Raw genomic sequence first — 230,686 nt, 5'->3', positions numbered from 1 at the left:
CGGGAAAGGCAACGGCGGCGATTCCTGACACAAACAGAACTTGGTATAGCTTAGGGGCGACTTACGCATTTACCCCAAATCTTTCTGTTGATTTTGGTTTTGCCCACTTACGCGGTAAAAAAGTTCACTTTACTGAAGAGGAGATGGTAGGCATAATCAAAATTGAAGCGGATTACACTTCAAAATCCAGTGCCAACCTCTACGGTTTAAACCTAAATTACAGTTTCTAATTTGATTGACTAGGAATTTAGCCTAATTGCACTATAATAAGCCTATCCTTTGTGATAGGCTTTTTTGTCTATTTAGATAAAGTGCGGTCGGTTTTTCATTAATTTTTTATGAGGGATACAAATGAGCGAGATCTATTATTGCTACTATTCATCACCAATCGGGCGGTTATTGATGATAAGCCAAGACAACAAACTCACCAATTTAGATTTTGAAGCGGAGCAAATCGCCCCCAATCCAAAATGGATTTTACAGCCCGATCTCCCGCTTTTTATTCAGGTGTCGGAAGCCTTAACCCGTTATTTCAATGGGGAAAAAGAAACCTTTGCCGATATTCCCCTCGCTCCGCAAGGCACGCCATTTCAGCAAAGCATTTGGCAACAACTTTGCAAAATCCCTTATGGGGAAACCTCAAGTTATGGTGAACTCGCTCACCGTATTAATAACCCCAAAGCGGTGCGAGCCGTTGGTGGTGCGGTGGGGAGTAATCCGATCAGCATTATCATTCCTTGCCACCGCATTTTGGGGAAAACTCGCCAGCTAACAGGCTTTGGCGGCGGCTTGCCCGCTAAACGTCATTTGTTGCAGTTGGAAAAAATTTCTTATGTGGATAAAGGCGTAGAATACGTTAAGCAAAAATTATTGAAAAAATACAAAAACTAAGCTCAAAAACGACCGCACTTTATGAATAGCCCAAAAACGGAACAAGACTTACTCGCCCTCGCACAATCGCTCGCGGGGCTGACCTTTGGGGAACTGGCACAAGATCTATCGCTTCCCGTTCCGCCCAATTTGAAGCGAGATAAGGGCTGGGTTGGCACGTTGCTTGAAACCGCATTAGGGGCAACGGCGGGGAGCAAAGCAGAGCAAGATTTCGCTCATCTCGGCATCGAACTCAAAACCATTCCCATTGATAGCCAAGGCAAACCGCTAGAAACCACCTTTGTCAGCCTTGCCCCATTGATTCACAATAGCGGTATCACTTGGCAATCTTCCCACGTTAAGCACAAATTATCCAAAGTGCTATGGATTCCCATTGAAGGGGAACGGCATATTCCTTTAGCACAACGGCATATTGGGCAACCAATTTTGTGGCAACCCTCCCGCGAGCAAGAGCAACGCTTACAACAAGATTGGGAAGAACTGATGGAATATATTGTCTTCGGTCGCCTTGATGAAATCACCGCACGCCTTGGCGAAGTGTTGCAACTTCGCCCAAAAGGGGCGAATAGCAAGGCATTAACCAAAGGCATCGGACGCAACGGCGAAATCATCGACACCTTACCGCTCGGCTTTTATTTACGCAAAAATTTCACCCACGAAATTTTGCAACAATTTCAACAGCCCCGCTGATTTTCCTTTGCATAAATCTTAGAAAGCAATATATCATAGCCATTTCATTTCAAAATACACAACGCAACAAGCCGAAGATAGAATAAATTCGTAACGCGATATGATTTTGACTCACACGGCTCATTTTAAGGAAACAACTATGTTTGATTGGCTCACCAGCCCCGAAGCTTGGGTGGCTTTATTTACGCTAACTGCGTTAGAAATTGTACTTGGCATTGATAATATTATTTTTATCAGCATCTTAGTCGGGCGTTTGCCCGAAAAACAACGCCAATCAGGGCGGATTATTGGGCTGGGGCTTGCAATGGCAACGCGAATTTTATTGTTGCTTTCCCTCTCTTGGCTGATGAAATTAACCACGCCACTATTTGAAATTTTTGCTCAACCCATCTCAGGGCGAGATTTAATCTTGCTCGTGGGAGGCTTATTCTTAGTCGCAAAAAGTACGCACGAAATCCACCACGCAATGACGCCTGAAGAAGAGGAGGAACAAAGTGCGGTGAAAAAAGTGAATTTTTTTAGTGTGTTAATCCAAATCGCCATTTTGGATATTGTTTTCTCATTGGACTCGGTGATTACTGCCGTGGGAATGGCAAGCCAAGTAGGCGTGATGATCTTAGCCATTGTCATCGCCGTTGGCGTAATGATGCTTGCGGCAAAACCGATCGGGGATTTTGTTGAATCCCACCCCACTTTAAAAGTGCTAGCCCTCTCATTTCTCATCTTAGTGGGCGTGGCATTAATCGGCGAAGGGTTAGATTTCCACATTCCAAAAGGCTACATTTATTTTGCAATGGGCTTCTCTGTTGTGGTGGAAATGATCAACATTAAATTGCGTAAACGGTTGATTAAACGACTATAGTACTTAAACATATTATTATAAAAGTTCAGCGTAAGGTGTTTATCTAAAGATTGGGTAAATAGTACGCTGATACAAGCTAACAAGGAATGTTTTAAGCTTGAACGACTATTATACCCAATGCGGTTAAATAACAAGAATTATTATCTAATTATCAACTACTTAAATATATTACGAGGTTGTTTAACACGTTTAAATTGGCTGATTAATAATACGAGTAATAATAAAGTATAAAACGCAAAAATCACCACAATCCATTGTGCCATAGAGAAACCTAAAAATGACCAAGTAATCTCCGAACAAGATCCCGTTGGGTTAAATACAGCTGGTAACCAACGATCTAGTGGTAAAGTTTGCGGGAATTCAGCTATATAAGAGCATTGATTCCAAGGTGCTGGATACAGTTGGTAATCAACGTGCTTAATCGCTAATAACAGTCCCTTCACCGAACTTCCTAGCCCTCCTAGCAAGGCTAATAGGCGTAGAAGCAATGCTCTTGGGTAAAGTAAACCAAGCAATGCTGAAAAACTCAATCCGACTAACGCAACACGTTCGTAAATGCACATTACACAAGGGGCTAACCCCATTCCGTGTTGAAAATAAAGTGCGGTGCTTTCTAGGGCTAATGTTGATACAAGTAAAAGCAACCAGCCACCACGATTCATTGATAATTGTTTAAAATATTTCAGCATTGCAACTCCTTGTTATACAGGCGTGATTAATCCAATTTGCATTAAAAGTTGGGTTAAAGTGGGTAGGAAAAACTCTACCATTATCAGTCCAACTAAAGAAAGTACTATCGTATAAGGTAGTGCCATATAAACCATTCTTCCGTAAGATAAACGAATTAATGGTGCAAGTGAAGAAGTCAGCAAGAATAAAAATGCGGCTTGTCCATTTGGTGTTGCAACCGATGGCAAGTTCGTCCCAGTGTTGATGGCCACGGCAATTAATTCAAATTGCTGTGGTGAAATAATCTGTTGTTCTAATGCCACTTTTGCTTCATTAATATAAACTGTTGCGACAAACACGTTATCGGAAATAGCAGATAATACCCCATTGAAAACATAGAACAGCATTAACTGTATCTCTTCCGAAGCTGAAAGCACAAGGTTAATAATAGGAGCAAACAGATGCTGATCTATAATCACTGCTACAACGGAGAAGAATACAACGAGCAATGCAGTAAATGGCAACGATTCTTCAAAGGCTTTACCAAGTGCGTGTTCGCTGGTAATTCCACAAGCAGATGTACATAAAATAATTACGCTTAGTCCGATTAACCCTACAGCGGCTAAGTGAAAGGCTAAACCAATCACCAACCACAAGCCCACTAAGGCTTGGATCACCAATTTAATACGCTCTTGATTGTTCATTTTAAGCTGGCGGTTACGGTCAAATTTAGCCAGTACGCCCCACACTTTACGCGGAAGTTTTGCACCATAACCAAATAAACGGAATTTTTCTACTACAAGGCAGGTCAATGCACCACAAAGTAAAATTGGCACAGTAACCGGTGTCATACGGAAAAAGAATTCGCCAAACCCCCATTTTGCTTGTTCTGCAATGATAAGATTCTGGGGTTCCCCCACCATTGTCATTACGCCACCCAATGCTGTTCCCACGGCAGCGTGCATCATTAAGCTACGCAAAAAGGCACGAAATTCTTCCAAGGTTTCGCGACGGTTGCCAATGTGCTTATCATCATTAATGTCATCAGAATCATCGAATTGTTTACCTGATGCCACTTTATGATACACGCCGTAGAAGCCCATTCCTACGCTGATGATGACAGCGACCACGGTTAATGCATCTAAAAACGCCGAAAGAAATGCAGCACTCAAGCAAAACGCAAGAGAAAGGGTAATTTTAGAACGGATACTGAGCAACAATTTTGTGAAGATAAACAGTAGCAACTGCTTCATAAAGTAAATGCCTGCTACCATAAACATCAGCAGTAAAATGACTTCAAAATTTGCCATAATTTCTGCTTTAACGTGTTCAGGGTGAGTCATTCCAATCATCACCGCTTCAATGGCTAACAGCCCACCGGGTTGTAATGGATAACATTTCAATGCCATTGCAAGGGTTAAAATAAACTCTGCAACCAACACCCAGCCAGCAACAAAAGGGCTAACACAAAAAAACAAAATCGGATTTAAAATTAAAAATCCGACTATTGCCAATTTGTACCAATCAGGACTTGCCCCTAAAAAATTTTTCAAAAACGCTTGTGTATAACTCATCATTTACAACCTTAATATAAAATAAAAAAATAACTGTACTAATTGTAATATATCCACCTTTCAAGGATAATAAGAAATCTTTATTTTGTTATCTATATCACAAATTTTCCAAAAATCTACAAGTAAAAAGTATGAATAATCACCATTCTATTCTTAAAGCTCAAAGCCCTGCTGGTTTGGCGGAAGAATATATCGTAAAAAGTATTTGGAATAATCATTTTCCTCCGGGTTCAGATCTCCCCGCTGAACGAGAGCTAGCAGAAAAAATTGGGGTAACAAGAACCACGCTTCGCGAAGTGTTGCAGCGTTTAGCTCGCGATGGTTGGTTAAATATTCAGCACGGCAAGGCCACAAGAGTGAATAATATTTGGGAAACAGCTGGCCCTAATATCATTAGCACTTTGATCCAACTGGATAAATCCACAATCCCCGTGATTATCACCAATGTGGTTTCCCTGCGAACAAAAATGGGCGAGCAGTATATTCCCGAAGCTATTCAAACAGATGCAACTGCTTCATTAAAACTATTTGAAAACTTACCGCACTTAGTAGATACACCGCAAGCCTATGCGGAGTTTGAATATCATCTATACCGCTCATTTACTTTTATTGCAAACAAACCTGTTTACGGTTTAATTTTGAATAGCTTTAAGGATCTTTATTACCAAGTTGCTTCACTATTTTTTCGCGAAGAAAAATCCCGCCAATTCACTTTACAGTTTTATCAAACCCTCCGCCAAAGTTGCGAACAAGGTAATGTTGAACTTGCCATTCAATGCCTAGCCGAAAACCGCGAGCGTAGTAGCAGCATTTGGAAAGCAATGTTACATCATTTGCCTGAGGATTTTGGGGAATAACGCTATATTTGAAGAGATTATAGAGGTTTCAAAAAAAACGCCAGCTTCCACTGGCGTTTTTCCATACGTTACTGGCGATAATGTTCTAAAAAGCGTGCTAGCCTCGTTAAAGCGTCATCAAGTTGATGGACATAAGGCAAGGTTACAATGCGGAAATGATCGGGGGCGTGCCAGTTAAAGCCGCGTCCGTGTACTAACAGCACTTTTTCCTGACGCAATAAATCCAGCACCATTTTTTCATCATCGTAAATATTGAATTTTTTCACATCAATTTTAGGGAACATATACAACGCCCCCATCGGTTTCACACAACTGATCCCCTCAATTTGATTAATCATTTCAAAGGCTTTATTTCGCTGTTCTAACAAACGCCCGCCTGGGAGAATAAACTCATTAATGCTTTGATAGCCGCCCAATGCGGTTTGAATGGCGTGTTGCATTGGGTGATTGGCACATAAACGCATTGAGGCAAGCATATCCAAGCCCTCAATATAGCCTTTGGCGTGGTGTTTTGGACCATTTAAAATCATCCAACCTTGACGAAAACCCGCAACGCGGTAGGCTTTTGATAAGCCATTAAAGGTAATCGTTAATAAATCAGGGGCAAGGGCGGCGATATGGTGATGAACCGCACCATCGTATAAAATCTTGTCGTAAATTTCATCGGCGAAAATGATGAGGTTGTGCGTTCGCGCAATTTCTACAATGCCTTTCAACAAATCTTCACTATACACCGCTCCCGTTGGATTATTCGGATTAATCACCACAATCGCTTTGGTGCGAGAGGTGATTTTACTTTTAATGTCTGCCAAATCAGGAAACCAATCCGCTTGCTCATCGCAAAGATAATGCACCGCTTTCCCACCCGCAAGGGTAGTCGCTGCCGTCCATAGGGGATAATCAGGCATTGGGATCAACACTTCATCATCATTATTCAGCAAGGCTTGTAACGACAAAGTAATCAGCTCAGACACCCCATTGCCAATATACACATCATCAACAGTTGCCCCTTTAATACCCTTCGATTGATAATATTGCACAATGGCTTTACGGGCGGAATAAATCCCCTTGGAATCGCAATAGCCCTGTGCCGATGGTAAGTTGCGTAAAATATCCACCAGCACTTCATCTGGTGCTTCAAAGCCAAAAGGTGCCGGATTACCAATGTTCAATTTAAGAATTTTATGCCCCTCTTCCTCCAAGCGAAGTGCTTCTTTATGCACGGGGCCGCGAATATCATAGCAAACGTGTTCTAATTTATCTGATTTAGGGAATTGTTTCATTGTGGTAATCCTTGTTGCGATACAGAAATAGTGCAAATGTCTTTTAGCGTAAATTTCACCATTCGATTTCAAAAAAATTGGCTTTTTTCCCCGCACTTTACGCTTATTTTGCAAAGATGGAAAGATTTTGTAAAAAAATCTCTGAAAGTGCGGTAGAATTAGCCCTTATTTTTAACTTATTTTTCTGGCAAAGACAACGCTTTTTCAATGGATAATTTGCAATCAATAAAACAATGGTTTATGGATCAGCTTTACAACGCTTCTGCCACTCAGCAGGGCATTGCCTGCGTGGAGTATGTGGCAGAAATGGATCTGAATTTATTAAGCTGGTTAAAAGGGCAAACCATCTATCCACAATGTTATTTGCATTTTCGCGACAGCCCCACCATCTTCGCGACGATTGGAAAAGTGCGGTCATTTTTGAGCCTAGATTTGGCACAAGCGTTCATTCAACAAACTACTTATCCGCTCGTGGGTGGCGTGCAGTTTTATGGCGAATGCCAGTTTATCTTGCCACGTCTTTTGCTCTTACAACAAGAAAACAAGCTAAAAATTCAACTGTTTATAGATAATAACCAGCCTTTCGCACAAGAATATGAAGCCTGTGCTGTGGCATTAAAAACCTTTGAAAAACACACCGCACTTTTGCCGATTCGCCAATCCATTCATTTTGTCAAAAAATGGGCGGAACAAGCCGAGTGGTGTGATTGGGTGGAAAAGGCATTAGACCAAATTCAGCAAGGGCGGCTGAATAAAATCGTTCTCACCAATGAAACTTTGTTCCAATCTGAAGGGGCGATTGATGCGAAGGATTTTTTGGCGGAAAGTGAACGCTATAATGTGGGTTGCTACCATTTTTTATTTGCCGAAAATGCGGATCGTGTTTTCATTGGCTCAAGCCCAGAGCGATTATATCAACGCATTGACCATACGCTCCAAACGGAGGCGTTAGCTGGCACGGCGTTAGTGGGGGAAACGAAGCAGGAAACCCAACAGCACGCTAACTGGCTATTGCAAGATGAAAAAAATATCTACGAAAATCAATTAGTGGTCGAGGATATTCAGCAGCATTTAGCCCCTTATAGCCAGCAAATTCAGATTGCTGAATTAGGCTTGAAGCCGCTGCGACAAGTGCAACATTTAAGACGGCAAATCTGCGTACAACTTCAGCCCGAATACGGCGATAGCACCTTGTTAGCCGCCATTCACCCCACCGCCGCGGTGGCAGGCTTTAGGCGAGATGAAGCCCTAGCCTTTTTACGCCAAACGGAAACCTTTGATCGCCATTGGTACGCGGGAACATTTGGCATTATGAGCCAAAAATGGGCAGAATTTTGCGTAACCATTCGCTCCGCATTCATTGAACGAGAGCAAATTCGCGTTTTTGCGGGGGCAGGGATTGTTGAAGGCTCAATTCCCTTGTTAGAATGGCAAGAAATTGAACGTAAAGCCTTAGGATTAATTTCATTATTACAAGAATAAGAAAGGGAGAATACTATGTCAGTGAGTGTATTTAATCGTTGTTGGTCAAAAGTGATCTTAGAAACACTTGTGCGGCAAGGTGTTAGCCATTTTTGTATTGCTCCTGGTTCACGCTCCACCCCGCTCACATTAGAGGCAGCACGCCTTGAACAAGGGGGACGAGCAAAATGCCATACGCATTTTGATGAACGCGGTTTAGGCTTTCTCGCTTTAGGCTTAGCCAAGGCGAGCAAAAAACCAGTGGCGATTATCGTAACCTCAGGAACAGCAGTGGCGAACCTTTATCCTGCGGTGATCGAAGCCCGTCAAAGTGGGGTGAATTTAATCGTGCTGAGTGCGGATCGCCCGCCTGAGTTACTCGAATGCGGAGCAAATCAAGCCATTTTGCAACAACATATTTTCGCTGATTATCCTGTGGCGAGTATCAATCTGCCTCGACCAAGCCAAGATTATGCCCCAAATTGGCTGATTTCCACGTTGGAACAGGCTTGTTATCGTCAACGAAATCAAGCGGGCGTGGTGCATATCAATGTGCCATTTGCTGAACCGCTGTATGAAGCCAATGAGGACGCGATTGATCATCACCCTTGGCTTGCTCCATTGCAAACTTGGTTTAATCAACATAAAAGCTGGAACAACTACCAAAAACCACAAAAAGAAGTGGTAATGCACGAAAATTGGGATCACTGGCGAACCCAACGCGGAATTATTTTGGTTGGCAAGCTCCCTTTGGAGCAAGCAATGGGCATTCGTGCTTGGGCGGAAACGCAAGGCTGGATTATGCTCACCGATATTCAATCAGGCGTTGAGTCAACGCTCCCTTACGCGGATATTTGGCTGGCGAACAAAACCGTGCAACAAAAATTATTGCAGGCGGACATTGTCGTGCAATTCGGTTCGCATTTTATCAGCAAACGGATTAATCAATTTATGTCAGCCTTCAAAGGGGAATATTGGATCGTTGAGCCTTCTGATAAGGCAGTCGATCCCCATCATCACGCCCACACTCGCTTTAACGGCAAAATTCATCATTGGTTGCGTTCTCACCCGCCATTGCGTCAAAAACCTTGGCTGTTAGAGCCAATCGCTCTCGCCAAATTCTGTGCGAGCTTTGTAGAACAGCAAGTAGGGGGCAATCTCAATGAGGCTTCACTTGCACACCATTTAGAGCGTTTACTGCCGAGTAACGGCATACTCTTTTTAGGCAATAGCCTGTTTGTGCGTCTAGTCGATGCCCTCACAAAATTGCCTGAAGGTTACCCTGTTTACACCAATCGCGGTGCAAGTGGCATTGATGGCTTATTCGCCACCGCAGCGGGCTTGAGTATTGGCTCAAATCAACCGCTTGTGGCAATGCTAGGTGATACTTCCGCCCTTTACGATCTCAACTCCCTTGCCTTGTTCAAACAGGTCAATCAACCGACCATTCTGTTTGTGATCAATAATAATGGTGGAGCGATTTTTGATATGCTACCTGTGGATGAGGAAATGAAAGAGAAATTTTATCGAATGCCGCATAATCTTGATCTTTCACACGCCGCGGCAATGTTTGATCTCAAATATGCCCGCCCTTACACTTGGGCAGATTTGAGTTCCGTTCTCAAACAAGCCTACTTCCGCCGCGAAACCACCTTAATTGAAATTAAAGTGAACAGCACGGACGGCAGCACCATTTACAAACGCCTAATTGAACAAATTAGCAACGCGGTTATCGGTGCTTAACACAGAGGCGGAAAAATGATGCCTCACCTTGTTTTCTTGCACGGTTTACTCGGTACGAAAGCTGATTGGAAAAACGTCATCAAAAACTTACCGCACTTTACTTGCACCGCTCTCGATCTCCCCTTACACGGGGAGAATAAAGGGCTTCGCGTAACCAATTTTACTGAAACCGCCAGCGTGTTAAGCGAGCAAATTCAAAGTGCGGTGGGAAATCAACCGTATTTTTTGGTGGGCTATTCACTCGGCGGACGGATTGCTCTTTATTACGGCTTAGAAGCCAAGGTTGCAAAAGGAAATTTACAAGGGCTTATTTTAGAGGGAGCAAATTTAGGCTTATGCACGGAACAAGAACGACAACAACGCTGGCAAAATGATTGTCTTTGGGCTGAACGCTTTGCACAGCAACCGCCTCATCAAGTGTTAGAAGATTGGTATCAGCAACCGGTTTTCGCTCACTTAACCGTTATACAACGGCAACGCCTGATCCAACTACGCCAGTCCAACTGTGGTGAGAACATCGCTCAAATGCTCAAAGCCACCAGCCTCGCCAAGCAACCTGATTTCCGCCCAAAAGTGCGGTCAAATTCTCTACCCATTTTTTATCTGTGCGGTGAAAAAGATAACAAATTCCGCCGAATGGCTGAAGAAAACCTGCTCAATTATCACCTAATCCCCAACGCAGGACATAATGCCCACCTCGAAAATCCCCAAGCGTTTGCAGAAAAGTTAGTGTTGTTAATGAATAGTATAGCCGTTTAATAATAAAGCCCTGTAATTCAGGGCTTCACGAGATCATGCAGTATAATTCAAAAGAATATAAAAATACCCGCTGTATAGCCAGCGGGTATTTAGATTTTTTATCACAAAAGTGCGGTGTAAATTAAGCGAGAATTTTGTCTAGCTCGGCACTCACTGCTTCCACTTTTTGCGTGCCGTCGAGGCGGAAATATTGTGTGTTGCCCGCGGCGGCTTCTGCTTGGTAGTAATCCACTAGTGGTTTTGTGGTGTTGTGATACACTTTCAAACGATCTAACACGGTTTCAGGTTTATCATCAGCTCGAATAATCAATTCTTCGCCCGTTACATCGTCTTTGCCTTCCACTTTTGGTGGGTTGTAAATAATGTGATAAGTGCGTCCAGAGGCTTGATGTACACGGCGGCCGCTCATTCGCTCAACAATCACTTCATCAGGCACATCAAATTCTAAGACATAATCAATGCTGATCCCCGCATTTTTCAAGGCATCTGCTTGCGGAATGGTACGCGGAAAGCCGTCTAATAAAAAACCTTTCTCGCAATCTGCTTGTGCGACTCGCTCTTTCACCAACGAAATAATGAGATCATCTGGCACAAGTTGCCCCGCGTCCATTAGGGTTTTAGCTTGTTTGCCTAATTCTGTTCCCGCTTTGATCGCCGCACGCAACATATCGCCCGTTGAAATTTGCGGAATGCCAAATTTGTTCATAATAAATTGTGCTTGTGTGCCTTTTCCAGCACCTGGTGCACCTAGAAGAATAATTTTCATAATCACCTCATTAATCAAAAATGTGGCAATACCATACCTTTATTGCCCCAAAAACTCAATACTCGCATAACGATATGGATCAATTTTACTCAAAATAATAACGAAAAAGTGCGGTGATTTTTTTGTATGTTTTTGGGAGGATTAGAGCGTGTCGTTTTTTAGTGGTTAAATAAGTGTAGTTTGATCTCGCAGTGAAATTTTTTCGCTTTCAGACTAGCCACGCTTAATCGTTTTAGTTAGAATTCGTTTATTTTATTAATCGCAATTAAGAGGACAATCTTATGAATTTCCCCAATATCGCTAAACAAGTGATTGAAAAACTGGGCGGCAAAGACAATATTAATGCTTTAGCCCATTGTGCGACGCGTTTACGCATTGTCGTGAAAGATGAAAACAAAATTGACAAACAAGGCATTGAAAATATTGACGGGGTGAAAGGTCAATTCTCGGTGTCTGGGCAATATCAAATTATTTTTGGTTCGGGAACGGTAAATAAAGTTCACGATGAAATGGCAAAACAGCTCAACATCGGCGATATGACCAAAAACGAAGTGGCACAAGCCTCGGCGGACAATCAAGGGCTACTAATGCGTTTAGTGAAAGGCTTGGCAGATATTTTTGTGCCGATTATCCCTGCGATTGTGGCAGGCGGTTTGTTAATGGGTATTCACAGTATGCTCACGGCTCAAGGGTTTTTCTGGGACGTGCCACAAGCCTTACGCGATTCAGGGCAACCTATCACGGGTTATTCTGTTGTGGATCGCTTCAGCAATCTTTCTGATTTGGTTGATTTTATTAATACCATTGCTAACGCACCCTTCGTTTTCCTTCCTGTGCTACTCGGTTTTTCCGCAACACGCAAATTTGGTGGAAACCCATTTTTAGGGGCAGCATTGGGAATGTTGTTGGTTCACCCCGCATTAGCTGACGGCTGGAATTATGCCCTCACCGCCGCACAAGGCAAAATTACCCACTGGAATGTCTTCGGTTTAGAAATTGAAAAAGTGGGCTATCAAGGCACAGTGATTCCAACCTTAATTTCCGCTTGGGTATTGGCAACCTTAGAAAAAACCTTCCGCAAATTTATCCCTTCTTATTTAGATAACCTTATCACCCCAATGTTCTCGCTATTTATCGCGGGATTATTAGCATTTACGGTGATTGGGCCTATTGGACGTGAAGCGGGGGATTTGATCACCATCGGCTTAACTTGGTTATATGATAAACTTGGCTTTATCGGCGGTGGTATTTTCGGAACATTCTATGCTCCAATTGTGATTACAGGTATGCACCAAACCTTTATCGCGGTGGAAACGCAACTGCTTTCTAATATGGCATTATCAGGCGGTACATTCATCTTCCCAATCGCCGCAATGTCTAACATCGCACAGGGTGCGGCTTGTTTAGGTGTGGCATTCGCATTGAAAGATCCAAAAGTACGTGGCTTAGCCGTGCCTTCAGGGATTTCCGCATTATTAGGTATCACCGAACCCGCAATGTTTGGGGTGAATTTACGCTATCGCCAAGCATTCCTAGCCGCAATGATTGGCTCAGGTTTATCCAGTGCGTTTATTGCCTTCTTCAATGTAAAAGCACAAGCGTTGGGAGCGGCAGGGTTGTTGGGGATTCCATCTATCAAACCAGATAGCCTTGCGATGTACAGCATTGGAATGGTGATTTCCTTTGTTGTTGCTTTCAGCCTTTCTGTGATTTTGGTCAAACGAGCTCAAGTAAAATAAAAAAGCAAATACGAAGAAAAGCAGATCCCCGATCTGCTTTTTTATATTTAAGAAGGCATAGGAAATTCACCATCGTGTTAAACCTGCAAGGAAATATATTTTACAGCCGAAAACAAAAATAGTTATTTAAAAAATGCTTTTTATATCTATATGTTATTTGTAAGCCTGTTTCTGTATGTAAATTCCTTTCATCTATCTTATTGATAGCCAAATTATTATCGATCTAATTAAAGTGAGGTATGGTTATGCCTCATTTATATCTATAAACTCTAACTCATTTTTTCATATGATATGTTAGTACTGATTAGTGCTTTTATAAAATTTCGTTTTTTATTAATAATATTCTTTGTAGGAAACGGATTTCTAGCCAGTAAAGAAATACAATCAAACGGGTGTTCTTTTTTGTTTAAAGAATCGTAATTAGGAATTTATGGAGTGTTGGAGTGAACAAAGTTTATAAAGTGATTTTTGATCCGATTTTAGGCTTATTTAAAGTGGTTTCAGAATTAGCAAAAGGGAAAGGGAAAGCAAATAAAGGGAAGAAAGTTGCTACATTTGTGGTATTAAGTTCTCTTTCTTCAATTGCATTAGCGAGCTATACAGTAGGTGAAGGAGTGACGAGAAGTGGTGCAGGCGGAGCTATAGCTATTGGAGCAGGAGATGGCTATAGACAGGGAGATACTTATGATCCTCGAGCCTATGCGGGTAAAGATAATGCGGGGAGTGCTGGGAATAATGGTACGGTAATTGGGCGAACGGCTATAGGTTGGAGTACTGGGGATACTGCTTACGGGGCATTTAGTAATGCAAAGGGAAGCTCGGTATTAACCAAAGAGGTGACCTTATCAGATTCCTTTGACTCGCTGACTACAAGAGACGGCTATGGTATTTTTTACATTAGACCTAATTCGGATTCTAAATTACAGGCGAATACTGGTGGGGATAACGTTTCTTTGGGGTTTAAATCCATTGCGATGGGGTTGCAATCCGTTTCACTTGGGATGAAAGCAGTTTCTAGTGGTAAAAATGCATTGGCTGTGGGAACACGCGCTCTTGCTCGGGATGATTACAGTGTTGCTCTTGGTAGTGAATCAAAAGGAATGGGTGAAGCCTCTGTTGCAATGGGGACATTCTCTAATGCTTTAGGGAATTATAGGCTAAATTTAAATATATTTAATGATATTAATTTGGATGGGCATAGCACGATAACTCAGCCCGAACAGATTTATAGTGGAGGCTCACTTAAAGATAATTCATCAAAATATCAATTGATGCCTTCAACGCTCCAAACAGGTGAGAATGGCTCAATTACAATGGCAAGCAAAATTATAATCGAAAAAAACTCTCCTAATAAAGAAGATGCAGCTCTAGGGGTGAAAGCCATTGCGTTAGGGGATCGTTCTGCTTCTATCGGGGTAAAAACCGTGGCTAATGGCACGGCTGCTCTGGCTGTAGGCACAGAATCTGTGGCAAGAACAAATTATACCATTGCCCAAGGTTATCAAGCTAAAGCCTGGGAAGAAGGGGCGATTGCAATTGGTAAGCAAGCCAAAGCGAATGCACGAAATGCCATTGTTTTAGGGAATGGATCTTCAAATCAATCACAGAATGCTCTTGTACTAGGTAATGAAATCACCTTACCAACGGGTAATGATAATTCTGTTGTTATTGGGTATCAATCCACCATTGCAACCAACGGTGAAACGCGTGGGACAAGTTCTTATGATTCTGCAACTATTGGCGGTTTAACTTATGGTGGTTTCACAGGAAATCCAACAAGTGTGTTTAGCATTGGACCAAGCACTGGCAGAACCTTACAACACGTTGCTGCAGGACAAATCAGTGCAACTTCTTTAGACGCGATAAACGGTTCACAACTTTATCGCACCAATCTTGCGTTAAGTAATTTAGCCACAACGCTTGTTAGCAATTTAGGTGGCAATGCAGCAGTTGTTAATACAAATGGCGATACATTAGGTAACTTGACTTTTTCTAATATTGGAAACACAGGGCAAGATACCGTACACGGAGCAATCCAGAAAATTGCAGATAGTACAGTAACTCTAGCAGGCAATAGTGGTACAACGACAGCACAAAATCGTCAAACTAATTCTAGTTTTGGTATTAAGGGGGCTGATGATGGGGGCATTATCACTACGGCTTCAGGCTCAGATGTGCAAATTTCTCTAGATGACACAACAAAAACCACCTTAGCTAAAGTGGCTCCAATGGAAACTAAGGTGAATCAGATTGAAGGCGATTTAGCCACCACTAAGAATAATCTTGCAACAACTCAAGGTGATGTAAGTACTATTCAAAATAACATCACTCAACTTTCTACTGGAAAGGCAGATACTGCGTTAAGTAATCTTACCGATGAGGGTAAAAATGTCATCACAGGGTTAGTGGATGTAACTAGCTCTTCACAAGCCTTGACTGTTTCTCCATCAACAGATAACGCAACGAAAAAGAAAACCTTTGCACTTAGCCTAAATGAAGCGGGCATTAAACAACTTGCTGGCACGACCAATTTAACACAGGATATTGAAGCGGCGAAAGATGCAGCAAAAGCCGCCGCCGTGACTGAGGCAAATGCTTTCACCACCACTCAAATTAGCAATCTTAGCTCCACTTTAAAATTTGAAGGTGACAGTAAAACGGGTGAGCCTCAGGTTAATTTAAAAACGGAAACCTTAAAAATTAAGGGAACAAAAGATTTTGTAACAACTTCAGCAAGCGGCACAGAATTAACCATTGATCTTGCTAGCTCATTAAAGGATAAATTAAATAATTTACCGACTAATGCCACACAAGATATTCAAAATATTACGAATAAATTAGGTGACACAGCATTAACAACCGTTAATGGCAACACCACCACACCAACTACGATTACGCAAGCCATCAACCAAATTACAAATGCGGTAAATTCTGGTTGGGAAATTCAACAAGGCACCACAAAGAAAGGGGATATTGGTGCAGGTAAAAAAGTAAGCTTTACCGATGGTAACCTAACCACAGCAAGTGTAGATATGCCTAATAATAGTGATGTGGCAACGGTGAAGTTTGATGTGCAAACCACGAATTTAACTAATGACTCTACAGGGCAAGTTTCTGCTGGTGATACAGCTAAATTAGTTACGGCAGGTGATATTGCTACAGCTATTAACACGGCTACCAGTAGCCTAAGTTCTTCTTTGGCATTCAGAGGGGATAATAATAAAGATGTGGCAGCTACTGAAACAGGCGATACTAACACCAAAGTCGATCTGAAAACCCAAACTCTTAAAGTGCTAGGCACAGCAGGGCAAATTACAACAAGTGCAACAGTGGATGGGCTAAAGATTGGTTTGGATTCGGCAATTACCGATAAATTGACCCAATTAGAAAACTCTTCTACAAGTGCGGCAGGAGATATTACCAATATTAAAAATTTACTTGGTGATACTAACCCAACCACAAAAATTAACGGAAATAACACCGCACCTACCTCAATTAGCGATGCAGTTAATCAACTTACTACCGCAGTGAACACAGGTTGGAAGTTGAAAGGCAATGGCTCTGAAGTGGGGGATATTGGTGCAACCGAAGCGGTAGATTTTGTTAATGGCACCAACACCACAGCAACAGTTACTGCAAAAACCGCAGACAAACCTGCCACCGTGAGTTTTAGTGTAAACACGGCGACATTAGCAAATGACAGCACAACAGGGACAATTACGACACCAACTGCTGCTGATGAAAATAAATTAGTCACGGCTGGAAACCTTGCAACGGTAGTAAATCAGGCAGTTAATCCAGATAAACTAGCTGCGAATGTGAATCTAAGTTACACCTCAACAAATGGTACATCAACAGCGAGTCCTGCGAAAACAGTTTCTTTATCGCAAGGGCTGAACTTTAAATCGCCAGATGATAAATTAACCATTACAGCGAATGATAATGGTGAAGTGCTGTTCCAAGCGAAAGATTGGACAAGTGATATTACTACAGCGAAAGAGCCAGCAGTTACTGAAGCGAAAACTTACACTGATACGCAAATCTCTGGTTTAAGCTCAAGCTTGAAGTTTACTGGGGATACGAATGTTCCTGTAGATCTAGACGATCCTAACGCTCCAAGTGTCGATCTGAAAAATCAAAAACTTGCCGTGAATGGGACTTCAGGTTATGTTACTACAAAAGCAGAAGGGCAAACCTTAACCATTGATTTAGATAGCACGTTAAAAGGGAAATTAGATAATCTCCCTACCAATGTGAATGAAAGTTTACAAACCATTAATAACAAAATTGGTACTGCTCCAGCTGACGCACCGAATGCACAAACTTCGCCTGCAGGGGCTGATGGATTAAATGGCAAAAGCCTAACAGAGCAAATTAACGCCTTGCGTGATGGCACGGCAGGCAATGTGGTTTATACCGATCCAGCGGGTAACCGTTTAGTAAAAGGGGCAGATGGAAATTATTATCCAAAAGACACCGCACTTGGTGCTGATGGTTTGCCAACGGATAAAACTGTTCAACCAGTGGCAAAAGATCAAATTGTTACAACCACAGTAAACCCAGATGGCTCAACCACAACACCAACCCAAATGGGCAATGTGAAAAGTGGGTTAGGATTAGATGGCACAGGGGCTGATGGTACTTCTGGTTCACCATCTGATCCAAAAGCCATTACGGCTGAAAAAGCGAAAGAGGCGTTAAATGGTAAAAATGGTAATCCGGGATTATTGGCAATGGAAGGGGCTAATAACCTCAACAAAGTGGCAACCGTTGGCGATTTACAAGCCCTTGCTCAAGCGGGTATTGATTTCTTAGGCAATGAAGCAGAAGGCAAAGCCATTCATAAAACCTTGGGTTCTACTTTGAAAATTGAAGGGAAATCTGGAGTTACTTATGATGATAACAATAAATCTACTTACAGTGCGGACAATCTAATTACCCATAATGATAGTGGCACATTACGCATTGAAATGCTGAAAACCCCAACTTTTGAGGGCGTGAAGTTAGCAACAAATGGCGGAACACCAATCAGCTTAACGCCTGATGCAAATGGTACATCCCTCACTTTGGCTAAAAATGGGACTGATGGCACAAACACACCAGTGGAGTTAAAAGGTATTGCTGCTGGAACAACAGATGAGTCGGCAATTAATAAAGCCCAATTAGACGAATTGAAAAATCAATTAGGCTTATCAGATACAAAAGAAACCTCACCAGAAGCTAGCCCAGCAGGAAAAGATGGCTTAGACGGCAAAACATTAACTGAAAAAACCAATGCCTTGCGTGATGGTTTGGCAGGTAATGTGGTTTATACCGATCCAAATGGTAACCGCTTGGTTAAAGGGGCTAATGGTGAATATTATCCAGCAGGAACACCAATGGGAGACGATGGATTGCCTACAGATAGTACTCAACCTGTGGATAAATCTACCATTGTGGCTACAACAGTAAACCCAGATGGCTCAACCACAACACCAACCCAAATGGGCAATGTGAAAAGTGGCTTAGGCTTAGATGGCACTGGAAAAGATGGTTCAGGTTCAGTATCTGATCCAAAAGCGATTACAGCTGAAAAAGCGAAAGAAGCTTTAAATGGTAAAGATGGTAATCCAGGATTATTGGCAATGGAAGGAGCTAATAACCTCAACAAAGTAGCAACCGTTGGCGATTTACAAGCCCTTGCTCAAGCGGGTATTGATTTCTTAGGTAATGAGGATACAAATAAAGCGATCCATAAAACCTTAGGTTCAACGTTAAGTATTGAAGGGAAATCTGGAGAGATATATAGCGATACGAATAAAGATAAGTATAGTGCAGATAATTTGATCACTCATAGTGATAACGGCAAGTTACGCATTGAAATGCTGAAAACCCCTAACTTTGAGAGCGTTCAGTTAGGCTCTTCTGCAGGTGAAAAAATTACATTAACACCTGATGCGGATAACGGAAAATTGACTTTAGCAAAAACCAAAGCAGATGGTTCACCGTTAGATAATCCTGCGGATAACAAAGTAGTCCTTGATGGCTTAAAAGCAGGTGAAACAGCAGATTCAGCTGTAACGAAAGGGCAACTTGATGAACTTGCTTCACAAATTGGTACGCCTGTGCCTGAGGATACAACAGGTACTGCGGGAGCTGATGGCTTAAATGGAAAAACCTTAGCTGAAAAAGTCGATGCACTTCGTGATGGTACAGCGGGCAATGTGGTTTATACCGATCCACAAGGTAACCGTTTAGTGAAAGGGGATGATGGCAAATATTATCCAGCGGGTACGCAATTTAATGATCAAGGACTGCCTGTAGATAAACAAGGGCAACCTGTTGCGGCTGTTCCAACAGAAAATTTAATTGCCACTACGGTAAATCCTGATGGTTCAACCACCTCTCCAGTTCAAATGGGCAATGTAAAAAGTGGTTTGGGCTTAGATGGTGCTGGAGAAGACGGTACTGGAACAACGTCCTCTCCAAAAGCAATCACCGCACAACAAGCGAAAGATGCGTTAAATGGTAAAGATGGCAAAACGGGACTATTGGCAATGGAAGGGGCTAACAACCTCAATAAAGTAGCAACCGTTGGCGATTTACAAGCTCTTGCTCAAGCGGGCATTGATTTCTTAGGTAATGAGGAAAGCACTCAATCTATTCATAAAACCTTAGGTTCAACCTTGAATATTGAAGGTAAAAAAGGGGAAAAATATAGCGATACTAATAAAGCTAATTACAGTGCGGACAACCTAATTACTCATAATGATGAGGGCACATTACGCATTGAAATGTTGAAAACCCCAACTTTTGAGGGCGTGAAGCTAGCAACAAATGGTGGAACACCAATTAGCTTAGCACCTAGCGAAGACGGTTCTTCTTTAACCTTTAGCAAACCAAGTGATGATGGTTCATCAACAATGCCAGTTGAATTGAAAGGCGTTGCAGCGGGAACAACAGAGAATTCTGCAATTAATAAAGCCCAATTAGATGAACTGAAAAATCAATTAGGTTTATCGGATACACCAGAAGTATCTCCAACGGAAAGCCCAGCAGGAAAAGATGGTTTAGACGGCAAAACATTAACCGAAAAAGCTAATGCCTTGCGTGATGGTTTGGCGGGTAACGTGGTTTATACCGATCCAAATGGTAACCGCTTAGTAAAAGGTTCTGATGGTAAGTATTATCCTGCTGAACAAGTGGGTAATAAAGTGCAAGGGACTGATGGTAAATGGTATCCAGAAGGCACAACATTTAAAGATGGCAATCCTATTGCGAAAGATGGTTCTTCAGCTACCGCTTTAGGTGATACAGATACGCCAAAAGAAGTTGCTAAAGATAGCATTGTTTCAACAGCAGTGAATCCAGATGGCAGCACAGCAAACCCAATTCAAATGGGTAATGTGAAAAGTGGCTTAGGGTTGGATGGATCAGCTGGCAATAATGGTCAAGATGCTAATGCAGCAGATCCAAAAGCGATTACTGCTGAAGCAGCAAAAAATGCCATTGCAGGAGCCGATGGGCAATCTGGTTTATTAACCAAATCTGGAGCAGACTTAAACAAAGTGGCAACCGTTGGTGATTTACAAGCCTTGGCTCAAGCAGGATTGGATTTTAATGGAAATAATACTGATGCGGTTGTTCACCGTCCACTTGGCACGAAATTAGAGATTGTAGGCGATAGCCCAGCAACTAATTTTGCAAGTGCGGTCGGAAATATCAATGTTTTTGGCGATCCAACGAATAACAAATTAGTGATTCAGTTAAGCAAGGTGCTAACGAATATCACGAGTATCGGCGGTGGCGTCAAAGATTCAGTAACAGATAAAACATCGACAAACCCAGAAGATCAAAAGGCACAATTAACCTTTAATGACGATGATCTCGCATTAAATAATAAAACCTTATCTGGTGTGAAAAGTGCGATTAAACCTGCAACAGAAACACAAGATAAAACAATGTTAGATCACCTTAAAGAAGCGGCAAAAGATAAAGGTTCTAGTGTTGTGAATGTGGAAGATCTTGCAGAGGTTACCGCCGCATTAGAAACTGAATTGACTGATAAAGGCTTATCTTTTGGTGGCGACAGTGGTGAGAAGGTTTCTCGCAAATTAGGTGAACAACTGGATGTGAAAGGTGGGGTAACTGATCCAGCGAAATTAACCGATAATAATATTGGTGTGGTTACTGATCCTGATAACAATGCGTTAATAGTGAAATTGGCGAAAGAGATTTCAAATATTTCTTCTATTACAACAGAAACGAAAGATGGGCAAAGTGCTACCTTTAATTCTGCGGGAATGACAATTACAGGCTCTGATGACAAAGCAGGACAAAGTGCGAGCTATGGTTTAGGCGGCACAACGCTTACGAATGGAGAAAATAAAGCGGAACTTAAGCCAGAATCTCTTACCTTTAGTGATGCGACAAATCCTGATGGGGCTAAGTCTTCACTGAGTAAAGATAGTTTGAGTTTTACTAAAAAAGACGGCTCAGACGGTATCAGTGTAAATGGTGAAAAAGGCACTATTTCAAACTTGGCTGATCGCACTCTAGTGGGACAAGACGGTAATGGCCCATTGAGCAGTAATTATGGTACAGGCAATAACCGTAATAATGCAGCTACAGAAGGAGCATTAAAAGATCTTGCAGATAAATTGGGTGTAAGCACACCGAATACTTTACCAATTGATAGTGCTACTGGTCCAAGCGGTGTTGATGGTTTAAATGGAACTTCTGTGTTAGATAAAATCCAAGCATTGCGTGATGGAACTGCGGGTAATACGGTTTATACCAATGAACAAGGTGAACGTTTAGTGAAGATCACGACGCCAGATGGTTCATCAGCTTATTATAAAGCGGGAGATTTAACGAAAGATCCTACAACGGGAGCATTAACACCAAATCCGAATACAACACCTGTACCATCAACGAATATAGTGATATCAAACGTTAATCCAGATGGTTCAACCACTTCTCCAACGCAGATCGCCAATGTGAAAAGTGGGTTAGGATTAGATGGTTCAGCGGGTAATAATGGTGTGGATGGTAATCCGGCAAACCCTCAAGCAATTACTGCTGATGCAGCGAAAAAAGCCATTGCAGGAACCGATGGGCAATCTGGTTTATTAACCAAATCTGGAGCAGACTTAAACAAAGTGGCAACGGTTGGTGATTTACAAGCACTTGCTCAAGCTGGATTGGACTTTGTGGGTAACAATGAAGAAAATGTTCATCGCCCATTAGGTACGCAACTTAAAGTGGTAGGTGATGGCGTTGATGCAGCTAAAGCAGAAAGCTTTGAGAGTGCAACAGGCAATATTAATGTGAAAAGTAATGCCACAGATAATAGCTTAACAGTGCAGTTAGCTAAAGATCTGAAAAACCTAACATCATCTGAATTTAAAGACGCAGAAGGAAATACAACCACTGTAAATGGGGCGGGAATCACTATTGCACCTCCAGCAAAAGATGATGGTAGTGTTGCACCTTCCGTTTCACTGAGTAGTAAGGGTTTAGATAACGGTGGTAATAAGATCACTAACTTGGCAAAAGGTCAGGATGATGGTGATGCTGTGACTATTGCACAGTTAAAAGAACTTACTCAAGCTGTAACGGGAAGTAGTAATATTAATATCGCGAATAAAGAGGTTAATAAAGATAATAAAGGATTAGATGACGGTACCATCTTTGAAGGTGAAACGAGTGGTGATGTTCTTGTACAAGATGGTAAACCTGTACTTAAAACCTATAATGTTTCTGACCAGAAAGAGTATTTAACCAACTCGGTATATACTGCAATTAGCAATATGAACGAGCAAGGGATTAAGTTCTTCCATACTAATGATGGTGAAACAAAACAGACAGATCAAGCGAGCAATACAGAAGACTCAAGTGCAAGTGGAGCTTACGCAACAGCTGTCGGTTATCAATCCAGTGCAGAAGGTGAAAATTCTTTGGCGATGGGTAGCGGTTCTGTGGTTAAAGGTGAAAACAGTATTGTTATTGGTTCTGAAGGCAGTGTTCACGGTAGTGATAGCATTAGTGTCGGAACAGGTAATGAAGTTTTCGGGAATAACTCAGGGGCTTTCGGTGACCCGAGTATTATTAATGCAACAAGCAGTTACTTAGTTGGTAATGATAGTACGCTTGGTTCAGGAAAGGAATTGACAACATTACTTGAAAAACGGAAAGCATTAACTCGCCCTACGCGTCCAGGTAAATTGGAAAAGAAAGGTGAAAATGAATCCGATCAAGAGTATCAAAACAGAGTCAATGTTTATTTAGAAAAAATGGTGGAATATAACACCGCACTTGCGGATTATATGGAAAAACGCGAGGAATTTAATGAGAAAATCACCGCATTAAGTGAGAAAACACAGGGTGTTATGGCAATGGGTAACAATGTGACGGTAACACAAGGGTCACACGGTGCCTTAGTAATGGGAAGTAACAGTTATGTTAATGTGGTCAATAGTGGGCTTGATACAAACATACAAGGTATTGCCATTGGTAATAACACGCGTGTTGAGACGAATGCAAGTAGTGTTGCATTGGGTAGTGGTGCTCGCGCTTTACAATCTTTAGAAGCGTTACAAGCTGCCACTGTGTATGCCCACGAGCAAGCTGTAGGTAAAGGCAGTGAGGTTATTGGTGAGGTATCTTTCGGTAAAGAGGGAGAATACCGCCGTTTAACTAACGTAGCTGCTGGAGCTGCCGATACTGATGCGGTGAATGTAAGTCAGTTGAAAGGTGTTGCATCAAATATCAATCAACAACTGAATAATCTTTCTCAAAACATCAGTGGCGTTGCGGCTTCTTCCGCTGCAATGGCGAATTTACCTCAAGCCTATCTTCCAGGTAAAAGTATGGTTGCCGTTTCCACGGGTTACCATAAAGGGCAATCTGCTATTGCCTTAGGGGTATCTCGTATTGCAGATAATGGTAAATTAATCATTAAAGCCAGTGCTAGCCATAATACGCAAAACGACTTTACTGGTGGAATTGGCGTTGGGTATCAATGGTAAGATAATTTGCCCTCTTAGTTTAAGAGGGCAATATTTGAGATTCGCTGAAATTTGACATTAATAAAAAAGGACAGATTTATTCAACCTGTCCTTTTTTTATGGGTAAGCTATTTTTTTAAACGCTCCGCGTGTAATTTTTTTTGCTCTTTCATTTTTTGGCTGATTTCTTTGCGTTGTTTGGAAAGATCGGCGTTGCGGATAGTGTAGTCATCAACACGGCTTTCATAGTCATCACGCATATTCTCGATGATGATGCGAATGTCTTCCACGCTCATATCATCGCGGATATATTGGTTTAAATTATCAAGTAAAAGGACACGCTTTTGGTTATCGCGAATTTTGCGGTTGTTGTCCTCCATATCACGCAATAGTTTGTTTTTTAAACGATACATACGCACATACTCCAAGACATCTTGGAAAGATTGTTTATTCACAGTTTCCATAAAGTTAAACTCTCTGATTAGATTAAAAGGAAATTCAAGCGGGTGTAACCCTGTTGCCTGAGTTAATGTAGTCTTTTTTGCTTTTTTCGTCAAAGCATTCCGCTACTTTTTGTGGGGAAAATCAAAAATTTTTCTGAATTAAATAAAAGTCGGTTGATTACCGTTCCCTGAGGTGATAAAACTAACAAATTCTTTTATGACGATTAGGAAGTGAAAATGACACAAGTATTTAATTTTAGTGCGGGGCCGGCAATGATGCCGCGTGAAGTTTTGGAGCAAGCACAGGCGGAACTATTAAATTGGCAAGGTCAGCATACTTCGGTGATGGAAGTGAGCCATCGCGGGAAATTGTTTATGGAGCTGATTACGCAAGCTGAAAAAGATTTTCGTACCCTTTATCATATTCCTGATAATTACAAAATTCTCTTTTTACAAGGCGGGGCGAGAGGGCAATTTGCTGCGGTGCCGATGAATTTAATTGGCGAGAAAGGCAAGGCACTATATTTAACCAGTGGTCATTGGTCGGCAACGGCTGCGAAAGAAGCCCGCTTGTTTTGCGAAGTTGATGAAATCAATATTTTAGCTGAAGGCGAAGAACTCAAAATTGGTAATCTTGATTTTAGCAATATCGCTGAGCAGTATGATTATGTGCATTATTGCCCGAATGAAACCATCAGCGGTGTGGAAATTTTTGATGTGCCAAAAGTGGGCAATGCGGTGTTGGTGGCAGATATGTCTTCTAATATTCTTTCCCGTGAAATTGACATTAACCAATTTGGCATTATTTACGCGGGTGCGCAGAAAAATTTAGGGCCCGCAGGTATTACCATTGTGATTGTGCGTGAAGACCTCATCGGCAAAGCACGCAAAGCCACGCCTTCTATTTGGAATTATGAAGTGCAAGCCAATAGCGATTCTATGATTAACACCCCGCCGACCTTTGCGTGGTATTTGTGTTCGCTCGTGTTCAAATATTTGCTAGAACGTGGCGGCGTGAAAGCGGCGGAAAAACGCAATCAAGAAAAAGCCCAGCTGCTTTATGATTATTTAGATCAAAGCGATTTCTATCATAATTCTGTAGCAAAAAACAACCGCTCTTTAATGAACGTTACCTTTACCACAGGCAACGATGAACTCAATATGAAGTTTGTTAGCGAAGCTACCGAAGCGGGATTGCAAGCATTAAAAGGCCATAAAGTGATTGGCGGAATGCGAGCTTCCATTTATAACGCAATGCCAATTGAGGGCGTGCAAGCCTTAATTGCCTTTATGGAAAAATTTGCCGCTGAAAATCGTTAATTTTATTTTTATCATCAAAGGCTTGTTGATTTATCTAGACAAGCCTTTGTTATTCGCTGTATCAACAATTAAAAACAAGGAACAACAATGCAATTTATTGATGTTGCAAATGAGGGAGTGAAATCCCTCTCCCCTTATCAAGCGGGAAAACCCATTGAAGAATTAGAACGCGAATTGGGCATTCAAAATATTGTGAAACTCGCTTCAAATGAAAACCCTTTTGGCTTTCCGCAAAGTGCCATTGAAGCGATCCAAGCACAGTTGCCCCATTTAACCCGTTACCCCGATGCCAACGGTTTTGAGTTAAAAGCCGTAATCGCCGAGAAATTTGGCGTGAATCCTGAACAAATCACCCTTGGCAATGGCTCAAATGATCTTTTGGAATTGTTTGCTCACACCTTTGCCAGTGAAAAAGATGAAATTATTTATTCGCAATACGCCTTTATTGTGTACCCGCTGGTTACCAAAGCCATTAATGCGGTGGCAAGAGAAATTCCAGCCAAAAATTGGGGACACGATTTAGACGGCTTTTTGCAAGCAATCAACGCGAAAACCAAGTTGATTTACATTGCTAATCCAAATAATCCAACGGGAAATTTCCTTTCACAACAAGCACTTGAAACCTTTTTAGCTCAAGTGCCAGCCCATATCATTGTGGTGCTTGATGAGGCTTATACGGAATTTACTCGCCCAGAAGAACGCATTGATTCTTTTGCCTTAGCGAAAAAATACCCGAATTTAATTATTTCTCGTTCCCTTTCCAAAGCTTATGGATTGGCAGGATTGCGTATTGGTTATGCGGTGTCTAACCCTGAAATTGCGGATTTATTAAACCGTGTTCGTCAGCCCTTTAATTGCAATGTGTTAGCTTTATCCGCCGCCGCAGCGGTGTTGAAAGATGACGCATTTGTGGAGAAAGTGGCACAAAACAACCGCACAGAAATGCAACGTTATGAACAATTTTGCCAACAACATCAGTTGGACTATATCCCGTCAAAGGGCAATTTTATCACCATTGATTTCAAACGCCCTGCACAGCCTATTTATGAAGGGCTATTGCGTGAAGGCGTGATCGTCCGCCCGATTGCGGGGTATGGAATGCCAAATCATCTACGAGTGAGCATTGGCTTACCTGAAGAAAATGACAAATTTTTCACCGCACTTTTAAATGTCTTAAAGCAAGGATCGGGGGAGTAATGGAAAAATTAACGCTACAACCCATTTCTTTTGTGGAGGGCGAAATTAATCTTCCCGGTTCAAAAAGCTTATCTAACCGTGCTTTGCTTCTCGCCGCTTTAGCGAAAGGTACAACACGCGTGAAAAACTTGCTCGACAGCGATGATATTCGCCATATGCTCAACGCCCTGCAAGCCCTTGGGGTGAAATATCAGCTTTCTGAAGATAAATCAGTCTGCGAAATCCAAGGCGTTGGCGGTGCATTCCAATGGCAAAGCGGTTTATCCCTTTATCTTGGCAACGCGGGAACGGCGATGCGACCTTTGAGTGCCGCATTATGCTTAAGAGGGGAAGTGCCTGCGGAAATCATTTTAACGGGTGAACCGCGAATGAAAGAGCGTCCAATCAAGCATTTGGTTGAGGCGTTACGCCAAGTTGGAGCGGAAATCAGCTATTTAGAAAATGAGGGCTACCCACCAATTGCTATTCAAAATCGTGGTTTAAATGGGGGAAAAGTGCAAATTGACGGATCAATTTCGTCCCAATTTTTGACCGCACTTTTAATGGCAGCCCCATTGGCTTCGGGCGATATGGAAATTGAAATCATCGGCGATCTGGTTTCCAAACCTTATATTGACATCACCCTCGCGATGATGAAAGACTTTGGCGTATCTGTTCGTAATGACAACTACCAAAAATTCTTCGTGCAAGGCAAGCAAAGCTATATTTCACCACAAACTTATTTAGTGGAGGGCGATGCCTCTTCTGCCTCTTATTTCCTCGCGGCGGGTGCGATTAAAGGCAAAGTGAAAGTAACGGGAATCGGCAAAAACTCCATTCAAGGGGATCGTTTATTTGCCGATGTATTAGAAAAAATGGGTGCAAAAATCACTTGGGGCGAGGATTTTATCCAAGCAGAAAAAGGCGAACTAAAAGGCATTGATATGGATATGAACCATATCCCCGATGCTGCAATGACCATTGCCACCACCGCATTATTTGCTGAGGGTGAAACTATCATTCGCAATATTTACAACTGGCGAGTAAAAGAAACTGACCGCCTGAGTGCAATGGCAACGGAACTGCGAAAAGTGGGGGCAGAAGTGGAAGAGGGCGAAGATTATATCCGCATTCAGCCTCTCGACTTATCCGCGTTCAAAACCGCAGAAATCGCCACCTACAACGACCACCGAATGGCAATGTGCTTCGCCCTCGTCGCACTTTCCAACACCCCTGTTACCATTCTCGATCCCAAATGCACCGCGAAAACCTTCCCAACATTCTTTGAGGAATTTGCGAAGATTGTACGATAAATAGAAAACCTGCCCCAAATGGGGCAGGTTAGCTCAATTAATGATTTGCTTGATAAATAAGTACCGCTCTATCATCAAAACTATAATTTCCTTTTGCAACACCTTTTGTTGAAGGATGCTTTATTCTCATTCTATCTGATTTTAAGGTGCTATGTAGTTCTTCTTCGTAAGCCTGAATAGAAGGCTCTTTAGGGTAGGTTTCATAACCATCAGAACTAAGTTCAATAATTTTTGGTGTATGATCAAACTTCCAAACTTTTAATTCGGAATTAGGAATATCAAAACCATCAATTGCCCAAAATTGAAATGCTTTCGGGGCATTTGGGTTATTTTGAAATTCAGATTGACGTTTTAACAATGGTAAAATGTAAAAACGACCTAAATCATTTTCAGCCACTTGTTCATCAGTTAAGCCTAGTTCTTTAATCACTTTCACTCGCAAAGCACTATTTAAGGTATCGACTAATTTCTCCTCATCATTATAAGCAATACCATCAATTCTTGCTTTAGAATCACCAATTGCAACTAATTCATTGGTATCAAAGTTATACCAAATTAATGTTGCAGTTGGGCGAAAAAGCGGATTTTTAGCAAAATCAATGTCTTTATTTTGCGAATAAAAATTTTGATATTCCGTATTGATCCGTTTCAGAACCTCTTCTTTAGGTGTGTTTGGCGGTAAAGATTGGAAAACAGTTTGAATAATATCTCGGCTTACACGTCCCCCTTTTTTGCCATCATATTTTTTCCCTGATTTATCTGTCGCCCCATCAAAAACGGCTAGATAATGTTCATTAAAGAATAGCCCATCTTCACATTGTGCATTATTTTTTTCGCCTGCTCCAATTTTTGATTGAATAAAATAGTTTACTTTTCCGTGAGTAAGTACTTCTTGCTGAGGTTTATCATAAACTAAATCATCAGTGGCAAACGCTTGTAAAGAAAGCATACTAAGTAAACATAAAGCAAACTTTTTCATTTTCACTCCTTATTTAAAATAATTTTTCGCATTATCAAAACAAATGTTTTTGACCATTTGTCCGAGTAGCTCGAGCTCATTAGGAGCTTCGCCGTTTTCTACCCAATTTCCGATCATTTCACATAAAATTCGGCGGAAATATTCGTGGCGAGTGAAAGAAAGGAAGCTACGGGAATCGGTGAGCATTCCGACAAATTGGCTTAATAACCCGAGTTGAGCCAGTTGTTGTAGTTGGCGTTGCATTCCGTCTTTTTGATCGTTGAACCACCAGCCTGAGCCGAATTGGATTTTTCCTGCAATGCCTCCTGTTTGGAAGTTACCAATCATACTGGCGATCATTTCATTGTCGCGAGGGTTTAGACAATACAAAATTGTTTTTGGAAGCTGGTTGGTTTGATCCATTAAATCCAGCAATTTTGCGAGCGGTTCGGCATAAGGGCGATCGCCAATGGAATCAAAACCGCTGTCTGCCCCTAATAAACGAAACATTCGCGTATTATTATTGCGTAAAGCTCCAATGTGCATTTGCATCACCCACTGGCGTTCACCATATTCTTTGGCAAGCCAAACTAAAAGTGCGGTACTAAATTGAGCGATTTTTTCTTCGTCTAATGTTTTACCTTGTAAACGTTGTTGTAAAATTTGATCTAACACTCGTTCTTCAGGAATTGGGGCAAAACGAACAATTTCCATCCCGTGATCAGCAGATTTACAGCCATTACGATCAAAATGTTCAAGGCGTTTTGATAAGGCTTGTTTCAATGTATCAAAGGAACAGATCTCAATATCACTTACTTCTGAAAGTTGAGAGATATATTTGGAAAATCCATCAAGCTCGATTTTGAATGCTTTATCTGGACGCCAACTTGGCACAACTTCAATATTGAAGCTAGGATCATTGGCAATTTGTTGATGATATTCAAGGTTGTCAATTGGATCGTCTGTTGTGCCAGACAGCTGAACATTCATTTGCTGCATTATGCCACGTGCTGAAAATTCGGGCTGTTGCAACATTTCATTGCATTGATGCCAAATTTTTTCGGCTGAGTCAGGGTTAAATAAGATTTGAGTAATGCCAAAAGGGCGGCGTAATTCCAAATGCGTCCAATGATAAATCGGGTTACCAAGACAAAGCGGAACGGTTTTCGCCCAAGCGAGGTACTTTTCATAGTTTGACGCATTTCCTGTAATGAGCTTTTCATCAATGCCCGCAGTTCGCATTGCTCGCCATTTGTAATGATCCCCTTCTAGCCAAATTTCACTGAGATCGTTAAATTGACGATTTTCCGCAATATCTTTCGGGCTAAGGTGGCAGTGATAATCAAAAATCGGCTGTGGTGCGGCGTATTGATGATAAAGCTGCTTTGCTGTTTCACTGGATAATAAAAAATCCTGATCCATAAATACTTTCATTTTACACCCCACTATATGCAGAGAACCCACCATCAACAGGAATGATGACGCCATTGACGAAACTGGAATATTGGTTGTCGATCAAGAACAATAATGCCCCTAATAATTCTTCTGGTTCACCAAAACGTGCCATTGGGGTGTTGGTGAGAATTTTATTGGCTCGGGCGGTTGGATTGCCATTTTCATCAAATAATAATGCCCTATTTTGGTTGCTGACAAGAAAGCCAGGGGCGATGGCGTTACAGCGAATCCCCACTTTTGAGAAATAGACGGCAAGCCATTGAGTGAAGTTGCTGATTGCCGCTTTGGCTCCCGAGTAAGCAGGGATTTTGGTGAGCGGTGTAAAGGCGTTCATACTGGAAATATTGACGATATTTGCTCCCGCTTTCCCCATCATATCTTTGGCGAAAACTTGGGTTGGCAATAATGTGCCTAAGTAATTGAGATTAAATACAAATTCGATGCCTGATTTGTCCAATTCAAAGAAAGTTTTGGTGTTCGCGGGCAAATCAAATTGATGAAATTCGTTGTCGGTAGTGGCTTTAGGGTTATTGCCTCCCGCACCGTTGATTAAAATATCACAAGTGCCAAAATCTTGTGTAATAGCGTTGCGGGTTTGCACTATGCTAGCTAAGTCTAACACGTTGGTTTGATAGGCTTTCGCAATACCGCCCGCTTGGTTGATTTCTTCAGCAACTTGGTTTGCCGCGTCAAAATTAATATCCAGTAAGGCGATTTTTGCTTGTGTTTTTGCCAGTGCTTTGGCAAGAAACGCACAAAGCACGCCACCAGCTCCTGAAATCACGATAACTTTATTTTTAAGATTGTGGTGTTGAGCGATGTTGTTCATTTTTGTTTCCTTCTATAAAAAGTGCGATAAAAACATACCGCACTTTATCATTACGATTATTTAAGGGTTTCGATACGTTCGATATAAGGTTTTAACGCTGGGTTTTGTTTTGCGGTGTCGTGCATTGTTTTCACTGCTTGAACGAATGGGGTTTTATCGACAGGCACAAATTGTACATTCAGTTGTTTTTGGGCTTTTGCTCGCTCTTCGGCAATCATTTTTGTCCAAATCTCTTTGTGATAAAGCATTGAATTATCCGCCGCTTGTTTTAAGATTTTTTGCTGTTCTGGCGTGAGTTTATTCCAAGACTTGAGGCTAATGAGTAACACATCGGGGATCATTGTATGTTCATCTTCGCTGAAATATTTTGCCACTTCACCGTGCCGTGCAAGCGTGAGTGCGGTTTCATTGTTCTCCGCTCCATCTACGACTTTTTGTTGAAGTGCAGTATAAAGCTCGCCATAGGCTAATGGCGTTGGTGAAGCTCCCATCAGTTTAATCATTTCAACCGCTGTTGGGCTTGGTTGAACACGAATTTTCATTCCTTTTAAATCTTCAGGGGATTTTATCGGTTTATTCGCATAGAAACTTCTTGCTCCGCCATCATAATAGGTTAAGCCAATAAAGCCTTTATCTTTGGAGTTTTGCAGAATTTTTTGCCCAACCTCTTGATCGGCTAATACTCGGTAATAATGTTCCCGATCTTGGAATAAATAAGGCAAATTAAATGCACCATAAGAGATTTCAAAGGCTTCCATTTCACTTGCATTTGATTTTGCCATATCCAATGAGCCTGCTTGTAATAGTTCCATTGATTCACGTTGTGAACCTAATTGGCTATTTGGATAAATGCGGATCACCACTTCACCATTGGTAAGCTGTTTCACTTCATCAGCCATATGTTGCATTGAGAGATGCACGGGGTGGGTTTTATCATTGTTATGGCTAATTTTTAACGTTGTTTTCGCTTGCGAGGAAAGGGCGATCCCCATTGAAAGCATTGTCATTAAAACGGTGGAAAGTAGGCTTTTTTTCATTTGATTCTCCTTAGTTGTTGAGAGCTATTGAGTTATGAAAGTAATGACAATCATCATTTTGGCCGTTTGAGTTCAAAATACCTCTGCGTGTTTTCCTAGTTTGCGGGGTAATTGACTATTTTGTTCTGAACATTAACGACTAAACGATCATATGAACAATAAGGTTATTGTTCGTGCTTTAAATATAACCATCGGCGGTAATAGTTCAATCCAATTTTTTAAAATTGGTGAACCAGATCACAAAATTAATTATTTTTTATTGCTTTTCTTATCATTTTTAGCAAAATTGGAATGCCAAAATAAAGAAAAGGGGAAGTCTGATGGAAAAATTTATCCATTTTATGAATAAAACATTGTCAATAATGTGCGTTATTCTTTGTTCTGTACTGGTTTGCTGCGTGGTGTGGCAAGTCTTTTCTCGTTATATCCTCAATACGCCTAGCACCTATACTGATGAATTAGCGCGTTTTCTGTTTATTTGGGTCGGGCTAATTGGAGCAGCTTATGCTTTGGGGCAAAAGAAACATCTTGCCATTGATTTGTTGGCAACAAAATTTGAGCATTCACCGAAGCAATTTCATCAATTAACGTTAGCCATTAATGGTATTAGTTTGTTTTTTGTGCTGATGATTATGTGCTACGGCGGTGTAAATCTTGTGCGGGATACAATGGCAAATGGGCAAATTTCACCCGTACTAGGCATTGAAATGGGGTTAGTTTATTTAGCGATTCCAATTAGTGGTTTATTTATGTTGCTCTATTTGCTAAGAGATTTATTCAATAATTTTCAACAAATTAAGATGAACGCATAGGAGGAAATCGTAATGGAATGGTCCACGATTATTGTTCTAAGTACAAGTTTCTTTATTCTTTTATTTATTGGCGTGCCAATTTCATTTTCGATTGGTATTGCTTCATTACTAACGATCTCGCTTTCTTTGCCTTTTGATTCTGCTATTGCGGTGATTTCGCAAAAAATGGCATCGGGATTAGATAGCTTTTCATTGCTAGCCATTCCCTTTTTCATCTTAGCGGGCAATATTATGAATCGAGGCGGAATTGCGTTACGTTTGATTGAATTTGCCAAAGTGATTGGTGGTCGGTTGCCCGGTGCATTGGCTCACGTTAATGTGCTTGCCAATATGATGTTTGGCTCAATCTCAGGCTCTGCGGTGGCTTCTGGGGCGGCAATGGGCGGTATAATGTCGCCATTACAGAAAAAAGAGGGCTATGATCCCGCCTTTTCAACCGCAGTGAATATCGCTTCTTGCCCTACGGGGTTGCTTATTCCACCAAGTAACACTTTTATTGTGTATTCTCTCATCTCAGGTGGTACTTCGATCGGGGCGTTGTTTTTGGCTGGCTATATTCCGGGCATTTTGATGGGGTTATCCATTATGCTAATTGTGGGATTTATCGCGAAAAAGCGTCATTACCCGATTTCGCCAAAACCAACACTTAACGAAGCCTTGAAAAAAACCTTAGACGCACTACCTAGTTTGGGCTTAATCATTGTGATTATGGGAGGGATTATTGGGGGAATTTTTACCGCGACCGAAGCCTCTGCCTTTGCGGTTGTTTATACTTTAATTTTAGCGATGGTGGTTTATCGTGAAGTGAAACTCAAAGAGTTGCCTCAAATTATTCTTGATTCCGTTGTAACCACGGCGATCGTTTTATTATTAATAGGCACATCAATGGGAATGTCGTGGGCGATGGCAAATGCGGATATTCCCTATACTATTAGCGATGCCTTGCTTGCTGTATCAGAAAATCCGATTGTTATCTTATTGATTATTAACCTCATTTTATTAGTGGTCGGCGTATTTATGGATATGACACCCGCCTTATTGATCTTTACCCCAATATTTTTACCGATTGTTACCGAGCTGGGAATGGATCCCGTGCATTTTGGTATTGTAATGGCGTTTAATTTATCCATTGGAATTTGTACACCGCCCGTTGGAAGTGCATTATTTATTGGTTGCTCTGTGGGAGGCGTGAAAATTAATCAAGTCATTAAGCCCTTATTGCCATTCTACTTTGCATTAATTTTTACCTTGCTATTGGTTACCTATCTCCCTGAGATTAGCTTGTTTTTACCAAAACTCTTATTAGGTTATTAGAGGTGGAAAATGAAAACATTAAAACGCTGGCAGTATGTTAAACAAGCGGAAAATCATATTCAGCTTGAATGTGAATACCAATTTTCTTTGCATATTTTTATTTTAGAACAGGATATTTTTCGCATTGCGTTCTCGCATAATGGCGAATTTCGTTTACCCGACACTTGGTCGATTAGCCCGAATGGTGCGGATATTCCTTGGCAAGGGCGAGATAAATGGGATTTATCAGGTTTTAGCCTACCGTCCTATCAATTTACGCAAAAAGAAAGCCGCATTGAAATTTGCACCTCAAAACTCAAACTCATTGTCCATCAACCCTTATGGCTTGAATGGCAACGTGCGACAGAAAAAGGTTGGCAAACCATTGCTCAAGATCGAAAGAGCGGTGCTTATTTAATGGGAATTTCCCAACAGCAAATCGCCCATTTTATGGATCGCTCTCTTGATCGCCATTATTACGGATTGGGTGAAAAATCGGGAAATTTAAACCGTTATGGCAGACGTTTTGAAATGCGTAATTTAGATGCAATGGGCTATAACGCTGAAACCACCGATCCTTTATATAAGCACATTCCTTTTTATATTACTCATACCTCGCAAGGCAGTTACGGGCTGTTCTATGATAATTTATCCCATTGCTGGTTTGATTTAGGCAATGAATTAGATAATTACCATTTGCCGTATCGTTCTTATCGAGCCGATGATGGTGATCTAGATTATTACTTTATTTTAGGCTCACAAATTCTTGACGTTACGAAAAAATATTGCCGTTTGACTGGGGGAACACTTTTTTCACCGAAATGGAGCTTGGGATATAGTGGCTCAACGATGTCTTATACGGATGCCCCTGATGCACAAGAACATCTAAAAAACTTCGTAAATTTATGCCGCACTTTTGCTATCCCTTGTGATTCATTCCAGCTTTCTTCAGGTTATACCTCCATTCAGGGGAAACGCTATGTCTTTAATTGGAATAAAGACAAAATTCCGAATCCTCAGCAAATGACCCACTATTTTCACCAAGCGGGAATGAAAGTGGCAGCGAATATCAAGCCTTGTTTATTGCAAGATCACCCTAGATATCAAGAGGTTGCGAAAGCGGGATTATTTATTAAAGATTCTTTATCAAATCAGCCTGAACGCTCAATGTTTTGGGACGATGAAGGCTCACATTTGGATTTCACCAATCCTAAAACCATTGAATGGTGGAAAAGTAACGTAACAACCCAACTGTTAGCTTACGGCATTGATGCCACTTGGAATGATAATAATGAGTTTGAAATTTGGGACGAGCAAGCCCGTTGTGATTATTTTGGTGAACCAAACCAATCAAATTATTACGCCCCTTAATGCCTCTATTAATGATGAAAGCCTCTTATGAAGCTCAACTGGCTTATCAACCTGAGCAACGCCCTTACTTAATTTCGCGTTCGGGAATGGCAGGAATGAACCGCTATGTGCAAACTTGGAGTGGCGACAATCGCACGAGTTGGCACACCTTAAAATACAACATTAAGATGGGGCTAGGTATGAGTTTATCCGCTCTCTATAATATTGGACACGATGTCGGTGGTTTTTCGGGGGATAAACCTGAGCCAGAATTATTTGTGCGTTGGGTACAAAACGGCATAATGCACCCACGCTTTACTATTCATTCTTGGAATGATGATCATAGTGTCAATGAGCCTTGGATGTATCCTGAGGTGCTCAATATTATTCGTGCGACCATTGAACTTCGCTATAAATTACTCCCTTATTTATACAATTTGCTGTGGAAAGCACATCAATACTACGAACCAATGTTACGCCCGACATTTTTAGATCACGAAAATGATGCCAAAACCTTTCAAGAGAATGATGATTATTTATTAGGCGAAAATTTACTTGTTGCTTCCGTAGTTGAACCCAACCAGCGAACAAGGAAAGTGTATTTGCCGAATAATCAAGTGGGTTGGTACGACTTCTTTGATCATCAATGGTTCTGTGGCGGGCAGGAAATAATGACTTCCGCCCCATTAGAGCATATTCCACTTTTTATTAAAGCAGGCTCGATTTTACCTCTAAACCCTGCTCAGCGTTTAAACACTCAACAAGATGATTGCCGAGAGTTGCTTATAATGCCATTCATTGGCAAAGGGCAAGCGGATATACAAATTTTTGATGATGACGGCGAAAGTTTTCATTATTTAAAAACACATTTTTGCTTATTTGATATTCATTTAAATTGCGATGAAAAAACAATCAACTTAACAATCAAACGCACGGGTTCTTTCCGACCAGCTTATAACGTGCTACATTTCCGTCTGCCAAAAAATGAACAACGTATTTTATGGGTTAATGGCAAGCCTTTAACGCCCAAGTGTTCCATTCTTTTATCAGACATACATTAGGACATCTATATGATAATTGATGATTTACGTTCCTATAAAAAAATAGGTAATGAATTAAAACAACAACTTAAAAGTGGAACTTATCATATCGGTGATAAGTTACCTCCAGAAAGAGAACTCGCCGAGTTTTTCAATGTGAGCCGTACTGTCATACGGGAAGCCTTAATTATGTTAGAAATTGAAGGCTTTGTTGAAGTGCGAAAAGGTTCGGGCGTATATCTCATTGATTTACCTCGCCAAGCAGACAACGATGAGTTCTTAGAACAAATTGATGTTGGACCTTTTGAATTGCTTCAAGCGAGGCAGTTACTTGAAAGTAGCATTGCTGAATTTGCCGCTATTCAAGCGACCCGTTCGGATATTACAAAGCTTAAAGACATTTTACTGCGAGAAAGACAAACATTAGAACAGGGAGATGAAGATTACATTGCTGATGAAGATTTTCACCGCACGATTGCAGAAATTACCCAAAATGAAGTGATCGTACAAATGCAAAAATCACTTTGGGAACTGAGAACAAGTAGCAAAATGTGGCAAGGGTTACATTCCCATATACCCGATCAAAATTATCGTCATCTATGGATTAAAGATCACGAAAATATTGTTGCGGCAATGCAGAAAAAAGATCCTATGCTTGCCCGTAATGCAATGTGGCAACATTTAGAAAATGTGAAACAGAAATTATTTGAGCTTTCTGATGTTGATGATCCTAATTTTGATGGCTATCTCTTTAATTTAAGCCCCGTCGTTGTGGGGATTGGAACAAAATAAACCTAATATTTATTACTAAGGAGTAAAAAATGGAACAAACTTGGCGTTGGTATGGGCCTAATGACCCAGTATCTTTGGCGGATATTCGACAAGCAGGGGCAACGGGGATTGTTACTGCATTGCATCATATTCCTAATGGACAAATTTGGTCGATAGAGGAAATTGAAAAGCGTAAACAGCAAATTGAACAAGCGGGGCTGGTTTGGTCGGTGGTGGAAAGCGTGCCAGTGCACGAAGAAATCAAAACGCAAACGGGCAATTATCAGCAATGGATTGATAATTATAAGCAAACCTTAAAAAACTTGGCTCAATGTGGCATTGATACCGTTTGTTATAATTTTATGCCCGTTTTAGATTGGACAAGAACCGATTTGGCATACCAATTACCTGATGGTTCAAAAGCATTACGTTTTGATCACATCGCTTTTGCCGCCTTTGAACTACATATTTTGAAACGTCCGAATGCGGAGCAAACTTATACGGAAGAAGAATGCCAAGCGGCCAAAGCCTATTTTGAAAAAATGTCGGCTCAAGATATTGAACAGCTCACCCGTAACATCATTGCGGGTTTACCAGGGGCGGAAGAAGGCTATACGCTCGATGAATTTCAGACACAGTTGGATCGTTATCAACATATCTCGCCAGAAAAATTCCGTACACATTTGGCTTATTTCCTACATCAAGTTGTGCCTGTTGCCCAAGAGGTTGGCATCAAATTAGCCATTCACCCTGATGATCCACCACGCCCGATCTTGGGATTGCCTCGCATTGTTTCGACCATTGAGGATATGCAATGGTTCGTCGAAACAGAGCCTTTGCCTGCCAATGGCTTCACGATGTGTACGGGATCTTATGGCGTTCGCTCGGATAATGATTTGGTTAAAATGACAGAACAGTTCTCCGATCGCATTTATTTTGCACATTTGCGTTCTACTTGTCGCGAAGAAAATCCACTAAGTTTCCACGAAGCCGCTCATTTGGAGGGGGATGTGGATATGTTTAACGTGGTGAAAGCCTTGCTCACCGAGGAGCATCGCCGTTTAGCTCAAGGAAATACTCGCTTGATCCCAATGCGTCCCGATCACGGTCATCAAATGCTTGATGATTTACATAAAAAAACCAACCCTGGCTATTCCGCAATCGGGCGTTTAAAAGGGCTGGCTGAATTTAGAGGATTAGAAATGGCATTGAAACGCGTCTATTTTCAACAATCATAACCTCTCCAAAAGAAGCCTTAAATAACAAAAGAGCGGTGCATTTTCGCACCGTTTTTTGCATTCCCAAGTAAAAACAGGCTGAAAAAGCACCGCACTTTGAAATTATTCTAGAAAAGTTCTTCAATAAGAAAATACTTTAACTAGCGACTTTTTGATGTTTTTCTAAGGATTTGTGTTGGATGCTTACATTTTTCCCTTTAGCTCGGAAGTACTCGCCAAGTTGTTGTGCAATGTAAACGGAGCGGTGTTTTCCACCCGTGCAACCGATGGCAATGGTTAGGTAACTACGGTTGTTTTGTTCTAACATAGGCAACCAAGTTTCAATATAGTTGCGGGTGAGGTAGATAAAGTGGTTTACTTCGTTATGTTTATTTAGAAAATCAATCACGGGTTGTTCTAATCCTGTCATTGGACGAAGTTCTATGTTCCAATGGGGATTGGGAAGAAAACGCACATCAAAAACATAATCAGCATCAAGGGGAATTCCATATTTAAAGCCGAAAGATTCGATGATGATTTTGAGATCTTTTTGTTTGTGTCCACGCAAAAATTTGCGTAGATATTCCGCTAATTCGTGGTTTGATAGGTGAGTGGTATCAATAATCAAATCGGATTGTTGAATTAATGGCTCAAGATAATGATGTTCTGCATCAATTGCGGCTTCAAGGGAAAGGTCATCAATGGAAAGCGGGTGCAATCGGCGAGAATCGCTATAACGTTTAATTAGAGCACTCTGTTCTGATTCTAAAAAAATAACTTTAACTTGATGAAGTTGTCGTAAAAATTCAATATTTTGTTCTAGTTCTTGGCTTTGTTTTGGCACATTGCGAATATCAATGCTAATAGCAACGGAAGATTGTTGAGTAGAAAGCATTTCTATTAATTGAGGGAGCAGGGTGATTGGAAGGTTATCAACACAGTAATAACCGATATCTTCTAAAGCACGTAGGGCAACAGATTTTCCTGCGCCTGAGCGACCGCTAATAATGATGATTTCCATATTTCTTTTTTCTCTCTTTTTTTAGTTTATATCTCCATTGCTCATATTATTTTCGGTTTCTTCATTATTAAGGCGGTCAGCGTATTCAAAAATTTGCCAAATTTCCTCTGCACTTTGTGCTGCCCGAAGTTGTTTACATAGAGATTTATCTAATAATTTTTCAGCTAATTGCGGTAGAATAGTTTGAGCAAACTCACCACATATTGTTGAGGGAACAAGCAACGCGAAAATAAGATCGACATCACGATGATCTTGAGATTCATAATCTATCGGGGTGTTTAATTGTAAAAAGACTGCAATGGGTTTATCCCCTTTAGGCAAACGCCCTTTGGGCATCGCTACGCCATTGCCCAATCCTGAATTGCCGAGTTTTTCACGGCTGAATAAGCACTCAAAGCCACTGTGTTCGGGATCTTTATCGTCAATTTGCGAAGAAACGAGGTGGCTTATCATTTCAAAGGCTCGCTTCTTACTGGAACAAACCACACCTTGGCGGATATTTTCTGGGGTGAGTAATGTTGTAAATTTAACCATAATTTATAATTTAAATTCTTCACCAAGATAAACGCGTTTAACTTGTTCGTTATTCATCACGTCGTTTGGTGTGCCTGTGGCAATCATTTTTCCTGCACTCACGATATAGGCTCGTTCGCACACATCAAGGGTTTCTCGGACATTGTGATCGGTAATTAATACGCCTAAACCGCGATCACGCAAATCCATAATAATTTTCTTAATATCAATCACGGAAATGGGATCGACCCCCGCGAAAGGCTCATCAAGTAGAATAAATTTTGGGTTTGCCGCTAAGGCACGGGCGATTTCTACACGGCGGCGTTCGCCCCCAGAGAGGGATTGTCCGAGATTGTCGCGAATATGCCCGATACTAAATTCTTCGATTAATTCTTCTGCTCGTTCACGGCGTTGTTGGCTGTTGAGATCTTTGCGAATTTCTAATACAGCCATTAAATTTTCATAGACGCTTAAACGACGGAAAATAGAGGCTTCTTGTGGCAAATAGCCTAAGCCTTTTTTTGCACGATCGTGCATTGGTAATAGGCTAATATCTTCATTATCAATTTGAATTTTACCTTCATCTTGTTGTACTAAGCCGACAACCATATAGAATGTGGTGGTTTTTCCTGCTCCGTTTGGTCCCAGAAGCCCCACAATTTCATTAGAATGAACTTGCAAGCTCACATCAGATACCACTTTTCGGCTTTTATAACTTTTTGCTAAATGTTCCGCATAAAGGGTTGACATAGTAATGAATCCTATTTTTTTTGATTTTTTGTGCGTTCAGGGATTAGGACAGTTTTAATTCTTGATTTATTAGAACCTATTGCTTTTAGTTGTTGTTTTTTTACATCATAAGTGATGTATTGGCCTGTGATTTTACTATCTAGTTGTCTGAGTTCTGCATTTCCTGTTAAAGTTAAAAATTCTGTTCCTAAGTCATAATGTACTTTATCGCCTTTGCCATCTACAGGTTTACCATCATCTAATATTTGATGAAAGGTAACTGGTGAGCCGTAGGCATCAACAGTTTCCTTCTTCTGACTATTTTTATCAGGACGGGTGATAACCACTTTGTTGGCTTTGATAACAATCGATCCTTGTGTAATCACCACATTATCTGTGAAGGTCACTGTGTGATTTCCCATATCCAAAGATTGGTTGTTTGATTCTACATTGATAGGTTGATTAGTATCGTCTTTTAATGCTAATGCTGGGAGAGAAAGGCTCAGCATTGCACAACATAAAAGAAAATTATTTGTTAATTTCATAATACGTTTTTACCTGTTCTTGTAAAGTGGCAATTTGTTGTTGGAGGTTTCCCCTGAGTTTTAATCCGCTCGATGTAAAATTTAAGCCAGAAATGGTGGTCATTGTATCAGAAGTAATATCTTGCGTCTTTAAATTCACTTCGGCACGCTCAGTATTTATTCGCTGTAAGCGTGAATCCGCTTGTAAACTTTGTGCCAGCACATCGCCGTCTAAATACAACAAATTATTTTTGCTTAAGGTGGCATTGTTAGCACTGAGCTTCCAATTTTGATGTTCTAACTCAGGTTGGGAACTTTGCACATCAAACAAATACACAAGGGGACGCTCAAATTGTGTATGCCCATCATTATTGTAATATTCTACTTTATCGGCAAAGGCAACATATTGACGCTCCCCCGTTGGCGAATACACTGCCGTTTGCATTTTATAACCCGTGTATTCAGGTTTATCGTCCGATTTAATCAAATCCGCTAATTGTGTCGCATCGGGTTCTTGGAGGCGATAAAACCAGCCCAATAAGCCAATTGCCACTAGTGACAAAATGAGAGTCCAACGAATATTCATAAAAGAGAATCACTCATCGATTAGGATAAATTGGCGGCATAATAGCACAATTTTGTTAAAAGCAAGAACAAATGATAGCGAGCTGTCCGCTGAAAAGGCAAAAGTGCGGTCAAATTTTACCGCACTTTATTGGCGGGAAAGGGGCGAAAATCAGAAGACATCGCACGCTTTTTCCGCAAAACCTCCCGTTAGTGGCAGCAAAAATTTTTGTCAAGAAATGCAAACAGGCTTTGACATTCTTTATTCATCGCATATCATTGACGCCCATTAATGATAAATTACATCGCAGGTGTTATGACACGTCCTTTTATTGAAATAAACAATCTCACCTTTAAACGTGGTGAGCGAACGATTTATGAAAAGCTGAATTTGCGTGTTGAGCAAGGAAAAATCACAGCGATAATGGGGCCATCGGGCATTGGTAAAACCACATTGCTACGCCTAATTGGTGGACAGCTTACGCCTGAAGGTGGCGAAATTTTAATTGATGGCAAAAATATCGTTGAAATGTCCCGTGCCGCTCTTTATGAAACCCGTCAGCGAATGGGAATGCTTTTTCAGTCGGGGGCATTATTTACCGATATGTCCACTTTCGATAATGTGGCATTCCCGTTACGCGAGCATACCCAGCTTCCTGAGTCATTAATCCGTGAAATTGTGTTAATGAAATTAGAAGCAGTGGGCTTGCGTGGTGCGGCAGAGCTAATGCCCTCTGAGCTTTCAGGGGGAATGGCAAGGCGTGCGGCACTTGCACGAACCATCGCCCTTGATCCCGAATTAATTATGTATGATGAGCCTTTTGCGGGGCAAGATCCGATCAGTATGGGCGTGATCATCAGCTTGATTAAACGGCTCAATGAAGCCTTGCAACTCACCTCCATCGTGGTTTCGCACGACGTGCAAGAAGTGTTGAGTATCGCCGATTATGCCTACATTATCGCCGATAAACGCGTGATCGCTGAAGGCACACCTGCCGATTTGCTGGCAAGCCAAGATCCGCAAGTGCAGCAGTTTATTCAAGGGGAAGCTGATGGGCCAGTGCGTTTTCATTATCCCGCCCCTGATTATGTTCAGGAGTTATTTTTATGATCAGTACAATGATTTCCGCCTTAGGACGTAGTGCGATTAACTTTTGCAAGGCAATCGGGCGTTCTGGCTTTATGTTATGGGGCGCATTAATCGGACGACCACAATTCCGCAAACATTTTCCCTTGCTGATTAAACAGCTTTATGTGCTGGGCGTGCAATCCCTATTAATCGTAATGCTTTCAGGCTTATTTATTGGAATGGTACTGGGCTTGCAAGGCTATGTGGTGTTGGTGGATTTTTCGGCAGAAACCAGCCTCGGACAGCTCGTCGCCCTGTCATTATTGCGTGAGCTTGGGCCTGTGGTAACGGCATTATTATTTGCGGGCAGAGCAGGTTCAGCCTTAACCGCTGAAATTGGGCTGATGAAAGCCACCGAACAGCTCTCTAGCCTTGAAATGATGGCGATTGATCCGCTACGCCGCGTGATTTCCCCACGTTTTTGGGCGGGGGGGATTGCGATGCCGATTTTATCTATCATTTTCATCGCCATTGGAATTTGGGGCGGCTCGCTGGTTGGCGTGGATTGGAAAGGCGTGGACGCGGGCAGTTTTTGGTCGGTAATGCAAAGTGCGGTAACTTGGAAAGCCGATATTTTAAACGGCTTAATTAAAAGCCTTTGTTTCGCCATTGCGGTGGTGTGGATCGCCTTATTCAACGGCTACGACTGTATCCCGACTTCCGAAGGCATCAGCAAAGCCACCACCAAAACCGTAGTGAATGCTTCCTTATTGGTTTTAGGTTTAGATTTCATTCTAACGGCAATAATGTTCGGTGGGAGTTAATCTTTCAGTATCGAACTAACAAGATTTTCAATGTATGATTACGCACAAAAGTGCGGTATAAAATTAAAGGTGTTTTTTATGCGACAAACAGCAAAATATGAATTTTGGGTAGGGCTTTTTCTCTTATTAGCCATCGCGGCATTTGCGTTTTTAGGGCTAAAAGTGGCGAATGTGCAAGGCTTTAGCCAAGCAAAATCTTATCAAATCACTGCAACTTTTGATAATATTGGCGGACTAAAGGTTCGTGCCCCGTTAAAAGTGGGCGGTGTGGTGATTGGGCGAGTAACCGACATCGAGCTTGACCCGAAAACCTATGTGCCTGTGGTGAAAATTGCGATCAATCAAGAATATGATGAAATTCCTGATAATAGCTCGATCTCAATCAAAACCGCAGGTTTGCTAGGGGAGCAGTATCTGGCACTCAATATGGGCTTTGATGACGGCGAAACCACCAAAATGCTCAAAGAGGGCAGCAAAGTGGTGGATACCAAATCAGCAATGGTGTTGGAGGATTTAGTCGGACAATTCCTTTATGGCGATAAAAATAAATCCGACGCGACCCCAGCGGAAGCACCGCAAACCGCACAGTAATTCATTTTCGTTTAACAGGAGAAACCAATGTTAAAACAAACCGTAAAACAACTCATGGCAAAAACCTTGCTTATTTTGACCGCACTTTTCTCATTGCAAGCAATGGCGGAAGACAGCCCTTATGTGTTAATGCAACAAACTTCAGATAAATTGTTCGCGGATATTTCAGCGAACCAAAGCAAAATCAAACAAGATCCGAACTTTTTAAGAACCTTAGTACGCCAAGATTTAATGCCTTATGTACACGTTAATTATGCGGGTTCATTGGTGTTAGGGCAGTATTTTAAAGCCACCACGCCAGAACAACGCGAGAAATTTTTTGCTGCCTTTGGGCAGTTTATTGAGCAGTCTTATGCACAAGCTTTGACGCTCTATAAAAATCAAAAAGTGCAAATTGAAGAGCCAAAAAATGTGTCTGATAATCAAGTGAGCATTAAAGTAAATGTGTTACAAAGCTCAAATACTGATCCGATTAATTTGATGTTTTTCTGGCGTAAAAACAGCAAAACAGGCAAATGGCAAGTGTATGATATGGCAGCAAGTGGCGTGAGTATGGTAAATACCAAAAAACAAGAATGGAGTGGCATTTTGCGTAAAGATGGCATTGAAGCCCTCACTCAACAAGTACAAAAAGCTGCCAACGCACCCGTTACCTTGAGTAAATAAGCAATGCAACAGAAAACAAGTTTGACTTGGGCGATGGAGCAGTATGATGATAAGATAATGCTCCGCTTAGGCGGGGTATTAACAAGGGATACGTTGTTACCATTATGGGAGCAACGTTCTTCTTTTTTATCGAAAATCGCTCTTGGCTCGCAACCGATTATTTGGGAACTTCAGGCTTTAACGCGTATTGATAGTGCGGGTTTTGCCTTATTTTGTGATTATTTGTATCAAATGCAAAAGCAAGGGCAACCTCAGCAGTTGGTGAATGTGCCTAAGCAACTCTTGACATTGGCTGATCTTTTCGGCTTATCCCATTGGATTAAGCCTTTTTTATTGTAGTGGAAAAATTGAATGGAAACGCAAGAAATCGAACGAATTTTAAAACAAGCGTTAAACCTCGAACAGGTTTATGTGCAGGGCGAAAACGCCCATTTTGGCGTGATTGTCATTGATGATAACATCGCTGCTTTATCCCGCTTAAAACAACAACAAACTATTTATGCTCCCTTGATGAGCTATTTTTCATCAGGGGAAATTCACGCTTTAACCATTAAAACTTTCACTCAAGAAAAATGGCAGCGTGAGCGTTTATTTAACCCGATTAGTCAGTAGGGAAGCAAAATGCAAAAATTCCGTGTTTATGGACAATCTCACCTTAGCGGTGAAGTGAATATTTCAGGGGCAAAAAATGCCGCATTGCCGATTTTATTTGCCGCTATTCTTGCTGAAGAGCCTGTTACCTTAACTAACGTGCCAGAGCTGAAAGACATTGAAACCACGCTAAAAATTTTGCGTCAGCTTGGAATGCAAGTCGAACAAAAAGCGGGTGGCATTGTGTATCTTGATGGCTCAAAAATCGATCATTTTGTGGCACCCTATGAATTAGTGAAAACAATGCGTGCTTCGATTTGGGCATTAGCCCCGTTGGTGGCACGCTTTCACCAAGGACAAGTGTCATTGCCGGGGGGGTGTGCGATTGGGGCTCGCCCTGTGGATTTACACATTAGCGGTTTAGAACGCTTAGGGGCAGAAATTGTCCTCGAAGACGGCTATGTAAAAGCCCATACCAATGGGCGTTTAGTAGGAACGCGTATCGTAATGGAAAAAGTCAGCGTTGGGGCAACTTTATCCATTATGACTGCCGCGACCTTAGCACAAGGCACAACCATTATTGAAAATGCTGCCAGAGAGCCTGAAATTGTCGATACTGCGGTTTTCCTCAACAAAATGGGGGCAAAAATCAGCGGTGCAGGCACGGATACCATTACCATCGAAGGCGTGGAACGCCTCACAGGTTGCGAACACGCCATTGTTGCTGACCGTATCGAAACGGGGACATTCCTTGTGGCTGGAGCAATTTCGGGCGGGCGTATTGTGTGTAAAAATACCAAAGCCGACACCCTTGATGCTGTGATCGACAAATTACGCGAAGCAGGAGCGGAAATTGAGGTTACCGAAAACACCATTACCCTTGATATGAAAGGTAAACGCCCGAAAGCGGTGAATATTCGCACAATGCCACACCCAGGCTTCCCAACGGATATGCAGGCACAATTTACCCTGTTAAATATGGTTGCGGAAGGTACAAGCAAAATCACGGAAACTATTTTTGAAAACCGCTTTATGCACATTCCTGAACTTGTACGAATGGGAGGAAAAGCGGAAATTGAAGGCAACACTGCCATTTGTTATGGCGTTGAACAGCTTTCAGGTGCGGAAGTTATGGCGACGGATTTACGTGCTTCTGTTAGCTTAGTATTAGCTGGGTGTATTGCTAAAGGTGAAACGATCGTTGATCGCATTTATCATATTGATAGAGGATACGAACATATTGAAGATAAATTACGCAATTTAGGTGTTCGTATTGAGCGATTCTCTCATAATGATTCACTTTAGATTTTTATATGTAAACTGAATTGGGCTTTCTATGCAGAGAGCTTGCAGATTGTTTATCTCTTAGGTATACAAACATACTGATATTATCTAGGTCATAATGGTGGGTTTTATTTGTCATAAAATCCACCACACTTTGAGTTTACTTTTTCGTCGTAAACAGCAAATATTCTTGCAAATTACTTTTATTAACCTAGCTGAATTCACGCATAAATTCTTGAGCTTTTTCCACCATTTCTTTTGAGCCGATAAACAGCGGTGAGCGTTGGTGAAGCTCGATTGGTTGCAAGTCTAAAATGCGGTTTTTACCATCGGTAGCCAACCCGCCGGCTTGTTCCGCTAAGAACGCCATTGGATTACCTTCATAAAGTAAACGAAGTTTGCCTTTTGGATAGTTTGTAGCACTTGGATAAATGTAAATTCCCCCTTTCAACAAGTTACGATGAAAATCGGAAACTAATGAACCAATATAACGTGATGTATAAGGGCGTTGAGTAGCTTTGTCTTCCTCTTGGCAGTATTTAATGTATTTTTTCACCCCTAATGGGAATTTGAGATATTGCCCCTCATTGATCGAATAAATTTTTCCCGTTGTTGGCATTTGAATATTTTCGTGCGAAAGGCAGAATACCCCTAAGGACGGATCGTAAGTAAAGCCGTTTACGCCATTTCCTGTGGTGTAAACTAACATTGTTGATGATCCATAAACAATGTAACCTGCAGCCACTTGGCGATGTCCCGGCTGGAGAAAATCTTCTAATGTAACTGGTGTGCCAATGGGAGAAATGCGGCGGTAAATAGAAAAGATTGTCCCCACAGCCACATTTACATCAATATTTGATGAGCCGTCTAAAGGATCGGTTAAAATTACATATTTCGCATTACGTCCGCGTTCCGTATCGAAAGCGACAAAATTTTCCTCTTCTTCTGAGGCAAAGCCTGCCACTTCTTCTCGTGCAATGAGAGCTTGCTTCATTGTGTTGTGAGCAAATAAATCTAGCTTCATTTGCACTTCGCCTTGTACATTTTCCACGCCAGAGTTACCAATAATGTTATTGGTTAGCCCAGCTTTGTTAATATCACGGTGGATCACTTTCGCCACTAAGCGAATAGAAGAAAGAATGCCTGAAAGTTCGCCTTTAGCATTGGGATACTCCGCTTGCTTTTCAACAATGAATTGCCCTAATGTTTTCATATTTCCTCCCTATTTTTGATGAATAGCTTGTACAGTTTGAAAGAGTTGATTTATTATAGCTAACCTTTTGCTAGGGAAAATAACTTTGCATTGAGTTTGTGATCTTAGCCACATTTTATTTTTCGTTTTTTCATTAAGAGATAAAAAATGACACAAAAACATATTCATATTTTGGGAATTTGCGGAACCTTTATGGGCGGCGTTGCTATTATTGCCAAACAAATGGGTTATAAAATAACAGGTTCAGATGTTAATGTTTATCCGCCAATGAGTACCTTTTTACAAGAAAACGAGATTGAAATCATTCCTAATTATGATGTTGAACAACTCCACCCCACCCCTGATTTAGTGCTAATTGGCAATGCAATGAAACGCGGTAATCCTTGCGTGGAATATGTGCTTGAGCATAATTTGCCTTATACTTCGGGACCGCAATGGTTGCACGATAATTTATTGCGTAAGCGTTGGGTGTTGGCGGTTTCTGGTACGCACGGGAAAACCACCACAACAGGTATGCTCGCTTGGATTTTAGAAAAAAATGGGCTAAACCCAGGCTTTTTAATTGGTGGTATTGCGGGGAACTTTGGCACATCGGCCCGCTTAGGGGACAGCCAGTTTTTTGTGATTGAAGCTGATGAATATGACACCGCCTTTTTTGATAAACGTTCAAAATTCATTCATTACAACCCCAAAACATTGATCATCAACAATATTGGCTTTGATCACGCGGATATTTTTGACGATCTTAAAGCGATCCAACGCCAATTCCACCATATGATCCGCACCATTCCCGCCAGTGGTCGCATTCTTTCTTTTGCAGGCGAACAAAGCGTGAAAGAAACCTTAGAAATGGGCTGTTGGTCAGAACAACAATTTTTAGGCGAAAATCAAGAATGGCACGCGGAGCGGATTACCAATGATTGCACCGAATTTGCGGTGTATCATTTTGGTGAAAAAGTGGCACAAGTGAAATGGAACATCGTTGGACAACACAATATGCACAACGGCTTAATGGCGATTGCTGCAGCCTATCACGCAGGCGTGTCGATTGAAAATGCTTGTGCCGCTTTAGGCAGTTTCATTAATGCCAAACGCCGTTTGGAGTTAAAAGGCGAAGTCAATGGCATCAGCGTCTATGACGATTTTGCCCATCACCCTGCAGAAATTCTCGCAACTTTAACCGCACTTCGAGATAAAGTGGGCGGTGGCGTGCGTATTCTCGCAGTATTAGAACCTCGTTCTAACACAATGAAAATGGGTGTACATAAAGATGAGCTTGCCCCAGCTTTAGTCAGAGCAGATCACATCTTTTTATTGCAACCCGACAGTATCCCGTGGGACGTGGTGGACATCGCCAACCAATGCGTACAACCAGCCAATTGGTCTGGCAATCTGGATAAATTAGTCGATATGATTGTCGCCGAAGCAAAACCAAGTGATCATATTCTTGTTATGTCAAATGGAAGTTTTGGTGGCATTCATCAAAAACTGCTGGAAAAATTGGCATTAAAAAATAATTCCTATTAATGGAAAATAAAGCGTGCTATTTACAAACTATGCTGTTAGTATAATTTCCGCTTATTTAAGCAAAAGAGATAACAATCAATAATCTGTGGCATATTTAAAGTTTTTATTTTTTATCATCATAATATTATTGCGTTATCTAAGATTAGATTTAACTTAGGATTTACAATGTCTAAAAATAATGGAACCGTTAAATGGTTCAACGAAACAAAAGGGTTTGGTTTTTTACAGTCTGAAGGTGGAGAAGAAGTTTTCGTTCATTTTTCAGCGATTCAATCAAAAGGATTCCGCACGCTGAAAGAAGGTCAAGCCGTTGAGTTTGATATTATTGATGATAAACGTGGTAAAAAAGCAGAAAACGTCATCATTCTCGCTTAATTTTTCCCTCTAAAAGAGCCACCGCAAAGTAAAAAGTGCGGTGGTTTTTTTATGCGTTTTTGTATAGTCGTTTGATTTCAAAATAATACAACGTTAGTTAGCCTTGCCTTATTTTGAACTTAAATAACGATATTTTGACCTGAAAAATACGGCGAAAAATAGCCAAAACGCTTGCTAATAAGCCTGAAAGTGCGGTGGTATTTGACAAAGGTTTTTACTGAATAAATATTTTTTACAGGAACGCAAAAATTCCAGCAGGCGATAAAAAGGCAATAAAAAACCGCTAATCATTAGCGGTTTCTTGAAATCTGGTTGCGGGGGCTGGATTTGAACCAACGACCTTCGGGTTATGAGCCCGACGAGCTACCAAGCTGCTCCACCCCGCGTCTATGGAGGTGTACTATACCCGATTTTATTTTTAATGCAAGGGGGATTGGGGAAAAAGGTGATTGATTGGTATAAAAATGGGCAATATGCTGATTTTCAAGCCAAAACGCTGAAAAATCCGACCGCACTTTGTTTCGCTTACAAATTTGGTAGACACATTTTTGATAATAGCAAATCAAATCGCCCTGCTTAAAAACGCTATCTCTTTCGCGGATTTTTTGCTATTTTAACGCGTTTCCATTGTGGAATGACTGATTAAGGAACTTTATCTCTATGTCGATGTTGATGACAAAAAAAACTATTAAAAAACACGCCGCACTTTTTTTTCTGCTCGGCTTAGCAGGCTTGCTTTCCGCCTGTTCAAGTAGCCAATCGAGCAAAAGACCAAGCAACAATAATAATTTGGCAGATCCCGAAATTTTTGGGGCGAAATATGCGGGGCGTAGCTATCAGCAGCAATTATTAATGCCCGTTTCAGCGGTTGAAAACCAAAGTGCGGTAATAAATCAAGGGGATTTTTTAACCCAACTTTCCAATGTTCGTCTTTATTCTGTAAGTTTAAGTAACAAATTTGTCGAGAGTTATGACAAGGTGACAAATTGGGTGCTAGCGGGGGCAAATGTGAATGAACTCGCGAACTTTGGTATTCGCCCGATGATAATGAAAGGACAAGATGGCTATCAGAACGTGTTGATGACAGGCTATTATTCACCAGTTATCCACGCACGCCGTACGCCACAAGGCAAATATAATCAGCCCATTTATGCAATGCCAAGACCTTCACAAAAACGCGTGAGCCGAGCACAAATTTATGCTGGGGCATTGAAAGGCAAAGGGCTTGAGCTAGCTTACAGCGATTCAATGATAGATAATTTCTTGCTTGGTGTACAAGGCAGTGGCTATGTGGATTTTGGTAATGGCGATTTGAACTATTTCGCTTACGCGGGGCAAAACGGCTTAGATTATGTTGCCGTGGGTCGCTTATTGGTGGAAGATGGCGAAATTCCTAAAGAAAAAATGTCAATTCAAGCGATCAAAGATTGGGCAAAAGCCAACCCTTCTCGCTTGCAAGCCTTGCTTGAACGAAACCCGTCCTATGTGTATTTCAAAAATGATCCAACGGGCAAAGTGAAAGGCTCGGCAGGCGTGCCACTTGTGCCAATGGCTTCCATCGCCTCCGATCGGTCAGTCATTCCATCTGGCTCGATCGTACTCGTAGAAGTGCCACAAATCGATAAGAATGGCAACTGGACGGGAGAACATAAACTTCATTTAATGATAGCCCTTGATGTGGGCGGTGCGGTAAAAGGCCACCATTTTGACTTATACCGCGGCATTGGCGACGAAGCGGGGCATATCGCGGGCTTGTCAAAACATTATGGACGCGTGTGGTTACTTCAATGAACGAACGTATAGACAACTACGAACAACGTTTCGGTGGCATTGGGCGGCTATATAGCTCTGCCGCGTTACAGCGATTACGCCAAGCACATATTTGCGTGATTGGCATTGGAGGCGTGGGATCTTGGGCGGTGGAAGCCCTTGCTCGTTCTGGCATTGGTGAGATCACAATGATTGATATGGACGACATTTGCGTAACCAACATCAATCGCCAAATCCACGCCATTTCTGGCAATGTCGGAAAGTTGAAAACAGAAGTGATGGCAGAGCGTGTCGCCTTGATCAATCCCGAATGCAAGGTGCATATTATTGATGACTTTCTTTCCAGCGAAAATTTAGCGGATTACCTCAATCGTGGCTATGATTATGTGATTGATGCCATTGACAGCGTCAAAACTAAAGCGGCACTAATCGCCTATTGTAAACGCAACAAGATAAAGGTTATCACCGTTGGCGGGGCAGGCGGTCAAACCGATCCAAGTCAAATTCAAATTGCCGATTTAAGTCGCACCATTCAAGATCCCCTCGCCGCAAAAGTGCGGTCAATTTTACGCAAGGATTTTCATTTTAGCCAAAATCCAAAGCGAAAATTTGGGGTGGATTGCGTGTTTTCAACGCAACCGCTGATTTTTCCTCAAATGAGCGAAAATTGTCAGGTGTCTGCTACGATGAATTGTGCCAATGGTTTTGGCGCGGCAACAATGATCACCGCAACCTTTGGCTTTTTTGCTGTTTCCCGTGTAATCGAAAAATTATTAATGACAACAGCCTAGCCTTCTTATTTTTTAATAAAAAAAAAGATAGCAATTTTTTGCAAAACGATCTAAGCTAAGCTGACAATTTCTGAGAATCATTCTTAAAAATGGGAGCGTTTATGACAACCTTAAATCGTTTATTTAAGCACAGTGCTGTCGCGGCAGCGGTGTTTTCTTTTTCTACTTTGGCAAGTGCGAGCGTGGTTAGCTCCATAAAACCCCTTGGTTTTATTGCCTCCTCCATTGCGGATGGGGTTACGGACACGCAAGTGCTTGTGCCAGCGGGGGCTTCGCCACACGACTATAATCTGAAACCTTCCGATGTGCAAAAATTGAAGTCGGCGGATTTGGTACTATGGGTCGGTGAAGACGCGGACGCGTTTCTTGCCTCGTCATTACAAAAAAATGTGGACGCGAGCAAAGTGGTTACGATCGCGAAATTGGCTGGCATCACACCTGATATGCTAGCCAAAGGCGAACATCACCACCACGACCACCACCACGATCACGACCATCACCACCACGATGGTGAAGATCACGACCACGATCACGAGCATCATCACGATCACGGAAAATCAGAGGCTCACGAGCATCAGCACAATCATGGAACAGATGACGCTCACGACCACGATCACGATGAATTAGAAACCAACTGGCACGTTTGGTATTCACCACGCATTAGCCAAGTGGTGGCTGAAGCGGTGGCAGATAAGCTCACTCAGCAATTCCCTGCGAAAAAAGCGCTGATTGAAAAAAACTTAGCCGAATTTAACCGCACTTTGAACGCACAAAATGAGAAAATCAAGCAACAGCTCGTTCCAGTGCAGAAAAAAGGCTTCTATGTATTCCACGATGCCTATACCTATTTCAACGAGGCTTATGGATTAAACCAAGTGGGTGCGTTTACCATTAATCCATTGGTTGCCCCAGGTGCGAAAAAATTGGCACATATCAAAGAAGAAATCGAAGAGCATAAAGTCGGTTGCTTATTTGCCGAGCCACAATTCACCCCAAAAGTGATCGAAACCTTGCATAAATCTACTGGCGTAAAAGTAGGGCGTTTAGACCCAATGGGCGATGCCGTTGCCTTAGGTAAAGATTCTTACGCCAACTTTCTACAATATACCGCGGACAGTTATTATAACTGCTTGAAATAATAGTGTTTTGTGTTTAGAGCGAACATTAACTGTTCGCTCTTTCTTTTGCCTAAAAATCGAATTAAAATCGACCGCACTTTACGGCTCTGTTATAATCCCGCCATTCTTTTTGATGAAGCACAAGAGATGCCAATGAAAAAATTATTTGCCACCACTTCCCGTGGCTTTGAAGAATTATTAAAAACAGAACTTACTGAATTGGGTGCGAAAGAATGCCAAATCTCCCAAGGTGGAGTGCATTTTTTAGCCGATGATGAAACTTTGTATCGCAGTTTGCTTTGGTCAAGGCTCAGTTCACGAATTTTATTGCCATTAGTGCAAAGCAAAATTTATAGCGATTTGGATTTATATGCCACTGTAGTGGGGCAAAATTGGCTGGATATTTTTGATGAGCGTTGTCAATTTGTGGTGGATTTTAACGGCACAAACCGTGAAATTCGTCATACTCAATTTGGGGCAATGCGAGTGAAAGATGGCATTGTGGATTATTTTGAGTGTCAAGGCAAAGCCCGCCCGAGCGTGGATAAAGACAATCCCGACATTCGCATTCACGCCTATTTAAATCGTGAAGATTTCATTCTTTCTTTAGATTTGAGCGGCGAAGCCTTGCATTTGCGTGGTTATCGTGAAGACACAGGTGCTGCCCCTTTGCGTGAAACTTTAGCGGCGGCGATTGTATTGCGTTCAGGCTGGCAACAAGGTACGCCGTTAGTTGATCCTATGTGTGGTTCAGGCACATTGTTGATTGAAGCGGCACAAATGGAAGCGAGAATCGCACCACAGCTACACCGCTTACATTGGGGATTTGATTTCTGGAAAGGACATAATCTGCAGGCTTGGGACAAAGTGAAAGAGGAAGCTATCGCCCTCGCAAAACAAGGTTCAGCACAACTTCAAGCCCATTTTTATGGGTTTGATTTAGATCACCGCGTGTTACAAAAAGCGCAACGCAGCGCTAAAAATGCCGGTGTTGCTCATTTAATCCAGTGGAAACAAGGCGATGTGGCAGCGCTGAAAAATCCAACGGAAGAAAAAGGTACGCTAATTTGTAATCCGCCTTATGGCGAACGCTTAGGCACAACCCCCGCGTTAATCGCCCTTTATTCTGTGTTGGGGCAACGTTTAAAACAGCAATTCGGTGGTTGGAATGCGTCTATTTTTAGTGCTGAACCTGCCTTGTTGGATTGCTTGCGATTACGTTCGCACCGCCAATTTAAAGCGAAAAATGGGCCGTTAGATTGCGTACAAAAAAATTATCAGATCGCCGAAAACAAGCACACACAAATTGAAAGTGCGGTGCAAAATTCGCAAATTTCTTCCGCAGAAAATCTGCCCGTTGCGCAAGATTTTGCTAACCGCTTACAAAAAAATAGCAAGAAAATCGAAAAATGGGCGAAACAGCAAGGCATTAATGCGTACCGCCTTTATGACGCGGATTTGCCCGAATATAACGTGGCGGTGGATCGTTATTTAGATCATATTGTGGTGCAAGAATATGCTGCACCAAAAAATATTGATGAAAACAAAGCCCGTCAGCGTTTGCTTGATGCGGTTACTGCCACCCTTGCCGTAACAGGTGTGGAAACTAATAAATTGGTGCTAAAAGTTCGCCAAAAACAAAAAGGCACAAATCAATATGAAAAATTGGCCAACAAAGGCGATTATTTCTATGTAGAAGAATATGGCGCGAAACTTTGGGTGAATTTAACTGATTATTTAGACACAGGGCTATTTTTGGATCACCGCTTAACCCGCAAAATGCTGGGTGAAATGGCACAAGGCAAAGATTTCCTGAATTTGTTTGCTTACACTGGCTCTGCCACCGTTCACGCTGCGCTAGGTGGTGCGAAATCCACCACCACCGTGGATATGTCAAACACTTATCTCAACTGGGCAGAACAAAATTTAATTTTAAATGACATCGAAGGCAAACAGCATAAATTAATCCAAAGCGATTGCCTACAATGGCTAGAAAAATGCGACCGCCAATTTGATTTAATCTTTGTTGATCCACCTACTTTTTCTAATTCAAAACGAATGGAAAACAGCTGGGATGTGCAACGCGATCATATTCAATTATTCAGCCAATTAAAACGTCTTTTGCGTCCAAACGGCACGATTGTCTTTTCCAACAATAAACAAAAATTCAAAATGGATTTTGAAGGCGTTGCTGAGCTGGGCTTAACCGCACAGGACATCACAGTGAAAACTTTGCCTTTAGATTTTGAGCGGAATAAGCAAATTCATAATTGTTGGCTGATTACCGCCGTAGTATAGCGATAAAAGTTCAGTCAAAGGGGCGAGCATAGGTCTGGCTTTTTATCTTTGCTGAAATTAATTCAACCAATAGCAAAATTGTTTATTTTCTTAGGGGGACAGTAAAGGGTGTTTGCTATGATTAGGAAATAATCCTAGATTTCGAATCTCTAAAAAGATCAAAATAACAACAAAAAGAGCGGTGCTTTTTTATGCCATTTTTTCTTGATTTTTCAAATATAAAAACGACCTTCAAAAACTACCGCACTTTAATTTTTCGGTAAGGGACTGATAAAGATAAAAAAAACCTTTTCTTACGAAAAGGTTTTTTGTTTTTTATTCGTTTAAATATTCCACACGGCAAACAATGTTAAAACGGAAAATAGGGTGGCTAAACCGTAGAAAATCACGCCAGCAGCGGGAATATGGACTTTAAAATCGTGCAAACCTAAATGGACACGATGAATACCACACCAAGCGGGGAAGATCAGCAAAGCAAGAATAGCGAGCTTGCCAATCCAAGTACCAGCAAAGGCGATGATGTTATCAGGCGAAATCAACCCAAAGGGGAGCAAAAAGCCTAAAATTAGCACAAGAACAGGGAAGAACACGGCACTGATCGCACCGCCTGCACCGAATAAGAGCCATACGGCAGGTTCATTTGAACGTTTTGGATTTTGTTTATTCATATGCTTATTTCCTATACTAAAATTAAGGCAAGAATACTCACTACGGCGGTAATTGCCCAAAATACGCGAGAAAGTAATTTCGCATCTAGGCGTTCATTTTTCACAATAATATTCACCATTTGTGGAGCCATATTAAAAAACGTATAGCTATTTAATAGTACTGCCCCAAGGGTGATGATATTTAAAATCACTACCAGTGGATTTTGTAAAAAATGCACGAAATTGGTGGCAAATGCACCGTTGCCTAAACAAATTAAGCCATAAAAAAGTTCTAAGCAAAACCAAAGGGTTGGAACGGCAGTGCTTTCACGCAACACATAGAATTTGTAAAAATCTAACTTTTTCCACCAAGTTGGTTTAACTTCACGCACATATTTTTTGCGTTTGCTTGTGGTTACTGTTGTCATTTTCCTCTCCTTAGCTTTGCGGTTTTAACATTGCCAACACATAATCTTTCGCACTTTCGATTTTGCCTTGGTTCACTGCGGAGGCTGGATTAACGTGTTTTGGACACACTTCAGAACAGTAACCCACGAATGTACAGCTCCACACCCCGTTATCACCGTTAAGAATTTTCATTCGTTCAGCTTTACCGTGATCACGATTATCAAGGTTATAGCGATGCGCCAATGTAATTGCAGCAGGGCCGACAAATTCTGGATTTAAGCCGAATTGTGGGCAAGCGGCATAGCATAAACCACAGTTAATACACATTGAGAATTGGCGATATTTCTCTAGCTGTGCTGGGGTTTGTTTGGTGCGACTTTTCGCTAATTCCGCCGATGGGTGCGGTTTGCCGTCCAGCGGTGGGGCTTCATTACCGATAATGTAAGGTTTAATGCTTTCTAAACTTTCAATAAAGTGGCTGAGATCCACCACTAAATCACGTTCAATTGGGAAGTTAGCCAATGGTTCAATACGCATATGCCCGCTGTAATCACGCAAGAATGTTTTGCAAGCGAGTTTTGGCTTGTTATTCACCATCATTCCGCAAGAGCCACAAATCGCCATACGACAAGACCAGCGGTAAGACAATTCAGGTTCAAGCTTATCTTTAATATAGCCAAGGGCATCTAATAGCGAGGTTTGGCTATCATAAGGCACTTGGTAAGTTCTTAAATAAGGTTCTTTATCCACCTCCGGGTTATAACGCAGAACCTCAATATTCATCATTGCTTGATTAGCCATTTGTTTGCTCCTTAGCTTTCGCTGCCGCTTCTTGAGCTTCAGCTTCCGCACCATAAACACGTTTTGCAGGTTGAGATTTTGTGATTTTCACTGGGCTGTATTCAATGCGAGGCATACCGTCAGCATTGTAGAAAGCCAAAGTGTGTTTTAAGTAATTCACATCATCACGTTCTGTGTAGTCTAAACGTTGGTGAGCACCACGAGATTCTTTACGCTCAATGGCTGAATTCGCGATAGATTGTGCTACATCTAAAATGTAACCCAATTCCACGGTATAAAGCACATTGGTATTGAACACGCTTGAGCGATCAGCAATGCGAATGCGTTTATAACGTTCTTTTAGTTCAGCAATTTTATCAACGGTTTGTTGCATACTTTCTTGTGTACGATAAATACCACAACCTTCTTCCATTGAATCGCCCATTTCATCACGAATTTGCGACCAAGATTCTGTGCCTTCTTGATTGTAGAGATCTTCCAAACGTTGAACCACATCTTTCGCTTGTGCATCAACTGCACCTTGGTTGGCTGGGCTGGCTTCAGCAGCACGTTGTGCGGCATATTCCCCAGCTACACGGCCCAATACCACAAGCTCAGCAAGAGAGTTAGAGCCTAAACGGTTCGCCCCGTGCAAGCCTGATGACGCACATTCACCCACAGCAAATAAGCCTTTAATACGGGTTTCGCTGTTGAAATCCACTTCAATACCGCCCATTGTGTAATGCACCACAGGGCGAACTGGGATCGGTGCTTTGGCAGGATCTACCCCCTCATAAGCTTTCGCAAGTTCACAAATAAATGGTAAACGTTCGTGCAGATATTTTTCACCTAAATGGCGTAAATCAAGATGAACCACGTCCACGCCTTTAGCAGTTTTTAACGTATTGCCTTTACGCCATTCTTGCCAGAATGCTTGCGACACCTTATCACGTGGACCTAATTCCATATATTTGTTTTCAGGTTTACCGATTGGGGTTTCAGGGCCTAGACCATAATCTTGTAAATAACGATAGCCATCTTTATTTACCAAAATACCGCCTTCACCACGACAACCTTCCGTCATCAAAATGCCCGTATTCGGCAAACCTGTTGGATGATATTGTACAAATTCCATATCACGCAATGGCACGCCGTGACGATAAGCCATTGACAACCCATCGCCTGTTACGATACCGCCGTTGGTATTAAATCGGAATGCACGACAGCCGCCACCAGTGGCAATAACCACCGCATTAGCATTAATTTGAACCAGCGTTCCCTCCATCATATTCATCGCTACCATACCACGAGCGTGTCCATCATCAACAAGAATATCTAACACGAAATGTTCATCAAAACGTTGAATTTGTGGAAATTGCATTGAGGTTTGAAAAAGGGTGTGTAATAAATGGAAACCTGTTTTATCTGCTGCAAACCACGTCCGCTCAATTTTCATACCACCAAAGCGGCGAACATTTACATCACCGTCCTCTTTACGGCTCCAAGGACAGCCCCAACGTTCTAATTGGGTCATTTCCACGGGAGAATGTTCCACGAAATATTCCACCACATCTTGTTCACACAACCAGTCCCCCCCTGCAACGGTGTCGTGGAAATGTTTTTCATAAGAATCTTCTTCTTTGATAACGGCAGCCGCTCCTCCCTCAGCAGCCACGGTGTGGCTACGCATTGGGTACACCTTAGAAACTAAAGCAATTTTTAAATTTGGATTTGCCTCCGCTGCTGCAATTGCTGCTCGTAGCCCACCGCCACCAGCCCCCACAATTGCAATATCGACATTAACAGTTTGCACGATATTCCTCCAATAAGTAGATGTAGTAAACAAACGTAGATTTCATGTTGAAATCTGAAATTTATTAGGGTTTCATTATTTTGCCACGCTTTTAGGAAATAAATCAGTATTTTTTTGATAAAAAAGGCTATCAAACTATGAAAGTGTGATCTAACTCAAAAAAGCTAATGTGAATATTAGGTGTAAATGAGAACTTTTAGCTTTAACACATTATTTTTTAACGAAAAAGGAGTTATTTATTTTTAGAGTATAGCGTAAAATGGCTTTCTTAATTTTACTTTAAAAAAGAGTTAATTATGTCAGAGCATCAATGGAAACCGACAGCGAGTATTCAAACATTATTATCTAGAGCTAAAATAATCGCTGAAATTCGTCAATTTTTTAGTGAACGTGGTTTATTAGAAGTTGAAACCCCTATACTTAGTGAGTTTGGTGTTACAGATGTGCATTTATCAACATTTAGTACTAAATTAATTTCTCCTTTCCAGAACCAAGAAAAAACATTGTGGTTATCAACTAGCCCAGAATATCCGATGAAACGTTTACTTGCAGCAGGAAGCGGGGCAATTTTTCAATTATGTAAGGTGTTTCGTAATGAAGAAGCGGGTAAAAAGCATAGCCCAGAATTTACGATGTTAGAATGGTATCGCCCCTATTTTGATATGTACCGGCTAATCAATGAAGTCGATGACTTGTTGCAATATATTCTAGATTGTGAACCTGCGGAAAGTATGAGTTACCAGTTTGCTTTTCAAGAATATGTAGGTATTGATCCTTTGTCTGCATCTCAAGATAAACTTATAGAAAAAGCTAAAGAATATTGTTTGGAAAATGCAGAACGTGAAGATCGAGATACTCTACTGCAATTTTTATTTAATGTGGCGGTTGAATCTCAAATAGGGAAAGATAAACCTGTTGCTATTTACCATTTTCCGGCAACTCAAGCAGCACTAGCTCAAATTAGTTCTGAAGATCATCGGGTTGCAGAGCGTTTTGAGTTTTATTATAAAGGTCTTGAATTGGCAAATGGTTTTTGCGAATTAACCGATGCTAATGAACAACGTCATCGTTTTGAACAAGATAATAAACAACGTGAGCGGTTAGGCTTACCGATTCATCAAATTGATGAACGTTTTCTTGCCGCACTTAAAGCGGGGGTACCAAATTGTTCTGGCGTCGCTTTAGGGGTTGATCGTTTAATTATGATTGCTTTAGGACTAGAAAATATTAATGAGGTCATTGCTTTTAGCATAGAAAATGCGTAATTAAAGAAAATATGAAGATGCTTATTTAGGGAATAGTTTAAAGTTGGCAATTAAAGATGCACTTCATTGCCAACTTGTTGAAGCAATTAGAAAGCGTTTACTATTCCTTTATGTCTCAACAACGCGTCAAGTTGTGGTTCGCGTCCGCGGAAGCGTTTGAATAACACCATTGGCTCTTCTGAACCGCCACGGGTAAGGATTTCGTCTAAGAACGATTGCCCTGTTACTGGATTAAAAATGCCTTCCTCCTCAAAACGTGAGAATGCATCTGCCGATAGCACTTCCGCCCATAAATAGCTGTAATAGCCCGCTGCATAACCGCCGGCAAAAATATGGCTAAAGCTATGCGGATTTCTTGCCCAATCTACCCCTTTAATTACCGCCACATCTTCTTTCACTTGTTTTAAGGTGTCTAAAATTTGATTTGGTTGGTTCGCATCAAAATAATGATGCAAACGGAAATCAAATAACCCAAATTCAAGCTGACGTAACACGAACATTGCCGCTTGGAAGTTTTTCGCTTTGAGCAATTGTTGCAATTTTTCTTTTGGTAGCGGTTCGCCCGTTTCATAATGCCCTGAAATAAAGGCGAGCGCCTCTTCTTCCCAACACCAATTTTCGAGGAACTGGCTTGGCAGCTCCACCGCGTCCCAAGGCACGCCGTTGATACCTGCTACATCTGCGACATCAATTTGGGTCAGCATATGGTGAATGCCGTGTCCAAATTCGTGGAATAAAGTGGTTACTTCATCGTGCGTAAAGAGTGCCGGTTTATCGCCCACTGGTGCGTTAAAGTTACAAGTGAGATAAGCCACTGGCTGCTGAATTGTGCCATCAGCTTTACGGCGGCGACCAACACAATCGTCCATCCACGCACCGCCACGTTTATTTTCGCGAGCGTAGAGATCTAAATAAAAACTCCCTCGTAGCTGGTCTTGGCTATCAATCAAATCAAAGAAACGTACATCTTTATGCCAAGTGTCCACATCAAAACGTTCAACAGCACGAATGTTGAATAAGCGTTTAATCAGCTCAAATAAGCCTGAAAGTACGCGATTTTCGGGAAAATAAGGGCGAAGTTCTTCATCATTAATGGCGTATAAATGTTGTTTTTGTTTTTCGCTATAAAATGCAATATCCCAAGGCTCAAGTGCGGTAATACTAAAGTGGGTTTTACAAAAGTCTTCTAATTCCGCTAATTCTTGTTGCCCTTGTGATTTGGAACGGCTTGCCAAATTATCGAGGAAATCCAGTACTTGTTGCGGATTTTCAGCCATTTTAGTGGCTAGAGAAAGTTCAGTGTAATGCTCAAAATCAAGCAATTTTGCCAATTCAACGCGTAAGGTTAAGATCTCTTGCATAATGGCAGAATTATCCCATTTTCCTGCATTCGGGCCTTGTTCTGAAGCACGAGTCACAAAAGCACGGTACATTTCTTCTCGCAAATCACGATTTTCACAATAGGTCATCACAGGCAAATAGCTTGGAAATTCAAGGGTGAAGCGATAGCCCGTTAGCCCTTTGCTTTCGGCGGATTGCTTCGCCGCTTGCAAGGCACTTTCTGGTAAGCCTTTGAGCTGGCTTTCTTCTTCAATCACTTTATCCCAGCCCATTGTGGCATCTAGCACATTGTTGCTAAATTGTGAACTTAGCTCGGATAAACGCGCCACGATTTCGCCATAGCGTTTTTGTTTTTCGGCTGGCAAAGAAATGCCTGAGAGTTTGAAATCACGCAAGGCATTATCAATGGCTTTTTTCTGTGCCACGCTGTAAGTTTCATATTCTGGGCTATTTTTAAGCTGTAAATAGGCTTGATATAAGCCCTCGTGTTGCCCTAACCAAGTGCTATATTCAGAAAGCAATGGTAAACAGGCTTGATAGGCCTCACGCAATTCAGGGCTGTTTTTTACTGCATTTAAGTGGCTCACTGGCGACCAAGCTTTGCTTAGGCGATCACCACTTTCAGTTAATGGTTCAATAAAATTCTGCCAAGTTAAGTGCGGTTGTTTTAAAACCTGTTCTACAGTATCTCGATTTTCTTGAATTAATTGTGTAATTGCGGGTTGAATATGTTCGGGTTTAATTTGCGAAAATTGCGGTAAGGTGGTTTCGCTTAATAGCGGATTTGTCATAAAAGCTCCTTGCTTTCCTAATCAATGTTATTGCATAACAAATAAGGGGAGATTCTATAATATCAAGGTTGAGAAATCTAAAAAAATGTGGATAATTGAGAATTATTTTTATTTATTGGTTGATATTTGGACAGTAGAAAATGAAAGCTATTTATATTTTGTTAGGATTTCTCTCGCTCGGCTTGGGGATTTTAGGAGCGTTTCTCCCCTTGTTGCCCACCACGCCTTTTTTGCTATTAACCGTATTTTGTTTCGCGAAAGGCTCAGAGCGGTTGCATAATTGGATCATTCAGACCCAGCTTTACAAAAATCATTTGCAATCATTCAGCGAAGAGCGAGCCTTAACCTTAAAAACCAAAATTCGCATTTTATGTTTTTCTACCGCAATGCTCGCTGCAGGTTTTTATTTTACACCGACCATTTACGGCAAAGTGGCGATTTTACTCGGCTTGCTCATTCACTATTGGATCTTTTTCTTCTGGATCAAAACCATCAAAGAATAATTGGTATTGCGGGGGCGTTTTTGTATAATGCGACTATTTAAACAAGCCCCTATCGCTCAATGTCATTATTCAATTTTACCAACGCGTTTAAAAGTGCGGTGCTTTTGGGCTGCCTTTTTTTCCTGCTGAATTGCGATCAAAAAAGTGTCCATACAACCACTGCGTATTCACGTCAAAACGAACCACAACTTCGGCTTCCGCGACTTGTGCGAGGGGTTTATACTGATGTGGTGATTTTCCCTGAACAACTACAAAATGAGGAACAGGCGAGCTTTTTGCGGGATATTGCGGAGGGCTTGGTGATGTATGACCCTCAAGGTAATATCCAGCCTGCCGTGGCGGAAAGTTGGCACACGGAAGATAATAAAACGTGGATTTTTACCTTACGCGAACAGGCGAAATGGTCGAATGGCTCGCCCGTTACCGCAATGGATTTTGTGCAAAGCTGGCGGCAGTTGGCAACCTCATCAAGCCCATTGAAAAATTATCTCGCTTTTCTCAATATGCAAAATGCCATAGCGGTCTTAGCGGGAAAAACGGCGGTGGAGGAATTGGGCGTGCAAGCCAATTCGCCACGCGAATTACAAATTACCTTAGATAAAGCCACGCCTTATTTGCCTGAAATGCTGGCACACGCCGCATTATTACCACAATATTTTGCTCCAAGCGAAGAAAAATATCAAAGTGAGCCAAAGATCAAGCCACAAATTGTTAGCAACGGAGCTTATTATGTGAAAAGTCAGCAGGGCGATCGCATTCATTTAGCCCTCAACCCTTATTATTGGCAGAAAAAAAACGTTTTCTTCCCAGAGGTGGATTATCAGAAAATCCGCACTACTCAGCCTTTAGACGGGATTGATGTGGTGTTGAACCCGCAACAAAAAAATCTTCCCGTGCAATATTTGCCGAAACTTTGTACTTATTATTATGAGTTTAATTTTAACGATCCAATGTTGGAAAAAAGTGCGGTGCGAAAATCACTCATTTTTTTGGCTTCGGCACGCAATTTAGTTCGCAGTGAGCAAGCCTCCCATCTCGCTACCAACCATTTTTTACCGCAATCAATGTGGGACGAGCAAGAAACCGCGTGGAGTCCCATTTTGGTGGAGCAGCTTTTGCAGCAAAATGGCATTACGGAGCGTTCTCCATTGGTGCTGCGTTTGACCTTTGATCAAGAGGGATTTAATCAGATCATCGGGCAACGCCTTGTCCAAATGTTGTCACAGTCAGACCTCATTCATATTCAGCCAGAGCCTGTTTCTCGCCAAACTCTGCTTGCGAAGCGTGCCAAGGGAGATTTTCAAATTATCCGATCTGGTTGGTGTGCGGATTATAACGAGCCTTCCGCGTTTTTGATGAATTTCTATTCTAAAAGCCCAGATAATAAATCAGGCTATCATAATGAAAAAGTGGACGCGTTATTAGAACAAAGCTTACAGCCAATTTCTAAAGAAAAACGCACCGCACTTTATCAGCAAATTAGCCAATTATTACAACAAGATAACGTCGTATTACCCGTTTTTCAGTACACAACCCCGATTTACCTCGCCCCGAATATACAAGGCGTAGATAAACAAAATCCAAGCAATGTGATTTATAGTAAGGATTTAAGGCAAAGTAATTAATATCCTATTTTGAAAAAATGGCTTGCTGAATTTCGCTAATTTGTGATCTCGTTAAACCATTATTTATAAAAAAGCTCTTGAGCCAATTAATTTGGGTTTCTAATTTATTAGGGTGATGCCTTTTTTCTAAGCTATTTAATTTTGCTTTGGCTTTGTCAATATATGTTTTTAAGGGGATTGATTGAGCAGGAGAGAAATCCACCATTTTTATTAGTGCGTTAATGTCTTTTTCTGTGAGATTTTCTGCTTTTAGTAAAGAATTGACCCAATTAAATTGGCTTTGAGATTTATTCGGTAAACTTCTTGGTGAAATCTGGTTTACTTTATCAATTTGATTTTGTACTTTTGATGCTAGTATAGACATAGTTGCAGCTTGAGCATTATCATTTTGGCTGTCTGGCAATATATCGTCAATGCTATCTAATCGTTTCGCTTGTTGAATTCGCCCTTTTGTAAGATAGTAATGAATAATCGAATCAAAACCTTTATCTTTAGAAATAATATAAAGAGCATTAAATTGATATTCTGTCGTAATACGAGCCATTTCATCAACAATGATAAAATCTAATGCATTCTTTCCCGCTTTTGGACATTCAATAATGCGACAATTTTTTCCAAACACTATTAAAGATTTTATCAAAACAACAGGTAAGAGTTTTTGGTTTTCACCGACGCAAAGAACAATAAAGTACTCATTAGGCGATAAATGCGTTAATGTTTTAGGTTGAACGTTTTCATAATCAATAACGATCAAGTTCATACTATTCCTCTGTAAAGCATTAATAATACACTTTTTTATTTTTAATTCGCAGGCACTGCCTCTTCCACGGGAGCAGCTTGAGCACTTGATGACGGGATGAGTACGTCCCATAGGCTTTGGCGTTTTGGTTGTTCTGCTTCTTTTGGTGTTTCTTGTTCAGTGCAGAAGGATTGATTGCGATCTGCCCATACGGGAATTTGGCGGGAGCTGTTACAATCCCAACTACCATAGCTAGTGATCCCCACCCATTTGATGCCTTCAGGGGCGGAGGGGTGTAACGCTGTAGCGGTGGTGCGTTGTAAGTAGTTTTTATACACTTGCAATGCACCTGTTGCCCCCGTGAGTTTGGTTTCACCATTATCATCACGCCCTAACCAAACAGTGGCGAGATTTTCGCCATCAACGCCGACAAACCAAGTATCCCGTGCGGAGTTGGTCGTGCCGGTTTTTCCTGCCAAATGCAAATGGGAAAACTGGCTTTGTAAGCTACGAGCCGTACCGTATTCCACGGTTTGTTGCATTGCATAAAGGGTTTGGTAGGCAGCTTGTGCTGGCACAACTTGCTCTGGCTGCATTGCACGTTGATAAATGATATCCCCTTGCTGGTTAGTAATGCTATCAATGGTTGCCAGCGGAATAGTTGCCCCTAGATTGGCAAGAGTTTGGAATAATTGGGCTACTTCGTAGGGGGAAATAGAATAAGATCCCAGCAACATCGCTGGAACTTTTGGAATTTTTACTTTATCCCACCCCATTGCCTTTTGTGTATCAATAACCTTGCTTAAGCCTACTTCCATTCCAATATTCACCGTTGGAATATTCAGCGAGCGGGCTAACGCGTCCATTAACATCACTGGACCGCTGTAACGGCGGTCGTAGTTTCGCGGTTGCCACGGCGGGCTGCCTTTTGTGTGAATGGTGATCGGCTGGTTTGGGATTGGCGTGTTTAGACGGAACTCACTCGGATCACTAAGTGCGGTCAGATAAATTGACGGTTTTACCAAAGAGCCAATTTGTCGTTTGGCGTTTAAAGCACGGTTAAAGCCCGCGTAGTTGGTTTGTCGTCCACCTACAATAGCTTTGATCTCACCATTATGATAATCCGCTATGATCATCGCCGCTTCCAAATAGGGATTTTTATATTTCACCTGCAATTCAGAAACCGCATTGATCACTGCTTGTTCGGCATATTGTTGCTGTTTAATATCTAAGGTAGAGAAAATGCGTGTTCCCGACAGGCTACTTGCTCTATTTTCTCCTAGTCGCTGACGTAATTCGGTTTGTAGTGTTTGGATAAAGGCAGGGTATTTGCGGGTAATCTGCCCGTGTTTTTGCACGCCAAGTGGGCGTTTGCTCAGCATATCATACAGTTCTTGCCCAATGACTTTATGCTCAAGTAATAAATGCAACACCACATTACGGCGTTCAAGGGCAAGCTTAGGATTACGCCACGGATTATACAATGACGGGCCTTTCACCATTCCTACTAAAAGGGCGATTTGATCGAGGTTGATCTCGCGGATCGAACGGCCAAAATAAAAGTGGCTAGCAAGCTCAAAACCGTGAATTTGCGTGTTGCCATTTTGCCCGAGATAAATTTCATTGAGATAGGTTTCTAAAATACGGTTTTTATCGTAACGCCAGTCTAAAATCAGTGCCATTAAGGCTTCATTAATTTTTCGGCTGAAGGTGCGTTCATTGGATAAAAACAGGTTTTTTACTAACTGCTGAGTGAGAGTGCTTCCGCCTTGTACGCGGTGTCCCGCTTGAAAATTTGCCACCACAGCCCTTGCAATGCCTAATGGGCTAATACCTTCGTGCTGGTAAAAGCGGCGATCTTCAGTTAAAAGAAGGGTATCGATCAGCAATCTAGGATAATTTTGTAGCGAAAGAGTTAAGCGTTCTTCTTTTTCAGATTGTAACATTGCGATCAATTTTGGTGCGAGCGGAAAATCTTCAATGGCTTGCGTATTTACTAAATCTTCGATCACTGCTAATTGATTATTTTGGAAACGTAAACGAAAAACTCGTTGAGCTTCAGGTGCTGTGGGAAATGGAAATGCACCTCTTAATAAAACAATGGTGTCATTTTCAACTTTAAAATCTCCAGGTACGGCTATCATTGTGGTTTGGCGATAATTATTTTCTAATAAGCGTTGCTTCACCTGTTCAAAGCTAAGCTTATCACTCAAACGAATAGATTCAATACGACTATATACCTCTGCGGGAAGTTGCCAAATTTGTCCATCCATTTTGGAACGGATTTTGCCATCTAAATAAATGCAGTAAAAAATAAGGTAACAAATAATAACGAATGCTAATTTTATAGAAAAGTTACGAAAACGTTTTTTTTTCGATGAATTTAGGATAGATGAGGGCTTAGCTTTATTTTTTGCCATCGTTGTTGCACCTCATTTAACGGTTAAAAGATAAATAAGAATGTAAAAATTGTTCAAAATCTTCTAAGCCACAAAAGGCAAGGCTTTCTTCATCATAATAATGGAAATCTTGCTCAAGGGCTTGTTGATCTTCAATGACAAGATTGTTCGCCCGCACCATCACTTCATCCGCACTGATAAACAGGCTGTATTCTGAGCCGATTAAACGGAAATCTTGATTCGGCGATTGGCGTGCTTGCTCAATCAAAGAAAGTGCAGTAAAAACTGGCTTAGAATCTGACCGCACTTCGCTATTTAGCCAATTTGCCAAGGCTTCGTGTCCCATTGAACATTTGGCGGAAATCTGCCCGCCTTGGGCGAAAAATTGATAATCCATTTTAGATACTGAACGATGAACCACAACCACAAGTGGTGGTGGCATTGGGGTTGTTTACCACAAAACGCGAGCCTTCTAAGCCTTCGGTGTAATCCACTGTGCCGCCGATTAAATATTGCAAGCTCATCGGATCGATCACTAATTGCACGCCGCTGTTTTCAATGGTGAGATCACCTTCATTGACTTTTTCATCAAAGGTAAAGCCATATTGGAAACCGCTACAACCGCCGCCAGTGATATAAACACGCAATTTTAATTCGCTATTTTCTTCTTCGCTAATCAAGGCTTTGACTTTATTTGCTGCCGCATCGGTAAAAGTTAAAGGGATTGCCATCTCGGTCATAATTTATCTCGCTTGTGTCTTTGTCAATGTTAAGTTGGCTATTATCTAATAACCTAGTAAACCATTCAAGAATTTATAGCCGTTTGCTTTCAAAATAATAGGGCGTTTTCGCCGCAAGCTATAATTTAAACGGCGAGAGCAAGGATTTTTCTTTGAAAAGGTGGTAAAATGTGGCACAAATTTTTGTCTAGGAGAAGTTATGGCAATTCCAATTAGAACAGAACAAGAAATCGAAAAATTGCGGGAAGCCTGTAAGTTGGCATCTGATGTATTGGTGATGATAGAACCCTATGTGAAAGAGGGGGTAACCACGGGTGAATTAGATCGCATTTGCCACCAATATATGGTGGAACAACAAAAGGTGATCCCCGCTTGTTTAGGCTATCACGGTTTTCCAAAAGCCACTTGTATTTCCATTAATGAAGTGGTTTGCCACGGTATTCCAAGCGAGGGGAAAAAGCTCAAAAATGGCGATATTGTCAATATTGATGTTACCGTGATTAAAGACGGCTACTATGGCGATAATTCCAAAATGTATGTGGTGGGTGAGCCGAGTATCCGCAGCAAAAAACTCATTGATGTAACCCAAGAAGCTTTATATATCGGCTTACGCACAGTGAAACCAGGCATTCGCTTACGCGAGATCGGCAAAGCGATTCAAATTTACACCGAAGCACAAGGGTTCAGTGTGGTGAGAGAATATTGCGGACACGGCATCGGCACAGAGTTTCACAACGATCCACAAGTGCTACATTATGCGGGCGATGACGGCGGTGTGATTTTAAAAGAAGGAATGGTGTTCACTATTGAGCCAATGATCAACGCGGGCAAACGGGAAGTGCGTTTAATGGGCGACGGCTGGACGGTGAAAACCAAAGACCGCAGCCATTCCGCACAATTTGAACACCAAATTGTGGTAACCGCCAACGGTTGTGAAGTGATGACCATTCGCGAGGAAGAAGAAAAAGCAGGACGCATTCAACGTTTTATGGTGAATGTGTAATTTCCGCTACAATTTTGTTAAATGATCAATGTAGTGTAGGAGCAGACCTGTGTGCCTGCCCGAATAAGTTTCCCCAAGCAGCAAGTGGGAAAATAAAAAATGGGCGAACACATAGGTTCGCCCCTACAGTTTTGTTAAATTATCAATGTAATGGCGGGGCAGACCTGTGTGTCTGCCTGAAGCTGAATAGCCCAAAAGGAACAAGCCTAAAATGTTTACCTACGCCCCCGCAACCCCACTCTCCATACAATCCGTCAAACAACAAAAAGAGCAACTCAAAGCCTTTGAATTAGCTGAGTTTTCCGCTTGCTCCGTTTATGCCTTATTGGCAAATCGCACGGCATTTTATGATCAGCTAATGCAACATTTATGGCGGCATTTTGGCTTGGCGGAGGAACCCGCTTTGAGCTTGATCGCGGTGGGGGGCTATGGGCGAGGAGAAATGTTCCCGCTTTCTGATCTGGATTTTCTCATTCTTGCCGAAAAAGAAATTGCGGGCGACAGCGAACAAAAAATCAGCCAAATGGTGCAATTTTTGTGGGATTGCGGTTTCGATGTCGGACACGCGGTGCGAACCCTCTCTCAATGCGAACAAGAGGGCAAAGGCGATATTAGTATCGCCACCAATTTATTGGAAAGCCGCTATTTGTGTGGCAATCAAAAAACCTTTGAAAAACTGACCGCACTTTTAACCCAACCGAATTTCTGGCGGATTGAAGATTTTTATCACGCCAAAATGGCAGAAAAAAACGAACGCTATCAACGCTATCACAACACCAGTTATAACCTTGAACCTGACATTAAACACAGCCCTGGCGGGTTGCGGGATTTGCATTTGCTTTATTGGCTCGCGTTACGCCACACGGGGGCAAAAAATTTAGAAGACATTTTACAAACAGGCTTCATTTACCCCGAAGAATACGCCTTATTGCAAGAAAAACAGCATTTTTTATTCAAAATCCGCTTTGCTTTGCATTTAATTTTAAAGCGTTATGACAACCGATTATTATTCGATCGCCAAGTTAAAATCAGCGAGCTTTTGGGCTATCAAGGCGAGGGCAATCAAGCGGTAGAACAAATGATGAAAGCCTTTTTTCAGGCATTGCAAACCATCGCTTCGCTGACCCATTTGCTCACCAAACATTATCGCGAACATTTTATTGATAGCCTCAGCCAGCAAAGTTGCTTTGCCCTTGATGAGCATTTCCATTTGGCGAACAACGCCATTTGCTTAACTAATCCCCAATGCTTCACCCAAGCCCCTGAAAGCATCTTAACCCTGTTTTATTACCTCACCCAATATCCTACGGCGGAAATTCATTCTTCCACATTACGACAACTTAGCCGCACGTTAGAACATTTTCACGGATATTTATGCAATTTTCCTCTTGCTCGTGAAACTTTTTTACGCTTACTCCAACAACCAAATTGCGTAAAACGAGCCTTTATGCCAATGCACCAATATGGCGTGTTACGCATTTATTTGCCACAGTGGAAAGCCATTGAAGGCTTAATGCAATTTGATTTATTTCACAGCTATACCGTTGATGAACACACTTTACGCGTAATGGGAAAACTAGAGCAATTTTTATCCCCCGAGGGCGAGCAGGCTCACCCCATTTGTAGCCAACTGTTCCGCCAATCTCAAGATCGCAGATTGTTGTATTTAGCCGCCTTATTTCACGATATTGCCAAAGGGCGAGGCGGCGAACACGCCGAATTAGGCGCGGAAGACATGGCACAATTTGCCACATTGCACGGCTTTTCTGAACAGGATACCGACCTAATGCAATGGCTTGTGGCACAGCATTTATTAATGTCTGTAACCGCACAACGGCGGGATATTGATGATCCGAATATCGTCTTGGAATTTGCAGCCGAAGTGAAAACCGAGCAACGCCTTGATGATTTACTCTGCTTAACGGTGGCAGACATTTGTGCCACCAACGAAACCCTATGGAATAGCTGGAAAGCCTCATTGCTCGCACGGCTTTACGCTTACACCAAACAACAACTCGAACAAGGCTTAACCCAAGGTTTAGATAACCGCCTCAAGATTGAAGAACACAAAACCCAAGCCTTAGCCTTGCTACAACGCGAATATCCCTTGCTCAGCGGTGAAGACATCATCACCTTGTGGCAGCCCATCCCTGATGAGTATTTTTTACGCAATAATGCCAAACAAATTTGCTGGCACACGCAATTACTCTCCGAAGCGGGCGGCAACGCGGTGGTAAAAATCAGCAACCGTTTTTCAGCGGGAGGCACGGAAGTGTTTATTTATTGTCAGGATCAAGCCAATTTATTTAATAAAGTGGTGAGCATTATCGGTAGCAAACAGTTCAGCATTCACGACGCTCAAATCATCACCGCAGATAATGGCTACGTTTTCGATAGCTTTATCGTTACCGAATTAAACGGCTCGCTGGTGAGATTTGATCGCCGCCGCGAACTCGAACAGACGCTCATTACAGGGTTAAATGCCGAAAAAATCCCGACTCTCAGCACGGTTAAAAATCACCATTTAAAACCATTCAGCGTCAAAACCGAAGTGAAGTTCCTGCACACCAACCACCCAACACACACAGAAATGGAGCTTTTCGCGTTAGATAAAGCGGGATTACTCGCCGAAGTCAGCCAAATTTTCATCACCCATGGTATCAATTTGCTCAATGCCAAAATCACCACTATCGGCGAAAAAGCAGAAGATTTCTTTATTCTCAACAAAGCTGGAAAAGCCTTATCCGCAATAGAAAGGCAAATGTTGGAAGACAATCTTTTGCAACGACTATAAAAAATTGCGGTAGAAAATACCGCACTTTTAAATGTAAATACCCCGTTTCTAGTGTAAATTGCCTTCGTTCCAATAAAATTTTTAGAAAAGTAACGCCGCACGAGAGCGATGCGAACATCTGTCTTACTTTTCGTTAAGAACATCTTATTGGAATGAATAAAAGCAATTTAGTTCAGTGGACTCTTTTCTTTGCTTACTTTCTTTTGAGTAAGCAAAAGAAAGTAAGTTACCAACGGGAGCCCCATTATAACTACCAAAGAAAAAAGCCATTCGTTCAAATAAAGATAGCACTTAACAACAAACAAAAAACAAGTTAAGTCGCAAAATTCGGTATAGAGGTGGAGATGGGAGGCACCTTCTACAGTTGACTGAATAATTTCGTCTTATAAAACTAAAAAATATTAGCTATTCGTTAAAAGTTTATGATAAATAATGAAAAAGTGCGGTCTTTTCTAACCCTATTTTTCAAATTTTCCAATATGACAGTAACAATGAGCATCGCACCGTTAAGAGCCATTTTTCAGCACCGCACTTTTTGTTTTCCTATTTTTATCGGGGATATTTAGGGCGTATGGCAACGCCCTTATATCTTCCAGTGAAATTAGGCGTTTTTCATTGCTGCGAAAGCGTTACCTGCTGCTTGTAAGGTGCGTTCAATATCTTCTTCACTGTGAGCGAGGGACATAAAGCCTGCTTCATAGGCGGAAGGGGCGAGGTAAACGCCTTGCTCGAGCATTTTATGGAAAAATTGTTTGAATTTTTCCGCATCGCATTGCATCACTTGTTGGTATGAGCTGACTTCCGTTTGATCGGTAAAGAAGATCCCAAACATCCCGCCCACATAATTCACCACAAAAGGAATGCCGTGTTTATCGGCGAGGGCTTTTAAGCCCTTTGCTAATTTTTCGGTGAGTTGTGCGAGGCGTTGTTCATTGCCCGCTTTTTTCAATTCGGTTAAGCAAGCTAAGCCCGCTGCCATTGCAATCGGGTTGCCAGAGAGCGTTCCTGCTTGGTAAACGGGGCCTGTTGGGGCGATGTATTGCATAATTTCTTTTTTCCCGCCAAATGCACCTACAGGCATTCCGCCACCAATAACTTTCCCTAGCGTGGTTAAATCTGGGGTTACGCCATAATATTGTTGCGCCCCGCCTAAGGCAACGCGGAAGCCCGTCATTACTTCGTCAATGATGAGCAATGCACCATATTGATCGCAAAGCTTGCGGAGCTGTTGTAAAAATCCTGCTTTGGGTGGGATACAGTTCATATTGCCCGCGACGGGTTCAATGATTACGCAAGCGATGTCTTGAGGATATTGCTCAAAGGCGTGTTTGACGGAGGCGATGTTGTTGTATTCGCAAGTGAGGGTGTGTTTGGCAAAATCGGCAGGAACGCCCGGGGAGCTTGGTTGCCCGAGTGTGAGTGCACCTGATCCCGCTTTAACCAGTAGGCTGTCGGAATGCCCGTGATAGCAACCTTCAAATTTGATAATTTTGTCGCGTTGGGTGTAACCGCGTGCTAAGCGAATGGCGGACATTGTGGCTTCTGTGCCAGAACTCACCATTCTTACCATTTCAATGGAAGGAACGAGCTGGCAAACCAGTTCGGCTAGGTCGATTTCTAAAGGGGTAGGTGCACCGAAGCTCAGCCCTTTTTCGGCAGTTTTTTGCACCGCACTTAGGATTGCAGGGTGGTTATGCCCTAAGATCATAGGCCCCCACGAGCCGACATAGTCAATATATTGCTTGCCATCGGTATCAAAAATATATGCCCCTTGTGCTTTATCAATAAAGACGGGCGTTCCGCCCACGCCATTGAATGCTCTAACAGGAGAGTTTACGCCGCCTGGAATGACTTTCTGAGCATTAGCAAATAAAGTTTCAGATTGGTTCATTAATTCACCTTCCATTCTTGTTGAAATCATAAATTGACGGGGCATTGTACTGTAAAACGATGTAAAAGAATAAAAATATTTATCTCCGCCTTTTTCTTTGTGATATGCTTTGCCAATATGTTTATTACTATGACATTTTATTATGTGGCTCAGTTTTACATTAACCTTTCTCTGCACATTAGCAACTCTGTTTGTGATGCGTCCTATTGCACAAAAGATCGGTTTAGTTGATAAGCCTAATCATCGTAAACGCCACCAAGGGGCGATCCCATTAATTGGCGGCATTTCGTTATTTGTTGGAAATCTGATTTTTTATTTTTTAGAGTGGGATCAACTGCGTCTTCCCGTGCTTTATTTATTCAGCATTTTTGTTCTGCTCGTCATCGGTGTATTAGATGATCGTTTTGATATTAGCCCTTTTTTACGAGCGGGTATTCAGGCGTTTCTTGCGATCTTAATGATTGATATGGGTAATATTTATCTCGATCATCTCGGGCAAATTCTTGGGCCTTTTCAACTAACTCTAGGCTCGATTGGCTTGATTATTACTGTATTTGCCACGATTGCCGTGATTAATGCCTTTAATATGATAGATGGTATTGATGGTCTGCTCGGCGGGTTATCCAGTGTGGCGTTTGCCGCAATCGGGATTTTGCTCGTAATGGATAATCAGATGGATCTTGCCTATTGGAGCTTCGCATTAATTATTGCTTTGCTCCCTTATATGCTATTAAATTTAGGCATTCCTTTTGGCACACGGTTCAAGGTGTTTATGGGGGATGCGGGCAGTACGCTCATTGGCTTCACGATCATTTGGATTTTACTGCTTAGCACGCAAGGCAAAGGACACCCAATGAACCCCATCACGGCACTATGGATCATTGCCATACCAGTGATGGATATGATCGCCATTATTTACCGCCGTTTACGCAAAGGCAAAAGCCCGTTCCGCCCCGATCGCTTACATATTCATCATTTAATGGTGAGAGCGGGATTAAGCTCAAGACAAGCTTTTTTGCTCATTACATTCATTGCTGCACTTTGTGCTGGTTTTGGCATTCTTGGCGAAATTTATTACATCAATGAATGGATAATGTTTCTTGGCTTTATCATTTTATTTTTCATTTATTCATTTTCCATCGCTAGAGCCTGGCGAATTACCCGCTGGGTGCGTAGAATGAAACGTCGCCAGCGTCGTTTATCATAAATATTTAAGGAGAATTATTGGCGTGAAACAGTCGATTAAAAAATATTCTATTGTTATTTTGATTACTTTCATCTTTATTGTAGTTGGATATGGAGTCAGCTTACTTGAAAAAACACAATGGAAATCAGAGGCACAAATCTTTCAGCCTACAACAAATGAATTGGGGAATTACTACGCATTAGCTTCAATGTATCAATTTATTCAAGGAAAAGTACTGTCAGAAGAACATTTGACCCAAAAAGTGTATGAGGAATTTAAACGTCAGCTTACCTCATATGACAATATTCGACGGTTTTGGCAACAAACGCCTTATTATAAACAAAAAGAAACGGGAAATATCCAAGCAGATCGGATATTACTTGAGGAATTAGTAAAAGCAGTGAAATTTTCAACCGCACTTAGGGGAACAGCGGATAGCCTAACATTGCAATTAGATAACCCAAAGCAAGCATTTGAGATGCTTAATGCTTTTATCGCATATACTAATCTTTCTGCTCGGCAAGTTATTTATAGTGAACTTATTGGCGAATGGAAAACTTTGTTTAATCAAGTTGATAGTGCAGCACAACTAAATTTAGGAAGCCTTTTACAAGGAGATGCAATTGGCATACAAGATTGGCAAGGAAAGCTTAAAATGATGAGGGCAGTAAGTCCACTTGATAATAATTTAATTGCCTATCGTTATCTAAAAACTCCTAGCCAGCCACTACAGTCTGAACCTTTTTCTTTGTTCTGGATTTTTATTGGGGGATTAGTAGGGATTTTAGTTGGTATAATCACTGTGAAGGTGATAGAGAATAGAAAAAGGAAGTTTAAATAAGGGCAATAAATATCAATTTGAGAAAAGTTTGTTGTAAAATATACTCAATAAGTATTCACTTTATAATCAAATTGAGCAAAAAATTATCTTGTAATAAAAAAATTAAAAAAAATACTAGACAAGCTATTTTGAAACTCTTAATATACGCTCCGCAACGACGCAATGAGATTTAAAAAAGGCGTTCGTAGCTCAGTTGGATAGAGCGTTGGCCTCCGGAGCCAAAGGTCGCAGGTTCAAATCCTGTCGAGCGCGCCAAGTCAATGCGTATCTAAACAATGGTGGCTATAGCTCAGTTGGTAGAGCCCCGGATTGTGATTCCGGTTGTCGTGGGTTCAAGTCCCATTAGCCACCCCAATTTATCGGCGAGTAGCGCAGCTTGGTAGCGCAACTGGTTTGGGACCAGTGGGTCGTAGGTTCAAATCCTATCTCGCCGACCAATTTTTTTTTTTTTTTTTTTTTTTTGCTCTTTAACAATCAATCAGACAATCTGTGTGGGCACTTGTTGATTCTGGAAAAAATTTAAAAGATTTAGAACAATTAGTGCTTAACTGAAATTCATAGTGATTTTATAAATGAAATCACAGAGCTTTGTTAGTGTACGAATTGAGAAGGATTAAACTGAAGAGTTTGATCATGGCTCAGATTGAACGCTGGCGGCAGGCTTAACACATGCAAGTCGAACGGTAACGGGTTGAAAGCTTGCTTTCAATGCTGACGAGTGGCGGACGGGTGAGTAATGCTTGGGAATCTGGCTTATGGAGGGGGATAACCATTGGAAACGATGGCTAATACCGCGTATTATCGGGAGATGAAAGGGGGCGAAAGCACCTGCCATAAGATGAGCCCAAGTGGGATTAGGTAGTTGGTGAGGTAAAGGCTCACCAAGCCTGCGATCTCTAGCTGGTCTGAGAGGATGGCCAGCCACACTGGGACTGAGACACGGCCCAGACTCCTACGGGAGGCAGCAGTGGGGAATATTGCGCAATGGGGGGAACCCTGACGCAGCCATGCCGCGTGAATGAAGAAGGCCTTCGGGTTGTAAAGTTCTTTCGGTGGTGAGGAAGGTTGTGATGTGAATAGCATCATGATTTGACGTTAGCCACAGAAGAAGCACCGGCTAACTCCGTGCCAGCAGCCGCGGTAATACGGAGGGTGCGAGCGTTAATCGGAATAACTGGGCGTAAAGGGCACGCAGGCGGTAAATTAAGTGAGATGTGAAATCCCCGAGCTTAACTTGGGAATTGCATTTCAGACTGGTTTACTAGAGTACTTTAGGGAGGGGTAGAATTCCACGTGTAGCGGTGAAATGCGTAGAGATGTGGAGGAATACCGAAGGCGAAGGCAGCCCCTTGGGAAGCTACTGACGCTCATGTGCGAAAGCGTGGGGAGCAAACAGGATTAGATACCCTGGTAGTCCACGCTGTAAACGCTGTCGATTTGGGGATTGGGCTTTAAGCTTGGTGCCCGTAGCTAACGTGATAAATCGACCGCCTGGGGAGTACGGCCGCAAGGTTAAAACTCAAATGAATTGACGGGGGCCCGCACAAGCGGTGGAGCATGTGGTTTAATTCGATGCAACGCGAAGAACCTTACCTACTCTTGACATCCTAAGAAGAACTCAGAGATGAGTTTGTGCCTTCGGGAACTTAGAGACAGGTGCTGCATGGCTGTCGTCAGCTCGTGTTGTGAAATGTTGGGTTAAGTCCCGCAACGAGCGCAACCCTTATCCTTTGTTGCCAGCACTTCGGGTGGGAACTCAAAGGAGACTGCCAGTGATAAACTGGAGGAAGGTGGGGATGACGTCAAGTCATCATGGCCCTTACGAGTAGGGCTACACACGTGCTACAATGGTGCATACAGAGGGAAGCGAGCCTGCGAGGGGGAGCGAATCTCAGAAAGTGCATCTAAGTCCGGATTGGAGTCTGCAACTCGACTCCATGAAGTCGGAATCGCTAGTAATCGCGAATCAGAATGTCGCGGTGAATACGTTCCCGGGCCTTGTACACACCGCCCGTCACACCATGGGAGTGGGTTGTACCAGAAGTAGATAGCTTAACCTTCGGGAGGGCGTTTACCACGGTATGATTCATGACTGGGGTGAAGTCGTAACAAGGTAACCGTAGGGGAACCTGCGGTTGGATCACCTCCTTACCTAATAGAATAGATGAGTGCTCACACAGATTGTCGTGATGGTTGTTAGACAATAAGAAGCGAATGAAAAAAGACGGTAAAAACTGACCGCACTTTTGATAAATCCTTATGGGTCTGTAGCTCAGGTGGTTAGAGCGCACCCCTGATAAGGGTGAGGTCGGTGGTTCAAGTCCACTCAGACCCACCACTCGAGCGAGTGACATAGGGATTAATGATTGGGGATATAGCTCAGCTGGGAGAGCGCCTGCCTTGCACGCAGGAGGTCAGCGGTTCGATCCCGCTTATCTCCACCAAATCATACCATTTAATAAAATCATTGCTAAGTATTCTCATATTACGTAACCGAGTAAGAGAGAATATTTACCAATGATAATGAAAATTATCGAATTTGCTCTTTAACAATAGAAAAACAAGCTGAAAACTGAAGAGACTTTCAAGCTAATGAGGGAGTGGTGATAGTGATAGAGCCATTTTCTTATTAAATTGAAGAAGTCTGAGTAAAAGACTTACTTGAACAAAAGCAAGTAAGCGTTCTCAACGAGAGAACAACTTCGGGGAAAAATCCTTGAGGTTGTATAGTTAAGTGAGAAAGCGTACAGGGCGGATGCCTTGGCAATCAGAGGCGAAGAAGGACGTGCTAATCTGCGAAAAGCGTGGGTGAGTTGATAAGAAGCGTTTAACCCACGATGTCCGAATGGGGAAACCCGATAGGCGAAGAGTCTATCATTACGAGGTGAATAAAATAGCCTCGTAAGGCGAACCGGGAGAACTGAAACATCTAAGTACCCCGAGGAAAAGAAATCAACCGAGATTCTGTGAGTAGCGGCGAGCGAAAGCGGAGGAGCCAGTAAGTAATAGCAGCAGAGATAGAGGAATTGTCTGGGAAGGCAAGCGACACAGGGTGATAGCCCCGTACTTAAAATCCAGGCTGTGGTACTAAGCTTACGAGAAGTAGGGCGGGACACGAGGAATCCTGTCTGAAGATGGGGGGACCATCCTCCAAGGCTAAATACTCCTGATTGACCGATAGTGAACCAGTACTGTGAAGGAAAGGCGAAAAGAACCCCGGTGAGGGGAGTGAAATAGAACCTGAAACCCTGTACGTACAAGCAGTGGGAGCCCCATCACTCAAACACATTGAGTGTTGGAAGAGGCAAAAGCACCAAAAATAACACCGCACTTTAAAGTGCAGGGTAAGACGAGCAAAGCGAGTCAAACCCAAAAATAGCAGTGTGATTGAGTGATGGGGTGACTGCGTACCTTTTGTATAATGGGTCAGCGACTTATATTTTGTAGCGAGGTTAACTGAATAAGGGAGCCGAAGGGAAACCGAGTCTTAACTGGGCGGTGAGTTGCAAGGTATAGACCCGAAACCCGGTGATCTAGCCATGGGCAGGTTGAAGGTTGGGTAACACTAACTGGAGGACCGAACCGACTAATGTTGAAAAATTAGCGGATGACCTGTGGCTGGGGGTGAAAGGCCAATCAAACCGGGAGATAGCTGGTTCTCCCCGAAATCTATTTAGGTAGAGCCTTGTGTGAATACCTTTGGGGGTAGAGCACTGTTTCGGCTAGGGGCCCATCCCGGGTTACCAAACCGATGCAAACTCCGAATACCAAAGAGTAATGCACAGGAGACACACGGCGGGTGCTAACGTCCGTCGTGGAGAGGGAAACAACCCAGACCGCCAGCTAAGGTCCCAAAATCTATATTAAGTGGGAAACGAAGTGGGAAGGCTTAGACAGCTAGGATGTTGGCTTAGAAGCAGCCACCATTTAAAGAAAGCGTAATAGCTCACTAGTCGAGTCGGCCTGCGCGGAAGATGTAACGGGGCTAAAATATAGTACCGAAGCTGCGGCATCAATCGAAGGATTGTTGGGTAGGGGAGCGTTGTGTAAGCGGAAGAAGGTGGTTCGAGAGGATTGCTGGACGTATCACAAGTGCGAATGCTGACATAAGTAACGATAAAACGGGTGAAAAACCCGTTCGCCGGAAGACCAAGGGTTCCTGTCCAACGTTAATCGGGGCAGGGTGAGTCGGCCCCTAAGGCGAGGCTGAAAAGCGTAGTCGATGGGAAACGGGTTAATATTCCCGTACTTGGTAAAGCTGCGATGTGGGGACGGAGAAGGTTAGGTTATCGACCTGTTGGAGATGGTCGTTTAAGTTGGTAGGTGGGTGAGTTAGGCAAATCCGGCTCACCGTTAACACTGAGAGATGATGACGAGGCACTAAGGTGCTGAAGTAACTGATACCACACTTCCAGGAAAAGCCACTAAGCTTCAGGCTTTACTAAACCGTACTGAAAACCGACACAGGTGGTCAGGTAGAGAATACTCAGGCGCTTGAGAGAACTCGGGTGAAGGAACTAGGCAAAATAGCACCGTAACTTCGGGAGAAGGTGCGCCGGCGTAGATTGTAGTGACTTGCTCACGAAGGTTGAACCGGTCGAAGATACCAGCTGGCTGCAACTGTTTATTAAAAACACAGCACTCTGCAAACACGAAAGTGGACGTATAGGGTGTGATGCCTGCCCGGTGCTGGAAGGTTAATTGATGGTGTAATCGAAAGAGAAGCTCCTGATCGAAGCCCCAGTAAACGGCGGCCGTAACTATAACGGTCCTAAGGTAGCGAAATTCCTTGTCGGGTAAGTTCCGACCTGCACGAATGGCATAATGATGGCCAGGCTGTCTCCACCCGAGACTCAGTGAAATTGAAATCGCCGTGAAGATGCGGTGTACCCGCGGCTAGACGGAAAGACCCCGTGAACCTTTACTATAGCTTGACACTGAACCTTGAATTTTGATGTGTAGGATAGGTGGGAGACTATGAAGCGGTAACGCCAGTTATCGTGGAGTCGTTGTTGAAATACCACCCTTTAACGTTTGATGTTCTAACGAAGTGCCTGAAACGGGTACTCGGACAGTGTCTGGTGGGTAGTTTGACTGGGGCGGTCTCCTCCCAAAGCGTAACGGAGGAGCACGAAGGTTTGCTAATGACGGTCGGACATCGTCAGGTTAGTGCAATGGTATAAGCAAGCTTAACTGCGAGACAGACAAGTCGAGCAGGTGCGAAAGCAGGTCATAGTGATCCGGTGGTTCTGAATGGAAGGGCCATCGCTCAACGGATAAAAGGTACTCCGGGGATAACAGGCTGATACCGCCCAAGAGTTCATATCGACGGCGGTGTTTGGCACCTCGATGTCGGCTCATCACATCCTGGGGCTGAAGTAGGTCCCAAGGGTATGGCTGTTCGCCATTTAAAGTGGTACGCGAGCTGGGTTTAGAACGTCGTGAGACAGTTCGGTCCCTATCTGCCGTGGGCGTTGGAGAATTGAGAGGGGCTGCTCCTAGTACGAGAGGACCGGAGTGGACGCATCACTGGTGTACCAGTTGTCTCGCCAGAGGCACTGCTGGGTAGCTAAATGCGGAAGAGATAAGTGCTGAAAGCATCTAAGCACGAAACTTGCCTTGAGATGAGTTCTCCCAGTCTATAAGACTGTAAGGGTTGTTGGAGACGACGACGTAGATAGGCTGGGTGTGTAAGCGGTGTGAGCCGTTGAGCTAACCAGTACTAATTGCCCGAGAGGCTTAACTATACAACACTCAAGGGTTTTGGCTTGTTTTTGTTAAAGAAGTGAAGAACGAATAGAAAAGAGAAAGAAATTAAAGGATATAAAGAATTATCTTGGCGGCGAAAGTGCAGTGGACCCACCTAATCCATGCCGAACTTAGAAGTGAAACGCTGTAACGCCGATGGTAGTGTGGGAATTTCCCATGTGAGAGTAGGACACCGCCAGGTTTTGAATGAAAGAAGAACGCCATTGAGGGAACTCAGTGGCGTTTTTTGTTGTTTCTTATGTTTATATTTTCTCGCACTTTCTTGGGGGGGAATAGTGGCTTATTATGTTTGAATGTTTAGCAACATCTATAAAATTATCCTTCCAAATATCGAAGATATTTATAGGAAATATTTATTGTTTGATTCTTATTATATCTGGAAATTTAATAATAGATTAAATTGATGAATACATACTTTTTATGTGTTGTAGCTGGCTTGTAAATTCAAAGATAAAGCAATTTAGAGAAGGTTTTATTTTAGAGAGTTTTCTTATTCATTAGCTTTGCTAAGCGGTTAAAGTAAGGTACAATCTCAGGAAAATTTTATAAGCTTAAAGGTTATAAATGAAAAAGGTTGTTTCATATTTACTTTTGTTTTTATCCATTACTGCGTTTGCTAGTCCTGAAACGCATTATGTTACTGAAAATCTTTCTACTTTTTTACGTAAAGGAGCTGGGGAGCAATTTAAAATAGCGGGGACAATCCGCTCTGGAGAGCCAGTAACTGTGTTAGAGCAAAAAGAGAAATATACTCTTATTCGAGATAGTAGAAATCGAGAAGCTTGGATATTAACATCTGAATTATCTGCAACACCAAGTAGTAAAGATGAAAATCCTAAACTTAAAGCATCGATAGAAGAATTGACTCTTAAATTAAATAGCTTGGATCACGATTGGCAACAACGAACTAGTGAGCTTCAACGTCGCACTAAGCAAGCAGAACAACAGAGTAGTTTATTACTAGAGCAGAATTCCCAGCTTAGACGTGAATTAGAAATCAGTAAAAACAAAAACAGTGATCTTGAAGCGATGCTTGATGCAGGTAAACGAGAAATTGCAATCCAATGGTTTATTTATGGTGGAGCCATTTTAGGTATTGGCTTGTTATTGGGGCTGATTTTGCCTTTTATTTTACCTAAACGTCGCCGTGATGGATGGGCTTAATTTATATAATGCAAGTTTATCTAGTTGGTGGTGCTGTACGAGATCAGCTCTTAAATATTGAAGTTAAAGACCGCGATTGGGTTGTAGTAGGGGCTACTCCACAACAGCTATTACAAAAAGGTTATATTCAGGTGGGAAAAACATTTCCCGTTTTCATTGATCCACAATATAAAGAAGAATATGCCTTAGCTAGAACAGAAAAAAAATCAGGGACTGGCTACACAGGGTTTATTTGCAATTTTGATCCTACAGTGACTTTGGAACAAGATTTAATACGTAGAGATTTAACCATTAATGCTATTGCTCAAGATCAACAAGGCAATTTATATGACCCTTATGGTGGAATAAAGGACCTCAATCTTGGAATATTACGTCATATATCATCATCATTTATTGAAGATCCTTTACGAGTTTTACGTGTGGCTCGTTTTGCAGCACGCTATTTTTATTTAAATTTTAAAATTGCTCCTGAAACGATTGAATTAATGACACAAATAGCTCTTCAGGGGGAATTGCAGCATCTCTCTGCAGAACGTATTTGGTTAGAAACAGAAAAAGCATTGCAGACTCAAAATCCTGAAGTTTATTTTGAAATATTATACAAGATTGGGGCATTAAAACAGTTATTACCCAAACTAAGTAATTTATGTGTATTTTCTTCTCATAATTTATCTGATTCTCATTCTAGAATGAATTCCTTTAGCCGGATAATGTTAGCATTACAAAATGCAACTAAGCTTACAGGGAACTATTCCTCACAATCAAAAAATGCTATACGCTTCTCCGCTATTTGTTGTGCTTTAAAAGATATATTGACCTTTAAAGATAACAATTATTATGAATCTGAAGAGAAAGGAAATATCCTAACAAAAAGTCTATGTGAAACATTAAAAATACCTCACTATATTAAAGACTTAGCTTGCTTAAGTTGTAAATACTACAATCTTATCAATAAAGTATTCCAACTGAGTCCAGAAGAAGTTTTAAGATTATTTAGTGAATTAGATTGTTGGCGTAGACCTGAACGTTTTAAGGAGCTACTTATGGTTTGTACTGCAAATCAAAAAGGATTAGAAGGAAAAAAAATGTATTATCCACAGGCAGATTTTATTTTTCAACTTTATCAATCCACATTGGAAATTAATATAAAAAAAATCATTGCTGATGGTTTTCAAAAAGAAGAAATTAAGAAAGAACTTACTAGGCAACGTCTATATATGGTTCAACAAACCTATAAAAATTTCTTACATAACAGAAATATGAATTAATGGATATGTTATGTTGATTCGCTTTATTAAGAACAAAGTTAATGCTATTTTACGTCAACTAATTATTAATCCGAGAAATCGTCTCCGATTAAAAAATAAAGGAATGACTATACTTGCAAATAATTGTAATGGTGGTTTTATTTTACATGATTTAAATCAACCCTTTAATTCGCCTTTTGTAAATCTATATCTCGAACCAAACGATTTTATTCGTTATGTAAAAGATATAAATTATTATAACAAGCAAGAATTAGTTTTTATTTCTGAGAATTATCCTTTTCCCGTGGCATATTTAGGTGATATTAAAATTTATTTTATGCACTATACCAGCGAACAAGAGGCTCAAGAAAAATGGCAAATACGTTCCCAACGTATCAATTTGAATAATCTTTTTATTATACTCACTGCAAGAGATAATTATTCTGAGCAAGATCTTAAAGAATTTGATGAATTACCTTATAGGAATAAGGTGGTATTAACACTTGGAGAATGTAGTCAAATTCAATCTGCTTTTTATATTAAGGGGTTAGAAAACCACCATTCTGGAGATATTTTCCTCTATTCGGGATGGTCCGGAAAACGATATTATGATCAATTTGATTATGTATCTTGGTTTAATGAAAATAAAAACACCACAATATAAGATAATAATGATAAATGTGCTTCCTTAATCGTATCTCGAATCTTTAAAATATTTATTGACAGTATTTACAAATCAATGTAAAAGGAATAACAATTCATTAACAAATGAGGGGTTATTCTATGTTCACGTTCTCTTTAACCAGCGAATGCACTTTACTCTGTTCACTACCTCCACCTGCTGAATTAGATAAACAACGACAAATTTGGTTTGTTGCTGAGAAAATGCGACAGCAGGAGAATGTACAAGAAGTAGTGGTCGGTATGAATAATTTTAGCTTGTTTTATACCCCAAACGCTGATCTTGACAAATTAAAATGGAAAGTTTCTCAATCTTGGCAAGAAACGCCAGAACAGACCTCAAACCATCAAGGTCGCTTAATTGAGATTCCTGTACATTATGGCGGCGAATTTGGAGAGGACCTCTTTGATGTGGCAAAATTCCATCAGACCACTGCTGAAGAAATTGTACGTCGCCATACTAGCCCAATTTATACGGTTTTTATGATGGGATTTCAACCTGGCTTCCCTTATTTAGGAGGGTTGCCTGAAAACCTCCATACGCCAAGACGTGCTCAACCGAGGACGAAAGTTCCTGCTGGTTCGGTTGGGATTGGTGGTTCTCAAACTGGCGTTTATCCTTTCACTTCGCCAGGAGGATGGCAATTACTTGGTAGAACAGAAATCCCACTCTTTGACATCAAGCAAACTCCACCCGTGCTATTGATGGCGGGAGATAATGTGAAATTTGTTGCGGAGAGTATCACACTATGATCTATATAGAGAAAATGTACGGCTTTGCACATATCCAAGATATAGGGCGTTTTGGCTTTCGTAATTTTGGTATTGGACACGCTGGAGCAATGGATTCCCTCGCGTTGCAAGCGGGTAATTTATTACTCGAAAATGCACCAAATACACCGGCTATTGAAGTGACATTGGGGGGATTTAGTTTGACTTTTGATTGCGATACTCCTTTTTGTTTTACTGGGGCGTTATGTGAGGCTTATCTTGATGATCAACCCGTCTATGCGTATTGGCGATACACAGCAAAAGCACGTCAGCGTTTAACAGTGAAACAAATTACTATAGGGAATTATCTATATCTTTGTGTGGCTGGAGGATTCAGGGTTCCTAAGGTATTGGATTCTTATAGTACGGATCTCAAAGCAGGATTCGGTGGTTATCAGGGGCGACTATTGCGAGCTGGGGATAATTTACCAACGGGAAAACGTGATACAGTGTTATCATCAATCAGTATAGAACCCATTGATTTCACGAATAAAATTCATCTTATTTCCTCATCTGAGTTTGAATATTTTACTGAGCAAAGCAAATTGCTGTTACAACAGCAGACTTGGCGGCTAGAAAAAAATAGTAGCCGAATGGGGTATCGTTTGAGCGGTGAGAAAAAATTAACCTTAAAACAACCCCTTGAAATGCTTTCCTATGCTGCTCCAATGGGGACGATTCAAGTGCCACCCGATGGAATGCCGATTGTGTTAATGGCAGATACACAAACCACGGGCGGTTATCCTAAAATCGCTTGTGTTATTGAGGCGGATCTTGGGCGGTTTGCACAATGTGCCTTCAACCATTCTAAACAAAGTGCGGTCTATTTTTCGATAGTTTCTTATCAGGAAGCACGCGAACGTTATCAACAAAACCAAGAATATCTAACAAGTATAAGGAGAAAAGTGAATGCAACACGTTGATTTGAATGTGGATTTAGCAGAGGGGTGTGGCAATGATCAACGCCTTTTGCAATTAGTAACTTCAGCGAATGTAGCTTGTGGTTTACACGCAGGGGATTTTAATGAAATGCGTAAAGCCATTCGTTGGGCCAAAGAAAATAATGTGCGAGTTGGGGCTCACCCCAGTTTTCCAGATAGAGAAAATTTTGGCCGCACTAATATGCAACTATCGGATGAAGAACTTAAAGCTTGCTTACTATATCAACTCGGTGCAATCAAAGCTTTGTGTGAGGCGGAAAATGTGCCTTTATCTTATGTTAAACCACATGGTGCACTCTATAACCAAGCCGCCAAAGAGGAATCTCTTGCCACATTGATTGTGAAAACGATCAAAGCTTTTGATCCCGAGTTAAAATTGATGGGATTATCAGGGAGTTTAATGCTCAATGTCGCAGAGCAGCAAGGCTTAGGTACTATTTCAGAAGTTTTTGCAGATCGCCATTATTTGGCTGATGGCTCACTGGTTCCCCGCTCTTGTGCTGATGCAATGGTTGAAAGTGATGAAGAAGCCATTAACCAAGTTTTACAAATGGTACTTAATGGTACGGTACGCAGTGTTGATGGTGTGGAGGTTGCTATCAATGTCGATAGTATTTGTTTGCACGGTGATGGTGAACACGCCATTTCTTTTGCTGATAAAATTCGTCAAGCACTTATTCAAAGAGGCATTCAGCTAAAAGCGAATTAAAATAAAATTTAAATATACAGGAGAATTTCTATGCTAAAAGATCGTAGTGCATTATTAGGTGCGGCATTTTTAATGGCGACTTCAGCCATCGGACCAGGATTTTTGACACAAACTGCTACCTTTACTCAGACATTATTCGCAAGTTTTGGTTTTGTCATTTTATTATCCATTTTGCTTGATATTGGGGCACAGTTGAATATTTGGCGTATTGTTGCGGTTTCTGAAAAGAAAGCACAAGATATTGCCAATGAAGTACTTCCTGGGGCGGGCTATTTTTTAGCAATATTAATCGTAATGGGCGGATTGGCGTTTAACATTGGCAATGTGGGTGGCGCAGGGCTAGGGTTAAATATTTTAACTGGACTTGCTCCTGAAACAGGAGCGATTATTAGCGGTGCGATTGCGGTTGGTGTCTTTTTATTTAAAGAAGCAGGAAAAATTATGGATCGCTTTGCGTTAGTAATGGGGTTTGTAATGATTGCATTAACCATTTATGTCGCATTAAATGCAAATCCTCCACTTGCTGAGGCGGCTATTCATACCTTTGCTCCAGAAAAACTTGATGTGATCGCCATTGTAACCCTTGTTGGAGGCACAGTAGGTGGCTATATTACATTTGCAGGGGCACATCGTTTGCTTGATGCTGGAATTACAGGAAAAAACTCACTTAAAGAAGTCAGCAGAAGTTCGGTTTCGGCTATTTTAATTGCTTCTGTTATGCGTATTGTACTGTTTCTCGCTGTACTAGGTGTGGTATCTCAAGGGGTAAAACTCGATCCTGCTAATCCAGCGGCAACCCCATTCTCTTATGTCGCGGGCAATGTGGGGCTGATTATTTTTGGTATTGTCATCTGGGCAGCCTCCATTACTTCCGTTATTGGTGCCGCCTACACTTCTGTATCTTTTTTAACAACATTCTCGCCTTTTATTGCTAAACACAGAAACTGTTGGATTATTGTCTTTATCGTTATTTCAACCGCGGTATTGGCTACAATAGGAAAGCCAGCTCAAGTTCTTGTTTTTGTTGGTACATTAAATGGACTAATTCTACCAATTTCTCTTGGTTTAATTTTATTAGCCGCCCATCGTAGTAAAATTGTTGGAGATTATAAACATCCGATATGGTTAACCGCTGCGGGGGCTTTGGTGGTTATTTTAATGGCTATACTTAGTCTAATGACGTTATATAAATATATTGGAAACTTATCAGGCTAAACTGGAAACAGGTAATTGATTATGCATATAGACTTCTATTAAATAGGTTATTGTTATAATAGGAGTCTAGATATTATTTTATAGTCGTTTGATTTCAAAATAATACGACGTTACATCGCCTTGCCGTACTATCTGTACTGTCTACGGCTTGTTGCTTTGTCTTATTTTGAACTTAAACGACTATACATTTCTATCTCCACCTCTAAATCATTTTGATTTATAAATAACTGAAATCTATGTTTATTTTGTTGATTTTATTATCTTTTTCTCTTGAATTGGCAGTCTAACTGCGACATATAAAAAAGACGTATTAATCAATTTAATCTATATTTGGCAATTTAAATCTCAATAAAAAGCCCCCTTATAGAATATAAGGGGGAATATTTGGAGTCATACTTTTTAGGGTATGGTGAAATTATAGCGTTAAAAATTTAAATTGCAACATTTTATTAACATAAATTTAATAGTTATTTAATAACTTGGTGCGAATTAAGATAGTATAAAAAGGGGGGGAGGGGAGTTTTCAAGCAGAAATTAATCATTGGCATCTTATTTTTAGAGTTAAAATAAGGCAAGGATATAAGTGGTATGGCAAAGTGAAAGAACTCGATATTATTTTGAAATCAACAGGTAATAATCGCAGGCAGTAAAAAAGATGAGCGATAACACTCATCTTTTCTGTATTGGATTGCTTGCAGAAAAATCTTATTTGCTTTCTGCGTGCGGGTTACGCGTGTTGGCATTGACCAAATTTCGCATTAATAACGCATAATCAAGCTCAAGATCTTCAGGCACATCAAGGAACACAAAATGTCCATCGCCTAATGCTGCCTCCACTTCTTCGCCTTTGCGGTTCAGCATTCTTTGGATTTTGAACACAATATTGCCTTTGGGGGTCATTAATTCTACTTCATCGCCGAGCAAAAATTTGTTTTTAACTGCCACTTCGGCTAAGCCGTCTTTACGCACGCCCGTAAATTCGCCGACAAATTGCTGACGCTCTGAAATGCTGTAACCATAGTCGTAATTTTGATATTCATCGTGGGTGTGGCGGCGTAAAAAACCTTCGGTATAACCACGGTGAGCAAGGCTTTCTAGCGTGTCCATCAGGCTTTCATCAAAAGGTTTGCCCGCTGCGGCATCATCAATGGCTTTGCGGTACACCTGTGCGGTTCTTGCACAATAATAGAAAGATTTCGTGCGTCCTTCGATTTTGAGCGAATGCACGCCAATTTGTGCCAGTTTTTCAACGTGTTGTACCGCTCGCAAATCTTTGGAATTCATAATATAAGTGCCGTGTTCGTCCTCAAAGGCAGACATTTTTTCTTCAGGGCGTTGGCTTTCAGCGAGCAGAAACACTTTATCAGTGGTTTGTCCTTCGCCTAAGGTTGGGGCAACGTTTTTGATTGGAATTTCTTCCCCAACAATATTGCCGACCTCGTCTTCTTTCCCCTCTTCAACGGAATATTCCCAGCGACAAGCATTGGTGCAAGTGCCTTGGTTTGGGTCGCGTTTATTTATATAGCCTGACAGCAAACAACGCCCAGAATATGCCATACACAATGCCCCGTGAACGAAAATTTCAATTTCCATATCAGGCACTTGCTGGCGGATTTCAGCGATTTCCTCAATGGAAAGCTCGCGGGACAAAATCACGCGAGTTAAGCCCATTTGCTTCCAGAATTTCACCGTTGCCCAGTTTACCGCATTGGCTTGCACGGAAAGGTGAATATCCATTTCAGGGAAATGCTCTCGCACCAACATAATTAGCCCCGGATCGGACATAATTAACGCGTCAGGCTTCATTTCTACTACAGGCTGAAGATCTTTAATAAAGGTTTTTAATTTAGAATTGTGCGGGGCGATGTTCACCACCACATAGAATTTTTTGCCGAGGGCGTGGGCTTCGTCAATCCCAATTTTCAAATTGGCGTGGTTAAATTCATTATTGCGCACACGCAAGCTATAACGTGGCTGCCCTGCATAAACGGCATCAGCCCCATAAGCAAAGGCATAACGCATATTTTTTAATGAGCCTGCTGGGGAAAGCAGTTCGGGTTTAAAAGTGGTTGTCATAAATTTCTCTTAGTGTCTGATTACAAGTCAGGCATTCACTCAAGGCGAATGCGTAAAACCCGCTATTGTAGGGGGATTTTCGGATTTGTAAAGCGAGGGTTTTCTCATTTGCACAGCCCAATGTAAAAGTGCAGTGTAAAATTACCCTATTTTTTGACCGCACTTTTTGACCGTACTTTTCACGCCGCAAGAAATCAGCTACTTCTTTTGAGGTAAATCTTGACTTGAAGAACGCTCAAGATGTATATTCTTTACCCAATCAAAGGGCAAGCCTTTTGTTACTTTTCCTTTCTTATTCAGACAGCATTGTCTGCCATCATATGATTAACCCAATGATCCAAAAGGAGTTTATTATGCGTAATGTGGAAAAGTAAGTTTTAACGCGCAAGCCATTTTATTTGATATGGACGGGACATTAATTGATTCCAGCCAAGCCTGTGCCAGAATTTGGGGACGTTGGGCGGAGCATTATGGTTTAGATACAGAAGCGGTGGTCCACCAATCCCACGGTCGCCGTCCTGAAGATACCGCTCGCAGTATTTTAGGTGAAAATGCGGATATTCACGCGGCCGTGGAGTTATTTACCCAAGAAGAAGCCAAAGAAATGGAAGCCACCACCATTGTGGGAGCGAAAGCCTTGTTGGAAAAAATTCCTCAAGGAAAATGGGCGATTGTTACTTCTTCCACCGAAAGCATTGCCAAAACCCGCTTGCAATATTGTCAGTTGCCCCTTCCGCAAGCCTTGATCACGGCGGAAAAAGTGAGCCAAGGCAAGCCAAATCCTGAGGGCTATTTAAAAGCCGCACAAGATCTGGGCGTGGATATTCAGCGTTGTGTTGTGTTTGAAGATGCTCCAGGTGGTATCAAAGCAGGGCATCGTGCCGGGGCGAAAGTGGTCGTGCTTGCCACCACTTATTCTGCTTAGGCATTTCCTAATGAGCTGGTGATTAAGGATCTTGAAGCCGTTGATGTTCGCTTAAATGAAGTAAGTGGTGAACTGGAAATTCTATTTTCGTCAGTGTATTAATTTTTTACTGAGAAAATGTTTCTTTATTCTGTTTCTACTTCTGTGAATATGGTTTTTCTGAGCGGTAAAATTTACCGCTTTTCCTATTTTATTAGCGATTATGCTTTTATCAGTATAAAGAGTATTTTTTATTATGAATTATTTTCATTAAAATAATGAAATTTTTGAAATTGACACATATTTATTTTCTTTTTAATGTTATAGCCGTAAAGCAGTCTAAATAGGAAAAATGACAAAGGAAAGTATTATGAGTTATGCAAAAGAAATAGATACGCTAAATCATTATTTATCAGGGGTTAATGGCAATATAAATGTTTCATTTGAGTTTTTTCCACCTAAAAATGAAAATATGGAAAAAATTTTGTGGGACTCTATTCATCGCTTACAAGTGTTAAAGCCGAAATTTGTTTCCGTCACTTACGGGGCAAATTCGGGTGAGCGGGATCGTACGCATAGCGTAGTGAAACGCATTAAGCAAGAAACAGGGCTTGAAGCCGCACCACATTTGACGGGGATTGATGCCACGCCTGAAGAATTAAAACGCATTGCACAAGATTATTGGGATAGTGGCATTCATCGCATCGTGGCATTGCGTGGTGATGAGCCAAAAGGCTATGCGAAAAAGCCGTTTTACGCTTCTGACTTGGTGGAGTTATTGCGTTCCGTCGCTGATTTTGATATTTCGGTGGCTGCTTATCCTGAAGTGCACCTAGAGGCGAAATCTGCACAAGCGGATTTAATCAATTTAAAACGCAAAATTGATGCAGGGGCAAACCACGTTATTACCCAATTTTTCTTTGATATTGATAGCTATCTCCGCTTCCGTGATCGCTGTGCTTCCATTGGGATTGATGCCGAAATTGTACCCGGCATTTTACCCGTAACCAATTTTAAACAACTACAAAAAATGGCAGCGATCACCAATGTAAAAATTCCAGCTTGGCTTGCGAAGATGTATGAAGGCCTTGATGATGACCCGACAACGCGAAATTTAGTCGCAGCCAGCGTGGCGATTGATATGGTTCGCGTTCTTTCTCGCGAAGGGGTGAAAGATTTCCATTTCTACACCCTAAACCGCAGCGAATTAACTTATGCCATTTGCCACACATTGGGAGTGCGTCCATAGTATCAGAATATATGACTTATTTGAGGGGATAGTAGATTAACTACTATGCTAATTCTATATTCATTTATATCGTATTAATTCATATTATTTTATCGTTTTCATACATTCTTCTTCGAATGGATGAAAACGATATTCTTCAATATTTTCAAGTGTTCTTTCTTCTTTACTAATATGATCGTTCCATATTCCTTCGACATAGATGATTTTGTTATGAGAAATAGACTTAAACCAATATTTACCCGTTTTACTTAATTCAATTAAGTGAGGATTGTCACATCTTTCATTGAGTGGGTAGTATTCATATTGAACTATCAAATAGCCAGTGTTTTGATTTGTTAATACCTTTTCTGTTAGCATCTTTGTTAAATAAGTTATATGTGATGCAGAAAATAGGAAGATAAAAAATAGAGTAAGAAATGTAAGATAAAAGTTTTTCTTATCACCATTTCCTTTATTATATGAGATAGTAAAAATAGAAATTTCAAAGGCAATAGTTATGGCAGCGATGAAATAAAGTGCTTCTATCGTTATTGAGGGGAATAATTCGCGGAATATTGGATATTGTTGTAGAGAATTAAGTGTCAGTGCTGATGTTGCTTGATCTATTGCAGAATAATATGTGGACATTAATATTGGTTTTATTATATAAAATAATGTAGTAAATAGAGCAGTGCTCACAGAAATCATAAGCTGATTTTTTTGAATGAATAAAGTGATGTTTTTATTCTTCCGTATAATATTAAGAGCTGCTAACACATTAGCAATACTTAGCAAAAGCGTTCCACTTGTTGGATTTAAAAACTCGGTGAATTGTTTTATATTAAAATGTGATGAGAAATATTTCATTAATGAGATATTAAAAAATATAACTATAGGAATAGTCAAAAGAAAAGTTTTTCTGCCTTTACTTTTTTTGTCGTCAGTATCCTCAGTCTTGTCATTTTCGTCAATAAAGTAGCGAGTAATAAATAGTAGCAGTAATGCAATAGAAATAGTGAATGGGTTTGTGAATATATCAATGAATGTATTCATAATAATTTTCTGTTTTCTGTTTATGGAAATTAAATTATGAACATTTTATTTAAAAAGACAATAAATCAAGTGCGGTACAAATTTTTAAAATTTTCGGAAAATTTACACCGCACTTATTCTTTACTCAAACACCGCCCAAATTGGTGCGTGGTCGGAAGGTTTTTCCATTGCACGAATATCAAGAGCAATGCCTGTATCTGTACAACGATCAATTAAATTATTGCTTGCCAAAATGTGATCAATGCGTAAGCCACGGTTGTCATCAAAACCTTTTGAGCGGTAATCAAACCACGAGAATTTATCATTGGTGGTTGGGTTTAAATGGCGGAAGGTGTCGGTTAAACCGTAAGCATAAAGGCGATTGTACCATTCGCGTTCTTCGGGCAAAAATGAGCATTTTCCCGTACGCAACCAGCGTTTACGGCTTTCCTCACCAATGCCGATGTCCAAGTCTGTCGGGCTGATGTTCATATCGCCCATAATGATGATTGGGTTGTTTTTATCGTGATCTTGCTCTAAATAACGTTGCAAATCCGCGTAAAATTTTTCTTTGGCAGGGAATTTGGTTTCGTGGGTACGGCTTTCTCCTTGCGGAAAATAGCCATTAATTACTGTAAGCAAACCAAATTCGGTTTCCATTTCTGCCATTATGATGCGTTTTTGTGCGTCCGCCTCATCTGTAGGGAAGCCCTTGTGAATGGCTTTGGGTGCTTGTTTCAACAAAAATGCCACACCATAATGCCCTTTTTGCCCGTGGTGATAAACGTGATAACCTAAGTGTTCCACCAACGCGTAAGGGAAATCTTCATCGGCGACTTTAATTTCTTGCAAACCTAAAATATCTGGCTGGTATTGTTCAATAATAGCTTCAAGCTGATGAGGTCTAGCTCGCAATCCATTGATATTAAAAGACATTACTTTCATTCAATAAGTTCCTAATCATTCATTTATAAAATCAGACGGACATTATACTAAGGTTTGTAAGATTTCAAAAATGATAAAAAATTTCACCGCACTTTGTTTTGTCGTTTATCTATTGATTTATATCAGTAAATTGGTAGACAAACTTCTTTATGATGATTCTGTTTGCAAATAACAAATTAGGATAAAAATGGAATTGGCGTGAGCGTGCTTGGTTGATGAGCAAAAACAATTAATAGAGTGGGATAGTTGTGTAGGGAAAGCGTATTTTGAAATGTTTCCTCCGCTCATTGATTATGCTCAGGCTTTACTTTCTTCCAAACGAGATAGCTTGTGCTTTTATTATCAAACAGAAAATAATCAATGGCTTAATGTAAGTTTACAACGTCATAAGCAGATCTTTACCTTGATGATCGCCCAACAAACTCAGTTGCCTTTTGAGCTGAGTAAGCGAGAAATTGAAATTCTCACCTTGCTCAGTAGTGGACTAAGCAATGTAGAAATTTCTCAACAGCTTTTTATTAGTGAACGCACTGTCGCCAAACACGTTGAGCATCTTTTTCAAAAAACACAAATTGAAAATCGGACTAGCTTGGCGGTGTTTGCGGTAACAGAAAATCTGTGCTGTTTGCCAACACCGGGTGATTTATCGCAATCTATTTTAGCAACGTATGAAATTGAAAGCCTTGCGAAAGGGGTAAAACTGCCGCAAAAAGCACCGCACTTTATTCATTCAACAATGGCTTATCCAATTACCATCGGTGTGCCTTGTGTTGAACAAGGAATCGGTAAGCTAGATACGCAAGAATTATGCAACGGTTCACAATTAGCAGTGGAAATGATCAACCAACAAGGTGGGATTAATGGGCGGCAAGTGCGGTTAGAAACGGTAGGATTTTGCGTTGATGATCCGCAAAGTATCCATCAAGCATACCAACGATTATTAGATAAAGAAGTTGATGCGATTTCTGCGAGCTATGCCTGCTATTCTCCTGATTTACACGACTGGATTGCCAGTAAAGGGATTCCCTATATTCATCTTGCTACACATAGTGATTTGGGCAAATCTCATCACAATCAGATAAAAAATATTTTTCAGGCTTGTGCCAGCGATATTAATTATGGGGCAGGGGTTGCACGTTTTATTCGAGCTTATCAGCATCATTATCCGCAAGTGATGAAAAATAAAAGGATTTTGGTGATTAGCGTAAAATGGCAAAAAATTGATATTGGTATTGAAAATCTTATCTTTCAATTACGTCAGGAACATTGGCAAGTTGATGTTTTAACATTAGAAAAATCGCCACAGGTTTTTGATTATGCTATTAAACAAGTGCATCAGATTGATCCAACGTTGATCGTGTTTGCTTCTTATTTTGCGGAAGATATTTTACAATTTTATCAATTGTTTATCCAAAATCCGATTAATACGATTATTTATAGTATTTACGTACCTTCGGTATTTTTACCGCAAGAAAAACAGTGTGAAGGCGTATTGTGGGCAAGTACTACAGGGCTTAGTATGACTTATGCGGGACGCAAATTTTGCCAAGATTATCAACGATTTTTTCATCATCAACCCAGTTATTCACAAGCGAGCGTCGCTTATGATCAAATTCAAATTCTTGCCAATGTTTGGCGACATAGCACTTCCCCAAGAGTGTTTAAAGAGGTCATTAATGGCATTCGTTCTTTAGCTTATACAGGGGTAAACGGCACTTACTATTTTGGTGGAGAAGTGCAAGCGGGGCTGGCTTACCCTGATAACACCCAAGATCTATCTACCAGCCAACCGCATTTATTATTTCAAATCCAACAGGGTAAAAGTACAGTCATTGCTCCAACCCTCTTTGCTGAGTCCAAATTTAAACTACCGCATTGGTTCAACGTTTAGCATAAGAAAAGCCGGTACTTTTGATGTCTAGTGTTTTGGCAGCTTTCGCTGCCTAAGATTTTGACAAAGAGCTGAAATGTTGTTCGAATGAAAGGAACAATATTAGAGAATATCAGCTCTTCTTTGTTAAATATATTAAACTAATGTATCAATTTTCGCTCTAGCTTGTTCTTGCGATTTTGCTGCTACTTCTGAGCCAGAACCTACGCCTTCCACATAAACAAAATCAACATCATCAATACCAATAAAGCCTAAAAAGGTTTTGAGATAAGGCGTTACTATATCTGAGGTTTGTCCTTGATGAACACCACCAAAAGAAGCTAATACAATAGCTTTTTTGCCTTTTATTAAGCCTTCAGGGCCGTTTTCTGTATATTGAAAAGTAACACGCGGGCGAGCGATGAAGTCAATATAGCTTTTTAATTGAGTAGGAATATTAAAGTTGTACATTGGTGCGTTTATAATGAGGATATCGGCGTTTTTTAATTCCGCAACCAATTCATCAGAAAGAGCAAGTAATGCTTTATCTTGTTCTGTTTTTGGCTCACCTCGTAAGGCATTAGCGGCGATAGCATCAAAATGTGGGAGTGGATTTGTGCCTAAATCACGAATTGTAATCTGTGTATTAGGGAATTTGGACACAACATAATCTGAAAGCTGGTTGGTTTGGGAATGAGTGCCTAAAATGCTGGATTTTAAAACTAATACTTTTTGCATAATAAAACCTTAATTTTTGTTTATCGTAATGCGGGGCATTATAGAGCCTATATATTTTTAGTAAATAAAAGAGATGGAAAAAGATTTTTTCTTAATTGTGAATAATCAGTAGAAAATTGCACTTTGCTAAAAATCCGTTATGATCGTACTTCCATTTTATTTAAGTATAAGGACAGATTATGTGGTCGGAATTAGCGGTAGGCTATGGTTTATTTATTTTAGAGATACTGACATTATTTTTGGTAATCATTGCTTTTATAGTGGTGATACTTTCCTTTAAGCAGAAAAAAATGCATCAAGTAGGGGAGTTAGTAGTTACAGATTTGTCACAAGAATATCAAAAAAATGTGAAACGATTAGCGGACTTTCATCTTTCTGAAGAGGTATTAAAATATACGGAAAAGGTACGTAAAAAAAAGAAAAACAAAAAGCCAAAGCAGAAAAAGAAAAGTGTAAAACAGGGAAAGATGCAAGAAATGAACGGAAACCGCATTTATTTGTTTTGAATTTTAAAGGGGATATTTTAGCTTCAGAAACCGCGGCTCTTCGCGAAGAAGTGAGTGCAATTATTGCTGTAGCAAAGCCAGAAGATGAAGTCTTACTTTGTTTAGAAAGCCCAGGCGGGGTTGTGCATGGTTATGGTTTAGCTGCATCACAATTAGCACGTTTAAAGCAGCATCAGATAAAATTAACTGTAGCGGTAGATAAAGTGGCTGCGAGTGGTGGTTATATGATGGCGTGCGTGGCGGATAAAATTATTGCCGCACCATTTGCCATTATTGGATCGATAGGGGTCGTGGCACAAGTACCAAATATTCATCGTCTCTTAAAAAAACACGATGTAGATGTAGATGTAATGACAGCCGGTGAATATAAACGCACCGTAACATTATTAGGGGAGAATACGGATAAAGGTAAGCAGAAATTTCAGAAAGAATTGGAGGAAACCCATCAATTATTTAAACAATTTGTAGTACAGCATCGTCCACAGATTGATGTAGAACAGATTGCAACGGGAGAGCATTGGTTTGGGCAACAAGCATTGAAGTTAAATTTGATTGATGAGATTACAACCAGTGATGATCTTATTTTACAAGCAATTAAGGTAAAGACAGTACTTGCAGTGAAATACAAAGTAAAAAAATCTTTGGTACAAAAATTAGGTAAGCAAGCGGAAGAAAGTATAGAAACTATCGTACTTCGTTGTCTTAAAGGAACTGGGAGAACAGGAATATAGAAAAGCTTCTGTGCGAAAACAGATTTACTTGGCAGATATGCATTATCTGCCAATATTGCTTTTATACTGATGAAGTTAGTTTGAGTTTTTTAATTTAATCTCTTCTACCCATTTATGAATGAGTCTTTTCCCTTCATTTGCATTCCCAAATCGTTCAAAATCAATATCCATTAATTTTAAGGTTTTTGGATCGATTGAATTAGGGGATGCTTCAGCATAAGTGTTAGTTGGAATTTGGTAAACTTTAGCTTCTTTCCAAGGGATTTCTTGGGCATCTTTGGATAAAGCCCAATCTACAAATAATTTTGCATTGTCCAAGTTTCTGGCTCCTCTAATAATACTCATTCCCCCCAAAGAATAACTATCTCCTTCGCAAGGCAAAATGGCTTCTACGGGGGCACCATTTTCTTTTTCCGTAGCGTAACTATGAATGAATCCTACGGTAACAGCACTTTCTCCACGGGCGAGATTGCTCGTTACTTGGTTACTTTTTAAATATTGTGAAACATTGTGATCCAGCTGTTTTAAAAACTCAAAAGCTTTGTCTTCCCCCCAAAGTGTGATCAGCGTACTGATTAGTGTATAAGTTGTTCCAGAAAGTTGAGGATCAGGTATCTGGATTTGATCTTTTAAACGAGGATCTAATAAATCCTTCCAGCATTTTGGGTATTCTTTGATATTCAGTTCATCAAATTTTTTTGTATTGACCCCTATACCCAGTACGAGCATATAAATAATCGATGTGAGATCACCTTTTTTTTCTAATAGTGTTTTAAAGTTCGGCATAGTCTCAGCTTGCATGGGAGAACGATATGGTGTGAGCAAACCTAAATCACCGGCTTGGTAATGAAGATCAATCGTTCCTCCATACCATACATCAGCTTGAGGGTTAGATTTTTCTGCTTTTAGCCTAGATAACGTTGCCCCAGTACTATTACGTACAAATTGAGTTCTAATATTGTATTTTTTACTAAATGCCTGTGTGATTTTTTCACAAGTTGTATGTTGCACACTACAGTAAACCGTCAATTTCCCTTCAGCTTTTGCGAGTGAGGGGGAGAGTAAAGGAATACCAAAACAAAGTGCGGTTAGAATTTTGTTCAATTTATTATTTAATAAATTCATTTTTGCTCCTATTTGCCTTTTACATCAATAATGAATACTTCGGATTGCGAGCCTAATCGCATAGGAACGCCCCAAAAACCATAGCCTGAGGTAACGAAAAAATGTCCCTTACCAATTTTTTTATAGCCGTAATCTAAATCATATAATAATTTAGTAATAATATTACCTGGAAAAATTTGTCCTTTATGAGCGTGTCCTGAAACTTGGATATCAATAGGAAGAAAGGAATGCTCAAGAATTTCATTGGGACGATGATCAAGCAGAAATATAGGCAAGTTAGTATTCACTGTTTCAAGAAGTTGTGCGGTTTTTAGCCGCTTTTGGAATAATTTATCATTACGCCCTATAAGGATAAATCTATTATTAATATTTGCTATATTATCCATTAGAACCCTAATACCAACTTTTCGGAGTTCCTGAGAAATCTCTTGTTCTTTTCCTAAAAAGTCGTGGTTACCTAGGGTGGCATAAACACCAAGAGGAGCTTTTAATTTTGAAAGGTGAGAAGACATATTTTCTGCAATATAAGAATCAATATTGTCATCCATAATATCTCCAGGCAGTAATATAATATCAACATTCTCTTTATTCATAATATGAGAAAGTTTATCTAACTGCGTACAACCAAATAATCGTCCTAGATGCAAATCGCTTGCCATACCGATACGTAAAGGGGACAAAGGCTTATCTATCTCAATTTCATAGTGAATGACTACAGGGGTATAAGCATTATAAACGCTGGTTCCAATTATGCTACATAGACCTACAGGATATAGCCAAGTTAATATGTTGTATGATTTTATACCATATTTTGTTTTTTTTAATAATAGATAAACAACACTACACAGCAGACTACTAAAGGAGGAAAAAAGGAGTATCACCAGAATAAATGCACCAATACGAAACATTGGATAAATATGGAATACGGTAAGTAAGAAAATGCTATTAATACTTATGTAGAGACTTGCAACAAAAAGCCGATAGGAAAGTGTGCTGTTTTTAACATACAACCAAGATAATGTTTTTGTGAAAACAAAAATCAAGAATTGTAGGCTAATAATACAAAGCGTGAAAATAAGAAAATAATCAACTTCCAATGTTTTATCCTTAATAAAATAATAAGTAAAAAAGGCGGTTATATTTAACCGCACTTTACACTTTGCTCATTTTACTGATATATACTAAATTTTACAAGCCCCGCCAGCACAACTGTCATCAAGCTCTTCTTGGCTGTCTTCTGCACCATCGCGAGTATTTTGATAGTAAAGTGTTTTTAATCCATATTTATAAGCAGTTAATAAATCTTTTAATAGCACTTTCATTGGCACTTTGCCGTCTTCAAAACGTTGAGGATCGTAGTTTGTGTTAGCTGAAATGGCTTGATCAACGAATTTTTGCATAATCCCAACCAGATGTAAGTAGCCATCGTTATTTGGAATGTCCCATAATAATTCGTAATTGTCGCTTAAGTTTTCATAATCTGGCACAACTTGGCGTAAAATGCCGTCTTTTGAGGCTTTAATACTCACGTGTCCACGTGGTGGTTCAATACCATTGGTGGCATTAGAAATTTGTGATGAGGTCTCTGATGGCATTAAGGCTGTCAGTGTGGAGTTACGCAAGCCAATGGTTTTGATTTCTTGACGCAAGGTTTCCCAGTCGTAATGCAATGGCTCTTTGGTGAGGTTATCCACATCTTTCTTGTAAGTATCAATCGGTAAAATGCCTTGTGCATACGTGGTTTGATTGAAATATTCACAAGCTCCAAGCTCTTTGGCTAAATTCATTGAGGCTTTCAAAAGATAGTATTGAATTGCCTCGAAAGTGCGGTGAGTGAGGTCATTGGCACTGCCATCAGAGTAGCGAACGCCATTTTTCGCGAGATAATACGCATAGTTAATCACCCCAATACCTAATGAACGGCGAGCGAGTGAGCTACGTTTTGCCGCAGGAACAGGGTAATCTTGGTAATCTAACAGTGCATCTAATGCACGCACGGCGAGATCTGCCAGTTCCTCCAGCTCATCAAGGTGTTGAATTGCTCCCAAGTTAAAGGCGGAAAGGGTACAAAGAGCAATTTCCCCTTCTTCATCGTGAATGTGAGAAAGCGGTTTTGTTGGCAGTGCAATTTCTAAACAAAGGTTTGATTGACGCACGGGAGCAACACTCGGATCAAATGGGGAATGTGTGTTACAGTGATCCACGTTTTGAATATAGATACGCCCTGTTGAAGCACGTTCTTGCATTAATAGTGAGAACAGTTCAACGGCTTTTACGCTACGTTTGCGAATGTTTGGATCTTGTTCGTATTGGGTATAAAGACGTTCAAATTCATCTTGATCAGCAAAGAACGCTTCATATAACCCTAGTACATCAGAAGGGCTAAACAAGGTGATTTCGCCACCTTTGATTAAGCGTTGATACATTAATTTATTGAGCTGTACACCGTAATCCATATGGCGAACACGGTTATCTTCCACGCCACGGTTATTTTTTAATACCAATAGGCTTTCGACTTCTAAATGCCAAATCGGGTAGTAAACGGTCGCCGCACCACCACGTACGCCACCTTGCGAGCAAGATTTCACTGCAGTTTGGAAATACTTATAGAACGGAATACAGCCCGTATGGAATGCTTCACCGCCACGAATTGGGCTACCTAAGGCACGAATTGCCCCCGCATTAATACCAATCCCCGCACGTTGCGATACATATTTCACAATGGCAGATGCAGTAGCATTAATTGAATCTAAACTATCACCACATTCAATTAGCACACAGGAACTAAATTGACGTGTAGGCGTACGCACTCCCGCCATAATTGGCGTAGGAAGCGAAATTTTGAATGTGGAAGTCGCATCATAGAAACGACGTACATAATCTAAACGGGTTTCTTTCGGATAGTTAGAAAATAAACTTGCCGCCACTAAGATATATAAAAACTGTGCGGATTCATAAATTTCGCCGGTAACGCGATTTTGCACGAGGTATTTCCCCTCAAGCTGTTTCACCGCCGCATAAGAGAAAGTCATATCACGCCAGTGATCTAAAAAACCGTCCATTTCGTCCCATTCTTCACGGCTATAATCGGTTAAAAGGGCTTCATCATATTTCCCTAAACGGACCAATTTTTTAACCTGATCGTAAAGACGTGGTGGATCAAAATGTCCATAGGCTTTTTTACGCAAATGGAATACTGCAAGGCGAGCCGCTAAATATTGATAATCAGGGGTTTCTTTACTGATGAGATCCGCTGCCGCTTTAATAATAGTCTCGTGAATATCTGAAGTGCGAATACCTTCATAAAATTGAATGTGAGAACGCAGCTCTACTTGAGATACTGAAACATTATCTAACCCTTCAGCCGCCCAAGTAATCACTCGGTGAATTTTGTCTAAATTGATGGGTTCTTGTTTTCCGTCACGTTTGGTGACCATCATCGCTTTATTCATAGAGTATCCGATTTGTTGGTATTGTACTAAAACACAATATCTAGTAGGTTATAGAAAATTGGATACAAGATAATGGGTTATTGGGAAAACTGCAAGTATAAAATTTTCTGTTATTTTTCATCTCAATCTTGACAGAAAATAAGTTCTTTATACATAAGAAAAAATAATAAATCTAATTTTTCTGTTTATGATGTTTATATTTTAGTAGAAAAATAGGGTTAAAAATTGAATAAAAAATCAAAAATTATTTAATGATTGAAAAAATTTGGTGATTGATATTGACCCATTTTTCTTTTATATGTTAGAAAAAATGAGAGATAATATTTCATCATCAATAAATTATCCATTGTGTGTTTTATGTTCACTATTTTATTTAGGAGAGATTAATGGTTCGATATATTCGGTATTTTATGAAACTAGAAGCTGCGGGAGGAATGCTTTTATTGTTTTTTGCTGCATTTGCGATATTACTTGCTAATACCCCATTAAGTCGTTTTTATTTTAGTTTTCTTGATGCTCCCGTCGTGATCCAATTTGGTTCCATTGTAGAAATTAATAAGCCTTTACTTACGTGGGTCAATGATGGATTTATGGCAGTGTTTTTTGTCCTTGTGGGTTTAGAAGTAAAAAGAGAATTACTTACAGGGGCGATTTCAAGTTATCAAAAAGCCATTTTTCCCGCGATTGCAGCACTAGGAGGAATGATTGTTCCCGCATTAGTTTACTGGTTGATAACGAAAGACACACCACAATATCAAGGTGGTTGGGCAATCCCGATGGCAACGGATATTGCGTTTGCGTTAGGCGTGCTAGGATTGCTTGGTAGTCGCGTGCCTTTTGCCTTAAAAGTCTTTTTACTTGCACTGGCAATCATTGATGATTTAGGAGCAATTATTGTTATCGCATTATTTTTCTCACATGATTTGAGTACACGAGCATTAATTCTCGCTAGCATTGCGATTATTGGATTAATCTTACTTAATCGCTTTAAGGTTTCCAATTTAGGGGCTTATGCTATTGTTGGTTTAATATTATGGATATCGGTGTTGAAATCAGGCGTTCACGCTACTTTAGCTGGTGTTATTATAGGCTTTAGTATTCCTTTAAAAGGAAAGTATGGTAGGAAAGTATTGCACGATATGGAACATATTTTAGCCCCTTGGTGTTCTTTCTTTATTTTACCATTATTCGCCTTTTCCAATGCTGGGGTATCCTTATCAGGAATGGGGTTAGACACCTTAAGCTCGCCACTCACTTTAGGCGTGATCTTAGGGCTATTACTGGGAAAACCACTGGGTGTCTTTTTGTTTAGTTATCTCTCAGTATTATTCCGTATTGCAAAATTGCCTGAAGGAATTAATTTTAAACAGATTTTCGCCATTGCCTTGCTCTGCGGTATTGGTTTTACCATGTCAATGTTCTTAGCAGGTCTTGCCTTTGGTGGCGATGGGGTAAGTGAAATGGCAAGCTTTGCTCGAGTAGGTATTTTACTTGGTTCAGCCATCTCAGCGGTAGGTGGTTATTTCTTACTGAAAGTTTGTACGAAATCTAGGGGATAATATAAGATAAAAAAATCGGGCTATTAAACGTAGCCCGATTTTTCATTAATGTTATTTTTTCAATGTTGGAATGTATTCCGCTAATCCTTTCATTTCTTCTTCACTTAAACGAGATTTCGCCGCATTTCCTGCACCGACAATTTCCCCCGCTTTACGTTTTTCAAGTGCGGTGAGAATTTCTTCAGTTTTTAAGCTATTGATAATTGCAGATTGATTTAATGCTGATTTTTCCCCTTGTTTGCCGTGGCACATGGCACAAGAGCGATTAAAAATTTTTTGCGTATGCTCAAGGCTTTCATTAGCGTGGCTGTTGAGCGCCAATAGCGAGCCTGCAATAAAAAATAGAGTAGAAGCGTAACCTTTCATTATTTTTCCTCAAATAGTTTTCGTAATTCGTCCTCAGGGATTAAGCCCTCGAATTTATAAAGGATTTTTCCTTTAGGATCAAGCACGAATGATGTCGGTGTGCCAACTAACTGATAACGTTCAGCCGTGATATTAAGCTGATCTTTGGCAATCGGCAGTGTGAGTTGATTTTTTTCTGCGACAGCTTGCGTGTTACCGCGTTTACCATCAATATTAATGGCTAAAAGTTGTAAGTGTTCGGGATAGCTTTGGGAAAATTGCTGTAATAATTTCATTTCAACAATACAGATGCCACAGGTTTCTGACCAAAAATTGATGAGCAATTTTTTCCCAGTAAATTGGCTTAATTCCACCTTGTTGCCTTGCAAATCAAAAGCAGCAATATCAGGGGCTTGGCTGCCGATGTTGGCAGTTTGGTCTTTACAAGAAATAAGCAAAAAAAGCACCGCACTTAATAAACCAAGTTTTAGACTATTTCTTAATTGCATTCTGTTATCCATAAAAAATTGACGTGCTATGTTACCACAGAATATAGCATTCAATATTTTTTGATTTGTAAATTAACAATAACGCTATCCAGTACAACACTGTATAGCGTTTTTCTGTTAGAATACGCCCAATTTTGATTTTTATTTTTTAACTGGGATAAATGGATAGCCAAAATGTGATTAACGCCTTTGCGGAAACGGGCGTGCTAAGTCAGCATATTAAGGGATTTCGTCCGCGTGCTGAACAGTTAGAAATGGCACAGGCTGTGGCTCAGGCGATTTCGGCGAAAGAAGCCCTTGTGGTGGAAGCAGGAACAGGCACAGGCAAAACCTTTGCTTATTTAGTGCCTGCGTTGCTTGCGGGGAAAAAGACCATTATTTCCACGGGCTCAAAAAATCTGCAAGATCAACTCTTTAATCGCGATCTGCCTGCCATTAAAAAAGCCTTGAATTACACGGGGAAAATCGCCTTGCTTAAAGGGCGATCCAATTATCTTTGCCTTGAACGCTTGGATCAGGTGATTGCACAAGGCGTGTTGGGTGATCGCTCCGTGCTGGCGGATCTTAGCAAGGTGCGAAAATGGAACAATGCCACCAAAACGGGGGATTTAAGCGAATGTGTCGAGATCGCTGAAGATAGCCCCATTTTACCGCAACTGACTAGCACGACGGAAAGCTGCTTAGGCTCCGACTGCCCGAATTACGGCAATTGCTATGTGGCAGCGGCACGCAAAAAAGCATTAAATGCCGATGTTGTGGTGGTGAACCATCATTTATTTTTCGCTGATATGGCAGTGAAAGAAAGTGGTTTTGGCGAACTCATTCCTAATGCTCAAGCCATTATTTTTGACGAAGCCCATCAGCTCGCGGATATTGCAAGCCAATATTTTGGGCAATCTCTCACCGCTCGCCAATTTTTTGATTTATGCAAAGATGCGAATATTGTTTATCGCACCGAATTGAAAGATTTAAAACAACTTGGCGTGGCAGCGGATAATTTGCTCAAATTGGTGCAAGATTTCCGCTTATTGCTTGGCGAGGGCAATCAGCGGGGCAACTGGCGAACCCTTTATCAGCAAAGTGCGGTGCAAAAAAATGTCGAATTATTGCAAGAAAAGCTGGCATTTTTAGCCGAAGTGGTGAAGCTCTCGTTAGGACGTTCGCAAACGCTAGATAGCATTTTTGAGCGAATTGGGGTAATCCAATTAATGCTGAAACGCCTGCAAGAAAGCCATTTGGTGGGCTATTGTTATTGGTATGAAACCTTGGGGCGAGGTTTTGGCTTGCACATCACGCCTTTGACGGTTGCGGATAAATTTGGCGAACAGCTCAACAGCAAAGAAGCCGCGTGGATTTTTACGTCTGCCACCTTAGAAGTGGGCGGCACATTTGAGCATTTTTGCCAACGTTTAGGCATTGAAAAGGCGACACAGAAAATCTTGCCTAGCCCGTTTAATTATCCTGAACAAGCCTTGCTGTGTGTGCCGCGTTATGTGCCTGCATTAAATCGTGCGGATACCCAAACTCAGCTAGGGAAAATGCTGTTGCCGATCATCGAAAGAAATCAGGGGCGTTGCTTTGTGCTTTGTACCTCTTATGCGATGATGCGGGGGCTGGCGGATTTTTTCCGTGAATATAGCAATCTCACGATTTTGTTGCAAGGCGAAACGGCGAAAACGAAATTGCTGGAACAATTCACTACCCAATCGCACGCGGTTTTAGTGGCGACATCAAGTTTTTGGGAAGGTGTTGATGTGCGAGGCGAGGCATTGTCTTTAGTGATTATTGATAAATTGCCTTTTACCGTCCCCGATGAGCCGCTGCTCAAAGCCCGTATGGAAGATTGCCGTTTGCAAGGCAAAGATCCCTTTAATGAAATCCAAATTCCAGAAGCGGTGATCACTTTAAAACAAGGGGTAGGGCGATTGATTCGCGATGTTACCGATCGCGGTGCGGTGATCATTTGCGATAGCCGTTTGGTAATGCGATCTTACGGCGAAACCTTTTTGAAAAGTTTACCCAACGCCAAACGAACCCGAGATTTAAATACTGTAATCCAATTTTTAACTGAGAAAAAAGAATGACAACCTTATTAGCTTTAGACACTTCCACAGAGGCGTGTTCCGTTGCCTTATTGCATAAAGGGGAAATCACCCATTTAGACGAACTGGCACAACGCATCCACACAAAACGCATTTTGCCAATGGTTGATGAAATTTTGAGCCAGTCGGGGCTTCAGCTCAAGCAAGTCGATGCTCTCGTATTTGGGCGAGGGCCGGGTAGCTTTACGGGGGTGCGTGTGGGAGCTGGCATTGCACAAGGCTTGGCATTGGGGGCGGATTTGCCTGTTATTCCCATTTCTAACCTCACCGCAATGGCACAGCAAGCCTATGAGCAATACGGCACAACGGAGGTGCTTTGTGCCATTGACGCAAGAATGAATGAAGCCTATTTCAGCCAACTTCACGGGGAAAAAGTGCGGTCAGATTTTGGCACGTTTTTTTCTTGGCAGCCTGTGGTGGTAGAACAAGTGTGTTCTCCAGAACGTGTCTTAGAGCAAGCTAAAATGGTTGAAAATGGAATGAAAGTGGGAACAGGCTGGCAGGCTTATGCTCAGTTAGAAGGGCTAACTTGGGCGAAGTCGAGCGAGATTTTATTACCTTCAGCCCGTGCAATGCTTCCTCTTGCCTTGCCTCAATATTGGCAAAAACAATGGATAAGTGCGGTGGAGATTGAGCCAGTTTATTTACGCAACGAAGTAACGTGGAAAAAACTCCCAGGGCGGGAATAGCCGAGAACAAAAAAGCAAGATTTGGCACATCGCAACGCGAGTGATAAAATCCCCATAATTTAACCCAAGAGAAAAAGGATAACAAATGGAAAAGCCTTGGTTTATCAATTATCCAGAAGGTGCAGAAAAGCATATTGACACTTCTGCCTATGAAAATATCTTAGATATGTTCGACAAAGCCGTGCGTGAACACCCAGATCGTGCTGCTTATATTAATATGGGGCAAGTTTTAACCTTTCGTAAACTGGAAGAACGCAGCCGAGCTTTTGCCGCCTATTTGCAAAATGAATTAAAGTTGCAACAAGGTGATCCTGTGGCGTTAATGATGCCTAATTTATTGCAATATCCTATCGCCCTGTTCGGCATTTTGCGAGCGGGAATGGTGGTGGTGAACGTTAATCCCCTTTATACTCCAAGAGAACTAGAACATCAGCTACAAGACAGCGGGGCGAAAGCTATTGTGGTGGTGTCAAATTTCGCTTCAACCCTTGAAAAAGTGGTGTTCAATACAGAAGTGAAACACGTTATTTTGACCCGAATGGGCGATCAACTGTCTTTCGGCAAGCGAACGCTGGTGAATTTTGTGGTTAAATACATCAAAAAATTAGTGCCAAAATATAAATTGCCACACGCGGTTACCTTCCGTGAAGTGCTAGCTGTGGGGAAATTCCGCCAATATGTCCGCCCGCAGATTTCTGCCAATGATCTCGCCTTTCTGCAATATACAGGGGGAACAACAGGCGTGGCAAAAGGCGCGATGCTTTCGCACCACAACATTATTACCAATGTTTTTCAAGCCAAATGGATTGCTTATCCTTTCGTTGGTGATCATAGCAAAGAACGTAAAGCCATTCTTGCCTTGCCGCTTTATCACGTTTTTGCCTTAACAGTAAATTGCTTATTGTTTATTGAATTAGGTGTTACCGCGATTTTGATCACTAATCCACGGGATATTGACGGCTTTGTGAAGGAAATGAAGAAGCACCGCTTTGTCGCGATTACTGGCGTGAATACCTTATTTAATGCCTTGTTAAATAATGAAAATTTCAAAGAAGTAGATTTCTCATCGCTGAAACTGTCCGTAGGCGGCGGAATGGCGATACAGCAATCTGTCGCGACCCGCTGGCACGAAACCACAGGCTGTAACATTATTGAGGGCTACGGAATGACGGAATGTTCACCGCTCATCGCCGCTTGCCCGATTAATGTGGTGAAGCATAACGGCACGATCGGCGTGCCTGTGCCGAATACGGATATTAAAATTCTCAAAGAGAATGGCGAAGAAGCCCAATTAGGCGAAGCGGGTGAGCTTTGGGTAAAAGGCGACCAAGTGATGCAAGGTTATTGGCAACGCCCTGAAGCCACTGCAGAAGTGCTGAAAGACGGCTGGCTCGCCACAGGGGATATCGTGATTATGGACGAATCTTATAGCCTGCGGATTGTGGATCGCAAAAAAGATATGATTATTGTATCGGGCTTTAATGTGTACCCTAACGAAATTGAAGATGTGATTATGCTCAATTACAAAGTGGCAGAAGTGGTGGCCATCGGCGTGCCAAATGAAATATCGGGTGAAACCATCAAAGTGTTTGTGGTAAAAAAAGACGAAAGTTTGACGCGTGATGAGCTACGCCAACATTGCCGCCAACATCTCACAGGCTATAAAGTGCCGAAAGAGATTGAATTTCGTGATGAATTGCCAAAATCTAATGTAGGAAAAATTTTACGCCGCGTCTTGCGTGAAGAAGAATTGGCAAAACGCCCTGCGAATTAAGCGTCAATTAATCTTGAACAGTCAAAGAGGGCGGACGAAGGTTCGCCTATTTTTCTTTAACCTAAAAGAACATTAACAATGACTCAGCCAATAAAAAAAGAGCTAAAAAACGCACCGCACTTTCAAATTATTGATTCCGATCAGGCATTGGAGCAAGTTTGCTCTCAAGCACGTCAATGTAAGGTGGTAGCACTGGATACCGAATTTATCCGCACCAGAACCTACTATCCCAAATTAGGCTTGATCCAACTTTATGACGGAGAGCAAGTGAGCTTAATTGACCCGCTCGCGATCACGGATTTTTCCTCTTTTATCGCCTTGCTTGCCGATCAAAATGTGCTGAAAGTTTTACACGCGTGCAAAGAAGATCTAGAAATTTTTCATCATTATTTCAAACAGTTACCCACGCCTTTAGTGGATACGCAAGTCATCAGCCAATTTCTCGGCTTCGGACATTCAATGGGCTTTGCTAGCTTAATCCAGCATTATTTTGAGTTGGAACTCGATAAAGGTGCATCACGCACAGATTGGCTTTCCCGCCCTTTGTCCCATACGCAATTACATTATGCCGCAGCGGATGTATGGTATTTATTACCCCTTTATGAAGAAATGCAACAGTATCTAGTTCAAACGGTATGGCAAAGTGCGGTGTTGAATGAATGTGAAATGTTATTAGAAAACTGCCAGAAGGCGAAGTCGGAAGAATTTGCTTATTTGGATATTCCGAATGCGTGGAAACTCAATGAAGCGGAGCTAATGACGTTAAAATTGCTCGCAAAGTGGCGTTTACAAGAAGGAATTAGACGAGATGTTGCACTAAATTTCATTATTAAAAGTGAGCATTTATGGCAAGTCGCTAAACATAGTCCTAAGCATACTTCAGAATTGCTGGCATTGGGATTATTGCCAATGGAAGTCCGACATAATGGAAAAAAACTATTACAAATTGTTGATAAAGCGAAAGGAATACCGCAAGAGCTGTATCCTCCTCGAATTGTTAGATTGATGGAAGATCCGCGTTATCGTCCAGGGCTTAAGGCTTTGCAACAAAAATTAAAAGAAATCACGCCGGCTGAATTGCCAATGGAAGTGATTGCAAGTAAGCGAGGATTAGAAAGTTTAATGAAATGGTGTTGGATAAAAGAGCAAGATCCCAATCAATTGCCCAATTTATTAAAAGGGTGGAGAAAGGAGTTCGGTGATATTTTATATAAAACTTTGCAAGAGTTTTAATTATGTACTTGGCAATTGCCCTTGAGCAAGGGTAAAATAATCAATTCCACTTGAGGAAAGTTAACTAATTTCATTCTAGTTATATTTATTAAATAATTACTTAAAGGAAGAAAATAAAATGAATAAAATCATTAAATTTGGTGCCACTATTATTTTTACGTTTTTTTTAGTTGCTTGTAATAAAGGCGATCCAGCAGCCGATTATCAAAAATTGGTTGAATGGAGTGCCAATAATCAGCAAAGTCAGCTTGCATTTCAGCAAGAGTACGAACAAAAACTGGCAACTGGCGATATTAAGCAAATTGAAGAAGCAATGAATGCTTTAAGCGTTAGAAATGCTGAAGTACAGAAAAGTTTAGACTCATTAGACATTAATAGTAAAGAAATCAATGAGTTAAAAGATAAAATGAAATTTGTGTTGTCATTGTCTTCTGAACTTGCGAAAGATGGCTTGAAGTTAATCACTAATCCTACAGAGGAAACTCAGAGATTAGTTGAAGAAAAAACTCAAAAAGCAACTGAAGCAACGTTAGAGCTACAAAAGCTTCAAGCAGAATATGCAGAGAAGTATGGTAAAAAAACGCAATAATTAGTAGTATATTTTCACTTAAAGAACCGCTACACCAGCGGTTTTTTATTTGCCTTTGACAAATTTTTAATTCAACACTGTGCAATACCATATCTTATCAAAACATCATTTATGCAGTATACAGCTTGTATTTTCTCTTATTTTGTTTTAAACCTTGGTAACGTGCGTTATTTAATCAGTTAAATCTCCCCTTAATTTGAAAGGTTTGCAATTCGATCATACTTGAGGCATAATGCACGAGTTTTATTTTCCCACTACAGGAAAATAAGTGTTATGGAAACCTTCTCGGTTCCTCGCAACGAGGTCTGGTTTACTCGGTCAGGTTCGGAAGAAAGCAGCCAAAGTCAGATTTTTCGTGTGCCGAGATTAAGCTGGGAAGGTTTCCGCCCAGCTTACTTTTCTTCGTTTTTTCCTAGATACGTTCCACTAATTGCCTGAAAAATCCGTTTTCTTTTGTTATCAAAGTTTGATAATCTCCTCGTTCGATGAGCTTTCCTTCGTCAATCACGCAAAGGCAGTCAAATTGTTCTATCGCGGTCAGGCGATGGGTTACCATCATTAAGGTTTTGTCTTTGCTGTGGTTGAGAATCAGTTGCAACATTTGGCGTTCTGTTTCGCGATCTAATCCTTCGGTCGGCTCATCAAGCAATAAAATGGGGGCTTGATTTAACAACACGCGTGCTAAACCTAAGCGGCGTTGTTCCCCACCAGAAAGAGGGCGACCGCCATCGCCAAGCCATAAATCTAAGCCTTCTTCTTGATTTAATAATTTGCCTAATCCTACTTGACTTAACACTTCGATCATCGCTTCATCTTGAATGACTTGCTGATTTGCCAGTTGTAAATTATTGCGTAAGGTATCACTAAAAATATGGATTCGCTGAGTTAAAAAGCAAATTTGCTCACGCAAGCTTGATTCTGTGTAGCGTTCAATCGGTTGATCCGCAAGGAAAATTTCGCCATGTGTAGGAGCATAATTTCGTACTAAAAGCTGTAATAAGGTAGATTTTCCGCTTCCCGTTTTGCCTAAAATCGCAATTTTCCTGCCTTGCGGAATATCAAGATTAATCTTTTCTAATGCAATGTCTTGACGCTCAGGATAGGTAAAAGACAAATCCTGCAGCTTAATAGAAAGTGCGGTGCTTTTTTCGAGCATTTTTTCTCCGTGAAATTGCACTAAAGGGGCTTGGTCGGTGATGTCCGTAATGCGTTGTGCGGACGCCATCACTTGCCCGATATGCAGAAAAGCTGCACCTAAAGGCATTAGAATTTCAAAGGCTGCTAATGAGGCGAGGGCAAAAAGCGCGATGATCGCAGGGCTATATTGATCATTACCAAAATCCGCATCGGCGGCGAACCATAGCGTAAATACCAGTAAAAGCCCATTTGCCAATAGCATAAGTGCGGTGGAAAATCCGCTTAAATTGGCTTCTTTTTGTTGTAATTGTTGCCATTGCTGTTCAGTGGCATCAAGTTTGTGTTTAAGCGGTTGTTCCGCGTTGAACAGCAATAATTCTGCTTGAGATTGGATAAATTCGACAAATTGCGTGCGGTATGCTGCCCGTGCGTGGGTAAGTTGATGACCGAATTTTTTGCCCAGATGATAGAACAATGTGGGGATAACACAGACCAACACCAACAAAATTCCACCAAAGGAAAGCCCTAAAGTGAGATTAAACAAGCTCAAGCCGAGCGTTAAAAAGCCGATTACAACCACCGCACTGGTAAATGGGGCAAGTAGGCGAAGATAAAGGCTATCTAATGTATCCACATCAGCCACTAAACGATTGAGCAAATCGCTATTACGATAACGATTTAATACCGCAGGGCTAAGCGGAATGATTTTTTTGAACACTTGCACACGCAATTTAGCGAGGATTCTAAATGTGGCATCGTGCGTAACGATTTTTTCAAAATAACGTGCGACCGTCCGCCCGATTGCCAGCCCTCGCACGGTGGCAGAGGGATAGAAAAAGTTAAATAAACTTCCTGCACCCGCAAGAGCGGTAGCGGCAAGAAACCAGCCCGACACGGTTAATAAACCAATGCTGGCGGCAAGCCCCGTTATCATTAGTAGTAAGCCTAAAAACAGCACAAATTTGGCGTGTTTAAATAAACGTAAAAATGGCAAAAGAGTTCGCATTAGTTAATATCCTGTTTACGTTGAGCCAGAAGTTCGGCAAAAAAGCCCTGATGTTGTAGCGTGGCAAAATTGCCTTGTTGAACAATCTGCCCTTGTTGCATTACGAGAATGGCATCACATTGTTTGAGATCTTCAATGCGGTGCGTAATCATCAATGTGGTTTGTTCACGGCTGATTTTTTGCAAGGCGGAAAGCACCAAATTTTCAGACTGTGCATCAAGGCTAGCGGTAGGCTCATCAAGCAAGAGAAGATGACGCGGACGCAACAAGGCTCGTGCAATGGCTAAACGTTGTGCCTGCCCAACAGAAAGCCCAATGCCCCCTTCTTTAATTTCGCTATCCAGCCCCAATTTTTCTGTGAATGTTGCCGCTTGGGCTTGTTGCAGGGCGTGTCGAATGGCATTTTCACTGGCATTGATACCGCCAAGTAATAAATTTTCTCGAATGCTACCTTGCAGTAACAATGGGTTTTGCCCTACCCAAGCAATAGCATTACGCCATTGAGTTTTATGGATTTCGCACAACTCAATGCCATTGATTTTCAAACTGCCCTGATAGTCTAAAAAACCGAGTAGGGTATTGATGAGAGAGGTTTTCCCCGCACCACTTTGCCCGACTAAAGCGATGTAGCTGTTTGCAGGTAAATGGAAATTCAGAGGTTGAGTGAGTGGCTTGCCCTGTGGTGATAGCACTACAAGATCTTGTGCGGTAATGGCAATCGCCTCATTGGGGTGAAAATCTTGTGGAGCGTTTTCTGGTGCGTTTAGGCTTGGTTGTTCCAGAAATTCCACAATGGCATCTGCTGCTCCGATTGCCGCTGCACGATCGTGATAATAAGTGCCGAGATCACGCAAGGGCTGATAAAACTCAGGGGCGAGTATAAGGCAGAAAAAGCCAATAAACAGCGTAATTGGCGTGCCATAAGATCCAAAATCCAACTCGCCCAGATAGCTAAACCCGAAATACACCGCCATTAAAGCAATGGAAATGGAGGTGAAAAATTCTAAAACCGCAGAGGATAAAAACGCCATTTTCAGCACGTCCATTGTGGTTTCACGAAAGGCTTCGGTGGCGTCTTCAATATGTTCAGTTTGTTCTTGAGTTTTATTAAATAGACGCAAGGTTTCCAGCCCACGCAATCGATCTAAAAACTGCCCGCTCAGTTTCGCCAAAGTTTGCATATTTTTTTGGCTGCTGTCTGCCGCGGCAATGCCAACGAGGATCATAAAGATCGGCACGAGAGGGGCGGTGAGTAATAAAATTAGCCCCGCAGCCCAGTTGAGCGGAAACACCGCAATTAAAATAATCAGTGGAACGATGACCGAAAGGGCTTGTTGTGGTAAATAGCGGGCATAAAAATTATGCAAGTTTTCCACTTGTTCCAACATTATGGTTGCCCAGCTCCCCGCGGGTTTTTGATTGATCATTGCAGGCCCAACTTGATGGAGCTTAGCAAAAATCTGTTGGCGGATAAAATGACGCAATTTTTGACCGCACTTAAATCCTAAGCGTTCGCGTAACCACAGGATTGCCGCCCGCAAGGCAAAGCCAAAAATTAAGGCGATAAAATAACCAATGAGATCCTGTTTTGGGGCTTTCTCAATAATGAGCTGATGTAAGAGTGTTGCCAGTACATAGGTTTGAGCAACAAGAACGATAGATGAGAGGCTGGCGAGTAAAATATTCAGCCCGAGTAATTTTTTTATTGGTTGTTGTTGCGTTCGCAACCATTTTTGTAAATGCCGTTGGCGAGCTTTATCCATAATGCGTTAAGGTTGAGGTAAAAATAAAAAGAAGAGCTGGCAGTATGTTATAGTCGTTTGATTGCAACATCATATTTCGTTGCTTCTTGCTATTGGCGGAGCAACGTTTTGTCTTATTTTCAATCAAAACGACTATCTAATGTGCCGCTCGCGATTAGGCTTGGCTATCTAAGAAACGTTCCGCATCTAAGGCAGCCATACAGCCCGTTCCTGCTGAGGTGATCGCCTGACGGTAATTATGATCCATCACATCACCCGCTGCAAAAACACCCTCTACAGACGTGGCAGTAGCATTGCCCTCTAAACCTGATTTCACCACAATATAGCCATTATTTAATTCCAGCTGATCGGCGAAAATTTCGGTGTTGGGCGCGTGTCCAATGGCGACAAATAGTCCGTCTAATTTAAGCTCTTCCGTTTGCTCGGATTGCGTATCTTTTAAGCAAAGCCCCGTTACCCCCATATTATCGCCAAGCACTTCCTCTAAAGTGCGGTGGGTATGGAGGATAATTTTTCCTTCTTCCACTTTTTTATATAAACGATCCACCAAGATTTTTTCCGCACGGAAGCTATCTCGGCGATGAATTAAATGCACTTCTGAAGCAATATTAGCTAAATAAAGGGCTTCTTCAACAGCGGTGTTTCCTCCACCAATCACCGCGACGGGCTTGTTACGATAAAAGAAGCCATCGCAAGTGGCACAAGCGGACACGCCTCGCCCTTTGTACGCTTCTTCTGAGGGTAAACCAAGATAACGAGCGGAAGCACCTGTGGCGATAATTAACGCATCACAGCTAAAACTTTGCACATCACCGTAAAGTTTGAAAGGACGCGAAGATAAATCTACACGGTGAATGTGATCGAAAATGATCTCCGTATCAAATTTTTCTGCGTGTTGTAGCATTCGCTGCATTAATTCTGGGCCTGTGGTGTCGCCAAAATCGCCTGGCCAGTTTTCAATTTCTGTGGTGGTAGTGAGCTGTCCGCCTTGTTGTAAACCTGTAACCAAAACGGGGTTTAAATTGGCTCGAGCGGCATAAATCGCTGCCGTGTAGCCCGCAGGGCCTGAGCCTAAAATAAGTAGTTTGCAATGTTTCATTTCTGACATAAATTCCTAATTAATAAGTGAAAACGCCGAGATATTATACCTTTTTGCGATCTTAAAGCGATTAATAGAGCAACGAATACAGTAATCGGCGATATTTATTGGTAATCGGATCGTTGTTGCCAATCGCCGCTAAAATCGATAAAAATTCCTGCTTCACTTCGCCATTCAGCACCGTAAGATCTTGTTTTAATAGGCTAAATAATAAGTCTAAGGCTTCTTCATTGCGATGGGCTTGGTGAAGTTGTAATGCCAGTTTTAAGGCAATTTCAGGGCTTGGATTTTTCGCAAAATCTTGCTGTAACTGCTGAATTTCTGGGGTATCCGCTGCTTTAATTAATAATTCAATTTGTGCTTGTAACCCTTGCCAACGGCTATCGCGATCCTGCAAGGGAATGCGATTTAAAATTTCCTGAGCGGGTTCAACTTTTTTCATCGCGATATAGGTTTCCGCATAAAGCAAGGCAATATCGCTATTTTTATGCTCCGAAGCCTCCCACGCCTCTTTTAATAACGGCAATGCAGCATCGTAATTTTGCACACTGAGAAAATCTAACGCCTGATTAAATTTGATCTCTTCTTCTTTGGGTAAAATCAGGCTTAAATGCTGTTCTAAGGTAGCCTCATCTAATGCCCCTTGGAACGCATCAAGGGCTTGCCCTTCTTTGAATAAATAGGTTGTCGGCAAGGCTTGAATGCGGAACTGTGCGGCGACCATTTGCTCTGTTTCACAGTTGATCTTGCCTAACACAAATTGCCCTTGGTATTTGTCCACATAGCGTTCAAGCACTTGAGTAAAAGAAAGGGAATCCGCGTGGCTCGGTGCATAAAACACCAATGCCAACGGCATTTGCTGGCTTTGCTGTAAAACCTCAGTGAGATTTTGCTCGGTAATATCAAGAATATAATGGCTCATTTTCACTCCAATTTGAGTTACAAAAATTGTCATAGATTGTAACAAAAGTGCGGTGGTTTTTGGAAAACTTTTTCTAAAACCACCGCAGTTTATAAAATAGATTATCGTCGTTTAAGTTTTCAAATAAGGCAACATTATGTTGAAATCAAACGACGATTTGTGATTACAGCAAGAAACTTCCCACCAACGCAAAAGCGAAGCCAGTAAAACCAATTAATGTTTCTAGCACTGTCCAGGTTTTTAATGTGGTTTTGGTATCCATTTCTAAAAAACGGCTAACTAGCCAGAAACCGCTGTCATTAACGTGTGAGAACACCGTTGCCCCTGAAGCGATGGCGATTACAATAAAGCATAAATCGAATTGACTTAACCCTGTTGTGGCAGCGATAGTTGGAGCGATGAGTGCTGAGGTGGTGGTTAATGCTACCGTTGCAGACCCTTGTGCCACACGCAACGCCATTGAAATAATAAAGGCGGCGACAATCACGGGCATACCTGTGTCCGCTAACATTGAGGAAAGCACATCACCAATGCCACTGGCACGCAATACGCCGCCAAACATACCGCCAGCCCCAGTTACGAGAACAATGGAGCAGATTGGACCGAGTGCGTTATCACAAATTTTCTCAATTTGTTCATTACTGCGTTGATCTTTCAGTAATAAAATCGTAGCAAGCAAGGTGATTAACAGAGCAACGGGCGTTTTGCCTAATAAACGTAAGGCTTGAACCCAAGTTTGTGAGCCATCAACTACGCCTGTTACAGAAAGGGTATTTAGCCCTGTATCGAATAAAATTAATACTAAAGGTAATAGTAAAATGGTGATGACCTTACCAAAACTTGGTGGATTTTGCACCGCAGTTTCATTAATGGCATTAGCGTTAAGGAAGGCTTTTGGCAATTCAACCATCACTTTTTTGCCTAAATATTGGCTAAATAAATAGCTGGCGATATACCAAGTGGGAATGCCACAGCCTAGCCCGACAATGACTAACAAGCCCATATTTGCCCCTAATAAATCGCCTGACGCAACAGGGCCAGGGTGAGGGGGAACAAAGGCGTGCATTACAGCGAAAGCCCCAGCCGCAGGGAACGCATAACGTAATATTGAGCCGCCAAAGCGTTTGGCTACGCTAAAGATAATCGGCAGCATTACCACTAAGCCCGCATCAAAGAAAATCGGGAAGCCAAAGAGCAAAGAGGCAACGCCTAATGCAAAAGGTGCGTTTTTCTCACCAAATTTATTAATGAGCGTATCTGCTAAGACTTTTGCACCGCCAGTGATTTCAAGCAAACGCCCGATCATCGCCCCTAAACCCACTAATAATGCAACAGAGGCTAATGTGCCGCCAAAACCTTTTGTAAGGGTAGGCAGAATTTGGTTGAATGGTACGCCTGTTGCTAAGGCTGTGAGTAAACTCACAATAATTAATGCCACAAATGCGTGAACGCGGAATTTCATAATCAATAAAAGCAACAGTAATACGGAAGCAATTAGTGTGAAAATCAACATACAATATCCTTAATATTTGATTCTTAATTTCTTTACCAAAGGCAAGAACGAATGGCTAATTTACCCGTAACATAACAATTATTTCATTAAGGTAAAATAGTTCCGCATATTATTAGTTAAATCTCTAACTAAATTCAAATAATTAGGAAGAAAATTCCTATTCTTGTTAAAAATTTGTGATAATGATCACAGAATGTAATGTTACCAGTAACTCTAATTCTGATTTTTTGTTATGGTTAGTAAAATAAAATGAAATTCAGAGTATAGGAATTAAAATGGAGAAAGCAAAAGGTAAAAGTGTTATTTTAATGGGGTATCCAGTACGGGAAAAACCTCTATTGGCACAGAAGTATGCCATCGTTTAGGTTTAAAACTTATTGACGGCGATGATCTTCATCCTCGTGCGAACATTATCAAAATGGGAAGTGGGCAACCGCTTAACGATGAAGACCGTGCACCTTGGTTAGAGCGAATTAATGATGCTGCATTTAGCCTTGAACAGAAAAGTGAAGTAGGCATTATCATTTGCTCGGCGTTAAAGAAAAAGTATCGCGATCGCATTCGTGCGGGAAATGAAAACGTAAAATTTCTCTTTTTAGAAGGCAGCTTTGAGCTGGTTTTAGAAAGAATGAAACAGCGTAAAGGGCATTATATGAAAACAGAAATGCTTAAAAGCCAGTTTGACACACTCGAAATCCCACAAGCTGACGAACCCGATGTGATCCATATCGATATTGATGGTTCTTTTGATGAGGTGGTAGAACGTTGCGTAAACGCACTCAAACCGCTGTTATAAAAAAGTGCGGTTGAAAAATACCGCACTTTTCCTTTCTACTCAATCCCCTCAAGACCTGTTAAAATACCCATTATTTGCATTAAAAGTAAGGAATAATTTTGGCACTTATTAGCTTAACCAATGGTTATTTATCATTCAGCGATCACCCACTGTTAGATCACGCTGATCTTTTTATTGAAGCGGGGGAGCGGGTGTGTCTTGTTGGTCGCAATGGAGCGGGGAAATCTACATTAATGAAAATCCTTGCCGGCGAAATGGTGATGGACGATGGGCGATTGCAGTTTGAGCGAGATCTTGTTATCTCACGTTTAGAACAAGATCCACCGCGTACTGCACAGGGGAATGTGTTTGATTATGTGGCGGAGGGGATCGCTCATTTAGCGGATTTATTGAAAGAATATCACCGCACTTCGGATTTATTAGAGCAAGAATATCACGACAGTACATTAAACCGCTTGGCAGAAATTCAATCGCAGTTAGAACACGCCGATGGTTGGCGATTTGAAAATAAAATCCGCGAAACCCTCGAAAAATTAGGGCTTCAGCCAAATATGCCATTGGCGGAACTCTCGGGCGGTTGGTTGCGTAAAGCTGCTTTGGCTCGTGCGTTGGTTTGTGATCCCGATGTGTTGCTCTTGGACGAACCCACCAACCATCTTGATGTGGAAGCCATTGAATGGCTGGAGAATTTCTTGCTTAATTTTGCAGGTTCGATCATCTTTATTTCTCACGACCGTGCATTTATCAGCAAAATGGCAACCCGCATTGTGGATTTAGATCGCGGCAAATTAGTGTCATACCCTGGCGATTATGGCAAATATCTTATTGAAAAAGAAGAAAATTTACGCGTAGAAGCCTTGCAAAATTCACTGTTTGATAAAAAATTAGCACAGGAAGAAGTTTGGATTCGTCAGGGTATTAAAGCTCGACGTACCCGCAATGAGGGGCGAGTGAGAGCATTAAAAGCCTTGCGAATGGAGCGCCAGCAACGTCGCGAAGTGCTTGGCGGGGCAAAATTGCAAGTGGATAATTCCACGCGTTCAGGCAAAATTGTGTTTGAATTGGAAGATGTCAGCTATGAAATTGCGGGTAAAAAGCTGGTTTCTCATTTTTCCAGCACCATTTTACGCGGGGATAAAATCGCCCTCGTCGGTGCAAACGGGATTGGTAAAACCACCTTAATCAAGCTATTACTGGGGGAAATTCAGCCCACTTCAGGGCGGATTAAGCGCGGAACAAAATTAGATATCGCCTATTTTGACCAATACCGAGCCGATCTTGATCCTGAAAAAACGGTGATGGACAATGTGGCAGATGGGAAGCAAGATATTGAAGTTAATGGGGTAAAACGCCACGTTTTAGGCTATTTGCAAGATTTCTTATTCCCTCCAAAGCGTGCGATGGTGCCAGTGAAAGCCCTGTCGGGCGGGGAACGCAACCGTTTATTGTTAGCTAAATTACTGCTCAAGCCAAATAATTTGCTGATTTTGGATGAACCCACCAATGATCTTGATGTAGAAACCTTAGAGTTGCTTGAAGAATTGCTTACTGATTATCAAGGCACATTACTCATTGTGAGCCACGATCGCCAATTTATTGATAACACCGCGACCGAATGCTATATGTTTGAGGGCGATGGCGTGATTAATAAATATATCGGTGGTTTCTTTGACGCAAAACAGCAACAAGCCAATTATTTCGCTCAGAAAGCAGCGAACGCGGAAAAAACACCGAAAAATGAAAGTGCGGTGGAATTGGAGAAAGTTTCTCATAAGCCGAATAAAAATCGTCCCGTAAAATTGTCGTACAATGAACAACGTGAGCTAGAACAGCTACCGCAACAATTAGAAAAACTAGAAGAAAAAATCACCGCACTTCAACAGGAAGTATCTGATCCCAATTTCTTCCAGCAAGATCATCAGTACACTTCTGACAAACTGCAACAACTCGCCGAAGCGGAACAAGCACTTGAAACGGCGTTTCTGCGTTGGGAAGAATTGGAAGAAAAGAAAAATATGGTGGGTTAAACGCGATATAAAATAAAAGGGCAGAGAATTTCTGCCCTTTTTTGTTAGATTAAGTTACTAATGAAGATCACTACAATGATTAAAGGTACAACATATTTCACATAATTAAACCAAATTGTAGTAAACGTTGAATTAGGGTTGCTTGACAGTTCTTTTTTCGCCTCATCTTTGAGAACAAAACCCACGAAAATGGCACAGCCAAGTGCGGTGAGTAAAAAGAGAATATTTCCACTCACATAATCAAAGGCATCGAAAATGCTTTTGCCAAAAATGGTGAAATCTTTTAGTAGGCTATCACTTAAAATTGACGGAATGTTGCCGAAAAGGAATATACTTCCTAAGGTTAAAAGAATGGCTTTTCCGCGACGCATTCTGAGTTTTTCTTGTAGTGCGGTAATAATCACTTCATAAATGGTAATTGAGGTGGTTAGAGCTGCGATCAACAATAAACTAAAGAAAATAATCGCAAAAATTCGTCCTGCCCATAAATGGGAAAATACGATCGGCAGGCTTTGGAATACGAGGGTTGGGCCCGCATTTGGTTCAATGCCAAAGCTAAAGAGCGAAGGAAAAATCATAAAGCCCGCTAACACAGCAATAATCGTATTGGTGAAGCCTGTGATAACCGCAGTTTGTACTAAATTTTCTTCTTTACTGAGATAGCTTGACAGGGTGATAAGCACGCCAAACCCTAAGCTCAAGGCGAAAAACACTTGCCCTAGCACCATAATGAACAGCTGCGGGGTGATTTTGGAAAAATCAGGCTTGAGATAATAAATAATTCCTTCTGCCGCCCCAGGTAGGGTAATGTTGCGGATTACCATTCCAATAAGGAAGATAAAAAGCAACGGCATTAAGTATTTCACAGAGCGTTCAATTCCGCCGATGATGCCTTTGGCGAGAATTACATAATTGATCGCAACGAAAATAAAGGTGTAAACCGCGATTTGTAGCGGGCTGTTGCTGATACTTTGCTCATAAAAGGTTTTGGCATAGTCTTTGGTGATAGTGGTGGAAATATCAAGGCTGCCCGAAATGAGGCTGATGATATAATTCATCACCCAGCCGCCAAGCACCATATAATATGCCATAATGCCGAACGCCCCGAGTAGCCCCATATAGCCGATGATTTTCCAATATTTAGAATGCGGTTTGCTGGTGAGTTTATTCGCAAAGGCATCAATGGAATTAACGCGTAAACGTCGTCCGATCACGTTTTCTACTAAGATCATTGGAATACCGATCACAATCATTGCAATGCAAAACAGAAGCACATAAGCCCCGCCGCCGTTTTCCCCAACGAGATAAGGGAAACGCCAAGTTGCACCGAAACCAACGGTTGCTCCTGCTACCGTCATAATGTAGGTCAGTCGGCTTGACCAAGTTTGTCGTTCAGATTTTTGGGTTGTCATAAGTTACCTTTAACTTTCGGTTTTTTCTTTGTATTCACAAAGATCTTCAATAATGCAAGAGCCACAGCGGGGTTTGCGAGCAATGCAAGTGTATCGTCCGTGCAGAATAAGCCAATGATGCACGTCTACTTTAAATTCATCAGGGACGACTTTGAGCAATTTCTCTTCCACTTGTAACACGGTTTTTCCTGGTGCGAAGTTGGTGCGGTTACAGACGCGAAAAATGTGAGTATCAACGGCGATCGTTGGGTGTCCAAATGCGGTGTTTAACACCACATTTGCGGTTTTTCGCCCCACGCCTGCGAGAGCTTCAAGTGCGGTGCGATCTTCGGGCACTTTTCCTTGATGTTTTTCGATTAAATCACGGCAGGTTTTAATAATGTTTTCCGCTTTGCTATTAAATAACCCAATGGTTTTAATATAGCTTTTCAGCCCCTCTACGCCGAGATCTAAAATCGCTTGTGGCGTGTTGGCAACGGGGAAAAGTTTCGCCGTGGCTTTATTCACCCCTTTATCAGTGGCTTGTGCCGATAAAATCACCGCAATTAATAATTCAAAGGGCGAATTATAATGTAATTCAGTGGTGGGGTGGGGATTTTGATCCCGTAGTCGCGTTAAAATTTCAATACGTTTTTGTTTATTCATCTATTTATTACTTTTATGATCAATGACGTTTTTAATGGCTAAAATAATGCCTAAACCAAGGAATGCCCCTGGCGGTAAAATGGCGAGTAGGAAATGGCTATCAAGTTGAAATAACGTCAAATGGAGCGATTTCGCCCAGCCACCCAACAGGTTTTCCATTCCAATGAACAATTTACCCGTGCCAATCACTTCACGCATTGCCCCAAGCAAGCAGAGGCTGAAAGTCATACCCACACCCATCGCAAAGCCGTCAAACAACGAAAGCCAAAGGCTATTTTTAGATGCAAAGGCCTCCGCACGCCCAATCACAATACAGTTGGTTACGATCAATGGAATGAATATCCCTAAGGATTGATAAAGGCTGTAAGTGTAAGCATTCATTATTAATTGCACGATGGTAACCGTGGTGGCGATAATCATCACATAAATGGGAATGCGTATGGCGTGCGGAATATAGCGGCGGAAGAGCGACACAACTAAATTCGTACACATTAACACCGCAATGGTAGCAAGTCCCAAGCCTAGTGCGTTGCTCACCGAGCTAGACACCGCTAGCAACGGACAAAGCCCGAGCAGTTGCACCAACGCAGGATTATTGTGCCAAAAGCCTTGTTTGAACAAAAGTTGCCATTGGCTCGTTTTTTCTGAAATCAAAGTGCGGTCAGTTTTTTCGCTATTTTTTATTTCAGTCGTTTCCACTATGCTCCTCCAGCTTTTCTTGATGAAGATAATCTAATATCACCAATGCGGAACGTTTGACTTGATTGACGATCGCCCGAGGTGTGATGGTCGCCCCTGTAAATTGATCGAACGTGCCGCCATCTTTTTTTACAGCCCATTGAGATAAATTTGTTTTATTAATTTTCTTGTAATTGAAGCTCAAAACCCAGTTCGAAACGTGCAAATCAATTTTATCCCCTAGCCCTGGTGTTTCTTTATGTTCAAGAACGCGTAAGCCCAAAATTTCCCCCTCAGGGGTTACGCCAACTAAAAAGCGAATGTTACCAGAGTAGCCATCTGGGGCAATGGTTTCATACAGATAAGCGATGGCTTGCTGAGCTTTTTTTGCCTCACAAAGTTTAGTAATTCGCACATTTTGTGCTTGCGGAAATGTAGGTTTGTAGCAACTCGCTAACAAATCATTATCGTAATCCTTCGGAGGAATGATCTGAGCGAACAATTCTTCTTGTTGCTTCGCCACTGCAGCTTCAATTGGTGTTTTCGTCAAAAAATAAACCCCAGCGGAAAGTGCGGTACAGATTAAAGCGACTGAGCCGAGCAGAAGCCCATAACGTCCACTCATTTTTGCAGTTTGCATATTAACCTCGTTTTTTATGTCCGCTCACCACGGGGCGGGTGTAATGATCAATCAATGGCACGCAAATGTTCGCCAATAACACAGCAAAGGCGACGCCATCGGGATAGTTTCCATTGGCACGAATAAGGCAGACTAACAAACCAATCAACCCTCCAAAAATCCATTTTCCTTTTGGCGTGATAGACGCTGTTACAGGGTCAGTGGCGATAAAGAATGCACCGAACATCGTTGCCCCGCTAAACCATTGCCACAGCGGGCTTGGGGCAGTGGCAGAAAACAGCCAATGCAAAGTGCTAATGAGTAACATTGAAAGCAAAAATGCGGCGGGAATATGCCAATGAATGATTTTTTTCCAAATCAAGAAAAGCCCGCCTAACAGAAAGCAAAAGTTCACCGCCGCCCAGCCTAACCCTAAATTGAGATCCATTGTGAACGGCGAGGCGGTAAAGATCGGCAATTGATTAATCTGGCTCAATTCCATTTTCATTTTCAACGCGGTTTTTACGGAATCTAACGGCGTGGCTTGGCTGATCCCATCAATGGAATTGGTGAGCTGTTGCAACGTGAAGCCATCGCTTGTCAGCCCGTGAAAAATCAACTGGTAAGCATCGCTTAGGCTAGGCGGTTCGTTTAATAATTGCATAGGGGGAAGCCAAGCCGTCATTTGCACAGGGAAAGAAATCAGCAAAATCACATAACCCACCATCGCAGGGTTAAAGAGGTTTTGCCCCAAGCCTCCATAAACGTGTTTACCGAGGAGCACCGCCCCAAATATGCCGATTAAAATCACCCAATAAGGGGCATAAGGCGGGATCGCCATAGCTAAAATCAATGCCGTGAGAATGACGCTAAAATCGCGAATGTAAAACAAACGAGGCTTGCGGCGTAAATGGGTCACCAGCAATTCTAGTAGCACCGCCAAGCTAATGGCGAGGGCAGATTGAATTAACACCCCAAATCCGAAATAGTAAATTTGTGCCACCAGTGCGGGTAGCATCGCCGCAATCACCCATAGCATAATGTGAGCGGTTAATTTGCCCGAATGGGTATGGGGCGAACTCATCATCTTAAACATTGATAAACCCTTATTCTTTAATATGTTGTTCTCTTGCTTGTTTCTTGGCTTTGGCTCTTGCCACCGCCGCCGCGATCGCCGCTTTTTTAGTATCAAGTGTGGTCAGATTTTCAGCCATTTTTTCTTGCGTTTCGCCTTTCTCAGGTGTTGCGACGCGAGATTGAGCATTATCCGATAGGCTACTCGTCGCCTGAATCATCGAAATCGCCTGCTCCGTTGTATCCAACCCCGCTTTAATCGCATTAAGTGCATTTTCCACCGTACTCAGTTCAGCATTTTTCTTTTCCAGATTTTCGGTAGCGGAATATCCCGCTTGCACTTGTTTCTTCGCCTTGGCTCTCGCAATCGCCGCAGCGATAGCGGCTTTTTTCGGATCAAGTACGGTCGAATTTTCAGGCGTTTTTTCTACCGCACTTTCGCTTTGTGTATTTGCTTCTGCTGTTTCTGTATTTTGCTCTACCGTACTCAGTTCAGCGTTTTGTTTTTCTGAATTTTCAGCAGTGGCAGAATTTCCTGCTAGTGCTTGTTTTTTCGCTTTCGCTCTGGCAAGGGCGGCGGCGATGGCTGCTTTCTTCGGATCAAGTGCGGTCGGATTTTCAGATGTTTTTTCTACCGCACTTTCGTTTTCTGTATTATTTTCTGTACTTGGGTTTTCGGTATTTTGTCGTTCTACATTTTCCGCTACAGAATTTCCTGCTAGTGCTTGTTTTTTCGCTTTTGCTCTGGCAAGGGCGGCGGCGATGGCGGCTTTTTTCGGATCAAGTGCGGTTGGATTTTCAGGTGTTTTTTCTACCGCACTTTCGCTTTGCGTATTGCTCTCTACCGCATTTGGAGCAAGATTGCCCGCTGTGCTGAGTGAGGCTTTCTCTTGTGCTTCTTGCTGACGGGCTAAACGGCGAGCTTTACGCTGTGCCATAATTTCGGCATTATCAGGTTGGAGCTGACCTTTTTCATCAACAAAGGTTTTTACCTCGGGGGATTGCTCGGCTTCGCTTTGTTTTTTCGCTTTCAAACGTTCCAAGGCGGCTTGCACAGGATCGATGCCTTGCTGTTTGGCTATTTCTTCACGGCGAGCCTCGGCAGCCCGTTGTGTGCGGGCTTTGCGGGCTTGTTCTTCTTTTTCTAAACGAGCTTGACGTGCTTCAAAGCGTAGCTTGGCTTCGTGAGATTTTTGTGCCTGTGCTTTGATTTCCCAAATTTTCGCTTTTTCTTGACGGAAATATTGGATCAGCGGAATGTGGCTTGGGCAAACATAGGCACAAATACCGCATTCAATGCAATCTTGCAGAGCGTATTGCTCTGATTTTTGATGATCTTCACTGCGAGCGAACCAGTAAAGCTGTTGTGGCATTAAATGCACAGGGCAAGCATCGGAGCAGGCAGAGCAACGAATGCAGGCTTGTTCTGGCTCAGGCTCGACATACTCAAAATGATCGGGAGCGAGCAGACAGTTGGTAACTTTGGTTACGGGGGCATTGAGATGGGGGAGGGTAAAGCCCATCATCGGCCCGCCCATAAACACGGGAAAACGGGCGTCATATTGATAGCCCACCTGTTGCAACAGAGCGGAAATTGGCGTGCCGAAACGCACCCAGTGGTTGCCTTTGTGGGGAATTTTATCGCCTGTGAGGGTTACCACGCGTTCGATCAAAGGCTCGTCATTGATGACCGCTCTTTTAATCGCAAAGGCAGTGCCGACATTGTGCATTAATACGCCAATGCTTGAGGAACGTTGCCCGCTCGGCACTTCAACCCCTGTCAGCACTTGGATTAGCTGTTTAGCCGCCCCTGAGGGATACTTGGTGGGGATCACTCGCACCTCAATATCATTTGCCCCTTTTAAGGCGTGTTTGAGGGCTTGAATGGCTTGTGGTTTGTTGTCTTCAATGGCGATTACCACTTTTTCGGGGCGTAAAATATAGCGTAAAATGCGTATGCCCTCGATGATCTCAGCAGGATAATCTTGCATTAAGCGATCGTCGCAGGTGATATAAGGCTCGCATTCCGCCCCGTTAATAATCAGCAATTTCACCTTGTTTTCGGCGGACTGAATTTTGGCAGCCGTTGGGAACACTGCACCGCCAAGCCCTGCAATTCCCGCTTGATAAATGGTTTCGATAAGCTGGGCTGGCGTTTGGCTGAGGAAATCCTCAATAGGGTGCTGTTCTCGCCATTGATCTTTGCCGTCCGCTTGAATTTGAATGGTGAGCTCCGCCAGCCCCGAAGGGTGAGCGGCGACATAAGGGGAAATAGCGATAACTTTGCCTGAAGTCGGGGCATGAACGGGTAAGGTTCGTAAGCCCTCACCACGGGTCAGCGGTTGCCCTTTCAGCACCTGATCGCCCACTTGAACGAGCAAATTTCCCGCATTGCCCGCGTGTTGTTTGACGGGAATATAGTAGCAATCCACCTCAATGGCAGGCTGAATAGGGTGTTGGTTGGACTGAGATTTCATTTCGGGCGGGTGAATGCCACCGTCAAAGTCCCATAATCTACCCGAATTAAATCTGTTTAATACATCGGTTTCATCAGCCATTATTCACCTCATTCTTGCTTTTGTTCTCGGTGATTTCTACCACAGGAATGACTAAGTTGGGATCGAATTTCCAATCCCATTCATCAATGCCTTTTTCGACTTTTATCATTGAAATACAATCTGTTGGGCAAGGGGCTACGCAAAGTTCACAGCCCGTGCAAAGATCGGGGATCACCGTATGCATCGCTTTATTTGTGCCGATAATGGCATCAACAGGGCAAGCCTGAATGCACTTTGTGCAACCAATGCACATATCTTCGTGAATTATCGCAACCTTTGGCGTGTTATCTTCTTCATCAAATTCGGTGGACGGCACATCAACGCCGAGTAAATCCGCAATTTTCACCACTAAAGGCTGCCCACCAGGGATACATTTGGTGATCACATCGCCTTGAGCGATGGCTTCCGCATAGGGTTTACAACCAGGGTAACCACATTGCCCGCATTGACTTTGGGGCAGTAAGGCATCAATTTTTTCAACAATGGGATCACTTTTCACTTTTAGCTTTACCGCGGCGATGCCGAGGATAATGCCAAAAATGATCGCAAGTAGTGTAATCGCAATTAAAATACTGGATAAACTCATCTTAGGCTCTCACTAAACCCGCAAAACCCATAAAGGCAAGGGACATCAAGCCCGCGGTGATTAACGCAATGGAAGCCCCGCGAAATGGCATTGGCACATCAGCGGCAGCAAGGCGTTCACGCAAAGAGGCGAACAGCACCAGTACCAAAGAAAAACCTAAGGACGCACCGAAACCATAAATCACAGATTGGGTGAGTGTGTGGGCTAAGTTTACATTGAGCAACGCCACGCCCAACACCGCACAGTTGGTGGTGATTAAGGGCAAAAAGACACCAAGCAAGCGATAGAGTGTTGGGCTGGTTTTGTGGATAACCATTTCAGTAAATTGCACCACCACGGCAATCACCAAAATAAAGGAAAGCGTGCGTAAAAAAATCCCATTAAATGGTGTAAGCAAATAATGATCGATTAAGTAAGAGCAAAGGGAGGCAACGGTTAGCACAAACATTGTCGCAAGCCCCATTCCAATGGCGGTTTCAATTTTTTTTGACACCCCCATAAAAGGACAAAGCCCTAGGAATTTCACTAGGACAAAGTTATTGATAAGTGCGGTACTAATTATCAGTAAAATATAGTCGGTCATAAGCGTTTTTATCCGTTGCTTTCTCTTTCGTTATTCTTCTGTATTGTGGAAAGCTCAGTGGTTAAATAAATATGTTAGCATTAAGCAAAATATAGCTTGTTATTATCGCCATTTCTCACCTTGATAACAATAGAAAATTTTAGGTAACACACTTTGTGCTTGTTCAGCCACCCCATAACCCTATTAAATAGGGCGGCTTAACGATTTTTATTTTTTAATTCTACAGTTAGGAAGTCTTGAAAATTTGATATATTGAATTGAAAGCCTGCATCGCGTAATTTCTTTGGCGATATTCGCTGGCTGTTTAATAATAGCTGGGTTCGTTCGCCTAAAAAAATGCGTAATAGAAAAGCAGGAACATTGGCAAAATGCGGGCGGTTTAGATATTCACCGAGTTGTAGGTTAAAATCTTGATTCGTGATAGGCTGTGGGGCGGAGAAGTTGAAGGCTCCCTTGCATTGTGGATTTTCTAATAGAAAGAGAATGCCTGAGATCATATCTTGCAAGCTGATCCAAGCCCAATATTGTTTGCCGCTCCCCAGTTTTCCGCCTAATCCGAAACGGTATAATGCTAGCATTTTGGGGAATGCACCACCATTAAGGCTAAACACCATACCAGTGCGTAACAAACAAACGCGGGTGTTGGCTTGTTGAGCAGCAGCTTCCCATTGCTGGCAAAGTTGTGAGGGAAAAGCTGTGCCAGCTGGCGAGTTTTCATCGATCCAGTGATCTTGATGATCGCCGTAATAGCCTGAAGCTGATCCCGAAATAAAGGTATGGGGCGGGTTGTCGCTTCGATTGATAAGTGCGGTCAGATTTTGGGTTAAGTTTACACGGCTGGTGAAAAGTTCCGCTTTTTGCTTGGCAGTCCAGCGATGATCGAAAATGGGTTCGCCTGCCAAATTAATCACCGCATCAAAATCATTTAACTGTTGAAATTCAGCTAAGTCATTGATTTTCTTTACGCCTTTTGGGAAGTGAAGCGGCTGAATTTGACGGGTTAAAACACAAAGCTGGTGTTGTTTCGCCAACAGTAGCGGGATCAAGGCAGAGCCAATTAAGCCCGTGCCGCCAGTGAGTAAAATATTCATTACAATGAACGCTCAAACAGCTCTTGAACACATTGCATTAACTGCAAAATGGAGGTGTCGGCCGTGGGGGTGATAAAAATCGTGTCATCACCTGCAATCGTGCCGAGAATGCCATCGCTTTTGCCGACGGAATCAAGCAAGCGAGCGATAAGCTGAGCCGCCCCAGGGCTAGTTTTTACAACCACAAGAAAATCATTATGGTCAATATCCATGACTAAATTTTTTAATGGACTGCTGGAGGTGGGAACGCTTAATTCATTTGGCAGGCAATAGACCATTTCCATTCGGCTATTGCGTGTACGTACTGCACCAAATTTTGTCAGCATTCTTGACACCTTAGACTGATTAATATTGCTAAAGCCTAAGTTTTGCAGGGCGGTGACAATTTCACCCTGCGAGCCGAAACGCTCTTGAGCTAAAAGTTCTTTAAAGGCGAGGATTAAGTTGTCAATTTTTTCTTGTGCCATTGGGATTACATTTTCTATGATTATGATTTTGCATAAATTGTGCATAAAAATTCACTTTTATGCAAGTTGAAAGTAATGCGTGAAAAAATGCGGTCTTAAAAATGAGAGATTTTTTACAAAAAGTTTGAGTTAGATCTCAGTATTGAATTTCTCTGTTTGAATTTGTAATGAGATAAGTCTAAAATCCAAGGCGATTAATTTATAGCTAGAAATGAGGAGTATTAAATGAAAGTTGCTGTTTTAGGTGCTGCTGGTGGTATTGGTCAAGCCTTGGCTTTGTTATTAAAGCTACAATTGCCGGCAGGTTCAGAATTATCATTATATGATATTGCCCCAGTAACTCCTGGCGTAGCGGCAGATGTAAGCCATATTCCTACGGCGGTAAAAGTACAGGGATTTGCAGGTGAAGATCCTACGCCAGCACTAGAAGGGGCTAATGTGGTGCTAATTTCCGCAGGTGTTGCCCGCAAACCAGGTATGGATCGCTCAGATCTGTTCAACATTAATGCGGGTATCGTGCGTAATTTGGTGGAAAAAGTCGCTCAAGTTTGCCCGAAAGCTTGTATCGGTATCATCACCAACCCTGTGAATACCACTGTTGCGATTGCGGCAGAAGTGTTGAAAAAAGCTGGGGTGTATGATAAGCGTAAATTATTTGGTGTGACTACTCTTGATGTGCTTCGTTCAGAAACCTTTGTGGCTGAGTTAAAAAATCTTGATGTTTCTCGTACCGCAGTACCAGTGATTGGTGGACACTCAGGCGTTACGATCTTGCCTTTATTATCGCAAGTGCAATATGCGGAATGGGAAGAGGAAGAAATCGCCCCATTGACAAAACGTATCCAAAATGCAGGGACTGAAGTGGTGGAAGCCAAAGCAGGTGGCGGGTCAGCAACTTTATCTATGGCACAAGCTGCCGCCCGTTTTGCTCGTTCATTAGTAAAAGGCTTAAGTGGTGAAACTGTGGTGGAGTGCAGCTATGTTGAGGGCGATGGCAAATATGCTCGCTTCTTCGCCCAACCTGTCCGCTTAGGCAAAGAGGGTGTGGAAGAAATCCTCCCAATTGGCGAGCTAAGTGCCTTTGAACAAAACGCCCTAGAAGCAATGCTCCCAACATTACGTGCGGATATTGAGTTAGGAGAGAAATTTATTAATAGCTAGTTTTAAATTAATGTTACTTCTATTCAAGTAACGTGTTTTTAACTGTAAGTATTAGCGTGGTTGGTAAAGGAGTTATCAACCACGCTTTTTTATTATTTCTCTATGATTCGGGGGTAGGCTTATTTAAATTTAGAAGTAAGATAGAATGTTGAGTGGAATATCATATATAACTATTTTTACTACAGGATTAGTATCACAGATTTTATTTATGCAAATCAAGAATAGATAGGATTCACAATGATTTTCCTAAAATCGGGAATAAAAATTGAAAGTGTCTATGATGGGATTGGTGCCAGTGGTCGGACTCGAACCGACACGCTTTTAAGGGCGGCGGATTTTGAATCCGCTACGTCTACCAATTTCGTCACACTGGCAAAATATTCTATTTAACAAATTGCTTTGTCTTTAGAACGCCCCGAATTATACGAGTTTCATTTTTACTTGCAAGTAAAATTTATTTTTTTTGGTACAAGTGCATTAAAATTACTCAATCCCTCCGCATTAATTGTCGTTTAAATTTAAAAAATAGCGATTTATAAATAAAAAAGAATAGCTATGGCTGTGAAGCTATTGTGCCATATTTTCAACGGTTTTCAAAAAACCGCGAGCGGTGGCATAGGCATCGCTTGTGCCTTGGGCTTGCATAATCATATCCGACATTTCTCGAAACGCCCCTTTGCCGCCGTGATGTTGTAACACATAATCCGCACAGTTTTGTACATAATCCATCGCATCGCCCACCGCAAAGGAAAGCCCGCACACGGCGAAAGCGGGGAGATCGACGCTGTCATCGCCAATATAAGCGGTTTGCTCGGGGGTAACGCCCGCTTGCTGCATTAATTCAAAGCAGGCACTTTCTTTTTCTAATTTGCCGAGCAGAAAAAGGCTGATCCCTAAATCGGCAAGGCGTTTGCGTAAAATCGGCGAATCCCGTCCCGATAACACGGCCACTTGCACGCCATTTTCCATTAACATTCTAATGCCTAATCCATCGCGAACGTGGAAACTTTTGATCGCTTCGCCATTGGCATCGTAATGGAGAAGCCCGTCGGTGAGAACGCCATCAACATCGGTAATCACCAGTTTTATTGCTTGGAGTTTTTCATTTAAAATCATAGTATTAGCTCGAAAATTCAATTAAGCCGACCACTTTATTATTCTCATCTAAGGCAATTAAGGAATGGATTTTATTTTCTTTCATAAAGTTTTCCGCTTCTGCCAAATAACAATGAGAAGAAATGGTTTTCGGATTGGTGGTCATTATTTCTTGTGCGGTTGTGTTGAGGGCAGCAGCCCCCTGTTTGCTCAACGTGCGGCGAATATCACCATCAGTAATAATGCCTTTTAATTCATCATCTTGCATTACAATAGCAACGCCCATACGCCCCTCGTTCATAATGGTGAGACAATCGACAAAAGACGTATCCAGTTGAGCGATAGGGAGCTTCGTTTGCATTTGATCTTTCACGCGAGAAAGCAAACGTTTGCCAAGGCTACCACCGGGGTGATATTTGGCAAAATCTTCAGGTTGGAAATTTCTAGCGGTAATTAATGCCACCGCAAGGGCATCGCTGAGTGCCAGCGTTACCAGTGCCGAAGTGGTGGGGGCAAGATTATTCGGGCAAACTTCTCGCTCAACGGTAATATCCAGCACATAGTCCGCGTGTTTGGCGAGGGTAGATTGCTTATTGCTAGTTAAAGCAATGATTTTATTACCAAAATTCTTGAGGCTTGGAATGAGTTTGTTTACGTCATCGGTTTCGCCACTGTATGAAATCAACATCACAATATCAATGGGCTTGAGCATTCCCAAATCACCGTGAAAGGCTTCCGTTGGGTGCAAAAAAAAGCTAGGCGTGCCAGTGGAAGCAAAGGTGGCAACCATTTTCTTACCAATCAGACCTGATTTACCAATTCCGCCCACCACTAAACGCCCTTCACAATGTAGAATTAATTCCACTACTTGGTTGAATTGTTCATCTAAACGTTGGCTTAGTTGTAGCAAGGCTTTCTGTTCCACCGCAAGGGTGTCTTGTGCGATTTTGAGATAATCCATTGTTGCCCCTTTTATATTCAGCAAAAGTGCGGTTATTTTAGCGTAAGTTTTTTGCGAACTCTAGCAGTCATTTTTCTGAGTTTTCTTGCATTTGTTTGATATTCCGTTATACTCTCGCCCTGAGTTAGCCAAACAATCGCTGGTTTATTGAAGCCCTAAACCGTTTGTATAAACGACCTAGTGGGACAAATAGACGAGAGGAAAGTCCGGGCTACATAGGGCAGAGTGCCAGATAACGTCTGGGAGGCGAGAGCCTACGACAAGTGCAGCAGAGAGCAGACCGCCGATGGCTCGTTTGAGATCAGGTAAGGGTGAAAGGGTGCGGTAAGAGCGCACCGTGTGGGTGGTAACATTTCACAGCAGGGTAAACTCCACTCGTAGCAAGACCAAATAGGAACTCAATGGGTGGCCCGCTCAGAGTTCGGGTAGGTTGCTTGAGCGTTTGTGTGAACAAACGCCTAGATGAATGATTGTTCAACGACAGAACCCGGCTTATCGACTAACTCAAGGAATAAAATAGCCTCCATTTTGGAGGCTTTAAACTTAAGAAATATTTTTTTAAAGCAAGATATTTTAGTTTAGAGGGATTCTTTAAAATAAATAAGATCTTTTTTACCTAATGAGAATACTCCAACGCCACCATTTTTTAATTCTAGCCAATTAAAAGGAACATTGGGGAATTGCTCAATCAAGTGAATCATACTGTTTCCAACTTCACAGATAAGTATACCGTCGTCAGTTAAATAATCCGCAGCAGATTTTAAAATCCTTTTTGTAATATCTAGACCATCGATTCCAGAACCTAGTGCCATTTCAGGTTCGTAATGGTATTCCTCTGGCATTTCATCAAGATCTTCTTGATCGACATAGGGAGGATTGGCTACGATTAAATCATATTTATCTAAAGGGATATTAAAGAATAAATCTGATTGTATAGGAAATACGCGATCGTTCAAATTATGGTGGGTAATGTTGATTTCAGCAACATCTAATGCATCTGTAGAAAGATCAATTGCATCGACTTCAGCATTAGGAAACTGCATTGCACAAGCGATAGCGATACAACCGCTCCCTGTACACATATCCATAATTCTTTTTGGGGGATGTTTTAGAATACCAGCAAATTTTTCTTCGATTAACGCACTAATAGGGGAACGAGGAATAATAACACGTTCATCCACATAAAATTCTAAACCACAAAACCAAGCACTATGGGTTAAATAGGCAATAGGTATTCGCTGTTCAATACGAGCAACAATAAGGGTGATGAGTTTTGATTTTTCACTCTGGGTTAGATTAGTATCATATAACTCATTTGGAATATCAAAAGGCAATTTAAGACCACTTAGAACGAGTTGTTGGGCTTCATCCCAAGCATTGTCATAGCCGTGTCCATAGTATAAATTTGAGCAATTAAATGTGCTATATGTCCAGCGAATGAAGTCTTTAATTGTTTTTAACGAAGCGATAACGTCGTCAGTGTTAATTTGGGACGTTAATTCTTGATTGTAGTTATTCATCAACTATTTCCTAGTTAAAAGGATTAAATTGAAGCTATTTATAACATAATCCTATGCTATGATTAAGTTTATTTTTTCGTAGTTAGATAGAGAATATGTTAAAAGATGAAGATTTAGTCCTATTCCGTGATGAGGTTCAAGGAATAAAACCTTTGAAGCAAAATGAGATTATACCTGTTTATAAAAAGCCTAACCCAAATCAGAGGTTGAGAGAACAGCGAGAAAAAGAGGATACACTATTCTTTTTTTCTGATGATTATGAACCCTTATTGAATGAAGAGGGGGGATTCAAATATCTACGAAGTGGGGAAGATAGCTATTTACTTAAACAGTTGCGACGAGGTGATTTTTCTCCTGAAATCTTTTTAGATTTACATGGATTAACGAGGGAGCAGGCTAAATTAGAATTAGTGGCATTGCTTCAAGCTTGCGAAAGAGAACATATTTATTGTGCGAGCATTATGACTGGATATGGCACTTATACGTTAAAACGTCAAATACCCCGATGGTTGGTACAATATCCAAGAGTAAGGGCATTACATCAAGCACCGAAAGAGTGGGGAGGAGAAGCTGCCATTTTAGTTTTACTTGATGTATAAGATGACATCTGCAGAGGCTTTATTTGATAATCTAAAGTGCGGGTCAAAATAGCAATAATTTTTTCATAGCCTAACTGTTGGCTAAATTTTAGTGGGATCCTATCTGAAATTTCACCATCTAGTAGGGACTTCTGTTAAGAGTTCATCAAGATCTAAATTTACTTTATAATGCTTCTCTCTTTGATTAGTAAGGATCGTAAAATGAAAATCGCCCTCGGCATTGAATATAACGGAAAAAATTATTTTGGCTGGCAGAAACAAGAAAAGGTGGCTAGCGTGCAGGAATGTTTAGAAAAAGCCATTTCTTTTGTGGCGAATGAGGAATGCCAAATTTTCTGTGCGGGGCGGACGGATTCAGGGGTACACGCTACGGGGCAGGTGGTACATTTTGAAACCAATGCGGTGCGTGCAGAAACGGCGTGGAGCTTTGGGGTGAATGCGAATTTGCCTGATGATATTGCCGTGTCTTGGGCAAAGCAGGTGAGCGATGATTTTCACGCTCGTTTTAGTGCCACTGCCCGCCGTTATCGCTATGTGATTTACAATAATAAATTGCGATCGGCGATTTTACCTGAGGGCGTAACCCATTATCATCAGCCTTTAGATCACCAATTAATGCACCAAGCGGGGCAAGCGTTGCTTGGAGAGAATGATTTTTCCTCGTTTCGAGCGGCACAGTGCCAATCTAATACGCCGTGGCGGAATATTCATCATCTGAATGTGGTCAGACAAGGGAAATACATCATCGTGGATATTCAAGCCAATGCCTTTGTACATCATATGGTGAGAAACATTGTAGGCAGCCTAATGGAAGTAGGTGCAGGGCGGCAGCCTGTGGAATGGATTAGCTGGCTGTTGGCACAACGAAACCGTAAACTCGCCGCACCCACTGCGAAACCTGAAGGGCTTTATTTGGTGCAAGTGCATTACCCTTCGTCCTTTGAAATCCCGCAAAATGCACTTGGGCCGTTGTATTTGTCGGATCAGTTGTCAGATTTTAACGCTAGAATATTGCCTTAAATTATGGTGTAATAAGCGGAATTTTTTGTTAATAAGAAAGGTTTAGAATGAGCTGGATTGATCGAATTTTTAGTAAGAATACCTCTTCCAATTCGCGTAAAGCAAATGTGCCAGAAGGCGTGTGGACGAAATGTACTTCTTGCGAACAAGTGTTATATCGCGATGAATTAACACGCAATTTAGAAGTTTGTCCAAAATGTGGACACCATATGCGTATTGACGCTCGCACCCGTTTATTGGCATTGTTAGATAAAGAAAGTGCGGTAGAAATTGCAGCCGATTTAGAGCCAAAAGATGTGCTGAAATTTAAAGATTTGAAGAAATATAAAGATCGTATCTCAGCCGCACAAAAAGAAACGGGCGAAAAAGACGCGTTAATCGCAATGGCTGGAACATTATATGGAATGCCTGTGGTTACCGCCGCTTCAAACTTTAGCTTTATGGGCGGTTCAATGGGGGCAGTGGTGGGGGCGAAATTTGTCAAAGCTGCCGAAAAAGCCATTGAAGAAAATTGTCCTTTTGTCTGTTTTTCTGCCAGCGGTGGGGCGAGAATGCAAGAAGCCTTGATTTCTCTAATGCAAATGGCAAAAACCAGTGCAGTGTTAGCAAGAATGCGTGAAAAAGGCGTGCCGTTTATTTCCGTTCTCACTGATCCAACGTTGGGCGGTGTTTCAGCCAGTTTTGCGATGCTTGGGGATATTAACATTGCCGAGCCGAAAGCCTTAATTGGCTTCGCTGGCCCTCGCGTTATTGAACAAACTGTGCGTGAAAAACTGCCCGAAGGCTTCCAACGCAGTGAGTTTTTACTAGAGAAAGGGGCGATTGATATGATCGTGAAACGCGGTGAAATGCGTGATACTTTGGCTAGTTTATTAAGCAAACTGTCCAATAAACCTTCGCCTTTTGTTGAGCCTGAACTCGTCGAAAATCTGCCAGAGAATGAATAACCATCGTCATCAATTAACAGCCACTTCGCCATTGTCGCAGTGGCTTTCTTATTTAGAGCAAAGCCATTTCAAAGCCATTGATCTGGGCTTAGAGCGTATTAAATCCGTAGCGGAGCAACTTGATTTATTAAATCCCGCCCCTTTTGTAATTACCGTAGGGGGAACAAATGGCAAAGGCACAACCTGCCGTTTGTTGGAGGGCATTTTGCTCAATGCAGGGTATCGCGTTGGCGTGTATTCTTCGCCCCATTTACTGCGTTATAACGAACGGGTACGCATTCAAAATCAAGAATTGCCTGATGAACAACACAGTGCGTCTTTTGCCTTTATTGAGCAAAATAAAACGCAATCTTTGACTTATTTTGAATATAGCACCTTATCCGCATTGCATTTGTTCAAACAGGCACAGCTTGATGTGGTGATTTTAGAAGTGGGGCTAGGCGGGCGTTTAGATGCCACTAATATTGTGGATAGCGATCTGGCGGTGATTACCAGTATCGATATTGATCACACCGACTTTCTCGGGGATACACGAGAGCAAATTGCCTTTGAAAAAGCGGGGATTTTTCGGGCGAATAAACCCGTTATCATCGGCGAGCCAAATGTACCTCATTCAATGTTAGCACAGGCTGAAAAATTGCATTGCCAAGTTAGCCGCCGCGATGTGGATTGGCATTTCACCGCCTCAACCTCTGATTGGCAATGGCAAAATGAAAAAGTGCAGTTAGAAAATTTACCCTTTCCGCATATACCACTTGCCAATGCCGCAACGGCTTTAGCGGTGTTGCCTTATTTACCGTTTAATATTACTGAAGTTCAGATTCGCGAAGCCTTGCAACAGGTTCAGCTTGCGGGACGTTTTCAGGCATTGAATGATGAGCAACGACACCGCTTGGCAGAAAAACTCGCTTGTAGTGAAAAGACATTGCCACAAACAATTTTAGACGTAGGGCATAATCCACACGCCGCGAAATATTTAGCCGAGAAACTGACCGCACTTAAAAATCCGACACAACGTATTCTGGCGGTTTGTGGCATTTTGAAAGACAAAGACACGCAAGGCGTGCTTTCTCCATTGCTTGATGTGATTGATGAATGGCACTGTATTAGCTTGTCAGGTTATCGCGGACAACGTGGCGAAGAATTGTTAGCCGAACTGCAAGCGGTGGCGTTATCGCAAAACAAAACGCTGAAAGCAAGTTCATCTTCTTCAATGGAGCAAGCACTACAAAGTGCGGTGCAAAATTCGCAAGAAAATGATGTCCTACTCGTTTTTGGTTCGTTTTATACCGTAGGGCAGTTGTTGGAATTATTAGCATAAAAAATGCCCGATTAAGGGCATTTTTTGTGGCAGTTATAATATCAATGAAATCATTATGCTAAAGACGCCACCATTACCGCTTTAATGGTATGCATACGGTTTTCTGCTTGGTCAAAGGCAATGTTCATTGGTGATTCAAACACATCTTCCGTGACTTCAATGCCATTTGCTAAGTGCGGGTATTTTTCGGCGATTTTTTTGCCGACTTCGGTTTCGCAATTATGGAAAGCGGGCAGGCAGTGCATAAACTTCACTTTAGGATTGCCGCTGCGTTGCATTAGAGCAGGGGTTACTTGATAAGGTAACAGCAAATTAATGCGTTCGCCCCAGCTTTCAAGTGGTTCGCCCATTGATACCCAAACGTCCGTATGCACGAAATCAACGCCTTTCACGGCAAGCTCTACATCTTCTGTAATGGTGATTCTTGCTCCTGTTTGCTGTGCGAACTCCTGACATATTGCCACTAATTCCGCTTCTGGTTGCAAGGCTTTTGGTGCACAAATGCGTACGTCCATTCCTAATTTTGCCCCGATTAATAACAATGAATTTCCCATATTATTGCGTGCATCACCAATATACACATAGCTAATGTCTGACAACGGTTTGTCGCAATGTTCCATCATTGTAAGCACATCTGCTAGCATTTGAGTTGGGTGAAATTCATCAGTAAGTCCATTGAAAACCGGAACGCCAGCATATTGGGCTAATTCATTAACAATAGACTGCTTAAAACCGCGATATTCAATGGCGTCATACATTCTTCCAAGCACGCGTGCGGTATCTTTCATACTTTCTTTATGACCAATTTGGGAGGAGTTTGGATCAATATAGGTTACATTCGCCCCTTGATCGTAAGCAGCCACCTCAAAAGAGCAACGTGTTCGGGTAGAGGTTTTTTCAAAAATGAGAGCAATATTTTTTCCTTTTAATCTAGGTTGTTCCGTTCCTGTGTATTTAGCCTGTTTTAATTCTTTGGCTAGTTGAAGTAAAAATTGGATTTCCTGTGGGGTGTGATGAACAAGGCTGAGTAAATGACGGTTTTTTAAGTTAAAAGGCATAATTGTTTCCTCTCGAGTTGTGTTTGTAAATTTTATTGGTATATTACTGATTTCTTTTTGTTTAATAAAGGTAAAAATATGTTAGATCAGGCATTATTAAGTTTAACTCACGAACAACAGCAACAAGCCGTAGAAAAAATTCAGGTATTAATGGCTCAGGGAGTGAATAGTGGGGAAGCAATTTCGATAGTCGCTAAAGAACTGAGAGAGCAGCATCAAAAAAACAAGGAAAAAAATAATGTTAAATAACGATTTCTTAGAGAAATAAAACGTATGGGGAATAATTATTTAGTTGCTGAATTGTGTAAGCTATACATATATAAATAAATTTTGTGATCTCTGTTTGATTTTAGACTATTTTTTATTGATAAAAGAATAAATTTATTTAATGATTATGTACCACTTAGGGAGTAAGGCAAGATGCTTTATGAAGTTAAAAATTCTATCTTAGATAGAAAATCCATTTAGAGGTTAAATGTTTATTATGGAAATTGGTGTTGTTAAATGGTTCAATAACGCAAAAGGATTTGGATTTATTTCTGCAGAAGGGTGTGAATCAGATATTTTTGCTCATTATTCAGTGATTGAAATGGAAGGCTATCGTTCTTTGAAAGCAGGACAGAAAGTCAATTTTGAGGTGGTGCATGGAGAAAAAGGGTCGCATGCAACCAAGATAGTACCTATTTTTGAAACGAAAAATAGCTAATTACTTTTTTATTTATTTTCGAACAAATTTTATCTAATAATAAAAACGCCCTTAGTTAATAAGGGCGTTTATTTTTATCAAGATTTAGAATAAATAACTAAATTTGACACCCCAGTTTACGCCGTGCAATTTCGTTTTCGTATAATGTGTATAGCCAATCATTGTTTCTACGTTCACTTTATCATTGAGTTTTTTACTAAAATCCAAGTTGGCATATAACTTATATTCAGATAGATTTTTTCTATAAGTGCGGTCTTTAGATTGTACATAGTAAACTTTTCTATCTGCTTGCACTGTGTTAGAAGTATCGGATAAATCAATGGATTGATAATAACCTAATTTACCAAATTCATTGGTTTCACCGGAACGGAGTTTAAAATAAGCAGCACCTAAATCAAGCCCAATAGTCCAGCCATTTTGTTGATATTGAGTGAGTAAGTTTAATCCTACACTCTGAGTTTTTAATGATGGTGAAGTAAAATCTGCACCGGGGGAGTTAGTTTCAACCTCTTTACCTTGGGTATAGTTATATTGGTAAGTTAAACCTGGGGTGAGAGATAAAGCCGCTGTTGTTTGATAGGCATAGTCAGCCTTGAAAGTAACATTTCCACTATAAAGATGGTAACGAGCCGTTGGTGGGTAAACGGTGAAAATTTCAGATTGGTTTGCCGTGAAACTTTGGTTGTGGCGAATAATGTTGGTAAGTAATGCAATAGTACTTGCTCCCCATTTGTAGCTTGCATTAAAGCCAATTCCTATAGCCTCATCGTCTTTTGAATATTTGCTATTGCGTGAAATGCTATCTACAGCAAAGTTTGCAAATGTACCTAATTTCATATTGTTACCAATTTGATACTGGTATCCCACCACCAAATAAGGCATTTTTACATTAACTTCTTTCTCATAAAGCGAAGTATTTACTAAGTCAGCATAGGCTCCAGATTGGAACTTATTCATTTTATTCAACATATGTAAATTAAATTGCAACTCTGCATATTGACTGGCGATAAGATTTGGACCATGTTGAATATCTGAAAGATATGACATATTATCATCTTCAAATTTTCTTAGTGCCTCAAAGTATTTGTAAGAAACATATGCGGTAATTCCTTCTTTTCCTAGTTCAGATAAATTTACACCTGATGGTTGTAATAGTGCATCTAGCCCTCTTCGACTTAAGACAGTGGATTTGTTACCAATCTCGCCAAGTACGTCATATTGTTTTTCAGTTGGTAGCGAATTAAAGTCTTTAACAAAATCATTGTAGGTATAGTTGTTACCCTTGCCTAACATTAAGCCTAGAATAACACCAGAAAAAGGACTTGCTCCCATTTTTTGTAGTGTTGCTTTTGTTTTATTAGTAGCGTCAATAGCCTTATTTAACTCAATTTGAGCATCACGGCGAATCTCATCTAGTGAGGATTTTGCTAAATTATAGTTTGCTTGGGCATTTGATGAAATAAGGAGACCCATACTAAATAGGGCGGAAGTAAAAATGTTGAGAGGTAATGTTTTCACATTTTTCATATAGATACCTGCTTTGTAATAAAGTTTAAGTGAAACTATAGGAAGTGAAAGAGCATTCTACCCCCCCCCTACAGGACGAAGCAGGAAAGAATTATACACAAAAATAAGTATATTTAAAGTTATTTTAAGATGTGGATAAGAATATTGTGGAATAATTCAAGTGGTTTTTATAACCACTTGAATAAGTATTTATATTATTTTGTTATAGATTCAATTTTTTCAATTGTCGCATCTTTCACATCAGCAGCTTTTTCTACTACAGCATCTTTAACATCAGCAGCTTTTTCTACTACAGCGTCTTTAACATCAGCGGCTTTTTCTACTACAGCGTCTTTAACATCAGTCGATTTTTCTACTACAGCACCTGTAACATCAGCGGCTTTTTCTACTGCTGCATCTTTAACATCGGCGGCTTTTTCTACTACAGCACCTGTAACATCGGCGGCTTTTTCTACTGCTGCGTCTTTAACATCAGCGGCTTTTTCTACCACAGCGTCTTTAACATCAGCGGCTTTTTCTACTACAGCGTCTTTAACATCGGCGGCTTTTTCTACTACAGCGTTTTTAACATCAGTAGCTTGCTCTGCTACAGCCTCTTTAGTTTCAGCGGCTTTTTCAACTACAACATTTTTAACATCCGTTGCTTTTTCTACAACAGTATCCTTTAATTCAGCGGTTTTTTGAGTAATAGTTTGCTTAGTTTCTTTATCAAAGCAGCCTGTTGTTCCCAAAGTAACGCCTAGAATTAATGTTGCTAATAATGATTTTTTCATTTTTACTCCTAATTTTTAATATGAAGATAAGTACTAGAATTGGGGTGCATAGTCTGTAACAAAAATAAAAAAAAATAAACAATTAATTATTTGTTTTGTGTATAAAATAAGCATTTTAAAATTAAATTATTCTTTTTTTCTAGTGTAATACCTCTATTTGATTAATTTGATGTGTTGAAAAATTAATAAAAAATCAATGGATAAAGCGATCTATTTTCAGCTGTTACATTACAGCTTAGTTTGGTAATTGAAATATACAGGTTAGTTTTAGTTATTTTCTATTGCTAAATACTTTCCCCCAAATGAATTTCATAGCCCAAATTGATAATATGACTTTGCATCGGAATACCTTTTAAGCGATTTAATAGCTCTTGAGCGGCAATTTTGCCAATTTCCAACCTTGGTGTAATAACAGTAGCGAGTTGAGGTGTCATTGATTGACCTACATCGTGGCCGTGAAAGCCAGCAATGGCGATGTCTTGTGGAATTTTTATTCCTAAACGTTGGCATTCAAATAATGCACCGATTGCTAAGTCATCGTTCGTACAGAAAATACCGTTGGTATCAGGATATTGTTCTAGGGCTTGACGTAATAAATTTGCCCCTAAAGTGAAAGATGATGGCTCGGAGGTAATTAAACTATGTGGCGTTAAACCGTGTTTTTTCATTGCATTTTCATAGCCTTGCATTTTTAGCTTCGTGCGTTTATCCATTCTTGCAGTAAAATAAACGACGTTTTTATGACCATAATGAATGAGCGTTTCTACCATTGATTGTGCAGCAGCCACATTATCAAATCCCACGACTTGTTGAATCCCCATTTCACTGCTATCCATAATTTCAATGATAGGAATATTTGCCACTTCCAGCATTTTCAAGGTGCGAGGGCTGTGGTGATTTTCTGATAAAATCAGCCCATCAACATTGTAAGACAGCAGACTTTCTATGCGTTGTTCCTCTTTTTCTACACTATATCCATAGTGTGCCACCATAGTTTGATAGCCTGCTTGATCTGTGATTAGCTCAATGCCTTTGAGTACTTCAGCAAACACTTGATTGGTAAGTGACGGAAGCAGCACACCAATAGCGAGGCTTTTTGCGTTGGATAAAATATCTGGTGCCCGATTTGGAATATAACCAAACTGCTCAATCGCCGCGGCGATTTTTTGTTGCGTTTCAAGTGCAACAGAATTTGGATTGCGTAAATAACGACTGATTGTCATTTTGGTTAAGCCAAGATGGTCGGCAATCATTTGTAACGTAGGGCGTTTTCGTCTATTCATTGGCATATTATTGAAAAATAAGGATAAGCCATTTTAACTGATTTAAGCCAAAAATCTCACAAAAAATCACCGCACTTAATAAATCGGCGTATAATGCCAATATTCACTCATCAGTTGATGGTAAAGCGAGGAAAAAATAATGCAAGAAAACGCAAATTTTAATGATGTACAAAATGCCTTAAATCAAACCGTGGCAGAAACCGTTCGTTTAACTCAATACAGCCACGGGGCGGGCTGTGGTTGTAAAATTTCACCCAAAGTGTTGGAAAGCATTTTGCATTCAGAAATGGAAAAATTTGTTGATCCTAATTTGCTAGTTGGCAATGAAACCAAAGATGACGCGGCGGTTTATGACATCGGCAACGGGCTAGGCATTATTAGCACAACAGATTTCTTTATGCCGATTGTGGATGATCCTTTCGATTTTGGACGCATTGCTGCCACCAACGCCATCAGTGATATTTATGCAATGGGGGGCAAACCGATTATGGCGATTGCCATCTTAGGCTTCCCGATTAAATTATTACCGCCAAGTGTCGCACAGCGTATTGTTGATGGCGGACGTTTCGCCTGCCAACAAGCGGGGATTGCCCTCGCGGGCGGACATTCCATTGATGCTCCCGAGCCAATTTTTGGTTTGGCGGTAACAGGCGTGATCGCAACGGATAAAGTGAAAAAGAATGCGTCTGCACAGGCAGGTTGCAAGCTCTATTTAACCAAACCGTTAGGCATTGGCGTTTTAACGACCGCCGAGAAAAAAGGCAAACTCAAAGCGGAGCATAAAGGCTTAGCCACCGCCACGATGTGCCAAATGAATAAAATTGGTGCGAAATTTGCCGAACTTGATGGCATTACCGCGATGACCGATGTAACAGGCTTTGGCTTGTTGGGGCATTTAAGCGAGATTTGCGAAGGCTCACACCTTAATGCGAAAGTGGATTTTGACAAAATCAAAACCTTAGAGGGCGTGCTTCGTTATATCGAAAAAGGTTGCGTACCGGGCGGCACAGGGCGAAATTTTGACAGCTACGGGCATAAAATTTCACCGATGACCGATCTACAAAAAGCCGTATTATGCGATCCGCAAACCTCAGGTGGCTTGCTCATCGCCGTGAAACCTGAAACCATTGATGAGGTTATCGCACTAGCTCAGCAAGAGGGCATTGCGTTGATCGAAGTGGGAGAACTAACCGATCAAGCCCAAGATTTTCTTATTGAAGTGCGGTAAGATTAGATCCTATTTTATGAAGGTAAAAATTTTTTACTCGATTTGGAAAAGAAACTACGTTGAAAATAATATGGGGAAAACTTATAACTAGATAGATTTCGCATTCATACAAGCGTTGAGTAGAAAGCACTTAAAGTAACCTGATATGAATGCGAAAAACATTTTTCTATAATGATACGTTAGGTTTTATCAAGTCAAGATCGGTTAATTGGTAATGTAGAAAGTGCGGTCTATTTTTTCAACAAATCTTTCAACCCCTCTTTCATTGCCGACATTTGATGTTCATAGGCGACTTTGCTTTCTCGCTCATCAATCATATAAGTGATGGTTTCAGAGAGGGTCATTTTCATTTTTTTCGCATATTTTGAGAGGCGTAACCACACGGCATATTCAAGATCGATAGATTTTTTCTTGGTGGTTTGTTTTTCGCCATTAAAAAAACGTTTACGCCGCGCACGAATGGCTTGATCCAATTTCACCACTAACTTTGGTGAAAGGTGTGTTTTCACCCATTCTTCAATTTCCGAAGAATGGTTTTGTGCTGCAATAAGCTGGCGAACCATTTCTTGTTGCAAGCTACGTTCTTCATAACGGGTAATTTGCTCCCCTTCACGGGCTTTTTTGGTTAAATAGAGCCATTTCCAATGGGCTTCTTGGTTTTCTAGCTTTTGATATTTCATCGTCAATTTCCCCTCTCGTTACGCGGTAACTCGTTAAGTTTACGCTGTTCTCTTTTTTTTCGCCAGTAAATTTTTGATTTAGGGCGAAATATGCGATAATCACCCTTTTCAATTAACCAAGAGAGCCTTAAGCCTTGCCTGCATTATTTAATCAATCTTTATCTTGGCAGCATTTACGTCCTACGTTGTCGGTGCAAACTGCCACATCGCAAGCGACGGATTTTTTTGCTTTACAGCCGCGTGCTAGTGCGAGTATCACGCAATTTATGCAAAATTCTGACCGCACTTTGTTAGTGTTGAAAGCGGATCAGCAAACGGAATATGCGGCGTTATTGGCGGATTACGTCGGCAATTTACAGCCGCCAGCACTACCGCTACACGGTGTGCATTATGAGATTGAACAAGGCTTAGCACAGACATTTCCTCACATCACAATGCGGGCAGCTCAACACCACGAAGCCAATTTTGCCAATAAAAAAGCGGTTGCCAGTGCGATTTATTATGATAGCCAACGGCTCTTCGGCAATGTTCGTGTTCATTCTTCATCGCAACAGATTGATTTACAAAGTGGATTAGTGCATCAACTCAATGGCGGCGTGTTGATTTTAAGTGTTGAGCCTTTATTAACGCAGGTGGGCTTGTGGGAACGTTTGAAGCAGATCTTAACTGAGCAACAATTTCATTGGCAATCTTCGCACCCTTATAAAGCCTTGCCTTGTGAAATTCCGAGCTATCCCCTTGCTTTGAAAGTGATTTTGCTCGGCGATCGCACACAACTTGCCTTATTAGAAGAACTGGACGAAACCCTCTATCAGTTGGCAGATTATAGCGAAATCGAAAGCTATTTTTCTTTAGAGAATGAACAAGATCAGCAACAATGGGGCGATTATGTGCGATCTTATGCGCAATCTTTTGGGCTAGAAATTTCCGCTGAGGGGCTGAATAAGTTGTACCAGCTCTTGGTGCGAGAAAGTGAAGATCACTATTGCATTAGCATTTCCCCGCTGAAATTAAAAGAAATACTGAGTAACACCCGTACTCTGGTGCAGAAATCTTCATTAAGTGCGGTGGATTTTGAACAATATTTTCAATCGAAACAACACCAACAAGGCTTTTTGCAACAGCAAACTTACGCGGATATTCTGCACGAACAAATTTATGTTGCCACACAAGGGGAGGCAGTGGGGCAAATCAACGGGTTATCGGTGATTGAATATCCGGGTAGCCCCATTTCTTTTGGTGAACCCTCGCGTATTAGCTGTGTAGTGCAGTTAGGTGAAGGGGAAGTTATTGACATAGAAAGAAAAAATGAGCTAGCAGGGAATATTCACGCCAAAGGTACAATGATTGCTGAAGTGTGTTTGGCGAATATGTTAGATTTGCCTAGCCAGTTGCCTTTTTCAGCTTCTATCGCCTTTGAGCAGTCCTACAGCGAAATTGATGGCGACAGTGCGTCGTTGGCGTGTTTTTGTGTGTTGGCAAGTGCGTTATCTCAGCAACCGCTGCCACAATCTATCGCCATCACAGGGGCGATCGATCAATTTGGTTTGGTACATTCCGTAGGGGGCGTTAATCAGAAAATTGAAGGCTTTTTCGCAATTTGCGAAAAGCGTGGGCTAACGGGCGAGCAGGGCGTAATCATTCCCACTGCCGTACAGCCTCAACTGAGCCTTTCTGAACAAGTCATCAGTGCGGTGCAAAATCAGCAGTTTTTTATTTGGGCAGTGGAAGATGTGTTCCAAGCCTGCGAAATTCTCTTCAAACGGCATTTATTAGCGGAAGAAGATTGCACTTACAATGAGGAAAACCAACCTTTAAACCTGCTGATTAATCAACGCTTATCGCTCCATTCCGAGCAACAAAAAAGTGGCTTTTGGCATTGGTTGTTTAGGCGGAAACATTAGCCGATAAAACGTGGCATCGTGCAACATCTCGAAAATAGGCGACAAGTGGGGTCGCCTATTTTTTTATTTGAAATGATATTTCAATCCCACTGATCCGATAAGTTGAGCTAACAAGTGTTAGCTCTATCTATTTTGTGAAATAGCTGATAGAATGCCTGAAAAGTTGATACAATCCGTATCGTCATCATTAAGAGGAATAAAAAATAATGAACACTTGTACACCGAATAAGAAGAGTAGCTACAGCTATGAGGATTTATTGGCATCAGGACGTGGTGAACTATTTGGTAAGCAAGGCCCACAGCTCCCCGCACCCACAATGTTGATGATGGATCGCATTGTAGAAATGAGTGAAACAGGTGGCGATTTTGAGAAAGGTTATATTGAAGCAGAATTAGACATTCACCCTGATTTACCCTTCTTTGCTTGTCATTTTATCGGCGATCCCGTAATGCCGGGTTGTTTAGGGCTAGATGCGATGTGGCAACTTGTCGGTTTCTATCTGGGCTGGATCGGCGGCAAAGGAAAGGGCAGAGCCTTAGGCGTTGGTGAAGTGAAATTCACTGGGCAAATTTTGCCAACAGCGAAAAAAGTGATTTACCGCATTAATATGAAACGTGTGGTAAACCGCAAATTGGTAATGGGATTAGCAGACGGTGAGGTAGAAGTGGACGGTCGAGTAATTTACACCGCCACGGATCTCAAAGTTGGATTATTCCAAGATACTTCAGCGTTTTAATTCCTTTTTGCATTCTCTATGATCTTGGCTCAAGCAGTTTTCCCCTTTTTCGCTTGAGCCTTTTTTATGCCTTCAAAATAAGACAAATTGAAATATGAGTTAGTCTTTCTCATCAATAATATCGGCAAAGATCCCATTAATGCAACGGGCAAGAGCTTGCGGTGCGAGTTCAACGCTCAAGCCACGCTTTCCACCTGAAACGTAAATTTGCGTAAAGTCTAACGCGGATTGTGCAATCACCGTTTTCAACTGTTTCTTTTGTCCTAAAGGGCTAATTCCCCCCACTAAATAACCTGAACTTTTCTGTGCCGCATCTTTCTCTGCCATTTCTACTTTTTTCGCACCAATGGCTTTTGCCGCTTTTTTCAAATTGAGCTTATTTGCTGTCGGCAACACAAAACAAGCCAGTTTTTTCTGATCGCCATTTTCAGCGACTAAGAGAGTTTTAAAGGATTGCTCTGGTGGAATGCCTAATTTTTCCGCCGCTTCATCGCCAAAATGCGTATTATTGGGATCGTGATCGTAATGATGAAGCACAAAAGGGATTTTTTGCTTTTTTAGTAAATCAATGGCGGGCGTCATTTTCCTTTCCTACAAAAATTCTGTAAAATGCGGGGCTTATTTTACGCTGATTATCAAGATCAAGGGAGAAAAAATGTTAAAAATTGCGATTGCGGCAGAATTTGAGCTTGCCGAAAAACTCGCCGATAGCCTAGCCCAAAGTCAATTAGAGATTGCAGAGTTGGCTGTGGTAGAAATTTACCCATTTAATGAAGAACAAGGCATTCGCTTCAACAATAAAGCTGTTGCTCAGTATTCACCCGAAGACGCGGATTGGGCGGCGTTCAATTATGTGTTTTTCGCGGGTGAAGTGGCTCACGCCAGCCATTTAGCCAAAGCGGCAGAAGCGGGTTGTGTGCTTATTGATCTGTTTGGCATTTGTGCCAGCTTGCCTGATGTTCCTGTGGTTATTCCAACGGTGAACGATCAGCAATTAGCGGAGTTGCGTCAGCGTAATATCGTTTCTCTCCCGAACCCGCAAGTTACGCAAAGCCTTTTGCCATTGGCGGACGTTTTACAAAATTATCCGTTAAAACAACTCATTATCAGCTCATTCCTGCCCGCGTCTTATATGGGTGATGAAAAAGTTGCTGAGCTTGCGGGGCAAACTGCACGGCTTTTGAACGGCATTCCGTTAGATGAAAATGTGCAACGCCTAGCCTTTGATGTTTTCCCTGTGAAAAGTGCCAATTTATCTGCTCAAGTGCAAAAAATTTTCCCACAGCTTGATAATGTGGTGTTCCACCCAGTGCAAGTACCCGTGTTTTATGGAATGGCTCAGCAAGTGAGTGCGTTTTTTGATTATGAGGTATCGAGCGAAGCAGTTGTGGAGATGTGGCAACAAAATGCTTTGCTTGATTATCAACCCGAAACGCTCATTACCCCTGTGATTAATGGGGAAAAGGAAAACGGCGAAAATGACGTGAAGCTGCATTTAAGCAATCTTAGCCAGATCGAAAGTGCGGTGCAAAATGGCATTGAATTTTGGTCAGTGGCAGATGACCAACGCTTTACCCTCGCTTTAATGGCAGTGAAATTAGCCGAGCAAGTGTATCAAGCGGGCTATTAAGATTTCAGCCCTACTTTATTTTGAGCTTCATTTTATTGAGCTTTAACGGCGATCACCACGGTAAAAAGTGCGGTCAGAAAAATAAGCAAATTTTCCACCGCACTTTGCTTTTTCTATTATCGTTATTTGATTGCAAAATAATACTGCCTTGCCTGATTTTGAATTGAAACAACGAGAAAAATTTGCGAAAAATCTATCGCGAAATCGTTTGCTTTCTGCTAGAATTGGCAGGAAAAACACCCTTCTTTAAGTCGCGTTTTTCATCTTTTTTATCAACGAAATTGGATTAAAAAATGGAAAATCAGTCTGTTCTACAAAAACTTTTTAAACTCAAGCAAAAAAATACCACAGCAAAAACAGAAATTATCGCGGGGATCACCACCTTCTTCACGATGGTTTATATCGTTTTTGTTAATCCGTCCGTGTTAGGTGATGCGGGAATGGATAAACAAGTGGTGTTTGTTACCACCTGTTTAATCGCCGCTTTCGGCACGATTGCAATGGGCTTGTTCAGCAATTTGCCTATCGCACTCGCTCCCGCAATGGGGCTGAATGCCTTTTTTGCTTATGTGGTAGTGAGCAAATTAGGCTACTCGTGGCAAGTGGGAATGGGGGCGATCTTTTGGGGATCGGTTGGCTTATTAGTGCTAACGCTGTTCCAAATTCGCTATTGGTTAATGGCATCAATTCCGCTCAGTTTACGCGTCGGCATTGGGGCGGGGATTGGCTTTTTTATCTCCCTGATCGGTTTTAAAAATATGGGCTTAGTGGTGGCAAACCCAGCAACTTTAGTGGCATTAGGTGAGCTACACGATCCGCAAGTGTTAATGGGGATTTTGGGCTTCTTTATTATCGTTGTGCTAGCGGCACGCAATATTTATTCTGGCGTGTTGATTTCTATCGCAGTGGTTACAACTTTAGCCTTATTATTTGATGATAGCGTTGTGTTTCACGGGATCATTTCAATGCCACCAAGCCTTGAACCAGTGGTGGGCAAAGTGGATATTGTCGGTGCGTTGGATACCGCCTTGCTCGGCATTATTTTCTCTTTCTTGCTTGTCAATTTATTTGACTCTTCAGGCACATTGCTTGGCGTAACTGATAAAGCAGGGATTAGCGATGAACAAGGCCGCTTCCCGAAAATGAAACAAGCCCTTTATGTGGACAGCGTAAGTGCGGTGGCGGGATCCTATATCGGCACTTCTGCAATCAGTACTTATATTGAGAGTGGGGCAGGTGTGTCCGTGGGTGGACGCACGGGAATGACGGCCGTTGTGGTTGGCTTGCTTTTCTTACTCACCATTTTCTTCTCACCATTAGCCAGCGTCGTGCCAGCTTATGCCACGGCGGGTGCGTTGGTTTATGTGGGAATTTTAATGGCTTCAAGCCTAATTCGTGTGCAATGGGAAGATTTAACCGAAGCCACCCCCGCCTTTATCACCGCAGCAATGATGCCGTTCACCTATTCCATCACTGAAGGGATCGCCTTTGGTTTTATTAGCTACTGTGTAATGAAAGTTTGCACAGGTCGCTGGAAGGAAGTGAATGCCCCTGTTTGGGTGGTGTCCTTACTCTTTATTGCCAAATTTGTTTGGGTAGGCTAAGTTTAAATTTAAAGAAATTAAGTGGGCGAAACCGCCCACTTTTCACATCTCACCTCTAACAAAGGAAATCAAAATGCAAAAGCTGTTATTTATTCTTCATTCTTCTCCTTATGGCGATGAGCATTTTTTTAGTGCTTTGCGTTTAGCATTACAGCTACAAGAACAGCATAAAAGTGCGGTACAATTACGCTTATTTTTTATGTCTGATGCGGTGGTTGGTGGGTTAGCACAGCAAACGCCTGCCGAAGGTTATCATTTACAACAAATGATCGAAACCCTCACTGCACAAGGGGCGACCATTAAACTATGCAAAACCTGTGCCAATGCACGAGGAATTCAAAATCTTGCTCTTGCAGAGGGCGTAGAAATTGGCACCTTGGCAGAACTGGCAGATTGGACGATGGAAGCGGATAAAGTCTTGAATTTTTAATTTATGATGACGACAAAAACAGAAATACTTAACCCAGCTACATTGCCCTTGCAAGGAGTGAGCTTGATTGAAGCCTCAGCAGGCACGGGTAAAACTTACACAATGGCTTCATTGTATATTCGTTTATTGCTCCAAGCGGGCGAAAATTGCTTTGACCAGCCGTTGCCTGTGGATAAAATTTTGGTGGTTACCTTCACGGATATGGCAACGCAAGAATTGCGGGAGCGTATTCGAGCAAGGATTTATCAAAGCAAGCAATTATTGCTTCAATATCAAGCCAGTAGTGATCCGCAGGTTTTCATCGCGGGTGGTGATCCCCTATTAGGCGAGCTGGTTAAAACCTTGCCTGATTTATCGCAAAGTATTCAACGCCTGAGCTGGGCAGAGCAGAGTATGGACACCGCTGCCATTTACACGATCCATAGTTTTTGTCGTCGTATGCTAATGCAATATGCCTTTAACTCGGGCGTGCATTTTAATTTGGAATTGGTGAGAGATGAGAGCGAATTGCTCGAACGCCTCACCAATGAATTTTGGCGAGAAACCTTTTATCATCAGCCTCTTGCGATCGCACAGTTTATCCAAAGAGAACTCTATAATCCGCAAGAATTACTGAAAAAAATTGAGCCTTATTTAGGGGCAGAAACCTTTAACGTTGCCCTTTCTGACGCGAGTTTGCTGGATTTATCCCTTGATGAATTTTTTCAGCAACGCTTGCTTCCACTGTATCAATCCATTTCCCATTTCAAACAACAATGGCTGAGCAATGAACAAGCGTTGTTTGACTTGTTGGAAGAAAATAAATCTAGCCAAAAAAACTACCGCACTTCGTGGGTTGAAAGTCGGTTTAACAAAATGCGTCAATGGGCGAATAACCCCAATGATTTTGCGTTACCCGATGTTTTTGAGCATTTCACCACTGCTAAAATTATTGAGAAAACCAAAGCGGGGAGTACGCCGCTGCAACATTTTCTTTTTGAACAGGCGGAAGCCCTCGCTCAACAGCAGGAATGCTCAACGCTCAGCTTGCCACTGGTGCTGTATCATTGCATTACAGGCATTCGGCAGAAGCTCATTCACTACAAACAACAGCACGTTGAAAAAGGCTTTGATGATTTATTACGTCTGGTGCGTGATGGATTGTATGCGGAAAATGGACAAGAATTAGCCACACTGATCCGCAATCAATATCCCTTTGCGATGATTGATGAATTTCAGGATACGGACGCACAGCAATATCAAATTTTCTCGAAAATTTATATTGAAAATGCCCCGCAACAGTCGGGCTTTATTATGATTGGCGACCCTAAGCAGTCTATTTATAAATTCCGTGGTGCGGATATTTTCACCTATTTTAAAGCCTCGCAACAGGCGGATCACCGTTTTACTTTGCAAGAAAACTGGCGTTCTACCGCAGAATTAATTGAATGCGTCAATGGCATTTTTAACTTTAGCTCGCCACCGCCCTTTTTATTTGATGATATTCAATTTTCCCCCGTCAAAGCGGGAAAAGCCTTGCCAGCGTTTAATCTTAACGGGCAAGATGAGCCTGCGTTGAGCTGTTATTTGAGTGAAAAAAATGATCGCCAAGCATTCGCCCAATATTGTGCCATTTCCATTCAACAATGGTTAAAAAGTGCGGTACAAAATCAAGCCCATTTTTCCGATCAACCGCTTAAAGCGAAAAATATCGCCGTGCTAGTGAGAAACCGCCACGAAGCGGAATTAGTCAAAACTGCCTTGCAAAATTTAGGCATTGCATCGGTGTATTTATCGGACAAAAGCAACGTGTTTGACAGCCCCACCGCTCAAGAAATGGCATTGATTTTGCAAGCTTGTTTAAACCCGTTGAACGAACGCTATATTTTAAATGCCATCGCCACCCGTTTATTCCATTTCACCAGTGCAGAAATTTACCAAATCAAGCAAGATGAAAACGCGTGGGAGAATCTTGTTGAGCAATTTTTTGCCTATCAAAAAACCTGGCAACAAAAAGGCATTTTGGTGATGTTACACCAGCTATTGCTCAACAGTGATTTAACCCAACGCTTGCTTGCCAATGCACAAAGCGAACGCACCATTACAGATTTTCTGCACCTCGCCGAATTATTACAACAAGCCAGCCGTCTGAATGAGAGTGAAGCGGGGTTATTGCGTTGGTTTGAAAAGCAAATTCAAGGCACAGATCGCCTTGAAGAAACCATTCGCCTAGAGAGCGAGCGAGATTTGGTGAAAATCGTTACCATTCATAAATCTAAAGGGCTGGCTTATGATTTAGTTTGGTTGCCTTTTATTTCCGCTCCCGCGAAAAACAAAAAAAATGCGATCAGCACTTATTATTCACCACAGCAAGAGAAAGTGCTGTGGGATATGGAAAATCAGCAACAAGATCAAGTAGATAAAGAAACCTTCGCGGAAGAATTACGCTTGCTCTATGTGGCATTAACCCGAGCCAAATACCAAGTGGCGATGTGCCTGCCAAAAACCTTTGAAGCTAGCTGGAATAGTTTTTTATATGTGCTAACGGAGGGGGAAATCGGGCAAGAAACGGCGTTGAAAAAGAAGGATTATCAAGCCGAGCCATTATTGCGAGCGTTGCAACAAAAAGTTGGCACGAATGCCCTTGCGTTGCGAGAGGCGAGCGAACTCACGCCAAGCGAAGCCATTATGCCAACCACAGCGGAACAACATTTTAGCCCTGCGATATTTCGTGGCAAGATTGAATATCATTGGGGGGTAACCAGTTTTACCGACATCGTGCATAAACATCAACGCAATAAATTGCACGCCTTAGATTCCGCCCAAGATCAAAGTGCGGTGGAAATGTTTAAGGTTTTTGATCAAAGCCGAGATTATGATTTTAATCTTCCCGCCGAAACCTCAATGGCAGAAAATGCGATCTTGCTAGAAGAAAATCCACTGCAAGATAGCCCTTATCCGCAAGGTTTTTCTCCTTTTGAGTTACCAAGTGGCGTGCGAGTAGGCACGATTTTGCACCGCTATTTAGAAAAAAACACCGCTCAATCGGCGATAGAAGAAGAGAACTTACAAAAACTTTGCAAGCAGTTGCAACTTGATGAACAATGGATTTCACCGCTGAAACAATGGTTTGAGGCGATTTATCACAGCCCATTATTAGCGGGGGAAAGCCTCAGCTTGGCACAAATTCAACCGCAAGATTGCTTAAAAGAAATGCAGTTTTATTTGAAATTGAGCAAAAATTTTGACGCGGCGGGCTTTAATCGAGCCTTGTCCCAATATCACCCTTACCCAAGCCAAGCCCTGATTTTTGAACGCTTGAAAGGAATGTTACGCGGGTTTATCGACCTCGTTTTTCGTCACAATGGCAAATATTATATTCTGGACTACAAATCGAATTTACTTGGCAATCAAGCGGAAAATTATCAGCCCGACCGCTTGCCCGCTGTGATGCAACAAGGCTTTTATGATTGGCAATATTTGCTTTATAGCCTCGCCTTGCACCGCTATCTTCGCCAACGTGATCCCCATTATCAGTATGAACGGGATTTTGGCGGCGTGATCTATACATTTTTGCGTGGAATGAACGGGCAAGATCAAACAGGCGTGTTTTTTGATAAGCCCGATTGGCGGCTCATTCAAGCTTTAGAGGAATTATTTTAATGCTCAGTCTTTTAAAAGAACTCAAACAAAAAAGCATTCTCAGCGAGGGCGATTACCATTTCGCCCGCTTGATTGCGGAAAAACAGCAAGGACAGCCTTATTCCCCTTTGCAACAAAATTTAGCCATTTTGCTTGCCGCACTTTGTCATTATTCCTATCAACAAGGGCATAGTTGCTTGCACTTAGAGGCGGATTTATTGCCCGCGTTGCTGAATTTGCCCTATAGCGAGCGGGATTATTTGCACCGTATTAATGAAAAAATTGAGCATTTGCCCGTTGAGCAGTGGCAATCTCAGTTGCAATCCCACATCGCCTTTACTCACCAGCCTCAAGACAAAGTTGCCCCGCTGGTGTTTCAATTTGAACGCTTATATTTTTATCGCATTTGGCAAGATGAATATCGCGTTGCGGAGTATTTCGCTAAAAGCACTCAGTCAATGAACGTGGCGAATGAAGCAACGCAAAAAATGCAAAGTGCGGTGCAAAATCTCGGCGTTTTTGACCGCACTTTAGAAAATGCACAAATTGCGGAGGTGTTGCAAAAATATTTCCCTGAAGCTCCGCAGAAAGGCGTAATCAACTGGCAAAAAATCGCGGTGGCAATGGCGATGAAACAGGCTTTCACCCTTATAAGTGGCGGGCCAGGAACGGGCAAAACCACCACCGTAACCCGTCTATTACTCGCGTTGCAAACCCTTTATCAACAGCAGTTACGCATTAAACTGGTCGCCCCCACAGGCAAAGCAACGGCACGCTTAAAAGAGAGTATGGATAATTCCCTTGCTCGCTTGAAAAAGGAACTCGCTCTTGATGATGAATTGATCCAAGCCATTCCCACTCAGCCTGAAACCTTGCACCGCTTGCTAGGCGTGCGTTTTTTTGAGGAAAATCCAAAGCACAATAAGCAAAATCCGCTCTTGCTTGATGTGCTGGTGGTGGACGAGTCTTCAATGATCGACCTATCACTAATGGCGAAATTGCTCCAAGCCTTGCAACCGCAAACGAAATTAATTTTGCTTGGCGATAAAGATCAGCTCGCTTCGGTGGAGGCAGGGGCGATTTTGGCTGAGCTAGGTAAGTTTTTGGCTCAAGGATACAGCCCTGATTTTGTTGCCTATTTAGCCCAAACCACAGGGCAAGCATTAGCGTCAAATCCAGCGGGCAATCCTATTCGCGATCACCTTTGCCATTTAACTCAAAGCCACCGCTTTGATGAACATTCAGCCATTGGGCGTTTAGCTAAGCTGATTAATCAAGGCAAAGCCGAAGAGAGCTGGCAATTTTTGCATAAAGACATCGCGATCACCCATTTTCAACAAGTTAGCCAGCAGGTAAATGATGAGATTAATTGTGATGTTGTCACAAATTCAGCTTTAAGCCTTGTGGATTTGGCACAATATCAGAGCGAAGAGGCGAATAGCCTTGTTTATCAACAACATTGTGCGAAAAGGGTAGTGCAAAGTGCGGTGTTAAATTACACCTATTTTTTGCAAGAAATCCAAAAGTTAAGTGAACAAACCTCGCCAATAACCCCTGAGCAAGTGCAACATATTTTTGCCGCCTTTAACCAAGTGCGTTACTTAACTGCCTTAAGAGTAGGCGAGTTAGGCAGCGAAAAACTCAATCAATACATCGCCGAAGGCTTGCGAGCAAAAGGGCTGGTGCAATTTCACCACCCCCGCGAACATTATGTAGGCAAGCCCATAATGATTACGCAAAATGACAGCAATGTGGGCTTATATAATGGCGATATTGGCTTATATCTCATTAGCCACGATGAACAAGGTATTAAACGCGGACGGTTTTATTTTGAAAACGGCAAACGCGAACTCGCTAGCCGTATTCCTAGCCACGAACCCGCTTTTGTGATGACCGTGCATAAATCGCAAGGCTCAGAATTTAACCACGCCCTAATGGTGCTACCCACCGACCCCAACCCCATTTTATCCCGCGAATTGGTGTACACTGGCATCACCCGAGCCAAAACTCAAGTGACTGTTTTCAGTACTGAGCAAAGCTGGAAAACTGCCGTGCGAAAACAAACGAAACGACAGAGTGGATTGGCGTTACAGCTACAACATCGCTGTGAATAAAACGGACTTTTCCCCAAAAAAACGCGGAGATTGAGTGAAAAATCCCGCGTTTTTTTATAGCGTAAAATAAGAAAAACAACCAAATTTTGCACCGCACTTAAAGTTTTGCTTGAATTATTCGCTTCAGCCAATTTTACCAAACGCCGAGATTTCAAGTGAAAAATCCCGCGTTTTTTTATAGCGTAAAATAAGAAAATTCATAGTATTTTTGTACCGCACTTTATTATTGTCAGCTAAGTGCAAAATAAACGCCAAGCGAGCAAGCAAACACTCCAAATGATAGGTTGTTCAGAGGGAAAAGAAAGGGAATTTCCCCGATGAATACACAGAAATAAAGGGCTTAGCAGTAAATTTTCCCCACCTTACGTTCTCTTTCCATTCACTAATGGCACGCAATGCCCACAATAAACACGCCGAATTACAGGGCTGAGTTTGTGAAACAATCAGCAAGAAAAATCCCCGCTTTATCAGAATAAAATAAAATCAAACGCATATCGCCTTAATTAAGAAAGCAAGAAATAAATACTAAAAAAGAGGTAATGAAATGCGAATAAAATCGTCAGCTAAAAAGCATTAATACATAAAATCACAAAAATAAAAGAAAAAATAATTTATAAAAATAACCATATCATTAATTACGGCTTTTTGTAATTTAAATATGCTATTTTTTAATATTATCGGGGGGGGGGGTAAAAGCAAAAATGTAATATTTATATTATAAATAAATCGAGGTATTTGTGTTAAGTTGTGTAAAGTGTTTTTGTTGTTTTTTGTTGTTTTGTTTTTGGATTTGTGGCTTAACTTCTTATTTTTGTTATTTAAATGCGTTATTTTTATGTTATTTTACATAAATTAATGCGTTGTTGTTTATTGTTGAAAATTAAGAAGAAAATAAAAAGAGATAAGACAACTTCTACTCAATAAGTGTTATTTTCTGTTGGGGGCTTTTTCTATATATTGCGTTAAATTTTTTAATCGAAATTCCGCAAAATGCTCTGGTTATTTAAGGGGATTTGGGGTGATTTCAAAATGAAATAACAATGAAAATAATAAATTGGAGGAGTACTTTTTATTCTAAGTTATTTCTGGCTGTTAATTAAAAACAGCAAAATGAAAAGGGGAATTTTTCGCCTTTTTTAACGGGTTTTCTCTCTGCCATCACTGCTTAGCAATCTGGATTTTCGCTAAATAAATGGGGGATGTGAAGGCAGAAAATAGTTATCAAATATTTTTTTTATTAAGGTTTTTATTATGAATAAGATTTTCAAAGTGATTTTTAACCGTGTAACCAATCGTCACGAAGTGGTGTCGGAATTTGCTCGAAATAGAGTGAAAGCCTCATCGGGAAGTAGCCAAAGCACCTCAAGTTCTTTCCTTTCTCGCTTTAAACTTTCCACCCTCACCCTAATGTTATTCGGTTTAAGTGCCACATTGCCGAGTTATGCCGCAAGTTTAGTAATTAACGATACCATACCGAACGCAAATTCAAGTTCAAATAGTTCAACAGATACCGAAACCATAAAAATGTTAGATGGGGCATCACAACCCTCTGATACCACCATTTCGAAAAAATATGCGGGTTATCAAGCGGGGGGCGGGAAAACCGATGTGAGCTATGATCCTTCCGTGTGGGACACCCCAGCTGGCTTTAACGAAAGCATTCACCGCGGTGTATTGGGGCCAAACAATTCCGATGCTTCAGCGAATAACCAGAAAAATTATACGGGAGCAAATGAAAAATATGCCAACTCCGTAGGGACGATTGCTATCGGGGGTGGTAACCGTGGAGCAGAAACTCATTCCAGAAACAGTGTTGCCGTTGGGGACGGGGCTTACGCGAAAGGGACAGTCGTGTCAGTAAACAAATGGTATTACAAAACAGGTGATGGTGGCTTTTTGCCCTATAACCCTAATGATCCAAGCAAACCAGCGGTAAGAGGGGATGGCGGATACTGGCTGGGGCCAGCCACCGCATTAGGTTTTTCAGCTAATGCCGATGGTTCAAGTGCAACCAGTATCGGGGCATTTACTCAGGCAAAGGGGGATGTAACGACAGCGTTAGGTGGTTCTTCCAAAGCCTTAGCTGATTATGCCCTAGCTATAGGCTTTGCAGCAAACGCCTTGGCAGATCGCTCCATTGCACAAGGGACGGGAGCCAAAGCCACAGCCAAATACGGGATTGCCATTGGTAACAATGCTCAAGTTGGGGACAGTGAAGAAATTAAGCAAAAAGAAAAAGAACTAGAAGAATACGGCTTAAAATATTTTAATGGCATTGAACCAACCACTTACACCAAAGAAGGTTATGAACAAAAACAACAAGAGCTGAAGGATTTATATAACCAAATTACCAATGCCACAGCCTTAGGGGCATATTCGATTGCAACCAGCCGAGGATCTAGTGCTTTAGGGGCACAATCAGAGGCTAATGCTGAACGTGCCACCGCAGTGGGGGGATGGGCTGAGGCTCATGCTGAAAACACCACCGCAGTGGGGGCAGTGTCTCAAGCTTTTAATGCTCGTGCAACCGCAATAGGGGATTCTTCCACTGTTACAGGTGAACGCTCTACGGCTTCAGGCTTTAATGCAAAAGCGGGCGGATATGGTTCTGTTGCAATGGGGACTAATGCACAAGCGGGCTGGACGCAAACAATGAAAGATGCAATGGATGCACGCAATACCGCAATTGATAAGAAAAAAAACTGCAAACCCAATTAGATACAGCAAAAAACAACTTAAATCAGGCATATAGAGATAATAATACTGGCAATATCAATACATACAGCCAACAAGTCAAAGACTTACAAGCAAAAGTGGATGCCCAACAAAAAATTGTTGATGATTCTGAAAACACCATAAAAACCTCTGCTGGCCAGCAAAACCAATATGATGGGCAAATTGCGATTGGTAATTCAGCCGAGGCGAGAGGGCATCGTTCTATTGCTATTGGGCGAGTAGCGGAAGCGGGGGTGGCAGCAGATGCTGATCCAACTAATACCGCCACAAATGAAGGTTATGCCACCGCATTAGGTAACTATGCTCGAGCTACTAACAATTATGCAACGGCACTTGGGGCGGGTTCAGAGGCTTCAGGAATACGTTCCACTGCTGTGGGACATGCAGCTGAAGCCAAAGCAGAAAAAGCAACGGCAATTGGTAATGACGCTCAAGCTGAAGCATTAAAGGCTGTGGCTGTGGGGAACGGAGCAAAAGCCTATGGGGAAGATAACTTAGCCGTGGGTTCATATGCACACGCAGGGGCTGAAGTTGATCGTAACAATTGGAGCCCAACACAAGGAACAGTTCAACCAAAACAAACCACCGCATTAGGAAACCAAGCGGTGTCTTTTATTGATAACTCCGTAGCATTGGGTTACGGCTCTAAAGTGAGTTCTGCTGATAAGGTAGACAGTGGAAGCACTTCTTATCTCACTAACAAAGATCAAAGCAGTAAAGGCATTGTTTCTGTGGGGCAAACAGGCACAACCCTTGTTCGCCGTATTACTGCCGTCGCCGACGGGGTGAAAGATGATGATGCGGTAACCGTTGCCCAGTTAAAACGCGTACAGCTCAATGGGGGCGGGGCATTAAAATATCAAGCTAACGATGCAAACGAACAAACCACCGCACTAACTGATGGACTGAATTTTAAAACGACCAACGGAAACTTAACCGTTGCAGCCGGCACGTCGGGGCAAGTAACTTATGGATTAAACCCTGTATTAACCAATATCACCTCTATTGAGGGAGGTAGTAACGGACCAAAATTAGATTTCTCCGGCACGGATCTCGCGTTAAATAACAAGAAAATCACTGGCGTTGCGACAGGGGTAAACGATACCGACGCGGTAAACGTAAAACAATTAAAAGATGAATTAGGCAAAGTTTCCGCAGGGGCAGGAACAGGCTCAACCACTACGGTGACATCAAACAGTTTAGACGTAACGGATTCAGGTTCTGGCGGCAACCACGCTTATGCGGTGGAATTAAAAGCCGCCGATAAAGCCACCTTAGCCAAAGTGGGGACTGGCGATGTGGCAGATAATAACCAAAACACCGTAACCGGTGATAAAGTGTTTGATGCCTTAACCACCTTAAAAACTGAAGGTTTTCAAGTGAATGCGGATAAGGGTGGCAAACAAAAACAATCTTTAGGCACAGATAAAACCCTTAAAATTGCAGGAACAGCCAATGAGATTGAAACAGAAACCTCTTCAGATAATAACGGAAATGCAACCGTTACCTTAAAACTGGCAAACAAAGTTAAACAAGATATTGCGAACGCCGCGGCGAAATCAGTGGATTTAACGCCTTACGCGAAAAAAGATGGGGCAAATATCACAAATCCAGAGACTTGGCGTACAAACCTTGATGTTTACAGCAAAGGCGAAACGGATAAAGCTATTAACGATTCTCGTACCGAAGTGGTGGGAACCAATGGCATTGAAGTAACACCAAACGCCCTAAATCCAACTGGAAAAACCACCTATACCGTAGGGCTTGATGCGGCAACAAAACAAAAAATTGAGGCAGCAGCGAGCAACACCGGCAGCATTACGACGGTTCAATCAACAGATTTAGAGGTGCAAGATTCTCCGCAAGGGGCAAATCACGCCTACACCTTAAACTTAAAACAAGATCTGAAAAACAAGATTGATAATGCGGCGAATAAAAACCTAGATAATTTAGATCCAGCAGGGAGAACCCAAATCAAAACCCTAGCCAAAGAAGCGGTTTCGGTGGTTGATGGCAAGAATACTAGCGTAACGAAAACACCAACGGGCGATAATGTAACCTATGCTGTGAATGTACAAGGTGATTTAACAGACATTAGTTCCATTAAAGGAAGCGGACCAAAAGTTCAATTCAACCAAGACGGTGTAGAACTTAATAACCAAAAAATCACAGGTTTAACAGAAGGCACGAACGGCACGGATGCTGTGAATGTGGATCAGCTTAATAAAACTGCAAAACTGTCAAAAGAAAAAGTCACCAATGATGATGGCACAATCACGGTAACCGATGGAACCGCAACTCCGGGTGAAGGCAAAAACTTTGTGGTGAGTTTAAGCCGAGCCTACAAAGACAAAATTGATCAAGCTGCCGCTGCCGCGACTAACAATGCGGGGAATATCGCCAATAAAGCCGATATTAATTTAGGCAATATTGATACCGCAGGCAAAAAAGTGATTAAAGATTTAATCACCTTAAAAGATGGCACAAACACCACCGTTCAAGAAACCGATGTGAACGGGGTGAAACAATATCAAGTGAATGTGGATTTAACCAATTACGCGAGAACAGACGCCAGCAACATTCCTGAGAATAATGTACAAAACTGGGTGGATAAACTCAGTGGCGATACTGTTGTTAAACCAGCAAACACTGAAAAAGGTAAATTGGTGAATGAAAAAGGCTTAGTGAACTATGTAGCACAAGAGCTTGAGCCTTATAGCACAACATTAACCTATAATTCTGATACAAATACCCCGCAAAAACTGAACTTGAAAGATGGCACCTTGACGGTGCAAGGCACGGCGGATCAAATTACCACCAGCCACGATACGCAAGGAAATATCAAAGTTGGTTTAGCACAAAGTGCGGTGGAAAAATTAAACAAAGTTGAGAACAAACTGGATAAAGATCTTGGCAATCTTGATGCTACCGGCAAAGGCAAAATCCAAGAGTTGGTAAAAAACACCGTTGAAGTTCAAGACGGCACAAATACCACAGTTAGCACGGAAAATGGCGCAGATGGTAAGAAAATCTATAAAGTAAATGTAGATCTTACCCCTTATGCGAAAAAATCTGATTTAGATGGCAAAGCCAATGCAGGCGATGTGATTAAAGCAGATGGTAGCAATGTAACCAATAATCAACAATTTGTTGATGCTATTGAAGCCAATGCGAAATTAACCTACAAAGCTAATGATGCGGGTACTCAAGAAGTGGCATTAGCTGATGGGCTGAACTTCAAAGATGGGAAAAACACCACGGCAACAGTTGGGGCTGATGGTGTGGTGACCTTTGATGTGAAACCAGCCTTAACAGACATTACGTCTATTTCAGGCAATGGCACCACCTTAAGTTTAACTGCGGATGGTGCAAATTTAGGCGGTAAAAAACTTTCTGGCTTGAAAGACGGTGAAATTTCCGCTTCTTCTACTGATGCGGTAACGGGCAAACAATTAAATGCCGTTGCAAGCAACACCATTGCGTTAGAAGGGGATTCAGGTAAAACAGATCTTCAACGTTTAGATAAAAACGGAGGCATTTCTTTCAAAATTGAAGGAAATGACGATATTGTCACCGCAGCAAGTGATGGCAAAGTTGCCTTAAGCCTAAGCAAAGGCACCGTAGCAGATAACGATAATAAAGTCGTCACTGGCGATACGGTGAAAAAATACCTTACGCAAAATTATTACAACAAAACCGATGTTGATGGTTTAGCCAAAGCGTCAAAAGAAAAAGTAACCAGCGATGATAATTCCATTAAAGTCACTGAAAAAGCGGGTACAAATGGAGAGGGCAAAACCTTTGATGTAGCGTTGTCTGATGCGTTAAAAGAGAAAATTAACAATGCGGCAGATACAACAACGGTAAATAATGCGTTGGATAATAAAGCCGATAAATCCTTAGGAAATCTTGATCCAACAGGCACGGCTAAAGTAAAAGCCCTTGCGAAAGAAGCGATTTCTGTGGCGAATGGTGTGAACACCACTGTTCGTAAAGAAACAACAGGAACTAACAATGAAAATAACGTTTACAAAGTGGATGTAAAAGGGGATTTAACCGAAATCACCTCTATCCAAGGCGGTGGCAATAAAGTTCAATTTACCGCTGATGGCGTGAATTTAAATACACAGAAAATCACTGGCTTAGCTGAGGGAACGGCAGATTCTGATGCGGTGAATGTGGCTCAGTTAAATAAACAAGCATTGAACTATTCTTCCGACCAAGGTGGCAAAGCAACCTTAAATCTGAAAAATGGGACGTTAGCGGTGAAAGGTACAGCTGATCAAGTGGTTACCTCTCACGATAACAACGGTAATATCACCGTTGCTTTAGCTACGGCGGTGACAGACAAACTTGCTGATGTCGATAATAAAGCGAATAAAACTTTAGATAATCTTGATCCTGCAGGTAATAAAGTGATTCAAGATCTTGCTAAAGGTAGCATTGAGGTTAAAGAAGGTAACAATACAACTGTAACCACTTCAGAAGAAGGCGGTAAAAAAGTGTATAAAGTCAATGTAGATCTTGACCCTTATGCGAAGAAAACTGATCTTGATACCAAAGCGAATGCCAATGAAGTGATTAAATCCGATGGCTCGAATGTAGCGGGAAATACTGACTTTACAAATGCTATCGCAGCAAATACCAATTTGACCTATAAGGCAAATGGTGAAAATCCTCAAAGTGTTTCTTTAGCAAATGGATTAAATTTCAAAAACGGTAAAAATACTACTGCTTCGGTGAATGCTGATGGGGTGGTGAGCTTTGCTGTAAATCCAGCATTGGAAGATATAACTTCGGTTTCTGGTAAAGGTTCAACCCTAACTTTTGCTGATAACGGTTTAACGCTAAATAACAAAACCTTATCTGGCTTAAAAGATGCAACCCTTGATCCAAATTCAACTGATGCGGTAACAGGTCGCCAATTGCACGCTATTGCAAGCAATACGATTAAATTAACAGGTGATAAAGGGGAAACCACCGCTCAAAACTTGAATAAGCAAGATGGTATTGCCTTTAAAGTGGAAGGGAATGAGGATATTTCTACTTCTGCCTCAGGGGATAAAGTTGCACTTACTTTAAATAAAGGTAGCGTAGCCAAAGGCGACACTAAAGTGGTGAGTGGGGACACGGTTAAACAATATTTAGACGATAACCACTACAACAAAACTCAAGTTGATGCTTTAGCCAAAGCCTCTAAAGAAAAAGTAACCAGTGATGATGGCACGATTACGGTAACGCCTAAAGATGGGGCGAATGGTGAGGGTAAAACCTTTGATGTGGCATTATCAAAAACCTTAAAAGATAAAATTGATAATGCGGCTGATGAAGCCACTGTGAATGCGGCTTTAGATGGCAAAGCGAATGTTTCTTTAAATAATATTGATGAAACAGGTAAATCAAAAGTTAAATCGCTTGCGAAAGAAGCCGTTACGGTGGTGAAAGGCACAAATACAACCGTAACCACAACGCAAAATGGTGAGAATGTTTCTTATGCGGTAAATGTTCAAGGCGATTTGACGGGTATTACTTCTGTTCAAGGCAATGGTAAAAAAGTGGAATTTGGTGCTGATGGTGTGGCGTTAAATTCACAAAAAATCACAGGCTTGGCAGCGGGAACAGACGCTAATGATGCGGTGAATGTATCGCAGTTAGATGCGAAAACATTAACCTATTCTTCAGATAAAGGCGGATCACAAACCCTTAATTTGAAAGATGGCACCTTAACAGTGAAAGGCACGGCAAATCAAGTGGTTACCTCTCACGATACAAATGGCAATATCACCGTTGCTTTAGCTGATGAGGCGAATAGAAAATTGGCAGATGTGGATAACAAAGCCAATAAAGATTTAGATAATCTTACTACAGCGGGTACGGGCAAAATCCAAGAAATTGCGAAAAATACTGTTGAAGTGAAAGCGGGTAAAAATACTACCGTGGATACGGAAGATGGTAATGATGGTAAGAAAATCTATAAAGTGAATGTGGATCTTGATCCTTATGCAACTAAAGATGAGCTAGCGAAAAAAGCAAATGCTGATGAGGTGATCAAAGTTGATGGCTCTAACGTTGCAGGCTCAACAAAATTTGTTGAAGCCATTGAGGGAAATGCGAAGTTAGCTTATAAAGCAAATGGACAAAATCCTCAATCTGTTACCTTAGCGAAAGGATTAGACTTTAAAGATGGCACAAATACTACAGCTACGGTTGGGGCTGATGGTGCAGTAACCTTTGATGTGAAACCAGCATTAACAGGAATTAATTCTGTTACAGGCAATGGCACAACATTGAGTTTAACCAATAATGGGGCAACCTTAAATAATAAGAAATTGTCAGGTTTAGCAAATGGTGAGGTGAATGCCACTTCAACTGATGCGGTAACAGGGCAACAATTACACGCTATTGCAAATAATACCTTTAAATTAACGGGTGATACGGGTGAGACTGATACGCAAAATCTGAATAAGGCGGGCGGTTTGTCCTTTAAAGTTGAAGGCAGCACAGATATCACCACAAATGCAACGGGAGATAAAGTTACCCTTGCTTTAAATAAAGGTTCTGTTTCCGATAACGAAAATCGTGCGGTGAGTGGTGGAGATGTTAAAACCTATTTAGATACTAACTACTACAATAAAGGTGAGGTGGATGCGAAAGCCAAAGCTTCACAAGAAAAAGTGGTGAGTACAGATCGCACAATTAAAGTGACAGAGCAAAATGGGGCCAATGGCGAAGGCAAAACCTTTGATGTTGCTTTAGCCGATGATCTGAAAACAAAATTAGACAATGCCGCAAATAAAAATGAGGTGGATACAGCCTTAGCAGGAAAAGCGAATAAGAATTTAGATAACCTTGATCCGACAGGTGAAAGCAAAGTGAAAACCCTTGCTAAAGAAGCTATTGCTTTGGCTAATGGGGTGAATACTACAGTTTCATCTGAAACACAGGGCGATAAGATCACTTACAAAGTGAATGTGAATGAGAACTTGACAGGGATTAAATCGATTACTGGCGATGGTAAACAAATTCAGCTCGGTAAAGATGGGATTAATCTAAATAGTCAGAAAATCACGGGCTTAACTGCGGGTGTTGATGATGCTGATGCAGTAAATGTGGCTCAGTTAAATGAGAAAACAAAAGCCTCTAAAGAGAATGTAGAAAATACAGATGGTACGATTACTGTAACCAAAGGCACACCAAAACAAGGTGAAGGCACGAATTTTGTGGTGAGCTTAAGTGATGAGTATAAAGGCAAAATTAATGATTCAGCGGCGGCAATTACCCGTATTGATGGGGAATTAGCGAATAAAGCCAATGTGTCTTTAGATAACATCAATGAGGCAGGTAAGACAGTCATTAAAGACTTGGTGAAATTAACCGATGGTCAAAACACAAGCGTGGAAGAGAGTGTTGGTGCTAATGGATCTAAAGTTTATAAAGTTAATGTGGATCTTGCCCCTTATGCGAAAACAGATGCGTCAAATATTACAAATATTAATCCTTGGGTGGATAAATTAAGTAATGATACGGTTGTTGAGCCTACAAATGGTGGAAAAGGTGCGTTAGTTAATGAAAAAGGTTTAACGGATTATGTGGCAGGTAAACTTGATCCTTATAGCACAACCTTGAAATATGGTTCTGATCAAACAGGTTCTGGAACAGTAGATTTAAAAACTGGCACACTTTCTGTAAAAGGTACGCAAGATCAAGTGACGACAAGCCACGATGCTCAAGGCAATATTACGGTGGCATTGGCTAAGAAGGTAACAGATAAGTTAGCGGAAGTAGATAATAAAGCGAACGCGAACTTAGATAATATTACGCCAGAAGGCCAAACTGTTGTTAAGAACCTTGCGAAAAGTGCGGTGGAAATTGAAAACGGTTTAAATACCTCTGTTTCTAGCCGTGATGGGCAAGATGGTAAGAAGATTTATAAAGTTGATGTAAATCTCGATGATTATGCAACAAAAGCTGAAGTGGCGACAAAAGCAGATGATAATTTAGGAAATATCACTGCTGAAGGTAGAAAAGTGATCACCAATTTAGTGAAAGGTGCTGGGGATAATTACATTAATGTTACTGAGAATGTTGATGGCAACACAGGCGTGAAAACCCTCAATGTGGCTGCCAATATTGCCGAAGACCTTAGCCCTGAAAATGGTTTAGATAATAAATTGGTGTCAGCAAAAGCAGCAAAAGCTTATACCGATAGCGTTTCATTAAATACTTCAGGCGATGAAGGAACAGGCACAGTTAATCTTAAAACTCAAAGATTGGCGGTAACTGGAAAAACAGGTGAGATTAAAACCGCTGCCAATGCTCAGGGCATTACCATTGCTTTAGACGATAAAGTGAAAAATGAAATTGCGGGTAAAGCTGATCAATCCTATGTTGATGGCAACTTTGTGAAATCTGATGGTACAAATGTCAATAACCCAGGTTTCTTAAGTGCGGTGGAAAATAACGCTAAATTGTCTTATAAAGCCAATAATGGCGGTGCTGAAACAGTCAGCCTTGCAAAAGGATTAGATTTCACGAATGGTACAAATACTACGGCAACAGTGAAAGCTGATGGGGTTGTTACCTTTGATGTGAATAAAGCCTTAACGGGAATGACAAGTATCGGTGGTAATGGTACAACAGTGAACTTTACTGCAGATGGCATTAACCTTGGTGATAAGAAAATTACTGGCTTAGCTCAAGGTACAAATGCAACAGATGCGGTGAATGTTGAGCAGTTAGATAATGCGAAGAAAGCAATGACAGCGGCTATCGATGCAGTCACTTTAACCGCTTCAGATGGAACTAAAGACACCGATCCAGTGAATTTGAAATCGCAAAAATTGGCGATCGTTGGACGTAATGGCGTGAAAACTACGGCTCAGGGTAGACAAATTGAAGTTTCTCTTGCTGATGCAGAAAAACAAAAATTAGATACCCTTGGTACAGGAACAATTACGAAAGGTAATGATTTAACCGTTACAGGTGGTACAGTTGCAACCGCATTGGAAACAAAAGCCAATACGGATATGAATAATTTAACCGCTGAAGGTAAAAAAGCAGTAGCGAATTTAGTGACAGGAGCGGCGACAAATGATTATGCTTCTGTAACGAATACGGAAGATGCAACAACCGGCGGACGTAAAATTAATGTGGGAGTAAATGTTGCAGAGGATCTTACTGCGGGTGATGATGCCTTAGCAAATAAAGTGGCGTCTGCGAAAGCATCGAAAACCTACACAGATAGCTTAACACTTTCTGCACAAGGTGATACAGGTACTGGGGCTTCAACTAACCTCAGAACAGGTAGCTTGAAAGTAAAAGGTAAGGAAAATGAAGTTACCACAGATGCAACCGGCGATACGATTACAATTGGTTTGGCAAAAGCAGTCACCGATAAAATCGATGCTAAAGCAGATAAAGCAGAGGTGGAAGCAAACTACATTAAGAAAGATGGTTCTAATGTCGCAGGTTCTGATGCCTTTATTAACGCTATTCAAGATAATGCGAAATTGACCTATAAACAAAATGGGGCTGATGATAAATCGGTCACCTTAGCGAAAGGATTGAATTTTGTTGATGGTACAAATACAACAGCAGAAACTGGTGCGGATGGCGTAGTAAAATTCAATGTTAAACCTGACTTGACAGAGATTACGTCTATTTCAGGTAAAGGCACAACACTGACCTTAGAAGCCGATAAAGTGAGCTTAAATAATAAAGCGATTGGCGGGGTTGCAAATGCAACACAAGACGATCAAGCGGTGAATTTAGGTCAATTAACTAAAACCACTAATGATGCGAAAGCTGAGTTAAAACAATATGCTGATCAGAAAGTTGATGCTGTAACATTAACAGCAACTGACGGCACGAACTCAACAAATGCGATTAACTTGAAAACAGGTAAATTAGGCATTTTAGGTGGTGATGGTTTAACTGCTGAAGCGAAAGGCAATAATGTTACCCTTAGCTTAGATCAGGCAACACGCACTAAGTTAGATGAAATTGGTACAGGTGCGATTGCTGATGGTAATAACTTAACGGTAACAGGCGATACCGTTAGCCAAGCCTTGAAGAAAAAAGCCGATCTTGATTTAGCTAATATCAATGATGCGGGTAAAACTAAAGTGAAAAACCTTGCTCAAGAAGCTGTAAAACTTGAGAACGGTCAGAACACAACGGTTGAATCTCGTATGGAAAATGGCGATAAGATCTATAAAGTCAATGTGGATCTTTCTAATTATGCGACAAATGAAGCAGTAAATAACAAAGCCAATAAAAACCTTGATGATATTACTGATGATGGTAAGACAGTGATTAAGAATTTAATTACTGGAACGGGCGATGATTATATTTCTGTAACAGAAGGTGCTGGAGCAAATGGGGCGAAATCCTTAAATGTGACAGCGAAAGTGGCAACAGATTTAACGCCTGATGCGGGTTTAGAAAATAAATTAGCGACAGCTCAAGCAGCTAAAGCTTATACCGATAAAGTGGCATTAAATACGGCTGGAAATTCAGGCACGGGATCGGTGAATTTGAAAACGCAAACCTTGTCTGTTACCGGTGAAAATGGTGAGATTACGACAACAGCTGATCAACAAGGTATTAAAATTGCGTTAGCTGACGCGATGAAACAGACGATCAACAATAAAGCGGATAAAACCTATGTTGATAACAACTTTGCGAATTTAGATGGTTCTAACTTTGCCAAATCTCAATTAGCAGATGTGATTCGTAAAACCATTGAACTTGGCTATAAAGCGAATAATGCAGCGAGTGGCTTTAGTGTAAGTTTAGAGAAAGGATTGGATTTCACAAACGGTACGAATACTACTGCTGAAGTTGCTGCAGATGGCGTGGTGAAATTCAATGTTAATTCAAACTTAAATGGTATTACCTCAATTAGCAATAATGCGAAAGGTCAAGCACCTGGAACAGTCGTTGAAATTGGTGATGATGGCTTAACCTTGAATGATAAAGTGATTTCTGGTGTTAAAGAAGGGACTAAAGATAGCGATGCGGCGACTTTAGGACAAGTAAACCGTTTAGGTAACAATGAATTTACCTTAACTGGGGATAAGAAAACAGCAACAGATGCTCAGAAATTAAATAAACAAGGTGGGTTATCTTTCGCGATTACGGGAAATGATGATATTTCAACCGCAGCGGGTGGTTCAGCTGTTGCATTATCTTTGAATAAAGGCACTGTTTCAGATACAGAAGAAAAAGTGGTTAGCGGTAAATCTGTATTTAGTGCAATTGAAGGTGCTAAAACCACAGTAGCCGCAAAACAAGATGATGTGATTGAAGTAACAGGAACAAAATCTGCGGGGATTAATGGTGATACCTTTACGATTGGCTTAAATCAAGAAGCCTTAAAACGTAAACTTGATCCTGTTTATGCTAAGACTGATTTATCTAACATCAATAAAGCGGGTGAAGATAAAGTGAAGAGCTTAGTTGCGGCGGGGAATGCTGATGGCTTTGTCAATGTTACGGTTGAAGATCAAGGGGTAAATACGCCAAAAACCTTTAAAATCGGTGTGAATACGGCTGATGATTTAAGTAACGGTGCGTTAGACAATAAATTAGCAACCGCACAGGCTGCGAAAAATTACACGGATTCGAAAGTGGCTGCGGTAACCTTGAACACTGATGGCGATAACAATACGACTGGTTCAGTGAATCTTGCGACGCAACGTTTAGCAATTAAAGGTAAAACAGGTGAGATCACAACGGAAGCAAAAGGTGCAGAGATCACCGTTGCCTTAGATCAAGCCATTAAAGATACGATTAATGCTAAAGCCGATAAAGCCGATGTGGAAAGAGATTTCTTAAAAGCAGACGGTACTAACTTAGCTGGATCAGGTGCTGTTGCGGCAATTGAGAAAAATGCCAAACTGACGTATCTCAATAATGACGGCAATAAGAAAACAGTTTCGTTAGAACAAGGTTTGAACTTCAAAAATGGTAAAAATACCACCGCACTTACAGATGATAATGGTGTTGTGAAAGTTAATCTGAATGCTCGTTTAGAAGACATTGAAATGATTAGCAATCAAGGCACAGATTTAACGGTTGGTGCTGAGGGTATTACCCTTAATACGAAGAAAATCAAAGGCGTTGCGGATGCAACAGATGCTGATGAAGCGGTAAATCTTGGCCAGTTAAATACAGCGAAACAAGAGGTTAAGAACTACACCGATACTACTGTTGAAAATGCGGTGAACGCAGTAACGCTTACTGCGACTGACGGTAAAGTGAATACTGATAAGATCAATTTGAAAAATGAAAAATTGGGGATTATTGGTGAAAATGGTGTAACCACAACCGTTGATGGTAAAAACATTAAAGTAGCCTTAGGTGCGAAAGAAAAAGCAACCTTAGACAGTGTAGGAACAGGCCAAGTTGCTGAAAATGATGGCAATACGGTAACTGGTGATACGGTTTATAACGCATTACAAGGGAAAGCGAATACTAATCTAGATAATATCACTGAAGCAGGTAAACAGGTGATTTCTGATTTAGTAGAGGGTAAAGCAGGTAATAAGTTTGTTACTGTGGATAACGCTACAGATGCGGATAAGAAGAAAATTATTACCGTGACACCAAATGTTTCTGAAAACCTAAATGATGCGGATTTAGCCAATAAAGTGGTTTCTGCTCAAGGCGCAAAAACTTATGTAGATACGCAATTGGCGAATAAAGAAATTGCTTATAAAGCAAATGGTTTAAATCAACAATCTGTGAAATTATCTGAGGGTTTAGACTTTACAGATGGCACGAATACAACGGCAACAGTAGGGGCTGATGGTGTTGTTACCTTTGATTTGAAAGACACATTAACAGGCATTACTTCTATTACGGGTAATGGCACAACGCTTTCATTAACTAGTGAGGGTGTTGGTTTAGGTGGTAAGAAACTGACTAATGTCGCTCAAGGTACAGCCAAAACCGATGCCGTGAATGTGGCTCAGTTAGATAAGTCTTTACAAGATGCGAAAGATTTTACTACTCAAACTGTTGCTGGATTAACCTTTAAAGCGAGCGATACTGATGGTACGCAAACTGAGGCAATTAATCTTGCTCAAGAAGCGTTAGGTATTGTGGGTGAAGATGGGATTACCACTGCGGCTGATGGTAAAGCAATTAAAGTGAAATTAGATGCGAAAACCAAAGGCGTGATCGATTCTGTTGGAACAGGAACTATTTCACCAACGGATACCAATACGGTAACAGGTAAAACGGTAAGTGATTATCTCACCAATAATTACTATAACAAAGATACTGTTGATGCGAAGGTAAAAGCCTCTGTTGAGAAAGTAGAAAGCTCAGATAATTCCCTTGAGGTGTTAGCAAAAGATGGCGTCGATGGTGCAGGTAAAACCTATGATGTGAAACTATCTAAAACACTGAAAGATCAGTTAGATAAAGCAACAAATGACATCAATACAATTAATACTACCTTGCCAACAAAAGCAGATGTGAACTTAGCAAACCTAGATAAAACAGGTCTGAATAAAGTGAAACAGCTTGCTCAAGAAGCAGTGAGTGTTGCTGATGGCGTTAATACTCAAGTTACTAAAGAACAACAAGATAACAATGTTGTATATAAAGTAAATGTTGCTGAGAATCTGACAGGAATTAAGTCTATTACAGGTGATGGTGCGGCTGTTCAGCTAACTGCTGATGGTATTGACTTGAATAGTCAGGTAATCAAACATTTAACGGCAGGTACAGAAGATACTGATGCAGCAAATGTTGGTCAGGTGAAATCTTTAGCGAAAGCATCAAAAGAAACAGTAGAAAATACAGATGGTACGATCTCTGTTACACCAACGGACTCTAAAACTGGTGAGGGTAAAACCTTTACAATTGGTTTGAGTGCGGAATATAAGAAAAAAGTGGATGATGCTGATACTGCGGTTGCTGATTTGAAAGAAAATAAAGCAAATCGTGATTTAGATAATTTATCTGATCAAGGTAAAGCGGTTGTCACTGGTCTTGTAAATGGAAAAGCAAGTAACAAATTTGCTGAAGTTACTGAAACAACAGATCCGCAAACTAAAGCGAAAACAATTAATGTTGGAGTAAATGTTGCTGAAAACTTAGATGTTGCAGATACACAACTTGAAAATAAAGTGGCTACTGCCAAAGCAGCGAAAGATTACACGGATGCTGTTACCTTGCGTGCTTCTGGTGATGCGGGTACGGGTGCTGCGGTGAATCTTAAAACTGGTACTCTTGCGATTAATGGGGCGACAGATGAAGTAACCACAACAGCTAATGGACAAGGCATTACAATTGGACTGGCTGAACCATTAAAACGAAAAATTGATGGTAAAGCAGATAAAACTTATGTTGATGGTAACTTTGTAAAAACAGACGGTAGCAATGTTGCGACTTCACCTAATTTAATTACGGCTTTAGAAGATAATGTGAAATTAACTTATAAAGCGAATAATGCGGGTGATCGTAAAGTGAGTTTATCAACAGGCTTGAACTTTACTGATGGAACCAATACGACTGCAGAAATTGATGCAAATGGCGTAGTGAAATATAACGTTGCCTCTGATTTAGCAAATATGACAAGCATTGGTGGTCAAGGAACGAAAGTAACCTTTACGACAGATGGTATTGCTTTAGGTAATAAGAAAATTACTGGTTTACAAGCTGGTACAGCACCAGCAGATGCAGTGAATGTAGGTCAGCTAAATTCTGAAGTGGATAAAGCGAAGAAATACGCTGAACAACAAGCTCAGGCTGTAACTATGGCAGTTTCTGCTGGAAATGGTCAAACAACAGATCGTATTGCATTAGCGAATGAGAATCTAAGTATTGTTGGTAAAGACGGTATTGTGACTGAAGTTGCTGATGGAAATAAAGGCATTAATGTGAAACTGGATCCAGCTTATAAAGATAAGATCGATAAGATGGGAACAGGGGCTGTTGAAGCAGGTAACCAATATACAGTTACAGGTGATACAGTAAACACTGCCTTATCTACCCGTGCAAATACAGATCTGAGCAATTTAACTACGACTGGACAAAGTGCGGTGAAAAATTTGGCCAAAGAAGCTGTACAGCTTGAAGATGGCAAAAATACCACTGTGACTTCAAGAGAGGACAATGGTAATACAATCTATAAAGTGAATGTTGCCGATAATCTTCGTGAAATAACGTCAATTGGTAACCGTGCTGATGGCGTGAATACAGGTACAGTAGTGACATTGTCTGATGATGGTTTAACCTTGAATGATAAAGTCATTTCTGGTGTGAAAGCAGGCACAAAAGATAGCGATGCTGTGAATGTGAAGCAATTGAAAACGCTTGCGGAAAATACATTCCGTTTAGGTGGGGATAAATCAACGAATACTGATGCTCAAGCTTTAAATAAACAAGATGGATTGAAGTTTGATATTTTAGGAAATGATGATATTACAACCACTGCAACAGGTTCATCAGTGAGCTTGGCATTAAATAAAGGAAAAGTTTCTGCAACAGATGAGAAAGTCGTAAGTGGTAAAGATGTATTTACGGCAATTGCGGGAGCAAAAACAACAGTAGCACCTGAAAATGAGTTAATTACAGTAGCGGGAACGAAATCTAACGGTATTGATGGCGATACATTTACTGTTGGTTTAAATGAAGCGAAGTTACAAGAAAAATTAAATGATGTGTATGCTAAAACAGATCTTTCAAATTTAACCAATGCTGGAAAAGGCGTGGTGAAAGGTTTAGTTGATGGCGAAGCAGCAGATAATTTTGTTACGGTGAACAATGTTGCGGGTGACGCTGATAATGCGAAGAAAATTCGTATAGGTGTTAATGCTGCGAGCGATCTAAGTAGCCCTAATTTAGAGGGTAAACTTGCGACAGCGAAAGCGGCGAAAGATTACACTGATACAAAAGTAGAGGCTGTAACCTTGAATACGGCTGGTGATAATGGCTCTAAAGGTTCTGTGAAATTAGCTGATCAAACTTTGGCGATTAATGGCACAGCTGGAGAAATTACTACAACCGCAAATGCACAAGGTGTAACCATTGCTTTAGGTAAAGACATCAAAGATAAAATTGATGCTAAAGCAGACAAAGATTATGTTGATGGTAACTTTGTGAAAACGGATGGTAGTAACTTGCAAGGTACGGATTTAGTTGATGCAATTAGCCGTAATGTTGAGCTTGCTTATAAAGCAAATGGAAAAAATCCTAAAGCAACTTCATTGAAAGATGGCTTAAACTTTACGAATGGTACAAACACAACGGCAGAAGTTGCTGATAATGGCGTAGTGAAATTTAATGTAAATCCTGCGTTAAATGGCATTACCTCTATTAGTAATAATGCAAATGGAGCACAACCGGGTACTGTATTGCAATTAACAAATGATGGTATTGTTCTCAATAACAAAGTAATTCGTGGTGTAGCAGATCCTGTGCAAGAAACTGATGCAGTGAATCTCCGTCACTTCAATACACTCGCGGAAAATACATTCCGTTTAGGTGGGGATAATGCTTCATTAACTAACGCCCAGAACTTGAATAAAGAAAATGGACTTCGTTTCAATGTGTTAGGTGGAAATGATATTCAAACTAACGCAGAGGGAGATAATGTAACGCTAACCTTGCGTAAAGGTGAAGTGGTAAATACCTCGAATGGCGAAAGAGTTGTTAGCGGTAAACAGGTCTTTGATGCTATCAAAGGTGCGAAAACGGTAGTTGCAAAAGAACAAAATAGTGTTATTACCGTTTCAGGGAATACAACAAATGATATTGCAAGCAACACCTTTACTGTAGGGTTAGATGAAGAAGCGTTAAAAGATAAACTAAATACTGTTTATGCGAAAACGGATTTATCTAACTTAACCGCTGGCGGAAAATCGGTTATCAAAGGGTTAGTTGAAGGAACAAATACAGATGGATTTATCCAAGTAACTAACCAAGCCGGTGCAGAAGGTGATGTGAAGAAAATTCAAATTAACCTGAATACCGCAGATGACCTTACTTCTGATGATTTAGCGAATAAAGTGGTTACCGCTCAGGCTGCTAAAACATATACTGATGATAAGGTTGATGCAGTACGATTAAAAACCGCAGGTAATACCGGTGAAGGAACTGTCGTATTGAAAGATGGCGTATTGTCTGTGAAAGGTCGTGAAAATGAAATTGTAACCACAGCAAAAGATGGTGGTATTGAAATTCAGTTAGCAGACAAAGTGAAAGAAGACATTGCGAAGAAAGCAAATGCGAAAGATGTTGCAGATAATTACATCAATAAAGATGGAACAAATGCAGACAGTGCAGGCTTTGTTAAAGCAGTGGAAGACAATGTAAAACTTTCTTATAAAGTCAATGGTGCTGAGAAGAAAACTGTTACATTGGCTGATGGCTTAGATTTCACTGATGGTAAAAATACCACGGCAGCAATTGATGAAAATGGCGTAGTGAAAGTGAATTTGAAATCTGAATTAGCTGACATTACGAAAATTTCTGGTAATGGGACTGAACTATCTTTAACCCAAAATGGGCTAGATTTAGGTCGTAAGAGAATTACTAACCTTGCTGATGGTGTAGATAATCAAGATGCGGTGAATCTAGGACAAGTGAAAAACTTAGCGAAAGCCTCTAAAGAAACCGTGAAAAATGAGGATCAGTCTATTAAGGTGGACACCGTTGCCTCTACTACGGGTGAAGGAAATACTTTCGTTGTGAGCTTGTCTGACACGACTAAAGCTAAGCTAAATGAAATTGATAATTTAGCGGATAATAAACTGAACAAAACACTAGACAACCTTGATCCTAAAGGTAAGGAAGTCATTGCAGGTTTAGTGAATGGTGAAGCTGTAGGTAATTACATTACGGTAGAAAATGAAACTACAGAGTCAGGTAAGAAAATTAAAGTTGGGTTGAATGTTGCTGATGACCTTGCTCAAGATGATGTCGCGGGTAAAGTTGCAAGTGCAGACGCAGTTAAAAACTATACTCAAGCTCAGCTTGCTGAACAAACTATTAGCTATAAAGCGAATAGTGGAACGGCTAAAACCGTTAAATTAGCCGATGGTTTAAATTTCACGAATGGTACAAATACAACTGCGAAGGTTGGTGATAATGGAGAGGTAAGCTTCTCTGTAAATCCAACTTTGACCGGAATGGAAAGTATTAGCGGAAAAGGAACAACATTGGCCTTTACTGATGAGGGTATTAGCTTAGGTGGTAAAAAAGTTACTCAATTAGCTGATGGTGTGGCAGATGATGATGCTGCAACAGTAGGACAGCTTAACAAAGTAGCTCATAACACCTTAACCTTATCGAATGGAAAAGGACAAAAAGCAACGGCTCAGCGTTTAGATAAAGAGGACGGTTTAGTCTTTGAAATTAAAGGCAACAATGATATTACAAGCAGTGCTACTGCGGAAGGTATTGCCTTAAGTCTAAATAAAGGTAACGTTCTTCAAGACGAAGACCGTGTAATTAGCGGTAAAACAGCCTATAGTGCGATTGTTGGTGCTAAAACAACGGTTGTCGCAGAGGATAACGGTATGGTAACGGTTAGTGGTGAAAAAACGGATGATTTATCTGGTAATACATTCAAAGTGAAAGTGAATGCGGCGACAGACTTAAATAATCCAGATTTAGCCAATAAAGTTGCTTCTGCCCAAGCGGCAAAAGAATACGCTGATCAAATTGGTGATGAGGCGAAAGCTTATGCAGATACTGTCGCAGGAGAGCAGGTTATTGCCTATAAAGCTAATGATCGTGATCGTAATACAGTAAAACTCGCAGAGGGTTTAAACTTTAAAGATACAGATAATATTTCTGCAAGTGTTGAGGCTGATGGCGGCGTTAAATTTGCATTGAAAGATGAAATTACGGGAGTAACGAGTATTTCAAATAGCAAAATTGGGGCTAACCGTACATTATTAACCTTAAATGATAATGGCTTAACCTTGAATAATAAGAAAATTACTGGGCTTGCAAATGGTACTGCAGATGCTGATGCGGTGAATTTTGGTCAATTAAAAACCGTGACGTTAAATACCTTTAAGTTAGGTGGCGATAACTCAACCTTTACTTCAGAGCAACAGTTAAGTAAAGCGGGAGGGTTAGCATTTAATTTAACGGGTAATGCCGATATTCAGACCGAGGCAAGTGGTAACAGTGTTGCGTTTAGCTTAAATAAAGCAACGGGTGTTACAGCTGGCGAAACGAAAGTGGTAAGCAGCGATGCCGTTTATCAAGCAATTAGAAACGCTAAACCAAATGTTTTAGTTAAAGATGGTAGCGGTTTAACAGTAACAGGTAGTAAAACTGAGGATATTCAAGGAAATACCTTTACACTTGATATTGATGCGGATGCCTTATCGAATAAGTTAGGTGATCGTTATTTGAAATCAGATTTAAGTAACTTAAATCCAGATCAATTCACGAACTTAGTTGATGTAAAAGGTAGTGGTGCTGTAAACGTCACATCAACAGGCGGAACAAATGGTAAAGCTAAAACCTTCACGGTGGGCATTAATACGGTTGATTCATTAAGTCCAAATGAGCTAGGCGATTCCATTGCAACAGCTAAAGCAACGAAAACTTATATTGACAACTTAACTTTAAATACAGCCGCTGATGAAGGGACGGGGGAAATTAATTTACGCAATGGTAAATTAACCTTAAATGGGGTAGATGGCATTAAAACGAAAATTGCTAATGATGGTTCAATTAAAATTGGACTTGATACCACCACGTTAGGAACAACCTTAGCTGAAGGCGTGAGTTTAGCCTATAAAGCTAATGGTAAAGAGCAAAAATCTGTTTCGCTTAAAGCTGGGCTAGATTTTGTTGATGGAACGAATACTAAGGCAGAAATCTTTGATAATGGCAAGGTAACCTTCAATTTATCAGATGAGTTAGCAGGTATTACGTCTATTCAAGGACCTAAAGATCCAAATAATCTTATGGCTACACCAGCAACATTAACGTTCTCACCAGATGGATTTAATTTCAATGGTGGACGTATAATGAAGGTTGGCGATGCAGTTGATAATGGAGATGCAGTAAGTTTTGGTTACTTGAAATCCATTCTAAATAATATTGAGGTCGTTGGCGAAAACGGTATTACCGTGAAAGCAGAAAAAGAGCTTGGAGAGGGTGCGACAAAAGATACAGCGAAATTGAAGTTTGTTGTATCAATGACAAACGCTGTGGTAAATCCTAAACCAGATGGTGGAAATACCCCTCAACCAGATCAAGGCGGTAATACAAATACTGGAGGTAATACCAACACTGGAGGTAATACTAACACTGGCGGTAATACTAACCCAGGTACTACGCCAACGTTACCAAGTGGTGCAGTAACGCAGGATCAGTTGAAAGAGGTGATTCACCACGTTGGTACAAAAGTTTCGCAACAAATCTCAAATGTGAGACAAGAAGCGAGATCTGGTACCGCGTTAGCCATTGCAACGGCAAGTTTACCTCAATCTTATATGCCAGGTCGCTCAATGGTGGCAGCAGCAGGCGGTTCCTTCAAAGGTGAGAATGCTGTCGCACTCGGGGTTTCCCGTATTAGTGATAACGGTAAAGTTATCATTAAATTGAACGGTTCAATGACAAGCCGAGGTGATGCGGGTGTCGGCGTTGGGGTTGGCTATACTTGGTAATCCTGAATAAATTATCAGGGAAACTTCTCTGGTAATTTATACCGCACTTTAAAAAGGTCTAGTTTTAGAAAGCTAGGCCTTTTTTATATCAATAAATAAAATAAATTCTTGATTTAAAGAGAGATAGGTATTTGATATTCAGCAGTTTTGCAAAAATAAATCCGATATCATTATCGTCGTTTCAGTTAAAAATAAGACAAGGCTTTGATCCGCAGACAGTACAGAGAGTACAGCAAGGCGATGTAACGCCGTATTATTTTGAAATATTTTTCTAAGTTGAAATAGCGTAATGAAAACCTTGTAATACTATTTGGGACGGTAATGAAAGATATGGGGCATTTCCAGTGAGGAATGGATTTATTGGAATATAAAATTTATCTAGTATCAATGAAAAAGTGCGGTCTAAAAATTTGATGTTTTTTATGACCGCACTTTTATTTTTGCTTATTTACAAGCAATTAGAAATTCGCATTTCTCGGGGCACGAGGGAATGGGATCACATCGCGGATATTTTGTACACCTGTTACATAAACAATCAAGCGTTCAAAGCCTAAGCCAAAGCCTGAGTGTGGTACAGTGCCGTAACGGCGGAGATCGCGATACCACCAGTAATCTTCAGGGTTTAAGCCCATTTCAAGCATACGTTTATCCAGCACCTCTAAACGCTCTTCACGTTGCGAACCACCGATGATTTCACCAATTCCAGGAGCGAGAACGTCCATTGCTGCAACGGTTTTGCCATCGTCATTTAAACGCATATAGAAGGCTTTGATGTCTTTCGGATAATTTTTCACCACCACTGGCGATTTGAAATATTCTTCCGCCAAATAGCGTTCGTGTTCGGAGGATAAATCAATGCCCCAAGACACAGGAAATTCAAAATTTTTGCCTGATTTCAGTAAAATTTCAATGGCATCCGTGTAGTCAATTTGTGCAAAATCAGAATTAATGAAGTTTTCTAAACGGCTGATAACGTCCTTATCAACGTGTTTTTCAAAGAATTTTAAGTCATCTTTACGTTCATCTAATACTGCACGGAACACATATTTAAGCATATCTTCTGCAAGTTTTGCGTTATCGTTGAGATCGGCAAACGCCATTTCTGGTTCAACCATCCAGAATTCTGCTAAGTGGCGAGTGGTGTTTGAATTTTCTGCACGGAATGTTGGGCCAAAAGTATAAATTTTACTTAATGCACAAGCGTAAGTTTCACCGTTTAGCTGACCAGATACGGTTAAAAACGCTTCTTTTCCGAAGAAATCTTGCGAAAAATCCACCGCACCTTGTTCTGTGCGTGGCAGGTTTTCTAAGTCAAGGGTGGAAACACGGAACATTTCGCCCGCACCTTCTGTGTCAGAAGCGGTGATAAGTGGGGTAGCCACCCAGTAGAAGCCTTGTTCGTGGAAGAAACGGTGAATTGCTTGGGCTAAGCAATGGCGTACACGCGCTACTGCACCGATAATGTTGGTACGCGGGCGTAAATGTGCCACTTCACGCAAATATTCGATGCTATGGCGTTTGGCTGCCATTGGGTAAGTGTCGGGATCTTCCACCCAGCCTGTTACTTCCACGTTTTCCGCCTGCAATTCCACCGCTTGCCCTTGGGCAGGGGATTCCACCACCTTTCCTGTTACAATCACGGAACAGCCAGTAGTGAGGCGTAGGATTTCATTTTGATAATTGGCAATGTCGCTATTGACGATCACTTGGATTGGGTCAAAGCAAGAGCCGTCATAAACAGCCACGAAAGAAAGACCTGCTTTGGAATCACGGCGAGTACGCACCCAACCGCGAACGGTAACTTGATCACCGATTTGAATTTTGCCTTGTAATACATCTACGATAGGGGCAATTTGTGTCATATAAACCTCAATCAAAAAATTAGCGTAAAAACTTGCTTAGTTTACCGCAAGTGAAAAGATTTTCCAAAGTGTATTAAGGATTTGTTTTTGTGAGCTTTTCCGCAAAATTGTATTAATGCACTTGTTTTTAGGTAGGAAGCTGATATAAAAGAAAGAATTTTATTTAAAAATTTAATTAATGGTTGGGGATTATGCTTAAGGAAAGAAAACAGAATAAATTTTTATTAAAATTACAGCAATTAGGACGGATTTATCGCCTGATTGAGCAGTTTGAAGAAATTTCTCGTATGGATCTTTCAAAACTTTCTCGCCTTGCTCCAGCAACAATTACAACTTTAACAAGGCAATTAATTAATGAGCGATTGATTATTGAAAAAGCTGTGCGAAATACAGAATATCGCGGTCGCCCTGCGATTGGATTATGTGTTTCGCCTTTTTATTGGCAATCTCTATGTGCAGTATTAAGCGAGAATCGATTTGATATTTTTTTATGTGAACTAAATGGTACGCCCATTGCTGAGCGTTCCTTTCCATTACGCACAGAGGAGTTTGCACAGCTTGGGTCTATTTTGATTGAGTACCTAGAGATTTTTCTCCAAGAAACGAAACTTGACCCTAATAAAATTATTACCTTTTCAATCGCTGTAACTGGAATATTAGATGAAAAGCAACATTATGTTTATCAATTAGGAAATCGCCAGCTAACACTTGATTTAAAAGCGTTATTTAATCCCTATTTTAGAATGCCTATTATGGTGACAGATTATTTTCAAACTTGGTTATTTGCAGAAAGCTCAGTAGGCAGTGTTATTGGCTGTGATAACGTTTTGTTTTTACAACTCGATGAGCGGGTGAATTTAAGTGTGCTATCACAAGGCGATGTATTACGTTGTAACAAACATCCTATAATGAAAATCGATAAACTTATTACACCGCACTTACATTCTATGCAATCTCAAATCGGGCATTCATTACCTGAAATAGAGCGTTACCAAATTATTAATCAGCTTACACATAAAGCGATTTATCAATTCATTGATTTGGCTTACCCTAATCATCAACAAGAAAATAGCATTGAAAAAATCCATTTTTTATGTAAGAAAGCACAGCATAAAGATCCTAAAGCCATTGAAATTATTCATCATATTGCCGATGTAACTGCGTACCATTTGAGCTGTTTGGTCAATATGTTCGCCTCTAAAAAAGTAATGTTAAATACTTATTTATTAGCAGCTAAAGATATTTTTTTACCTTATTTAAGCCAGCGTTTAGCATTCTACCACTGTGATGTTGATGTGGTGATTAGTCGTTATAAATGGAATAGTCCTGAAGTATTAACGGCAGCAATAAAGCAAGGCATTTATGAGGGGAGCTTGATTGGTGATTTATTGAAAAATAAAGAAAAATTGTGTTAGCTCAATATTTTGTGATGTAAATTCTTTTAAAATTCCATAAAACTGGATTATAAGGAAAGATATTATGAGCTGTTTTTTTGTCACGGGGACAGATACGAATGTCGGTAAAACAGTAGCAAGCCGAGCGATTATTTAGGCATTGCAAAATGAAGGAATTCAAATTGTAGGTTATAAGCCTATCGCTTGTCGTCAAGAAGATTGGGGGTATCAAGAAGCCCCTAATTTAACTGAAAGTGATTATGGTTTAGAGAATAATTCTGATGTCTTAACATTAATGAGTGCAACAAAGGAAAGCGTTACCTATCAAGATGTAAACAGTTATAGTTTTTCTCATAAGCTGCCTATGTTAAGTGAAGAAGGGCAGCGTATTGATATTGCAAAAATTAATTATGATCTTATGGCGTTAAGTCAGCGCTTCCAATCAGTATTGGTTGAAGGGGCTTTTGGTTGGCTTACGCCAATGAACCAAGAATATAGTTTTGCAAGCTGGGCTGTTTCTCATAAAATGCCTGTTGTGCTTGTTGTGGGAATTAAGGAGGGGTGTATTAATCACGCACTGCTAACAGCTCAATCCATTGAACAATCGGGCTTGTCTTTATTAGGCTGGATTGCTAATCGAATTAACCCAGGATTAGCACATTATGCCGAGATTATCGCTATGCTTAGTGAAAAAATTGAAGCCCCTCTGCTTGGGCAGATCCCCTATGTCCATAAGCCAGAAGAGCAAGAATTAGGGCATTATATTACGAACCTTGAGCGTTTAACTTATATGCAAACAACATTGGTGAAATAAGCTATTTGGGTAGCAAAATTCTTGATGTTACCTAGTATTATTTATATTATGTATGAGATTTAAACAAGATAAGATTTAGTTGATTACTTTGGTAATGGCTAAATTTTTAATAATTAGTGGCATTGTAATCGTTTATTGCATTGCTTGTATTCATAGGTTTTTAACTCAAACACAATATTATGCTAGAAAATAAAATTCTTCTTACTCATTGTCCTGATGATAAAGGGCTTATCGCAAAGATCACCAACATTTGTTATAAACATCAACTGAATATTATTCACAATAACGAATTTGTGGATTTTGACACAAAACATTTTTTTATGCGTACCGAACTTGAGGGCATTTTTAATGAGAATACCTTGCTGGAAGATCTCCGTCTTAGTTTGCCGATGGGAACGCATAATCAATTAATCAGTGCAAAACGCAAAAGAATAGTGATTTTAGTTACCAAAGAAGCCCATTGCCTAGGTGATATTCTGATGAAAACCTCTTACGGCGGGTTAGATGTTGAAATTGCGGCGGTGATTGGTAACCACGACAATTTAAGGGGCTTAGTTGAGCGTTTTGATATTCCTTTCCATTGCGTAAGTCATTTAGGGTTGAGCCGTGTTGAGCACGATAAATTATTGGCTGAAAAAATTGATGAATACAGCCCAGATTATATCGTATTAGCCAAATATATGCGGGTATTAAATCCTGAATTTGTGGCTCGTTATCCTAATCGTGTGATAAATATTCACCATTCATTTTTGCCTGCTTTTATTGGGGCAAAACCCTATCAACAAGCCTACGAGCGAGGCGTTAAAATTATTGGGGCGACAGCACATTTTATTAATAATGAGCTTGATGAAGGTCCAATTATTATGCAAAACGTCATTAATGTTGATCATACCTATAGTGCAGAAGCGATGATGAAAGCCGGGCGAGATGTTGAAAAAACTGTTTTAACCAGAGCGTTAGACTTAGTCTTGCAAGATCGCGTTTTTGTGTATAAAAATAAAACGATTATTCTTTAACCCTATAAAAGCGGCGAAATTGCCGCTTTTTTATGCGATGTAATTCAAATGCTCCGTCCCATTCACCACCTCTAAACTAAACCGTCCCAGTGTTTCGTTTTCAGGTTGTTCATAGCGGACAATGCTGATTGAGGTATTAGCAAGGCGTGTAACACGGGGATTTTCACGATGGGTTTGCCAACTTGAGCCGTCTAGTAAAGCGAGAAGTAGGTGTAGGGTATGCCCGTGAGAAACCACCAAAATATTCCCCTTGTCATGAACTTGAATAATGTCATAAATCGCCTGCATTGCCCGTTCTGCCAGCTCTGCAAAGGTTTCGCCGCCGTTGCTTTTGGCTTGATAGTTAGCTGGGGATTGCGTCATTTGTTGGTATTCTTCGCTATGACGAATGCTGTCCACCAACACGCCCTCCCAAGCACCGAAAAAATGTTCGTTTAAGCCTTTGTGCTGAAAGAAAGGAATATTTCGCTCACCAAGAATGTATTGCGTGGTATCCATTGCCCGTTTTAGCACACTGGAATAGGCGGCGACGAAAGGCACATCAGCTAAGTATTTACCTGTTTTGATCGCACCTTCTATGCCTTCCGCCGTTAATGGCGAATCCCCTTGACCTTGTAATAAGCCCTTTTCATTCCATTCCGTGCGTCCGTGCCGAACAAAATAAAAGCGAAGTTGTTTTTTCATTGCTTCCTCAATCAGTGTAAAAAATAGGTAAAATTCATACCGCACTTTATAACAGCGGGCTGAATAAGAAAAATAAACGTTCAATCACGCGTTGATACACGGGGCGTTTCACCCAATCTTCATAGCCTAAAAGTGAGGCGTGCTGGCGATAGCTTTCTTGTAACAACGTCACTTCATTGGCGAATGCCACGTCTTCCACCACCATTGTTACTTCAAAGTTCAACATAAAACTCCGCATATCCATATTCACCGTGCCAACTAAGGCGAGGCGGTTATCAATTAACACACTTTTAGTATGCAACAAGCCTTGCTCAAATTGATAAATTTTTACCCCCGCAGCAAGCAAGTCTTCAAAGAAAGTACGGCTCGCCCAGCTCACCATTAAGGAATCATTTTTCTTCGGCAGAATGAGGATTACCTCAACACCACGCAACGCGGCAATGCGTAAGGCTTCGGCGATGCTGTGGCTTGGCACGAAATAGGGCGAGGTAATGGTGATACTTTTCCGTGCGGAAAAAATCGCAATAGAAAGGGATTGCGCCATTAAATCATCAGGAAAGCCCGGCCCTGTGGCAAGAATTTGCACCGCGTGCGAGTTATTTTGATCAATAGGTAGCAAAGGGCAATCTGTCAATTGCAATGGGATTTCTTTGTCCGTTTCAATTTGCCAATCCCACGCATATAGCCCGTTTAACACCGCAGACACCGCCCCGTTAATGCGAACCATAATGTCCACCCATTCACCAACGTGGCTGTTTTGTTTGAAGTATTTGGGATCAACCATATTCATACTGCCCGTGTAAGCAATTTGATTATCGATCACAATAATTTTGCGGTGTTGGCGTAAATCAATACGGCTAAAAAACATACGCAGTAAATTAACATGTAGCGCTTCGGTGATCTCAATGCCCGCCTCTTTCATTTGACGATAATTTTGGCTTTTGAAAAATTGGCGGCTGCCAACACTATCCAGTAATAACCGCACTTTTACTCCGCGTTGTTGGGCGGCGATGAGCGCGGTTTGCACCTCTTGCACTAAGCCACCATTCCACCAAATATAGAACACCATATTAATGCTATGTTTAGCTTGGTGAATGTCTTGAATAATGCTTTTTATAATGCTCTCAGGGGTATCTAAAATATGCAGTTCATTACCCAGCACACAAGGGATATTCAAACGGCTTTTCGCTAGATCAAATATCGGGCGATAGAGCAGGGTATTATGATGATTAATCAACTGCGGGCATTGGGAGAAGCTACCAAACCATTGATTGAATTTCGGAGCAAGGCGGCGGAACGTGTTCGCACGCTTTGTTCCCAATCTCACTTCGCCAAAAATTAAATAGGCGAGGATTCCCACCACTGGCACTAAATAGATGATCATCAACCACGACAGCATCGCGGAAACCGATTGTTTCTTGATCACTAAACGCATTGTAATGGAGATCGTTAAAATCCAAATTAGGACAGGCAGCAGATATGCTATAATTTGTTCAAAAGAAAAACTCATTGATTTTTAACCGCACTTTTATTAATGACTACGACACCTATCACAACACCTATTTTCGACATTGTGTTTCGGCACGCGGATTTTATCATTATTCACAAGCCTTGTGGGATTTCTGTGCATAAAGATGATCAAGCCGTTGGTCTAACCAGCCTAGTGGCGCAACAATTAAATGTGCCTCAAGTGTGGCTGGTTCATCGCCTCGACAAAGTAACGTCGGGGCTATTGATCCTCGCCTTGAATGCCCAAGCGGCGGCAGAACTGTCGCGTTTATTTGCTGATCATTTAATCGAAAAAACCTACCTTGCCTTATCCGCTGAGAAGCCGAAGAAAAAGCAAGGGCGAATCGTGGGGGATATGAAAAAATCCCGCAACGGCAGTTGGAAACTCTGCCAAACTAAGGAAAACCCTGCGATAACAAGGTTTTATTCTGTGAGCCTTGACGCCCCTGTACGGCTGTTTTTTCTCTTTCCCAAAACAGGCAAAACCCATCAATTACGCGTTGCGATGAAAAGCCTCGGTAGCCCTATTTTAGGCGATGTGCTTTATGGCGGAAATAAGCAAAAATCTGACCGCACTTATTTGCATTGCTATCAACTGCGATTTGCTTACCAACAGCAACAAATTTGCGTCAAAACCTTACCCAAAACAGGGGAATTTTTCACCGCACTTGGTTTAGCAGAAAAAATCGCCCAATGGGCGGCGGAGAATAATTGCGAAAAACCAGAATAAAAACGTGATTTTTTAAGGCGTTAGTATTATTATTAAGGCATTTTTTCAACTCTTATCAGATTTATTTACTCATAGAGGATAGGTATGCAACACCTTAAAGACATTACAGAACAGGCAAAAGACGCGATTGAGAAATTGCACGATAAAAGCCTCGAAACCCTAGATGCGATTCGCGTAGAATATTTTGGTAAAAAAGGGCATTTTACCCAATTAATGCAAGGGTTGCGTGATATTGCCGCCGAAGAACGTCCTGCAATGGGAGCGAAAATTAATGAGGCAAAACAGAAAGTTTTAGACTTATTAAACAGCAAAAAGGCTGAGTGGGAGCAAGAAGCCTTAAATGCTCAGCTTGCCAAAGAAAGTATTGACGTGAGCTTGCCGGGGCGTAAAACGGAACTTGGTGGCTTGCACCCTGTTTCTGTAACCATTGGGCGTGTGGTGAGCTTTTTCTCTAATTTAGGTTTCACGGTGGAAGTGGGGCCTGAAATTGAAACGGATTATTACAATTTTGATGCGTTAAATATCCCCGCTCATCACCCCGCACGAGCCGATCACGATACTTTCTGGTTTGATGCACAGCGTTTATTGCGTACCCAAACCTCTGGGGTGCAAATTCGTACAATGGAAAAAGCCAAACCACCTATCCGTATTATCGCGCCAGGGCGTGTTTATCGTAATGATTACGACCAAACCCACACCCCAATGTTCCACCAAATTGAATTACTTTATGTGGATAAGCACGCCAATTTCACCGAATTAAAAGGTCTGTTACACGATTTCTTGCGTACATTCTTTGAAGAAGATTTAAAAGTGCGTTTCCGCCCATCTTATTTCCCATTTACCGAGCCTTCCGCTGAGGTTGATGTAATGGGGAAAAATGGCAAATGGCTTGAAGTGTTAGGTTGTGGAATGGTTCACCCTAATGTGTTACGCAATGTGGGGATTGATCCTGAAGAATATTCTGGCTTTGCGGTGGGTATGGGCGTAGAGCGTTTAACAATGCTTCGTTACAATGTAACAGATTTGCGTTCATTCTTTGAAAACGATCTGCGTTTCTTAAAACAATTTAAATAATTAATCTGATTGACCGAATAAAATTTACGATAGAGAAAGAATATGAAATTTAGTGAATTATGGGTGCGTGAATGGGTAAATCCTGCCATTAGCACTGAACAATTATGTGATCAAATTACTATGCTCGGCTTGGAAGTTGATGGCGTTGAGCCAGTGGCTGGAGCATTTTCAGGTGTTGTGGTGGGTGAAGTGGTGGAATGCGCTCAACACCCCGACGCAGATAAATTACGCGTAACCAAAGTGAATGTAGGCGGTGATCGTTTGTTAGACATCGTCTGCGGTGCACCAAATTGCCGTCAAGGCTTAAAAGTGGCTTGTGCGGTAGAAGGGGCAGTGCTACCGGGTGATTTTAAAATTAAGAAAACCAAATTGCGTGGGCAACCCTCTGAAGGAATGCTGTGTTCATTTAGCGAACTAGGGATTTCTGACGATCACAACGGCATTATTGAATTGCCTGCTGACGCACCAGTGGGAACAGATTTGCGTGAATATTTGCAATTAAATGATAACAGCATTGAAATCAGTTTAACGCCAAATCGTGCGGACTGTTTAAGCATTGCGGGGATTGCGCGTGAAGTGGGCGTGGTAAATCAAGCGGCAGTGAATGCCCCTGTGATTGAAAGCGTGCCTGCGACCATTGCGGACAAAGTACAAATTGAGGTATTAGCCCCTGAAGCTTGCCCTCGTTATTTATTGCGTGTGGTTAAAAATGTGAACGTAAAAGCGGAAACCCCGATTTGGCTAAAAGAAAAATTACGCCGTTGCGGTATCCGCTCTATCGATCCTGTAGTGGATATTACTAACTATATTTTACTTGAACTCGGTCAGCCAATGCACGCTTTTGATGCCGCCAAAGTGGCGCAACCTGTGCAAGTGCGTATGGCGAAAGAGGGCGAAGAGCTGGTGTTATTAGACGGCACAACGGCTAAATTACAACCAAACACCCTTGTCATTGCGGATCAAAATGGGCCATTAGCAATGGCAGGTATTTTCGGCGGTGAAGCAAGTGGTGTAAACGCCGAAACCAAAGATGTCATTCTTGAAGCGGCATTTTTTGCTCCATTAGCCATTACAGGACGAGCCAGACAATACGGCTTGCATACCGATGCCTCACACCGTTTTGAGAGAGGTGTGGATTTTAATCTTCAGCATAAAGCAATGGAACGCGCAACCGCGTTATTGTTAGAAATTTGCGGTGGGGAAGCCGGTGAAATTTGCGAAGTGGTCAGCGAAGCTGATTTACCAAAAGTGAAACAAGTGCAATTACGCCGTGAGAAATTGGATCATTTACTCGGCCATCATATCCCAACGGAAACCGTTACAGACATTTTGCAACGCTTAGGCTTAACCGTGAGTTATGACAACGGGCTTTGGACGGCGATTTCGCCAAGCTGGCGTTTTGATATTGAAATTGAAGAAGACTTAATCGAAGAAGTGGCACGCATTTATGGTTACAACAACATTCCAAATAATGCACCATTAGCCCATTTACAAATGAAGCCAATCCCTGAACGTCTGCTTGAAATGGCGCGTGTGCGTACCGCTTTTGTGGATAGTGATTATCAAGAAGTGGTGTCTTATAGCTTTGTTGATCCTGAAGTGCAACAACTTTTACACCCAGAGCAAGAAGCGTTAATTTTACCAAATCCGATTTCGCGTGAAATGTCAGCAATGCGTGTTTCCTTGCTCCCAGGTTTATTAACCACGATTGCCTATAACCAAAACCGTCAGCAAAGTCGCGTGCGTATCTTTGAAAGCGGATTACGCTTTATTCCTGATGCGGAAGCGGAAAGTGGCGTTCGTCAAGAATATGTTATTGGTGCAGCGATTGTGGGGGATAAACGCCCTGTTCATTGGGAACAAAAAGGGGAAAACGTTGATTTCTTTGATCTTAAAGGGGATTTAGAGCGAATTTTATCCTTAACAAAAGCTGGAAATCGTTTGCGTTTTGTTGCAAAATCATACCCAGCGTTACATCCTGGGCAATCTGCTGCCATTATCCTTGATGATAAAGAAATCGGCTATATCGGTACGGTTCACCCGAAAGTGGTGCAACAATTAGGCTTATCGGGTAAACCGATTGTCTTTGAAATTGAATGGGCGCCAATTGCAGAACGCACTGTGCCTAATGCCAAAGAGATTTCTCGTTTCCCAGCGAACAAACGGGATCTTGCTATCGTCGTGGATAGTGCAACGCCAGCGGGTGATGTGCTAGAAGTTTGTCGCCAAGCAGGTGGAAAACAGCTCGTAAATGTGAGCTTGTTTGACGTGTATCAAGGGGCGAATTTACCTGCTGGTAAGAAAAGTTTGGCTATTAGCTTAACTATTCAAGATACCGAAAAAACCCTTGAAGAAAAAGAGATTAATGCGGTGATTTCTGCCGTGTTAGACGCATTAAAACAACGCTTTGATGCTTATTTGAGAGATTAAAATTATGACATTGACCAAAGTTGAACTAGCAGACAGCTTAATTGAAAAGCACAATTTAAATAAACGTGATGCCAAAGCCTTGGTGGAAAGTTTTTTTGAAGAAATTCGTGTCGCACTGGAAAACGGGCAAGAGGTAAAATTATCAGGGTTTGGTAATTTTGAATTGCGTGATAAGGCTTCTCGCCCTGGGCGTAACCCCAAAACAGGGGAAAGCGTTCCCGTTTCAGCACGCCGTGTTGTGGTGTTCAAACCCGGTCAGAAATTGCGTTCTCGTGTAGAAAAATCACAGCCAAAAGGCTAAGATTATTCTATTTTTCTAAAGCTATCCTACATTGGATAGCTTTTTCCCCTATTTCATTTTTATAGGTAATCAATGCGTTTAGCAAAAGTGATATTGATGACGCTTGGAATAAGCGTTTTGGCCGCTTGTTCTGGATCATCACCTCATTCAGTTTCAACAAGTTCAAGTCGAGGCATTAATTATCAAGGCAAGCTTGATGATCAAATTATGGCAATTACGCTATTAAGCGAACAGCAACGAGAATGGCGAGGCACGCCTTATCGCTTAGGTGGACAAAGTCGCAGAGGGATTGATTGTTCAGCTTTCGTGCAAAAAACCTTTCTTGAGCGTTTTAATATTCATTTACCTCGCACTACAAAAGAGCAGGTTCAACAAGGCGTAAAAGTGGCTAAAAAGGATATTCAAACAGGCGATCTTGTGTTCTTCAAAACAGGACGCGGGCCAAATGGCTACCACGTTGGGATTTATGTGAAAGATGGCCAATTCCTCCACGCCTCAACCAAAGGTGGCGTGATTTATTCTTCCCTAAACAGCCCGTATTGGACAAAAACTTACTGGCAGGCTCGCCGTATATGAAAATAGTATGCTAAATAAAAGTATGGTGTAATAATTATAAAATAGAATAGTTCTGAATTATTTTATATCAAAGTTCTATTTTCATTATCTTCGGATTCTAAAATTTTATTTTGAAGTGATTCAGTTATAAAAGTGGACATAATGTCCACTTTTATTTTTAGTTACCAAACATAGTTAAACATTAATTGAGCTACTACGTTTTCAATATTTTTTCCTTTTTGATGCCCTATATAGGTAGAAATGGATTGTTTTTTGGCAAGATCAAATTCAGCTCCTAAGCCAATATAACGTGCCGAACCACTGATATGTGCATCCAATGTATTTTCATCAATTTCAATTCGATTGCTATTTTTGATATCCCAGCGATATGAAACATCAATATAAGGTTTAAATGTAGTAGATTTTCCTTTATTATCTATATGTAATCCTAATCGAGAGCCGATATGGACATCCGCATAAGTTATTCCTTTATGTTTAATTCGTGTCCTACCTAAATTGTAAGTAGCTGAATTTTCTTTGTATGCACGAACTCCTGAATACGGCATTATAAATAGTGTTGCATTGGTATAGTGATAACCGATTTTACTTTCTATGCCTGTACCAAAGGTATGATATTTACCTTCAAATACCTGTTCGCTATTGAATGAACTAATATCCATTTTTTTTCTTGAGAAGTTTAACCATCCTTGAGCATCTATAAATATACCGTTAGATAAGATTTGAGAGGCATAAACTTTTGCACCATAAGATTGCATCTTTCCTTCATTTAAACCATCTTTGAGTTTACTATCAGCTAATAGAATAGAGGCACCGATGAGAAATTTTTTATTTTCCTTAATGAATAATTTATCAGCTCCAAAGATAAATCCATTATCTTCTATACGAAGAGTAGTATTATATGATGAGTTTAAACGTTGTGATTGATGGATAGGTTTGAAATAGAGACTGTTTTGATTATATTGATTAGTTCGAAATTCTTGGGGTCTATCTTGGTTATAATATAAACTCATTGTTGCATAACTAGTATTAGATAAAGAATTTGCAGCATATGCTGTATTGGATAAACGTACAGGAACATAGTAATACCCTCCATATTCTTTTCCAAGTTCCTCTTTTGAATAATATTTCACTCTATAAGTATATAAACCTTTTTCCATAATAGGTTTATTGTCATTTACAGTTAGACTCGGTGTATCTGCCCCTAGATAATAAATGAGTGGTTCGCTTCCGTAAAGTCCTCGGGCATTAGCCTGACCTTCATCTTGTAAAAGAACATTACCACTTGCCGAAGTGGCGATTTGAAAATATTGATCATTTGTATCCGAGTTTAAAATAATTACACCATCATCAGAGGTAAATTTATCTACAACTAATCCATTCTTACCATTGGGATTATTGCTATGATTAAAATCGAGTATTCCTCCATTTCGTAAATTTATTATACTTGCGGTAGAGCTAAGCATAATTTTGTTTCCTGAGGATGAAAATAAAGAACTCGTTTTATTTTTTAATGCATTTTTAAATTGTGTCCATTCCCCTTCAGTTGCAGTACCTTGCTTTAATTTAGAAATTAAATCACCTGAGCCATTTCCGCCGAGCAGAGAAATCAAATATTCATTTTCTTTGGCAGCTAAAATAAATAATCGAGAGTTTTGATAATCTATACTATCGATAATTTTCTTGAATGCTTCTTCTCCAGAACGGGAAAAACTGGTTTGCCATATATACAATTTTGCTCCGTCTAACACATTCACAGTTAAATTACCAGATAACGTTCCCAAAGTGCGTTCTCAGTTAAATTAACGGTTAAATTGGATTGATTAGCTAGTCGAACAAAGGAATTCCATTTTGCTTGTTTTCCTTTAATATCAACACTATTATTTCCTGTATAAGATGTAACACTCGCCGTCCAATTTTTGGGGGCGGAAGTTCCGTCTAATTTTAAATTTCCGCCATTTAAATACCAAGCGTTAAATTGACCGTTATAATAATCAGTATTTCCACTTGGTATGGCGACATTATCGTTACCTTGTGCCATTGTTAGTTGGCTGATTGTTAAAGCACAGCATAATGCAATTGCTGATTTCTTAAAGCACATTAGAGTCCCCTTATTGTCTTTGATAGATTTAGATATTTAATAGTCAAAATACTCAGGTATTCTACCCCCCCCAACATAAATAATCAAGTATAAAAATACCTCTTTAGGATGGTATTTTTAATCAAGGTAATGATAAAAAGAAAAATATAGAAGAGATAAAAGTAGACTTTTATATAAATAAAAAGTGCGGTGGAAAATTTTTGATTTTTTCACCGCACTTTATTTTTCTATTCTTTTATTCAGCTTTTTATCTAACCCACTTCCCTAAACGCAATCATTTCATTTTGGGTGAAATCGGTTTGTGCGTCTTCATCTTGAAATAATGGGGTAGTAGGCAGATCTTGTTTATCGAAAGCAATATCGCCTTCAATGCCTTCTAAGGTTTGCCCGCGTTGAAGATCTTTGAAATTAAACAAATTTTTATCGCATAAATGGGATGGGACAATATTTTGCATTGCACTGAACATTGTTTCGATACGCCCTGGGTATTGGCGATCCCATTTTTGCAACATTTCTTTCACCACTTGGCGTTGTAAATTGGGTTGTGAGCCACAGAGATTACAAGGAATAATCGGGAATTGTTTCGCAATGGCATATTTTTCAATGTCTTTTTCTTTGCAATATGCCAAAGGGCGGATCACAATTTGCTTGCCGTCATCACTGATTAATTTGGGTGGCATTGATTTCAGCTTGCCGCCGTAGAACATATTTAAAAATAAGGTTTCCAACATATCATCACGATGATGCCCAAGGGCGATTTTGGTTGCGCCAAGTTCTGTGGCTGTGCGGTATAAAATTCCACGTCTTAGCCGTGAGCAAAGGGAGCAGGTGGTTTTTCCCTCTGGGATTTTTTCTTTTACAATCCCATAGGTATTTTCCTCGACGATTTTATAATCTACGCCGATACTGGCTAAATATTCAGGTAAAACCTGTTCGGGAAAGCCTGGTTGTTTTTGATCTAAATTCACTGCCACAATATCAAAATGAATTGGGGCGTTAAGGCGTAAATTAAGCAAAATATCCAGTAACGTATAGCTATCTTTACCGCCAGATAGACACACCATTACTTTATCGCCATCTTCAATCATATTGAAATCGGCGATTGCCTCGCCCACGTTACGGCGTAAGCGTTTTTGTAACTTGTTGAAATTATAGATTTGTTTTTTGGTTTTCTCTTGCTGAGAAGCTAAATTTTCGCTCATTTTTTACTATTTCATCATATTAATTAGAAAAACCTGCGTATAGTAAGGGGTAATCGGATTTTTTCCAATAGGCATTATGCGGGTTTTAAAGGGAAGCGTAAAAAACGTAGTAAATTTAGACCGCACTTTGGTTTTCCACAGCATAAAAAATGGGGCAAAAAAAACGATCTACAAGATCGGGAAAAAATCCTGTATAATCAAGCCAATTTTTGTCTAATTTTTATTTGCTTGTGAGAAAACACAATGCTTGAAACATCACAAACAATCCCTGAATTGGTTTCTTGGGCGAGGGAGCGGGAGTTTTCTCTCAGCCTGCCTACAGAGCGTTTAGCCTTTTTGCTTGCCATCGCGATTTATAATAATGAACGCTTAGATGGCGAAATGCTCGAAACGGATTTAGTGGATATTTTTCGTCATATCGCCTCAGCCTTTGAGCAATCTTCAGACAATATCGCCACCAAAGCCAACAATGCCATTAATGAATTGGTGAAACAGCGTTTTCTTAACCGTTTTAGCAGTGAATTTACTGAGGGGCTAGCGATTTACCGTTTAACGCCGCTTGGGGTTGGGGTATCCGATTATTATATCCGTCAGCGTGAATTTTCTGCCTTACGCCTTTCTGTGCAGTTAGCCATTGTGGCTGATGAAATCCAAAGTGCTTCAGAGGCAGCCGAGCAAGGTGGCGATGAACATCATTGGCGGCGTAATGTGTTTGCTCCGTTGAAATTTTCGGTGGCGGAGATTTTTGACAGTATCGATCTTTCTCAGCGAATTATGGATGAAAATCAGCAAAGCATTAAAGAAGAAATCGCTGAATTATTAACCAAAGATTGGCAGGCGGCGATTTCAAGCTGTGAACGTTTACTTGATGAAACCTCAAATAATTTACGAGAGTTGCAAGATACGCTCAATTCTGCTGGTGATAAGCTCCAAGCCCAATTATTACGCATTCAAGATTCGCTGATCGGTCAAGAAAATTTATCCTTTATCGATCAACTGATTACGGATTTACAAGCCAAATTAGACCGCATCATTAGCTGGGGGCAGCAATCCATTGATTTATGGATTGGCTACGATCGCCACGTGCATAAGTTTATTCGTACCGCCATTGATATGGATAAAAACCGCGTATTCTCTCAGCGTTTACGCCAATCTATTCAACATTATTTTGATAGCCCTTGGTATTTATGGACAGCCCAAGCCGAACGTTTGGTGGATTTGCGTGATGAAGAATTAGTCTTGCGTGAAGAAGATGCCCTTGGGGAATTGCCTGAGGAATTGCAATACGAAAGTTTAGCCGATTTGCACGAACAAATTGTCGAGCATATGCAAAACTTGCTGATCGCTTATCGTGAAAACCGTCGCCCGATTAATCTCAGTGAGGTGCTTAGAACTCAACTGGAAAACTATCCGCTCGCCCGTCATTTTGATGTCGCTCGCATTATTGTGGATCAAGCGGTGCGATTGGGAATGGCAAGTGGCGATTTAAGCGGGGTTTATCCGCAATGGGAAGCCATTAACCAACAAGGGGCAGAAGTGCAAGCCCATCAAATTGACGAATATAACTAAATCTAATTAAGAGAACCAACAATGACAGAGCCATTACAAGAGATACTTTCCGTAAAACAAGCCCAAGCCATTGCTAATCCACTTTTTCCTGTGGTGGATAGCCAGTTGCGTGCGGGGCGACATATTAGTCTGGAGCAATTAGACAATCACGCCTTTTTGATGGATTTTCAGCACGAACTGGATCATTTTTACCGCCGTTATAATGTGGAATTAATTCGTGCACCTGAGGGCTTTTTTTATTTGCGTCCCAAAGCGACCACGCTGATTGCACGTTCTGTCCTTTCAGAATTAGAAATGTTGGTGGGGAAAGTGTTGTGCTATTTGTATTTAAGCCCTGAACGCCTTGCTCAGCAAGGGATTTTCAGCACGCAAGAAGTGTATGATGAATTGTTAAATCTCGCCGATGAAAACAAATTGCTCAAGGCGGTTAATCAACGTTCTTCGGGATCAGATTTGGATAAGCAAAAACTTGCCGAGAAAGTGCGTGCAGCATTAAATCGCTTACGCCGTTTGGGTATGATTTCAACTGTGGGCGAACAACATAGCGGTAAATTTGTCATTTCTGAAGCGGTGTTTCGCTTTGGGGCAGAAGTGCGTGCAGGTGATGACCCAATGGAAGCCCAATTACGTTTGATCCGCGAGGGAGAAGCGGCAACGCCACAGTCTTTACAAGAAGAGAAAAGTGCGGTGCTAAAAAATGACGAATTTGAAGAAATTGATGAAGAAGGGGAAGAATAATGTCGAAGGAATTTGAATTAGAAAATGATGATTTAACCCTTGTCGATCAAGAAACAGAACAGGTAGAAAACGCACAAGAAAGCCTTGTCGCCACCTCACAAAGCGTTGAACGAGGAAAATTCCGCTCCCTTACCCTGATTAACTGGAACGGTTTTTTCGCCCGCACTTTTGATTTAGACGAACTCGTTACCACCTTATCAGGGGGAAACGGGGCAGGGAAATCCACCACAATGGCAGGTTTTGTTACTGCACTGATTCCTGATTTAACCCTTTTACATTTCCGCAACACCACCGAAGCGGGAGCGACCTCAGGCTCGCGGGATAAAGGGCTACACGGGAAATTAAAACCAGGTGTGTGTTATGCGGTGTTAGATGCGGTGAACTCACGTCATCAACGTGTTTTAGTGGGGGCAAGACTGCAACAAGTGGCTGGACGCGATAAAAAAGTGGACATTAAAACCTTTTCTATTCAAGGTTTACCGCTGTCTGTTACCCCAACCGCCGTGTTTACCGAAACTGTCAATGAACGCCAAGCACGCGTGCTAACGCTCAATGAATTAAAAGAGAAAATGGAAGCCGAAGGCGGGCAATTTAAGCAATATCATTCCATCACCGATTATCACGGAATGATGTTTGATCTCGGTATTATCCCGAAACGATTACGCTCTTCATCAGATCGAAGCAAGTTTTATAAATTGATCGAAGCTTCCCTTTACGGGGGGATTTCCAGTGCGATCACCCGTTCTTTGCGTGATTACTTATTGCCCGAAAATTTGGGCGTGCGTAAAGCCTTCCAAGATATGGAAAGTGCGTTGCGTGAGAACCGAATGACCCTTGAAGCCATTAAGGTTACCCAATCCGATCGTGATTTGTTTAAACATCTCATCACCGAAACCACAAACTATGTGGCATCGGACTATATGCGTAATGCCAACGAACGCCGTGGCAATGTGGAATCGGCATTGGCTCATCGTAAAGAATGGTATTTAGCCAAATCTGAACGGGATTTATCACAACATCGTTTAGTGGATTTCAGCCGCGAATTGGCAGAACTCAATGACAATGAGCAAACCTTAGAGGTGGATCACCAAAGTGCGGTGGATCATCTCAATTTAGTGTTAAATGCACTACGTCATCAAGAAAAAATTTCCCGTTATCAAGAGGACGTGGAAAGTTTACGCGAAAAATTAGAAGAACAAAAATTTGTTGTGGAAGAGGCGAGTGAACAACAGGAAGAAAGCCAAGCCCAATTAGAGCAGTATGAGCAAGAAGTGGATCAACTGCGTGGGCAACTAGCGGACTATCAACAAGCCCTCGATGCCCAACAAACTCGCGGTTTGCAATATCAACAAGCCATTCAGGCTCTTGAAAAAGCGAAAACCCTTTGCGGTTTAGCGGATCTTTCCACTAAAAACGTGGAAGATTACCACGCCGAATTTGCTGCACAGGCAGAGGAACTCACCAACAAGGTCTTAGAGCTAGAACAAAAAATGTCTATCTCTGAAATGGCAAAATCGCAATTTGACAAAGCCTATCAACTGGTTTGTCAAATTGCAGGTGAAATGCCTCGCTCGGCGGCGTGGGAAAGTGCGAAAGCCTTATTGCGTGAATATCCAAGCCAAAAAGTGCAAGCTCAGCAAACGCCTCAACTGCGTAGCAAATTGCACGAATTAGAGCAACGTTATCAACAACAACAAAGTGCGGTGCGTTTATTAAGAGAATTTAATCAACGTGCGGAATTGCAACTGGAAAATGCGGACGACATTGAAGCCTACTACGCTGAGCAAGAAAATTTGGTCGAAGAACTCAATGAAGAATTGTCTGAACAAGTTGAACAGCGTTCAACATTACGCCAAAAACGCGAGCAATTAAACGCCCGTTATAACGAGAATGCCACTAAAGCTCCAGCGTGGCTGACCGCACAATCTGCCTTAGAGCGTTTGCAAGAGCAAAGCCATTCCCGCTTTGAAGACAGCAAAGATGTAATGAATTTTATGCAATCGCTGTTAGTAAAAGAGCGTGAATTGACGATTAAACGGGATCAGCTTGAGCAAAAACGCCAGCAACTTGATGAGCAAATTTCGCGTTTAAATCAGCCCGATGGCTCGGAAGATCCGCGTTTGAATGTGCTTGCTGAGCGGTTTGGCGGTGTGTTGCTTTCTGAGCTTTATGATGATGTGCCGATTGATGACGCACCTTATTTCTCGGCATTATATGGCCCCGCTCGCCACGCCATTGTGGTGCGTGATCTGGAAGCGGTGAAAGCCCAATTAGCTCAACTTGATGATTGCCCTGATGATTTGTATCTGATTGAGGGCGATCCAAGTGCTTTTGATGACAATGTGTTATCCGCACAGGAATTAGAATTAGGCGTAGTGGTTCAGGTTTCCGATCGTCAATTACGCTATTCTAAATTCCCTGAAATTCCGTTATTTGGGCGAGCCGCACGGGAAAAACGCCTTGAGCAATTACACATTGAGCGTGATGAAATCTCAGAACAATACGCAGAATGTGCTTTTGATGTGCAAAAATGCCAGCGTTTACACGAACATTTCAGCCAGTTTGTGGGCTTACATCTTGCTTTAGCGTTCCAGCCAAATCCTGAAGAATTAATGGCAGAAATTCGCCGTGAACAAACGGAAATTGAGCGGGAATTAGGGCAGTTTAGCAGCACCGAGCAACAACTTCGTATTAAGTTAGACGGGGCAAAAGAAAAATTACAGCTACTCAATAAACTCATTCCGCAATTAAATTTACTTGATGATGAAAGTTTAATCGATCGCATTGAAGAATGTCGTGAGCAGTTGGATTTAGCGGAGCAAGACGAACATTTCATTCGTCAATATGGCGTTACATTGTCACAGCTTGAGCCAATTGCCAATACTTTACAGAGCGATCCCGAAAATTATGAGCGGTTAAAAGCGGAATACGATCACGCGGTTACTCAGCAAAAACAAGTGCAAATGCGAGTTTTTGCCCTGGCAGATGTGGCACAACGCAAAGCCCATTTTGATTATAAAGACAGCGTACAATCAGAAACCTCCGAGCTAAACGAACAGTTGCGTCAGCGTTTAGAGCAAGTACAGCAACAGCGTGAACAACAGCGTGAACAAGTGCGGCAAAAACAAATTCGTTTTGCTCAATACAACCAAGTGTACATTGAATTACGCAGCTCTTATGAAGAAAAAAATAAGGTGCTTAATGAACTGTTGGAAGAAATCAGTCAGCTTGGCGTACGTGCTGATGAAGGGGCAGAGCAACGTGCTCAAGCCCGCCGTGATGAGCTTTCGCAACAGCTTTCAACCGTGCGTAACCGCCGCCGCTATTTAGAAAAACAATTAACGCTTATCGAAAGTGAAAGTGAAAATCTGAACCGCCGTATTCGCAAAGCGGAGCGTGATTACAAAACACAGCGTGAGCTTGTGGTGGCAATGAAAGCAAGCTGGTGCGTAGTGTTGCGTTTATCTCGTAATAGTGATGTGGAAAAACGCTTGAACCGCCGTGAATTGGCGTATCTTTCTGCTGATGAATTGCGTTCAATGTCAGATAAAGCTCTTGGGGCATTGCGAACCGCGGTGGCGGATAATGAATATCTGCGTGATGCCTTGCGTTCATCGGAAGACAATCGCAAGCCTGAAAATAAAGTGCGGTTCTTTATTGCGGTGTATCAGCATTTGCGTGAGCGGATTCGCCAAGACATCATCAAAACAGAAGATCCGATTGATGCCATTGAGCAAATGGAAATTGAGCTTTCTCGTTTAACTGCAGAATTGATAAGTCGCGAGAAAAAATTGGCGATCAGATCCGAAAGCGTGGCGAATATTATGCGAAAAACCATTCAACGTGAGCAAAATCGCATTCGTATGCTGAACCAAGGGCTGCAAAATATCGCCTTTGGACAAGTGAAATCCGTGCGTTTAGTGGTGAATATTCGCGATACCCACGCAATGTTGCTTGATGCCTTGTCGGGCCATCAAGAAGAATATCAAGATCTGTTTAGTGATAATCGCATTACGTTCTCGGAAGCCATTGCGAAGCTGTATCAGCGATTAAATCCGCATATTGATATGGGGCAACGTACCGCCCAAACCATCGGCGAAGAGTTGCTTGACTACCGTAATTACCTCGATCTTGAAGTGGAAGTATTCCGTGGTGCAGACGGTTGGTTGCGTGCGGAAAGTGGTGCATTATCCACCGGGGAAGCCATCGGTACGGGTATGTCAATCTTGCTAATGGTGGTGCAAAGTTGGGAAGAAGAAAGCCGCCGTATTCGTGGTAAAGATATCGTGCCTTGTCGCTTGCTATTCCTTGACGAAGCGGCACGTTTAGATGGCAAATCCATCTCCACCTTATTTGAGCTTTGCTCTCGCTTGGATATGCAATTACTCATTGCTGCCCCTGAAAATATCAGCCCAGAGAAAGGGACAACCTATAAACTGGTGCGGAAAATTTCAGGCAACCAAGAGCAAGTTCACGTTGTCGGCTTGCGAGGCTTTGGTGTAAACGCCTAACTTAATCAAAGTGCGGTATAAAAATCTCTTATTTTTCGACCGCACTTTATTTCTCCTTCTGAATTTACGGAGCAAAAATGCATTATTTGTTTCTTGCTATTCTTTGTAGTGTTGCTGTTTCCGTATTGTTGAAAACAGCGAGAAGGTTTAATGTTGCAATTGAGCAATCTATTGCCTTTAATTATGTGGTTGCACTACTATTAAGCTATTTTTTACTGATACCTAATTTTCAAGGGCTGAGTTTTACTGATTTTATTATTCAAAATGAAAATAGCGGAATTTTTCTCGCTCTCGGGTTGTTATTACCGAGTATTTTTCTCATTATGTCAAAAGCAGTGGAACTTACGGGTATTGTGCGTGCTGATGCCGCTCAACGCTTATCGCTTTTTCTTCCTATTTTATCCGCTTTTATTTTGTTTGATGAAACACTTAATTTAGCCCGAGTTATCAGCCTTATTTTGGCCTTTTCCGCATTATTTTGTTTGATCAAAAAGCCTCGCGGACAAAATCAGCTTTCTATCAAGGGTGGGTTGAGTTTATTAAGTGTATGGCTAGGTTACGGTATGATTGATATTTTATTCAAACAAACTGCTAAAATGGGTAATGCCTTTCCTACAACTTTATTTATCGCCTTTACAATAGCAATGTGTGTAATGTTTGTATTTTTATTAATAAAACGTACGCAATGGCATTTATCAAGTTTGCTCGCCGGCATCATATTAGGTAGTTTGAATTTTATGAATATTCTATTTTATATTCGAGCACATCAATTCTTTAACCAAAACCCAACATTTGTTTTTGCTGGAATGAATATTGGTGTAATCTGCCTTGGTGCAATTATCGGCGTGGTTATATTTAAAGAAAAAATAAGTAAAATCAATGGGGTAGGCATAGTGCTTGGTATTTTAGCTATCCTCAGCCTATTTTATTTAGAACCTTTTTTAGCAAGGTAAGACAATGAAAGATGATTTCAGCTTTTTTATTTATGATTACGAAAGTTTCGGCATCAATCCCGCGACGGATCGCCCCGCACAGTTTGCGGGCATTCGTACCGATAAAGATTTCAACATTATTGGCGAGCCTGTGATGTTTTATTGCAAGCAAACCAATGATTATTTGCCCTCGCCCAGTGCGGTGATGGTAACGGGAATTACGCCGCAAGAATGCAATGAAAAAGGCTTATCCGAACCCGAATTTGCTCAACGCATTTTGCAAGAATTTTCCGTGCCGAACACCTGCGTAATGGGGTTTAATAATATTCGTTACGATGACGAAATGACCCGCTATACTTTTTACCGCAACTTTATTGATCCCTATGAATATAGCTGGAAAAACGGCAATTCTCGCTGGGATCTATTGGATTTGGTGCGGGCTTGTTATGCTTTGCGTCCTGAGGGAATAAATTGGGTTTATGATGACGCAAGAATGCCTTCATTCCGCTTGGAAAATCTCACCAAAGCCAATGGAATAGAGCATAGCAATGCACACGATGCAATGGCTGATGTGTATGCCACCATTGAAATGGCGAAGCTGATTAAGCAAAAACAACCGAGATTGTTCCAGTTTTTCTTTGAGCATCGCGATAAAAAATCCCTTGAAGCAATGATTGATACGGCGACGATGACCCCCTTAGTTCACGTTTCAGGAATGTTGGGAAATTATCGCGGCAATACCACTTGGATCGCCCCGCTTGCGTGGCACCCAACCAATAAAAATGCGGTGATTGTGTGTGATTTGGATAGCAATATCGAGGATTTACTGAGTAAAAGTGCGGTCGAATTACAGCAACATTTATACACGAAAAAATCCGAACTCGAACAGCAAGGGATTTTACCTGTTCCGTTAAAATTGGTGCATATTAATAAATGCCCAATTCTTGCCCCCGCGAAAACCTTATTACCTGAAAATGCTCAGCGTTTAGGCATTGATCGCCAGCGTTGTTTGGATAATCTCGCGAAATTGCGTGCAAATACGGAAATTCGCGATAAAGTGCTACAAATTTTTACTGACGAGCGGGTATTTGAGTCAAGTGATAATGTGGAAACGGAATTATACAGTGGCTTTTTTGGCATTAATGATAAAAACAATATGGCGATTTTGCGTGATTTACCGCCTGAAAAACTCTCAGAACACAATCTAACATTCCAAGATAAGCGGGTAGAGGCGTTGTTATTCCATTACCGTGCGCGACATTTTTATAAAACTTTGAGCAGAGCAGAGCAGGTGCGATGGGATAAATACCGCCGTAACAAGTTAGAAAAAAGTGCGGTGCAATTTGAGCAAGAATTACAAAACCTTGTGGAAGAAAACCAAAATCACCCTGAAAAATTGGCATTGTTGCAGCAAATTTATGAATATGGAGTGAAGTTATTAGGCTAAATTTGTGATGACGTAACAAATAAATCAATTTGACAACGCGAGTTTAAAAATCGAGTACATTGGTAACTCGATTTTTTTATTTTTTGCGTAGCGTTATCGTTCTACGTTGTGCAATCATTTTATAGTCGTTTAAGTTCAAAATAAAAGACAACGCTTTGATCCGCAGACAGTACAGCAAGGCGATGTAACGCCGTATTATTTTGAAATCAAACGACTATAGTTAAAGGCAAGGCAATCTTCCTTATATGCAAGAGAAGGCAACATAACCCAATGTAAAGTGTGGTGCTAAAAACAAGCATTTTTTAACACCGCACTTTTATTGAGCTAAGCGTAACGCCAAAGCCTCAAAGGACACCGTTTATCAGGCTAAGGTTTGTGCTTATCATAGTGGTATCGCAAAATTTGCTTTGATAAAAAGGAAATCCTTTGCTAGAATTAGCGGAAATTTTGGGGCTGATTCTGGATTCGACGGGATTAGCGAAGCCCAAGGTGCACGTCGAGGTGCGGTAGGCCTCGTAAATAAACCGCAAAAAAATAGTCGCAAACGACGAACAATACGCTTTAGCAGCTTAATAACCTGCTCATAGCCTTCTCTCCCCAGCTTCCGCTCGTAAGACGGGGATAAAGAGGAGTCAAACCCAAACGAGATCGCGTGGACGCCTCCGCTTGAGGATCGAAACGTTAAATTGAATCAAGCTAGCTTAGCTATCGCGTGTCTGTCCGCAGTGGTTAAGTGAAATTAAAGATAGACTAAACGTGTAGTGCTGAAGGTAGAGTAGTTTCGGACGGGGGTTCAACTCCCCCCAGCTCCACCAATCCTTATTTTTGTATCTTTTCTGTTTTAACAATTCAATAGAATCAATCACTTAACTATTTTTATTGTTTTCCTTGTTCAATCTCGCTTTAGTAATGGTTCTTTCATTTTTTCTGTAAAGTTAGTTCCCACGTTTTATTTTGCAGAAAACAAGGGGGCAGTTTCAGTTTTTTATTTTCTCCCAAATCTGCTTTTTCAACGTTTCTAAATCTAATGCTTTTAGTGCTTCAACATCAATTCTTAATGTATTAAGTCCAATACATTTGAAAAACTTATCTCTTTCTTTATCCGATTGTTTTTTGCTCTTATGAATAGGCCCGTCAAGCTCAATAATCAACAAGGCTTCTAATTGTTGATTGCAAAGGAGAAAATCAACGCGTTTTTGATTGATCTTCCAAAATAACTTCTGGTTGTATTGTTTCGGTGTTGCAATACAAGAAAAGGGGATTTGAGGGAAAATATAGTAATCGGGAAACGCCATTTTTAATTTTTGAAATAATCGCTGTTCAGAATGATTCATTAACCTTGTTCTTTTATATAAACGCCCATCTAATGGGCGAGGTTTTCTTTGCCTAAATACGGCAATTAAAAAGAGAGCCAAAGCAACTAAGCACGCAATCAATATCTGCAAAGTGGTTATCTTCATTTGTTATTTATCTCATTAATCATATTTTTAGCATTACGTCCTTATTTGAATTTTATTTAAGTAACCCGTTAATAGCAATGAATCTTTTCGCTTCATAATTCTTTAATCTTTCTTTACATTTTATTTCATTCAGTGCGTAAGCCATTAAAGTAATGCGTTACAACGTTGTGAGTTTCCTTGATTTTATCTCGTTTAACTAGTAAAAGTGATTTGTGCATAAGTCTGTGATTTATTTAATTCGTAGTTTTTACTAACCCGATAACATATTTCGCATAATGTATATTATGTTAAATAAAAGAAATAAAAAGTAACGTATCCTCTTTTTTATCCTTGCCCTCGTTTACTTTTGTTATTGAATATTAATTGTTTGTGAGTTGCTATTTGTTTAGCATTCAGAGAAATTAGATTAAGGTAATAAAATTTAAATCGTTACAATGTAACGATTTGAAATTATTATAGAAGAATAAAACGGAATAACGATGAGTATTCTAAAAATTATTTTGGTAAAAATAAGAGTTGAGTTACTCAATTTTAAAATGGCATAATATTCTGCTTCTCGGTTTACTATTAATATGATTTTAAATACAGGTGCTTTTATTAGTTTAGACGGTGAGAATTTCGATTGTTTATTACAAATTTTGGGGCTGTAGTAGATTAGCCCTAAATTTCACACCATTTTCGCAATATTTTTAACTGCTCTTTTGGTGTCCCAAAGTTAAACCGAAATTCACATTCCTTCAAGAATAAAGGAAAGTTTTTTCGGTTAATTCCATTATATTTTCGCAGTATCCGCTTCGTCTGATTCCAAAAGTTTTCAATGCCATTAATATGATTTTGTTTCACCGCAAATAGCTCGGAATGATTGATTCGTTCGTGGTGAAATTCACTCACATCAAGAGCATCATAACTGCGATAAGTGTCCGTATAAACCCAGCTATCAGGCTTGATTTTTCTTTTAATAACAGGGAGTAATGTTTCACTCTTGGTGTTTTCAACCACAACAGTAAATACCTTTCCTTGTCGTTTTAGCAACCCAAAAACAGCAACTTTTCCAGCCGCTCCTCGTCCTCGTTTTCCCTTTCGATGACCACCAAAATAGCTTTCGTCTAGTTCAATTTCCCCCTCAAAAATCTCGTTAACTTCAAGGGATAAATGATAGCCAATCACAAGCCTGATTTTATGGTAGAACAAAGCGGCTGTATTCGGTTGAATATCTAGCAAATTTGCTGCTGTTCTTGCAGTAACTTCTGCGACAAAAAACTCCAGCAGTTTTTTCTGTATGGATTTCTTTAATTTACAATATGTTATATTCATTTTTGTAGTATAGCATTGTTGCTAATCTACTACAGCCTCCAAATTTTTATTAATTTTCAATAATTCAATAACAAAAGCAAATGAAGGGTGGATAGATGTATTAGCAATATTTACAAAAAAATCTGTACCAATGGCACAGATTTTTTGTGTTAATCAACAAAACGGAGTTTAGGAGGTGATTTTTTGCTTTTTTGTTGCTCTGTTTGCTTAGGGTTTTCTTTAGGAGGATCGACAGCTTCAACAAAACTTAATGGCTGGCTTTCTTTAATTTGTTGCCCCTTCTCTACTTCTTCGTAGATTTCTTCAGGCTCAAACATAATTCCATCGCCATTTTCTCGAGCGTAGATTGCCATAGCTGCCCCCATTGGAACAAACACTTCTTGCGGCACACCTCGAAAACGTGCGTTAAATTGAATAAAATCATTGGTTAATGCCAAATTCCCCGTAGCATTACTCGACACATTCAACACAATTTGCCCGTCTTGCACATATTCTTCAGGTACCTTGACTTCTGGATAGGTAGCATCAACAACCAAATATGGCGTATAGTCATTATCGACCAGCCAATCATAATAAGCCCTTAATAAATAAGGGCGTTTAGGAGAAGGTTTACGTTTCATAAATTATTTATCATCCATCAAATTTCTTGGTGCTAATTCCCCTACTGATTGTCTAAATGAATCACGTTGAGATACTCGTTCAATATAATTGCGAATAGCTTTGCTACCCGCCCCAGTAAATTCAACGCCTAACTGCCGCATACGCCACAATAACGGTGCAATATAGCAATCAACAAGACTAAACTCTTCGCTCATAAAGTAGGGCGTTTGATTAAAAATTGGACCAATGGCCAGAAGCTCTTCTTTTAATTGTTTTAATGCTGCTGCCCGTTCAGTATCATCGCCTTTTTCTGCCTTAGTGAGCAAAGAATACCAATCTTGCTCAATTCTTAACATTAATAAGCGGCTTTTGCCACGTGATACGGGGTAAACTGGCATTAATGGCGGATGCGGAAAGCGTTCATCAAGATATTCCATAATAATACGAGAATTGAATAAGACAAGATCGCGATCGACTAAAGTCGGCAATGTGCCATAAGGGTTTAATTCCATTAAATCTTCAGAAATCGTATTTGGGCTGATTTCTTCTGTTTCGTAAGCTACCCCTTTTTCAGCTAAAACAATGCGTACTTGATGGCAGTAAATATCTTCTTTATTTGAAAAAAGCGTCATTATTGATCGTTTATTTGCCGCACTAGTCATTTATTCCTCCGCGAAATCTAAATTTATCTTAAAAATATAACGCACTATTCTAGCATAATTTCTTGTGAAATAGCTAAGTAAATTTATCGTTTATCCGGCTATCCTATTGATAATACATTGTTATTTAGCTCCGTACTCTGTTGTTTATATCCTTATCAAGGCCTAACAGAAAGCCAAGGTACAGGCTATTTGTGGAAGTGGTTCGAAAAAATAGAGATGACTGATAGAAAAGAAAAATGGCAAGTAAAAACTTGCCATTTGAACTGTATTTGAATAAGAAACGATTAACGTTTTGAGTATTGTGGGCGACGACGTGCTTTGTGTAAACCCACTTTTTTACGTTCAACGCGACGAGCATCACGAGTAACAAAGCCTGCTGCGCGTAATGCTGGACGTAATGTTTCATCATATTCAATTAATGCACGAGTGATACCGTGACGGATTGCACCCGCTTGACCTGAAATACCACCACCTTTAACTGTGATGTATAGGTCTAATTTATCAGTTAATTCAACCAACTCTAATGGTTGACGTACGATCATACGAGAAGTTTCGCGACCGAAATAGACGTCTAATTCGCGTTGGTTAATAGTGATTTTACCACTGCCCGGTTTGATAAATACACGAGCTGAAGAGCTTTTGCGGCGACCTGTGCCGTAGTTTTGATTCTCTGCCATTTTTCTCACCTCGTGATTAAATATCTAAAACTTGTGGTTGTTGTGCTGCGTGTTCGTGGTTAGGACCAGCGTACACTTTCAATTTACGATACATTGCGCGACCTAATGGGCCTTTTGGCAACATACCTTTAACCGCAATTTCAATCACAGCTTCTGGACGGCGAGCAATCATTTCTTTAAATGTCGCTTGTTTAATACCACCTACATAGCCAGTGTGCCAGTAGTAAATTTTATCGCTTTCTTTTTTACCAGTTACGGCAACTTTATCCGCATTGATAACGATGATGTAATCACCTGTATCAACGTGTGGAGTATATTCAGCTTTATGTTTACCACGAAGGCGACGTGCTAATTCAGTCGCTAAACGACCTAAAGTTTTACCTGTCGCATCTACTACATACCAGTCGCGTTTAACCGTTTCTGGTTTTGCTACAAAAGTTTTCATTAATTAATTACCAATAAAATAATATTAATACCCAGTGTTCAAATTTGAACACAACCATGAATCTCAATCTTCACCCCTTCGAGTGTGATCTCGATAAAATAATGTGCGGTGGGAAAGCCGACACATTCACAGGGTCGGGCGATTATACAAGAGCTTTAGCAAAAAAACAAACGAAAAAAGCACCGCACTTTGAAATTCCTAGGAAATTTCTATTATTTTTTCGCATTTGATGTTTCATCTTTTATTTTTGAACGTTTACGCTATCTCATTCCAAGAAAAAGCATCGAACAAGTGTTGCCATTGTTCATCTAAAGGTGCGGTGATTTTTAACCGATTTTTTGTTATAGGGTGGTTAAACGCGAGCGTTTCTGCGTGTAACATTAACCGTTGCACGCCAGTATGTTCGCTTAAAGCGCGGTTTTGATGCAAATCGCCATATTGCGTATCCCCTAAAATAGGGTGAAAAATATGCTTTAAGTGACGACGTAACTGATGTTTTCTGCCCGTATGTGGAATGAGTCTAACCAAAGAATAACGGCTGGTTTGATAACGCCCTACCCCATAAGGCATTTCCACTGTTTTTAAGCCTTCATAATCCGTGATCGCCTCTTGCGGTGCTTTATCTTGCTGAGCAAATTTATCGGCGATTTTATCTAATTGAACTTTCAGCGGATAATCAATCCTGCCCTGTTCTTTGAGATAACCTCGCACCACCGCCAAATAGCTTTTTTCCACCTGCTTTTGTTCAAATTGCTCGCACAACAATTTGGCAATTTCCCCATTCAAGGCAAACAGCAATACGCCAGATGTCGGGCGATCTAAGCGATGAATAGGAAAAACGTGCTGCCCAATTTGATCACGCAAAGTTTGCATCACAAATTGGGTTTCGTGGCGATCAAGCCAGCTACGATGCACCAACATTCCCGCTGGCTTATTCACCGCGACCAAATATTCATCTCGATAAAGAATATTAAGTGCGGTCATTTTGAGCGTTGCAAACTTCTTCGATGGCTTTCAACGGCTCAATTAAGCGTTGCACTTCCACAATATCCTTTTCTTTTAAGGCTTCTTCAATATAAGGCACAATCGCCATTTTGTGCGGTAACGGTTCGTTGCTTTCAATAATGGCATACATTCTCGGAATAAACACCCATTGCAACCATTCGTGTGCATTCATTGTGTCGATACAAAACGGTTCAACGCTGTCAAATGCTGCCGCTTCAGGTGCAACGGCTTGCCAAAGGGATAATTCTTCCATTGCTTTTTGTAACTGTTGTAACTGATATTTTGTTTGTTCACGCATTGTGGATTCCTTAATTTGCTTTCTCATCTTATTCTGCCTAAAATGTGGCATTCACCTTTCGTGCAGAAACAAAGGCGTTATGATACCACAAAGCTAAGTGCGAAAAAACGCAATCGCTTTCCTATAAATTAAGGCAGAAAATGTATTTAATTGAAGCTTTTTTTACCCTTACCGAACCCAACAATGCGGTTTACCCATTGATTAATCAAGTGATTGAACAATGGCGTTATAACGGGCAAATTCTTGGGCGAGAAATTCCCCTTTTTCACGCTGAATTAGAACACCAGCAAGGCATTGCCGTGCGTGTGGTTTGCCCCGAACAACAAAGCCTGCTGCCCGAATTTAATAATTCAGCGGTACAAAGTGCCTTAGATAAGGCACAAAGTGCGGGGATAAATTTTGATAGTTTTCAAGTGATTGCTGATGATCTCAATTCCGATCTCACCTATCAAGGCGAACGCCCAAGCTGGCAAGTGCTTTACACCACCTATTTGCAATCTTGCTCACCGTTGCACAGTGGCGATGATAACTTGCCTATTCCACTGTATAAATTTTTCAAAAATGCACCGCACTTGAGTTTAGATCTCATCAAATGGCAAGAGAATTGGCAGGCTTGCGATCAGTTACAAATGAACGGCACGGCTCTAGAAAGCCAAGCCCTTGCTGAAATTTCTGATCTGCACAGCAATTTATCCAAACACGGTTATGCCTTATGCCAAGAAATTGAGCAATACACCGGCATTCCGACTTACTATTATTTATATCGCATCGGCGGCGAAAGTTTGCAAGCCGAACAACAACGCCGCTGTCCAAGCTGTCATAAAAATTGGGCATTAAACGCACCGCTCTTTGATCTGTTTGATTTTAAATGTGATGACTGCCGTTTGGTATCAAATTTATCTTGGCACTGGCAATAAAAATAATAAAAGACTATATTTGCTTAGCATAACTGTAATAAAAGGAATAAAACAATGAGCCGTTATTTAATTACTTTTGATATGGATACAAATTGCCTTAAAGAGAACTATCACGGAAATAGCTATAACAATGCCTATTATGATATTAGAAATGTATTAGAACAACACGGCTTTGATAATTTACAAGGGAGCGTTTATTTAGGCAGAGAAGGGATTAGTGAAGCACACGGCACAATTGCAATCCAAGAACTTACCGCTAAATTCGATTGGTTTTATCCTTGTACTTCAAATATTAAATTTTATCGTATCGAAAGTGATCTTAATGCTGATTTCATTGCTTATCAAATTCATCAGGCAAAACAAAGATTTAATCAAAGATTAGCAATGCTAGAAAAAAATCTCATTGACGCAGGATTAACGCAAAAGCAAATCAAAGAAATATTAAGTAAAGAAGTTTTTGCTTTAGAAGATATGAAATAATAAAACAAGGAAAAATATGAGTTACAACCACCAAAGTTTACACGCCTTAAAATTAGGGCAAGAAACAAAATATGCACAACATTACGACCGCACTTTACTGCAAGCCGTGCCTCGTCAATTAAACCGAGCGCAACTTGGGATTGTGGAAAATCAGCCTTTTACTTTTGGCGCAGATATTTGGACAGCTTATGAAATCTCGTGGCTCAATCCTAAAGGCGTGCCGCAAGTAGCGATTGCGGACGTGGAAATTGATTTTCGTAGCGAGAATTTGATCGAATCAAAAAGTTTTAAGCTCTATCTCAACAGCTTCAATCAAAGCCATTTTAACAGCTCTGCCCAAGTGCAACAGATTTTGCAACAGGATTTGGCGGATTGTGCCAAAGGTGAAGTGAAAGTGCGGTTAAATTCTTTAGCAAATTATGACCGCACTTTTATTGCCAGCCTACAAGGTGAATGTATTGATGAACAAGATATTAAAATCACCGATTATCAATTTAACCCACATTATTTGGAAAACAGCACGCAAGGCGAACAGGTTGTCGAAGAATATTTAGTCAGCCATTTGTTAAAATCAAATTGTTTAATCACACAACAACCCGACTGGGGTTCGTTGCAAATTCATTATGTGGGCAAACGGATTGACCGCGAGAATTTGTTGCGTTATTTGGTTTCTTTCCGTCAGCATAACGAATTTCACGAACAATGCGTTGAGCGAATTTATTGTGATTTAATGCGTTTTGCTCAGCCTGAAAAGCTCACCGTTTACGCCCGTTACACACGCCGCGGTGGGTTGGATATTAATCCGTTCCGCTCGAACTTTGAAACCGTGCCGCACAATGCACGCTTAGCCAGACAATAGGAGGTCGCAATGGCAAATATTCATTATGTGAATCCCCGTGGGAGTATGGAACAGCTCTCCCATTTTGAAGTGGAAATGCTAACAAAGCAGGCGAAAAGTGCGTTGTATCAACTTTATCGCAACTGCTCGCTTGCGGTGCTGAATTCTGGTGCGGTAACGGATGATAGCCGTAAATTGCTCAGCCAATATCCCGATTTTGACATTGAGCTAGTGGCAACAGAGCGAGGCATTACGCTGAAATTATATAATCCCCCTGAAAGTGCGTTTGTGGATCAGCATATTATCCGCAATATTCAGTATCATCTTTTTGCGGTGCTGCGTGATATTGTGTTTGTAAATGTGCTAAACCAACGCATTAACCCTTGCCATAAGCAAGACAGCGACTCCATCACTAACCAAGTCTTTTCCATTTTACGCAATGCTAAAGCCTTAATTGTGGGCGAATTGCCTAATCTTGTGGTGTGTTGGGGTGGGCATTCCATCAATCAAACAGAGTACCAATATTGCCGTGCGGTGGGGCTAGAGTTAGGGTATCGAGAGCTGAATATCGTAACGGGCTGTGGGCCGGGCGTAATGGAAGCCCCAATGAAAGGTGCAGCGATTGGACACGCCAACCAACGTTATAAACAAAGCCGTTTTATTGGCATTACTGAGCCGTCGATTATCGCCTCTGAGCCGCCAAATCCGATTGTGAATGAGCTGATTATTATGCCTGACATTGAAAAACGCCTTGAAGCCTTTGTGCGAATGGGACACGGCATTGTCATTTTCCCTGGTGGGCCAGGGACATTTGAAGAATTGCTATATATTCTAGGCATAAAACTCAATCCAGCCAATCAAGCCCAACTGCTCCCGCTCATTTTGACTGGACCAAAAGAAAGTGCGGATTATTTTGCCACCATTGATCGTTTTATCGGCAAAACGTTGGGCGAAGAGGCACAATCTTTGTATCAAATTATCATTGATGATCCTGCGGCGGTGGCTCGTCATATGAAATCGGCAATGGAAAAAATTCGCCAATCACGCTACGAAAATAACGAAGCCTATGGTTTTAATTGGTCGTTAAAAATCGATCCCGAATTTCAAACGCCTTTTATTCCAACCCACGAAAATATGGCAAATCTTGATCTTCATATGAATCAAAGCAAAGTGAGCCTTGCCGCTAATTTACGCCGTGTGTTTTCTGGCATTGTGGCTGGCAATATCAAACCTGATACGCAAGATCGCATCGCAGAGCTAGGCAAATTCCAGCTCAAAGGGGATAAAGCTTTAATGGAAAAAGTGGACAATGTGCTACAAGATTTCATCACCCAACACCGAATGAAATTGCCTGACGGCGAAGCTTACGAGCCTTGTTATGAGATTATTCGTTAGTAAATAATTAGCCTCCCTTACTCTTGAATTATACGGCTTGTAGCCGTATAATTTCTTCATAATATCAATAGAACAGAGCAAATTATTATGCAAACTAAAATCCCCAAAGCTCGATTAGAAGCAAAAGTAAATCCTGAAATTTATCAATTATTTAAACAAGCCGCAGCTATTACTGGACGCACATTGACAGATTTTATTGTTGATGTGGTATATAAAGAATCCGTAAAAACAATTGCAGAACACCAATCCATACAATTATCTGTGGCAGATCAAGCACATTTATTGGAACATCTTGATTCTTATGAGATCAATCCCGCAATGGAAGAAGCCCTTTCAATGCACCAACAATTTTTAGCAAGGAAAAATACTCGTGCAGATTGATTTGGATAATATTGATGTCATCACCCTCTCCCAGTTAAAAATAGAGAGAAAATCTTTCTGCAGTCTTTCGCCTGAGTTAAATCGCTATTTCTACACCCAAGTTTCACAAGATGAAAGAAAAGCATTATCAAAATGTTTCATCTTAGTACATCAAAAAACCGCTCAAATTATTGGTTATTACACGCTTTCCGCCACCGCAATTAATGTGAGCGATATTCCTGAAATACAAATCAAACAAGAAATTCGTTATCCCAATATTCCTGCCGCATTAATTGGACGATTGGCGATTGATGAACGCTTTATTGGTTGTGGTTATGGCAAGTTTCTCATTGCTGATGCTATCAGTAAAATCAAAGATTCAAATCTTGCCGTTGCCGCCTTATTAGTTAATGCGAAAGATGAACAAGCCATGGTGTTTTACCGCAAACTAGGCTTTATTGCTTTTCTTGAGCGGCAGAACACCCTATTTCTTCCTCTAACTAAATTGCTCAAAAAATAATAATGTTACCGCTCAGAACAAACGGCAATTAATGCCGTTTTAGTTATCCTCTTGAAAGGTAAGAATCAGCGGGCAGATTCCTTTTGGGGATTGGGTCAGTAAGGAAAAAAACTGCTTCAGATCTGACCGCACTTTAGCATTAATTTGTAGAGCTTGTTGTAAGTGCGGTGCGATTTTTTCATCAATTTTTTCTTGGAATTGACACATTAACAAACGCTCGGCGTACATACCTGAATGATAATAATGTAACGCCCCGGGCAAATTGTTCTCAAACAATGTCCCAATTTGACAACAATCTGCCAGTATTGCCATCAATGCAGCGTCTTCACCGCCAAATTTTTGGAATAACATATCTTGCGGATAACCACCGCAAGCTAAAAACAATCGTCTTCTGAACACTTTATTACTTGCTACAATCAAGCATAAACGATACCAAGCCTCAGAAAATCCAGGGTGATCTAAATATTGTTGCGGAAAATCTACGGGATAAAGTGGTAAGCAAATTCCCCCCAATTGAGCAAGTTGAGAAAAGATAAAAGGGGCATTTTCCAATGCACCAGCTTGATAGGCATCATCTGCATCAAGAAAGGCGATCAAATCCGCTTCACTTTGTAAAGCTCCCCAATTTCTTGCTTTAGCAACACCGCTGTTATGCGGCATTTTTTCAATACGAATACGCTTATCAGATTGTGCAAGGCGTTGCATTTGATCCCAAGTGTTATCTATTGATCCATCATCAATCAACCAGACATATTGCACACATTGATGTTGCAAAACACTTTTGACTGCACGAATTAAGGTTTTTTGTGCATTGTAGCAAGGAATAATCACATCTAATGTTAAACTAGTTTGATTGATGGTTTTTGTATCATTTTCACCGTACATATTAAAAACCTTTAACTCCTTAACCCAACCCCACGGCTAATCAGATAATAGGCGATGCCGTAAAGTGCGGTGATAAAAATGCCTAAAACGCTGAAGGTGTAAACAAGGCTGACATCTTGAATGCCGAGAAAACCGTAGCGGAAGCCGCTGATCATATAAACAATGGGGTTAAATTTTGACACGACTTGCCAGAAAGGTGGCAGTAAGGAAATGGAATAAAATACGCCGCCGAGATAGGTTAATGGTGTTAAAACAAAAGTGGGAATAATGCTGATATCGTCAAAAGAGCGCGCGAAAACTGCATTGATCAAGCCCCCTAGTGCAAAACTGGCGGTGGTGAGTAATAAGGTGGCAACAATTACCGACCAAGAATAAATCTGTAATGGCACGAAAAATAACGAAACCAAGGTAACAAGAATGCCAACACTCAATCCGCGCGCCATTCCGCCAGCCATATAGCCTAAAATAATAATGTGCGGTGAAGTTGGTGAAATTAGCAGTTCTTCCACGTTACGGGCGAATTTTGTGCTATAAAAAGATGATGCCACATTGGCGAAAGAATGAGTTAAAGCAGACATCATAATCAACCCCGGCACGATAAATTGCATATAGCTAAAGCCGTGCATTTCGCCAATACGATGGCCAATCAGCTGACCGAAAATCACAAAATATAAGGTCATTGTGATCACAGGCGGCACAAGGGTTTGCACCCAAATTCGGGTAAAACGGCGTACTTCTTTCACAAAAATAGTTTGAAAGGCAACCCAAGCTAAACTCATTATTGCACTCCTTTATTCAATGCCATTGAAACAAATAATTCTTCTAAACGGTTGGCTTTATTACGCATACTCAACACTTGCACGCCTTGTTGCGTCAGTTGTGAAAATAGCTGATTTAAACCCTGCTCTCTTTTCACTTCCACTTCAAGCGTATTATTATCTAGCCAAGTGACGTTGTAACCCATTATTTCAGGCTTAACCGCTTGCGGCGCTAAATCAAAAATAAAGGTTTCCGTTTCCAGCTTCGCCAATAAGGCTTTCATTGACATATTTACCACTAAACGCCCTTGCTGAATAATGCCAATATGACGGCAAAGCATTTCCGCTTCTTCTAAATAATGGGTGGTGAGAATAATGGTTGTGCCTTGCTCATTGAGTTCGCGTAAAAATTCCCACATCGTACGGCGTAATTCAATGTCCACGCCCGCTGTAGGTTCATCGAGAATGAGCAATTTAGGGTGATGCATTAAGGCTCGAGCGATCATCAAACGGCGTTTCATTCCCCCCGAAAGCTGGCGGGATTGCTGATAGCGTTTGTCCCACAAATCCAGTTTTTTCAACCAAATTTCCGCACGCCCCAACGCCTCTTTGCGAGGAATGCCATAATAACCCGCTTGATTGGTGAGAATATCAATCACGCGCTCAAATTGGTTAAAGTTAAACTCTTGCGGCACTAAACCGATATTCTGTTTTAACTGACTTGGATTGCTATCCAAATCCGCACCAAACACTTTCACATTACCTGATGTTTTATTCACCAAAGAACAAATAATCCCAATGGTGGTGGATTTTCCCGCGCCATTATGCCCAAGCAGCGCATAAAAATCCCCTGCTTCAACACTCAGATCAATGCCGTGCAAGGCTTTGACCCCGTTTTTATATTCTTTGGTTAATCCTTTGATTTCTAATGCTAACATTCAATGTTCCGTTAAGTTTATTAAAATTTTACACCGCACTTTTTAAATCATAAGTAAACAAAGTGCGGTGCAAATTTCGCTGATTTTTGACTTAAATTTTACTCACGTCAAATAAATCCAAATTAATGCAATCTGGTGTACCGTAAAATTTGGCAAGGGCTTGACGTAAGGTTTCTGCGCGTTTTGGTAACCCTTTCGTGGCATAGCTTTTCACTTGTTCATAAACGGCTTGCTTGAAAGGCTGGGTATCGCCGGGGTTGCCATTGAGATTATCACTGCTCGCAATATAGCGAAATCCTGCCGCGGTGGCTAAAATCCATTCTAATGCTTGTGGCTTTACTTCCACTTGCTCAAATTCTCGCTGACGTTGTTCAGAACGTCCGTCAGGTTCGTACCAATAGCCAAAATCTTCTAATTTACGCCGCTCTTTGCCGGCAATCAGCCAGTGTGAAATCTCGTGCAAGGCACTACTGTAAAAGCCTCGCGCAAAATAAATGGCATTGTAGGGGCAATCTTCATTCGCTGGCACATAAAGCGGTTCATCACCGCCTTTTACTAATTTGGTATTGTATTCTTGTTCAAAGCACTGATTAAAAATGGCGATAATATCTTCTAAACGATGTTCCATCACGACTCCAAAAAATAATAAGGCACAAAATCTGTGCCTGAAAATTTGAAAACGCTTTATTTTAACATTTATGGCGGTTTAGCTACATTAATTATTTTAAAGGGCGGACACACAGGTCCGCCCCTACACTCGAATATAATGATAACTTATTGTAACTAAATAACTTTTCGTAGGGATAGACCTATGTGTCTGCCCGAAAAAAAGCCTTTATTTTAAGCTATCACTTTGTTGCAACGCTTCAATCCGTTTTTCCAACGGAGGGTGGCTTAAAAATAATGAGGCTAAGCCGCCTGTTCTGCCATTAATACCAAAAGCGGCGAACTGCCCTTCCATTTGTTGTGGCTCGTGAATTTGTTGTAGGCGACGTAATGCTGCGATCATTTTTTGTTTGCCGACTAAATGGGCTGAGCCCGCATCCGCACGGTATTCACGGTAGCGAGAGAACCACATCGCAATCATACTCGCCAAGAAACCGAACACCACTTCTAGCACCATTGAAACTAAGAAATACATTCCGCTGTTGCTCTCGCCGTCATCGTTGCGATTGCTGGAAACTACGTTAGCAATCAGACGAGAAATGAAGATCACGAAAGTGTTCAACACCCCTTGCAATAAGGTCATCGTTACCATATCCCCATTTTGAATATGGCTGATTTCGTGAGCGATCACCGCTTCTGCTTCGTCTTTGGTCATTGCGTTGAGCAATCCTGTACTCACGGCAACCAGAGAATTACTTTTACTCGCTCCCGTGGCAAAGGCATTAACGTCCGCAGAATGGTAAATCGCCACGGTTGGCATTGGAATATTTGCTTGGCGTGCCTGCGTTTCAACAGTGTTGAGCAACCAACGTTCTTGCTCTGTGCGAGGCTGCTCGATCACCTGCCCATTCACCGATTTTAATGCCATTGTTTTGGATAAAAACAAGGAAATCAACGATCCGCTGAAACCAAACAACGCAGCCATAATGAGTAACCCGCTGGCATCTTGGGCGCGGATTCCCGTTAAACTCAAAATAATGTTGAAAACGATCAACACCGCCATATTCGTGGCTAAAAATAATAAAATTCGCATCATAAAACGTTCCTCGCTGTGAGTATGTGGTTGATTATCCAATAAATAATTAAAGGAATAACCAATATAATTATAAATTTTGTAATTTCAAGATTTAACGGATCAGTTTTCCCATAAACTCATCTGTTTTTCTTCTTGTTGCTCGGGTAAATTAACCTGTAAGCCAATTAATCGAATGGATTTATCCTGACGACGTTGCCAAATTTGCGATAACAATGCACGAAAATTTTCGTGCTGAAAACTGACCGCACTTTTTTCTAGCGTGGTAATTTGAAAATCCTCAAATTTGAGTTTAATCCCGATTTTATTGAGTTTTTCCAAAGAAATATGCGGACAAGCCCGCTGTACACGCTCTATTAATTGCGGGTAGAGGTGCTCTAAAACCGCCTCGCCGTCACGCAGCTCAGTGATATTTTGCAATAATGTTGTTTCCACCCCAACAGATTTGCGTAACCGTTCAGGTTGCACTTTTCGTTCATCAATTCCGTGGCTAAACGACCAAATACGCTGCCCCACTTTACCTAATTGATTTAACAATAAATGTTGTTCAAAACTTTGCACGTCAGCACAGGTTTTCAGCCCCATTTCTAACAAACGTTGCGTTGTCACTTTTCCGACACCGGGAATAGCACTTAATGGCAACTTTCTCACAAACTCCGCCACTTCATCGGGGTGAGTCACAAACTGCCCATTAGGCTTATTTTTATCCGAAGCAATTTTGGCTAAAAACTTCAATGGTGCAACGCCCGCTGATGCAGTTAGTTGGGTTTCCTGCCAAATTTTTTGACGGATTTCTTGAGCTATCCAAGTGGCTGAGCCTGAGCATTTATCGCAATCTGTAACATCTAAATAGGCTTCATCAAGAGATAACGGCTCAACCAAGTGTGTATAACGATAAAAAATTTGCTGAATTTGTTGCGACACCTGTTTATACAATGCCATATTTACAGGTAACAGAATCAAATTCGGACAAAGCTTCAAGGCCTGTGCTGTTGGCATCGCACTATGCAAACCGAATTTCCTCGCTTCATAATTGCAGGTACTCAACACACCACGCTGAGCTGCCCCTCCCCCAACAGCCACAGGCTTCCCTCTGAGATGCGGTTTATCTCGCAACTCAATGGAAGCATAAAAGCAATCCATATCAATATGAATAATTTTTTGCGTAGTTGGCATAGTTTAAATGTAAAGTGCGGTATGATTATGAGGATATTTTACTGTATATTTATGCAGTATTAAAATTTTTTTATTATATTGATAATGTGAGAAAGTTTTTAAGACCTCTAAAGAGGTGGAATGCAAGTAAAATTTAAGTATAAAATCTGTGCCTTAATATTTTAAAGGCACAGATTTTCTTAGTTTTTTCTAATTATTTCACCATTAATGGCTTCACTTTCCAGATTTTTTCTGCGTATTCTTTGATCGTGCGGTCTGAGGAGAAGAAGCTCATATTGACGATATTTTGTAACGCACTGTTTGTCCAAGCCTTTTGATCACGGTATTTTTCATCAACCCGTTTTTGGGCTTCCACATAGCTTTGGAAGTCGGCAAAGGATTGATAATAATCGTGATAGCACAAGCCATTAAGCAAATCTTGATAACGGTGCGGGTCATTCGGGGAGAAGAAGCCTGATGTGATTTGGTCGATCACTCGGCGAAGCTTTTCATTGCTTTGGTAAATGTCGTAAGGGCGGTATCCGTTACGACGTAACGCTTCCACTTCCTCAACGGTATGACCAAAAATGAAAATGTTATTTTCGCCCACATTTTCCAAGATTTCTACGTTTGCCCCGTCTAATGTGCCAAGGGTTAATGCGCCATTAAGAGCGAACTTCATATTACTTGTGCCTGACGCTTCCGTTCCTGCGAGAGAAATTTGCTCGGAAATATCCGCAGCAGGAATGATGATCTGAGCAAGGCTGACGCTGTAGTTTGGAATAAACACCACTTTCAGGCGACCTTGCAAGCGTTCATCGTTATTGATGATTTTCGCCACATCATTGATTAAATTAATGGTTTGTTTCGCCGCATAATAGGCTGATGCCGCTTTCCCTGCAAGAATGAAGACGCGTGGTGTCCAGTCTTTTTCTGGATTCTCTAGCATTTCGTTATAACGTGCAACGATATGCAAGACGTTGAGAATTTGGCGTTTGTATTCGTGGATACGCTTCACTTGCACATCAAATAAGGCATCAGGGTTTAATTCAATCCCCAATTCTTTTTTCACATAATCGGCTAAACGCTGTTTGTTTGCACGTTTAATTGTGGGAATGGCTTGTTGCACTTCTGCGTCATTGATATGGGCTTTGAGTTCTGTCAATAAGCTCAAATCACGGCGCCATTCCGTGCCAATATAACGATCAAATAATGCAGATAAATCTGGGTTTGCCACTGCAATCCAACGGCGTGGTGTAATACCATTGGTAACGTTAGTGAAGCGTTCTGGGTAAATATGAGCAAAATCCGCAAAGGTTGAAGTAACCATTAAATCTGAATGGATTGCCGCTACCCCATTGACTTTGTGCGATCCCACAACGGATAACCAGCCCATACGTACTTTGCGTACATCGCCTTCTTCGATTAAAGATACGCGACGAATGAAATCATCGTCTGTAGTAACATAAGTGCGGACATATTCTAAGAAATAATCATTGATTTCAAAGATAATTTGTAAATGGCGCGGTAAGATTTTCGCCATCATTTCCACTGGCCAAGTTTCTAATGCTTCCGACATTAATGTGTGGCAAGTGTAAGAGAAAATGCGGCGGCACATATCCCACGCGGTTTTCCAGTCATAGCCTTCTTTATCCACTAAAATGTACATTAATTCAGGAATAGCCAATGCGGGGTGAGTATCATTTAGGTGGATTGCCACTTTATCGGCAAGATTTTTCACGCTGCCGTGAGTGCGTTTGTGGCGTTTGATAATATCTTGTAACGATGCGGAAACTAAAAAATACTCTTGGCGTAAACGCAATTCGCGTCCTGCCCAAGTGGAATCATCAGGATATAACACGCGAGAAACGTTTTCGCTGGCGGCACGTTGTTCCACCGCACGGAAATAATCACCACGGTTAAATTCTGCCAAGTTGAAAGAATCCCCTGCGTGGGCGCTCCATAAACGTAAGGTTGCCGCACTGTCATTGGCATAGCCTGGGATCATTTGGTCATAAGCCAATGCGACAATTTCTTCCTTGCTATCCCACACGCATTTTTTGCCTTCAAAATGAATATGCCCACCGAATTGGATATTGAAACGTTTAGATGGACGAATAAATTCCCAAGGTGCGCCTTTTTCTAGCCACGCATCAGGTTTTTCTACCTGTTTGCCGTCTTCAATGGCTTGTTGGAACATTCCGTATTCATAACGAATACCATATCCCATCGCAGGAATAGCCAAGGTGGCGATAGAATCCATAAAACACGCAGCTAAGCGCCCTAAACCGCCGTTACCTAAACCGGGATCGACTTCTTTTTCGATGATTTCTTCTAAATCTACATCAAGCTCTGCTAATGCGTCTTTAGCAAGGGTGTAAACGCCTTCCGCAATCAATGCATTAGATAGCGTGCGTCCCATTAAATATTCCATTGATAAATAATAAACACGGCGTGTTTTTTCATCACGGGATTGACGGGCGGTAGAAATCCAGCCCTCTGTAACCAGATCACGCACTGCATAAAGGGTGGCGTTTAGCCAATCACGTTGGCTTGCTTCTTGTGGGGAACGTCCAATTAAGAAAATCAATTTATACACAATCGCTTTTTTCAGCGATTCTGTGGTTTGCTCAGGTTGGTTATAAGAAAATGGAAAATCGATGTTATCCATTGTCATAAGTGGCTCTCCTAATTTATTTCAAATTAAAATCGGCGTATTTTTATCCTTTTCGAATAAAAATACAACAAAAATTATCCCAAAACCGTGGATTTTTCTACCGCACTTTTCCACTATGCTGTTTAAGCACTTGGTTTTGGGAAATCATCATTGGGTTATAAAATACGTTGATATAAATCTTGATAATGTCTGGCCGCAATTTGCCAGCTGAAATCTTGCTCCATTGCAACCACACGCACGCTTTGCCATAGGCGTTGTTTTTGCCAAAGTGCAAAGGCGTTGTTAATCGCCCAACTTAACCCTTGTGCATCGGCATCATTAAACACAAATCCTGTGGCTTTGCGCGCTTTGATGTTTTCAGAATAGCTATCCACCACCGTATCTGCCAATCCGCCTGTAGCACGCACGAGCGGTAATGTGCCGTATTTCAAGCCATAAAGCTGGGTTAAGCCACAAGGCTCAAAGCGACTTGGCACGAAAATCACATCTCCCCCTGCGATAATGAGATGGGATAAGGCTTCGTCATAGCCAATTTTCACCGCGATATTTTCAGGATAATAGGCGGCAAGTTGGCGTAACCCCTCTTCTAAATGGGCTGCCCCCGAACCTAACACCACAAGCTGACCGCCTTGTTGTACCAAAGTTTCGGCACTTTGTAGCAATAAATCCACGCCTTTTTGCTCCGTGAGGCGGGTAACCATCACAAATAATAATGTCTCTGGATTTTGCGGTAAGTTGAAATAGGCCTGTAATTTTTCTTTGTTTTTACGCTTGCCTGCCATTGCTTTTAATTTGTAATGATCTTCAATGTACTGATCCACATTCGGGTTCCAAATTTGCTCATCAACCCCATTAAGAATGCCGACTAAACGCCCCTCGTGGCGTAAAGCACTTAATAAGCCTTGCAAGCCGTAACCAAATTCTGGCGTGGTAATTTCTTGGGCGTAGGTTGGGCTAACGGCAGTCACCACATCTGAATAATAAAGCCCTGATTTTAAATAGGAAATTTGTCCGTGCAACTCTAAGCCATTAATATTGAACATTTCCCAAGGTAGCCCTAACTCAAATAAATGATGATAAGAAAATACCCCTTTATAGGCGAGATTGTGAATGGTAAACACCGATTTTGCGGGGCGACCTTTCGCCGCCAAGTAGGCACTGGTTAATCCAGCGTGCCAATCGTGCGCGTGCACCACTTCCGCTTGCCACCACGCATCTAAGCCTACCGCAAGCTCTGCCCCAACCCAACCGAGCAAAGCAAAGCGTTTATAGTTATCGGCGTAATCGTTATACCATTGATCGTGATAAGGGTTGCCCTCTCTGGCATACAAGTGCGGTGCGTCAATTAAATAAACCCCTAGCCCGTTATATTCGCCATAACGTAGCACAATATGCCCAGCAAAATTATCAAATTCCGCCACCACAACGGTGTTAGGAATACCTGCGGCAATGGCAGGATAAGCAGGCAGTAAAATTCGGGTGTCCATTCCAATTTGCTGTTGCGCAAAAGGCAACGCGCCCATCACATCAGCTAATCCGCCGGTTTTGAGTAACGGATAAAGTTCTGAACAAACGTGTAAAACTCTCATTCTTTTTATTCCTTAAAACAGAGAAATACGGTGAAAATTCATAAAAATTCCACCGCACTTCTCTTTTCGTTGTATTAATCTAAATGGGCTTCAAAGGCGACTGTTTCACCATTGAGCTTCTTTAACATTGAAGCAGTAACTAACACCACCCCGCCACTACTGACGCGGAAACGTTGGCGGTCTAATTCTAAATCTACGCCAATTTGCATTCCGTCAGGAATCACCGAATGGCGATCCACAATGCAACGTTTGAGTATGCAATTTTTGCCAATAGTAACTTGTGGCAACACCACACTATGATCGACGAGCGATCCCTCTTGCACCGTAACACGATCAAACAGCACTGAATAGCTAATTGACGCATCGGTGATCACACAGCCCCCCGAAATCAAGCAGTTATCGACGGGCTTA

General features: G+C 41.2%; 173 protein-coding genes, 7 tRNA genes, 3 rRNA genes, 3 other RNA genes and 3 pseudogenes (2 of these 189 only partly in view). 106 read left to right on the top strand and 83 right to left on the bottom strand.

All coding sequences use genetic code 11. From position 1 onward, the window contains the following. The 4 genes from HBL79_RS06200 to HBL79_RS06185 form a co-directional block, all read left to right on the top strand. Window positions 1-230, top strand: partial view of an outer membrane protein transport protein gene (locus tag HBL79_RS06200; protein WP_046097466.1) — the 3' portion only. The gene continues 1,129 nt to the left of window position 1, outside the view; only the last 230 of its 1,359 coding nucleotides appear in the window; its start codon lies off the left edge, out of view; the stop codon is at window positions 228-230. 121 nt (window positions 231-351) lie between these two features. Further along, on the top strand, window positions 352-891 hold the full coding sequence (locus tag HBL79_RS06195) for a methylated-DNA--[protein]-cysteine S-methyltransferase (RefSeq protein ID WP_035686823.1): 540 nt from the start codon (window positions 352-354) through the stop codon (window positions 889-891). Window positions 892-912: 21 nt separating this feature from the next. After that, window positions 913-1,581: a DNA mismatch repair endonuclease MutH gene (gene mutH, locus HBL79_RS06190; RefSeq protein ID WP_035686820.1), complete on the top strand. Its 669-nt coding sequence runs from the start codon at window positions 913-915 to the stop codon at window positions 1,579-1,581. 139 nt (window positions 1,582-1,720) lie between these two features. Next, a complete protein-coding gene (locus tag HBL79_RS06185) occupies window positions 1,721-2,443 on the top strand; it encodes a TerC family protein (RefSeq protein WP_035686819.1) in 723 nt (240 codons plus the stop codon). A gap of 155 nt (window positions 2,444-2,598) precedes the next feature. Here the strand turns inward: HBL79_RS06185 and dsbB are convergent, their stop codons facing one another. Both dsbB and nhaB read right to left on the bottom strand, forming a co-directional pair. Further along, window positions 2,599-3,132 carry a disulfide bond formation protein DsbB gene (gene dsbB / locus HBL79_RS06180; protein WP_035686817.1) on the bottom strand — a complete coding sequence of 178 codons (534 nt, stop codon included), beginning with the start codon at window positions 3,130-3,132 and terminating at the stop codon, window positions 2,599-2,601. Between the two features lie 12 nt (window positions 3,133-3,144). Next, the gene (gene nhaB, locus HBL79_RS06175; RefSeq protein WP_035686815.1) at window positions 3,145-4,686 is read right to left on the bottom strand and encodes a Na(+)/H(+) antiporter NhaB; all 1,542 of its coding nucleotides are present in this window, start codon (window positions 4,684-4,686) and stop codon (window positions 3,145-3,147) included. Between the two features lie 131 nt (window positions 4,687-4,817). On the opposite strand from nhaB, the gene fadR reads away from it, so the two are divergent. After that, complete coding sequence (gene fadR / locus HBL79_RS06170; RefSeq protein WP_167316917.1) at window positions 4,818-5,543, top strand: fatty acid metabolism transcriptional regulator FadR; 726 nt, start codon at window positions 4,818-4,820, stop codon at window positions 5,541-5,543. A gap of 68 nt (window positions 5,544-5,611) precedes the next feature. On the opposite strand, the gene HBL79_RS06165 is transcribed toward fadR, so the two are convergent. Then, window positions 5,612-6,826 carry a pyridoxal phosphate-dependent aminotransferase gene (locus HBL79_RS06165; protein WP_035686813.1) on the bottom strand — a complete coding sequence of 405 codons (1,215 nt, stop codon included), beginning with the start codon at window positions 6,824-6,826 and terminating at the stop codon, window positions 5,612-5,614. Window positions 6,827-7,033: 207 nt separating this feature from the next. Between HBL79_RS06165 and HBL79_RS06160 the strand changes: the two genes are divergently transcribed. The 3 genes from HBL79_RS06160 to menH are packed head-to-tail and all read left to right on the top strand — an operon-like array spanning window position 7,034 to window position 10,789. Next, window positions 7,034-8,308 carry an isochorismate synthase gene (locus HBL79_RS06160; protein ID WP_035686810.1) on the top strand — a complete coding sequence of 425 codons (1,275 nt, stop codon included), beginning with the start codon at window positions 7,034-7,036 and terminating at the stop codon, window positions 8,306-8,308. A gap of 15 nt (window positions 8,309-8,323) precedes the next feature. Beyond that, complete coding sequence (menD, locus tag HBL79_RS06155) at window positions 8,324-10,030, top strand: 2-succinyl-5-enolpyruvyl-6-hydroxy-3-cyclohexene-1-carboxylic-acid synthase (protein WP_035686807.1); 1,707 nt, start codon at window positions 8,324-8,326, stop codon at window positions 10,028-10,030. 18 nt (window positions 10,031-10,048) lie between these two features. Continuing rightward, complete coding sequence (gene menH, locus HBL79_RS06150; protein ID WP_035686895.1) at window positions 10,049-10,789, top strand: 2-succinyl-6-hydroxy-2,4-cyclohexadiene-1-carboxylate synthase; 741 nt, start codon at window positions 10,049-10,051, stop codon at window positions 10,787-10,789. Window positions 10,790-10,910: 121 nt separating this feature from the next. Here menH and adk read toward each other — a convergent pair whose 3' ends face one another. Next, window positions 10,911-11,555, bottom strand: a complete 645-nt coding sequence (gene adk, locus HBL79_RS06145) for an adenylate kinase (protein WP_035686804.1) — start codon at window positions 11,553-11,555, stop codon at window positions 10,911-10,913. A 281-nt stretch (window positions 11,556-11,836) separates the two neighbouring features. On the opposite strand from adk, the gene HBL79_RS06140 reads away from it, so the two are divergent. Together HBL79_RS06140 and HBL79_RS06135 are read left to right on the top strand one after the other, a co-directional pair. Continuing rightward, window positions 11,837-13,294 carry a sucrose-specific PTS transporter subunit IIBC gene (locus tag HBL79_RS06140; RefSeq protein WP_035686802.1) on the top strand — a complete coding sequence of 486 codons (1,458 nt, stop codon included), beginning with the start codon at window positions 11,837-11,839 and terminating at the stop codon, window positions 13,292-13,294. A 443-nt stretch (window positions 13,295-13,737) separates the two neighbouring features. Then, window positions 13,738-24,303 (top strand): YadA-like family protein, encoded by a 10,566-nt coding sequence (locus HBL79_RS06135; protein ID WP_046097467.1) that lies wholly within the window; start codon window positions 13,738-13,740, stop codon window positions 24,301-24,303. Window positions 24,304-24,410: 107 nt separating this feature from the next. On the opposite strand, the gene HBL79_RS06130 is transcribed toward HBL79_RS06135, so the two are convergent. Then, window positions 24,411-24,746 carry a DUF496 family protein gene (locus HBL79_RS06130; RefSeq protein WP_021724151.1) on the bottom strand — a complete coding sequence of 112 codons (336 nt, stop codon included), beginning with the start codon at window positions 24,744-24,746 and terminating at the stop codon, window positions 24,411-24,413. A gap of 216 nt (window positions 24,747-24,962) precedes the next feature. Here HBL79_RS06130 and serC point away from each other — a divergent pair, with 216 nt between their 5' ends. The 3 genes from serC to aroA all read left to right on the top strand — a co-directional run bounded on the left by serC (window position 24,963) and on the right by aroA (window position 28,534). Beyond that, entirely contained in the window at window positions 24,963-26,045 is a 1,083-nt protein-coding gene (gene serC, locus HBL79_RS06125) for a 3-phosphoserine/phosphohydroxythreonine transaminase (protein WP_035686794.1), read from the top strand. A gap of 87 nt (window positions 26,046-26,132) precedes the next feature. Further along, on the top strand, window positions 26,133-27,242 hold the full coding sequence (hisC, locus tag HBL79_RS06120) for a histidinol-phosphate transaminase (RefSeq protein ID WP_035686791.1): 1,110 nt from the start codon (window positions 26,133-26,135) through the stop codon (window positions 27,240-27,242). Next, window positions 27,242-28,534: a 3-phosphoshikimate 1-carboxyvinyltransferase gene (gene aroA, locus HBL79_RS06115; protein WP_035686788.1), complete on the top strand. Its 1,293-nt coding sequence runs from the start codon at window positions 27,242-27,244 to the stop codon at window positions 28,532-28,534. The genes hisC and aroA overlap by 1 nt, the downstream gene beginning before the upstream one ends. 37 nt (window positions 28,535-28,571) lie before the next feature. Here the strand turns inward: aroA and HBL79_RS06110 are convergent, their stop codons facing one another. From HBL79_RS06110 to HBL79_RS06095, 4 genes are read right to left on the bottom strand one after another with little or no spacing between them, the layout of a single operon-like run. Beyond that, the gene (locus HBL79_RS06110; RefSeq protein ID WP_035686785.1) at window positions 28,572-29,513 is read right to left on the bottom strand and encodes a hypothetical protein; all 942 of its coding nucleotides are present in this window, start codon (window positions 29,511-29,513) and stop codon (window positions 28,572-28,574) included. A 9-nt stretch (window positions 29,514-29,522) separates the two neighbouring features. Beyond that, the gene (gene uxaC / locus HBL79_RS06105) at window positions 29,523-30,926 is read right to left on the bottom strand and encodes a glucuronate isomerase (RefSeq protein ID WP_035686782.1); all 1,404 of its coding nucleotides are present in this window, start codon (window positions 30,924-30,926) and stop codon (window positions 29,523-29,525) included. Window position 30,927: 1 nt separating this feature from the next. Next, window positions 30,928-31,776 carry an SDR family oxidoreductase gene (locus tag HBL79_RS06100; protein ID WP_035686779.1) on the bottom strand — a complete coding sequence of 283 codons (849 nt, stop codon included), beginning with the start codon at window positions 31,774-31,776 and terminating at the stop codon, window positions 30,928-30,930. A 56-nt stretch (window positions 31,777-31,832) separates the two neighbouring features. After that, window positions 31,833-32,813 (bottom strand): TRAP transporter substrate-binding protein, encoded by a 981-nt coding sequence (locus tag HBL79_RS06095; RefSeq protein WP_035686776.1) that lies wholly within the window; start codon window positions 32,811-32,813, stop codon window positions 31,833-31,835. Window positions 32,814-33,133: 320 nt separating this feature from the next. Here HBL79_RS06095 and HBL79_RS06090 point away from each other — a divergent pair, with 320 nt between their 5' ends. The 5 genes and pseudogenes from HBL79_RS06090 to uxuA all read left to right on the top strand — a co-directional run bounded on the left by HBL79_RS06090 (window position 33,134) and on the right by uxuA (window position 39,317). Continuing rightward, complete coding sequence (locus HBL79_RS06090) at window positions 33,134-33,625, top strand: TRAP transporter small permease (RefSeq protein ID WP_035686772.1); 492 nt, start codon at window positions 33,134-33,136, stop codon at window positions 33,623-33,625. 12 nt (window positions 33,626-33,637) lie between these two features. After that, window positions 33,638-34,939, top strand: coding sequence for a TRAP transporter large permease (locus tag HBL79_RS06085; protein WP_035686771.1), 1,302 nt, complete (start codon window positions 33,638-33,640; stop codon window positions 34,937-34,939). 9 nt (window positions 34,940-34,948) lie between these two features. After that, window positions 34,949-37,329 (top strand): annotated as a pseudogene (locus HBL79_RS06080) (glycoside hydrolase family 31 protein). Window positions 37,330-37,338: 9 nt separating this feature from the next. Beyond that, window positions 37,339-38,100 carry an FCD domain-containing protein gene (locus HBL79_RS06075; RefSeq protein WP_035686766.1) on the top strand — a complete coding sequence of 254 codons (762 nt, stop codon included), beginning with the start codon at window positions 37,339-37,341 and terminating at the stop codon, window positions 38,098-38,100. 29 nt (window positions 38,101-38,129) lie between these two features. After that, entirely contained in the window at window positions 38,130-39,317 is a 1,188-nt protein-coding gene (gene uxuA / locus HBL79_RS06070; RefSeq protein ID WP_035686762.1) for a mannonate dehydratase, read from the top strand. A 136-nt stretch (window positions 39,318-39,453) separates the two neighbouring features. Here uxuA and rapZ read toward each other — a convergent pair whose 3' ends face one another. From rapZ to lptC, 5 genes are read right to left on the bottom strand one after another with little or no spacing between them, the layout of a single operon-like run. After that, window positions 39,454-40,317 carry an RNase adapter RapZ gene (rapZ, locus tag HBL79_RS06065; protein WP_046097468.1) on the bottom strand — a complete coding sequence of 288 codons (864 nt, stop codon included), beginning with the start codon at window positions 40,315-40,317 and terminating at the stop codon, window positions 39,454-39,456. Between the two features lie 21 nt (window positions 40,318-40,338). Next, window positions 40,339-40,851, bottom strand: a complete 513-nt coding sequence (gene ptsN / locus HBL79_RS06060) for a PTS IIA-like nitrogen regulatory protein PtsN (protein WP_017806070.1) — start codon at window positions 40,849-40,851, stop codon at window positions 40,339-40,341. Window positions 40,852-40,854: 3 nt separating this feature from the next. Next, window positions 40,855-41,580, bottom strand: coding sequence for an LPS export ABC transporter ATP-binding protein (lptB, locus tag HBL79_RS06055; protein WP_017806071.1), 726 nt, complete (start codon window positions 41,578-41,580; stop codon window positions 40,855-40,857). A gap of 11 nt (window positions 41,581-41,591) precedes the next feature. Continuing rightward, window positions 41,592-42,104 (bottom strand): lipopolysaccharide transport periplasmic protein LptA, encoded by a 513-nt coding sequence (gene lptA, locus HBL79_RS06050; protein WP_035686756.1) that lies wholly within the window; start codon window positions 42,102-42,104, stop codon window positions 41,592-41,594. Continuing rightward, complete coding sequence (gene lptC, locus HBL79_RS06045; RefSeq protein ID WP_017806073.1) at window positions 42,088-42,669, bottom strand: LPS export ABC transporter periplasmic protein LptC; 582 nt, start codon at window positions 42,667-42,669, stop codon at window positions 42,088-42,090. The genes lptA and lptC overlap by 17 nt, the downstream gene beginning before the upstream one ends. A gap of 52 nt (window positions 42,670-42,721) precedes the next feature. On the opposite strand from lptC, the gene HBL79_RS06040 reads away from it, so the two are divergent. The 8 genes from HBL79_RS06040 (at window position 42,722) to murA (ending at window position 47,693) form a co-directional block, all read left to right on the top strand. Next, entirely contained in the window at window positions 42,722-42,940 is a 219-nt protein-coding gene (locus tag HBL79_RS06040; protein WP_124994808.1) for a hypothetical protein, read from the top strand. Between the two features lie 23 nt (window positions 42,941-42,963). Continuing rightward, window positions 42,964-43,758, top strand: coding sequence for a phospholipid ABC transporter ATP-binding protein MlaF (gene mlaF, locus HBL79_RS06035; protein ID WP_035686753.1), 795 nt, complete (start codon window positions 42,964-42,966; stop codon window positions 43,756-43,758). Beyond that, window positions 43,755-44,540, top strand: coding sequence for a lipid asymmetry maintenance ABC transporter permease subunit MlaE (gene mlaE, locus HBL79_RS06030; RefSeq protein WP_035686751.1), 786 nt, complete (start codon window positions 43,755-43,757; stop codon window positions 44,538-44,540). Before mlaF ends, mlaE begins: the two co-directional genes overlap by 4 nt. Window positions 44,541-44,618: 78 nt before the next feature. Further along, window positions 44,619-45,131, top strand: a complete 513-nt coding sequence (mlaD, locus tag HBL79_RS06025) for an outer membrane lipid asymmetry maintenance protein MlaD (RefSeq protein ID WP_035686749.1) — start codon at window positions 44,619-44,621, stop codon at window positions 45,129-45,131. A gap of 27 nt (window positions 45,132-45,158) precedes the next feature. Then, complete coding sequence (gene mlaC / locus HBL79_RS06020; protein WP_035686746.1) at window positions 45,159-45,797, top strand: phospholipid-binding protein MlaC; 639 nt, start codon at window positions 45,159-45,161, stop codon at window positions 45,795-45,797. Between the two features lie 3 nt (window positions 45,798-45,800). Further along, window positions 45,801-46,136 (top strand): STAS domain-containing protein, encoded by a 336-nt coding sequence (locus HBL79_RS06015; RefSeq protein WP_035686743.1) that lies wholly within the window; start codon window positions 45,801-45,803, stop codon window positions 46,134-46,136. Between the two features lie 12 nt (window positions 46,137-46,148). Further along, window positions 46,149-46,409 carry a BolA family protein gene (locus HBL79_RS06010; protein WP_017806080.1) on the top strand — a complete coding sequence of 87 codons (261 nt, stop codon included), beginning with the start codon at window positions 46,149-46,151 and terminating at the stop codon, window positions 46,407-46,409. A gap of 9 nt (window positions 46,410-46,418) precedes the next feature. Next, window positions 46,419-47,693, top strand: coding sequence for a UDP-N-acetylglucosamine 1-carboxyvinyltransferase (murA, locus tag HBL79_RS06005; protein ID WP_046097469.1), 1,275 nt, complete (start codon window positions 46,419-46,421; stop codon window positions 47,691-47,693). Between the two features lie 190 nt (window positions 47,694-47,883). Here the strand turns inward: murA and fbp are convergent, their stop codons facing one another. Then, window positions 47,884-48,885, bottom strand: coding sequence for a class 1 fructose-bisphosphatase (fbp, locus tag HBL79_RS06000; protein WP_035686739.1), 1,002 nt, complete (start codon window positions 48,883-48,885; stop codon window positions 47,884-47,886). Window positions 48,886-49,032: 147 nt separating this feature from the next. Between fbp and mpl the strand changes: the two genes are divergently transcribed. Together mpl and HBL79_RS05990 are read left to right on the top strand one after the other, a co-directional pair. After that, complete coding sequence (gene mpl / locus HBL79_RS05995; protein ID WP_035686737.1) at window positions 49,033-50,412, top strand: UDP-N-acetylmuramate:L-alanyl-gamma-D-glutamyl-meso-diaminopimelate ligase; 1,380 nt, start codon at window positions 49,033-49,035, stop codon at window positions 50,410-50,412. A 165-nt stretch (window positions 50,413-50,577) separates the two neighbouring features. After that, on the top strand, window positions 50,578-50,787 hold the full coding sequence (locus HBL79_RS05990; protein ID WP_017806084.1) for a cold-shock protein: 210 nt from the start codon (window positions 50,578-50,580) through the stop codon (window positions 50,785-50,787). Between the two features lie 309 nt (window positions 50,788-51,096). Here the strand turns inward: HBL79_RS05990 and HBL79_RS05985 are convergent. Further along, window positions 51,097-51,173, bottom strand: a tRNA-Met gene (locus HBL79_RS05985). On the opposite strand from HBL79_RS05985, the gene HBL79_RS05980 reads away from it, so the two are divergent. The 5 genes from HBL79_RS05980 to rlmKL all read left to right on the top strand — a co-directional run bounded on the left by HBL79_RS05980 (window position 51,137) and on the right by rlmKL (window position 56,764). Further along, window positions 51,137-51,367: a hypothetical protein gene (locus HBL79_RS05980; protein WP_082082235.1), complete on the top strand. Its 231-nt coding sequence runs from the start codon at window positions 51,137-51,139 to the stop codon at window positions 51,365-51,367. The two genes, HBL79_RS05985 and HBL79_RS05980, sit on opposite strands and share 37 nt — an antisense overlap. Window positions 51,368-51,453: 86 nt before the next feature. Then, entirely contained in the window at window positions 51,454-52,578 is a 1,125-nt protein-coding gene (mltA, locus tag HBL79_RS05975; protein WP_035686892.1) for a murein transglycosylase A, read from the top strand. Then, entirely contained in the window at window positions 52,575-53,348 is a 774-nt protein-coding gene (tcdA, locus tag HBL79_RS05970) for a tRNA cyclic N6-threonylcarbamoyladenosine(37) synthase TcdA (RefSeq protein WP_035686732.1), read from the top strand. Before mltA ends, tcdA begins: the two co-directional genes overlap by 4 nt. A gap of 101 nt (window positions 53,349-53,449) precedes the next feature. Continuing rightward, window positions 53,450-54,487 (top strand): zinc ABC transporter substrate-binding protein ZnuA, encoded by a 1,038-nt coding sequence (gene znuA, locus HBL79_RS05965; RefSeq protein ID WP_035686728.1) that lies wholly within the window; start codon window positions 53,450-53,452, stop codon window positions 54,485-54,487. Window positions 54,488-54,619: 132 nt separating this feature from the next. After that, the gene (gene rlmKL / locus HBL79_RS05960; protein ID WP_035686725.1) at window positions 54,620-56,764 is read left to right on the top strand and encodes a bifunctional 23S rRNA (guanine(2069)-N(7))-methyltransferase RlmK/23S rRNA (guanine(2445)-N(2))-methyltransferase RlmL; all 2,145 of its coding nucleotides are present in this window, start codon (window positions 54,620-54,622) and stop codon (window positions 56,762-56,764) included. A 323-nt stretch (window positions 56,765-57,087) separates the two neighbouring features. Here the strand turns inward: rlmKL and frdD are convergent, their stop codons facing one another. Genes frdD through frdA form a run of 4 tightly spaced genes read right to left on the bottom strand, consistent with a single transcriptional unit; the run spans window position 57,088 to window position 60,412 of the window. After that, window positions 57,088-57,432: a fumarate reductase subunit FrdD gene (gene frdD, locus HBL79_RS05955; protein ID WP_017806092.1), complete on the bottom strand. Its 345-nt coding sequence runs from the start codon at window positions 57,430-57,432 to the stop codon at window positions 57,088-57,090. 11 nt (window positions 57,433-57,443) lie between these two features. Continuing rightward, window positions 57,444-57,839 (bottom strand): fumarate reductase subunit FrdC, encoded by a 396-nt coding sequence (gene frdC, locus HBL79_RS05950; protein ID WP_035686722.1) that lies wholly within the window; start codon window positions 57,837-57,839, stop codon window positions 57,444-57,446. Between the two features lie 10 nt (window positions 57,840-57,849). Beyond that, complete coding sequence (locus tag HBL79_RS05945) at window positions 57,850-58,620, bottom strand: succinate dehydrogenase/fumarate reductase iron-sulfur subunit (protein ID WP_017806094.1); 771 nt, start codon at window positions 58,618-58,620, stop codon at window positions 57,850-57,852. Continuing rightward, on the bottom strand, window positions 58,613-60,412 hold the full coding sequence (gene frdA / locus HBL79_RS05940) for a fumarate reductase (quinol) flavoprotein subunit (RefSeq protein ID WP_017806095.1): 1,800 nt from the start codon (window positions 60,410-60,412) through the stop codon (window positions 58,613-58,615). Before frdA ends, HBL79_RS05945 begins: the two co-directional genes overlap by 8 nt. A 296-nt stretch (window positions 60,413-60,708) precedes the next feature. On the opposite strand from frdA, the gene epmA reads away from it, so the two are divergent. Then, on the top strand, window positions 60,709-61,677 hold the full coding sequence (gene epmA, locus HBL79_RS05935; RefSeq protein ID WP_035686719.1) for an elongation factor P--(R)-beta-lysine ligase: 969 nt from the start codon (window positions 60,709-60,711) through the stop codon (window positions 61,675-61,677). 86 nt (window positions 61,678-61,763) lie between these two features. Here the strand turns inward: epmA and prlC are convergent, their stop codons facing one another. Beyond that, window positions 61,764-63,809 carry an oligopeptidase A gene (prlC, locus tag HBL79_RS05930; protein WP_035686717.1) on the bottom strand — a complete coding sequence of 682 codons (2,046 nt, stop codon included), beginning with the start codon at window positions 63,807-63,809 and terminating at the stop codon, window positions 61,764-61,766. A 140-nt stretch (window positions 63,810-63,949) separates the two neighbouring features. Here prlC and HBL79_RS05925 point away from each other — a divergent pair, with 140 nt between their 5' ends. Then, complete coding sequence (locus HBL79_RS05925; protein WP_035686715.1) at window positions 63,950-64,312, top strand: YbaN family protein; 363 nt, start codon at window positions 63,950-63,952, stop codon at window positions 64,310-64,312. 59 nt (window positions 64,313-64,371) lie between these two features. Next, window positions 64,372-65,937 carry a peptide ABC transporter substrate-binding protein gene (locus HBL79_RS05920; RefSeq protein WP_035686713.1) on the top strand — a complete coding sequence of 522 codons (1,566 nt, stop codon included), beginning with the start codon at window positions 64,372-64,374 and terminating at the stop codon, window positions 65,935-65,937. Window positions 65,938-65,941: 4 nt separating this feature from the next. Here HBL79_RS05920 and HBL79_RS05915 read toward each other — a convergent pair whose 3' ends face one another. The 4 genes from HBL79_RS05915 to erpA are packed head-to-tail and all read right to left on the bottom strand — an operon-like array spanning window position 65,942 to window position 69,815. After that, entirely contained in the window at window positions 65,942-66,697 is a 756-nt protein-coding gene (locus tag HBL79_RS05915) for a PIN domain-containing protein (RefSeq protein ID WP_051128086.1), read from the bottom strand. A gap of 41 nt (window positions 66,698-66,738) precedes the next feature. Next, window positions 66,739-69,096: a penicillin-binding protein 1B gene (gene mrcB / locus HBL79_RS05910; protein ID WP_035686711.1), complete on the bottom strand. Its 2,358-nt coding sequence runs from the start codon at window positions 69,094-69,096 to the stop codon at window positions 66,739-66,741. 16 nt (window positions 69,097-69,112) lie between these two features. Further along, entirely contained in the window at window positions 69,113-69,472 is a 360-nt protein-coding gene (locus HBL79_RS05905; protein ID WP_035686708.1) for a YacL family protein, read from the bottom strand. Window position 69,473: 1 nt separating this feature from the next. Next, entirely contained in the window at window positions 69,474-69,815 is a 342-nt protein-coding gene (gene erpA, locus HBL79_RS05900) for an iron-sulfur cluster insertion protein ErpA (RefSeq protein ID WP_017806113.1), read from the bottom strand. 199 nt (window positions 69,816-70,014) lie between these two features. Between erpA and map the strand changes: the two genes are divergently transcribed. Both map and glnD read left to right on the top strand, forming a co-directional pair. Continuing rightward, the gene (map, locus tag HBL79_RS05895) at window positions 70,015-70,818 is read left to right on the top strand and encodes a type I methionyl aminopeptidase (protein WP_035686705.1); all 804 of its coding nucleotides are present in this window, start codon (window positions 70,015-70,017) and stop codon (window positions 70,816-70,818) included. Window positions 70,819-71,029: 211 nt separating this feature from the next. Next, window positions 71,030-73,612, top strand: coding sequence for a bifunctional uridylyltransferase/uridylyl-removing protein GlnD (gene glnD, locus HBL79_RS05890; protein ID WP_035686702.1), 2,583 nt, complete (start codon window positions 71,030-71,032; stop codon window positions 73,610-73,612). A gap of 601 nt (window positions 73,613-74,213) precedes the next feature. On the opposite strand, the gene hemL is transcribed toward glnD, so the two are convergent. After that, window positions 74,214-75,503: a glutamate-1-semialdehyde 2,1-aminomutase gene (hemL, locus tag HBL79_RS05885; protein ID WP_035686699.1), complete on the bottom strand. Its 1,290-nt coding sequence runs from the start codon at window positions 75,501-75,503 to the stop codon at window positions 74,214-74,216. Between the two features lie 142 nt (window positions 75,504-75,645). Here hemL and wecA point away from each other — a divergent pair, with 142 nt between their 5' ends. The 17 genes from wecA (at window position 75,646) to HBL79_RS05800 (ending at window position 90,027) form a co-directional block, all read left to right on the top strand. After that, window positions 75,646-76,710 carry a UDP-N-acetylglucosamine--undecaprenyl-phosphate N-acetylglucosaminephosphotransferase gene (gene wecA, locus HBL79_RS05880; RefSeq protein WP_035686696.1) on the top strand — a complete coding sequence of 355 codons (1,065 nt, stop codon included), beginning with the start codon at window positions 75,646-75,648 and terminating at the stop codon, window positions 76,708-76,710. Between the two features lie 22 nt (window positions 76,711-76,732). Beyond that, the gene (locus HBL79_RS05875) at window positions 76,733-77,530 is read left to right on the top strand and encodes a Wzz/FepE/Etk N-terminal domain-containing protein (RefSeq protein ID WP_051128085.1); all 798 of its coding nucleotides are present in this window, start codon (window positions 76,733-76,735) and stop codon (window positions 77,528-77,530) included. 178 nt (window positions 77,531-77,708) lie between these two features. Continuing rightward, window positions 77,709-77,785 (top strand) — tRNA-Arg (locus HBL79_RS05870). A 23-nt stretch (window positions 77,786-77,808) separates the two neighbouring features. After that, window positions 77,809-77,884, top strand: a tRNA-His gene (locus HBL79_RS05865). A gap of 6 nt (window positions 77,885-77,890) precedes the next feature. Then, window positions 77,891-77,967: transfer RNA gene (locus HBL79_RS05860), tRNA-Pro, on the top strand. 178 nt (window positions 77,968-78,145) lie between these two features. Then, window positions 78,146-79,681: ribosomal RNA gene (locus HBL79_RS05855) — 16S ribosomal RNA — on the top strand. A gap of 110 nt (window positions 79,682-79,791) precedes the next feature. Further along, a tRNA-Ile gene (locus tag HBL79_RS05850) sits at window positions 79,792-79,868 on the top strand. 30 nt (window positions 79,869-79,898) lie between these two features. Next, window positions 79,899-79,974 (top strand) — tRNA-Ala (locus HBL79_RS05845). Between the two features lie 284 nt (window positions 79,975-80,258). Further along, window positions 80,259-83,277, top strand: a 23S ribosomal RNA gene (locus HBL79_RS05840). 88 nt (window positions 83,278-83,365) lie between these two features. Beyond that, window positions 83,366-83,480: ribosomal RNA gene (gene rrf, locus HBL79_RS05835) — 5S ribosomal RNA — on the top strand. The 16S, 23S and 5S rRNA genes sit together here with 5 tRNA genes alongside, the layout of an rRNA operon. A gap of 383 nt (window positions 83,481-83,863) precedes the next feature. Next, the gene (locus HBL79_RS05830) at window positions 83,864-84,463 is read left to right on the top strand and encodes a TIGR04211 family SH3 domain-containing protein (protein WP_035688254.1); all 600 of its coding nucleotides are present in this window, start codon (window positions 83,864-83,866) and stop codon (window positions 84,461-84,463) included. Window positions 84,464-84,471: 8 nt separating this feature from the next. Next, complete coding sequence (locus HBL79_RS05825) at window positions 84,472-85,731, top strand: multifunctional CCA addition/repair protein (RefSeq protein ID WP_051128111.1); 1,260 nt, start codon at window positions 84,472-84,474, stop codon at window positions 85,729-85,731. 10 nt (window positions 85,732-85,741) lie between these two features. Further along, the gene (locus tag HBL79_RS05820; protein ID WP_082082230.1) at window positions 85,742-86,374 is read left to right on the top strand and encodes a DUF1919 domain-containing protein; all 633 of its coding nucleotides are present in this window, start codon (window positions 85,742-85,744) and stop codon (window positions 86,372-86,374) included. Window positions 86,375-86,493: 119 nt separating this feature from the next. Further along, the gene (pxpB, locus tag HBL79_RS05815) at window positions 86,494-87,144 is read left to right on the top strand and encodes a 5-oxoprolinase subunit PxpB (RefSeq protein WP_035688260.1); all 651 of its coding nucleotides are present in this window, start codon (window positions 86,494-86,496) and stop codon (window positions 87,142-87,144) included. Beyond that, window positions 87,141-88,085 carry a 5-oxoprolinase subunit C family protein gene (locus tag HBL79_RS05810; protein WP_035688263.1) on the top strand — a complete coding sequence of 315 codons (945 nt, stop codon included), beginning with the start codon at window positions 87,141-87,143 and terminating at the stop codon, window positions 88,083-88,085. The genes pxpB and HBL79_RS05810 overlap by 4 nt, the downstream gene beginning before the upstream one ends. Then, complete coding sequence (gene pxpA, locus HBL79_RS05805) at window positions 88,072-88,812, top strand: 5-oxoprolinase subunit PxpA (protein WP_035688265.1); 741 nt, start codon at window positions 88,072-88,074, stop codon at window positions 88,810-88,812. The genes HBL79_RS05810 and pxpA overlap by 14 nt, the downstream gene beginning before the upstream one ends. A 30-nt stretch (window positions 88,813-88,842) precedes the next feature. Beyond that, window positions 88,843-90,027: an NRAMP family divalent metal transporter gene (locus tag HBL79_RS05800; RefSeq protein ID WP_035688268.1), complete on the top strand. Its 1,185-nt coding sequence runs from the start codon at window positions 88,843-88,845 to the stop codon at window positions 90,025-90,027. 705 nt (window positions 90,028-90,732) lie between these two features. Here the strand turns inward: HBL79_RS05800 and trhP are convergent. After that, window positions 90,733-92,103, bottom strand: a complete 1,371-nt coding sequence (trhP, locus tag HBL79_RS05795) for a prephenate-dependent tRNA uridine(34) hydroxylase TrhP (protein WP_035688271.1) — start codon at window positions 92,101-92,103, stop codon at window positions 90,733-90,735. A 403-nt stretch (window positions 92,104-92,506) separates the two neighbouring features. Between trhP and HBL79_RS05790 the strand changes: the two genes are divergently transcribed. Next, on the top strand, window positions 92,507-93,028 hold the full coding sequence (locus HBL79_RS05790; protein WP_051128110.1) for an HAD-IA family hydrolase: 522 nt from the start codon (window positions 92,507-92,509) through the stop codon (window positions 93,026-93,028). Between the two features lie 349 nt (window positions 93,029-93,377). Further along, on the top strand, window positions 93,378-94,256 hold the full coding sequence (gene metF, locus HBL79_RS05785) for a methylenetetrahydrofolate reductase (protein ID WP_035688274.1): 879 nt from the start codon (window positions 93,378-93,380) through the stop codon (window positions 94,254-94,256). An 84-nt stretch (window positions 94,257-94,340) separates the two neighbouring features. Here metF and HBL79_RS05780 read toward each other — a convergent pair whose 3' ends face one another. Together HBL79_RS05780 and xthA are read right to left on the bottom strand one after the other, a co-directional pair. After that, window positions 94,341-95,288: a hypothetical protein gene (locus HBL79_RS05780; protein WP_035688277.1), complete on the bottom strand. Its 948-nt coding sequence runs from the start codon at window positions 95,286-95,288 to the stop codon at window positions 94,341-94,343. A 120-nt stretch (window positions 95,289-95,408) separates the two neighbouring features. Next, window positions 95,409-96,212 carry an exodeoxyribonuclease III gene (xthA, locus tag HBL79_RS05775; RefSeq protein WP_035688280.1) on the bottom strand — a complete coding sequence of 268 codons (804 nt, stop codon included), beginning with the start codon at window positions 96,210-96,212 and terminating at the stop codon, window positions 95,409-95,411. A 271-nt stretch (window positions 96,213-96,483) separates the two neighbouring features. On the opposite strand from xthA, the gene HBL79_RS05770 reads away from it, so the two are divergent. After that, window positions 96,484-98,103: a LuxR C-terminal-related transcriptional regulator gene (locus tag HBL79_RS05770; RefSeq protein ID WP_178285667.1), complete on the top strand. Its 1,620-nt coding sequence runs from the start codon at window positions 96,484-96,486 to the stop codon at window positions 98,101-98,103. Window positions 98,104-98,238: 135 nt separating this feature from the next. Here the strand turns inward: HBL79_RS05770 and HBL79_RS05765 are convergent, their stop codons facing one another. After that, complete coding sequence (locus tag HBL79_RS05765; RefSeq protein ID WP_035688286.1) at window positions 98,239-98,820, bottom strand: FMN-dependent NADH-azoreductase; 582 nt, start codon at window positions 98,818-98,820, stop codon at window positions 98,239-98,241. A gap of 179 nt (window positions 98,821-98,999) precedes the next feature. Between HBL79_RS05765 and sohB the strand changes: the two are divergent. Further along, window positions 99,000-100,057, top strand: a pseudogene (gene sohB, locus HBL79_RS05760) (protease SohB). A gap of 75 nt (window positions 100,058-100,132) precedes the next feature. On the opposite strand, the gene HBL79_RS05755 reads toward sohB, so the two are convergent. The 3 genes from HBL79_RS05755 to nrdA form a co-directional block, all read right to left on the bottom strand. Continuing rightward, window positions 100,133-101,182, bottom strand: a complete 1,050-nt coding sequence (locus HBL79_RS05755; protein ID WP_046097405.1) for an ABC transporter substrate-binding protein — start codon at window positions 101,180-101,182, stop codon at window positions 100,133-100,135. A gap of 8 nt (window positions 101,183-101,190) precedes the next feature. After that, window positions 101,191-102,279, bottom strand: coding sequence for a metallophosphoesterase (locus HBL79_RS05750; protein WP_017806136.1), 1,089 nt, complete (start codon window positions 102,277-102,279; stop codon window positions 101,191-101,193). An 84-nt stretch (window positions 102,280-102,363) separates the two neighbouring features. Then, window positions 102,364-104,634: a class 1a ribonucleoside-diphosphate reductase subunit alpha gene (nrdA, locus tag HBL79_RS05745; RefSeq protein ID WP_035688290.1), complete on the bottom strand. Its 2,271-nt coding sequence runs from the start codon at window positions 104,632-104,634 to the stop codon at window positions 102,364-102,366. 386 nt (window positions 104,635-105,020) lie between these two features. Here nrdA and nhaA point away from each other — a divergent pair, with 386 nt between their 5' ends. Beyond that, window positions 105,021-106,193, top strand: coding sequence for a Na+/H+ antiporter NhaA (nhaA, locus tag HBL79_RS05740; RefSeq protein WP_035688294.1), 1,173 nt, complete (start codon window positions 105,021-105,023; stop codon window positions 106,191-106,193). Window positions 106,194-106,244: 51 nt separating this feature from the next. Here the strand turns inward: nhaA and HBL79_RS05735 are convergent, their stop codons facing one another. Beyond that, window positions 106,245-106,559 carry a c-type cytochrome gene (locus tag HBL79_RS05735; protein WP_017806140.1) on the bottom strand — a complete coding sequence of 105 codons (315 nt, stop codon included), beginning with the start codon at window positions 106,557-106,559 and terminating at the stop codon, window positions 106,245-106,247. After that, window positions 106,559-107,047 (bottom strand): TlpA family protein disulfide reductase, encoded by a 489-nt coding sequence (locus tag HBL79_RS05730; protein ID WP_081637548.1) that lies wholly within the window; start codon window positions 107,045-107,047, stop codon window positions 106,559-106,561. Before HBL79_RS05730 ends, HBL79_RS05735 begins: the two co-directional genes overlap by 1 nt. Before the next feature lie 161 nt (window positions 107,048-107,208). On the opposite strand from HBL79_RS05730, the gene HBL79_RS05725 reads away from it, so the two are divergent. The 6 genes from HBL79_RS05725 (at window position 107,209) to ffs (ending at window position 113,815) form a co-directional block, all read left to right on the top strand. Beyond that, on the top strand, window positions 107,209-109,131 hold the full coding sequence (locus HBL79_RS05725) for an ATP-dependent DNA helicase (RefSeq protein ID WP_035688300.1): 1,923 nt from the start codon (window positions 107,209-107,211) through the stop codon (window positions 109,129-109,131). Beyond that, entirely contained in the window at window positions 109,128-109,838 is a 711-nt protein-coding gene (gene tsaB, locus HBL79_RS05720) for a tRNA (adenosine(37)-N6)-threonylcarbamoyltransferase complex dimerization subunit type 1 TsaB (RefSeq protein ID WP_035688302.1), read from the top strand. Before HBL79_RS05725 ends, tsaB begins: the two co-directional genes overlap by 4 nt. A gap of 85 nt (window positions 109,839-109,923) precedes the next feature. Next, complete coding sequence (fadD, locus tag HBL79_RS05715) at window positions 109,924-111,612, top strand: long-chain-fatty-acid--CoA ligase FadD (RefSeq protein ID WP_017806144.1); 1,689 nt, start codon at window positions 109,924-109,926, stop codon at window positions 111,610-111,612. 78 nt (window positions 111,613-111,690) lie between these two features. Continuing rightward, window positions 111,691-112,845, top strand: a complete 1,155-nt coding sequence (gene rnd, locus HBL79_RS05710) for a ribonuclease D (RefSeq protein ID WP_035688305.1) — start codon at window positions 111,691-111,693, stop codon at window positions 112,843-112,845. A gap of 118 nt (window positions 112,846-112,963) precedes the next feature. Then, window positions 112,964-113,434: a hypothetical protein gene (locus HBL79_RS05705; RefSeq protein ID WP_046097404.1), complete on the top strand. Its 471-nt coding sequence runs from the start codon at window positions 112,964-112,966 to the stop codon at window positions 113,432-113,434. A gap of 282 nt (window positions 113,435-113,716) precedes the next feature. Further along, window positions 113,717-113,815, top strand: an RNA gene (ffs, locus tag HBL79_RS05700) — signal recognition particle sRNA small type. Between the two features lie 31 nt (window positions 113,816-113,846). Here ffs and cydC read toward each other — a convergent pair. The 5 genes from cydC to HBL79_RS05675 all read right to left on the bottom strand — a co-directional run bounded on the left by cydC (window position 113,847) and on the right by HBL79_RS05675 (window position 120,874). Next, a complete protein-coding gene (gene cydC / locus HBL79_RS05695; protein ID WP_046097403.1) occupies window positions 113,847-115,577 on the bottom strand; it encodes a heme ABC transporter ATP-binding protein/permease CydC in 1,731 nt (576 codons plus the stop codon). Further along, complete coding sequence (gene cydD / locus HBL79_RS05690; protein ID WP_035688311.1) at window positions 115,577-117,340, bottom strand: heme ABC transporter permease/ATP-binding protein CydD; 1,764 nt, start codon at window positions 117,338-117,340, stop codon at window positions 115,577-115,579. Before cydD ends, cydC begins: the two co-directional genes overlap by 1 nt. 154 nt (window positions 117,341-117,494) lie before the next feature. Then, window positions 117,495-118,448, bottom strand: a complete 954-nt coding sequence (gene trxB / locus HBL79_RS05685) for a thioredoxin-disulfide reductase (protein WP_035688314.1) — start codon at window positions 118,446-118,448, stop codon at window positions 117,495-117,497. 61 nt (window positions 118,449-118,509) lie between these two features. Beyond that, on the bottom strand, window positions 118,510-119,361 hold the full coding sequence (locus tag HBL79_RS05680) for a co-chaperone YbbN (protein WP_017806150.1): 852 nt from the start codon (window positions 119,359-119,361) through the stop codon (window positions 118,510-118,512). A gap of 163 nt (window positions 119,362-119,524) precedes the next feature. Further along, window positions 119,525-120,874 carry a GntP family permease gene (locus HBL79_RS05675; protein WP_035688317.1) on the bottom strand — a complete coding sequence of 450 codons (1,350 nt, stop codon included), beginning with the start codon at window positions 120,872-120,874 and terminating at the stop codon, window positions 119,525-119,527. 275 nt (window positions 120,875-121,149) lie between these two features. On the opposite strand from HBL79_RS05675, the pseudogene HBL79_RS05670 reads away from it, so the two are divergent. Beyond that, a pseudogene (locus tag HBL79_RS05670) lies at window positions 121,150-121,670 on the top strand (gluconokinase). A 98-nt stretch (window positions 121,671-121,768) separates the two neighbouring features. Further along, the gene (locus tag HBL79_RS05665) at window positions 121,769-123,697 is read left to right on the top strand and encodes an ABC transporter ATP-binding protein (protein ID WP_035688321.1); all 1,929 of its coding nucleotides are present in this window, start codon (window positions 121,769-121,771) and stop codon (window positions 123,695-123,697) included. Between the two features lie 44 nt (window positions 123,698-123,741). Here the strand turns inward: HBL79_RS05665 and HBL79_RS05660 are convergent, their stop codons facing one another. From HBL79_RS05660 to argR, 10 genes are all read right to left on the bottom strand, one after another. Next, complete coding sequence (locus tag HBL79_RS05660) at window positions 123,742-125,109, bottom strand: sodium-dependent transporter (RefSeq protein ID WP_035684515.1); 1,368 nt, start codon at window positions 125,107-125,109, stop codon at window positions 123,742-123,744. A gap of 9 nt (window positions 125,110-125,118) precedes the next feature. Next, a complete protein-coding gene (nth, locus tag HBL79_RS05655; protein ID WP_035684517.1) occupies window positions 125,119-125,754 on the bottom strand; it encodes an endonuclease III in 636 nt (211 codons plus the stop codon). Further along, window positions 125,755-126,453, bottom strand: a complete 699-nt coding sequence (locus HBL79_RS05650) for an electron transport complex subunit E (RefSeq protein WP_272487553.1) — start codon at window positions 126,451-126,453, stop codon at window positions 125,755-125,757. It lies immediately after the preceding gene. After that, on the bottom strand, window positions 126,440-127,072 hold the full coding sequence (gene rsxG, locus HBL79_RS05645) for an electron transport complex subunit RsxG (protein WP_035684521.1): 633 nt from the start codon (window positions 127,070-127,072) through the stop codon (window positions 126,440-126,442). Before rsxG ends, HBL79_RS05650 begins: the two co-directional genes overlap by 14 nt. Before the next feature lies 1 nt (window position 127,073). Then, window positions 127,074-128,147, bottom strand: coding sequence for an electron transport complex subunit RsxD (gene rsxD, locus HBL79_RS05640; protein ID WP_035684523.1), 1,074 nt, complete (start codon window positions 128,145-128,147; stop codon window positions 127,074-127,076). 10 nt (window positions 128,148-128,157) lie between these two features. After that, window positions 128,158-130,683: an electron transport complex subunit RsxC gene (rsxC, locus tag HBL79_RS05635; RefSeq protein ID WP_035684531.1), complete on the bottom strand. Its 2,526-nt coding sequence runs from the start codon at window positions 130,681-130,683 to the stop codon at window positions 128,158-128,160. Next, a complete protein-coding gene (rsxB, locus tag HBL79_RS05630) occupies window positions 130,676-131,269 on the bottom strand; it encodes an electron transport complex subunit RsxB (RefSeq protein ID WP_035684536.1) in 594 nt (197 codons plus the stop codon). Before rsxB ends, rsxC begins: the two co-directional genes overlap by 8 nt. Window position 131,270: 1 nt before the next feature. Next, the gene (gene rsxA / locus HBL79_RS05625) at window positions 131,271-131,852 is read right to left on the bottom strand and encodes an electron transport complex subunit RsxA (RefSeq protein ID WP_017806160.1); all 582 of its coding nucleotides are present in this window, start codon (window positions 131,850-131,852) and stop codon (window positions 131,271-131,273) included. Window positions 131,853-132,049: 197 nt separating this feature from the next. Next, window positions 132,050-132,943 carry a TIGR01777 family oxidoreductase gene (locus HBL79_RS05620; protein WP_017806161.1) on the bottom strand — a complete coding sequence of 298 codons (894 nt, stop codon included), beginning with the start codon at window positions 132,941-132,943 and terminating at the stop codon, window positions 132,050-132,052. After that, window positions 132,943-133,410: a transcriptional regulator ArgR gene (gene argR, locus HBL79_RS05615; protein WP_017806162.1), complete on the bottom strand. Its 468-nt coding sequence runs from the start codon at window positions 133,408-133,410 to the stop codon at window positions 132,943-132,945. Before argR ends, HBL79_RS05620 begins: the two co-directional genes overlap by 1 nt. 225 nt (window positions 133,411-133,635) lie before the next feature. On the opposite strand from argR, the gene mdh reads away from it, so the two are divergent. After that, window positions 133,636-134,571 (top strand): malate dehydrogenase, encoded by a 936-nt coding sequence (gene mdh, locus HBL79_RS05610; protein ID WP_035684539.1) that lies wholly within the window; start codon window positions 133,636-133,638, stop codon window positions 134,569-134,571. Between the two features lie 287 nt (window positions 134,572-134,858). Here the strand turns inward: mdh and HBL79_RS05605 are convergent. The 3 genes from HBL79_RS05605 to HBL79_RS05595 all read right to left on the bottom strand — a co-directional run bounded on the left by HBL79_RS05605 (window position 134,859) and on the right by HBL79_RS05595 (window position 136,627). Continuing rightward, window positions 134,859-134,945: transfer RNA gene (locus HBL79_RS05605), tRNA-Leu, on the bottom strand. A gap of 193 nt (window positions 134,946-135,138) precedes the next feature. Beyond that, window positions 135,139-135,687, bottom strand: a complete 549-nt coding sequence (locus tag HBL79_RS05600) for a KdsC family phosphatase (RefSeq protein WP_035684541.1) — start codon at window positions 135,685-135,687, stop codon at window positions 135,139-135,141. Window positions 135,688-135,691: 4 nt separating this feature from the next. After that, the gene (locus HBL79_RS05595) at window positions 135,692-136,627 is read right to left on the bottom strand and encodes a KpsF/GutQ family sugar isomerase (RefSeq protein ID WP_035684542.1); all 936 of its coding nucleotides are present in this window, start codon (window positions 136,625-136,627) and stop codon (window positions 135,692-135,694) included. 120 nt (window positions 136,628-136,747) lie between these two features. Between HBL79_RS05595 and rnpB the strand changes: the two genes are divergently transcribed. Then, window positions 136,748-137,138: RNase P RNA component class A (gene rnpB / locus HBL79_RS05590), an RNA gene on the top strand. Between the two features lie 67 nt (window positions 137,139-137,205). Here the strand turns inward: rnpB and prmB are convergent. Beyond that, on the bottom strand, window positions 137,206-138,147 hold the full coding sequence (gene prmB, locus HBL79_RS05585; RefSeq protein WP_035684544.1) for a 50S ribosomal protein L3 N(5)-glutamine methyltransferase: 942 nt from the start codon (window positions 138,145-138,147) through the stop codon (window positions 137,206-137,208). Window positions 138,148-138,242: 95 nt separating this feature from the next. Between prmB and smrB the strand changes: the two genes are divergently transcribed. From smrB to folC, 4 genes are all read left to right on the top strand, one after another. Further along, on the top strand, window positions 138,243-138,746 hold the full coding sequence (gene smrB / locus HBL79_RS05580) for an endonuclease SmrB (protein WP_035684547.1): 504 nt from the start codon (window positions 138,243-138,245) through the stop codon (window positions 138,744-138,746). A gap of 201 nt (window positions 138,747-138,947) precedes the next feature. Further along, window positions 138,948-139,766, top strand: coding sequence for a tRNA pseudouridine(38-40) synthase TruA (gene truA / locus HBL79_RS05575; RefSeq protein ID WP_035684549.1), 819 nt, complete (start codon window positions 138,948-138,950; stop codon window positions 139,764-139,766). Between the two features lie 47 nt (window positions 139,767-139,813). Beyond that, a complete protein-coding gene (accD, locus tag HBL79_RS05570) occupies window positions 139,814-140,713 on the top strand; it encodes an acetyl-CoA carboxylase, carboxyltransferase subunit beta (RefSeq protein WP_035684552.1) in 900 nt (299 codons plus the stop codon). Then, complete coding sequence (folC, locus tag HBL79_RS05565; RefSeq protein ID WP_035684554.1) at window positions 140,706-142,034, top strand: bifunctional tetrahydrofolate synthase/dihydrofolate synthase; 1,329 nt, start codon at window positions 140,706-140,708, stop codon at window positions 142,032-142,034. Before accD ends, folC begins: the two co-directional genes overlap by 8 nt. A gap of 53 nt (window positions 142,035-142,087) precedes the next feature. Here the strand turns inward: folC and HBL79_RS05560 are convergent, their stop codons facing one another. Continuing rightward, complete coding sequence (locus tag HBL79_RS05560; protein WP_035684556.1) at window positions 142,088-143,092, bottom strand: ornithine carbamoyltransferase; 1,005 nt, start codon at window positions 143,090-143,092, stop codon at window positions 142,088-142,090. Between the two features lie 78 nt (window positions 143,093-143,170). Here HBL79_RS05560 and HBL79_RS05555 point away from each other — a divergent pair, with 78 nt between their 5' ends. Both HBL79_RS05555 and cspD read left to right on the top strand, forming a co-directional pair. Then, a complete protein-coding gene (locus HBL79_RS05555; protein ID WP_017807439.1) occupies window positions 143,171-143,341 on the top strand; it encodes a YoaH family protein in 171 nt (56 codons plus the stop codon). A gap of 235 nt (window positions 143,342-143,576) precedes the next feature. Beyond that, window positions 143,577-143,798 carry a cold shock domain-containing protein CspD gene (cspD, locus tag HBL79_RS05550; RefSeq protein WP_026138643.1) on the top strand — a complete coding sequence of 74 codons (222 nt, stop codon included), beginning with the start codon at window positions 143,577-143,579 and terminating at the stop codon, window positions 143,796-143,798. 84 nt (window positions 143,799-143,882) lie between these two features. On the opposite strand, the gene HBL79_RS05545 is transcribed toward cspD, so the two are convergent. From HBL79_RS05545 to gntR, 3 genes are all read right to left on the bottom strand, one after another. Further along, window positions 143,883-145,325 (bottom strand): autotransporter domain-containing protein, encoded by a 1,443-nt coding sequence (locus tag HBL79_RS05545; RefSeq protein WP_046097402.1) that lies wholly within the window; start codon window positions 145,323-145,325, stop codon window positions 143,883-143,885. A 194-nt stretch (window positions 145,326-145,519) separates the two neighbouring features. Beyond that, entirely contained in the window at window positions 145,520-146,098 is a 579-nt protein-coding gene (locus tag HBL79_RS05540) for a hypothetical protein (protein ID WP_035684562.1), read from the bottom strand. A 284-nt stretch (window positions 146,099-146,382) separates the two neighbouring features. Further along, window positions 146,383-147,381 (bottom strand): gluconate operon transcriptional repressor GntR, encoded by a 999-nt coding sequence (gene gntR, locus HBL79_RS05535; protein ID WP_035685218.1) that lies wholly within the window; start codon window positions 147,379-147,381, stop codon window positions 146,383-146,385. A 190-nt stretch (window positions 147,382-147,571) separates the two neighbouring features. On the opposite strand from gntR, the gene selD reads away from it, so the two are divergent. Continuing rightward, window positions 147,572-148,609 (top strand): selenide, water dikinase SelD, encoded by a 1,038-nt coding sequence (gene selD / locus HBL79_RS05530; protein ID WP_035685221.1) that lies wholly within the window; start codon window positions 147,572-147,574, stop codon window positions 148,607-148,609. A 230-nt stretch (window positions 148,610-148,839) separates the two neighbouring features. On the opposite strand, the gene matP is transcribed toward selD, so the two are convergent. Continuing rightward, the gene (matP, locus tag HBL79_RS05525) at window positions 148,840-149,289 is read right to left on the bottom strand and encodes a macrodomain Ter protein MatP (RefSeq protein WP_035684565.1); all 450 of its coding nucleotides are present in this window, start codon (window positions 149,287-149,289) and stop codon (window positions 148,840-148,842) included. Between the two features lie 134 nt (window positions 149,290-149,423). Here matP and HBL79_RS05520 point away from each other — a divergent pair, with 134 nt between their 5' ends. After that, entirely contained in the window at window positions 149,424-151,193 is a 1,770-nt protein-coding gene (locus HBL79_RS05520; protein ID WP_035684567.1) for an AAA family ATPase, read from the top strand. A 206-nt stretch (window positions 151,194-151,399) separates the two neighbouring features. Beyond that, window positions 151,400-151,930, top strand: coding sequence for a bifunctional 3-hydroxydecanoyl-ACP dehydratase/trans-2-decenoyl-ACP isomerase (fabA, locus tag HBL79_RS05515; RefSeq protein ID WP_017807287.1), 531 nt, complete (start codon window positions 151,400-151,402; stop codon window positions 151,928-151,930). A gap of 99 nt (window positions 151,931-152,029) precedes the next feature. On the opposite strand, the gene ybaK is transcribed toward fabA, so the two are convergent. Continuing rightward, entirely contained in the window at window positions 152,030-152,512 is a 483-nt protein-coding gene (ybaK, locus tag HBL79_RS05510) for a Cys-tRNA(Pro) deacylase (protein ID WP_035684571.1), read from the bottom strand. A 73-nt stretch (window positions 152,513-152,585) separates the two neighbouring features. Between ybaK and HBL79_RS05505 the strand changes: the two genes are divergently transcribed. The 7 genes from HBL79_RS05505 (at window position 152,586) to HBL79_RS05475 (ending at window position 184,716) form a co-directional block, all read left to right on the top strand. Beyond that, window positions 152,586-153,560 carry an oxidoreductase gene (locus tag HBL79_RS05505; protein WP_035684573.1) on the top strand — a complete coding sequence of 325 codons (975 nt, stop codon included), beginning with the start codon at window positions 152,586-152,588 and terminating at the stop codon, window positions 153,558-153,560. A gap of 293 nt (window positions 153,561-153,853) precedes the next feature. After that, window positions 153,854-155,164 (top strand): NCS2 family permease, encoded by a 1,311-nt coding sequence (locus HBL79_RS05500; protein WP_035684580.1) that lies wholly within the window; start codon window positions 153,854-153,856, stop codon window positions 155,162-155,164. A 73-nt stretch (window positions 155,165-155,237) separates the two neighbouring features. Then, window positions 155,238-155,594: a DsrE/DsrF/TusD sulfur relay family protein gene (locus HBL79_RS05495; RefSeq protein WP_017807284.1), complete on the top strand. Its 357-nt coding sequence runs from the start codon at window positions 155,238-155,240 to the stop codon at window positions 155,592-155,594. Between the two features lie 6 nt (window positions 155,595-155,600). Then, window positions 155,601-159,236, top strand: coding sequence for an exodeoxyribonuclease V subunit beta (recB, locus tag HBL79_RS05490; protein ID WP_035684582.1), 3,636 nt, complete (start codon window positions 155,601-155,603; stop codon window positions 159,234-159,236). Then, window positions 159,236-161,329, top strand: a complete 2,094-nt coding sequence (recD, locus tag HBL79_RS05485; protein WP_046097401.1) for an exodeoxyribonuclease V subunit alpha — start codon at window positions 159,236-159,238, stop codon at window positions 161,327-161,329. The genes recB and recD overlap by 1 nt, the downstream gene beginning before the upstream one ends. A 1,251-nt stretch (window positions 161,330-162,580) precedes the next feature. Next, complete coding sequence (locus HBL79_RS05480) at window positions 162,581-164,047, top strand: ESPR-type extended signal peptide-containing protein (RefSeq protein ID WP_167316916.1); 1,467 nt, start codon at window positions 162,581-162,583, stop codon at window positions 164,045-164,047. A gap of 95 nt (window positions 164,048-164,142) precedes the next feature. Beyond that, window positions 164,143-184,716, top strand: coding sequence for a YadA-like family protein (locus HBL79_RS05475; protein WP_167316915.1), 20,574 nt, complete (start codon window positions 164,143-164,145; stop codon window positions 184,714-184,716). 458 nt (window positions 184,717-185,174) lie between these two features. Here HBL79_RS05475 and asnS read toward each other — a convergent pair whose 3' ends face one another. Then, window positions 185,175-186,578: an asparagine--tRNA ligase gene (gene asnS, locus HBL79_RS05470; protein WP_035684591.1), complete on the bottom strand. Its 1,404-nt coding sequence runs from the start codon at window positions 186,576-186,578 to the stop codon at window positions 185,175-185,177. Between the two features lie 191 nt (window positions 186,579-186,769). Between asnS and HBL79_RS05465 the strand changes: the two genes are divergently transcribed. From HBL79_RS05465 to purU, 3 genes are all read left to right on the top strand, one after another. Continuing rightward, window positions 186,770-187,993, top strand: coding sequence for an ROK family protein (locus HBL79_RS05465; protein ID WP_035684593.1), 1,224 nt, complete (start codon window positions 186,770-186,772; stop codon window positions 187,991-187,993). Between the two features lie 139 nt (window positions 187,994-188,132). Beyond that, complete coding sequence (gene bioD, locus HBL79_RS05460) at window positions 188,133-188,786, top strand: dethiobiotin synthase (protein ID WP_233570687.1); 654 nt, start codon at window positions 188,133-188,135, stop codon at window positions 188,784-188,786. A gap of 179 nt (window positions 188,787-188,965) precedes the next feature. Then, complete coding sequence (gene purU / locus HBL79_RS05455; protein ID WP_017806593.1) at window positions 188,966-189,802, top strand: formyltetrahydrofolate deformylase; 837 nt, start codon at window positions 188,966-188,968, stop codon at window positions 189,800-189,802. Window positions 189,803-189,832: 30 nt separating this feature from the next. Here the strand turns inward: purU and HBL79_RS05450 are convergent, their stop codons facing one another. Together HBL79_RS05450 and cls are read right to left on the bottom strand one after the other, a co-directional pair. Next, a complete protein-coding gene (locus tag HBL79_RS05450; protein WP_035684595.1) occupies window positions 189,833-190,486 on the bottom strand; it encodes a histidine phosphatase family protein in 654 nt (217 codons plus the stop codon). A gap of 46 nt (window positions 190,487-190,532) precedes the next feature. Further along, complete coding sequence (gene cls / locus HBL79_RS05445; RefSeq protein WP_035684597.1) at window positions 190,533-191,996, bottom strand: cardiolipin synthase; 1,464 nt, start codon at window positions 191,994-191,996, stop codon at window positions 190,533-190,535. A 24-nt stretch (window positions 191,997-192,020) separates the two neighbouring features. Here cls and HBL79_RS05440 point away from each other — a divergent pair, with 24 nt between their 5' ends. The 5 genes from HBL79_RS05440 to HBL79_RS05420 all read left to right on the top strand — a co-directional run bounded on the left by HBL79_RS05440 (window position 192,021) and on the right by HBL79_RS05420 (window position 197,106). Then, window positions 192,021-192,725 (top strand): TIGR01621 family pseudouridine synthase, encoded by a 705-nt coding sequence (locus tag HBL79_RS05440; protein ID WP_017806596.1) that lies wholly within the window; start codon window positions 192,021-192,023, stop codon window positions 192,723-192,725. Between the two features lie 84 nt (window positions 192,726-192,809). After that, on the top strand, window positions 192,810-193,799 hold the full coding sequence (pheS, locus tag HBL79_RS05435) for a phenylalanine--tRNA ligase subunit alpha (RefSeq protein WP_035684599.1): 990 nt from the start codon (window positions 192,810-192,812) through the stop codon (window positions 193,797-193,799). Window positions 193,800-193,841: 42 nt separating this feature from the next. After that, on the top strand, window positions 193,842-196,229 hold the full coding sequence (pheT, locus tag HBL79_RS05430) for a phenylalanine--tRNA ligase subunit beta (protein ID WP_035684601.1): 2,388 nt from the start codon (window positions 193,842-193,844) through the stop codon (window positions 196,227-196,229). A 4-nt stretch (window positions 196,230-196,233) separates the two neighbouring features. Next, window positions 196,234-196,530, top strand: coding sequence for an integration host factor subunit alpha (locus HBL79_RS05425; RefSeq protein ID WP_035684604.1), 297 nt, complete (start codon window positions 196,234-196,236; stop codon window positions 196,528-196,530). Window positions 196,531-196,602: 72 nt separating this feature from the next. Then, complete coding sequence (locus tag HBL79_RS05420) at window positions 196,603-197,106, top strand: NlpC/P60 family protein (protein ID WP_035684605.1); 504 nt, start codon at window positions 196,603-196,605, stop codon at window positions 197,104-197,106. Between the two features lie 161 nt (window positions 197,107-197,267). Here HBL79_RS05420 and HBL79_RS05415 read toward each other — a convergent pair whose 3' ends face one another. The 3 genes from HBL79_RS05415 to ttcA form a co-directional block, all read right to left on the bottom strand. Continuing rightward, on the bottom strand, window positions 197,268-198,887 hold the full coding sequence (locus HBL79_RS05415) for an autotransporter outer membrane beta-barrel domain-containing protein (protein ID WP_046097399.1): 1,620 nt from the start codon (window positions 198,885-198,887) through the stop codon (window positions 197,268-197,270). Further along, window positions 198,863-199,204 carry a hypothetical protein gene (locus HBL79_RS05410; protein WP_046097398.1) on the bottom strand — a complete coding sequence of 114 codons (342 nt, stop codon included), beginning with the start codon at window positions 199,202-199,204 and terminating at the stop codon, window positions 198,863-198,865. Before HBL79_RS05410 ends, HBL79_RS05415 begins: the two co-directional genes overlap by 25 nt. 251 nt (window positions 199,205-199,455) lie before the next feature. Further along, window positions 199,456-200,406 carry a tRNA 2-thiocytidine(32) synthetase TtcA gene (gene ttcA / locus HBL79_RS05405; RefSeq protein WP_035684611.1) on the bottom strand — a complete coding sequence of 317 codons (951 nt, stop codon included), beginning with the start codon at window positions 200,404-200,406 and terminating at the stop codon, window positions 199,456-199,458. A 243-nt stretch (window positions 200,407-200,649) separates the two neighbouring features. On the opposite strand from ttcA, the gene mukF reads away from it, so the two are divergent. The 6 genes from mukF (at window position 200,650) to ssrA (ending at window position 210,418) form a co-directional block, all read left to right on the top strand. After that, a complete protein-coding gene (gene mukF, locus HBL79_RS05400) occupies window positions 200,650-201,975 on the top strand; it encodes a chromosome partition protein MukF (protein WP_035684613.1) in 1,326 nt (441 codons plus the stop codon). Between the two features lie 21 nt (window positions 201,976-201,996). Beyond that, the gene (gene mukE / locus HBL79_RS05395) at window positions 201,997-202,713 is read left to right on the top strand and encodes a chromosome partition protein MukE (protein ID WP_035684615.1); all 717 of its coding nucleotides are present in this window, start codon (window positions 201,997-201,999) and stop codon (window positions 202,711-202,713) included. Beyond that, complete coding sequence (gene mukB, locus HBL79_RS05390; protein ID WP_035684617.1) at window positions 202,713-207,224, top strand: chromosome partition protein MukB; 4,512 nt, start codon at window positions 202,713-202,715, stop codon at window positions 207,222-207,224. The genes mukE and mukB overlap by 1 nt, the downstream gene beginning before the upstream one ends. A gap of 77 nt (window positions 207,225-207,301) precedes the next feature. Further along, window positions 207,302-208,177 (top strand): DMT family transporter, encoded by an 876-nt coding sequence (locus tag HBL79_RS05385; RefSeq protein WP_035684619.1) that lies wholly within the window; start codon window positions 207,302-207,304, stop codon window positions 208,175-208,177. A gap of 4 nt (window positions 208,178-208,181) precedes the next feature. Continuing rightward, complete coding sequence (gene sbcB, locus HBL79_RS05380) at window positions 208,182-209,603, top strand: exodeoxyribonuclease I (RefSeq protein WP_035684621.1); 1,422 nt, start codon at window positions 208,182-208,184, stop codon at window positions 209,601-209,603. A 449-nt stretch (window positions 209,604-210,052) separates the two neighbouring features. Next, window positions 210,053-210,418, top strand: a transfer-messenger RNA (tmRNA) gene (gene ssrA / locus HBL79_RS05375). Window positions 210,419-210,580: 162 nt separating this feature from the next. On the opposite strand, the gene HBL79_RS05370 is transcribed toward ssrA, so the two are convergent. The 8 genes from HBL79_RS05370 to HBL79_RS05335 all read right to left on the bottom strand — a co-directional run bounded on the left by HBL79_RS05370 (window position 210,581) and on the right by HBL79_RS05335 (window position 216,064). Beyond that, a complete protein-coding gene (locus HBL79_RS05370) occupies window positions 210,581-211,063 on the bottom strand; it encodes a DUF2726 domain-containing protein (protein ID WP_081637494.1) in 483 nt (160 codons plus the stop codon). Between the two features lie 660 nt (window positions 211,064-211,723). Next, complete coding sequence (locus HBL79_RS05365) at window positions 211,724-212,377, bottom strand: IS1595 family transposase (RefSeq protein WP_035684625.1); 654 nt, start codon at window positions 212,375-212,377, stop codon at window positions 211,724-211,726. Between the two features lie 149 nt (window positions 212,378-212,526). Next, window positions 212,527-212,997: a ClpXP protease specificity-enhancing factor gene (locus HBL79_RS05360; protein WP_035684628.1), complete on the bottom strand. Its 471-nt coding sequence runs from the start codon at window positions 212,995-212,997 to the stop codon at window positions 212,527-212,529. 3 nt (window positions 212,998-213,000) lie between these two features. After that, on the bottom strand, window positions 213,001-213,639 hold the full coding sequence (gene sspA, locus HBL79_RS05355; RefSeq protein ID WP_035684630.1) for a stringent starvation protein SspA: 639 nt from the start codon (window positions 213,637-213,639) through the stop codon (window positions 213,001-213,003). A gap of 284 nt (window positions 213,640-213,923) precedes the next feature. Next, the gene (gene rpsI / locus HBL79_RS05350) at window positions 213,924-214,316 is read right to left on the bottom strand and encodes a 30S ribosomal protein S9 (protein WP_017806615.1); all 393 of its coding nucleotides are present in this window, start codon (window positions 214,314-214,316) and stop codon (window positions 213,924-213,926) included. 16 nt (window positions 214,317-214,332) lie between these two features. Beyond that, the gene (gene rplM / locus HBL79_RS05345) at window positions 214,333-214,761 is read right to left on the bottom strand and encodes a 50S ribosomal protein L13 (protein WP_017806616.1); all 429 of its coding nucleotides are present in this window, start codon (window positions 214,759-214,761) and stop codon (window positions 214,333-214,335) included. 255 nt (window positions 214,762-215,016) lie between these two features. Next, a complete protein-coding gene (truC, locus tag HBL79_RS05340; RefSeq protein WP_046097397.1) occupies window positions 215,017-215,745 on the bottom strand; it encodes a tRNA pseudouridine(65) synthase TruC in 729 nt (242 codons plus the stop codon). Continuing rightward, the gene (locus tag HBL79_RS05335) at window positions 215,732-216,064 is read right to left on the bottom strand and encodes a YqcC family protein (RefSeq protein WP_035684639.1); all 333 of its coding nucleotides are present in this window, start codon (window positions 216,062-216,064) and stop codon (window positions 215,732-215,734) included. The genes truC and HBL79_RS05335 overlap by 14 nt, the downstream gene beginning before the upstream one ends. A 140-nt stretch (window positions 216,065-216,204) precedes the next feature. On the opposite strand from HBL79_RS05335, the gene HBL79_RS05330 reads away from it, so the two are divergent. The 6 genes from HBL79_RS05330 (at window position 216,205) to HBL79_RS05305 (ending at window position 220,574) form a co-directional block, all read left to right on the top strand. Further along, window positions 216,205-216,981 carry a Zn-ribbon-containing protein gene (locus tag HBL79_RS05330; RefSeq protein ID WP_035684643.1) on the top strand — a complete coding sequence of 259 codons (777 nt, stop codon included), beginning with the start codon at window positions 216,205-216,207 and terminating at the stop codon, window positions 216,979-216,981. Window positions 216,982-217,035: 54 nt separating this feature from the next. Next, entirely contained in the window at window positions 217,036-217,461 is a 426-nt protein-coding gene (locus HBL79_RS05325) for a virulence-associated protein VapD (RefSeq protein WP_035684648.1), read from the top strand. Window positions 217,462-217,477: 16 nt separating this feature from the next. Next, window positions 217,478-218,320 carry an NADPH-dependent 7-cyano-7-deazaguanine reductase QueF gene (gene queF, locus HBL79_RS05320; protein WP_035684651.1) on the top strand — a complete coding sequence of 281 codons (843 nt, stop codon included), beginning with the start codon at window positions 217,478-217,480 and terminating at the stop codon, window positions 218,318-218,320. Window positions 218,321-218,329: 9 nt separating this feature from the next. Further along, window positions 218,330-219,694 (top strand): nucleotide 5'-monophosphate nucleosidase PpnN, encoded by a 1,365-nt coding sequence (gene ppnN / locus HBL79_RS05315; protein ID WP_035684654.1) that lies wholly within the window; start codon window positions 218,330-218,332, stop codon window positions 219,692-219,694. A gap of 87 nt (window positions 219,695-219,781) precedes the next feature. After that, window positions 219,782-220,075 carry a type II toxin-antitoxin system TacA family antitoxin gene (locus HBL79_RS05310; RefSeq protein WP_035684656.1) on the top strand — a complete coding sequence of 98 codons (294 nt, stop codon included), beginning with the start codon at window positions 219,782-219,784 and terminating at the stop codon, window positions 220,073-220,075. Then, window positions 220,065-220,574, top strand: coding sequence for a GNAT family N-acetyltransferase (locus HBL79_RS05305; protein ID WP_051128053.1), 510 nt, complete (start codon window positions 220,065-220,067; stop codon window positions 220,572-220,574). The genes HBL79_RS05310 and HBL79_RS05305 overlap by 11 nt, the downstream gene beginning before the upstream one ends. Before the next feature lie 39 nt (window positions 220,575-220,613). Here the strand turns inward: HBL79_RS05305 and HBL79_RS05300 are convergent, their stop codons facing one another. The 9 genes from HBL79_RS05300 to glgC all read right to left on the bottom strand — a co-directional run. After that, window positions 220,614-221,459, bottom strand: a complete 846-nt coding sequence (locus tag HBL79_RS05300; RefSeq protein WP_046097396.1) for a glycosyltransferase family 2 protein — start codon at window positions 221,457-221,459, stop codon at window positions 220,614-220,616. A gap of 11 nt (window positions 221,460-221,470) precedes the next feature. Beyond that, window positions 221,471-222,238, bottom strand: a complete 768-nt coding sequence (locus tag HBL79_RS05295) for an ABC transporter permease (protein WP_174758211.1) — start codon at window positions 222,236-222,238, stop codon at window positions 221,471-221,473. After that, on the bottom strand, window positions 222,238-223,155 hold the full coding sequence (locus HBL79_RS05290) for an ABC transporter ATP-binding protein (protein WP_035684661.1): 918 nt from the start codon (window positions 223,153-223,155) through the stop codon (window positions 222,238-222,240). Before HBL79_RS05290 ends, HBL79_RS05295 begins: the two co-directional genes overlap by 1 nt. A 91-nt stretch (window positions 223,156-223,246) precedes the next feature. Then, on the bottom strand, window positions 223,247-223,783 hold the full coding sequence (locus HBL79_RS05285; protein ID WP_035684667.1) for an elongation factor P hydroxylase: 537 nt from the start codon (window positions 223,781-223,783) through the stop codon (window positions 223,247-223,249). A gap of 207 nt (window positions 223,784-223,990) precedes the next feature. After that, on the bottom strand, window positions 223,991-224,857 hold the full coding sequence (gene htpX / locus HBL79_RS05280) for a protease HtpX (protein WP_035684670.1): 867 nt from the start codon (window positions 224,855-224,857) through the stop codon (window positions 223,991-223,993). A 99-nt stretch (window positions 224,858-224,956) separates the two neighbouring features. Further along, a complete protein-coding gene (gene dinB, locus HBL79_RS05275; RefSeq protein WP_035684673.1) occupies window positions 224,957-226,030 on the bottom strand; it encodes a DNA polymerase IV in 1,074 nt (357 codons plus the stop codon). A gap of 193 nt (window positions 226,031-226,223) precedes the next feature. Continuing rightward, a complete protein-coding gene (locus HBL79_RS05270; protein ID WP_035684675.1) occupies window positions 226,224-228,686 on the bottom strand; it encodes a glycogen/starch/alpha-glucan phosphorylase in 2,463 nt (820 codons plus the stop codon). Between the two features lie 155 nt (window positions 228,687-228,841). Further along, a complete protein-coding gene (glgA, locus tag HBL79_RS05265; RefSeq protein ID WP_035684678.1) occupies window positions 228,842-230,275 on the bottom strand; it encodes a glycogen synthase GlgA in 1,434 nt (477 codons plus the stop codon). Window positions 230,276-230,349: 74 nt separating this feature from the next. Then, window positions 230,350-230,686, bottom strand: partial view of a glucose-1-phosphate adenylyltransferase gene (gene glgC / locus HBL79_RS05260; RefSeq protein ID WP_035684681.1) — the final stretch only. 971 nt of this gene lie beyond the right edge of the window; 337 of the gene's 1,308 nt are visible here — the last part of the coding sequence; its start codon lies off the right edge, out of view — the gene reads right to left on this strand; the stop codon is at window positions 230,350-230,352.

The organism is Avibacterium paragallinarum (assembly GCF_011765605.1).
Taxonomy (GTDB): Bacteria; Pseudomonadota; Gammaproteobacteria; order Enterobacterales; family Pasteurellaceae; genus Avibacterium; species Avibacterium paragallinarum.
The sequence above is the reverse complement of the archived record's forward strand: the minus strand, read 5'-3'. Positions and strand labels throughout refer to the sequence as shown.

What these genes read in the sequence shown, in the direction of transcription:
- HBL79_RS06195 (WP_035686823.1), top strand. Translation starts at nt 352, where the DNA reads ATGAGCGAGATCTATTATTGCTACTATTCATCACCAATCGGGCGGTTA.
- mutH (WP_035686820.1), top strand. Translation starts at nt 913, where the DNA reads ATGAATAGCCCAAAAACGGAACAAGACTTACTCGCCCTCGCACAATCG.
- HBL79_RS06185 (WP_035686819.1), top strand. Translation starts at nt 1,721, where the DNA reads ATGTTTGATTGGCTCACCAGCCCCGAAGCTTGGGTGGCTTTATTTACG.
- dsbB (WP_035686817.1), bottom strand. Translation starts at nt 3,132, where the DNA reads ATGCTGAAATATTTTAAACAATTATCAATGAATCGTGGTGGCTGGTTG.
- nhaB (WP_035686815.1), bottom strand. Translation starts at nt 4,686, where the DNA reads ATGAGTTATACACAAGCGTTTTTGAAAAATTTTTTAGGGGCAAGTCCT.
- fadR (WP_167316917.1), top strand. Translation starts at nt 4,818, where the DNA reads ATGAATAATCACCATTCTATTCTTAAAGCTCAAAGCCCTGCTGGTTTG.
- HBL79_RS06165 (WP_035686813.1), bottom strand. Translation starts at nt 6,826, where the DNA reads ATGAAACAATTCCCTAAATCAGATAAATTAGAACACGTTTGCTATGAT.
- HBL79_RS06160 (WP_035686810.1), top strand. Translation starts at nt 7,034, where the DNA reads ATGGATAATTTGCAATCAATAAAACAATGGTTTATGGATCAGCTTTAC.
- menD (WP_035686807.1), top strand. Translation starts at nt 8,324, where the DNA reads ATGTCAGTGAGTGTATTTAATCGTTGTTGGTCAAAAGTGATCTTAGAA.
- menH (WP_035686895.1), top strand. Translation starts at nt 10,049, where the DNA reads ATGCCTCACCTTGTTTTCTTGCACGGTTTACTCGGTACGAAAGCTGAT.
- adk (WP_035686804.1), bottom strand. Translation starts at nt 11,555, where the DNA reads ATGAAAATTATTCTTCTAGGTGCACCAGGTGCTGGAAAAGGCACACAA.
- HBL79_RS06140 (WP_035686802.1), top strand. Translation starts at nt 11,837, where the DNA reads ATGAATTTCCCCAATATCGCTAAACAAGTGATTGAAAAACTGGGCGGC.
- HBL79_RS06130 (WP_021724151.1), bottom strand. Translation starts at nt 24,746, where the DNA reads ATGGAAACTGTGAATAAACAATCTTTCCAAGATGTCTTGGAGTATGTG.
- serC (WP_035686794.1), top strand. Translation starts at nt 24,963, where the DNA reads ATGACACAAGTATTTAATTTTAGTGCGGGGCCGGCAATGATGCCGCGT.
- hisC (WP_035686791.1), top strand. Translation starts at nt 26,133, where the DNA reads ATGCAATTTATTGATGTTGCAAATGAGGGAGTGAAATCCCTCTCCCCT.
- aroA (WP_035686788.1), top strand. Translation starts at nt 27,242, where the DNA reads ATGGAAAAATTAACGCTACAACCCATTTCTTTTGTGGAGGGCGAAATT.
- HBL79_RS06110 (WP_035686785.1), bottom strand. Translation starts at nt 29,513, where the DNA reads ATGAAAAAGTTTGCTTTATGTTTACTTAGTATGCTTTCTTTACAAGCG.
- uxaC (WP_035686782.1), bottom strand. Translation starts at nt 30,926, where the DNA reads ATGAAAGTATTTATGGATCAGGATTTTTTATTATCCAGTGAAACAGCA.
- HBL79_RS06100 (WP_035686779.1), bottom strand. Translation starts at nt 31,776, where the DNA reads ATGAACAACATCGCTCAACACCACAATCTTAAAAATAAAGTTATCGTG.
- HBL79_RS06095 (WP_035686776.1), bottom strand. Translation starts at nt 32,813, where the DNA reads ATGAAAAAAAGCCTACTTTCCACCGTTTTAATGACAATGCTTTCAATG.
- HBL79_RS06090 (WP_035686772.1), top strand. Translation starts at nt 33,134, where the DNA reads ATGGAAAAATTTATCCATTTTATGAATAAAACATTGTCAATAATGTGC.
- HBL79_RS06085 (WP_035686771.1), top strand. Translation starts at nt 33,638, where the DNA reads ATGGAATGGTCCACGATTATTGTTCTAAGTACAAGTTTCTTTATTCTT.
- HBL79_RS06075 (WP_035686766.1), top strand. Translation starts at nt 37,339, where the DNA reads ATGATAATTGATGATTTACGTTCCTATAAAAAAATAGGTAATGAATTA.
- uxuA (WP_035686762.1), top strand. Translation starts at nt 38,130, where the DNA reads ATGGAACAAACTTGGCGTTGGTATGGGCCTAATGACCCAGTATCTTTG.
- rapZ (WP_046097468.1), bottom strand. Translation starts at nt 40,317, where the DNA reads ATGGAAATCATCATTATTAGCGGTCGCTCAGGCGCAGGAAAATCTGTT.
- ptsN (WP_017806070.1), bottom strand. Translation starts at nt 40,851, where the DNA reads ATGGTTAAATTTACAACATTACTCACCCCAGAAAATATCCGCCAAGGT.
- lptB (WP_017806071.1), bottom strand. Translation starts at nt 41,580, where the DNA reads ATGTCAACCCTTTATGCGGAACATTTAGCAAAAAGTTATAAAAGCCGA.
- lptA (WP_035686756.1), bottom strand. Translation starts at nt 42,104, where the DNA reads ATGAAATTAACAAATAATTTTCTTTTATGTTGTGCAATGCTGAGCCTT.
- lptC (WP_017806073.1), bottom strand. Translation starts at nt 42,669, where the DNA reads ATGAATATTCGTTGGACTCTCATTTTGTCACTAGTGGCAATTGGCTTA.
- mlaF (WP_035686753.1), top strand. Translation starts at nt 42,964, where the DNA reads ATGACACGTCCTTTTATTGAAATAAACAATCTCACCTTTAAACGTGGT.
- mlaE (WP_035686751.1), top strand. Translation starts at nt 43,755, where the DNA reads ATGATCAGTACAATGATTTCCGCCTTAGGACGTAGTGCGATTAACTTT.
- mlaD (WP_035686749.1), top strand. Translation starts at nt 44,619, where the DNA reads ATGCGACAAACAGCAAAATATGAATTTTGGGTAGGGCTTTTTCTCTTA.
- mlaC (WP_035686746.1), top strand. Translation starts at nt 45,159, where the DNA reads ATGTTAAAACAAACCGTAAAACAACTCATGGCAAAAACCTTGCTTATT.
- HBL79_RS06015 (WP_035686743.1), top strand. Translation starts at nt 45,801, where the DNA reads ATGCAACAGAAAACAAGTTTGACTTGGGCGATGGAGCAGTATGATGAT.
- HBL79_RS06010 (WP_017806080.1), top strand. Translation starts at nt 46,149, where the DNA reads ATGGAAACGCAAGAAATCGAACGAATTTTAAAACAAGCGTTAAACCTC.
- murA (WP_046097469.1), top strand. Translation starts at nt 46,419, where the DNA reads ATGCAAAAATTCCGTGTTTATGGACAATCTCACCTTAGCGGTGAAGTG.
- fbp (WP_035686739.1), bottom strand. Translation starts at nt 48,885, where the DNA reads ATGAAAACATTAGGGCAATTCATTGTTGAAAAGCAAGCGGAGTATCCC.
- mpl (WP_035686737.1), top strand. Translation starts at nt 49,033, where the DNA reads ATGACACAAAAACATATTCATATTTTGGGAATTTGCGGAACCTTTATG.
- HBL79_RS05990 (WP_017806084.1), top strand. Translation starts at nt 50,578, where the DNA reads ATGTCTAAAAATAATGGAACCGTTAAATGGTTCAACGAAACAAAAGGG.
- HBL79_RS05980 (WP_082082235.1), top strand. Translation starts at nt 51,137, where the DNA reads ATGAGCCCGACGAGCTACCAAGCTGCTCCACCCCGCGTCTATGGAGGT.
- mltA (WP_035686892.1), top strand. Translation starts at nt 51,454, where the DNA reads ATGTTGATGACAAAAAAAACTATTAAAAAACACGCCGCACTTTTTTTT.
- tcdA (WP_035686732.1), top strand. Translation starts at nt 52,575, where the DNA reads ATGAACGAACGTATAGACAACTACGAACAACGTTTCGGTGGCATTGGG.
- znuA (WP_035686728.1), top strand. Translation starts at nt 53,450, where the DNA reads ATGACAACCTTAAATCGTTTATTTAAGCACAGTGCTGTCGCGGCAGCG.
- rlmKL (WP_035686725.1), top strand. Translation starts at nt 54,620, where the DNA reads ATGAAAAAATTATTTGCCACCACTTCCCGTGGCTTTGAAGAATTATTA.
- frdD (WP_017806092.1), bottom strand. Translation starts at nt 57,432, where the DNA reads ATGAATAAACAAAATCCAAAACGTTCAAATGAACCTGCCGTATGGCTC.
- frdC (WP_035686722.1), bottom strand. Translation starts at nt 57,839, where the DNA reads ATGACAACAGTAACCACAAGCAAACGCAAAAAATATGTGCGTGAAGTT.
- HBL79_RS05945 (WP_017806094.1), bottom strand. Translation starts at nt 58,620, where the DNA reads ATGGCTAATCAAGCAATGATGAATATTGAGGTTCTGCGTTATAACCCG.
- epmA (WP_035686719.1), top strand. Translation starts at nt 60,709, where the DNA reads ATGTCAGAGCATCAATGGAAACCGACAGCGAGTATTCAAACATTATTA.
- prlC (WP_035686717.1), bottom strand. Translation starts at nt 63,809, where the DNA reads ATGACAAATCCGCTATTAAGCGAAACCACCTTACCGCAATTTTCGCAA.
- HBL79_RS05925 (WP_035686715.1), top strand. Translation starts at nt 63,950, where the DNA reads ATGAAAGCTATTTATATTTTGTTAGGATTTCTCTCGCTCGGCTTGGGG.
- HBL79_RS05920 (WP_035686713.1), top strand. Translation starts at nt 64,372, where the DNA reads ATGTCATTATTCAATTTTACCAACGCGTTTAAAAGTGCGGTGCTTTTG.
- HBL79_RS05915 (WP_051128086.1), bottom strand. Translation starts at nt 66,697, where the DNA reads ATGAACTTGATCGTTATTGATTATGAAAACGTTCAACCTAAAACATTA.
- mrcB (WP_035686711.1), bottom strand. Translation starts at nt 69,096, where the DNA reads ATGGCAAAAAATAAAGCTAAGCCCTCATCTATCCTAAATTCATCGAAA.
- HBL79_RS05905 (WP_035686708.1), bottom strand. Translation starts at nt 69,472, where the DNA reads ATGGATTATCAATTTTTCGCCCAAGGCGGGCAGATTTCCGCCAAATGT.
- erpA (WP_017806113.1), bottom strand. Translation starts at nt 69,815, where the DNA reads ATGACCGAGATGGCAATCCCTTTAACTTTTACCGATGCGGCAGCAAAT.
- map (WP_035686705.1), top strand. Translation starts at nt 70,015, where the DNA reads ATGGCAATTCCAATTAGAACAGAACAAGAAATCGAAAAATTGCGGGAA.
- glnD (WP_035686702.1), top strand. Translation starts at nt 71,030, where the DNA reads ATGTTTACCTACGCCCCCGCAACCCCACTCTCCATACAATCCGTCAAA.
- hemL (WP_035686699.1), bottom strand. Translation starts at nt 75,503, where the DNA reads ATGAACCAATCTGAAACTTTATTTGCTAATGCTCAGAAAGTCATTCCA.
- wecA (WP_035686696.1), top strand. Translation starts at nt 75,646, where the DNA reads ATGTGGCTCAGTTTTACATTAACCTTTCTCTGCACATTAGCAACTCTG.
- HBL79_RS05830 (WP_035688254.1), top strand. Translation starts at nt 83,864, where the DNA reads ATGAAAAAGGTTGTTTCATATTTACTTTTGTTTTTATCCATTACTGCG.
- HBL79_RS05825 (WP_051128111.1), top strand. Translation starts at nt 84,472, where the DNA reads ATGCAAGTTTATCTAGTTGGTGGTGCTGTACGAGATCAGCTCTTAAAT.
- HBL79_RS05820 (WP_082082230.1), top strand. Translation starts at nt 85,742, where the DNA reads ATGTTGATTCGCTTTATTAAGAACAAAGTTAATGCTATTTTACGTCAA.
- pxpB (WP_035688260.1), top strand. Translation starts at nt 86,494, where the DNA reads ATGTTCACGTTCTCTTTAACCAGCGAATGCACTTTACTCTGTTCACTA.
- HBL79_RS05810 (WP_035688263.1), top strand. Translation starts at nt 87,141, where the DNA reads ATGATCTATATAGAGAAAATGTACGGCTTTGCACATATCCAAGATATA.
- pxpA (WP_035688265.1), top strand. Translation starts at nt 88,072, where the DNA reads ATGCAACACGTTGATTTGAATGTGGATTTAGCAGAGGGGTGTGGCAAT.
- HBL79_RS05800 (WP_035688268.1), top strand. Translation starts at nt 88,843, where the DNA reads ATGCTAAAAGATCGTAGTGCATTATTAGGTGCGGCATTTTTAATGGCG.
- trhP (WP_035688271.1), bottom strand. Translation starts at nt 92,103, where the DNA reads ATGACAACCACTTTTAAACCCGAACTGCTTTCCCCAGCAGGCTCATTA.
- HBL79_RS05790 (WP_051128110.1), top strand. Translation starts at nt 92,507, where the DNA reads ATGGACGGGACATTAATTGATTCCAGCCAAGCCTGTGCCAGAATTTGG.
- metF (WP_035688274.1), top strand. Translation starts at nt 93,378, where the DNA reads ATGAGTTATGCAAAAGAAATAGATACGCTAAATCATTATTTATCAGGG.
- HBL79_RS05780 (WP_035688277.1), bottom strand. Translation starts at nt 95,288, where the DNA reads ATGAATACATTCATTGATATATTCACAAACCCATTCACTATTTCTATT.
- xthA (WP_035688280.1), bottom strand. Translation starts at nt 96,212, where the DNA reads ATGAAAGTAATGTCTTTTAATATCAATGGATTGCGAGCTAGACCTCAT.
- HBL79_RS05770 (WP_178285667.1), top strand. Translation starts at nt 96,484, where the DNA reads ATGTTTCCTCCGCTCATTGATTATGCTCAGGCTTTACTTTCTTCCAAA.
- HBL79_RS05765 (WP_035688286.1), bottom strand. Translation starts at nt 98,820, where the DNA reads ATGCAAAAAGTATTAGTTTTAAAATCCAGCATTTTAGGCACTCATTCC.
- HBL79_RS05755 (WP_046097405.1), bottom strand. Translation starts at nt 101,182, where the DNA reads ATGAATTTATTAAATAATAAATTGAACAAAATTCTAACCGCACTTTGT.
- nrdA (WP_035688290.1), bottom strand. Translation starts at nt 104,634, where the DNA reads ATGAATAAAGCGATGATGGTCACCAAACGTGACGGAAAACAAGAACCC.
- nhaA (WP_035688294.1), top strand. Translation starts at nt 105,021, where the DNA reads ATGGTTCGATATATTCGGTATTTTATGAAACTAGAAGCTGCGGGAGGA.
- HBL79_RS05735 (WP_017806140.1), bottom strand. Translation starts at nt 106,559, where the DNA reads ATGAAAGGTTACGCTTCTACTCTATTTTTTATTGCAGGCTCGCTATTG.
- HBL79_RS05730 (WP_081637548.1), bottom strand. Translation starts at nt 107,047, where the DNA reads ATGCAATTAAGAAATAGTCTAAAACTTGGTTTATTAAGTGCGGTGCTT.
- HBL79_RS05725 (WP_035688300.1), top strand. Translation starts at nt 107,209, where the DNA reads ATGGATAGCCAAAATGTGATTAACGCCTTTGCGGAAACGGGCGTGCTA.
- tsaB (WP_035688302.1), top strand. Translation starts at nt 109,128, where the DNA reads ATGACAACCTTATTAGCTTTAGACACTTCCACAGAGGCGTGTTCCGTT.
- fadD (WP_017806144.1), top strand. Translation starts at nt 109,924, where the DNA reads ATGGAAAAGCCTTGGTTTATCAATTATCCAGAAGGTGCAGAAAAGCAT.
- rnd (WP_035688305.1), top strand. Translation starts at nt 111,691, where the DNA reads ATGACTCAGCCAATAAAAAAAGAGCTAAAAAACGCACCGCACTTTCAA.
- HBL79_RS05705 (WP_046097404.1), top strand. Translation starts at nt 112,964, where the DNA reads ATGAATAAAATCATTAAATTTGGTGCCACTATTATTTTTACGTTTTTT.
- cydC (WP_046097403.1), bottom strand. Translation starts at nt 115,577, where the DNA reads ATGCGAACTCTTTTGCCATTTTTACGTTTATTTAAACACGCCAAATTT.
- cydD (WP_035688311.1), bottom strand. Translation starts at nt 117,340, where the DNA reads ATGGATAAAGCTCGCCAACGGCATTTACAAAAATGGTTGCGAACGCAA.
- trxB (WP_035688314.1), bottom strand. Translation starts at nt 118,448, where the DNA reads ATGTCAGAAATGAAACATTGCAAACTACTTATTTTAGGCTCAGGCCCT.
- HBL79_RS05680 (WP_017806150.1), bottom strand. Translation starts at nt 119,361, where the DNA reads ATGAGCCATTATATTCTTGATATTACCGAGCAAAATCTCACTGAGGTT.
- HBL79_RS05675 (WP_035688317.1), bottom strand. Translation starts at nt 120,874, where the DNA reads ATGTTGATTTTCACACTAATTGCTTCCGTATTACTGTTGCTTTTATTG.
- HBL79_RS05660 (WP_035684515.1), bottom strand. Translation starts at nt 125,109, where the DNA reads ATGACAACCCAAAAATCTGAACGACAAACTTGGTCAAGCCGACTGACC.
- nth (WP_035684517.1), bottom strand. Translation starts at nt 125,754, where the DNA reads ATGAATAAACAAAAACGTATTGAAATTTTAACGCGACTACGGGATCAA.
- rsxG (WP_035684521.1), bottom strand. Translation starts at nt 127,072, where the DNA reads ATGCAAACTGCAAAAATGAGTGGACGTTATGGGCTTCTGCTCGGCTCA.
- rsxD (WP_035684523.1), bottom strand. Translation starts at nt 128,147, where the DNA reads ATGTTTAAGATGATGAGTTCGCCCCATACCCATTCGGGCAAATTAACC.
- rsxC (WP_035684531.1), bottom strand. Translation starts at nt 130,683, where the DNA reads ATGGCTGATGAAACCGATGTATTAAACAGATTTAATTCGGGTAGATTA.
- rsxB (WP_035684536.1), bottom strand. Translation starts at nt 131,269, where the DNA reads ATGAGTTTATCCAGTATTTTAATTGCGATTACACTACTTGCGATCATT.
- rsxA (WP_017806160.1), bottom strand. Translation starts at nt 131,852, where the DNA reads ATGACCGACTATATTTTACTGATAATTAGTACCGCACTTATCAATAAC.
- HBL79_RS05620 (WP_017806161.1), bottom strand. Translation starts at nt 132,943, where the DNA reads ATGAATATTTTACTCACTGGCGGCACGGGCTTAATTGGCTCTGCCTTG.
- argR (WP_017806162.1), bottom strand. Translation starts at nt 133,410, where the DNA reads ATGGCACAAGAAAAAATTGACAACTTAATCCTCGCCTTTAAAGAACTT.
- mdh (WP_035684539.1), top strand. Translation starts at nt 133,636, where the DNA reads ATGAAAGTTGCTGTTTTAGGTGCTGCTGGTGGTATTGGTCAAGCCTTG.
- HBL79_RS05600 (WP_035684541.1), bottom strand. Translation starts at nt 135,687, where the DNA reads ATGATTTTAAATGAAAAACTCCAAGCAATAAAACTGGTGATTACCGAT.
- HBL79_RS05595 (WP_035684542.1), bottom strand. Translation starts at nt 136,627, where the DNA reads ATGGATTATCTCAAAATCGCACAAGACACCCTTGCGGTGGAACAGAAA.
- prmB (WP_035684544.1), bottom strand. Translation starts at nt 138,147, where the DNA reads ATGAATAACTACAATCAAGAATTAACGTCCCAAATTAACACTGACGAC.
- smrB (WP_035684547.1), top strand. Translation starts at nt 138,243, where the DNA reads ATGTTAAAAGATGAAGATTTAGTCCTATTCCGTGATGAGGTTCAAGGA.
- truA (WP_035684549.1), top strand. Translation starts at nt 138,948, where the DNA reads ATGAAAATCGCCCTCGGCATTGAATATAACGGAAAAAATTATTTTGGC.
- accD (WP_035684552.1), top strand. Translation starts at nt 139,814, where the DNA reads ATGAGCTGGATTGATCGAATTTTTAGTAAGAATACCTCTTCCAATTCG.
- folC (WP_035684554.1), top strand. Translation starts at nt 140,706, where the DNA reads ATGAATAACCATCGTCATCAATTAACAGCCACTTCGCCATTGTCGCAG.
- HBL79_RS05560 (WP_035684556.1), bottom strand. Translation starts at nt 143,092, where the DNA reads ATGCCTTTTAACTTAAAAAACCGTCATTTACTCAGCCTTGTTCATCAC.
- HBL79_RS05555 (WP_017807439.1), top strand. Translation starts at nt 143,171, where the DNA reads ATGTTAGATCAGGCATTATTAAGTTTAACTCACGAACAACAGCAACAA.
- cspD (WP_026138643.1), top strand. Translation starts at nt 143,577, where the DNA reads ATGGAAATTGGTGTTGTTAAATGGTTCAATAACGCAAAAGGATTTGGA.
- HBL79_RS05545 (WP_046097402.1), bottom strand. Translation starts at nt 145,325, where the DNA reads ATGAAAAATGTGAAAACATTACCTCTCAACATTTTTACTTCCGCCCTA.
- HBL79_RS05540 (WP_035684562.1), bottom strand. Translation starts at nt 146,098, where the DNA reads ATGAAAAAATCATTATTAGCAACATTAATTCTAGGCGTTACTTTGGGA.
- gntR (WP_035685218.1), bottom strand. Translation starts at nt 147,381, where the DNA reads ATGAATAGACGAAAACGCCCTACGTTACAAATGATTGCCGACCATCTT.
- matP (WP_035684565.1), bottom strand. Translation starts at nt 149,289, where the DNA reads ATGAAATATCAAAAGCTAGAAAACCAAGAAGCCCATTGGAAATGGCTC.
- fabA (WP_017807287.1), top strand. Translation starts at nt 151,400, where the DNA reads ATGAACACTTGTACACCGAATAAGAAGAGTAGCTACAGCTATGAGGAT.
- ybaK (WP_035684571.1), bottom strand. Translation starts at nt 152,512, where the DNA reads ATGACGCCCGCCATTGATTTACTAAAAAAGCAAAAAATCCCTTTTGTG.
- HBL79_RS05505 (WP_035684573.1), top strand. Translation starts at nt 152,586, where the DNA reads ATGTTAAAAATTGCGATTGCGGCAGAATTTGAGCTTGCCGAAAAACTC.
- HBL79_RS05500 (WP_035684580.1), top strand. Translation starts at nt 153,854, where the DNA reads ATGGAAAATCAGTCTGTTCTACAAAAACTTTTTAAACTCAAGCAAAAA.
- HBL79_RS05495 (WP_017807284.1), top strand. Translation starts at nt 155,238, where the DNA reads ATGCAAAAGCTGTTATTTATTCTTCATTCTTCTCCTTATGGCGATGAG.
- recB (WP_035684582.1), top strand. Translation starts at nt 155,601, where the DNA reads ATGACGACAAAAACAGAAATACTTAACCCAGCTACATTGCCCTTGCAA.
- recD (WP_046097401.1), top strand. Translation starts at nt 159,236, where the DNA reads ATGCTCAGTCTTTTAAAAGAACTCAAACAAAAAAGCATTCTCAGCGAG.
- HBL79_RS05480 (WP_167316916.1), top strand. Translation starts at nt 162,581, where the DNA reads ATGAATAAGATTTTCAAAGTGATTTTTAACCGTGTAACCAATCGTCAC.
- asnS (WP_035684591.1), bottom strand. Translation starts at nt 186,578, where the DNA reads ATGACACAAATTGCCCCTATCGTAGATGTATTACAAGGCAAAATTCAA.
- HBL79_RS05465 (WP_035684593.1), top strand. Translation starts at nt 186,770, where the DNA reads ATGCTTAAGGAAAGAAAACAGAATAAATTTTTATTAAAATTACAGCAA.
- purU (WP_017806593.1), top strand. Translation starts at nt 188,966, where the DNA reads ATGCTAGAAAATAAAATTCTTCTTACTCATTGTCCTGATGATAAAGGG.
- HBL79_RS05450 (WP_035684595.1), bottom strand. Translation starts at nt 190,486, where the DNA reads ATGAAAAAACAACTTCGCTTTTATTTTGTTCGGCACGGACGCACGGAA.
- cls (WP_035684597.1), bottom strand. Translation starts at nt 191,996, where the DNA reads ATGAGTTTTTCTTTTGAACAAATTATAGCATATCTGCTGCCTGTCCTA.
- HBL79_RS05440 (WP_017806596.1), top strand. Translation starts at nt 192,021, where the DNA reads ATGACTACGACACCTATCACAACACCTATTTTCGACATTGTGTTTCGG.
- pheS (WP_035684599.1), top strand. Translation starts at nt 192,810, where the DNA reads ATGCAACACCTTAAAGACATTACAGAACAGGCAAAAGACGCGATTGAG.
- pheT (WP_035684601.1), top strand. Translation starts at nt 193,842, where the DNA reads ATGAAATTTAGTGAATTATGGGTGCGTGAATGGGTAAATCCTGCCATT.
- HBL79_RS05425 (WP_035684604.1), top strand. Translation starts at nt 196,234, where the DNA reads ATGACATTGACCAAAGTTGAACTAGCAGACAGCTTAATTGAAAAGCAC.
- HBL79_RS05420 (WP_035684605.1), top strand. Translation starts at nt 196,603, where the DNA reads ATGCGTTTAGCAAAAGTGATATTGATGACGCTTGGAATAAGCGTTTTG.
- HBL79_RS05410 (WP_046097398.1), bottom strand. Translation starts at nt 199,204, where the DNA reads ATGTGCTTTAAGAAATCAGCAATTGCATTATGCTGTGCTTTAACAATC.
- ttcA (WP_035684611.1), bottom strand. Translation starts at nt 200,406, where the DNA reads ATGAGCGAAAATTTAGCTTCTCAGCAAGAGAAAACCAAAAAACAAATC.
- mukF (WP_035684613.1), top strand. Translation starts at nt 200,650, where the DNA reads ATGCTTGAAACATCACAAACAATCCCTGAATTGGTTTCTTGGGCGAGG.
- mukE (WP_035684615.1), top strand. Translation starts at nt 201,997, where the DNA reads ATGACAGAGCCATTACAAGAGATACTTTCCGTAAAACAAGCCCAAGCC.
- mukB (WP_035684617.1), top strand. Translation starts at nt 202,713, where the DNA reads ATGTCGAAGGAATTTGAATTAGAAAATGATGATTTAACCCTTGTCGAT.
- HBL79_RS05385 (WP_035684619.1), top strand. Translation starts at nt 207,302, where the DNA reads ATGCATTATTTGTTTCTTGCTATTCTTTGTAGTGTTGCTGTTTCCGTA.
- sbcB (WP_035684621.1), top strand. Translation starts at nt 208,182, where the DNA reads ATGAAAGATGATTTCAGCTTTTTTATTTATGATTACGAAAGTTTCGGC.
- HBL79_RS05370 (WP_081637494.1), bottom strand. Translation starts at nt 211,063, where the DNA reads ATGAAGATAACCACTTTGCAGATATTGATTGCGTGCTTAGTTGCTTTG.
- HBL79_RS05365 (WP_035684625.1), bottom strand. Translation starts at nt 212,377, where the DNA reads ATGAATATAACATATTGTAAATTAAAGAAATCCATACAGAAAAAACTG.
- HBL79_RS05360 (WP_035684628.1), bottom strand. Translation starts at nt 212,997, where the DNA reads ATGAAACGTAAACCTTCTCCTAAACGCCCTTATTTATTAAGGGCTTAT.
- sspA (WP_035684630.1), bottom strand. Translation starts at nt 213,639, where the DNA reads ATGACTAGTGCGGCAAATAAACGATCAATAATGACGCTTTTTTCAAAT.
- rpsI (WP_017806615.1), bottom strand. Translation starts at nt 214,316, where the DNA reads ATGGCAGAGAATCAAAACTACGGCACAGGTCGCCGCAAAAGCTCTTCA.
- rplM (WP_017806616.1), bottom strand. Translation starts at nt 214,761, where the DNA reads ATGAAAACTTTTGTAGCAAAACCAGAAACGGTTAAACGCGACTGGTAT.
- truC (WP_046097397.1), bottom strand. Translation starts at nt 215,745, where the DNA reads ATGACCGCACTTAATATTCTTTATCGAGATGAATATTTGGTCGCGGTG.
- HBL79_RS05335 (WP_035684639.1), bottom strand. Translation starts at nt 216,064, where the DNA reads ATGCGTGAACAAACAAAATATCAGTTACAACAGTTACAAAAAGCAATG.
- HBL79_RS05330 (WP_035684643.1), top strand. Translation starts at nt 216,205, where the DNA reads ATGTATTTAATTGAAGCTTTTTTTACCCTTACCGAACCCAACAATGCG.
- HBL79_RS05325 (WP_035684648.1), top strand. Translation starts at nt 217,036, where the DNA reads ATGAGCCGTTATTTAATTACTTTTGATATGGATACAAATTGCCTTAAA.
- queF (WP_035684651.1), top strand. Translation starts at nt 217,478, where the DNA reads ATGAGTTACAACCACCAAAGTTTACACGCCTTAAAATTAGGGCAAGAA.
- ppnN (WP_035684654.1), top strand. Translation starts at nt 218,330, where the DNA reads ATGGCAAATATTCATTATGTGAATCCCCGTGGGAGTATGGAACAGCTC.
- HBL79_RS05310 (WP_035684656.1), top strand. Translation starts at nt 219,782, where the DNA reads ATGCAAACTAAAATCCCCAAAGCTCGATTAGAAGCAAAAGTAAATCCT.
- HBL79_RS05300 (WP_046097396.1), bottom strand. Translation starts at nt 221,459, where the DNA reads ATGTACGGTGAAAATGATACAAAAACCATCAATCAAACTAGTTTAACA.
- HBL79_RS05295 (WP_174758211.1), bottom strand. Translation starts at nt 222,238, where the DNA reads ATGAGTTTAGCTTGGGTTGCCTTTCAAACTATTTTTGTGAAAGAAGTA.
- HBL79_RS05290 (WP_035684661.1), bottom strand. Translation starts at nt 223,155, where the DNA reads ATGTTAGCATTAGAAATCAAAGGATTAACCAAAGAATATAAAAACGGG.
- HBL79_RS05285 (WP_035684667.1), bottom strand. Translation starts at nt 223,783, where the DNA reads ATGGAACATCGTTTAGAAGATATTATCGCCATTTTTAATCAGTGCTTT.
- htpX (WP_035684670.1), bottom strand. Translation starts at nt 224,857, where the DNA reads ATGATGCGAATTTTATTATTTTTAGCCACGAATATGGCGGTGTTGATC.
- dinB (WP_035684673.1), bottom strand. Translation starts at nt 226,030, where the DNA reads ATGCCAACTACGCAAAAAATTATTCATATTGATATGGATTGCTTTTAT.
- HBL79_RS05270 (WP_035684675.1), bottom strand. Translation starts at nt 228,686, where the DNA reads ATGACAATGGATAACATCGATTTTCCATTTTCTTATAACCAACCTGAG.
- glgA (WP_035684678.1), bottom strand. Translation starts at nt 230,275, where the DNA reads ATGAGAGTTTTACACGTTTGTTCAGAACTTTATCCGTTACTCAAAACC.